General features: G+C 58.3%; 222 protein-coding genes, 4 tRNA genes, 1 pseudogene and 1 other annotated feature (1 of these 228 cut by a window edge). Of the genes and pseudogenes, 92 read left to right on the forward strand and 135 right to left on the reverse strand.

Going from position 1 to position 226,670, the window contains the following annotated elements; all coding sequences use genetic code 11:
- Positions 1–39, forward strand: the final stretch of a protein-coding gene (locus GLP52_RS05635) for a hypothetical protein (RefSeq protein WP_093733057.1). The gene continues 387 nt to the left of window position 1, outside the view; only the last 39 of its 426 coding nucleotides appear in the window; its start codon lies off the left edge, out of view; it ends in the stop codon at positions 37–39.
- A 90-nt stretch (positions 40–129) separates the two neighbouring features.
- Here GLP52_RS05635 and uvrA read toward each other — a convergent pair whose 3' ends face one another.
- From uvrA to GLP52_RS05665, 6 genes are all read right to left on the reverse strand, one after another.
- Complete coding sequence (uvrA, locus tag GLP52_RS05640; protein ID WP_093733058.1) at positions 130–3,012, reverse strand: excinuclease ABC subunit UvrA; 2,883 nt, start codon at positions 3,010–3,012, stop codon at positions 130–132.
- Positions 3,013–3,201: 189 nt separating this feature from the next.
- Entirely contained in the window at positions 3,202–4,596 is a 1,395-nt protein-coding gene (lpdA, locus tag GLP52_RS05645) for a dihydrolipoyl dehydrogenase (protein ID WP_093733059.1), read from the reverse strand.
- Between the two features lie 100 nt (positions 4,597–4,696).
- Positions 4,697–5,263 carry a DUF924 family protein gene (locus GLP52_RS05650; RefSeq protein WP_237271809.1) on the reverse strand — a complete coding sequence of 189 codons (567 nt, stop codon included), beginning with the start codon at positions 5,261–5,263 and terminating at the stop codon, positions 4,697–4,699.
- An 80-nt stretch (positions 5,264–5,343) separates the two neighbouring features.
- A complete protein-coding gene (locus tag GLP52_RS05655) occupies positions 5,344–6,606 on the reverse strand; it encodes an MFS transporter (protein WP_237271810.1) in 1,263 nt (420 codons plus the stop codon).
- 86 nt (positions 6,607–6,692) lie between these two features.
- Entirely contained in the window at positions 6,693–7,745 is a 1,053-nt protein-coding gene (queA, locus tag GLP52_RS05660; protein WP_093733062.1) for a tRNA preQ1(34) S-adenosylmethionine ribosyltransferase-isomerase QueA, read from the reverse strand.
- Between the two features lie 9 nt (positions 7,746–7,754).
- Positions 7,755–11,111, reverse strand: a complete 3,357-nt coding sequence (locus GLP52_RS05665) for a YhdP family protein (protein ID WP_237271811.1) — start codon at positions 11,109–11,111, stop codon at positions 7,755–7,757.
- Positions 11,112–11,210: 99 nt separating this feature from the next.
- Between GLP52_RS05665 and GLP52_RS05670 the strand changes: the two genes are divergently transcribed.
- From GLP52_RS05670 to GLP52_RS05685, 4 genes are all read left to right on the forward strand, one after another.
- Entirely contained in the window at positions 11,211–11,672 is a 462-nt protein-coding gene (locus GLP52_RS05670; protein WP_093733064.1) for a peroxiredoxin, read from the forward strand.
- On the forward strand, positions 11,669–12,478 hold the full coding sequence (locus GLP52_RS05675; protein ID WP_237271812.1) for a ferritin-like domain-containing protein: 810 nt from the start codon (positions 11,669–11,671) through the stop codon (positions 12,476–12,478). Before GLP52_RS05670 ends, GLP52_RS05675 begins: the two co-directional genes overlap by 4 nt.
- 190 nt (positions 12,479–12,668) lie before the next feature.
- A complete protein-coding gene (locus GLP52_RS05680; RefSeq protein ID WP_093733066.1) occupies positions 12,669–13,997 on the forward strand; it encodes a M23 family metallopeptidase in 1,329 nt (442 codons plus the stop codon).
- Entirely contained in the window at positions 13,987–14,487 is a 501-nt protein-coding gene (locus GLP52_RS05685) for a bactofilin family protein (RefSeq protein ID WP_093733067.1), read from the forward strand. The genes GLP52_RS05680 and GLP52_RS05685 overlap by 11 nt, the downstream gene beginning before the upstream one ends.
- A gap of 141 nt (positions 14,488–14,628) precedes the next feature.
- On the opposite strand, the gene GLP52_RS05690 is transcribed toward GLP52_RS05685, so the two are convergent.
- Both GLP52_RS05690 and GLP52_RS05695 read right to left on the reverse strand, forming a co-directional pair.
- Positions 14,629–15,183, reverse strand: a complete 555-nt coding sequence (locus GLP52_RS05690; RefSeq protein WP_093733068.1) for a peptidylprolyl isomerase — start codon at positions 15,181–15,183, stop codon at positions 14,629–14,631.
- Positions 15,176–15,682, reverse strand: a complete 507-nt coding sequence (locus GLP52_RS05695; protein WP_093733069.1) for a peptidylprolyl isomerase — start codon at positions 15,680–15,682, stop codon at positions 15,176–15,178. The genes GLP52_RS05690 and GLP52_RS05695 overlap by 8 nt, the downstream gene beginning before the upstream one ends.
- Before the next feature lie 130 nt (positions 15,683–15,812).
- Here GLP52_RS05695 and GLP52_RS05700 point away from each other — a divergent pair, with 130 nt between their 5' ends.
- The 5 genes from GLP52_RS05700 to GLP52_RS05720 all read left to right on the forward strand — a co-directional run bounded on the left by GLP52_RS05700 (position 15,813) and on the right by GLP52_RS05720 (position 21,424).
- Positions 15,813–17,006 carry a phosphoglycerate kinase gene (locus GLP52_RS05700; protein ID WP_237271813.1) on the forward strand — a complete coding sequence of 398 codons (1,194 nt, stop codon included), beginning with the start codon at positions 15,813–15,815 and terminating at the stop codon, positions 17,004–17,006.
- 176 nt (positions 17,007–17,182) lie between these two features.
- Positions 17,183–17,482 (forward strand): FtsB family cell division protein, encoded by a 300-nt coding sequence (locus GLP52_RS05705; protein ID WP_093733071.1) that lies wholly within the window; start codon positions 17,183–17,185, stop codon positions 17,480–17,482.
- 177 nt (positions 17,483–17,659) lie between these two features.
- Positions 17,660–18,670 carry a pyruvate dehydrogenase (acetyl-transferring) E1 component subunit alpha gene (gene pdhA / locus GLP52_RS05710; RefSeq protein WP_093733072.1) on the forward strand — a complete coding sequence of 337 codons (1,011 nt, stop codon included), beginning with the start codon at positions 17,660–17,662 and terminating at the stop codon, positions 18,668–18,670.
- A 3-nt stretch (positions 18,671–18,673) separates the two neighbouring features.
- Positions 18,674–20,071 (forward strand): pyruvate dehydrogenase complex E1 component subunit beta, encoded by a 1,398-nt coding sequence (locus tag GLP52_RS05715; RefSeq protein ID WP_093733073.1) that lies wholly within the window; start codon positions 18,674–18,676, stop codon positions 20,069–20,071.
- A 12-nt stretch (positions 20,072–20,083) separates the two neighbouring features.
- Complete coding sequence (locus GLP52_RS05720) at positions 20,084–21,424, forward strand: pyruvate dehydrogenase complex dihydrolipoamide acetyltransferase (protein ID WP_093733074.1); 1,341 nt, start codon at positions 20,084–20,086, stop codon at positions 21,422–21,424.
- A gap of 142 nt (positions 21,425–21,566) precedes the next feature.
- Here the strand turns inward: GLP52_RS05720 and cysE are convergent, their stop codons facing one another.
- From cysE to fabD, 24 genes are all read right to left on the reverse strand, one after another.
- On the reverse strand, positions 21,567–22,388 hold the full coding sequence (cysE, locus tag GLP52_RS05725; protein WP_093733075.1) for a serine O-acetyltransferase: 822 nt from the start codon (positions 22,386–22,388) through the stop codon (positions 21,567–21,569).
- A gap of 84 nt (positions 22,389–22,472) precedes the next feature.
- Complete coding sequence (locus GLP52_RS05730) at positions 22,473–26,405, reverse strand: baseplate multidomain protein megatron (protein ID WP_237271814.1); 3,933 nt, start codon at positions 26,403–26,405, stop codon at positions 22,473–22,475.
- A complete protein-coding gene (locus GLP52_RS05735; RefSeq protein ID WP_093733077.1) occupies positions 26,405–26,851 on the reverse strand; it encodes an NlpC/P60 family protein in 447 nt (148 codons plus the stop codon). Before GLP52_RS05735 ends, GLP52_RS05730 begins: the two co-directional genes overlap by 1 nt.
- Positions 26,848–27,738, reverse strand: coding sequence for a DUF2163 domain-containing protein (locus GLP52_RS05740; RefSeq protein ID WP_093733078.1), 891 nt, complete (start codon positions 27,736–27,738; stop codon positions 26,848–26,850). The genes GLP52_RS05735 and GLP52_RS05740 overlap by 4 nt, the downstream gene beginning before the upstream one ends.
- Entirely contained in the window at positions 27,735–28,367 is a 633-nt protein-coding gene (locus GLP52_RS05745) for a DUF2460 domain-containing protein (RefSeq protein ID WP_093733079.1), read from the reverse strand. The genes GLP52_RS05740 and GLP52_RS05745 overlap by 4 nt, the downstream gene beginning before the upstream one ends.
- Before the next feature lie 12 nt (positions 28,368–28,379).
- Positions 28,380–29,039 carry a phage tail tape measure protein gene (locus tag GLP52_RS05750; RefSeq protein WP_093733080.1) on the reverse strand — a complete coding sequence of 220 codons (660 nt, stop codon included), beginning with the start codon at positions 29,037–29,039 and terminating at the stop codon, positions 28,380–28,382.
- Positions 29,039–29,272: a rcc01693 family protein gene (locus GLP52_RS05755; RefSeq protein ID WP_237271815.1), complete on the reverse strand. Its 234-nt coding sequence runs from the start codon at positions 29,270–29,272 to the stop codon at positions 29,039–29,041. Before GLP52_RS05755 ends, GLP52_RS05750 begins: the two co-directional genes overlap by 1 nt.
- Positions 29,269–29,583, reverse strand: coding sequence for a gene transfer agent family protein (locus tag GLP52_RS05760; RefSeq protein WP_093733082.1), 315 nt, complete (start codon positions 29,581–29,583; stop codon positions 29,269–29,271). The genes GLP52_RS05755 and GLP52_RS05760 overlap by 4 nt, the downstream gene beginning before the upstream one ends.
- Positions 29,584–29,585: 2 nt before the next feature.
- Entirely contained in the window at positions 29,586–30,026 is a 441-nt protein-coding gene (locus GLP52_RS05765) for a phage major tail protein, TP901-1 family (RefSeq protein ID WP_093733083.1), read from the reverse strand.
- Between the two features lie 34 nt (positions 30,027–30,060).
- The gene (locus GLP52_RS05770; RefSeq protein ID WP_093733084.1) at positions 30,061–30,471 is read right to left on the reverse strand and encodes a DUF3168 domain-containing protein; all 411 of its coding nucleotides are present in this window, start codon (positions 30,469–30,471) and stop codon (positions 30,061–30,063) included.
- Positions 30,468–30,806, reverse strand: a complete 339-nt coding sequence (locus tag GLP52_RS05775; RefSeq protein WP_093733085.1) for a head-tail adaptor protein — start codon at positions 30,804–30,806, stop codon at positions 30,468–30,470. Before GLP52_RS05775 ends, GLP52_RS05770 begins: the two co-directional genes overlap by 4 nt.
- Positions 30,803–31,399 (reverse strand): head-tail connector protein, encoded by a 597-nt coding sequence (locus tag GLP52_RS05780; protein ID WP_093733086.1) that lies wholly within the window; start codon positions 31,397–31,399, stop codon positions 30,803–30,805. The genes GLP52_RS05775 and GLP52_RS05780 overlap by 4 nt, the downstream gene beginning before the upstream one ends.
- A 158-nt stretch (positions 31,400–31,557) precedes the next feature.
- Positions 31,558–32,733, reverse strand: coding sequence for a phage major capsid protein (locus GLP52_RS05785; protein WP_237271816.1), 1,176 nt, complete (start codon positions 32,731–32,733; stop codon positions 31,558–31,560).
- Between the two features lie 4 nt (positions 32,734–32,737).
- Positions 32,738–33,352, reverse strand: a complete 615-nt coding sequence (locus GLP52_RS05790; RefSeq protein ID WP_093733088.1) for an HK97 family phage prohead protease — start codon at positions 33,350–33,352, stop codon at positions 32,738–32,740.
- A gap of 25 nt (positions 33,353–33,377) precedes the next feature.
- Entirely contained in the window at positions 33,378–33,602 is a 225-nt protein-coding gene (locus tag GLP52_RS05795) for a GTA head formation protein, RCAP_rcc01685 family (RefSeq protein WP_093733089.1), read from the reverse strand.
- Positions 33,595–34,770: a phage portal protein gene (locus tag GLP52_RS05800; RefSeq protein WP_093733090.1), complete on the reverse strand. Its 1,176-nt coding sequence runs from the start codon at positions 34,768–34,770 to the stop codon at positions 33,595–33,597. The genes GLP52_RS05795 and GLP52_RS05800 overlap by 8 nt, the downstream gene beginning before the upstream one ends.
- 148 nt (positions 34,771–34,918) lie before the next feature.
- Entirely contained in the window at positions 34,919–36,262 is a 1,344-nt protein-coding gene (locus GLP52_RS05805) for a DNA-packaging protein (protein WP_443069445.1), read from the reverse strand.
- The gene (locus GLP52_RS05810) at positions 36,198–36,542 is read right to left on the reverse strand and encodes a hypothetical protein (protein WP_237273433.1); all 345 of its coding nucleotides are present in this window, start codon (positions 36,540–36,542) and stop codon (positions 36,198–36,200) included. Before GLP52_RS05810 ends, GLP52_RS05805 begins: the two co-directional genes overlap by 65 nt.
- 210 nt (positions 36,543–36,752) lie before the next feature.
- Complete coding sequence (mltG, locus tag GLP52_RS05815; protein WP_093733092.1) at positions 36,753–37,937, reverse strand: endolytic transglycosylase MltG; 1,185 nt, start codon at positions 37,935–37,937, stop codon at positions 36,753–36,755.
- Positions 37,937–39,196, reverse strand: a complete 1,260-nt coding sequence (gene fabF / locus GLP52_RS05820) for a beta-ketoacyl-ACP synthase II (RefSeq protein WP_237271817.1) — start codon at positions 39,194–39,196, stop codon at positions 37,937–37,939. The genes mltG and fabF overlap by 1 nt, the downstream gene beginning before the upstream one ends.
- An 87-nt stretch (positions 39,197–39,283) precedes the next feature.
- On the reverse strand, positions 39,284–39,817 hold the full coding sequence (locus tag GLP52_RS05825) for a GNAT family N-acetyltransferase (RefSeq protein ID WP_237271818.1): 534 nt from the start codon (positions 39,815–39,817) through the stop codon (positions 39,284–39,286).
- Between the two features lie 179 nt (positions 39,818–39,996).
- Complete coding sequence (locus tag GLP52_RS05830; protein ID WP_005852881.1) at positions 39,997–40,230, reverse strand: acyl carrier protein; 234 nt, start codon at positions 40,228–40,230, stop codon at positions 39,997–39,999.
- A gap of 201 nt (positions 40,231–40,431) precedes the next feature.
- Positions 40,432–41,169, reverse strand: coding sequence for a 3-oxoacyl-[acyl-carrier-protein] reductase (gene fabG / locus GLP52_RS05835; protein WP_093733095.1), 738 nt, complete (start codon positions 41,167–41,169; stop codon positions 40,432–40,434).
- Between the two features lie 24 nt (positions 41,170–41,193).
- Positions 41,194–42,126, reverse strand: a complete 933-nt coding sequence (fabD, locus tag GLP52_RS05840) for an ACP S-malonyltransferase (protein WP_093733096.1) — start codon at positions 42,124–42,126, stop codon at positions 41,194–41,196.
- A gap of 147 nt (positions 42,127–42,273) precedes the next feature.
- On the opposite strand from fabD, the gene GLP52_RS05845 reads away from it, so the two are divergent.
- Complete coding sequence (locus GLP52_RS05845) at positions 42,274–43,470, forward strand: cytochrome b/b6 domain-containing protein (protein WP_093733097.1); 1,197 nt, start codon at positions 42,274–42,276, stop codon at positions 43,468–43,470.
- 100 nt (positions 43,471–43,570) lie between these two features.
- Here the strand turns inward: GLP52_RS05845 and GLP52_RS05850 are convergent, their stop codons facing one another.
- Both GLP52_RS05850 and GLP52_RS05855 read right to left on the reverse strand, forming a co-directional pair.
- The gene (locus tag GLP52_RS05850) at positions 43,571–44,140 is read right to left on the reverse strand and encodes a YceI family protein (protein ID WP_237272658.1); all 570 of its coding nucleotides are present in this window, start codon (positions 44,138–44,140) and stop codon (positions 43,571–43,573) included.
- Positions 44,141–44,307: 167 nt separating this feature from the next.
- Complete coding sequence (locus GLP52_RS05855; protein WP_237273434.1) at positions 44,308–44,802, reverse strand: hypothetical protein; 495 nt, start codon at positions 44,800–44,802, stop codon at positions 44,308–44,310.
- Between the two features lie 315 nt (positions 44,803–45,117).
- On the opposite strand from GLP52_RS05855, the gene rpsF reads away from it, so the two are divergent.
- The 4 genes from rpsF to GLP52_RS05875 all read left to right on the forward strand — a co-directional run bounded on the left by rpsF (position 45,118) and on the right by GLP52_RS05875 (position 47,040).
- A complete protein-coding gene (gene rpsF, locus GLP52_RS05860; RefSeq protein ID WP_005852867.1) occupies positions 45,118–45,480 on the forward strand; it encodes a 30S ribosomal protein S6 in 363 nt (120 codons plus the stop codon).
- Between the two features lie 29 nt (positions 45,481–45,509).
- The gene (rpsR, locus tag GLP52_RS05865) at positions 45,510–45,737 is read left to right on the forward strand and encodes a 30S ribosomal protein S18 (protein WP_005852865.1); all 228 of its coding nucleotides are present in this window, start codon (positions 45,510–45,512) and stop codon (positions 45,735–45,737) included.
- An 11-nt stretch (positions 45,738–45,748) separates the two neighbouring features.
- Entirely contained in the window at positions 45,749–46,366 is a 618-nt protein-coding gene (gene rplI / locus GLP52_RS05870) for a 50S ribosomal protein L9 (RefSeq protein ID WP_237271820.1), read from the forward strand.
- A 224-nt stretch (positions 46,367–46,590) separates the two neighbouring features.
- A complete protein-coding gene (locus GLP52_RS05875; protein WP_093733101.1) occupies positions 46,591–47,040 on the forward strand; it encodes a transglycosylase SLT domain-containing protein in 450 nt (149 codons plus the stop codon).
- Between the two features lie 134 nt (positions 47,041–47,174).
- On the opposite strand, the gene tig is transcribed toward GLP52_RS05875, so the two are convergent.
- Positions 47,175–48,506 (reverse strand): trigger factor, encoded by a 1,332-nt coding sequence (tig, locus tag GLP52_RS05880; protein WP_093733904.1) that lies wholly within the window; start codon positions 48,504–48,506, stop codon positions 47,175–47,177.
- A gap of 212 nt (positions 48,507–48,718) precedes the next feature.
- Positions 48,719–49,006, reverse strand: coding sequence for a DUF2312 domain-containing protein (locus GLP52_RS05885; protein WP_093733905.1), 288 nt, complete (start codon positions 49,004–49,006; stop codon positions 48,719–48,721).
- Between the two features lie 107 nt (positions 49,007–49,113).
- On the opposite strand from GLP52_RS05885, the gene GLP52_RS05890 reads away from it, so the two are divergent.
- From GLP52_RS05890 to GLP52_RS05905, 4 genes are all read left to right on the forward strand, one after another.
- A complete protein-coding gene (locus tag GLP52_RS05890; RefSeq protein WP_237271822.1) occupies positions 49,114–49,353 on the forward strand; it encodes a hypothetical protein in 240 nt (79 codons plus the stop codon).
- A gap of 132 nt (positions 49,354–49,485) precedes the next feature.
- Positions 49,486–49,917 (forward strand): YeeE/YedE family protein, encoded by a 432-nt coding sequence (locus GLP52_RS05895; RefSeq protein ID WP_237271823.1) that lies wholly within the window; start codon positions 49,486–49,488, stop codon positions 49,915–49,917.
- Position 49,918: 1 nt separating this feature from the next.
- Entirely contained in the window at positions 49,919–50,350 is a 432-nt protein-coding gene (locus tag GLP52_RS05900; protein ID WP_093733908.1) for a DUF6691 family protein, read from the forward strand.
- Between the two features lie 8 nt (positions 50,351–50,358).
- Positions 50,359–50,781, forward strand: a complete 423-nt coding sequence (locus GLP52_RS05905; protein WP_093733909.1) for a TIGR01244 family sulfur transferase — start codon at positions 50,359–50,361, stop codon at positions 50,779–50,781.
- A gap of 170 nt (positions 50,782–50,951) precedes the next feature.
- Here GLP52_RS05905 and GLP52_RS05910 read toward each other — a convergent pair whose 3' ends face one another.
- From GLP52_RS05910 to GLP52_RS05925, 4 genes are all read right to left on the reverse strand, one after another.
- A complete protein-coding gene (locus GLP52_RS05910; protein WP_237271824.1) occupies positions 50,952–53,645 on the reverse strand; it encodes a sensor histidine kinase in 2,694 nt (897 codons plus the stop codon).
- A complete protein-coding gene (locus GLP52_RS05915) occupies positions 53,645–53,917 on the reverse strand; it encodes a hypothetical protein (protein ID WP_093733911.1) in 273 nt (90 codons plus the stop codon). The genes GLP52_RS05910 and GLP52_RS05915 overlap by 1 nt, the downstream gene beginning before the upstream one ends.
- Complete coding sequence (locus GLP52_RS05920) at positions 53,914–54,297, reverse strand: response regulator transcription factor (RefSeq protein ID WP_093733912.1); 384 nt, start codon at positions 54,295–54,297, stop codon at positions 53,914–53,916. The genes GLP52_RS05915 and GLP52_RS05920 overlap by 4 nt, the downstream gene beginning before the upstream one ends.
- Before the next feature lie 108 nt (positions 54,298–54,405).
- Positions 54,406–55,701 (reverse strand): helix-turn-helix transcriptional regulator, encoded by a 1,296-nt coding sequence (locus GLP52_RS05925; protein ID WP_237271825.1) that lies wholly within the window; start codon positions 55,699–55,701, stop codon positions 54,406–54,408.
- Between the two features lie 231 nt (positions 55,702–55,932).
- Here GLP52_RS05925 and GLP52_RS05930 point away from each other — a divergent pair, with 231 nt between their 5' ends.
- The 8 genes from GLP52_RS05930 to aat all read left to right on the forward strand — a co-directional run bounded on the left by GLP52_RS05930 (position 55,933) and on the right by aat (position 63,953).
- A complete protein-coding gene (locus tag GLP52_RS05930; RefSeq protein WP_237271826.1) occupies positions 55,933–57,297 on the forward strand; it encodes a substrate-binding protein in 1,365 nt (454 codons plus the stop codon).
- Positions 57,298–57,387: 90 nt separating this feature from the next.
- Positions 57,388–58,419 carry a branched-chain amino acid ABC transporter permease gene (locus GLP52_RS05935; RefSeq protein WP_237271827.1) on the forward strand — a complete coding sequence of 344 codons (1,032 nt, stop codon included), beginning with the start codon at positions 57,388–57,390 and terminating at the stop codon, positions 58,417–58,419.
- A 3-nt stretch (positions 58,420–58,422) separates the two neighbouring features.
- Positions 58,423–59,631 carry a branched-chain amino acid ABC transporter permease gene (locus GLP52_RS05940; RefSeq protein ID WP_093733916.1) on the forward strand — a complete coding sequence of 403 codons (1,209 nt, stop codon included), beginning with the start codon at positions 58,423–58,425 and terminating at the stop codon, positions 59,629–59,631.
- 15 nt (positions 59,632–59,646) lie between these two features.
- Positions 59,647–60,411, forward strand: a complete 765-nt coding sequence (locus tag GLP52_RS05945) for an ABC transporter ATP-binding protein (protein WP_237271828.1) — start codon at positions 59,647–59,649, stop codon at positions 60,409–60,411.
- Positions 60,412–60,472: 61 nt separating this feature from the next.
- Positions 60,473–61,228 carry an ABC transporter ATP-binding protein gene (locus GLP52_RS05950; RefSeq protein WP_093733917.1) on the forward strand — a complete coding sequence of 252 codons (756 nt, stop codon included), beginning with the start codon at positions 60,473–60,475 and terminating at the stop codon, positions 61,226–61,228.
- A 236-nt stretch (positions 61,229–61,464) separates the two neighbouring features.
- Positions 61,465–61,962 (forward strand): acetyl-CoA carboxylase biotin carboxyl carrier protein, encoded by a 498-nt coding sequence (gene accB, locus GLP52_RS05955; RefSeq protein WP_093733918.1) that lies wholly within the window; start codon positions 61,465–61,467, stop codon positions 61,960–61,962.
- 10 nt (positions 61,963–61,972) lie between these two features.
- Positions 61,973–63,325: an acetyl-CoA carboxylase biotin carboxylase subunit gene (gene accC, locus GLP52_RS05960; protein ID WP_237271829.1), complete on the forward strand. Its 1,353-nt coding sequence runs from the start codon at positions 61,973–61,975 to the stop codon at positions 63,323–63,325.
- Complete coding sequence (aat, locus tag GLP52_RS05965; protein WP_093733920.1) at positions 63,318–63,953, forward strand: leucyl/phenylalanyl-tRNA--protein transferase; 636 nt, start codon at positions 63,318–63,320, stop codon at positions 63,951–63,953. The genes accC and aat overlap by 8 nt, the downstream gene beginning before the upstream one ends.
- Here the strand turns inward: aat and GLP52_RS05970 are convergent.
- From GLP52_RS05970 to GLP52_RS05990, 5 genes are all read right to left on the reverse strand, one after another.
- Positions 63,917–64,270 (reverse strand): DUF2155 domain-containing protein, encoded by a 354-nt coding sequence (locus GLP52_RS05970; protein WP_093733921.1) that lies wholly within the window; start codon positions 64,268–64,270, stop codon positions 63,917–63,919. The genes aat and GLP52_RS05970 overlap by 37 nt on opposite strands.
- Before the next feature lie 99 nt (positions 64,271–64,369).
- Positions 64,370–64,753 carry an NADH:ubiquinone oxidoreductase subunit NDUFA12 gene (locus GLP52_RS05975; protein WP_093733922.1) on the reverse strand — a complete coding sequence of 128 codons (384 nt, stop codon included), beginning with the start codon at positions 64,751–64,753 and terminating at the stop codon, positions 64,370–64,372.
- A gap of 83 nt (positions 64,754–64,836) precedes the next feature.
- Positions 64,837–65,196 carry a RidA family protein gene (locus tag GLP52_RS05980; RefSeq protein WP_005852785.1) on the reverse strand — a complete coding sequence of 120 codons (360 nt, stop codon included), beginning with the start codon at positions 65,194–65,196 and terminating at the stop codon, positions 64,837–64,839.
- Positions 65,197–65,340: 144 nt separating this feature from the next.
- Positions 65,341–66,606 (reverse strand): ATP-dependent Clp protease ATP-binding subunit ClpX, encoded by a 1,266-nt coding sequence (clpX, locus tag GLP52_RS05985; protein WP_093733924.1) that lies wholly within the window; start codon positions 66,604–66,606, stop codon positions 65,341–65,343.
- Between the two features lie 132 nt (positions 66,607–66,738).
- Positions 66,739–67,398, reverse strand: coding sequence for an ATP-dependent Clp protease proteolytic subunit (locus GLP52_RS05990; RefSeq protein WP_093733925.1), 660 nt, complete (start codon positions 67,396–67,398; stop codon positions 66,739–66,741).
- A gap of 194 nt (positions 67,399–67,592) precedes the next feature.
- Here GLP52_RS05990 and GLP52_RS05995 point away from each other — a divergent pair, with 194 nt between their 5' ends.
- Positions 67,593–67,907, forward strand: coding sequence for an ArsR/SmtB family transcription factor (locus tag GLP52_RS05995; RefSeq protein WP_237271830.1), 315 nt, complete (start codon positions 67,593–67,595; stop codon positions 67,905–67,907).
- Entirely contained in the window at positions 67,904–68,956 is a 1,053-nt protein-coding gene (locus tag GLP52_RS06000; protein WP_237271831.1) for a permease, read from the forward strand. Before GLP52_RS05995 ends, GLP52_RS06000 begins: the two co-directional genes overlap by 4 nt.
- Positions 68,957–68,971: 15 nt before the next feature.
- Here the strand turns inward: GLP52_RS06000 and GLP52_RS06005 are convergent, their stop codons facing one another.
- Positions 68,972–70,033 (reverse strand): zinc ABC transporter substrate-binding protein, encoded by a 1,062-nt coding sequence (locus tag GLP52_RS06005; protein WP_237271832.1) that lies wholly within the window; start codon positions 70,031–70,033, stop codon positions 68,972–68,974.
- A gap of 88 nt (positions 70,034–70,121) precedes the next feature.
- Here GLP52_RS06005 and GLP52_RS06010 point away from each other — a divergent pair, with 88 nt between their 5' ends.
- The 3 genes from GLP52_RS06010 to GLP52_RS06020 are packed head-to-tail and all read left to right on the forward strand — an operon-like array spanning position 70,122 to position 72,155.
- Positions 70,122–70,604: a Fur family transcriptional regulator gene (locus GLP52_RS06010; protein ID WP_093733929.1), complete on the forward strand. Its 483-nt coding sequence runs from the start codon at positions 70,122–70,124 to the stop codon at positions 70,602–70,604.
- Positions 70,601–71,374, forward strand: a complete 774-nt coding sequence (locus tag GLP52_RS06015) for a metal ABC transporter ATP-binding protein (protein WP_237271833.1) — start codon at positions 70,601–70,603, stop codon at positions 71,372–71,374. The genes GLP52_RS06010 and GLP52_RS06015 overlap by 4 nt, the downstream gene beginning before the upstream one ends.
- Positions 71,364–72,155 (forward strand): iron chelate uptake ABC transporter family permease subunit, encoded by a 792-nt coding sequence (locus GLP52_RS06020; protein WP_237271834.1) that lies wholly within the window; start codon positions 71,364–71,366, stop codon positions 72,153–72,155. The genes GLP52_RS06015 and GLP52_RS06020 overlap by 11 nt, the downstream gene beginning before the upstream one ends.
- Positions 72,156–72,242: 87 nt before the next feature.
- Here GLP52_RS06020 and GLP52_RS06025 read toward each other — a convergent pair whose 3' ends face one another.
- The 7 genes from GLP52_RS06025 to phnD all read right to left on the reverse strand — a co-directional run bounded on the left by GLP52_RS06025 (position 72,243) and on the right by phnD (position 78,735).
- On the reverse strand, positions 72,243–73,784 hold the full coding sequence (locus GLP52_RS06025) for an MHYT domain-containing protein (RefSeq protein WP_093733932.1): 1,542 nt from the start codon (positions 73,782–73,784) through the stop codon (positions 72,243–72,245).
- A gap of 230 nt (positions 73,785–74,014) precedes the next feature.
- Positions 74,015–74,320, reverse strand: coding sequence for an SH3 domain-containing protein (locus GLP52_RS06030; RefSeq protein WP_093733933.1), 306 nt, complete (start codon positions 74,318–74,320; stop codon positions 74,015–74,017).
- A 122-nt stretch (positions 74,321–74,442) separates the two neighbouring features.
- Positions 74,443–75,354, reverse strand: coding sequence for an HAD-IIA family hydrolase (locus tag GLP52_RS06035; protein ID WP_237271835.1), 912 nt, complete (start codon positions 75,352–75,354; stop codon positions 74,443–74,445).
- On the reverse strand, positions 75,351–76,160 hold the full coding sequence (phnE, locus tag GLP52_RS06040; protein ID WP_093733935.1) for a phosphonate ABC transporter, permease protein PhnE: 810 nt from the start codon (positions 76,158–76,160) through the stop codon (positions 75,351–75,353). The genes GLP52_RS06035 and phnE (GLP52_RS06040) overlap by 4 nt, the downstream gene beginning before the upstream one ends.
- Positions 76,157–76,951: a phosphonate ABC transporter, permease protein PhnE gene (gene phnE / locus GLP52_RS06045; RefSeq protein ID WP_237271836.1), complete on the reverse strand. Its 795-nt coding sequence runs from the start codon at positions 76,949–76,951 to the stop codon at positions 76,157–76,159. The genes phnE (GLP52_RS06040) and phnE (GLP52_RS06045) overlap by 4 nt, the downstream gene beginning before the upstream one ends.
- Positions 76,948–77,733 (reverse strand): phosphonate ABC transporter ATP-binding protein, encoded by a 786-nt coding sequence (gene phnC, locus GLP52_RS06050; protein ID WP_009826698.1) that lies wholly within the window; start codon positions 77,731–77,733, stop codon positions 76,948–76,950. Before phnC ends, phnE (GLP52_RS06045) begins: the two co-directional genes overlap by 4 nt.
- A 54-nt stretch (positions 77,734–77,787) precedes the next feature.
- A complete protein-coding gene (gene phnD, locus GLP52_RS06055) occupies positions 77,788–78,735 on the reverse strand; it encodes a phosphate/phosphite/phosphonate ABC transporter substrate-binding protein (protein WP_420544118.1) in 948 nt (315 codons plus the stop codon).
- A gap of 198 nt (positions 78,736–78,933) precedes the next feature.
- Between phnD and GLP52_RS06060 the strand changes: the two genes are divergently transcribed.
- From GLP52_RS06060 to GLP52_RS06070, 3 genes are all read left to right on the forward strand, one after another.
- On the forward strand, positions 78,934–79,728 hold the full coding sequence (locus GLP52_RS06060) for a DeoR/GlpR family DNA-binding transcription regulator (protein ID WP_237271838.1): 795 nt from the start codon (positions 78,934–78,936) through the stop codon (positions 79,726–79,728).
- A gap of 161 nt (positions 79,729–79,889) precedes the next feature.
- Complete coding sequence (locus GLP52_RS06065; RefSeq protein ID WP_093733940.1) at positions 79,890–81,935, forward strand: ATP-binding protein; 2,046 nt, start codon at positions 79,890–79,892, stop codon at positions 81,933–81,935.
- A 139-nt stretch (positions 81,936–82,074) separates the two neighbouring features.
- Positions 82,075–82,641, forward strand: a complete 567-nt coding sequence (locus GLP52_RS06070; RefSeq protein ID WP_237273435.1) for a hypothetical protein — start codon at positions 82,075–82,077, stop codon at positions 82,639–82,641.
- Positions 82,642–83,772: 1,131 nt separating this feature from the next.
- On the opposite strand, the gene GLP52_RS06075 is transcribed toward GLP52_RS06070, so the two are convergent.
- Positions 83,773–84,804 carry a hypothetical protein gene (locus GLP52_RS06075; RefSeq protein WP_237273436.1) on the reverse strand — a complete coding sequence of 344 codons (1,032 nt, stop codon included), beginning with the start codon at positions 84,802–84,804 and terminating at the stop codon, positions 83,773–83,775.
- A 313-nt stretch (positions 84,805–85,117) separates the two neighbouring features.
- Entirely contained in the window at positions 85,118–85,738 is a 621-nt protein-coding gene (locus GLP52_RS06080; protein ID WP_237273437.1) for a hypothetical protein, read from the reverse strand.
- A gap of 499 nt (positions 85,739–86,237) precedes the next feature.
- On the opposite strand from GLP52_RS06080, the gene GLP52_RS06085 reads away from it, so the two are divergent.
- Complete coding sequence (locus tag GLP52_RS06085; RefSeq protein WP_237273438.1) at positions 86,238–86,672, forward strand: GNAT family N-acetyltransferase; 435 nt, start codon at positions 86,238–86,240, stop codon at positions 86,670–86,672.
- A gap of 84 nt (positions 86,673–86,756) precedes the next feature.
- Here the strand turns inward: GLP52_RS06085 and GLP52_RS06090 are convergent, their stop codons facing one another.
- Complete coding sequence (locus GLP52_RS06090; protein ID WP_237273439.1) at positions 86,757–87,968, reverse strand: IS256 family transposase; 1,212 nt, start codon at positions 87,966–87,968, stop codon at positions 86,757–86,759.
- A gap of 497 nt (positions 87,969–88,465) precedes the next feature.
- Positions 88,466–89,074, reverse strand: coding sequence for a redox-sensitive transcriptional activator SoxR (gene soxR, locus GLP52_RS06095; RefSeq protein ID WP_336885941.1), 609 nt, complete (start codon positions 89,072–89,074; stop codon positions 88,466–88,468).
- Between soxR and GLP52_RS06100 the strand changes: the two genes are divergently transcribed.
- The 5 genes from GLP52_RS06100 to GLP52_RS06120 all read left to right on the forward strand — a co-directional run bounded on the left by GLP52_RS06100 (position 88,989) and on the right by GLP52_RS06120 (position 95,048).
- Entirely contained in the window at positions 88,989–90,272 is a 1,284-nt protein-coding gene (locus GLP52_RS06100; RefSeq protein WP_272903614.1) for an MFS transporter, read from the forward strand. The genes soxR and GLP52_RS06100 overlap by 86 nt on opposite strands.
- A 170-nt stretch (positions 90,273–90,442) precedes the next feature.
- The gene (locus GLP52_RS06105) at positions 90,443–91,246 is read left to right on the forward strand and encodes a Stf0 family sulfotransferase (protein ID WP_237273441.1); all 804 of its coding nucleotides are present in this window, start codon (positions 90,443–90,445) and stop codon (positions 91,244–91,246) included.
- A 413-nt stretch (positions 91,247–91,659) separates the two neighbouring features.
- Positions 91,660–93,090, forward strand: coding sequence for a sensor histidine kinase (locus tag GLP52_RS06110; protein ID WP_237273442.1), 1,431 nt, complete (start codon positions 91,660–91,662; stop codon positions 93,088–93,090).
- The gene (locus GLP52_RS06115; RefSeq protein WP_237273443.1) at positions 93,056–93,481 is read left to right on the forward strand and encodes a response regulator; all 426 of its coding nucleotides are present in this window, start codon (positions 93,056–93,058) and stop codon (positions 93,479–93,481) included. Before GLP52_RS06110 ends, GLP52_RS06115 begins: the two co-directional genes overlap by 35 nt.
- A gap of 247 nt (positions 93,482–93,728) precedes the next feature.
- Positions 93,729–95,048 carry a GAF domain-containing sensor histidine kinase gene (locus GLP52_RS06120; RefSeq protein WP_237273444.1) on the forward strand — a complete coding sequence of 440 codons (1,320 nt, stop codon included), beginning with the start codon at positions 93,729–93,731 and terminating at the stop codon, positions 95,046–95,048.
- 262 nt (positions 95,049–95,310) lie between these two features.
- Here the strand turns inward: GLP52_RS06120 and GLP52_RS06125 are convergent, their stop codons facing one another.
- On the reverse strand, positions 95,311–95,910 hold the full coding sequence (locus tag GLP52_RS06125) for a recombinase family protein (RefSeq protein WP_237273445.1): 600 nt from the start codon (positions 95,908–95,910) through the stop codon (positions 95,311–95,313).
- Positions 95,911–96,170: 260 nt separating this feature from the next.
- Here GLP52_RS06125 and GLP52_RS06135 point away from each other — a divergent pair, with 260 nt between their 5' ends.
- Entirely contained in the window at positions 96,171–96,602 is a 432-nt protein-coding gene (locus GLP52_RS06135) for an AAA family ATPase (protein WP_336885946.1), read from the forward strand.
- 46 nt (positions 96,603–96,648) lie between these two features.
- Here the strand turns inward: GLP52_RS06135 and GLP52_RS06140 are convergent, their stop codons facing one another.
- Genes GLP52_RS06140 through GLP52_RS06160 form a run of 5 tightly spaced genes read right to left on the reverse strand, consistent with a single transcriptional unit; the run spans position 96,649 to position 104,409 of the window.
- Positions 96,649–98,838 carry an AAA family ATPase gene (locus GLP52_RS06140; RefSeq protein ID WP_237273447.1) on the reverse strand — a complete coding sequence of 730 codons (2,190 nt, stop codon included), beginning with the start codon at positions 98,836–98,838 and terminating at the stop codon, positions 96,649–96,651.
- Between the two features lies 1 nt (position 98,839).
- On the reverse strand, positions 98,840–99,316 hold the full coding sequence (locus GLP52_RS06145) for a hypothetical protein (protein WP_237273448.1): 477 nt from the start codon (positions 99,314–99,316) through the stop codon (positions 98,840–98,842).
- A complete protein-coding gene (locus GLP52_RS06150) occupies positions 99,313–99,867 on the reverse strand; it encodes a hypothetical protein (RefSeq protein ID WP_237273449.1) in 555 nt (184 codons plus the stop codon). Before GLP52_RS06150 ends, GLP52_RS06145 begins: the two co-directional genes overlap by 4 nt.
- A 52-nt stretch (positions 99,868–99,919) precedes the next feature.
- The gene (locus GLP52_RS06155; RefSeq protein ID WP_067628035.1) at positions 99,920–103,042 is read right to left on the reverse strand and encodes a site-specific integrase; all 3,123 of its coding nucleotides are present in this window, start codon (positions 103,040–103,042) and stop codon (positions 99,920–99,922) included.
- Positions 103,039–104,409, reverse strand: a complete 1,371-nt coding sequence (locus GLP52_RS06160) for a tyrosine-type recombinase/integrase (protein WP_237273450.1) — start codon at positions 104,407–104,409, stop codon at positions 103,039–103,041. The genes GLP52_RS06155 and GLP52_RS06160 overlap by 4 nt, the downstream gene beginning before the upstream one ends.
- A gap of 387 nt (positions 104,410–104,796) precedes the next feature.
- Between GLP52_RS06160 and GLP52_RS06165 the strand changes: the two genes are divergently transcribed.
- Positions 104,797–105,672: a hypothetical protein gene (locus GLP52_RS06165; RefSeq protein WP_237271840.1), complete on the forward strand. Its 876-nt coding sequence runs from the start codon at positions 104,797–104,799 to the stop codon at positions 105,670–105,672.
- A 93-nt stretch (positions 105,673–105,765) separates the two neighbouring features.
- Here GLP52_RS06165 and GLP52_RS06170 read toward each other — a convergent pair whose 3' ends face one another.
- From GLP52_RS06170 to GLP52_RS06180, 3 genes are read right to left on the reverse strand one after another with little or no spacing between them, the layout of a single operon-like run.
- Positions 105,766–106,971 carry a DUF3618 domain-containing protein gene (locus GLP52_RS06170; RefSeq protein ID WP_093733952.1) on the reverse strand — a complete coding sequence of 402 codons (1,206 nt, stop codon included), beginning with the start codon at positions 106,969–106,971 and terminating at the stop codon, positions 105,766–105,768.
- Positions 106,961–107,359, reverse strand: a complete 399-nt coding sequence (locus GLP52_RS06175) for a phage holin family protein (RefSeq protein WP_093733953.1) — start codon at positions 107,357–107,359, stop codon at positions 106,961–106,963. The genes GLP52_RS06170 and GLP52_RS06175 overlap by 11 nt, the downstream gene beginning before the upstream one ends.
- On the reverse strand, positions 107,356–107,916 hold the full coding sequence (locus tag GLP52_RS06180; RefSeq protein WP_237271841.1) for a hypothetical protein: 561 nt from the start codon (positions 107,914–107,916) through the stop codon (positions 107,356–107,358). Before GLP52_RS06180 ends, GLP52_RS06175 begins: the two co-directional genes overlap by 4 nt.
- Before the next feature lie 317 nt (positions 107,917–108,233).
- On the opposite strand from GLP52_RS06180, the gene GLP52_RS06185 reads away from it, so the two are divergent.
- A complete protein-coding gene (locus GLP52_RS06185) occupies positions 108,234–108,728 on the forward strand; it encodes a ferritin-like domain-containing protein (protein ID WP_093733955.1) in 495 nt (164 codons plus the stop codon).
- 182 nt (positions 108,729–108,910) lie between these two features.
- Here the strand turns inward: GLP52_RS06185 and GLP52_RS06190 are convergent, their stop codons facing one another.
- The 3 genes from GLP52_RS06190 to GLP52_RS06200 all read right to left on the reverse strand — a co-directional run bounded on the left by GLP52_RS06190 (position 108,911) and on the right by GLP52_RS06200 (position 112,149).
- Entirely contained in the window at positions 108,911–110,125 is a 1,215-nt protein-coding gene (locus GLP52_RS06190; protein WP_237271842.1) for an IS256 family transposase, read from the reverse strand.
- Positions 110,126–110,164: 39 nt separating this feature from the next.
- Positions 110,165–111,850, reverse strand: coding sequence for a mechanosensitive ion channel family protein (locus GLP52_RS06195; protein WP_237271843.1), 1,686 nt, complete (start codon positions 111,848–111,850; stop codon positions 110,165–110,167).
- A 209-nt stretch (positions 111,851–112,059) separates the two neighbouring features.
- Positions 112,060–112,149 (reverse strand) — tRNA-Ser (locus GLP52_RS06200).
- A gap of 356 nt (positions 112,150–112,505) precedes the next feature.
- Here GLP52_RS06200 and GLP52_RS06205 point away from each other — a divergent pair.
- From GLP52_RS06205 to GLP52_RS06255, 11 genes are all read left to right on the forward strand, one after another.
- Entirely contained in the window at positions 112,506–113,306 is an 801-nt protein-coding gene (locus GLP52_RS06205; protein ID WP_237271844.1) for an SPOR domain-containing protein, read from the forward strand.
- Positions 113,307–113,328: 22 nt separating this feature from the next.
- Positions 113,329–114,498 carry a D-alanyl-D-alanine carboxypeptidase family protein gene (locus GLP52_RS06210; protein ID WP_093733756.1) on the forward strand — a complete coding sequence of 390 codons (1,170 nt, stop codon included), beginning with the start codon at positions 113,329–113,331 and terminating at the stop codon, positions 114,496–114,498.
- Positions 114,495–115,133 (forward strand): dTMP kinase, encoded by a 639-nt coding sequence (gene tmk / locus GLP52_RS06215; RefSeq protein WP_093733755.1) that lies wholly within the window; start codon positions 114,495–114,497, stop codon positions 115,131–115,133. The genes GLP52_RS06210 and tmk overlap by 4 nt, the downstream gene beginning before the upstream one ends.
- 39 nt (positions 115,134–115,172) lie before the next feature.
- Positions 115,173–116,288: a DNA polymerase III subunit delta' gene (locus GLP52_RS06220; RefSeq protein ID WP_093733754.1), complete on the forward strand. Its 1,116-nt coding sequence runs from the start codon at positions 115,173–115,175 to the stop codon at positions 116,286–116,288.
- Positions 116,289–116,320: 32 nt separating this feature from the next.
- The gene (locus GLP52_RS06225; RefSeq protein WP_237271845.1) at positions 116,321–117,139 is read left to right on the forward strand and encodes a TatD family hydrolase; all 819 of its coding nucleotides are present in this window, start codon (positions 116,321–116,323) and stop codon (positions 117,137–117,139) included.
- Complete coding sequence (locus tag GLP52_RS06230) at positions 117,139–117,936, forward strand: MBL fold metallo-hydrolase (RefSeq protein WP_237271846.1); 798 nt, start codon at positions 117,139–117,141, stop codon at positions 117,934–117,936. The genes GLP52_RS06225 and GLP52_RS06230 overlap by 1 nt, the downstream gene beginning before the upstream one ends.
- Positions 117,937–118,047: 111 nt before the next feature.
- A complete protein-coding gene (locus GLP52_RS06235) occupies positions 118,048–118,977 on the forward strand; it encodes an AEC family transporter (protein ID WP_237271847.1) in 930 nt (309 codons plus the stop codon).
- On the forward strand, positions 118,974–119,597 hold the full coding sequence (locus GLP52_RS06240; protein WP_237272659.1) for a glutathione S-transferase: 624 nt from the start codon (positions 118,974–118,976) through the stop codon (positions 119,595–119,597). Before GLP52_RS06235 ends, GLP52_RS06240 begins: the two co-directional genes overlap by 4 nt.
- A 174-nt stretch (positions 119,598–119,771) precedes the next feature.
- A complete protein-coding gene (locus GLP52_RS06245) occupies positions 119,772–121,055 on the forward strand; it encodes a serine hydrolase domain-containing protein (RefSeq protein ID WP_237271848.1) in 1,284 nt (427 codons plus the stop codon).
- A gap of 186 nt (positions 121,056–121,241) precedes the next feature.
- Positions 121,242–123,044 carry a cation:proton antiporter gene (locus GLP52_RS06250; protein ID WP_237271849.1) on the forward strand — a complete coding sequence of 601 codons (1,803 nt, stop codon included), beginning with the start codon at positions 121,242–121,244 and terminating at the stop codon, positions 123,042–123,044.
- A gap of 137 nt (positions 123,045–123,181) precedes the next feature.
- A complete protein-coding gene (locus GLP52_RS06255; RefSeq protein ID WP_237271850.1) occupies positions 123,182–123,664 on the forward strand; it encodes a hypothetical protein in 483 nt (160 codons plus the stop codon).
- 124 nt (positions 123,665–123,788) lie between these two features.
- Here the strand turns inward: GLP52_RS06255 and GLP52_RS06260 are convergent.
- Both GLP52_RS06260 and GLP52_RS06265 read right to left on the reverse strand, forming a co-directional pair.
- A tRNA-Leu gene (locus GLP52_RS06260) sits at positions 123,789–123,872 on the reverse strand.
- A gap of 96 nt (positions 123,873–123,968) precedes the next feature.
- The gene (locus GLP52_RS06265) at positions 123,969–124,853 is read right to left on the reverse strand and encodes an NAD(P)H-hydrate dehydratase (protein ID WP_237273451.1); all 885 of its coding nucleotides are present in this window, start codon (positions 124,851–124,853) and stop codon (positions 123,969–123,971) included.
- A gap of 203 nt (positions 124,854–125,056) precedes the next feature.
- Between GLP52_RS06265 and GLP52_RS06270 the strand changes: the two genes are divergently transcribed.
- The 3 genes from GLP52_RS06270 to GLP52_RS06280 all read left to right on the forward strand — a co-directional run bounded on the left by GLP52_RS06270 (position 125,057) and on the right by GLP52_RS06280 (position 127,791).
- The gene (locus GLP52_RS06270; RefSeq protein WP_093733747.1) at positions 125,057–125,395 is read left to right on the forward strand and encodes a P-II family nitrogen regulator; all 339 of its coding nucleotides are present in this window, start codon (positions 125,057–125,059) and stop codon (positions 125,393–125,395) included.
- A 36-nt stretch (positions 125,396–125,431) separates the two neighbouring features.
- Complete coding sequence (gene glnA, locus GLP52_RS06275; protein ID WP_093733746.1) at positions 125,432–126,838, forward strand: type I glutamate--ammonia ligase; 1,407 nt, start codon at positions 125,432–125,434, stop codon at positions 126,836–126,838.
- 149 nt (positions 126,839–126,987) lie between these two features.
- A complete protein-coding gene (locus GLP52_RS06280; RefSeq protein ID WP_093733745.1) occupies positions 126,988–127,791 on the forward strand; it encodes a lytic murein transglycosylase in 804 nt (267 codons plus the stop codon).
- Positions 127,792–127,952: 161 nt separating this feature from the next.
- Here the strand turns inward: GLP52_RS06280 and GLP52_RS06285 are convergent, their stop codons facing one another.
- From GLP52_RS06285 to yajC, 10 genes are all read right to left on the reverse strand, one after another.
- On the reverse strand, positions 127,953–128,675 hold the full coding sequence (locus GLP52_RS06285) for a heme-dependent oxidative N-demethylase family protein (protein WP_237271852.1): 723 nt from the start codon (positions 128,673–128,675) through the stop codon (positions 127,953–127,955).
- 142 nt (positions 128,676–128,817) lie between these two features.
- Entirely contained in the window at positions 128,818–129,357 is a 540-nt protein-coding gene (locus tag GLP52_RS06290) for a DsbE family thiol:disulfide interchange protein (RefSeq protein ID WP_093733743.1), read from the reverse strand.
- Positions 129,350–129,499, reverse strand: a complete 150-nt coding sequence (gene ccmD, locus GLP52_RS06295; RefSeq protein ID WP_093733742.1) for a heme exporter protein CcmD — start codon at positions 129,497–129,499, stop codon at positions 129,350–129,352. The genes GLP52_RS06290 and ccmD overlap by 8 nt, the downstream gene beginning before the upstream one ends.
- Positions 129,499–130,233, reverse strand: coding sequence for a heme ABC transporter permease (locus tag GLP52_RS06300; protein ID WP_237271854.1), 735 nt, complete (start codon positions 130,231–130,233; stop codon positions 129,499–129,501). Before GLP52_RS06300 ends, ccmD begins: the two co-directional genes overlap by 1 nt.
- Positions 130,234–130,285: 52 nt before the next feature.
- Complete coding sequence (gene ccmB, locus GLP52_RS06305; RefSeq protein WP_237271855.1) at positions 130,286–130,942, reverse strand: heme exporter protein CcmB; 657 nt, start codon at positions 130,940–130,942, stop codon at positions 130,286–130,288.
- Complete coding sequence (gene ccmA, locus GLP52_RS06310) at positions 130,939–131,556, reverse strand: heme ABC exporter ATP-binding protein CcmA (RefSeq protein WP_237271856.1); 618 nt, start codon at positions 131,554–131,556, stop codon at positions 130,939–130,941. The genes ccmB and ccmA overlap by 4 nt, the downstream gene beginning before the upstream one ends.
- A 1-nt stretch (position 131,557) precedes the next feature.
- Positions 131,558–131,911 (reverse strand): Mth938-like domain-containing protein, encoded by a 354-nt coding sequence (locus tag GLP52_RS06315; protein WP_093733738.1) that lies wholly within the window; start codon positions 131,909–131,911, stop codon positions 131,558–131,560.
- A gap of 169 nt (positions 131,912–132,080) precedes the next feature.
- A complete protein-coding gene (gene secF, locus GLP52_RS06320) occupies positions 132,081–133,049 on the reverse strand; it encodes a protein translocase subunit SecF (protein WP_093733737.1) in 969 nt (322 codons plus the stop codon).
- A gap of 12 nt (positions 133,050–133,061) precedes the next feature.
- A complete protein-coding gene (gene secD, locus GLP52_RS06325; protein WP_237271857.1) occupies positions 133,062–134,711 on the reverse strand; it encodes a protein translocase subunit SecD in 1,650 nt (549 codons plus the stop codon).
- Positions 134,712–134,747: 36 nt separating this feature from the next.
- Positions 134,748–135,026: a preprotein translocase subunit YajC gene (yajC, locus tag GLP52_RS06330; RefSeq protein ID WP_237271858.1), complete on the reverse strand. Its 279-nt coding sequence runs from the start codon at positions 135,024–135,026 to the stop codon at positions 134,748–134,750.
- A gap of 264 nt (positions 135,027–135,290) precedes the next feature.
- Here yajC and serS point away from each other — a divergent pair, with 264 nt between their 5' ends.
- Together serS and GLP52_RS06340 are read left to right on the forward strand one after the other, a co-directional pair.
- Positions 135,291–136,583 (forward strand): serine--tRNA ligase, encoded by a 1,293-nt coding sequence (serS, locus tag GLP52_RS06335; protein ID WP_237271859.1) that lies wholly within the window; start codon positions 135,291–135,293, stop codon positions 136,581–136,583.
- Between the two features lie 58 nt (positions 136,584–136,641).
- Positions 136,642–137,349: a tryptophan-rich sensory protein gene (locus tag GLP52_RS06340; protein ID WP_093733734.1), complete on the forward strand. Its 708-nt coding sequence runs from the start codon at positions 136,642–136,644 to the stop codon at positions 137,347–137,349.
- Between the two features lie 72 nt (positions 137,350–137,421).
- Here GLP52_RS06340 and der read toward each other — a convergent pair whose 3' ends face one another.
- From der to GLP52_RS06355, 3 genes are read right to left on the reverse strand one after another with little or no spacing between them, the layout of a single operon-like run.
- On the reverse strand, positions 137,422–138,897 hold the full coding sequence (der, locus tag GLP52_RS06345; RefSeq protein ID WP_093733733.1) for a ribosome biogenesis GTPase Der: 1,476 nt from the start codon (positions 138,895–138,897) through the stop codon (positions 137,422–137,424).
- Between the two features lie 50 nt (positions 138,898–138,947).
- Positions 138,948–140,324 (reverse strand): PQQ-like beta-propeller repeat protein, encoded by a 1,377-nt coding sequence (locus GLP52_RS06350; RefSeq protein ID WP_237271860.1) that lies wholly within the window; start codon positions 140,322–140,324, stop codon positions 138,948–138,950.
- A gap of 54 nt (positions 140,325–140,378) precedes the next feature.
- A complete protein-coding gene (locus GLP52_RS06355) occupies positions 140,379–141,092 on the reverse strand; it encodes a hypothetical protein (protein ID WP_237271861.1) in 714 nt (237 codons plus the stop codon).
- Positions 141,093–141,321: 229 nt separating this feature from the next.
- On the opposite strand from GLP52_RS06355, the gene GLP52_RS06360 reads away from it, so the two are divergent.
- Complete coding sequence (locus GLP52_RS06360; protein WP_237273452.1) at positions 141,322–142,566, forward strand: efflux RND transporter periplasmic adaptor subunit; 1,245 nt, start codon at positions 141,322–141,324, stop codon at positions 142,564–142,566.
- Positions 142,563–146,390, forward strand: a complete 3,828-nt coding sequence (locus GLP52_RS06365) for an efflux RND transporter permease subunit (protein ID WP_237271863.1) — start codon at positions 142,563–142,565, stop codon at positions 146,388–146,390. Before GLP52_RS06360 ends, GLP52_RS06365 begins: the two co-directional genes overlap by 4 nt.
- Here the strand turns inward: GLP52_RS06365 and GLP52_RS06370 are convergent.
- Positions 146,387–147,613, reverse strand: a complete 1,227-nt coding sequence (locus tag GLP52_RS06370; RefSeq protein WP_237271864.1) for a multidrug effflux MFS transporter — start codon at positions 147,611–147,613, stop codon at positions 146,387–146,389. The two genes, GLP52_RS06365 and GLP52_RS06370, sit on opposite strands and share 4 nt — an antisense overlap.
- Before the next feature lie 221 nt (positions 147,614–147,834).
- Here GLP52_RS06370 and GLP52_RS06375 point away from each other — a divergent pair, with 221 nt between their 5' ends.
- The gene (locus GLP52_RS06375) at positions 147,835–148,290 is read left to right on the forward strand and encodes a DUF302 domain-containing protein (RefSeq protein ID WP_237271865.1); all 456 of its coding nucleotides are present in this window, start codon (positions 147,835–147,837) and stop codon (positions 148,288–148,290) included.
- 32 nt (positions 148,291–148,322) lie between these two features.
- Here GLP52_RS06375 and GLP52_RS06380 read toward each other — a convergent pair whose 3' ends face one another.
- Positions 148,323–150,179 (reverse strand): ABCB family ABC transporter ATP-binding protein/permease, encoded by a 1,857-nt coding sequence (locus tag GLP52_RS06380; protein ID WP_093733727.1) that lies wholly within the window; start codon positions 150,177–150,179, stop codon positions 148,323–148,325.
- 87 nt (positions 150,180–150,266) lie between these two features.
- Positions 150,267–151,556 carry a LysM peptidoglycan-binding domain-containing protein gene (locus GLP52_RS06385; protein WP_237271866.1) on the reverse strand — a complete coding sequence of 430 codons (1,290 nt, stop codon included), beginning with the start codon at positions 151,554–151,556 and terminating at the stop codon, positions 150,267–150,269.
- A 111-nt stretch (positions 151,557–151,667) separates the two neighbouring features.
- On the opposite strand from GLP52_RS06385, the gene GLP52_RS06390 reads away from it, so the two are divergent.
- The gene (locus GLP52_RS06390; protein ID WP_237271867.1) at positions 151,668–152,222 is read left to right on the forward strand and encodes a TIGR00730 family Rossman fold protein; all 555 of its coding nucleotides are present in this window, start codon (positions 151,668–151,670) and stop codon (positions 152,220–152,222) included.
- A 260-nt stretch (positions 152,223–152,482) separates the two neighbouring features.
- Here GLP52_RS06390 and GLP52_RS06395 read toward each other — a convergent pair whose 3' ends face one another.
- From GLP52_RS06395 to GLP52_RS06430, 8 genes are all read right to left on the reverse strand, one after another.
- Positions 152,483–152,938, reverse strand: a complete 456-nt coding sequence (locus GLP52_RS06395) for a host attachment family protein (RefSeq protein WP_237271868.1) — start codon at positions 152,936–152,938, stop codon at positions 152,483–152,485.
- The gene (locus GLP52_RS06400) at positions 152,935–153,144 is read right to left on the reverse strand and encodes a hypothetical protein (RefSeq protein ID WP_237271869.1); all 210 of its coding nucleotides are present in this window, start codon (positions 153,142–153,144) and stop codon (positions 152,935–152,937) included. The genes GLP52_RS06395 and GLP52_RS06400 overlap by 4 nt, the downstream gene beginning before the upstream one ends.
- 153 nt (positions 153,145–153,297) lie before the next feature.
- Positions 153,298–153,897, reverse strand: coding sequence for a superoxide dismutase (locus GLP52_RS06405; RefSeq protein ID WP_093733722.1), 600 nt, complete (start codon positions 153,895–153,897; stop codon positions 153,298–153,300).
- 195 nt (positions 153,898–154,092) lie between these two features.
- Positions 154,093–154,674: a sarcosine oxidase subunit gamma gene (locus GLP52_RS06410; protein ID WP_237271870.1), complete on the reverse strand. Its 582-nt coding sequence runs from the start codon at positions 154,672–154,674 to the stop codon at positions 154,093–154,095.
- Entirely contained in the window at positions 154,667–157,684 is a 3,018-nt protein-coding gene (locus GLP52_RS06415) for a sarcosine oxidase subunit alpha family protein (protein WP_237271871.1), read from the reverse strand. The genes GLP52_RS06410 and GLP52_RS06415 overlap by 8 nt, the downstream gene beginning before the upstream one ends.
- A 79-nt stretch (positions 157,685–157,763) precedes the next feature.
- Positions 157,764–158,093, reverse strand: a complete 330-nt coding sequence (locus GLP52_RS06420) for a sarcosine oxidase subunit delta (protein ID WP_237273453.1) — start codon at positions 158,091–158,093, stop codon at positions 157,764–157,766.
- Between the two features lie 93 nt (positions 158,094–158,186).
- Positions 158,187–158,441, reverse strand: a complete 255-nt coding sequence (locus GLP52_RS06425) for a hypothetical protein (RefSeq protein ID WP_093733718.1) — start codon at positions 158,439–158,441, stop codon at positions 158,187–158,189.
- A gap of 97 nt (positions 158,442–158,538) precedes the next feature.
- Positions 158,539–159,783 carry a sarcosine oxidase subunit beta family protein gene (locus tag GLP52_RS06430; RefSeq protein WP_237271873.1) on the reverse strand — a complete coding sequence of 415 codons (1,245 nt, stop codon included), beginning with the start codon at positions 159,781–159,783 and terminating at the stop codon, positions 158,539–158,541.
- Positions 159,784–160,018: 235 nt separating this feature from the next.
- Between GLP52_RS06430 and ccmI the strand changes: the two genes are divergently transcribed.
- Genes ccmI through GLP52_RS06445 form a run of 3 tightly spaced genes read left to right on the forward strand, consistent with a single transcriptional unit; the run spans position 160,019 to position 162,010 of the window.
- A complete protein-coding gene (gene ccmI, locus GLP52_RS06435; protein ID WP_237271874.1) occupies positions 160,019–161,245 on the forward strand; it encodes a c-type cytochrome biogenesis protein CcmI in 1,227 nt (408 codons plus the stop codon).
- A complete protein-coding gene (gene ruvX, locus GLP52_RS06440) occupies positions 161,242–161,727 on the forward strand; it encodes a Holliday junction resolvase RuvX (RefSeq protein WP_093733716.1) in 486 nt (161 codons plus the stop codon). The genes ccmI and ruvX overlap by 4 nt, the downstream gene beginning before the upstream one ends.
- Positions 161,728–161,767: 40 nt before the next feature.
- Positions 161,768–162,010, forward strand: coding sequence for a DUF1289 domain-containing protein (locus GLP52_RS06445; RefSeq protein WP_237271875.1), 243 nt, complete (start codon positions 161,768–161,770; stop codon positions 162,008–162,010).
- 17 nt (positions 162,011–162,027) lie between these two features.
- Here GLP52_RS06445 and GLP52_RS06450 read toward each other — a convergent pair whose 3' ends face one another.
- On the reverse strand, positions 162,028–162,246 hold the full coding sequence (locus GLP52_RS06450; RefSeq protein WP_138923734.1) for a hypothetical protein: 219 nt from the start codon (positions 162,244–162,246) through the stop codon (positions 162,028–162,030).
- A 287-nt stretch (positions 162,247–162,533) separates the two neighbouring features.
- Between GLP52_RS06450 and dusA the strand changes: the two genes are divergently transcribed.
- Positions 162,534–163,547, forward strand: coding sequence for a tRNA dihydrouridine(20/20a) synthase DusA (gene dusA / locus GLP52_RS06455; RefSeq protein ID WP_237271877.1), 1,014 nt, complete (start codon positions 162,534–162,536; stop codon positions 163,545–163,547).
- A gap of 141 nt (positions 163,548–163,688) precedes the next feature.
- On the opposite strand, the gene GLP52_RS06460 is transcribed toward dusA, so the two are convergent.
- From GLP52_RS06460 to glpD, 10 genes are all read right to left on the reverse strand, one after another.
- Positions 163,689–164,822: an iron-containing alcohol dehydrogenase gene (locus GLP52_RS06460; RefSeq protein ID WP_237272660.1), complete on the reverse strand. Its 1,134-nt coding sequence runs from the start codon at positions 164,820–164,822 to the stop codon at positions 163,689–163,691.
- Between the two features lie 4 nt (positions 164,823–164,826).
- Entirely contained in the window at positions 164,827–165,810 is a 984-nt protein-coding gene (locus tag GLP52_RS06465; protein ID WP_237271878.1) for a class 1 fructose-bisphosphatase, read from the reverse strand.
- 10 nt (positions 165,811–165,820) lie between these two features.
- Positions 165,821–167,308, reverse strand: coding sequence for a glycerol kinase GlpK (gene glpK / locus GLP52_RS06470; RefSeq protein ID WP_237271879.1), 1,488 nt, complete (start codon positions 167,306–167,308; stop codon positions 165,821–165,823).
- 153 nt (positions 167,309–167,461) lie between these two features.
- Positions 167,462–169,183, reverse strand: a complete 1,722-nt coding sequence (locus GLP52_RS06475; protein ID WP_237271880.1) for an ABC transporter substrate-binding protein — start codon at positions 169,181–169,183, stop codon at positions 167,462–167,464.
- A 71-nt stretch (positions 169,184–169,254) separates the two neighbouring features.
- On the reverse strand, positions 169,255–169,527 hold the full coding sequence (locus tag GLP52_RS06480) for a DUF2160 domain-containing protein (protein ID WP_005852584.1): 273 nt from the start codon (positions 169,525–169,527) through the stop codon (positions 169,255–169,257).
- A 24-nt stretch (positions 169,528–169,551) separates the two neighbouring features.
- On the reverse strand, positions 169,552–170,391 hold the full coding sequence (locus tag GLP52_RS06485) for a carbohydrate ABC transporter permease (RefSeq protein WP_237271881.1): 840 nt from the start codon (positions 170,389–170,391) through the stop codon (positions 169,552–169,554).
- Complete coding sequence (locus GLP52_RS06490; RefSeq protein ID WP_009826626.1) at positions 170,391–171,266, reverse strand: carbohydrate ABC transporter permease; 876 nt, start codon at positions 171,264–171,266, stop codon at positions 170,391–170,393. The genes GLP52_RS06485 and GLP52_RS06490 overlap by 1 nt, the downstream gene beginning before the upstream one ends.
- Positions 171,267–171,317: 51 nt before the next feature.
- Positions 171,318–172,397, reverse strand: a complete 1,080-nt coding sequence (locus tag GLP52_RS06495; protein ID WP_237271882.1) for an ABC transporter ATP-binding protein — start codon at positions 172,395–172,397, stop codon at positions 171,318–171,320.
- 15 nt (positions 172,398–172,412) lie between these two features.
- Positions 172,413–173,501, reverse strand: a complete 1,089-nt coding sequence (locus tag GLP52_RS06500; RefSeq protein WP_237271883.1) for an ABC transporter ATP-binding protein — start codon at positions 173,499–173,501, stop codon at positions 172,413–172,415.
- 13 nt (positions 173,502–173,514) lie between these two features.
- Positions 173,515–175,119 (reverse strand): glycerol-3-phosphate dehydrogenase, encoded by a 1,605-nt coding sequence (gene glpD / locus GLP52_RS06505; RefSeq protein WP_237273454.1) that lies wholly within the window; start codon positions 175,117–175,119, stop codon positions 173,515–173,517.
- Positions 175,120–175,416: 297 nt separating this feature from the next.
- Here glpD and GLP52_RS06510 point away from each other — a divergent pair, with 297 nt between their 5' ends.
- The 3 genes from GLP52_RS06510 to GLP52_RS06520 are packed head-to-tail and all read left to right on the forward strand — an operon-like array spanning position 175,417 to position 177,872.
- Positions 175,417–176,172, forward strand: a complete 756-nt coding sequence (locus GLP52_RS06510; protein ID WP_005852573.1) for a DeoR/GlpR family DNA-binding transcription regulator — start codon at positions 175,417–175,419, stop codon at positions 176,170–176,172.
- Positions 176,173–176,193: 21 nt separating this feature from the next.
- Positions 176,194–177,066 (forward strand): carbohydrate ABC transporter permease, encoded by an 873-nt coding sequence (locus tag GLP52_RS06515; RefSeq protein WP_237271885.1) that lies wholly within the window; start codon positions 176,194–176,196, stop codon positions 177,064–177,066.
- On the forward strand, positions 177,066–177,872 hold the full coding sequence (locus tag GLP52_RS06520) for a carbohydrate ABC transporter permease (protein ID WP_093733703.1): 807 nt from the start codon (positions 177,066–177,068) through the stop codon (positions 177,870–177,872). The genes GLP52_RS06515 and GLP52_RS06520 overlap by 1 nt, the downstream gene beginning before the upstream one ends.
- Positions 177,873–177,892: 20 nt before the next feature.
- On the opposite strand, the gene GLP52_RS06525 is transcribed toward GLP52_RS06520, so the two are convergent.
- From GLP52_RS06525 to GLP52_RS06540, 4 genes are read right to left on the reverse strand one after another with little or no spacing between them, the layout of a single operon-like run.
- Entirely contained in the window at positions 177,893–178,735 is an 843-nt protein-coding gene (locus tag GLP52_RS06525; RefSeq protein WP_237271886.1) for a metal ABC transporter permease, read from the reverse strand.
- Entirely contained in the window at positions 178,732–179,607 is an 876-nt protein-coding gene (locus GLP52_RS06530) for a metal ABC transporter permease (RefSeq protein ID WP_093733701.1), read from the reverse strand. The genes GLP52_RS06525 and GLP52_RS06530 overlap by 4 nt, the downstream gene beginning before the upstream one ends.
- The gene (locus GLP52_RS06535; RefSeq protein ID WP_237272661.1) at positions 179,604–180,500 is read right to left on the reverse strand and encodes a manganese/iron ABC transporter ATP-binding protein; all 897 of its coding nucleotides are present in this window, start codon (positions 180,498–180,500) and stop codon (positions 179,604–179,606) included. The genes GLP52_RS06530 and GLP52_RS06535 overlap by 4 nt, the downstream gene beginning before the upstream one ends.
- A gap of 12 nt (positions 180,501–180,512) precedes the next feature.
- Positions 180,513–181,406: a metal ABC transporter substrate-binding protein gene (locus tag GLP52_RS06540; RefSeq protein WP_237271887.1), complete on the reverse strand. Its 894-nt coding sequence runs from the start codon at positions 181,404–181,406 to the stop codon at positions 180,513–180,515.
- Between the two features lie 138 nt (positions 181,407–181,544).
- Here GLP52_RS06540 and GLP52_RS06545 point away from each other — a divergent pair, with 138 nt between their 5' ends.
- Positions 181,545–181,964, forward strand: a complete 420-nt coding sequence (locus GLP52_RS06545) for a Fur family transcriptional regulator (protein ID WP_237271888.1) — start codon at positions 181,545–181,547, stop codon at positions 181,962–181,964.
- Here GLP52_RS06545 and GLP52_RS06550 read toward each other — a convergent pair.
- The 6 genes from GLP52_RS06550 to rpiA all read right to left on the reverse strand — a co-directional run bounded on the left by GLP52_RS06550 (position 181,961) and on the right by rpiA (position 189,100).
- Complete coding sequence (locus GLP52_RS06550) at positions 181,961–182,647, reverse strand: TetR/AcrR family transcriptional regulator (RefSeq protein ID WP_093733699.1); 687 nt, start codon at positions 182,645–182,647, stop codon at positions 181,961–181,963. The genes GLP52_RS06545 and GLP52_RS06550 overlap by 4 nt on opposite strands.
- 142 nt (positions 182,648–182,789) lie before the next feature.
- Positions 182,790–184,274: a Do family serine endopeptidase gene (locus tag GLP52_RS06555; protein ID WP_093733698.1), complete on the reverse strand. Its 1,485-nt coding sequence runs from the start codon at positions 184,272–184,274 to the stop codon at positions 182,790–182,792.
- Between the two features lie 239 nt (positions 184,275–184,513).
- On the reverse strand, positions 184,514–185,497 hold the full coding sequence (gene hflC, locus GLP52_RS06560; RefSeq protein ID WP_093733697.1) for a protease modulator HflC: 984 nt from the start codon (positions 185,495–185,497) through the stop codon (positions 184,514–184,516).
- A complete protein-coding gene (gene hflK, locus GLP52_RS06565) occupies positions 185,497–186,729 on the reverse strand; it encodes an FtsH protease activity modulator HflK (protein ID WP_093733696.1) in 1,233 nt (410 codons plus the stop codon). Before hflK ends, hflC begins: the two co-directional genes overlap by 1 nt.
- A gap of 94 nt (positions 186,730–186,823) precedes the next feature.
- Positions 186,824–188,290: an FAD-dependent oxidoreductase gene (locus tag GLP52_RS06570; protein ID WP_237271889.1), complete on the reverse strand. Its 1,467-nt coding sequence runs from the start codon at positions 188,288–188,290 to the stop codon at positions 186,824–186,826.
- Between the two features lie 21 nt (positions 188,291–188,311).
- Entirely contained in the window at positions 188,312–189,100 is a 789-nt protein-coding gene (gene rpiA, locus GLP52_RS06575) for a ribose-5-phosphate isomerase RpiA (RefSeq protein ID WP_237271890.1), read from the reverse strand.
- Between the two features lie 218 nt (positions 189,101–189,318).
- Between rpiA and GLP52_RS06580 the strand changes: the two genes are divergently transcribed.
- The 4 genes from GLP52_RS06580 to GLP52_RS06595 all read left to right on the forward strand — a co-directional run bounded on the left by GLP52_RS06580 (position 189,319) and on the right by GLP52_RS06595 (position 193,203).
- The gene (locus tag GLP52_RS06580; RefSeq protein WP_237271891.1) at positions 189,319–190,005 is read left to right on the forward strand and encodes a glutathione S-transferase family protein; all 687 of its coding nucleotides are present in this window, start codon (positions 189,319–189,321) and stop codon (positions 190,003–190,005) included.
- Positions 190,005–191,378, forward strand: a complete 1,374-nt coding sequence (locus GLP52_RS06585; RefSeq protein ID WP_237271892.1) for an L-serine ammonia-lyase — start codon at positions 190,005–190,007, stop codon at positions 191,376–191,378. Before GLP52_RS06580 ends, GLP52_RS06585 begins: the two co-directional genes overlap by 1 nt.
- 93 nt (positions 191,379–191,471) lie before the next feature.
- Entirely contained in the window at positions 191,472–192,152 is a 681-nt protein-coding gene (locus tag GLP52_RS06590; protein ID WP_237271893.1) for a nitroreductase, read from the forward strand.
- Between the two features lie 139 nt (positions 192,153–192,291).
- Positions 192,292–193,203, forward strand: coding sequence for a pirin family protein (locus tag GLP52_RS06595; RefSeq protein WP_237271894.1), 912 nt, complete (start codon positions 192,292–192,294; stop codon positions 193,201–193,203).
- Positions 193,204–193,242: 39 nt separating this feature from the next.
- Here the strand turns inward: GLP52_RS06595 and GLP52_RS06600 are convergent, their stop codons facing one another.
- Positions 193,243–193,830 (reverse strand): TetR/AcrR family transcriptional regulator, encoded by a 588-nt coding sequence (locus tag GLP52_RS06600; protein WP_237271895.1) that lies wholly within the window; start codon positions 193,828–193,830, stop codon positions 193,243–193,245.
- Between the two features lie 22 nt (positions 193,831–193,852).
- On the opposite strand from GLP52_RS06600, the gene GLP52_RS06605 reads away from it, so the two are divergent.
- From GLP52_RS06605 to GLP52_RS06620, 4 genes are all read left to right on the forward strand, one after another.
- A complete protein-coding gene (locus GLP52_RS06605; protein WP_237271896.1) occupies positions 193,853–194,206 on the forward strand; it encodes a hypothetical protein in 354 nt (117 codons plus the stop codon).
- Positions 194,207–194,312: 106 nt separating this feature from the next.
- Positions 194,313–195,599 (forward strand): homoserine dehydrogenase, encoded by a 1,287-nt coding sequence (locus tag GLP52_RS06610; protein WP_093733688.1) that lies wholly within the window; start codon positions 194,313–194,315, stop codon positions 195,597–195,599.
- Between the two features lie 101 nt (positions 195,600–195,700).
- The gene (recJ, locus tag GLP52_RS06615; protein ID WP_237271897.1) at positions 195,701–197,440 is read left to right on the forward strand and encodes a single-stranded-DNA-specific exonuclease RecJ; all 1,740 of its coding nucleotides are present in this window, start codon (positions 195,701–195,703) and stop codon (positions 197,438–197,440) included.
- 75 nt (positions 197,441–197,515) lie between these two features.
- A tRNA-Glu gene (locus GLP52_RS06620) sits at positions 197,516–197,590 on the forward strand.
- Between the two features lie 18 nt (positions 197,591–197,608).
- Here the strand turns inward: GLP52_RS06620 and GLP52_RS06625 are convergent.
- The 3 genes from GLP52_RS06625 to GLP52_RS06635 all read right to left on the reverse strand — a co-directional run bounded on the left by GLP52_RS06625 (position 197,609) and on the right by GLP52_RS06635 (position 199,637).
- Complete coding sequence (locus tag GLP52_RS06625; RefSeq protein WP_093733686.1) at positions 197,609–198,052, reverse strand: hypothetical protein; 444 nt, start codon at positions 198,050–198,052, stop codon at positions 197,609–197,611.
- Positions 198,052–198,807 carry a hypothetical protein gene (locus tag GLP52_RS06630; protein ID WP_093733685.1) on the reverse strand — a complete coding sequence of 252 codons (756 nt, stop codon included), beginning with the start codon at positions 198,805–198,807 and terminating at the stop codon, positions 198,052–198,054. The genes GLP52_RS06625 and GLP52_RS06630 overlap by 1 nt, the downstream gene beginning before the upstream one ends.
- A 620-nt stretch (positions 198,808–199,427) precedes the next feature.
- Complete coding sequence (locus GLP52_RS06635; protein ID WP_237271898.1) at positions 199,428–199,637, reverse strand: hypothetical protein; 210 nt, start codon at positions 199,635–199,637, stop codon at positions 199,428–199,430.
- A 92-nt stretch (positions 199,638–199,729) separates the two neighbouring features.
- On the opposite strand from GLP52_RS06635, the gene GLP52_RS06640 reads away from it, so the two are divergent.
- Both GLP52_RS06640 and GLP52_RS06645 read left to right on the forward strand, forming a co-directional pair.
- Positions 199,730–200,974, forward strand: coding sequence for an IS3 family transposase (locus GLP52_RS06640; protein ID WP_237273455.1), 1,245 nt, complete (start codon positions 199,730–199,732; stop codon positions 200,972–200,974).
- Positions 200,027–200,143, forward strand: a sequence feature (AL1L pseudoknot). (Overlaps the previous gene by 117 nt.)
- Before the next feature lie 196 nt (positions 200,975–201,170).
- Complete coding sequence (locus GLP52_RS06645; RefSeq protein WP_237271899.1) at positions 201,171–201,827, forward strand: tyrosine-type recombinase/integrase; 657 nt, start codon at positions 201,171–201,173, stop codon at positions 201,825–201,827.
- A 92-nt stretch (positions 201,828–201,919) separates the two neighbouring features.
- Here the strand turns inward: GLP52_RS06645 and tnpC are convergent.
- A pseudogene (gene tnpC, locus GLP52_RS06650) lies at positions 201,920–203,248 on the reverse strand (IS66 family transposase); the annotation flags it as partial.
- Between tnpC and GLP52_RS06655 the strand changes: the two are divergent.
- Positions 203,241–204,455 carry an IS256 family transposase gene (locus GLP52_RS06655; RefSeq protein WP_237271900.1) on the forward strand — a complete coding sequence of 405 codons (1,215 nt, stop codon included), beginning with the start codon at positions 203,241–203,243 and terminating at the stop codon, positions 204,453–204,455. The pseudogene tnpC and the gene GLP52_RS06655 sit on opposite strands and share 8 nt — an antisense overlap.
- A gap of 206 nt (positions 204,456–204,661) precedes the next feature.
- On the opposite strand, the gene GLP52_RS19655 is transcribed toward GLP52_RS06655, so the two are convergent.
- From GLP52_RS19655 to GLP52_RS06670, 4 genes are all read right to left on the reverse strand, one after another.
- Positions 204,662–204,760 carry a hypothetical protein gene (locus GLP52_RS19655; protein WP_443069442.1) on the reverse strand — a complete coding sequence of 33 codons (99 nt, stop codon included), beginning with the start codon at positions 204,758–204,760 and terminating at the stop codon, positions 204,662–204,664.
- Positions 204,735–205,016: an IS66 family insertion sequence element accessory protein TnpB gene (gene tnpB, locus GLP52_RS06660; RefSeq protein WP_237271234.1), complete on the reverse strand. Its 282-nt coding sequence runs from the start codon at positions 205,014–205,016 to the stop codon at positions 204,735–204,737. Before tnpB ends, GLP52_RS19655 begins: the two co-directional genes overlap by 26 nt.
- On the reverse strand, positions 205,013–205,408 hold the full coding sequence (locus GLP52_RS06665; RefSeq protein ID WP_237271901.1) for a transposase: 396 nt from the start codon (positions 205,406–205,408) through the stop codon (positions 205,013–205,015). Before GLP52_RS06665 ends, tnpB begins: the two co-directional genes overlap by 4 nt.
- 317 nt (positions 205,409–205,725) lie before the next feature.
- Positions 205,726–208,035, reverse strand: a complete 2,310-nt coding sequence (locus GLP52_RS06670; RefSeq protein ID WP_237271902.1) for a DUF3604 domain-containing protein — start codon at positions 208,033–208,035, stop codon at positions 205,726–205,728.
- Positions 208,036–208,256: 221 nt separating this feature from the next.
- Between GLP52_RS06670 and GLP52_RS06675 the strand changes: the two genes are divergently transcribed.
- From GLP52_RS06675 to GLP52_RS06695, 5 genes are all read left to right on the forward strand, one after another.
- Positions 208,257–209,177, forward strand: a complete 921-nt coding sequence (locus GLP52_RS06675) for a tripartite tricarboxylate transporter substrate binding protein (RefSeq protein WP_237271903.1) — start codon at positions 208,257–208,259, stop codon at positions 209,175–209,177.
- Positions 209,174–209,650 carry a tripartite tricarboxylate transporter TctB family protein gene (locus GLP52_RS06680; protein ID WP_237271904.1) on the forward strand — a complete coding sequence of 159 codons (477 nt, stop codon included), beginning with the start codon at positions 209,174–209,176 and terminating at the stop codon, positions 209,648–209,650. Before GLP52_RS06675 ends, GLP52_RS06680 begins: the two co-directional genes overlap by 4 nt.
- Before the next feature lie 10 nt (positions 209,651–209,660).
- Positions 209,661–211,157, forward strand: coding sequence for a tripartite tricarboxylate transporter permease (locus GLP52_RS06685; protein ID WP_237271905.1), 1,497 nt, complete (start codon positions 209,661–209,663; stop codon positions 211,155–211,157).
- Entirely contained in the window at positions 211,154–211,933 is a 780-nt protein-coding gene (locus GLP52_RS06690) for a GntR family transcriptional regulator (RefSeq protein ID WP_093733208.1), read from the forward strand. Before GLP52_RS06685 ends, GLP52_RS06690 begins: the two co-directional genes overlap by 4 nt.
- A gap of 619 nt (positions 211,934–212,552) precedes the next feature.
- A tRNA-Glu gene (locus GLP52_RS06695) sits at positions 212,553–212,627 on the forward strand.
- A 158-nt stretch (positions 212,628–212,785) separates the two neighbouring features.
- Here GLP52_RS06695 and GLP52_RS06700 read toward each other — a convergent pair.
- The gene (locus GLP52_RS06700) at positions 212,786–213,241 is read right to left on the reverse strand and encodes a hypothetical protein (RefSeq protein WP_237273456.1); all 456 of its coding nucleotides are present in this window, start codon (positions 213,239–213,241) and stop codon (positions 212,786–212,788) included.
- Between the two features lie 113 nt (positions 213,242–213,354).
- Between GLP52_RS06700 and GLP52_RS06705 the strand changes: the two genes are divergently transcribed.
- Positions 213,355–213,771 carry a hypothetical protein gene (locus GLP52_RS06705; protein ID WP_237273457.1) on the forward strand — a complete coding sequence of 139 codons (417 nt, stop codon included), beginning with the start codon at positions 213,355–213,357 and terminating at the stop codon, positions 213,769–213,771.
- Between the two features lie 118 nt (positions 213,772–213,889).
- Positions 213,890–214,030: a hypothetical protein gene (locus tag GLP52_RS06710; protein ID WP_237273458.1), complete on the forward strand. Its 141-nt coding sequence runs from the start codon at positions 213,890–213,892 to the stop codon at positions 214,028–214,030.
- A gap of 24 nt (positions 214,031–214,054) precedes the next feature.
- Here the strand turns inward: GLP52_RS06710 and GLP52_RS06715 are convergent, their stop codons facing one another.
- Both GLP52_RS06715 and GLP52_RS06720 read right to left on the reverse strand, forming a co-directional pair.
- Complete coding sequence (locus GLP52_RS06715) at positions 214,055–214,357, reverse strand: hypothetical protein (protein WP_237273459.1); 303 nt, start codon at positions 214,355–214,357, stop codon at positions 214,055–214,057.
- Between the two features lie 183 nt (positions 214,358–214,540).
- Positions 214,541–215,149 carry a hypothetical protein gene (locus GLP52_RS06720; protein ID WP_237273460.1) on the reverse strand — a complete coding sequence of 203 codons (609 nt, stop codon included), beginning with the start codon at positions 215,147–215,149 and terminating at the stop codon, positions 214,541–214,543.
- Positions 215,150–215,376: 227 nt separating this feature from the next.
- Between GLP52_RS06720 and GLP52_RS06725 the strand changes: the two genes are divergently transcribed.
- Positions 215,377–216,057 (forward strand): outer membrane protein, encoded by a 681-nt coding sequence (locus tag GLP52_RS06725; RefSeq protein WP_156775907.1) that lies wholly within the window; start codon positions 215,377–215,379, stop codon positions 216,055–216,057.
- A 930-nt stretch (positions 216,058–216,987) separates the two neighbouring features.
- On the opposite strand, the gene GLP52_RS06730 is transcribed toward GLP52_RS06725, so the two are convergent.
- The 6 genes from GLP52_RS06730 to GLP52_RS06755 all read right to left on the reverse strand — a co-directional run bounded on the left by GLP52_RS06730 (position 216,988) and on the right by GLP52_RS06755 (position 224,581).
- Positions 216,988–217,593 (reverse strand): recombinase family protein, encoded by a 606-nt coding sequence (locus tag GLP52_RS06730; RefSeq protein WP_237273461.1) that lies wholly within the window; start codon positions 217,591–217,593, stop codon positions 216,988–216,990.
- Positions 217,594–218,366: 773 nt separating this feature from the next.
- Complete coding sequence (locus tag GLP52_RS06735; protein ID WP_237273462.1) at positions 218,367–222,053, reverse strand: DUF927 domain-containing protein; 3,687 nt, start codon at positions 222,051–222,053, stop codon at positions 218,367–218,369.
- A gap of 333 nt (positions 222,054–222,386) precedes the next feature.
- Positions 222,387–222,743 (reverse strand): hypothetical protein, encoded by a 357-nt coding sequence (locus GLP52_RS06740; protein WP_237273463.1) that lies wholly within the window; start codon positions 222,741–222,743, stop codon positions 222,387–222,389.
- Between the two features lie 197 nt (positions 222,744–222,940).
- Positions 222,941–223,237: a hypothetical protein gene (locus GLP52_RS06745; protein WP_237273464.1), complete on the reverse strand. Its 297-nt coding sequence runs from the start codon at positions 223,235–223,237 to the stop codon at positions 222,941–222,943.
- A 340-nt stretch (positions 223,238–223,577) separates the two neighbouring features.
- The gene (locus GLP52_RS06750; RefSeq protein ID WP_237273465.1) at positions 223,578–224,084 is read right to left on the reverse strand and encodes a hypothetical protein; all 507 of its coding nucleotides are present in this window, start codon (positions 224,082–224,084) and stop codon (positions 223,578–223,580) included.
- Positions 224,081–224,581, reverse strand: coding sequence for a hypothetical protein (locus GLP52_RS06755; RefSeq protein ID WP_237273466.1), 501 nt, complete (start codon positions 224,579–224,581; stop codon positions 224,081–224,083). The genes GLP52_RS06750 and GLP52_RS06755 overlap by 4 nt, the downstream gene beginning before the upstream one ends.
- 226 nt (positions 224,582–224,807) lie before the next feature.
- Between GLP52_RS06755 and GLP52_RS06760 the strand changes: the two genes are divergently transcribed.
- Positions 224,808–224,999 (forward strand): hypothetical protein, encoded by a 192-nt coding sequence (locus GLP52_RS06760; protein WP_237273467.1) that lies wholly within the window; start codon positions 224,808–224,810, stop codon positions 224,997–224,999.
- 216 nt (positions 225,000–225,215) lie between these two features.
- On the opposite strand, the gene GLP52_RS06765 is transcribed toward GLP52_RS06760, so the two are convergent.
- On the reverse strand, positions 225,216–226,487 hold the full coding sequence (locus GLP52_RS06765; protein WP_237273468.1) for a tyrosine-type recombinase/integrase: 1,272 nt from the start codon (positions 226,485–226,487) through the stop codon (positions 225,216–225,218).
- Between the last annotated feature and the right edge of the window lie 183 nt (positions 226,488–226,670).

A 226,670-nucleotide genomic window follows, 5' to 3' on the forward strand; every position in this document is an offset into this window, starting at 1 on the left:
CTCGCGCTGATCGGCCTTGCCTCTCGGCTTTTAAATTAAACCTAAAACTATAATACCTCATAAAAAAATGCCCCGCCTGTGAAGGACGGGGCATTTTTTCTCGTACCTATGATGGGTGCGACAAGCCGACTATTCAGCGGCGACCTTACGCGGGGCGAGCATCTGCTTGAGGTAATACCCGGTATAGCTTCCCTCTACCTCTGCCACCTGCTCTGGCGTCCCTGTGGCGACCACCTGACCGCCACCGTCCCCGCCTTCGGGACCAATGTCGATGATGTAATCGGCGGTCTTGATCACATCGAGGTTGTGTTCAATGACGACCACCGAATTCCCCTGATCCACCAGCTCGTGCAGCACCTCCAGCAGCTTACGTACGTCTTCGAAATGCAGGCCTGTGGTGGGTTCATCCAGAATATACAACGTCCGCCCCGTCGACCGTTTGCTGAGCTCTTTCGATAGCTTGACGCGCTGCGCCTCGCCGCCTGACAGCGTGGTCGCCTGCTGGCCCACCTTGATGTAGCCAAGGCCCACGCGCATCAGGGCATCCATCTTCTCGCGGATGCTTGGCACCGCCTGAAAGAAACCCTGCGCATCTTCGACTGTCATATCCAGCACGTCAGCAATGGATTTGCCCTTGAACTTCACCTCAAGCGTTTCGCGGTTATAGCGCTGGCCTTTACAGGTTTCGCATTCGACATAGACATCCGGCAAGAAGTGCATCTCGATCTTGATGACACCGTCGCCCTGACACGCCTCGCAGCGCCCGCCCTTGACGTTAAAGCTGAAGCGTCCGGGCTTGTAGCCGCGCGCCTTGGCTTCGGGCAGACCGGCAAACCAGTCGCGGATCGGGGTGAACGCACCGGTGTAAGTTGCGGGGTTCGACCGCGGTGTGCGTCCGATTGCCCGCTGGTCGATGTCGATCACCTTATCCAGATGCTCGAGGCCTTTGATGGTTTCGCAGGGCGCGGGCGTCTGGCGGGCACCGTTCAGGTTCATGGACGCGGTCTTGAACAGCGTCTCGATGGTCAGCGTCGATTTACCGCCGCCCGACACGCCCGTCACACAGACGAACTTCCCCAGTGGATAATCCACCGTCACGTTTTGCAGGTTATTCCCCGTGGCCTTGACCACGCGGATTTTCTTTTTGTTGCCTTTGCGCCGTTTGGCAGGCACCGCAATTTCACGCTTGCCGGTTAGATACTGGCCCGTCAATGAATTCGGGTCATTCGCAACCTCTTCGGCTGTCCCATGGCTGACGACGCGCCCGCCATGAACCCCGGCACCCGGACCGATATCAAAGACATAATCCGCCTCGCGGATCGCTTCTTCGTCATGTTCGACAACAATCACTGTGTTGCCTTGATCGCGCAAGTTCTTGAGCGTTTGCAACAGACGATCATTGTCACGCTGATGCAGGCCGATGGAAGGTTCGTCGAGCACATATAGCACCCCCGTGAGCCCCGACCCGATCTGCGAGGCAAGACGGATACGTTGGCTTTCCCCGCCGCTCAGAGTCCCGCTAGAGCGCGCCAGCGTCAGATACTCCAGCCCGACATTGTTTAGGAACCCCAGCCGCTCGCGGATTTCCTTGAGGATCGCACGCGCAATTTCGTTCTTTTGCACGGTCAGATAATCGGGCACGTTGGTGCACCAATCGAAAGCCTCGCGGATCGACATTTGCACGACCTGGCCCGCATGGAGCAGCGTCTCGGGCTTTCCGTCGGACGGACCGATCTTGACCGCCAAGGCTTCGGGACGCAGGCGGTAGCCGTTGCAGGTGCCACAGGGACGGTTGTTCTGGTAGCGTTCGAATTCTTCACGGATCCAGTTGCTGTCCGTTTCGCGGTAGCGGCGCTCCATATTGGGGATCACCCCTTCGAAAACGCGGCTGACCTCGTAGACGCGGCCGCCTTCGTCATAGCGGAACTTGATCTCTTCCTTGCCGGAACCGCGCAAGAAAACCTGCTGGACGTTTTCCGGCAGGTCTTTCCACCGCGTATTTTCACTAAATTTATAGTGTTTCGCGATAGCTTCGATAGTTTGCAGGAAATACGGGGACTTACCCTTGCGCCACGGGGCCAGTGCGCCGTCATACACCTTGAGGTTTTGATCTGGAACGACAAGGCGTTCATCAAAAAACAACTCTTTGCCCAGACCATCACAAGACGGACAGGCACCGAAAGGAGCGTTGAATGAAAACAGCCGCGGCTCGATCTCGGGGATCGTAAAGCCGCTCACGGGACAGGCGAATTTTTCGCTGAAAGTATGGCGCTCGGGCTCGCCCTCGGCGGGGGCGGTTTCTAGCACAGCAATACCATCCGCCAGATCAAGCGCGGTACGCAGGGAGTCTGCCAACCGCGTCTCTAGCCCCTCGCGCACGACAATACGGTCGACAACAACGTCGATGTCATGACGGAATTTTTTATCCAGCGTGGGCGGCTCGTCTAACTCGTAAAATTCTCCGTTCACCTTAACGCGCTGGAAACCCTGTTTGCGCAGTTCAAGGAACTCCTTGCGGTATTCGCCTTTACGGTCACGAATAATCGGTGCCAGCAGGAAGGCCCGCGTCCCCTCTGGCATGGTCATGATCCGGTCGACCATGTCCTGCACCTGCTGCGCCTCGATCGGCTTGCCAGTCGTGGGAGAATAAGGCGTGCCAACGCGCGCGAAAAGCAAACGCATATAGTCGTAGATTTCAGTCACCGTCCCCACGGTCGACCGCGGGTTCTTTGACGTCGTCTTTTGTTCGATCGAAATCGCGGGAGACAGGCCGCTGATATGATCCACATCAGGTTTCTGCATCATATCAAGGAACTGGCGGGCATAGGCGCTCAGCGACTCGACATAGCGCCGCTGGCCTTCCGCATAAATCGTATCGAAGGCCAAGCTCGATTTACCTGACCCTGAAAGGCCAGTGATCACGACCAACTTATCGCGCGGAATATCCACATCGATGTTTTTAAGATTGTGCTCGCGCGCGCCGCGCACTTCGATGTTCTTTAGCTCAGCCATATCGGACCCCCGTTAACGCTTAGTACATAGGTGCGTGATACGGATTCTCCAATGGAAAATTAAGAACACAAGAGGAACACCTGTATCGCAGTCCAATTTCATGCGCCCCAAAAACGCCAAACGCCCGATAACATTGGAGATGTCACCGGGCGTTGCAAAATAAGACTACCACATATGCGCTAGCGCAACCTACATGTGAATGACACGCCCATACGCGTCGAGCACGGATTCATGCATCATCTCTGAAAGAGTCGGATGGGGGAAGACCGTGTTCATCAAGTCTTCTTCGGTGGTTTCCAGCTGACGCCCCACCACATAACCTTGGATCAGTTCGGTCACCTCCGCACCCACCATATGCGCCCCTAGCAATTCTCCGGTTTTGGCATCAAAGACGGTTTTGATCATGCCTTCCGGTTCGCCTAGGGCAATCGCCTTGCCGTTGCCAATAAAGGGGAAACGTCCGACCTTAACATCAAAGCCAAGCTCCTTGGCTTTCGCTTCTGTATAGCCGACCGACGCAACTTGCGGATGACAGTAGGTACATCCGGCGATGGATTCCGGCTTGACCGGATGCGGATGCTGACCGGCGATGAGCTCTGCGACCATCACACCCTCATGAGACGCTTTATGCGCCAGCCAAGGGGCGCCTGCTATATCTCCAATGGCGTACAGCCCGTCGACACCGGTGCGGCAATATTCATCCGTCACAACATGTGTGCGGTCGATCTTTACACCCAGATCTTCGAGCCCCAGATTTTCAACGTTTCCAACAATACCTACAGCGGAAATCACTGTATCGAATTCGTGCTTGGTTACTTTTCCGCCTGTTTCAATATGCGCCGTCACCTTGTCGTCAGCACGGTCCAGCTGTTTGACGACAGATTTCTGCATGATTTTCATGCCCTGTTTTTCAAACTGCTTTTTCGCGAATTTGCTGATCTCTTCGTCCTCTACCGGCAGAATGCGGTCCATCACTTCGACCACGGTCGTGTCTGCGCCCAAAGTGTTGTAGAAACTCGCAAATTCGATACCAATCGCGCCAGAGCCGATCACAAGCAGCTTTTTCGGCATGTGGGGTGGCTGAAGTGCGTCTTTATACATCCATACACGTTTACCGTCTGCCTCCAGCCCGGGGAGGTTCCGCGCTCGTGCCCCCGTCGCAAGAACTATGTTCTTGGCGGTCAGCGTCTCCTCGCCCTCTTTCGCCTTAACAGTGACTTTGCCTTTGCCAGCCAGACTCGCACTGCCCATAAACACCGCGACTTTGTTCTTTTTCATCAAGTGGCCGATACCGCCCGACAGCTGCCCCGCGACCTTGCGCGACCGCTTGACCACCGCATCCAGATCATAGCCGATATTATCCGCCTTAAGTCCAAACTCGCTGGCACGTTGCATCAGATGGAACACCTCGGATGATCGTAAAAGCGCTTTGGTCGGAATACAGCCCCAATTAAGACAAATGCCACCTAGATGCTCTCGTTCGACGATCGCAACAGATAGTCCCAGTTGGGCACCACGGATGGCAGCAACATAGCCCCCAGGGCCCGCACCGATCACAATCAAATCAAAGGATTTAGCAGCCATTATGCAACCTCGCAGCACGTATTGAAATTTAGTTTAGTGGTAAACTATCTTACGATTGGCGGCAACTCGGAGAATTCAGTGGACGCTGCAGACGCAGGGCTCATGCCATTGAGCCCAAAGTGTGCGCATACCCGCCTGCGTTCAGGTAAGCGGACTCGGCCGGGGTCGATCGCCGCCCTAGGGCATCATTGCGATAGGGAAACCTGCCGTACTTTCGGATCACATGTCGATGGGCTTGAGCATGCATCAATGTGTCGCCGGCACCCGGCATCCGCTCACAGATCAAACGAACACAGTGATCTTGATCGGTCAAACTTTCCGAATGCATGAATGGAAGGTAAAAGAACTGCCGCGCGGGCGCGTCAATCAACTGGTCCCATTCCTTGCGAACAACTGTTTGCGCTGCTTTAAGGGCGCGCACATCGGTCGAAAACGCGCGTCCGCTCTCCCTAAACATGTTGCGGGGAAATTGGTCGGCCAAAATGAGATAGGCCAGCGCCCCTTCTGCACGGGTCAACCAGCTATCCAAGCGGCCAGTCCCGATGAGTTCCCATGTCTCTAAGAACTGCGTGCGAATTGCGTCGTCCAATTCTTCCCGGACGGCATACCAGCCTTCCGGTCCGACTTGATCAATCCAAAACTCTCGGACCTCTTCTGCCGTTTTCATATTCCGCGCCCTTTCGTTCTTGTCTGCGATTATCATTCTGGTCTGCTCTATGTACAAACTATAGCGACCGCGCAGAACGTCTAGGGCGCGTCGGCGTCAGCAGCCTGTTCGCTTTCAATGGCATATTCTTGCGCAAGCTCCACCGCGACGGTTGTCGCAGCTGGGTAGATGGGAATGTAATTGCCCGTTTCATCGGTAGGGACGGCCGGTCGCACGGTCGCGCGATAGGATGCATACATGGACAAGGCGAAAAACAAGACCGCCGTAAAAAGGTAGAACCCCCCCGGCCCAAGCGCCGTACCCATCATCCAACCGGTAATGACAGGCCCCAAGATCGCCCCCAGCCCATTAATAAAGATCATTCCACCAGACGCGGCGGCCATATCCTCAGGTTCAAGAAAATCATTCGTGTGCGCAATAAGCAGGGAATACAGCGGGTTAGACATGCCACCGACGACAAAGGCTGTCAGTAAAAGGATCGTAAAGTTATGCCCTAGCAGCATCCCGACGATGGATCCGATACCACCGATCACCGATGTAATTACAATCAGAAGGCGACGATCCATGCGGTCTGACATCCATCCGATTGGATATTGCAGGATGACCGACCCAACAAAAAACGTCGCGACAAATATCGAAATTTGCGCGACCGTCAGCCCCGCCTCAGCGCCGTAAACCGATGCCATGCCGAACTGCGCCGAGAAAACACCGCCCAATAGGAACATCCCAACGCAGCCAAGCGGGGAAAACCCGGCCAATTCACGCAGGCTCATCGGTTTAGTCGTATCGAACGCAGGCGTGGGACTGATCGACAGCAAAATCGGGGTAACAGCGACGCTTACCAGAACAGACGGAATTACAAAAAGCACAAAGCCCGACGGATCCGCTGTGAGCAGCAATGCCTGGGCAATCACGATGCCAAACGTCTGCACGATCATATACAAAGACAACGCCTGACCGCGATTTTCGTTTGTCGCAGCGTTATTTAGCCAACTTTCCGCCGTGACGTAGACGGCAGAAAAACAAAAACCAATCAGTACGCGTCCGGCGGACCAAACCAAGACATTGGGGAACGTCGGATACAAGATCATGACGGCAGAAATCATCGACGCCAGCGCGGCAAAGACGCGGACGTGTCCGACCCGACGGATCATACCAGGTGCTATCCTCGACCCGCCCAGAAAGCCCACGAAATATGCCGACATGACAATCGACATTTCAAACGTCGAAAATGCTTCGATCCCGCCTCTGATACCCAAAAGCGTACCCTGCATGCCGTTGCCCACCATCAGCAAACACATGCCCAACAAAAGCGCCCATGCGCTGGTCAGTACCTGAAGCATCTTACGAATCCTTTAACACCACGTGATCCCTCCCTGACGACGATCACGGTAGGTGTCACCCCCCTCAACGACGTTCAGGCGCTTATTTACGTCTTAGGGAAAAGCAAGGACGCATCACCATAGGAGAAAAACCTATAATTCGATTCAATCGCATGCTTGTAAATGTTTTGTACAGTTTTTTGCCCCATCAATGCCGAGACGAGCATCATGAGAGTTGATTTGGGAAGATGGAAATTCGTCATCAAAGCGTCTGCGACGTTAAATTCAAACCCCGGGGTGATGAAAATATCTGTATCTCCTTCCCACGGCTGGATAATGCCCGATCGCGCCGCTGTCTCGACCAGCCGCAACGCGGTTGTGCCGACGGGTATGACCCGCCCTCCAGCGGCTTTGGTCTCGATAATCTCGGCGGCTGCTTGCGCGCTCACCTGCCCCCATTCGCTGTGCATCTTATGGTCGGCAATATCGTCGACTTTAACCGGAAGAAAGGTACCCGCGCCAACGTGCAGTGTGACATGGCTGAAATCGACTCCCATAGCAGCCAATTGATCAAGCAGCATTTGATCAAAGTGAAGCGAGGCCGTCGGTGCCGCGACGGCCCCGGCTTTTCTGGCAAACACGGTTTGATAATCCGTCAAATCCTGCGCGTCGGCAGGTCTTTTGCCTGCGATATAAGGCGGCAATGGCATCGCGCCCGCGCTATTGAGCGCAGAATCGAAATCTGGTCCGGTACAGTTAAAGCGCAACACGCCTTGTCCGTTCTCTATCCCTTCCAGTCGCGCAGAAAGGTCACTGCTGAAGACAACCGCTTCAAAAAGCTTCAGCTTTTTCAGGGGCTTAATCAATGCAGTCCAATCGGAATCGCCGCGCGGCTCCAACAAGGTCACTTCAATACGCGCCTGCACGTGCCCTTGGGCGCTGTCGCGGCTACGATACCCGGTCAACCGCGCGGGGATCACACGGGTGTCGTTCAGCACGAGCCTATCACCGGGGCGCAACCAGTCCGTGATCCGGGATACGGTGCTGTCGATGATGGCATCGTTGTGCGCAACCAACATTTTGGCTGCTGTCCGCGGCACCGCGGGCCGCGTGGCGATCAGGCGTTCAGGCAGGTCGAAGTCAAAGTCACTGAGTTTCATCCTCGCCGGTTAGCGCCCCTCAAAGCGTTCAGCAACAGGTTTTTGCGGTGCGGGTGCGACAGGTGCGGGTTGCAAGGTCCCTGGCTGACTTGGCGTCGTCCTCGGCGCCGACCTAAAAATATCGCGAAGCGCGCCCGGCAGCAAACCCGACAAGGGATTAACCGATACAGACGGCGACTGTACCGTCCCCCCGATTGTGTAGTTAAAGCCCAGCAACCCCTCCCCCTTTCGGGTCAAAAAGCTTGCAATGCCATTCAGCAAATAGACGGGAGAGATCACCCCCTGCAATGCCACTTGCCCAGTGTCAGTGGCAAAAACCCCGTCCATCGAAATGCCAAGCGACGCGCCCGTTGCGCTGGCTTGCGTCAGATTTACCCGATTGGAGGAGAGGCGAAAATCAGCTTCGACCGTATCAAAATATATACCGTCGCCGTTCAATTCGTTGATCAATCCCACGACAGATACAGCGTTTACAAGGGCGGCAATGGTTGGTGCATCTTTAATCCGCACGTCTTTTATCTCTGCATGCCCATCAAAGGCACCATCCGAACCGACCGGCACCAGCGTCAGCGACAATGCGCCACCATGCACCTGTTTCGCGATATTGGCGGAGCGCAAAACCCCGCCCGCATCGGTTGCGGTCAACTGAACTGCACTACGTCCATTCCTGGGCACAACGCGCCCCGAGACCGCAGTGCCACCATTCAACGCTGCACTAAATTGCCCATCCAAGCCACGAGCGACGTCAAATTCACCCGTCATGTCGGTCAACGCAATCGTGTCCGTCACCTGCAAACGGTCCAACGCCACCCGCATGGGCGGGCTGGCGACACCGCTGGGCTTGGTCTTGCCAAAGCGCGCTCTCCGCAGATCCAGGCTCCCACCTTTTATCATAACCTGAACGGGTCGCCCGGCTCCCTGCCCTATGAGATCGACGGGCACGTCCAACCAATTCCCGACAGACAATCGGTGAAGGCGCAACCGATCCAATCCGCCGCTTGGTTTGAGCGTCACGTCACCATGCGCTGTCAGACCCGGCGCGTTAATTTTCAACGTATCAATGTCGGGAACTGGCCCGAGCAGTCCCGCTATTTCAAGCTTGCCAGTTTGCGATTGGGACTTCGTCCAGCCGATCTGCGGCACCGAAAGGCGCAGCCCGCTCAGGTCGGAGGAGACAGAAAACTTGGGCGTTTTGCCTTTGACCAAGTCCATCGCGAACCAAGCCCGACCTTCGCCACTCACGGTATCGGGGGGCAGTGCAATATTGAAGCGTTCCAGCGTCTGTGCGTTCAGCGCGATATCCGCCCTTACACTGCTGGCAGCCCCCGGTTTGCCAAAGGGTTGGGCCCATTCACCGTTAAAACGCACCCCATCAAGCTGCCCTTGCCCCTTGATTTTAAGGCCGGTGTTGGACGCATTCAGGGTCAGCACATCGGCGCGCAGCGACCGACCTTTGACCAAGCGATCGCTTTTAAAGTCGGCCAGCGTTCCGTTGACGTCAAAAATCGTAAGTTTCGGGTCGGACCCTTTCTTCATCGGAAACGACAAGGTCCCGGACACGTCAGCCACGGCATCAACGATATCGACGGGCAGATTAGCCTTATCCATTGCGTGAAGCGGTGGCCGGTTCAACAGCGACAGGATAGAGGTGATTTCAGCCTCGGCCTGAAGCCTGACAATGCCGGGGGGGCCATCCTTGACCGTGACATCGGGCATTATAAAGGACGTTCCGTTCACCGATACCGGCGTCGCGTCAGGCGGCGTGATGGTGCCGCTGTCCACACTCACCACAAAGCGGTTTGCCGACAGGCTCGCATGACCGCTGCCCGACGTAACATTTGGCATCGTACGCAAAAAACGTACCTCCGCCCCCTGAAAATCAAAGTCGAGATAGGTTTGGGGTGCCTCACCCGGCTTCAGCCGAAAAGCAAGATCGACATTGCTCAGCGCGCCAGCATAGACGTTCTCGGCCACCCATTTGCGCGTCTTTGGTTTGACGTTCTCCGGCCAAAGCTTCAGCAGGCGTTCGGGCTTCAACGCGTTCAATCCCGCATCCAACGCCACCTGCCACCCCTGCGTGCCGGCGCGCAGATCGCCCGACAGGTTCAGGGTCGTATCCCCGTCGAGTATATCCATGCGTCCGACAGACATGTGGAACGGATTGAAAGTTATTTTCGCATCGACGTCGGCACCCTCGATCGACACAGGCGTAACGTAGAGATCCGCAGGATCAGCGACCAGGTCCCGCAAGCGGACTTGCGCCACCAACTGCCCCAGCTTGCCGCTTGCGTCGATGCCCAACGTCGCGTCGCCTTCGATCCGCCCCGACACCCACTTGCTTTCGACAGATAATTCATCAAACCGCAGCAAGCGTTGGTCAGGATCATAGCTGAAATAGCTACGTGCACCATCAAAGGGAATGGGCGTCGCGCTTTCGCTCGGCTGCACGACCCCCGCGCCAATTTGCAACGTGGCGTTCAGCGGCTCAAAGGTGCCGTCGTCATCAAGGCTGCTGCGCACAGAACCCGAGATGGGTGCGCGCAATATGTTCAGCCAAGCGAAAGCGGGACTTTGGATCGCGATGTCGGCCGCACTCACCCCGTCGAAATTCACACCAAACTGCGACGCAGTATCGCCAAGCTTGCTGGTATAGCTTGCCGAAAGCGTCGCCACATCGGCACCCCCGCCCAAAACGGCAAGCTCCGCCGTGATGTCCAGACGCGTCCCGTCCCGATCCAGCAACATGCGTCCGCCATCCACTGTCCACATCCTATCAGACTGCAGATCGGTGTAGCGCAGCGTCAGGGCGCGTAGCTCGATCGACCGCAACCTGCGCATGGCCTTGGCCTCGAACACCGCATCGAGCTGTCCAATCAGTTGAGGCATGGTCGCTGCGCGCCGCTCCGCTGGCGCATCCCCCGTGCTCGCGCTTAGCGCGACCCGGCCGTCAAGATCACGTCGTAGGTTTGCGACCACGCCGGACATTGAAATATTCTGGGGCTGCACCTCGCCGGCCAAAAGCCCCTGCACGGAAAAACTGGCCTGCACTTCACGAAACGCAGCAAAGCTGACGCCGTCCGGATTGGCGATATTCACATCCCTAAGCCTGATGCGCGGACGCCAGCCTTTGTCGACAATCAATACCATCTCACCGAATCCGATCCGCGCCCGGGGCATATCTTGGGCAAAGCGCTCCTCGATACGGGTCTCCAGCCACTCTGGCACCACGATCGGGCTACGGATCAGATAGATAGCAGTGCCAGCGATGGCCGCGACGATCAGCGTAATAACCAGCAACGACCATTTGGTCGCCTGCCAAAGTCGTTTCCGCTTGGGGGTACGGGAGGCTGGGTTGGCGTTTGGCATGAGCGTCCGGCTATTGGGGCGTCTTGGGTTTTAAGTTTCGCCAAGCCCGACTAGTATGACAGCGCAGACAAAAGCTTCCAATACATAAGAAAGTAACCCATGCCAGAGATTTCCCAACCTGCACCAGACTTTAAGCTTCCTGTTACGGGCGGTGGCGAAATTTCGCTCTCCGATCTGCGGGGCAAGGCTGTGGTTTTATACTTTTATCCGCGCGACAATACACCGGGCTGCACAAAGGAAGCCATCGGTTTTTCGGAGCAGTTGCCAGCGTTTGAGAATGCGGGTGCCATTGTTTTTGGCGTTTCCCGCGATACGATGGCAAAGCACGACCGCTTTGCAGCTAAACATGCGCTGACCGTTCCGTTGCTGGCGGATATCGACGGTGCCGTGACCGAAGCCTATGGCGTCTGGGTCGAGAAAAACATGTATGGCAAAAAATCCATGGGGATCGAACGCGCGACCTATCTGATTGATGCAAATGGAAATATTGCTCGCATCTGGCGCAAGGTAAAAGTCGCCGGCCACGTAGAAGAGGTTCTGGACGCGGTACGCGCGCTATGATTGCGCTGGCTCAAATGGCAGAGAATGTGCTGCGCACCGCCGATGGCCGCGAAAAAACCGCGCTATCGCATCAATATGCCGCCGAATGGCGTGCCGCGCGCGCTGCCGGTGAAACGCCGGTGATTGGCACATCAAACCCGCCTCTGCGTCCCGCCCGCCCCGACAGGCCCGAACTTCTATCGCCCCGCGATGTGCCCCATCGCAAGCCCGGCTCACCCGAGGGCCGGATCGCTTTGCTTCATGCTGTCGCCCACATCGAGCTGAACGCGGTTGATTTGCATTGGGACATCATTGCGCGATTTACCGCTATCAGAATGCCGATGGGGTTTTACGATGATTGGGTCAACGCCGCGGACGATGAATCCAAACATTTCAACCTGATGTGCGATTGTCTTGAAGAATTGGATAGCCACTATGGGGCCTTGCCCGCCCATGCAGGAATGTGGCGCGCAGCAGAGGATACGGTGGACGACTTCATGGGTCGCCTTGCTGTTGTACCCATGGTTTTAGAGGCGCGCGGGCTGGATGTGACCCCCAATATGATTCAGGTGTTCAAAAGTGCGAAGGCCAAGCAGGCCGTTGAAGCGCTTGAGACGATCTATGCTGAAGAGGTTGCACATGTGGCTTATGGATCAAAGTGGTTCCATTTCCTTTGTGGTCGTCATGAATTGGACCCAAAGGAAGCGTTTCACGGGTTGGTTCGCAAATATTTTCATGGCGCGCTCAAGCCGCCCTTCAACGAAGAAAAGCGTGCCGAGGCGGGAATTCCGCCAGATTTCTATTGGCCGCTGACCGAAAATCTTTGATGAACGTCGCGCACTAAACCTTTGAACCGGCAATTTATCGCCAAATTTAACGTTAAAGCTTCATTAACCGCCGGTCAAAAAGCCTGAAGGGTTGCCCGAGGGGCACCCGATGGCTAAGCACTACCGGTGACTATCAGCGCGCGGCGGGGGCCCGGTGTGCTGTGACTGGGACGAAACAAGGATACCACGCGTGCGAACAAGGTTGGCGATCAAATTTAATGCGGCGCTCGAACGTTTCTTTCCGGAACGCCGCGTCTTTCTGAAATCCGACTCCGACACACGTTTTATCCGGTTGCGCCCCGTTACCCAGCTTTTCGTGTTTTCCGCAGCCTCGCTCTTTGTGGCCTGGTCCATCGTGGCAACCGCGGTGATTCTGATGGACAGCATCGGGTCGGGCAACTTCCGCGAGCAAGCAAAGCGTGATCAGCGTACCTATCAGGCGCGGCTCAGTGATCTTTCGGCGCAGCGCAACGGCCGCGCCGAAGAGGCCGTGGCAGCGCAAGAACGGTTCAATGCCGCGCTCAAACAGATTTCGGTCATGCAATCAGAACTGCTGCAATCCGAGACCCGCCGCCGCGAGCTGGAAACCGGCATCGAAGTGATCCAGAGCACCCTGCGGGATACCATGAAAGACCGTGAGGCCGCGCGCACTCAGGTGGCCGAACTCGAAGGGGCCGCTGCGGGCGACGGCAAGACGACAACAAAGGCGAATGTATCTTCTGCTCCGATTTCACTGCTTGCCGAGGCGCTCGAGCGTACGGCCGCAGAGCGGGATCAAGTGGTGATCGACGCGCAGGACGCCTTGATCCAGGCAGACGAGCTGACCCAGAAACTGGCTTTGATGCGCGATCAGAACGACGCGATTTTCCGCCAACTCGAAGAAGCCATGACCGTGTCTGTTGCCCCGCTGGACAAGATGTTCCGCAGCGCCGGCATGCCCACCGACCGCATGCTGGCGACGGTGCGGCGCGGTTATTCCGGTCAAGGCGGCCCGCTCATGCCCCTCAGCTTCTCCACACGGGGGGAGGTTCCTTCTCCGGATACGCTGCGTGCCAACCGGCTGCTAAGCCAGATGGACAAGCTGAATATGTACCGCATTGCCGCGCAAAAGGCGCCCTTTGCGGGCCCGCTCAAGTCGTCTTTCCGGTTCAGCAGCCCGTATGGCTATCGCCGGGATCCAAAGACGGGCGGGCGCAGAATGCACAGCGGAACCGACTTTGCTGCGGGTATGGGCACGCCTATTTACGCGACAGCCGAGGGCGTCGTCACCCACGCCGGCTGGAGCTCGGGATATGGGCGGTTGGTTAAAATTCAACATGAATTCGGGGTCGAGACACGTTACGCGCACCAATCCAAATTGCGCGTAAAAGTCGGCCAAAGGGTATCGCGCGGACAGCGGATAGGTGATATGGGAACATCAGGACGGTCTACTGGCGTCCACCTGCATTACGAAGTCCGTGTCGGTGGTAAGGCTGTAAATCCAATGATCTTTATCAAGGCTGCAAACGATGTTTTCTAAAAGCAAAATCAATGATCCCGCTCATAAGTCCGACGCAGACACGTCCAGCACTGCTGCACCGTCACACTCTGCACCGGCTGCCCCAAAGCAAAGCGAATTCAAGGCCAGCGCGCCCAAGGCAAAACCACCTGCCTCCGTGCTTTCCTCTGATCTGCACATCACCGGCAACCTGAAAACGACCGGCGACATCCAAGTCGAAGGCACCGTGGAAGGCGATATTCGCGCCCACCTGCTGACCATCGGCGAAACAGCGACCATCAAAGGCGAAGTGATTGCCGATGACGTTGTCATCAACGGCCGTATCGTGGGCCGCGTGCGTGGCCTGAAAGTGCGTCTGACATCCACCGCCCGCGTCGAAGGTGACATCATCCATAAAACCATCGCCATCGAATCCGGTGCGCATTTCGAAGGCTCCGTTCAGCGTCAAGACGATCCGCTGAACCCCGGCGCGAAATCCGCACCGGCCCAAAAGCCAAACCCCGCGTCCTGATCGGACAAAGGGTGATGAATTAAAAAGGGCGTCGCATTGGTGCGACGCCCTTTTTCGTTTTCAACTCAACACCTTTGGCGGCCTAAGCGCAAAGCGGTCAAAGCGGGGCAAAGGCGCGAACGCCCCTGCCCGACGCTATGATTATTCGGTGACTTTGACCTCGACCATACGATCAGGCGTTCCGCTGACGGCCCCGTTGCCGCCGGTTCCACGCTTGATCGCGTCCAGCACGTCCAACCCTTCGGTCACCTTGCCCACAACGGTATATTGCCCGTTCAGGAAGTGCCCTTGGTCAAACATGATGAAGAACTGCGAGTTCGCAGAGTCAGGGCTTTGGCTGCGTGCCATGCCAACAACGCCACGGTCAAAAGCGATGTCCGAGAATTCAGCGGGCAGGTCTGGCAGATCTGATCCGCCCATACCCGCACGGCCTGTGTCGCCGCCGGCCTTGCCGAACTCGACATCACCGGTCTGCGCCATGAACCCGTCGATCACGCGGTGGAACACCACACCATCATAGGCACCGGATGTCGCCAGCTCTTTCAAGCGGGCGACATGCGCGGGGGCCACGTCTTCGGCCAGATCGATTTTAATCGTGCCTTGGGCTTCGCCATCCACGGTGATCGCAAGACCATCCGCGAAAGCCGCCCCTGCCATCAGGGCCGAGGCAATGCCTGCTGCAAACAAATTACGCATCTGCAGCAACCTTGACGCTGATCATGCGGTCAGGGTTCGCGGCCGGTTCACCACGGGTGATCGCATCGACATGTTCCATCCCGGAAATGACCTGACCGTAAACGGTGTATTGACCGTTCAGGAAGTCGTTGTCCTTGAAGTTGATGAAAAACTGGCTGTTGGCGCTGTCCGGATTTGCGGAACGCGCGGCCCCAATGCTGCCACGGGCGTGCGGCACTTTCGAAAACTCTGCCGGCAGGTTCGGCAAGTCGGACCCGCCTGTCCCTGCTGCGCGCAGGTTAAAGTTTTCTTCCATGTTGCCGTTTGCCACGTCGCCGGTCTGCGCCATGAACCCTTCGATCACACGGTGAAAGGCCACGTTGTCGTATTTACCGGCCCGGGCCAGTTCTTTCATACGCTCGACATGTTTGGGGGCGATGTCGGGTAAAAGCTGAATGGTGACAGTCCCGCCCTTAAGCTCCATGAGGATCGTGTTTTCGGGGTCTTTGATCTCGGCCATGCCGGTCTCCTTTTAGAATTTCGTTGGCAATTACCTAGGGCGTGCAAGCGCAATTGCCAAGCGGGTCCATTGACCCTGACGGCAATAACGGCAAAACACGACGGGATTGTGGATCTACACGAGGGACAAGATGGGCTGGAAAGCATTGGACGACATGGACCTGCGCGGCAAGCGGGTTCTGGTGCGCGTGGATATCAACGTGCCGGTTGAAGACGGCAAGGTCACGGACGACACCCGCATCCAGCGGATCGTGCCCACCCTGCGCGATATTCTGACCCAAGGCGGCACGCCCGTTTTGCTCGCCCATTTTGGTCGCCCCAAAGGCAAGCGTGTGCAAGACCTAAGCCTACGTGTCGTGCTCCCCGCGCTCGAGGCCGCTTTGGGACGCAAGGTTGTGCTGGCCGAAACACTGGAAGCAGCCGAAACCGGCACCGAAGAAATCAACGCTGCCGATGTTTTGTTGCTTGAAAACATTCGCTTTTACCCTGGCGAGACAGAGAACGATCCTGAATTCGCCAAACGGCTCGCCGCTTTGGGTGACATCTATTGCAACGACGCGTTTTCCGCCGCGCACCGTGCCCATGCGTCCACCGAAGGCGTGGCACGGCTGTTGCCATCCTGCGCAGGCCGCTTGATGCAAGCCGAGCTTTCCGCGCTCGAGGCCGCTTTGGCGACGCCCAAACGCCCCGTAGGCGCGGTGGTTGGCGGTGCGAAAGTATCAACCAAGATCGAGCTGCTGGAAAACCTCGTCAACCGGCTGGATCTTTTGGTGATCGGCGGCGGCATGGCCAATACGTTTTTGGGCGCGCAGGGGGCAGATTTGGGCAAGTCCCTGTCAGAGCCCGATTTCTACGACACTGCCAAGGACATCATGGCCCAAGCTGAAAAGGCCGGTTGCCGCGTTCTACTGCCCGTCGATGGCCTTGTCGCGCGTGAATTCGCCGCCGGTGCCGCGCATGATACGATTGCCCTTGGGGCGGAAACTGTACTGGAACCTGACCAGATGGTTCTGGATGCAGGCCCAAAGACGGTCGCCCTGATCAAGGACGCCTTTAGCGGGTTGAAGACGCTCATCTGGAATGGCCCGATGGGTGCTTTCGAAATTTCGCCCTTTGACACCGCAACGGTCGCCGCAGCTAAAGCCGCAGCAACGCTGACGCAGGACGGCGCGTTGATCTCCGTCGCGGGGGGGGGCGATACTGTCGCGGCCTTAAACCAGGCGGGTGCTGCCGATGACTTCACCTATATCTCCACCGCCGGCGGGGCTTTCCTTGAATGGATGGAGGGCAAGGTCCTGCCCGGCGTCGCGGCGCTGGACGCCTGATGTTCTTTCCCGGCGGTGGCAGTGATCCTGCCCGCTGCCGGGGTTCATATGTAACGCACAACACCCTTTAAAAATTTAAGCCGTTTTCGACCAATAGGAAGACAAGGGATTCCCTTTGCGAATCACCTGTGTCATACTGGGGGAACGTCCATTAAGAGACGATTAAAGGCAGAGATATGAACCGCAGCAGCAAGCCCGCATTCGGCACACTTTTGTTTTTCGCGATCGCCTTCGCGCTAAGCCTCTATTTCGCCTTCGCTGCGATTCAGGGCAACTTTGGCCTGTTCCGTCGTGCTGAAATCGTAGCCGAGACGCAGGACCTGCGCGTGCAGCTGGCTCAGGTCCAGATTGACGTAGCGCGGATGGAAAACCTGACCCATCGCTTGTCTGACGATTATCTTGATCTAGATTTGCTGGATGAACAAACCCGCAAGGTGCTGGGGATGATCCGCGCGGACGAGATTGTCATCCGTTAATAGCGACGCGACCTTCAACAGCCCCCTACGCGATACGTTAGATTTGCCGCCTTTTCGGCAGGGCTTTACCATACGCGGCAAATGTCTCTCGCCAACAATCGTCGAATCCGATAAGAGATAGTTTAACACTAAACTACTTTGCGCGTGCGCGGGACAACTGTACGGAGGAATTGCCCCATGGCTGCCCAGAAACCGACCAAGAAGACAAATGCCAGCGCCGAAGAGCTTAAGGCCTATTATCGCGATATGCTGTTGATCCGGCGCTTCGAAGAAAAAGCCGGCCAGCTCTACGGCATGGGCCTGATCGGGGGCTTCTGTCACCTTTATATCGGGCAAGAAGCCGTGGTTGTCGGGCTTGAGGCCTCGGCCAAGGACGGCGACAGCCGCATCACCACCTATCGCGACCACGGGCATATGCTGGCCTGCGGAATGAATCCGGACGGCGTGATGGCCGAGCTGACGGGCCGCGAAGGCGGGTATTCCCGTGGCAAGGGTGGCTCCATGCATATGTTCTCGAAAGAGAAAAAATTCTACGGTGGCCACGGCATTGTGGGCGCGAACGTCCCCCTCGGGGCCGGTATCGCCTTTGCCGACAAGTACAAGGGCAATGACAACGTTACCTTTACCTATTTCGGCGATGGTGCCGCGAACCAAGGTCAGGTCTACGAGACATTCAATATGGCGGCGCTTTGGAAACTTCCGGTGATCTTCATCATCGAAAACAACCAATATGCCATGGGCACCTCGCAGCAACGCTCCACCTCCAGCGCTGAAATCTGGGAACGCGGCAAAGCGTTCGGCATTCCCGGCGAAGCGGTGGACGGCATGGACGTACTTGCAGTCAAGGAAGCAGGCGAACGCGCGGTGAAACACTGCCGTTCGGGCGACGGCCCCTATATTCTGGAAATCAAGACATATCGCTATCGGGGACACTCGATGTCGGACCCTGCGAAATACCGCACCCGCGAAGAAGTGCAGAAAATGCGCGACGAACGCGATCCCATCGAACAGGTCCGCAACATTCTGCTGGAACACAAACACGCCAGCGAGGACGATCTGAAAGCGATCGACAAAGAGATCAAGGAAATCGTTAACGCAAGCGCCGAGTTTGCCAAAGAAAGCCCCGAACCGGCGGCCGAAGAGCTTTGGACAGATATCTACGCAACCGAAGTCCCACAGGAGGCTTGAACCATGGCAATCGAAATTCTCATGCCCGCACTGAGCCCCACGATGGAAGAAGGCACACTGGCCAAATGGCTGGTCAAAGAGGGCGATACCGTGTCCTCCGGTGACATCATGGCCGAAATCGAAACAGACAAAGCGACGATGGAATTCGAAGCCGTTGACGAAGGCACCATCGGCAAGATCCTGATCGAAGCCGGCACCGAAGGCGTCAAGGTCAATACCGCCATCGCCGTCCTGCTCGAAGAAGGCGAAGACGCTTCTGACATCGACAGTGCATCCAGCGCTGCCCCCGGCAAAGAAGCGAAAGCCGACGAAAGCGACGACGCCAAATCCGACAAAGCCCTTGCGGCTGCCAAGTCCGACGCCGCTGCGCCCAAGGCCCCGGAAACGGACAACACACCCGATTGGCCCGAAGGCACCAAGCTCAAGCAGCAGACCGTACGCGAGGCCCTGCGCGACGCCATGGCCGAAGAAATGCGCCGCGACGACGACGTGTTCCTCATGGGTGAAGAAGTCGCCGAGTACCAAGGTGCCTATAAAATCTCGCAAGGGTTGCTGGACGAATTTGGTGCGAAACGGATCATCGACACGCCCATCACCGAACACGGGTTTGCCGGAATCGGTGTAGGTGCCGCCTTTGGCGGGCTGCACCCCATCGTCGAATTCATGACCTGGAACTTTGCGATGCAGGCCATCGACCACATTCTGAACTCTGCCGCGAAAACACTGTACATGTCCGGCGGCCAGATGGGCGCCCCAATGGTTTTCCGCGGTCCAAACGGTGCCGCCGCCCGCGTCGGTGCGCAGCACAGCCAAGATTACGCTGCGTGGTATATGCAGATCCCCGGCCTCAAGGTGGTGATGCCCTATTCGGCCTCAGACGCCAAAGGGTTGATGAAAACAGCCATCCGCGACCCCAACCCTGTGGTCTTCCTTGAGAATGAAATCATGTACGGCAAATCCTTCGACGTGCCGGATGTCGACGATTACACTGTACCCTTCGGCAAGGCCCGTATCTGGCGCGAAGGTAAGGATGTCACCATCGTCAGCTTCGGTATCGGCATGACCTATGCTCTGGAAGCCGCTGAAAAACTTGCCGAAGAAGGCATTGACGCCGAAGTCATCGACCTGCGCACCCTGCGGCCGATGGACACTGCCAGCATCATCAAATCGGTGATGAAGACAAACCGCCTTGTCACCGTCGAAGAGGGCTGGCCACAAGGCTCCGTCGGCAACTACATCTCTAGCGTGATCATGCAGGAAGCCTTTGACTATCTGGATGCGCCGGTGATCAACTGCACCGGCAAAGATGTGCCCATGCCCTATGCCGCAAACCTCGAAAAACTGGCGCTAGTCACCACGGACGAGGTCATCGCGGCGGTCAAAAAAGTCACCTACAAGTAAGGAGCGGTCCACATGCCCATAGAAATCCTCATGCCCGCCCTCAGCCCCACGATGGAAGAAGGCACGCTAGCGAAATGGCTTGTTTCCGAAGGGGATAGCGTCTCCTCCGGTGATATCCTGTGCGAGATTGAAACCGACAAGGCAACGATGGAATTCGAAGCCGTCGACGAAGGCACCATCGGCAAGATCCTGATCGGTGACGGCAGCGAAGGCGTCAAGGTGAACACCCCCATCGCCGTGTTGCTGGAAGAAGGCGAAGAGGCATCAGATATCGATGCCCCTGCCCCGGACACCAAGGACAGCGCCAAGGAAGACGCCCCCGACCAGGACGCGGCCCCTGAAAAAGGTTATGGCCGCGGCGAAAGCGACGCCAACGACACAGGCAAATCCTCCCCGGCCGTGCCCAAGGGCAATGACGGAAAACGGCTGTTTGTGACACCACTGGCCCGTCGCATCGCGGCAGATAAAGGCGTGGACCTGACCGAACTCTCCGGCTCTGGCCCGCATGGTCGCATCATCAAGGCAGATGTGGAGGCAGCATCCGCCGGTAGCGCCAAGGCCAAACCGGCCGAAAGCACGGATACCACCAGCGCACCCGCGGCCAAAGCGGCCCCTGCCGCCGGCCCTTCTGCCGACGCTGTGATGAAAATGTACGAAGGCCGCGACTTCGAGGAAATCTCCCTCAACGGTATGCGCAAGACCATCGCCGCGCGGCTGACCGAAGCCAAACAGTCGATCCCGCATTTCTACCTGCGCCGCGACATTGAACTCGACGCGCTGCTGAAGTTCCGAGGCGAGCTTAACAAACAGCTCGAAGCACGCGACGTGAAGCTGTCGGTCAATGACTTCATCATCAAGGCCTGTGCTCTGGCGCTACAAACCGTGTCCGACGCCAATGCGGTCTGGGCCGGCGACCGGATCCTCAAGCTCAAGCCCTCGGATGTCGCGGTTGCTGTGGCCATCGAAGGCGGCCTGTTTACCCCGGTATTGAAAGACGCCGAGATGAAATCGCTCTCGACCCTCTCGGCCGAGATGAAAGACCTCGCTGCCCGTGCACGCGACCGCAAGCTTGCGCCGCATGAATATCAAGGGGGCAGCTTCGCCATCTCGAACCTCGGCATGTTTGGGATCGACAACTTCGACGCAGTCATCAACCCGCCCCATGGTGCGATTTTGGCAGTCGGGGCGGGCGTCAAGAAACCCGTCGTTGGCAAGGACGGTGAACTCGCCGTTGCCACAGTCATGTCGGTCACCCTGTCTGTCGATCACCGCGTCATCGACGGTGCCTTGGGCGCACAACTGCTTAGCGCGATCAAGGACAACCTTGAAAACCCCCTGACGATGCTGGCTTAACGCCGCTTCCAAATGGGGTTAAATCCTCGGGGGTCGGGGGGCAGACAGCCCCCCGCCTCACAGCAAAAAAGGGCCGGACCGCTTGTCAGGTCCGGCCTTTTCACATCGTGACGAAGGTGCGCGCGGCCCCAAGCCCCTTGAATTACATATTAATGTCGCCCTGCGGTCCAAGCATGTGGTCCATCAGAACCGACGGTTGATCGCAGCCCGCCTCGCCCACCACACGTGCGGGGATGCCCGCCACGGTTTTACAAGGCGGTACGGATTCCAGCACGACCGACCCCGCCGCGATGCGCGAGCAATGCCCAATAGTGATATTGCCCAACACCTTTGCGCCCGCGCCAATCAAAACGCCATTGCCAATCTTCGGGTGCCGGTCCTGTTCTTCCTTTCCGGTCCCGCCCAGAGTGACCGAGTGCAGCATCGACACGTTGTCGCCCACCACCGCTGTTTCGCCGATCACGACGGAGTGCGCGTGGTCGATCATGATCCCCTTGCCGATGGTCGCGGCAGGGTGAATATCAACGCCGAAAATCTCGCTCACCCGCATCTGCACGAAATAGGCCAGATCCCGTTTACCCTGTTTCCACAAGTGATGGCCTACGCGATAGGCCTGCACGGCCTGGTACCCTTTGAAATACAGGATCGGTTGCAACAGCCGGTGGCAGGCGGGGTCACGTTCGTAAATTGCCACCAGATCAGCGCGCGCGGCCTTGATCAGATCAGGGTCGTTGGCAAAAGCTTGTTCGACCATTTCGTGCACCACCATCATCGACATCTCGTTCGACGCCAGCTTGGCCGCGATGCGGTAGGACAGTGCTTTTTCAATAGATTTGTGGTGCAGGATCGTAGCGTGCACAAAGCCGCCGATCAGCGGCTCGTCGCGTACCGCGTTTTGGGCTTCTGTCTGGATTTGATCCCAAACCGGATCAACCGAGGCGATATTTGTGCGTGCATTTGCCATGAAACCATCCTTCTTTGACCTCACGCTATAGCAGGTTCCACCCGAGTGCCAAACGCAAAGCCGCCTGTTAATACTGACAGGTTATCACAAATTGATCTTACCGAACAGTGCCGGACCCGCTCCGTACAATGCCGATACCTGCGTGACACTGATCAAAGCCAGCCCCGTCCCCCCATCGTCCAACCGCGATGACTCGGGATAGGTCCATCGGGGGCTATCGACGGTTTCTTCGCGCAGCACCGCGCCGTTTTGAATAATACGCACCTGATATTGCTCGCTTTCCTCTCCGATAGGCAGATCGAATGTCGACCACTGGTCACCATTAAGTCGCGTCCGTCGCACCCAGTTAAAGGTCATTTCCCCCGCCTCGACCTCCACCCTCAAATGACAGGGACGGTATGGGCGCAGCCCGTTACCATTAAAGCTCTCGTTTTTTTGAACGTAGCTCGGATCATCCAGCGGTCGGGCTGCGGGGCCAATGCGATAGGTCTGTGCGATCCGCAGCAGGTTCGGGCCAAGCTCGATCTGACGCGGTACCGAATTGAGCAGAACAAACTGCGAGCCCGAAGGCCACACCTCTGGCATTAGCCCATCCGATCCCGCCTGCCCCCGCAGTCGGTCGCGCAGCAGATATGTCTGCGGTGCGATCAATTCGGCAGTGGTGAACTGGAACACCTCCCACCGGTCGGCGGTGCCGTCTCCGATGGCAGCCAGATTGCCCCCACCCAGCAGATCGTCGGGTTCGATACTCTCCAGGCCGCCGCTCGACAGCGTTACCTGCAACGCCCTCCCCCGATCCAGAATCCCAGGGCGCGCCCGCAGCAAATCATTGTGCGTCACACCCATCGTCGCACGTAAAGGCACCACCGTGTTCAGTCTGAAATTCAATGCTCCACGCGACGCATAGACCGCAACATTCCCCGGCCATTGCCGCGCTGTCGCGGCAAAATAGGGCGCGTGTGGCACCTCGTCGCCGCGCAGCAGCGGCAGGTCAAGAAACACCGAATGCACCGGCACGGGTGCTACAAACGGCTTGAGCGCGATCAACTCATCATCGAACGGTGCAGGGGCGTACACCTCCGGCTCGATGCGGACAGCATCAATCAGGCTTAACTCTCCCGTTTCGACCCGATCCACACGGTACAGCCCCCCGCCTTCCCCCTCATCCGGTGGCACAACGATCACATCCCCCGCACCGACAGCCATCATCGACGGCGGCAGCGCCAAACGCACACCTTCCCGGGCAACACGTGCCTCTGTCAGCCAGCGTTCGGCTGTCTGGTGTCCCTCCGCCCGGGTGAGCGCCATATTAAGCTCCGACGTCGCCACCGCATGGGTCGCATCGTCAGGCAAGACCGCTTCTTCGGCGATCGTATCGTAATCTCCGTCCGCCTGCACAAACCGTAAACGCATCCGGCCTAACAGCTCTGCCTCTGCCTCTCGGGACTGTTCCACCGGTGCCTCCAGATCACCCGAAACAGCAAGCACTTCACGGGCCAGTGGCACGGCATCCAATCCATCCCGCATGATGAAACGCAGCATGCCGTCGCGTTGCACAACATCAAACCCAAAGCGCAGCATCAGCGGCTGCAATGCCGCGCGCGCATCGGCCACTTCGTCCACAACATAGCCGCGCACATAGCCATAGAGCCCAGAGGTATCAAAATCGTTAAGGCCAGCACGGCGGCAGATTGACGCCACCAACTCTGACAACGGCAGCGCCGCGCTGCGCCCGTTCAACCAATGCCCGCGTGCGTAGTTTTGACCATCGTTCCACAAGGAGCGGTTATTGGGAAAAAACGGATAGGGCCGCGTGTCCCATGCCCAGACAAAAGCGCGGGTCATATCCACCATCGGGCCACCATATTCTGCCGACAGGGGGTTATTCTCTGCATCCCGCCAATGGCGCGCCAAGGCCCGCAGATATTGCATCTGCATCAACTCATCCCGCGCGCCGGTCGAATACCGTGGTAAGCTGCTTTCCGAGCTTTTGAGGTCGAGAAACTTGTTGGGTTGGTTTGTCCCCTTGTCCACCGCAGCACAGCCGTATTCCGTAAACCAGATCGGCTTGGACCCGGGTTTCCAGCCAGTCGGTTCCGCCGCGCGTACGCCGCCAATTCGGTCGTGATGCAGGTTCTCCCACCAGCTGCGCAGGTCCTTATATCGGTAGACCCAAGGTTCCCCATATGCACCGTCTGTGATCGGCGTGCGTATCTGCGCTGCGCGCGCCTCTGGCGAATGGTAGAACCAGTCGAACCCTTCGCCGCCCGCCACATTCCCCGACAGATAGTTCAACGCGTAAATGCTCTCGCTGTGCTGCGCGTCCAGATGATCGCTACCGTCGCGCCAATCGGACAACGGCATGTAGGTGTCGATACCGATGAAATCGATGTTTTCATCGGCCCACAATGGATCAAGGTGAAAGAACACATCGCCGCTGCCGTCCTGAGGATGATAGCCAAAATATTCTGACCAATCAGCGGCATAGCTGATCTTAGTGTCCGACCCCAACAGGGTACGTGCCTCTGCGGCCAAGGCACGAAACGCCTGCACCGCGACAAAGCTGTTACCTGCCCCCCTGATTTGCGTCAGCCCGCGCATCTCTGTGCCGATACAAAACGCGTCGACCCCGCCGGCGGCTTTGCACAGTGCCGCGTAATGCAGAATGAACCGCGACATCGACCATTCCTGAGGGCCGGTATAGACTACCTCCCCTCCCGCGACCGAGAAATCAGCCGCCGTGACAGTCCCGAAAAACTGCGCCACCTCATTGTGCGCTGCCAGTGTCCCATCCGTGCTGCCCGCCCGCCCCGGAGCCCTATCCAGCGTGATCCGCCCACGCCACGGTAGTTTGGGCTGTGTGGCCGCGTCGCTATAGGGATCGGGCAGTGTGTTGCCGTCAAGCTGGTCCATCAGAATGAACGGGTAGAACATCACTGCCTTCCCCGCCGCGTTCATCGCGTGGATCGCCTCGATCACAGAGGCATCCGTCGGCGTGCCACCATAGACGGGACGGTCGTCCTCGCGGGCGATCACTTCGGCGTCGCCACGGACAAGCCCCGCCACCTGCCATGGCATATTCTCGCCATCGATGACCGCACTTTCCACCATTGGGCGCACACGGCATTCCCCGCAGCGAAGGTCATTGCCGAACCACGACACAACAAGCGACGCGGCCGCCAGCTGCGGTAGCTCCTGGGTCACGTCCTCCAGCGACGCGACGAAATCCGTGCGCCCGTCAGGGGTAGAGACATTGGCGCTCCACCGCCCGCCTTTACTGTCGCTGTATTGCACAGGCGTCGTGGCCAAGGCGTATTCACCCGTGCCGGGGATCAGCGCGACCCCTTTGACGCCGTGTGTGACGCTGATCTCGGCGTCGGGCGCGCCGGGTTCTTCGGCGCGCAGCACCTCGAACGAGAACTGCGGCACACGGTTGCCGAACTGTCCAAGCGCGAGGTTCTCCATCACGACATAGGCCGTCCCGCGATAGGCTGGTACATCATCCGCGCCCTCGATTGCGGCAATCGTCGGGTCGGGCAGTTGATCGCCCGTCCCGCGATAGACCGCTATATTTAGCGCTTGGACCGAGATTTCCTCCCCATCGGCCCAAATCCGGCCAACGCTGGTAATTTCGCCCTCGCACAGCGCAATCGCTAGGCTGACGCTATAGCTGTATTCAGTCGTTTGGGGTGTCGAAGGGGCCCCTTTGCCGCCACCGCCGCCCGTTACCGTCGTCGTTTCGGCAAAATCCGAGGCCCAGATCACCTGCCCCCCAACCCGCATCCGGCCAAAGACCTGCGGTACAGCCGCGCCCTCGCCCGCTTGCGTCACCCGAAACCGGTCAACCTTGCCGGTCTCTACCGCCTGCGCCCCTTGTCCCAACAGGCGCTGGTCGATCACGCGCCCAAGGGTCGCACCCACCGCACGCCCCACCGCGACCGAAGAAAGCCCCGCGAGCGTCCCCCCGACCGATCCGCCAATCGCGGCACCTGCCGTTGAAAGAAGTATCGTCGCCATCAGATCGCCTCCGCCGGAAATTCAAAACGTGCTACAATGCGCCTGCGCCACGGCTGGCTCAGGGGGCTTTCAGTAACCCCGTGACCGCTGTAGGCATGGATAAAGCGCGCCTGCGGGCCGACCTTTGTCGCTATGCCGAAATGTTTCGCCACCGCCCCGCTGCGCATGCGAAAAAGCAGCACATCGCCGGGGGCTTCATCGGTCAGGGATTTCGCCGACAGGTGGCGCAACGCGGCCTGCCATAGGCGCTCCTCGCCCTGCGGTTCGGACCAATCCATCGAATAGGCAGGGATCGCCTCGGGCTCCTGCCCCACCACCTCTAGCCAGACGCCGCGCAACAGACCCAGACAGTCGCAGCCCGCCCCCTTGCGCGCCGCCTGATGCACATAGGGTGTACCGATCCATCCCCGCGCTGCTACGACCACGGATGCCCCACGCGCGTTCATCGCAGTGATCCCCCAGTATTGCTGCCCGAGGATTTCGGCACCGCCATCATCCAGTCTGTGCTCGGCAGATCTGGAAAACCCCGAAAGTTCAGCAAGTTGTTGAATTTCAACCGACAGGTCGCTTGGCGTTTGTCGCACCCAGCGGTCAGTCGTAGCTGATGCCCGCTGGCGATCATACCGCGTATCGGCTCCCACAGTTCGACCTCGCGCTGACCGTTTAAAGCGCGGTCGTGTTTGATGATCCCCCACAGCCCTGCCGCGGGGCCGTCTAGCACCTCAAGCCGCCCTCGCGCGAACCACCCATCCTCAAACCCGCCGATGCCATCCCAGCGAAACACCCGCCCGTCGTCATGGTCCTTTGCGGCCAAGGTCACCGCATAGCCCGCTGTCGCTAGATCGAACCCGCAGGCCGCATCCCCCAGCACCGCCGTGCAGGGCTTCTGAAACACCCGCCCCATAGGCCGGTTCAGCGCCTCGGTCAGCCCGCGCAGCTCCGCCCGAAAGGCCCCACCGGCGCGCTGCATCTCGCCGATACTGCCCCGAAAGATCACGCATCGCGCGGTCACATCGGCCCAGTTCACCCGCCAGCACCGCACGTCCGCCCCGTCAAAGCGCCCCTGCTCAATTTCGTCCTCGCGGATTGCGTCATGGCTCAGCGCGCCCAGCGCCTCTGTATTATCCACCGACAACCCCGTGCTCTGCGCCAAAGCCCCCGCGCTCAAACCGCTGTCCGCTCGAAACGCCAGCCCGTCAAAGGCCAGCGGCCGGTCGTGATCGGTGAAGGCCAAAGTCACACCGTCTCGCCGCTGGATCGCCCAAGCATAGCACAGCGTCGTCAGTCCCGTCCGCGCATGTGCCAACAACGCACTCTTATCCGCCCCGCTCATACCCGCACCTCGATCACAGGCACATCCGGCACCTGCCCCGCCTGAAAACTAGCAACGCTGACCAGAATGCGATCCGTGTCAAAGCGGACAGGCACGTCGAATTCGAACCCCGCCGACAACTGCATCTCAGGATCCGGCGCATGGGCGAAACGAATGATGCCGGTGCTCAGATCAACGTCATAGTCGCTCCCCTCTTGCAGGGCGTCCTGCTCTATCCCCAAGCGCACGGTTCCGGCAACCGGCTTGGTGATCGGTCTGAGATAGCTATGCCCGCCCGAACTATAGGTCTTGACCAGTTGATAGTCCGTGCGCACACCATCCCCGAAGCCAAGGCTCTGATCCTCGAACGCAACACCGACAGAGGACGCACAGGATTTAAAGTCCGCCCAGTCTTTCCAGCGAAACCCATACATCTGTCCCATACGCGCCTCAAAGAACCCCGTGAGCGCTTGGACATCATCGATAGAGCGCATTCCCAGCCCCGCATCATACACACGGCGTGAATGGGCCCAGGGAGTGTTGCGCTCCTCATACCCGTTGGCGAGCGTCACCACATCGGTACGGCGTTGCGGCCCCCCAAGGGATCCAAAGCTCAGGCTAGGTGGAAATCTGACATCGTGAAAATTCATGGGCTTGCTCCCCTAGCGGTTACGGTTGCCAGCGTTCAGCGCGCGGCTCAGCTGTGCGGCGATCTGGCTTTGACTGCGTTGGAACCCCTGCACATCAGGGGTGGTGATGTTCATGACCACGGTCGTCCCGCCGCTCGCGCCCCCTTTGACACCCAGCTTACCGTCCGGACCCCGCGCCAACGGCATAATCGCTTCCGGCCCTGCTTCGCCCATTAGCCCCATCCCCCCGCGCATGCCAAAGCCCGTGGCGGTGCTGACAATCCCCCCTTGGGCGAAAGGCATCACACGTCCTTGAGAAAACGGTGCCCCATCAGCAAAGGGCAGTATCCCCTGCATCAGTGATCCCACGCCTTGACTGATCAGCCCCCCGACGTGATCGGTGACCGGCTTCATCGCTGCGTTATAGGTCGTGTTCACCATCGAACGCGCCACGGTGGACAGGGCATCCGACAGTTTCATCCCGTCAAACGCGACACCATCAAATGCCTTGCGCAACCCTCGGCTCAGCCCTTTTTCCAGCGTGGCGACATCCTTGCCCGTCGCGGCCAATGCACTGCGCATACGGCGCAGTTCGGTATCGAAACCTGCTACCAGCGTGGCCGTCGCGCCAAGCGTATCATTCAACCGCTCTGCGCCATCCTCTAGCCCGTCGAATGTATCATTCTGTGCCATCATTCTTCCTCTCTCTCCCTATCGGGATAAGCCGCCATCAAAGCCGCCAGCCCATCCCCCAACAGCGGAGCCCGCCCCGCCTCGCTCCCCAGCATCAGCTGAAGCTCTGCCGGCGTGAGCGCCCAAAAGGCGTCGGGCGTCAGCGTCAATCCTCTCAGCCCCGCTCGCATAAGCGCGGCCCAGCCCATCCCGCGCGCGGTCTCTGTCGTGATCCTCTTTGGCGGCAGGCTCATACCGGCACGACAAAGGCACGCGCCAAAAGCTCTGCGGCGGCCTGAGAGGCGGCAACCGGCCCGCCCTCGATCTCGGCCTGCGCCAGCGTTTCGGCGCTCACCTCGGTGCCCCCTGCACGCAGCCCCGCGGCCAGCAGCAACAGCACATCCCGACTGCTGAACCGATTACCCTCGAACCGCTCAACCAAAGCCACCAGCGACGGCTCTTCCAGCGCGTCCTCCAGCTCGGCCAGGGCCCCAAGGGTCAACCGCGCCACGCGCCGCTGACCATTCACCACCAGCACCACATCCCCTCGCCACCGGTTCACCATGATCAGACCCCGCCCTGCGGTGCATCGTCAGTATCGGCGGTAAAGCTCAATTGCCCCGCGGATTGCAGGCTCAGCTCATAGGTCGCCTCCCCATTGAGCGACCCGCCATATTCAATGGCCGCCACCTGGAATGGCCCCTCGATAATACCGAAACTGGGGATCACGATCTGAAAATCCGGCGTCAGCCCGTCAAAAAACAACTGCCGCGCGCGTTCATCTGTGCCCGCATCGCGAAACACGCCCGACCCGCTGATCGCGGCAGAACGGACACCCGCGCCCGCCAGCAGCTCCCGCCAGCCCCCCTCGCTGTCAAGCGAGGTCACTTCAACCGGCTCCGCGTTAAAGCTCACCCGCGTGGCACGCAGCCCCGCGATCGTCTCGAACTGACCATCGCTCGTCATATCCACCTTGACCAAAAGGTCTTTGCCCGCTTGAACAGCCATATCCATTCTCCTGATAATTTTCTGAAAATCCGGCTCAGCCGTCCTGAACCCGTGCCTTGAACCGCATCTCTATCTGTCGACGTGCTTCCGCCCCAACCTGACGCGCAACGGCCCGCTCGAATGTCAGGCTAACCAAATGCCCGCGGCTCAGGGCAAACTGCCCTCCGATCAGCACATCGCTCACCGCCGCGGCCACCTGTTTCGCGGGGGCGAACCCCGCATGATACGTCACGATAAGGACCATAAACCGATGCTCGGCCCCGCCGCCCGTCCCGTCAGAGGCATCGCGCACCGCTTCTGCGCCCAACTGCACATACAGCGCGGGCACTTCCCCCGCAGGGGCCGCATCAAAAACCGCATCCCCCACCAGCGCCGTGACCGCCTGATCCGTGTTCAGCACGCCAAAGACCGCCTGCTGCAGGGCAAACCCCATGCCATAGCTCATACCGCCACCTCCTCATGGGTCAGGCAGGCCAGATACCGCCCCTGTGCGTCTTGTTCGGCCACAGACTGGATCTGATAGACCCGCGCGCCCTCACGAAACCGCTGCTGGGGCAAGGGGCGGGCCGGATCACCCACAGGGGCACCGCGTACCGTCACCACACAAACCCCGCGGCTTACCTCGATACCGCCCTTGCCCAATCGCCGCCCCCGCCGCGCTTTGACATCCGCCCACAGATCGCCCACCCGCACCCATGTCCGGCTCTCTCCACCCGCACCATCAGGCTGGGGCACCTGCGCCTCCAGCACCAAGCGGCGGTTCAACGACAGCTGGTTCATGCGCGTGCCCCCAAGCCGATCCGCAGCGGGCGGTAGCGTTCGATCAGGCTGCTTACACCAAAGGGCATACAGCCGTCGCCCAACCGGGTTTCGTGGCGATACTCATAGTAATGCGCTGCCAGCATCAGCACGGCCTGCTGCAAATCCGCAGGCACCGCGCCCCAGCTTTGCCCAAGCCCCGCCTCAAACACGATCTCGACCGATCCCTGTGGCGGGATATAGGGCAGCATTGCCCCCGACGGTTTTAGCAGCGGCACCTGCATGTCCCGCACCAACCAATACCGCTGCGGCTCAATCATCGTCTCCGGCCCATCCCGCGACACCACCGTAACGCTCACGATCCCCTGCACCGGTCCCACGGGCAAAGCCTGCGCCTGCGTGTCTTTCCACTCCGGCAAAGTCAGCGCGAACTGTCGCGTGATCAGAGCCTTGCCCGTGCGTGCCTCTATCGCTGCGATGGCTGCGCGCAAAAATCCCGCCAGCACCGGCTCTTGTACCGTCTCAGTGCCAAAGCCGCTGCCCATCCGCAAATGCGCCTTGAACGGCTCTAGCGGCAGATCGGCCTGCGCCACCCCTGTCTCTTCGATCAACATCTCATCGCTCCAAATCTAGCCCGCCAAAGCCCCCCGGACGCGCACCCCGACTGCATCGCTCGGTCGGAGGCAGCAGCTAGGCAATGCACCCGGCGCATCGTCGCGCGCCCGGGGGTGAGGGCCGGACATCACCGGCCCCCCGTGTTCGACCCCGCGCCTTACGCGGTGCCGAATTTCAGCAACTTGATCGCGGCGAAATCGCTCACGTCGCCACCCACCCGTTTGGTTGCGTAGAACAACACATGCGGTTTGGCGCTAAAGGGATCGCGCAAAATACGCAGGTCTGGCCGCTCCGCCACGGTATAGCCGGCAGCAAAGTCCCCGAACGCGACCGAGAATGAATCCGCTGCCACATCGGGCATGTCCTCGGCCACCAGCACCGGATAGCCCATCAGCCGCGCGGGCTGGCCCTGCGTCATCCCGTCGGACCACAAGAACCGCCCGTCCAGATCCTTAAGCTTGCGCACAATGCCCGCGGTCTTCGAGCTCATCACGAAACTGGCCTGCGCGCGGTACTGCGCCCCAAGCGCATAGACCAGATCAACCACCGCATCCGCCGTGATCTCCCCCGCGACGCCGGTGGGCACATAGCCCAGATTGCCCCACGCCCAGATCACATTGTCGACCGTGGCATGGGCCAGAAACCCCTTGGGCTTGTCGATCCCGTCGCCGTGGATAAAGGCCGCGGCTTCGGCCCGCGAAAATTTGTCGGCGATCCGCCCCGCCAACCAGGCCTCGATGTCGAAGGCACTGTCATCCAGCAACCGCTGCGACGCTTTAGGCAGCGCGCTTAACTCGTGCAATGGGATGGTGATCCGGTCGATCTGCGGCGTGTCGGTCTCTGACACGGCACCCGTCTCTGTCGCCCAACCGGCCCCCACGTCGGCATGATCCACCAGCACATCGTAGGACGTCGCCTCCACCTGTACGACCGACGCGATAGCGCGGATCGACGCCGTGGCATTCAACACCGACATCACCCGATCCGACGTCTGTGGATCCACCAAATAGCCGCCATCCGAATTCACCGCCGCCGACAGCGCCTTGCTCTCCAGTTCAAGCCCGCGCAACCCGTCGTCATCGCCATTACGGATATAGGCCTGCAACGCTTTCTGATGCGGCGCACCGCTCTCCACCACCCCCGCCAGAGGGGTCCGCGCCGGCACAGTCATCTTTCGATCCAACATAGTCATTCGCTCTTCTGTTTGTTGCAACTTGGTCGTCATATCGTCCTGAAACCCTTTGAAATCCTGTACGAATCCACCCACCGCGCGGCGCATCTCCTCCACCGCGCCGCTTCGCTCATCACCCGTGTCCTCCACTGCCCGCTCCATCCGCTCACCCTCCGTTCCGGTTTAAATTCTGCCGTGCCTCGTCAAAGACACCTGCCATGCCGCGCAAGACCTCTCCGACGGCAATGAAATCCCGCTTCGCCGCGACCCGCGCGGTGGGCAGCATGGGAAACGTCACCAGCGACACCTCCCACAGATCAAGCGTCTGCAGCACACGTTGGCCCGCGTCATTCTTGGCCGCCCGCTGCGTGCGATAGCCGATACTCAGGCCATCAATTGCCCCTGCCTCGATTAACGCCGCCGCCTCTCGGCCCCGTGCCACACTGTCCAGCAGCCGCCCCTTGACCCAGAGCCCGCGCGCGTCCTCGCGTAGCTCGTCCCACACGCCGATGGGCTGGGCCGGATCGTGCTGCCACAGCATCTTGATCCGCCGACCCGCGGCCTCTGCTGCCGCCAGCGACGCGCCATAAGCCCCCCGCGCCACCAGATCGCCGCCCTGATCGACGCGGCCGAAAAGGCTGGCATAGCCGCTGATCTCAAAGCCGCCTTCCACCAAAAGCCCTTCGTCAAAACGCGCAAACTTATGCTCCAACTCGTCGCCCATGTGGGGCAAACCTCTCCCGTTCTCCGACCCGAGGCCGAAGCGCATGCCATCTTCCATGACACCCTCCCTTGCGTTCAAATTGCTACGGCGCGACCACCAGAAACGACTGTACCGCCTGCGCCAAAATCACCGCGACCACACCGTAGACGGTCAACCACAACCGCCGCTCCAGCCGCTCCATCATCTCTTCCAGCCGGTCCAACCGCTGCAAGAGGTTCTCGTGGTGGATTGCACTCACCCTCTCATGCGCCTGCAACCGCAAGCCCGGCGCACATTCAAACCGGTCATATCCCATCTCCTCACCCATCAGCCGCCACCGCCGGCAGCCCCAACAACGACCGCTTTTCCGCCTGCGTCAGAAAATCAGCCCCCGCCACCCTTGCCCATTGGGCATCGCGTTCCTGCGCCAAGGCCGACACCTGATCCAGATCGGGCTTCAGCGTCACCGCCTCTTGCGTGAATCCCGCCAGCCAAGCCCCAAGTGCGGCCGCAACCCGCGTGGCCAATGGCAACACCGTCAACCGATAGAAGGCCCGATGCGCCTCTTGGTAATTGGCATAGGTCGCATCTCCCGCGATCCCGAGCAGCATCGGCGGCACCCCAAACGCCAGGGCCACCTCCCGCGCCGCCGCCTCCTTGGTGCGGTGAAACTCCATGTCCGAAGGCGAAAACCCCATCGGCTTCCAATCAAGCCCGCCTTCCAGCAACATCGGTCGCCCCGCATTGCGCGCGCCCTGATGGTGGCTCTCCATCTCGCTCACCAAACGGTCGTACTGGTCGTCGCTCAGCTTGCCCTGCCCCTCGGCCCCGCGGTACACAATCGCCCCCGAGGGCCGCGCTGCGTTGTCCAACAGCGCCTTGCTCCACCGCGACGCCGCCGCGTGCACGTCCAGCGCTATCGCCGCCGCCTGCATCGGGCTAAAGCCATAATGATCGTCCTGCGGGTGAAAATTCTTGATGTGACAGATCGCGGCCGTATCCCCTGACACGTCAAACCGGTGCTTGCGCCCGCCGACGGCATATTCATAGGCCACCGGCCAGCCATCCGCCCCTGGCACCACCGACATGCGATCCGACCGCAAAACATGCAGCTCCGCCGGCACCGGGCCAGCCCCAACCGCCTCGATATACCCGTTACCCGTCAACAGCAGCTGCGCATAAAGCGCCTCCAGCAGCTCGGCCCGCCCCTGCGCTCCGTTTGGCCGTGCCACCAGCTTCAGCAGTGGGTGGGTCTCGAACCGTTGCTCTGCATCCTGCAACACCAAGGGCAAGGCCGCCGCGGCCTCCGCAATCAGCTTGACCGACCGAAACCCCACAGGGTTGCCGCAAAAGCCGGTGCGCGTCAGGCTGACGACGTCGCGCGGGCTCCAGGCCACACGCCCGCTGGTCTGATAGGCAACGACAGGCCCCGTGGCAGAGGCTTTCGTCTGCGCAACCGCCTCACCCGCCCCCCGTTTGAGAAAATCAAAAACCATGCCGCTGCTCTCCCTGCTCATTGACCGCCCCATGAAAATCTCACCAATCTCTTAACGCCGCCCGACCAGACCGAACGCAGCGCTCGCAACACCGCTTCATTTTGCCGGTTAAACTCTCCCCGAAGGGCCGTTCTCCTCCTCGAACCGCTCACAACCCCCGCACCCCGGGCATTCGCCACCGCGCCGCAGGCTCGATCATCAGCTCGTGCAGCGCCCAGACCAGCGCATCCACGCGGTCGGGCGATCCGCCGCCCTCGTACCCCCGCGCTGTCATCCGGCACATCTGGTCCTCCAGCGCGTCCAATCCCGCGACATGGCCCACGCGGCCCTGCTCGTACAACGCAGCCACAGGCTCTGCCCGCGCCACCTTGCCACGGCTGGCATGAACCGATTTGACCGGCACCATCGGATCGACTTGTCGCAAGACCTCCGCCACCATCTGCCCACCTTGATTGATCTCGGCGATCAAGCGGTCCGCGCCAAATTGCTCCATCGCGCAGATCGCGGCCCGCGCCCAAGCCGACGGGGTCGCCCCCTGCACCGTGCAATCGGCCAGCACCACCGCTCGCCAGTCCTGCGGCGGGCCTTGCGTCTGCGCGCCTACGACCACAATCCCGCATTCATCCGATCCCGCACCAGCCGTCGTGGCCGGATCCAGCCCCACGACGATCCGGTCCAGCGCAGGCACATCCCGCACCCGCCCCGCCTCGATCCTCTCTGAGGTCCACAATGCCCCTTCCGCATCCGCCAACAGCACACCATCCAGCTCCTGCCGCCCCAACCGCGTCCCGCGATAGCGCGCGCGCACCTCCTCCAGAAATGACCCCGCAAGGTTCGCGACATTGGCCTCTGTCGGCGCATGGGTGGTCACGGTAGAGGGCGACGCCAGCAACGCCTTCAGCACGCCGACATTGCGCGGAGTCGTGGTCACACAGACCCGCGGGTCATCCCCCAACCGCAAAGCAAACTGCAACTGGTCCCACGTCTCTTCGGCCTTTTTCCACTTGGCCAATTCGTCCACCCACGCCGCATCAAACTGCGGCCCGCGCAGCCCTTCGGGGTCATGCGCAGTATGAACCGTCGCCACCGCCCCGTTTGGCCAGACCAACCGCTTGCGCGTCGCCTCCCAGTCCGGTCGCCGATCCGCGGGCGAGCACGCCAATATCCCGCTATCGCCAAAGATCATGACCTCGCGCACCTGCTCTATCGTCTCGCCCACCAGCGCCACACGCCTACAGCGCCCCGCATCCAAGGGCCGCGACCCTTCGACCTGCGCACGCACCCATTCCGCCCCCGCCCGCGTCTTGCCCGCACCGCGCCCGCCCATGATCAGCCAGGACCGCCAGTCGCCTGTCGGGGGCAGCTGATGCGGCATCGCCCAGAACTCGAATAAAAAAGGGAGAGCCAAAAGCTCTCCCTCATCCAGATCATTCAAGAACCGGTCTTGCACCGCAACATCGGCGGAGCCGATCCAGCTTGCACCCGATGTCAGCCCGCGCCTGCTCCATGTCCAGCGCGTATCCGCCTCGGGCAATGCCCGCTTGTCTGTTTCTGCAGTCATTCAGATAGGTCTCCACTTTGACGCAGGTCGCCACCATGCCACTGGCTTTACCCAATGCTTTCGACGCTGCTGTTTCGTTTACTTCCTCCCCGGATCGGGCCTGTTCTCTCAGGCTCTCTATCTCGCGGCGCAAATCGCGGATCGCGGTCTGCAACGCTTGAAGCTGCTCTTGGCTGGCAGCAATTTCCTGTTCCGGGGTATTCATCGTCATCTTGCTCTTACCTCTCGTTTTGGACCTCCAACCCGAGCAAACACGAAAAAACGGCCACCGGAACTTAATCCGGGGCCGTTTGCCCATGTCTTCTAGCATGGACGTATTTCTATGTCAGAGCGGACGCAAAGTCAAGGAAAACAAGGTTACCGAAACCTTTCAACCCCTTACGATGGTTAACAAATTCCTAACCTACACCCGCTCTGACACTTAGTTTCCGCCCGTTGATGCATTGCCCGCCGCTTCCGCGCCGCGCTCTGCCTCGATCTTGCGCCAGCGTGCCACATTGGCGTTATGCTCTTCCAATGTCTCGGCAAAAGCGTGACCGCCCGTGCCATCGGCAACAAAGAAAACATAGTCCTCGCTGGCCGGTTGTGCGGCGGCCATCAGGCTCGCACGACCGGGGTTGGCAATGGGCGTCGGCGGCAGCGCGTCAATGACGTAGGTGTTGAACGGTGTCTCCTTGCGCAGCTCGCTGCGGCGCAGTCCACGCCCCAAAATGCCCTGACCATTGGTGATGCCATAGATCACGGTTGGGTCGGTCTGCAGACGCATGCCCTGGTTCAAACGGTTGACGAACACGCTGGCAACCTGCTCGCGCTCTTCCGGCACGCCCGTTTCCTTTTCGACGATCGACGCAAGGATCAACAGCTCCTGCGGCGTTTCAATCGGCAGATCAGGATCGCGGGCATCCCAGGCCTCGGCCAGACGCTGTTCTTGCGCGGCAGCCATGCGGGCCAGGATCGCGGCGCGGTCATCGCCCTCGGACACTTCATAGCTGTCGGGGGCCAAGGTCCCCTCGGCGGGCACCGCCTCGATCTCGCCAGCCAGCAAGTCGATGGATTTCAACGCTTCGGTGACCTGCCAGCTGGTTACGCCTTCGGCCATTGCGATGCGGAAACGTGTGTCAGCTTTGGCTTTGGTCTGGGTATAGACCTCAGGCACCTCATCCTCCCCAGGAGAGAACTCAGCCCGTTCGACGAAACGGTTGGTGGTCGGGTCCAGCTCGCGTACCTGCGTGCTGATACGATTGACGCCGATCCGGTACACGACCTCGGTGCCGCAAGTGCTGGCCCCGCCGCGCGTGACTGTATCCACGATCTCTTTCATCGAGGCTTCGGGCTGGATCAGAAAGCTCCCCGCCTTCAAGGCGCGGGTCTTTTCCTCATATTCGGCCCCAAGACGGAAGATCGCGGACGAGCTTACGGCCTCTTGTGTGGCAAGATCATCGCCGACAGCCCGCATGTTCGACCCACGTTCCACCTGCAAGCAAATCGCCTGCGACAGAGGTCCGGGCGCATCATACTGCCCCCGGCCCCACAGAATAATCCCGCCTAACAAAAACAAACCTAAAATCAGAAACGTAACAGCGTTAGACGCGATATGCCGCCACATTAGGATGCTTTCCCGAAGATAACGCTCGCGTTGGTGCCGCCAAAGCCGAACGAGTTGCTCAGCGCGATGTCAATCTTGCGCTCCACCTTCTTGTTCGGTGCCAGATCGATCTTGGTTTCAACGGCAGGGTTGTCGAGGTTGATGGTCGGCGGTGCCACCTGATCGCGGATCGCAAGAATAGAGAAGATCGCCTCGATTGCGCCCGCAGCCCCCAACAGGTGACCGGTGGCGGATTTGGTCGACGACATGGTAACCGTTTCAACCGCATCGCCCAGCATCCGCTCTACGGCACCCAGTTCGATCACATCGGCCATGGTCGATGTGCCATGGGCGTTGATGTAATCGATATCGGTTGGTGCCAGACCGGCACTGCGCAAAGCATTGCGCATGGACCGCTCCGCCCCGTCGCCGTCTTCGGCAGGTGCGGTGATGTGATAGGCGTCGCCCGACATCCCGTAGCCCAGAACCTCGGCATAGATCTTGGCGCCACGCGCTTTGGCGTGTTCGTATTCTTCCAACACCACAATGCCCGCGCCTTCGCCCATGACGAAACCATCACGATCGGCGTCATAGGGGCGGCTTGCCTTGGTCGGATCGTCGCCCCGCTTGGTGGACAGTGCTTTACAGGCGTTGAAGCCCGCCATGCCGATCTCGCAAATCGCGGCCTCGGCCCCGCCAGCGATCATCACATCGGCGTCACCATGTTGGATCAGACGGCTCGCATCACCAATTGCGTGCGCTCCGGTAGAGCAGGCCGTCACGACCGAATGGTTCGGACCACGGAACCCATAGCGAATCGATACCTGACCCGAGATCAGGTTGATCAACGCGCCGGGCACAAAGAACGGGCTCACGCGGCGTGGGCCTTTTTCGTGCATCATGACAGCGGTATTCGCGATAGAATTCAAGCCACCGATGCCAGACCCGATCAACACGCCGGTGCGTTCCAGATCTTCGCGGTCTGTGGGCATCCAGCCGGAATCCTCGACCGCTTGCTGTGCTGCCGCCATGCCGAACAGAATAAAGGTATCTACCTTACGCTGTTCTTTCGGCTCCATGTATTTATCGCCGTTGAACGTGCCGTCGGTGCCATCACCAAGGGGGACTTCGCAGGCGTATTGAGTGACCAGTTTACTGGGATCGAAGCCCGTAATCCTGCCTGCACCGGACTGACCATCCAAAATTCTGGACCAGCTGGCCTCCACGCCATCGGCCAACGGAGTTACCAATCCCAAACCTGTCACTACTACTCTGCGCATATCCAAGCCCCTTGGTGTTTCTTTGCGTTGACCGGCTATACCTTGCCGAGACCGTAAATTTCAAGACGCGAAGCGCCCAAGCCACAGTCAGACCGGCGGGCCTTTGCGCGTCATCAGACGTATCTCGTCGCCGTCAAGCTCTATGTCGCGCAGCGCGGTATATCCCAAGGTCTCGGCCAGACGCAGCGACGACGCATTCGCCACGGCAATCATGCACACCGTGCGCCCCGTCACCACGCGGTCGAACCAGTCATGCGCCGCGCGCGCGGCCTCAAGTCCCAACCCCGTGCCCTGCGCTTCGGGGGCCAACACCCAACCGGCCTCTGGAAAGGGATCGAAATCGTCGCCAAACCCGCGGGAACCAAAGAAAAAACCGACCTGACCTTCCATCTTGCGGGTGCCGCGCGACTGGATCGCCCATTGCCCGAACCCGACAATCTGCCAATGGCCGGCATTGCGCAAAAACGCATCCCAGCTTTCAGCCTTGGGTTTGGGCTTGCCGGTAATATGGGTCACCACAGCGGGCGTGGCCCAGATGTCAGCATAACGAGGAAAGTCTTCGGCCCGCATGGCGCGCAGGGTGAGACGGGCGGTATTGATGGTCGGTACTGATCGCGACATGTGGTGAATTACCTTCACGCTTGAATTTCTGTCATGACCAGTGTCACGCCACAGCCCGTCCAAGACAAGAGACGCGCGGTCCCCCCAAGCAAAAACGGCGCCCTTCCGCTAGGAAGAACGCCGTTCTCTAAATCTCGTGCCGCCGCGACGCCTATTGGGCTGCGGCTGGCGAAAACGTCTTAGGACGCTTCTTTGATGAACTTGACCGCGTCGCCGAAGGTCTGAATGTTCTCAGCTGCGTCATCGGGGATCTCGATGCCGAACTCTTCTTCGAACGCCATAACCAGCTCAACAGTGTCGAGGCTGTCTGCGCCAAGATCGTCGATGAACGATGCGTTCTCAACAACTTTGTCTTCTTCAACACCCAGGTGCTCTACAACGATCTTCTTTACGCGGTCTGCGACGTCGCTCATATTCAGTCCTCATTCATTCGGGCAATCCTGCCCTCTTCTGTTTCCGTCAGAACCTTATGCGGTCCGTATGGATCGTGCCCCGAGGGGCGGCTATGGCCCTTGTTGTCACAAGGTAAGGGGGGCAATCAAGCCTCCCTGTCGTGGATTCTGCGCCCCATTTAGCACAACGCGCAGATTTGGCAAACGCTTTGCAGCGCAGGCTCACAACATGGCCATACCGCCGTTCACATGCAAGGTGGTTCCGGTGACATAGGCGGCTTCCGGGCTGGCCAGATAGACGACAGCCGATGCGATTTCCGATGCTTCGCCCATGCGACCCGCTGGGATCTGCCCCATGATTCCCGCCTTTTGGTCGTCGGTCAGCTTGTCGGTCATTGCTGTGGTGATGAAACCGGGGGCAACAGCATTCACGGTGATCCCGCGGCTGGCAACTTCATAGGCAAGCGATTTGGACATGCCCACCATACCGGCCTTGGACGCGGCATAGTTCGCCTGACCGGGGTTTCCGGTGGCACCGACCACGCTCGAGATATTTACGATCCGGCCCCAACGCGCCTTCATCATGCCCCGCATTACGCCTTTGCACAGCTTGAAGGTCGCGGTCAGGTTGACGTTGATCACCGAATTCCATTCGTCATCCGACATGCGCATGAACAGGTTGTCGCGGGTGATGCCGGCGTTGTTGACCAGAATATCGACCGAACCCATCGCCTCTGCCGCCTGTTTGGGCAGCGCATCAACGGCATCCATATCGCTCAGGTTACAGGGCAGCACGTGGGCGCGCTCACCCAATTCTGCCTTCAATGCTTCCAAAGGTTCGGTGCGGGTGCCAGACAGGCCGACGGTCGCGCCGCGTGCATGCAGGCTGCGCGCGATTTCAGCGCCGATACCACCCGAAGCACCGGTGATCAGCGCATTTTTTCCAGTAAGATCAAACATATGTAATTCCTTTCGCGGCCTATCTCAGGCCGTTTTCACCGCGGCGACATCGGCAGCGGTGCCAATGTTCACGCAGGTGATTTCCTTGTTGATGCGGCGGATCATGCCGGACAGAGCCTTGCCCGCGCCGATTTCCCAGACCTCGGTCACGCCTTGCGCGCCCATCCATTCAACCGACGACATCCAGCGCACCTGACCGGTGACCTGTTCGATCAACAGCTTGCGGATCTGATCGGGGTCGGTAACCGCTTCGGCCACTACATTCGCCACAACCGGCACGGCGGGGGCATTCATTGTCACATCCGCCAGCGCACCGGCCATTTCCTCTGCGGCAGGGGCCATCAGGGCACAGTGGAACGGGGCAGACACGGGCAACAACAAGGCACGCTTAGCACCGGCGGCTTTCGCCAGATCAATCGCGCGTTCGACGGCTGCCTTGCTGCCCGATACAACATTCTGCGCCGGGTCATTCTGGTTGGCGACCTGACAGACCTCGCCCTGGGCGGCCTCTGCGGCGACGGCTTCGGCCTGCTCAAAGCTGAGGCCCAAAAGTGCTGCCATAGCGCCCTGCCCCACAGGCACAGCCGCCTGCATCGCGCGACCGCGAATGCGCAGCAACCGCGCCGTATCCGACAGCGAGAATGTTCCCGCCGCGCAAAGTGCCGCATATTCACCTAGCGAATGGCCCGCGACATAGGCCGCCTTGTCGACGGTAATGCCTTCGGCCTTCAACGCCGCCATCGCCGCCATTGACGTTGCCATCAGCGCAGGTTGTGCGTTTTGGGTAAGCGTCAGCGCGTCAGCCTCGCCTTCCCAGATCAGCGTCGACAGCTTTTCGCCCAAGGCTTCGTCCACCTCGTCAAACACGGCTTTTGCCGCCGGATAAGCGTCAGCCAGATCGCGGCCCATACCGATGGTTTGCGCGCCTTGGCCCGGATATACGAATGCAATGGTCATAAAGTCCCCCGAATTTGCGTTTCCAGCGCTTTAGCGCGTGGGCAGCGGTCAAACAAGCCTGCACGGCGACTGTGCGCTGATCCGCATTGGTCCCGACCAGCCGCTATAGTATGGATAAGCCACCTTAATTCCCGACGGAGCAACCCGATGGCCTTTTCCAATACCGCAATCCGCTACGGCGGGGTGACCAAGTTTTTTCACTGGCTCACCGCCCTGCTGATCCTGACGCTGATCGCACTTGGCCTTTATGCCAGCGACCTGCCTCACGACACCCAAGACGCCCTGACCCGCAAGGCGTGGTTCTTTTCGTTACATAAAACGCTGGGTGTCACGGTGTTCTTTGTCGCCCTCGCCCGCATCGTCTGGGCCTTCGCTCAAACGAAACCGGGGCTGCTGAATGCGGATCACAAACTGGAAAGCTGGCTGGCCGAAACGGTGCATTGGGTGCTTTACGGGTCTTTGGTGATCGTGCCGCTGGCCGGCTGGATCAGCCACGCCGCGGCCTCCGGCTTTGCGCCGATCTGGTGGCCTTTGGGGCAGTCCCTGCCGTTCATTCCTAAAAATACCTCCCTCGAACATGCCTTTGGCGCGGTACACATTATCGCGGGCAAATTGCTGATCGGGGCGCTGGTCCTGCATGTGGCAGGCGCAGTGAAGCATCATGTCATCGACCGCGATTCGACGCTGCGACGCATGTTGCCGGGCGAGCCGGCGATTGGCCCGCTCCCTGCGCAACACCACTCTGCTGCGCCGGTGGTAACCGCGACCGTGGTCTGGATCGCGGCAATCGGCCTGGGTTTGGGGCTGGGTCTGGGCCAACCGGCAGATACAGAAGAGACCGCAACGCTCGACGCCGTGGCGTCCGAATGGCAGGTCCAAAATGGCACCATCGCGCTTGAGGTCACGCAGTTCGGGTCCGTCGTGGCAGGCAGCTTTGCCGATTGGACATCCGCGATTACCTTTGATGAGACAGTCCAAACTGGCAAAGCCGGCGAGGTGACAACCACGGTCGCGATCCCGACGCTCAGCCTCGGGTCGGTGACGGATCAGGCGATGGGTGCGGATTTTTTCAATACCGAGGCCTTCCCCACCGCAACCTTCCAAGCTGATATCAATGTCGCCGCAGATGGCTACATCGCGGCAGGGACGCTCACGATCAAGGACCAGTCCATACCGGTCGAACTGCCCTTCACCCTGACACTTCAGGACGACACCGCGCAGATGACAGGCACCACTACGCTGGACCGTCGCGACTTTGGCATCGGGGAAACGGTGACGGATGAAAGCACGCTCGCCTTTAGCGTCACCGTGAATATCGACCTCACCGCCACACGAGGACAGTAATCCGATCCACAACGGCGCGGGCCATATGGCCCCGCCCCCATAAACGCAAAAACGCCGGGGACCTGCCCCGGCGTCTTCGTTTTCTCACTCAATAAAAAGCTTACTCAGCCTTCATCGCTTCGATAGAGATGTTCACTTGCACTTCGTCGCTGACGAACGGCGCGAACTGACCAAGGTTGAAATCGGTGCGTGTGACCGTGGTCGTCGCGTCGAAACCGGCCCAAGGCTTCTTGGCCATTGGATGCTCGCCCATCTGGTTCAGCTTGGCGTCCAGCACAACGGATTTCGTGACGTCGTTCATGGTCAGGTCGCCAGTGATCAACGCGGTCTTTTCGCCTGTGACTTCGATGCCCGTGGAGACAAATGTCACCATGTCGCCATCTTCGGCCCCAAAGAAGTCACCTGTCATAAAGTGCTCGGTGCGCGGCTCCCAGCCGGTGATCATGTCTTTGACCGGAAACGACACCGATACCGAGGAATTCGCGGGCTCCGCTTCGTCCATCATGATTTCACCGTCAAATCCGCTGAACATCGACGTGGTGGTCGAGAACCCGAGGTGATTATAGGTGAAAACGATCTGGCTGTGGCTTGCGTCCAGCACGTATTTTTCGGCTGCGAACGCGGATGTGGCACCCAGTGTAAGGGCAGTAGCAAGAAGGACAGACTTCATGTTCATTGGAATTCTCCTGTTGGCGTGTGTCTGGAGTATACATGAAGCATTTCAATATTTCAGCAACCCAGCAGCGTTCAACACTTAGTGCGCATTAGCGAACAGTCGCGCGCCCTTTAGATGCTCGCTTTTAGATGCCCGCTTTGCCGTACAACACCCGGATAGGATCAGACCACCTGGCCGGAATCCCGTAGGCTAAAGGTCAGGTTATCGACCACACGACGTTCTGCAATATGAACATCCACAATGAAATTGCCCCGTTCGTCCCAAAAGTGGAAATTCCGGCCAATTCGCTCTACCCTTCCCAGATCGCAAAAGCTGCACCGGTGCAGCACGCGTTTGGCCCCTACCGCGCGGGGGCGTACGAGCCGAAGCTCGCGTCGCAGCGTATCAATCTGTATGTCGGGCAACGCGGGCTTTTGACCTGATAGCATCAGGCTTGCGCCCAGCATAAGCGAAAGCACAGACAGCCCCACCTTGAACAACATCACATCCGAGCCAAAGTTCGACCCCGGCGTCAGCCACAGCCCTGTCGCTGCCAAAACCAAAGCCACCCCGAGCACCCGCTGACCGCTGCGCAGCACTGCCCGCGATCCATCCACCATTCCGGCCTGCGTTGAAAACTGCACGCTGTCTGCCGTAAAATTCGTCACTGCGCCCATTTCTCTGACCAACCTTCATCAACCCATGTTCTCTCCCCATCAGTTCTCGTATGAGTTCATGACGAAAAAGAGGCGCACTCGTGACCCATCCGTGATCAAAGTAGACCTATGCAAACGTCCGTTTATAAATACGTCTGCCACAAATTCGAGGTCCGTCTGGCCCTGCGCGTCACACGCCCTTGCCCTGCCCGCGAAACCGTGTATATCGGCCCTTCGTTTTGCATTATCTTTTGAACCGCGCAGACTCTCGTGGTGGGGCCGCAAAACGCAAATGCCCTACCTATGAAATGCGCCTTGATATAAATAGGAGTGCACATGCCGCTTTATGAGCATGTTATGATTGCGCGTCAGGACTTGTCCAACACGCAAGCAGAAGGCCTTATCGAACATTTTGGCACAGTTTTGGCTGACAACGACGGCAAGCTCGTCGACAGCGAATACTGGGGCGTCAAAACGATGGCCTATAAGATCAACAAAAACCGCAAGGGCCACTATGCCTTCCTGCGTTCGGACGCACCTGCGACCGCCGTTCAGGAAATGGAACGCCTGATGCGTTTGCATGATGACGTGATGCGCGTTTTGACCATCAAAGTTGATGAGCATAAAGAGCTGCCATCGGTCCAGATGCAAAAACGTGACGAACGCCCCGAGCGTGGCGAACGCCGCGAACGTCGTTGATCATCAGCTTGCAATAAAGGACATAAACCATGGCCGCAAAACCATTTTTCCGCCGTCGTAAGGTCTGCCCCTTCTCGGGCGACAACGCACCGGCAATCGATTATAAAGACACACGTCTTCTGCAGCGCTACATCTCTGAGCGCGGCAAAATCGTTCCTTCCCGTATCACCGCAGTCTCCGCGAAAAAGCAGCGTGAATTGGCCCGTGCCATCAAACGCGCCCGCTTCCTCGCCTTGCTGCCCTACGCCGTTAAGTAAGGAGAAAGCACATGCAAGTTATCCTTCTGGAACGTGTGGCCAAGCTGGGCCAAATGGGCGAAGTCGTGGACGTAAAGCCAGGCTACGCACGCAACTATCTGCTGCCACAAGGCAAAGCGCTGTCGGCTTCCAAAGCCAACATCGAAGCCTTTGAAGGTCAGAAAGCACAGCTTGAGGCGCAAAACCTCGAGACCAAAAAAGAAGCCGAAGCCATGGCGGACAAGCTGAACGGTCAGCAGTTCGTTGTGATCCGCTCCGCTTCCGATTCGGGCGCTCTGTACGGTTCCGTCACAACACGTGACGCATCCGATGTGGCAACAGCCGAAGGCTTCACAGTCGACCGCAAGCAGGTCGTTCTGGGCAGCCCCATCAAAGATCTGGGCCTGCACGACGTTACCGTCGTTCTGCACCCCGAAGTCGAAGTCACCATTCAGCTGAACGTTGCACGTTCCGCCGAAGAGGCCGAGCTTCAGGCTGCTGGCAAGTCGATCCAGGAATTGGCCGCAGAAGAAGAAGCTGCCGCCGAATTCGAGATCTCTGAACTGTTTGACGATCTCGGCTCCGCCGCATCCGACGACGATGATGATCAGCCACAAGCAAAAGAGAAATCGGACGAAGACGAAGCGTAAGCCTCAGTCTTTCGACCTGATTCCAAATGAAACGTCGCCGCTGAGCCTTCAGCGGCGACGTTTTTCGTTGCCTAATCGGCGACATGCCGCCCTTAGGTAAGCGACGCTCTGCCCATCAAAAACCAGCGTCATTGCGCGGTATTTCATGGATTGTATGCATGGGGCTCCCATCAACGATGCGAGTCACCCGCATGAATACGCTCACACGCCGCTCCCTTTGTCAGATGTTGCTTTGCGCACCCGCCCTATCCGCCTGCGCCAGTACCGAAGCAGAACCGCCCGCCGTGGCCCGTAAACTGCCCTTACACCCGAACGAGACGCCAGAGCTGCGTGGCCTGATCAATAAATGGGCCGATCACTACGAAGTGCCCCGCCCCTTGGTCCACCGCCTTGCCATCCGCGAAAGCACGCACCGTCCCGAGGCGCGCAATGGGCCGTATTTCGGCCTGCTTCAGATCCTGCCCGCAACCGCACGCGGCATGGGCTTTAGAGGCGATGCCGGCGAGCTTCTAAATCCTGATGTCAATTTGAAGTACGGCGTCAAATACCTGCGCGGCGCTTGGCTGCTGTCCAATGGCGATCACGCCACAGCAATCAAATGGTACGCGCGCGGCTACTATTACGAAGCAAAACGGCGCGGCATGTTGGTTGAAACCGGCCTGCGCAAGGGCTGAGCCGCTGCGCAAGGGCTGAGCCGCTGCGCTGACGTCCGGCACGGGGCCGCTGCCAGCACCGCCCCCCCAGATAGCAAAAGGGCCACCCAATCGGGCGGCCCTTTCTTTTTACGTCACCGGCGAGGGTGAAAGACTTATTCGTCTTCCAGCTCTTCTACGGCTTTCTGCAGATCTTCTTTCGACACTTCTTTTTCGTTCAATGTCGCTTGTTCGAACACGTGGTCGACCACTTTATCTTCGAACAACGGTGCGCGCATCTGCTGCTGCATCTGCTGGTTTTGTTGAACGAATTCAAAGAACTGGCGCTCCTGACCAGGGTACTGACGTGCCTGGTTCATGATCGCTTGGGTCATCTCCGCGTCGGTCACCTGAACTTCGGCTTTCTGCCCCAGCTCGGCCAGCAGCAGCCCAAGACGCACGCGGCGCTCGGCCAGCTTCTTGTGCTCGTCTGTGGTCTCGATCTCGGGGTGATCGTGGCCTTCGACTTCGGGGTTGTCTTCGTGCCACAGCTGGTGCGCGATCTGGCCGGCTTCGGCTTCAACCAACGACGGCGGCAGGTCAAAGCTGACCAGCTTGTCCAGCTCGTCCAGCAGACCGCGTTTCATGACAGCGCGCGACGCACCGGTATATTCCGCTTCCAGACGCTCTGCGATCTGGGATTTCAGCGCGGCGAGGTCTTCTGCACCGAATTTCTTGGCCAGCTCGTCGTCGATTTTGGCAGCGACGGGCTTTTTCACTTCTTTAACTTTGCACTCGAACACGGCTTCTTTGCCCGCGAGGTGAGGTGCTTGGTAATCTTCGGGGAAGGACACGGTGACGTCTTTTTCGTCGCCCGCAACAACACCGACCAGCTGTTCTTCGAAGCCGGGAATGAACGAGTTGGAACCCAGAACCAGCGGGTAGTCTTCTGCAGCGCCGCCTTCAAAGGCTTCGCCGTCTACCTTGCCAAGGAAATCAAATGTGATCTGATCGCCATCTTCGGCCTTGGCACCCTCTTCGCGGGCTTCAAAGTCCTGTGCGGTCTCTGCCAGATTGGCCAGCGCTTCATCAACGGCAGCGTCGTCAGCTTTGACAACCATTTTATCCAGCGTGATGGACGACAGGTCGACTTCGGGGATTTCTGGCAGCGCTTCGTAGGTCATGGTGACCTCGACGTCGTCGCCTTCTTTCCAGTCTTCGTTCGCCATTTTGACGTCAGGCTGCATCGCGGGGCGATCGCCGGACTTTTCAAAGTGTTCCTGCATGGCGCCATCAATGCTTTCCTGCATTGCTTCGCCCATAACCTTTTGGCCGAACTGCTTTTTCAGCAGCGCCATTGGCACTTTACCTTTGCGGAAACCCTTCATCTCGACTTCGGGCTGCGCTTCGGCCAGCTTTTCGTTGACCTTGGCCTCCAGCTCAGCTGCTGTCACAGTGATGGCATAGCCGCGTTTCAGACCTTCGTTCAGCGTCTCGTTGACCTGCATGTTTGCTCCATAGGGTAAGGCCGCGCATTGCGGGGCGCGGGCGGAAAAATTTCCGCTCTTCTATTGGGGCCTGCGCTTGGGCGCAAGCGGATTTGGCGGCGGGGTCCCGTGGGACGGGGCAATTTGCCCCCTGCCCCCGCCTACGGGTGGTAAATAACGTCTCGCGTGGTCCTCAAGCGGCGAAGGGTCACCGCCTCAGGCCCCGATCAAGCCTAGGTCATGCCCAGTGCTTCTTTGTACATTTCAAGGACGGCTTCTTCTTCGGCGATATCATCCGCCTCGCGCTTGCGCAGCGCGATAACCTTGCGCAGAACTTTGGTGTCGTAACCGCGGGACTTGGCTTCTGCCATGACCTCTTTTTGCTGCTCGGCCAGGTCTTTCTTCTCGGCATCCAGCCGCTCGATCCGCTCTACGAACTGGCGAAGTTCGTTTGCGGTGACACGATACGTTGCATCACCGATGGCGTCTGCGGATTCGGGATTGGTGGCACTGTCGCTCATCTGGGGCGTCCTATGTCTTGAATGGGTCAGCGCAGTGACTACCCCCGTGCCTGCCCTGCCGCAAGCCACTCTTGCCCATTGGGCGGAATTCGGATAGCTCGCGCCCTATGGAAAACGCATCTCTAACTATCTTTGACGTCCTGATCTGGGCGGGGGCAGCTATCTCCTTTGTTGGGCTGGTCGGGCTTGTCTGGTGTATCGTGCGCGTGGCCCGCGCCAAACGCGCCGCCCTCACCGAAGAAGAGATGCGCGTCGTCTTGCAAAAAGTCCTGCCGTTGAACCTTGGCGCGTTGCTGTTGTCGGTGATCGGGCTGATGATGGTCGTCGTGGGTATTATCCTCGGGTAACGCTTGTTTGCACGTCATCGCGCGCTCTGCCGGCCGCCTTCTCACCGCTTGCGCCTTGCCACACATTCAAAAGTCACTATATGTCTCTCTGACACCTGCCACTTATGGCGGTCTTTGAGGGCAATATAGCATATGATTGAAGCAGATTGGATTTGGGGCCTGATTGGCGGGCTGTTGATTGGATGTGGTGGCGCGGTGTATCTGCTGGGCAACGGCCGCATCATGGGGGCCAGTGGCATCGTGGGCGGGCTGGTCGACGGATCGGGCCGCAGCACTTGGGTCGAACGCATCAGCTTTTTGGCGGCCCTGATCCTTATTCCTGCGGCAATTGCGACCCTGGCCCCGACCCCAGCGACGACCCACCTGACCGAAAACCTTTGGCTGGTTGGCGTGGCAGGGCTGCTGGTCGGTCTGGGCACCCGTATTGGCAACGGCTGCACGTCCGGCCACGGCGTTTGCGGGATTTCGCGGCTGAGCCCCCGCGGCATCGTCGCCACATTGGTCTATATTGCGGCGGGGGCCTTGATGGTCGTCGTCTTGCGCAGCTTTGTCGGAGGGATTTGAGATGCGTAACATGATTGCCGCGCTTGCGGGCGCTTTGTTTGGCACCGGACTGTACCTGTCTGGCATGACAGACACCCAAAAGGTCCAGGGGTTTCTGGATTTCTTTGGCAGCTGGGACCCGACATTAGCCTTCGTCATGGGAGGGGCCATTCTGCCTATGGCAGTGGCGTGGGCGATGACCCGTACGCGTCGCCCTGTTACGGGTGGTGACTTTCCCGCCCGCCCCGATGCGCGCTTGGATCGCAAGTTGATTATCGGCGCAGTGCTGTTTGGTGCAGGCTGGGGACTGGTCGGGCTGTGCCCGGGTCCGGCGCTGGCGTCGCTGGGTTTCGGCGGCTTGGGCGGCATTATTTTCCTGATCGCCATGCTGGCAGGCATGATGATCGCCCCCAAAGCGCGGCGGATACTAGACACACCGCGGACGGCTGGATAAATCAAACTATGGATATTCGTCAAATCACCCCCCGCTTCTATGCTTCCCCTCAGATCGACCCGTCCGATATGGGCGCGATCAAAGAGGCAGGCATCACCTTGATCTTGTGCAACCGCCCCGACGCCGAGGTTCCCCCCAGCCATCAACATGCGGCCATTCAAGCCGCGGCAGAGGCTGCCGGACTGCGTTTCGCGTATCAGGAGTTGACCCATCAAACGATGACCCCCGACGTGATTGCCCATAATCGCGAAATCAGCGTGGCGCAGGACGAAGTCGTTCTGGGCTATTGCGCCTCTGGCACACGATCCACGATTGCTTGGGCTTTGGGTCAGGCTGGCAAACAACCGGCTGACACGCTGATAGAAGCCGCCCGTGCCGGCGGCTATGACCTAAGCCATATGCGTGACGTGCTCAGCGCCCCCTACGCCTAAGAGCCCCTCTTGCTCCATCACGACAGCGGATAGCGCCGCCTTGGCGCTGTCCCCCACACAGCCACGTTCATCTACATCATCCCATAGCGCGCATCCTTTCCCGCTGCTTCATCCCCTTCAAGATGACGGACAAAGGTTACGAATCTGCTTAGATGCGATGAGAAATCGACTTAGACGTCGGTCTGCGCGATTGGCAGCTCGACACGGAAGCCGGTGCCCGACACATCAGTGAGATACGATATATCTCCCTCTAGCCGCTTTATAATCTCGCGACAGATAGCAAGCCCCAAACCTGCCCCCTCGCCGCCTTGCCCCGGTAAACGGCTAAACTTTTCAAAAATCAGTGCTTGCGAAGCGGCGTCAATTCCTGCGCCGTTATCTATCAGATCAACGATGATACGCCGCCCCCGCTGATGCGCCCGGATCGACAGCTGCGGGTCATCAGCCACACAATATTTCTGTGCATTTGTAATCAAGTTTATGAAAACCTGCACCAAACGATCCAGATCGGTATCCAGCACGATATCTTCACCCGCGCTTTCCCGATCAATCTTGATCACACGCGTATTTGCCGCCCGCGCGGTGGTGACCGCCTGATCCAGCACATCGCGCAGAACGCCACGTTGTCGGTTCAACGACACCTCGCCGTTTTCAAGCACAGACAGATCCAGCAGATCGTCCAGCAAGCGCGTAAGCCGGATGGTTTCGGAGTGAATAATCGACGCGTAGCGGGTCTTTTCTTCCGGTCCCAACCCTTCGGCGTCACGCAAAATTTCAGAAAAGGCACGGATAGAGGTCATGGGCGTGCGCAATTCATGGCTGATCTGGCTTAGAAAACTGTCTTTTTGATGCGACAGTTGGGTCAGCTTGTCATTGGCGCTGCGCAGTTTCGCAGCGGTATCTGTCAGCGCACGGGATTTGATTTCCAGCTGGCTGGAATATTCCAGCATCTGCGCCGATTCGTCCGCCACAGCCAACAGATCCTGAACCGAGACAGAGGCCCCACCCACCAGTTGCGCCACCATAGCATGCGCCGTAGCGGCCCCCACAGATGCTGCGAGTTCGCGTTCTAGCGCCTGCACAAATCGCGGTGTCGGTTCCGGTAGGCCGTCGTGTTTTTCTTGCAACTGCGCTTGCGCCCGAAAGAAGCCTTGCGCCTCTGCAGCGCCCAAAATGCGCTGTGCCATGATCATCAGATCCTCGCTCGCCGCGACCGACGCGCTCCATCCGCGTGCCGCCGTGGAATGGTCAAAGATGTTCACGAATTGCGCCCCTTGCAGCCGCTCTACGGGGGCAGGAAAGCTGAACAGGGACACAGCGATAAATACCAAGGCATTGATTGAAAGGCTCCAGAGGACGGCATGAACGGTTGGATCTAACCCATTGATTCCGAACAACGCCTCGGGTCGCAGCCACTGCAATCCGAACAGCCCGTTTTGAAAGGTAGACGCCGACAGCGCGGCCCCTGGGCCAAAGCTTGGCAACAGCATTGTATAGACCCAAAGTGCAAAGCCGACGGTCAGCCCACAAATCGCCCCCGTCCGCGTCGCACCGCGCCAGAAGATACCCCCCAGCAGCACCGGCAAAAATTGCGCCACCCCCCCGAAAGAGATTGTCCCGATCGCCGCAAGCGCACCGCCCCCGCCCGACAGCCGGTAATAGCAATACCCCAGCGAAATGATCAGCAGGATCGACAGCCGCCGCGACAGGATCACCACATGACGCACATCGCCCGACTGCTGGACAGTGTTTTGTCCATAGGTCAGCCAGATTGGCATCACGATATGGTTGCTCACCATCGTCGACAGCGCCAGCGTCGCGACGATCACCATTGATGTGGCAGAGGAAAACCCACCGAGAAAGGCGAACATCGCGAGCGAATTCTGTCCCTGACTCAGCGGCAGGCTCAGGACGAACAAATCAGGGTTCGACCCTTCGGGTAGCAGATCGAGCCCGACCACGGCAATGGGCACGACGAACAGGCTCATCAGCATGAGATACAGCGGGAAAGCCCAGCTGGCGGTCTGCAAGTGGCGCTCGTCGCCGTTCTCCACGACCAAGACCTGAAACATGCGCGGCAGGCAAATAAAAGCCGCAGCGGCCAGCAGGGTCAACGCGGTCCACCGGCCCCCTTCGACCTGCCATTGCCCGATCGCGGACCGGTCAATCTGCGCCAGTGTCTGTTCGACACCACCGGCGACCCCCCAGACCACGAAAGCACCAACCGCCAGCAGCGCCAGCAGCTTAACCACCGCTTCTACTGCGATGGCGATGACCACGCCGTGATGGCGTTCGTTGGCGTTCAAATTACGGGTGCCGAACAACACCGTGAACAGCGCCAGCCCCACCGCAACCCAGAATGCCGCCTGTGCCGAATTGATCTGGCCGCCGCCGGACGGGGCCTGAGGCTCGGCGCTGGCAAAGATCGACAAGGACAGGGTAACCGACTGTAGTTGAAGCGCAATATAGGGCGTCACCCCAATGACGGCCATGATCGTGACCAATATCGCCAAGAGGTTCGATTTCCCGTAGCGTGACGAAATAAGATCCGCGACCGAGGTCACGCGATGAGACCGTCCGATGCGTACCAAACGGCGCAAGATCCACCACCAGCCAATCATCACCAGCGACGGGCCAAGATAGATCGTCACGAATTCCAGCCCTGATCGCGCCGCATAGCCGACCGCGCCATAAAAGGTCCAAGCGGTGCAATAGATCGACAGCGACAGCGTATAGACCAACGGCGAGCGCAACAGCCAGTCCCCACGCCCGCGGGCGGCAGCGCGTTCAGCCGCAAAGGCCACGGCAAAAAGCCCCACCACATACAGCAAACAGACGGCAACCAGCTGGTTCAGCGACACCATCAGCCTTGCGTTTCCTGTGCGATCTGACGCGCTGTCCGCCGCCACAACAAAAAGCAACAGGCGATGCCCGCCAGCCAGACGCCAAAGACATAGCGCAGCGCATGTGACATGGGAACAGCATCGCCCGCAGAGGGGTCTGGCACCGGCCACAAAAGCGGTACCATCCAGAACCCCAGCACCAGCAGCGGCAGCAGCCGGACGGCGTCCATCATGCGGCGAAACCGGTAGCTGCGCCGTTCAAGAAACAGCGGCGAGCCGGGTAGTTTACTCATGCCTCTGCAGTGCCTGCAGCTGTTAGATCGCGCACGGCCGCCAGCATATCGGCATTAGAGAAAGGTTTGGTCATAAAGCGGCTGACGCCCGCCTCTAGCGCGATTTCGCGGTCGCGGGTCTGGCCGCGGGCGGTCAGCATCAAAATAGGCAGATCGGCCAGCGCCGCGTCCGCGCGTAGCTCTTTAAGGATTTCAAAACCGCTTTTACCGGGCAGCATCACATCCAGCATCACCAGATCGGGGTTGGCATTGCGGATGACGTCGACAGCCGTGGCCCCGTTGGCCAGCGTTTCGACGCGCCAGCCTTCGCGGCCTAATAAAAATCGTATCGCCTCGGCGATGTTCGTCTCGTCTTCTACGAGCACGACGTGTTTGCCCATTGGCAAAATCCCTCCCTGTGGCCCTGGCCGCCTTAGGACGCGATCTTGGTAGGCCGAGAGGCAGGATGCACGGAAAACCCTGCCCTGTCAAAAGCCTGTTGCCCGCCCTTATACGCCATCATTCAAGATTGACGGCTCGCGGCGTGCCGGACATTCGGTGCGCGGACACACCCGGCACGTGGCACCGACATCGTGCACAGCTACGGTTTCGGGGCTGGCGGGTAGGATTAACATGACCGACTGCAGCAAGGGCATCGCGTTGTAATCGCGCGCATTCTGGGGTTCACAGGTCGCATAACAATCAAACGAGGAATACCCCCGCCCCAGCTGCGTCACCCGTTGTTTTTGCACCATGCCGGGGCTGCCCAAGACGCTGAACAACGGCCAAAGCGGGCAGCAGGCGCCAAAGCGGGGCACGACAAACCCGTCGATGGATTTGCGGAAGATCAACGTGCCTGACCGGTCGCAAACGACCAGCCCCGCGCCCAGTTCCGGCACCGTCGCCATACGGCGCAAAACACGCGCCACGGGCTGCCGCAGCAGCGCGGCAAGTGCAACGGGGTCCGGCCCTAGCTCATCGAGCGCTTGCGTCAGCCCGGCAATCGGCAGCGCCTCTGCATCGATGGCGATCTGCTGCAAAACGTCTCGTGCGATATGCCGTGCAGCAACGCTTTGCAGGTCGGGAGCAGTCTGGATTAGCGTCTCAATGGCTCCTGCATCCCCATCTGTGACCTCTAGCGTTGCAAAACGATAGCGGTGCGCGGCTAGAAACGCTTCGACCTCCTCTTGCGGAGAGTTGGCGGCGGGGGTGATCTCGGGGTCGGCCTCAAGGTACCCCACAAGCGCCTGTGCGCTATCCGCAAGGCGGCGGCTGTCCTGATCGATGTTGATGTGAAACCGGTCGCGCCATTCGGGTTCAAGGGTTTTTGTATCGGCAAGGATCGACGCGGTTGACCGGATCGCCGCCGCGGTGGTCAGCAGTTCGTGCATAGAAGCCGCCAGATGCGGGTCATGGGCCAAACGGTCGGTCAGCGTCTCGACGGTGCGTTCAAGCGTGGCGATCCGGCGTTGCGCGCTGGCCAACACATCAGCCCAACCGGGAAAGCGTCCGGCGAATTCGTCAGCGCGGTTCACCTCTGGCCCGCTCAGCCGAGCATCATCCGCGGCCTCGCGCAGGGTAGCAATCAAGGCGGCTTCGGCTCCTTCGGTCAGCGCTGTCGGCTCCACCCCAAGCGCGCCTGCGATGTTCAGCAACAGTTTCCCGCCGATTCTGCGCCGGTTGTGTTCGATTAAGTTCAGATAGCTGGCCGAAATGCCGATCCGCTTGGCCAGATCAGCCTGCTTTTGCCCTGCCATCACCCGCCGCTCGCGGATGCGACTGCCGGTCAACGCATCGCGGGTCATGCGACACAGCCGCCGGGATTATGCCGCATTATCAACGGCTTTCTGCGCTGCAATATCATTAAATTTACAAATCCCCCTAGGCCTCTGCGAATATATTTACAGAATAGTTGTTTTTATCAAGGGGCTTGTTGATCGGTTTTCAGTTTTCCTCTCATATCATATTTGCACCTCTGTGCATCATGGACCCGGAAAAATAATCGGGCCGTGGTTTCAACATTTGGGAGGAAATACATGACATTTTCTAACTTGACGCGTCGCGGCGTGATCAAAACCGGCGCTGCTGCCGGTGCTGGTCTTGCCTTGCCGACGTATCTAAGCGCTGCCGCGCATTCCGGTTTCACGAACGCGCCAACGGGCGACACGGTGACGCTGGGCTTTAACGTGCCACAATCGGGCCCCTACGCGGACGAGGGCGCAGACGAACTGCGCGCGTTCGAGCTGGCGGTCGAACACCTGAACGGTCAGGGCGACGGCGGCATGCTGAACACCTTCAGCTCCAAGGCGCTGGAAGGTAACGGGATCATGGGCAAGAAGGTCCAGTTCGTCACCGGCGACACGCAGACGAAATCGGACGCGGCCCGCGCATCGGCGCAGTCGATGATCCAGAAAGACGGCGCGATCATGATCTCGGGCGGCTCAAGCTCGGGCGTAGCTGTTGCTGTTCAAGGCTTGTGCCAAGAGGCCGGCGTGATCTTTATGTCGGGTCTGACCCATTCGAACGACACCACCGGAAAAGACAAGAAAGCCAACGGCTTCCGCCACTTCTTTAACGCTTACATGTCCGCTGCGGCGCTCGCTCCGGTGCTGAAGAACCTCTATGGCGACGACCGTAAGGTCTATAGTCTGACAGCCGACTACACATGGGGCTGGACGCAGCAGGAATCCATTCAGGCCGCGACCGAAGCCATGGGCTGGGAAACCATCAACGACGTGCGCACGCCGCTCGCCGCGACCGATTTCTCGTCCTACATCGCGCCTGTGCTGAATTCCGGTGCCGATGTATTGGTTCTGAACCACTACGGCGGAAACATGGTCAACTCGCTGACCAACGCCGTGCAGTTCGGCCTGCGCGACAAGCAGGTGAACGGCAAGAACTTCGAAATCGTTGTGCCGCTATATTCCGAGCTGATGGCCCGCGGTGCGGGTGAGAACATCACCGGTATCGTCGGTTCGCAAAACTGGGACTGGAAGCTCGAGAACCAGATGGGAGACCGCTACAAAGGCACCAACGCTTTCGTTCAGTCCTTTGGCGAAAAATACGGCTTCCCACCCAGCCAGGCGGCTCAGACATGCTATGCGCAAACACTGCTTTATGCGGATGCTGTGGCCCGTGCCGGTTCGTTTAACCCCTGCGCCGTTGGCGAAGCCCTTGCCGGTTTCGAATTCGATGGTCTGGGCAACGGTCCAACGCTGTACCGTGCTGGCGACCACCAGTGCTTTAAGGACGTTGTGGTCGTGCGCGGCAAAGAGAATCCCGAGAACGAATTCGATCTCGTGGAAATCGTCGAAGTCACCCCAGCCGAGCAAGTCACCTATGACGTCGATCACCCGATGTTTGCGGGTGGCGAGCTGGGCGACTGTAACCCCGGCGCGTAAATCCAAGTCTAAGGCGGGGGGCGACCCCTGCCTTACCTTGCCGGCGGAATTTTTCCGTTTTTCACTTCTTAAAAATTCGAGGGCACCGCGATGGACGCCATTCTTTTGCAACTTCTTAACGGGTTGGACAAAGGTTCAGCCTATGCGCTCATCGCGCTTGGTCTGACGTTGATTTTCGGCACGCTGGGTGTCGTGAACTTTGCCCATGGGGCGCTGTTCATGATCGGTGCCTTCTGCGCCGTCACGCTAAGCAAGATTTTCACGCTGAGCCACAAGGCATCGGAACCGTCCGGCGTCGATTTTCTGGGCAAACCAAAGTACGATGACATCCTTTATATCAAGGACTGGTTCGGAGAGACCGCCGGTGCCTGGATGCTGGATTGGTCGGTTCCCCTGTCGATCCTCTTTGCCGTACCGATCATGCTGGTCATCGGCTTTGTTATGGAACGCGGGTTGATCAAACACTTCTACAAACGCCCCCACGCGGACCAGATCCTTGTGACTTTCGGTCTGGCGATCGTGCTGCAAGAGGTGATCAAGTACTTCTACGGTGCCAACCCGATCCCGACCTCTGCCCCCGAAGCCTTTCGCGGGTCGTTCGACTTTGGCGTGATGCTGGGCTTTGATCCTAATGCGATCATCTACCCCTACTGGCGCCTGATCTATTTCGCTTTCTCGGCGGTCATCATCGGCGGCGTTTTTGCCTTCTTGCAGTTCACCACCTTCGGGATGGTCGTGCGTGCCGGTATGGCTGACCGCGAGACCGTAGGTCTGCTGGGCATCAACATCGACAAACGTTTCACCATCATGTTCGGCATCGCCGCCGCGGTCGCCGGTCTGGCCGGTGTCATGTACGCGCCGATCAATTCGCCCAACTACCATATGGGTATGGATTTTCTGGTGCTGAGCTTTGTGGTCGTCGTTGTCGGCGGCATGGGGTCTTTACCCGGGGCCGTTCTGGCGGGGTTCTTGCTGGGTGTCCTGGAAAGCTTTGCCTCTATGAACGAGGTCAAGAACATCCTGCCCGGCATTGACCAGATCATCATTTACGTTGTCGCGATCCTTATCTTGCTGACACGCCCCCGTGGCCTAATGGGTCGCAAAGGCGTGATGGAGGAATAACCCATGCAATCACTCACTAAAAAAGACTTTCTCCTTCTGTTGGTGGTGGCATTCCTGACCATGGCAGCCCCTATCATCCTGAACCCCTTCCCCGCCGGATCAGGGCTGGCGCAGTTCAACGCCGGCTACCCTGACTTGATGCAACGCTTTGTGATCTTTGGCATCTTTGCCATCGGGTTCAACATTCTGTTCGGGCTGACCGGATACCTCTCCTTTGGTCACGCGGCCTTTCTGGGGGTCGGTTCCTACTCTGCCGTGTGGATGATGAAGCTCTTGTCGATGAACGTGATCCCCGCGATCCTTTTGTCGGTGATCGTGGCGGGGCTCTTCTCTGTCGTGATCGGCTTTGTCTCGCTGCGCCGGTCGGGGATCTACTTTTCGATCCTCACGCTCGCCTTTGCGCAGATGTCGTTCAACCTTGCCTATTCGGTGCTGACGCCGATCACCAATGGCGAAACCGGGCTGCAAATCTCGCTCAGCGATCCGCGTATTCTGGACGGTGCGAACGCGCCCAGCTACCCCAACCTTTTCGGGGCGCAGATGAATGCCGCGACGACGTTGGATTTCGGGGCTTGGTCCTTCACCTTCTCGGTCGGCTACTACCTTTGTGCAGTGATCATGCTGCTGGCGTTCTATATCTCGATCCGCGTCTTCCGGTCGCCCTTCGGGATGATGCTGCGGGCCGTGAAATCGAACCAGCAACGGATGAACTACACCGGCCTGAACACCAAACCCTACACGCTGGCGGCCTTTGTTATCTCTGGCATGTATGCCGGTCTGGCCGGTGGCCTGCTGGCGGCAATGGACCCGCTTGCTGGGGCCGAACGGATGCAGTGGACCGCCTCGGGCGAGGTTGTTCTGATGACCATCCTTGGGGGTGCGGGCACCCTTCTGGGGCCGGTACTGGGCGCGGGCTTTATCAAGTATTTTGAAAATATCTTTTCCAAGATCAACGATAACGTTCTGCACGGCTGGTTCTCTTTCATGCCCGATGGGCTGGAAGACATGCTGATCGCGGTGATCCACCCCTTTGTCGGCAAGGGCTGGCACCTAACCTTGGGTCTGCTGTTCATGCTGGTCGTGATCTTCTTGCCCGGTGGTCTGGTCGAAGGTGGCCAACGCATCGGTCGCGTGTTCCGTCGCAAGGACCGGAACGCGGGATCGGTCGAAGCCGACGCCGCCGCACAACGCAACACACCCCCAGCCGAATAAGAAGGAGCTGAACAGATGGCCATTCTCGAAGTCAAAAATGTCGGCAAACGTTTCGGCGGGTTGCAAGCGCTGAGCAACGTGAACCTCAGCGTTGCGGAAAATTCGGTCCATGCCATTATCGGGCCGAACGGGGCGGGTAAATCCACGCTGCTGAACTGTCTGGTGGGCAAACTGATCCCCGATACCGGATCGGTTATGTTCGACGGGCAGTCGGTGCTGGGGCGCAAACCCTACGAGATCAACCAGATGGGGATTTCGCGCGTATTTCAAACGCCCGAGATCTTTGGCGATCTCAGTGTGCAGGAAAACATGCTGATCCCCTGCTTTGCCAAACGTGACGGGGCGTTCCAGATGAACGCGCTTACCGCCATGTCGAGCCAGCGCGACGTGATCGAAAAAGCCGAAGAAATGCTGGTCGAGATGAAGCTCGCCGACAAGCGCCATATGCACGCGGCTTCTATGTCACGCGGTGATAAACGTCGGTTGGAAATCGCGATGTGCCTGTCGCAAGACCCGCGACTGCTGCTGCTGGATGAACCCACAGCGGGCATGGCGCGGGCCGATACCAACAATACCATCGACCTGCTGAAACAGATCAAGGACGAACGCGACATCACCATCGCCATCATCGAACACGACATGCATGTGGTGTTCTCGCTGGCGGAACGGATCACCGTGTTGGCGCAAGGCACCCCGCTGGTCGAAGACACCCCCGACAACATCAAAGGCCACCCCAAGGTGCGCGAGGCTTACTTGGGCGAATCCCAGGACGCCGCCTGACGCGCGGGGGCTCCGCCCTTCGCGCGTCACCCCGCACCAGAGGCTTTGCAAGGACAAGACTATGAACACGAAACCCGATTTCTCGAACAGCGCCAACCACGCCGCTACTGCCCCCGCCTATCTTTCGGTCTGGGACATCCACGCCTATTACGGCGAAAGCTATATCGTGCAGGGCGTCAGCTTTAACGTGCACGAAGGCGAGATTCTGGCGCTTCTGGGCCGCAACGGGGCGGGGAAAACGTCGACCCTGCGGGCCATCGCCCAGATTGGCGACCCCGAATTGCGCAAGGGCGAGGTTTGGCTCGACCACCAGCCGCTGCACAAGATGGCAAGCCACGAGGCCGCCGCCAACGGTCTGGCGCTGGTCCCCGAAGACCGCCGTATCATCGCGGGTCTCACGGTCGAGGAAAACCTGCAACTGGCGCAGATCGCCCCACCCATCGGCTGGTCGCTTGACCGCATCTATGACCTGTTTCCCCGTCTGAAAGAGCGCCGCAAACAAGAGGGCGTGACCCTGTCGGGCGGCGAACAACAGATGCTGGCGATTGCCCGCGCGCTGGCCCGTGACATCAAGGTGCTATTGCTGGATGAACCCTATGAGGGGCTTGCCCCCGTGATCGTGGACGAGATCGAAAAGACCCTATCACTGATCAAATCCCAAGGCATTACCACCATTTTGGTTGAACAAAACGCGGTGCGTGCGCTCAAGCTCGCGGATCGTGCGGTGATCCTTGATACCGGCGGCGTGGTCTTTGACGGCACTGCCGAAGAGGTGTTAAACAATGCCGAACTGCGGGCCGAATATCTGGCAATCTGACCCTAACATTATGTGGACGCGGTAATTTCTGGCGAAACATGCGTTTCAAACCGGCATTTTTCCGCGTCCGCGTCCCCTTGCCCCATTGCATATCCCCCCTGCCCCGATCCGCCGCCTCTCGCGGCATAGGTGACGTTAGGCAACTGCTTGCTTTTCATGACTGCGCCCATGCCCTATAAGGCAGCAATTCAAGGGCACAGGCAGCGCCCTATCGACTTTGACTGGCTGAGGAAAATATGACAAAAAACACCCATGACGCCGATGTGGCTTTTATCCAAGCGCTCGCCGAGTTGCTGAACGAAAACGATCTGACCGAATTGCAGGTCAAGCGGGATTACGCCGAGGATGACAGCCTGAATGTGCGCGTCAGCCGCAAACCACCGCAACAGATCGTAGCACCGCATCAGGCGCAATCGGCCCCTGCGCACTATGCAGCGCCCGCGCCCGCCGCCCCGGCAGCCGCAGCCCCTGCAGCAGAAGCCAGCGATCCCGCGGATCACCCCGGTGCTGTCGTCTCTCCGATGGTGGGGACGGTATATATGCAAGCCGAACCTGGCGCGCCTTCGTTTATCTCGGTCGGGACCTCCGTTGCCGAAGGCGACACGCTGCTGATCGTTGAAGCGATGAAAACAATGAACCACATTCCAGCGCCACGTTCCGGCACGGTAAAGCGGATTTTGGTCGATGATGGCGCCGCCGTTGAATTTGGCGCGCCCTTGGTGATCCTGGAATAAGGCGAAACCTATGTTCAAAAAAATCCTAGTCGCAAACCGCGGCGAGATCGCGTTGCGCGTGATCCGTGCGGCCCGCGAGATGGGCATCGGGTCTGTCGCGGTCCATTCGACGGCAGACAGCGATGCGATGCATGTGCGCATGGCAGACGAATCTGTCTGCATCGGCCCGCCCTCCTCGCAGCAATCCTATCTGTCGATTCCGTCGATCATCGCCGCCTGCGAAATCACCGGTGCCGAAGCGATCCACCCCGGATACGGTTTCTTGTCCGAAAACGCGGGCTTTGTGCAGATCGTCGAAGACCACGATCTGACCTTTATCGGCCCCACAGCGGAACACATCCGCATTATGGGCGACAAGATCACCGCCAAAGACACCATGAAAGAGCTTGGCGTGCCCTGCGTTCCCGGCTCTGACGGTGGTGTGCCCACACTGGCCGACGCAAAGCGTATCGGCGAGGAAATCGGCTATCCGGTAATCATCAAGGCAACCGCCGGGGGTGGGGGCAAGGGCATGAAAGTGGCGCAATCCGCCGCTGAAATGGAACGTGCCTTCATGACAGCCCGTGCCGAAGGGAAATCGAACTTCGGCAACGACGAAGTCTATATCGAGAAATACCTCACCACGCCGCGCCACATCGAAATTCAGGTGTTCGGCGATGGCAAAGGTCGCGCTGTCCATCTGGGCGAACGCGACTGTTCGCTGCAACGCCGCCACCAGAAGGTCTTCGAAGAAGCCCCCGGCCCGTCGATCACCGCCGAAGAACGGGCGCGTATCGGTAAAGTCTGCGCGGATGCGATGGCCAACATCAACTACATCGGCGCGGGCACGGTCGAATTCCTGTATGAAAACGGCGAGTTCTATTTCATCGAAATGAACACGCGTTTGCAGGTCGAACACCCCGTCACCGAAGCCATCTTTGGGGTCGATCTGGTGCGCGAACAAATTCGCGTCGCTGCCGGTATGGATTTGTCCTTTACCCAAGAAGACCTGAAGATCAACGGCCACGCGATCGAGGTCCGGATCAACGCTGAAAAACTGCCGAACTTCTCGCCCTGCCCGGGCAAGATCACGCAGTATCATGCCCCAGGCGGGCTTGGTGTGCGGATGGATAGTGCGCTGTATGACGGCTATAAAATCCCGCCCTACTACGACAGCCTGATCGGCAAGCTGATCGTTCACGGGCGCGACCGTCCCGAAGCGCTGGCGCGTCTGCGCCGTGCCTTGGGAGAGCTGATCGTGGACGGGGTCGACACGACGATCCCGCTGTTTCACGCGCTGCTTGACGAACAGGACGTGCTGACAGGGGACTATAACATCCACTGGCTAGAGCATTGGCTTGAAACAAATTTGGGCAATGCCTGACCTGACGCCAGAGCTGTTATTGCACGGCTATTCCATGGGGATCTTTCCCATGGCCGAACACCGCGACGACCCGGAAATCTTCTGGGTCGACCCGCGGCGGCGGGGCATCTTCCCGCTGGACGGGTTCCACATCTCGCGGTCCCTTGCGCGCGCGATGCGGCGGACACGCTTTACCATCAACATCGACACCGCATTTAAAGACGTCGTATCCGGCTGCGCCGACCGCGCCGATACATGGATCAACGCCGAGATTTTTGCGCTGTACGCTAAGCTACATGCCCAAGGTCACGCCCATGCGCTTGAGGTCTGGGAAGGCGATGTTTTAGTGGGTGGCGTCTACGGCGTCACGCTGGGGCGCGCGTTTTTTGGCGAAAGCATGTTTTCGCGGCGCGATAATGCATCAAAGATCGCGCTGGCCTGTCTGGTGGACCGGCTGAACCGCGGCGGGTTTACCCTGTTCGACACGCAGTTCCTGACACCGCACCTGGCGTCTCTTGGTGCGCAGGAGATCACTCGCGCCGCCTATCACGCTCGGCTAGAAATGGCCTTGATGAAAAACGCGGACTTTACTGCGCCCCATGCTGCCACGCCTCAGGATGTGGAGCAGCGGATGACCCAGATATCATAGCGGGGATGTTCCAGCGCTGAAAGCGCAGGCGCAGAGGCGATCATCCAGCCGGCAAAAAGCCGGTTCTCCTCGCCAGTCTCGACGATATCAAGCTCGGCATAGGCGTCGCCCGCAGGGTTGCCCTCAGGATAGCGGCATTCGTTCAGGGTCACATTCAGGCTACCCACGCGCGACGTCTCTCCGCGCTGCATCTCTACGTCACGCGACAGGCCCGATACCTTGTCCAGCGCCCGCAAGACGCCGCCTTCAGCGCTGGCGACTTGCTGTGCCTGCACGGGCGCGGCCATCACGGCGAGGATCATAAAAATCTTGCGCATCACATGGGTTCCTTGAACGTCAAAACGGCGTCTTTCAGTGCCACGTACCGGCCAGACGCCCGCAGCTTCGTGCGCCCCCGTAAAGGCGCACGGGGGCTTTTATTCGGGTTGCCATGCCTCGTAGTCACCGCGGTCGGCGGGCTTTTCACGGCGTATCGATCCCGCAGGCGCATAGGCCAGCGCGGTGCCGGTCAGGTTCTCTTGGTGGGGCTTTTCCCACGTTTTATGTACCAGCGGGCGATCTTGCGGAGTTTCATCCCACGAATGATGCAGCCAGCCGTGCCAGTCTGCATTCACACGGGTCGCTTCGATCTCGCCGTTAAAGATGACCCAGCGTTTGCTGCTGTCCGCGTTGCGGTAGTACATATTGCCCTCGGCGTCTTCGCCGACCTTGATGCCCTTGCGCCACGTGAACAGCTGTGTGTTCAGCGTCTGGCCGTTCCACCACGTCACGCCGCGCAAAAGAGAGTTGAGAATGCCCATAGTGGTCTCCTGAAGCTTTGATGGATATATGCACCAAGGCCGCGCAAAGGTCTAGCGGGCTTCGGGGCGCATAGCCGCGGTTTTCAGCCGGGTAGGCAGGCGGTGACTTCAATTTCGATGCGGTATTTGTCATCGATCAGCCCACATTCGATCATGGTTGCCGCTGGTGGCGCATCGCCAAAAACCTCTGACAGGATAGGCCAGCAGGGTTCAAACTCGGCGCGATCAGGCAGGTAGTAATTGACGCGGACCACATCGGCCATGGTGCAGCCTGCCTCGCGCAGGGCCCCCTCGATGGTCGCAAGGGCGGCGCGGCATTGGTCGGTCACGGTATCGCCCTGCCCCACGGTGCCCGCCACATGGACAAAGCCCCCCGCCACAACGGCGCGGCAATAGCCGATCTTGGCCTCAAATTCACCGCCCGAAAAAATACGTCTTGTCATGATGCGCCTCTTGTCTGTCATGCCTACGCCTCTGTCAAAGCGCTTGGCCCGTCAGAGGTCAAGCGGCAAAACTGGAACTGCGGCTGGATGTGAAAAAGGCGCGCCATCTCTGGCGCGCCTTGATCGGATAAAATGCCGTTGATCTTAGCCTGCGGTTGCGGGCTCTTTCTCGGCATCGGCGTGGATCATCAGCGGTGCCGCATCAGAGTTCACGGCTTCTTCGTTAACGACCACTTCGGTCACGCTGTCCATGCCGGGCAGATCGAACATCGTGTTCAACAAGATGTCTTCGAGGATGGAGCGCAGGCCACGTGCACCGGTTTTGCGCTGGATGGCGCGTTTCGCAATTGCCGAAAGCGCATCATCGGTAAAGGTCAGCTGCGTATCCTCGATTTCGAACAGACGCTGGTACTGTTTAACCAATGCGTTTTTCGGTTCGGTCAGAATTGTGACCAGCGCATCCTCGTCCAGATCCTCAAGCGTTGCCAGAACCGGCAAACGGCCAACGAATTCCGGAATCAAGCCGAATTTCAGCAAATCTTCGGGCTCGAGGTCGGTGAAGATCTCGCCGATACCACGGGCATCCTTGTCGCGCACATCAGCGCCAAAGCCCATGGCGGACCCTTTACCGCGCGCTGCGATGATCCGGTCCAGGCCGGCAAAAGCACCACCACAGATGAACAGGATGTTCGTGGTATCCACTTGCAGGAATTCCTGTTGCGGATGCTTGCGCCCACCTTGCGGCGGCACAGAGGCGACGGTGCCTTCCATCAGCTTCAGCAAGGCCTGCTGCACACCCTCTCCCGACACATCACGGGTGATGCTTGGGTTTTCGGACTTGCGTGTGATTTTATCAACTTCGTCAATGTAGACGATCCCGCGCTGTGCGCGTTCAACGTTATATTCCGACGACTGCAACAGCTTGAGGATGATGTTTTCCACATCTTCGCCGACATAGCCCGCTTCGGTCAGTGTCGTCGCATCGGCCATGGTGAATGGCACATCCAGAATACGTGCAAGCGTTTGCGCCAGTAGCGTTTTACCACAACCGGTCGGGCCGATCAGCAGAATGTTGGATTTCGCCAGCTCAATGTCGCCGCCCTTTTGGGCGTGGTTCAGACGTTTATAGTGGTTGTGCACGGCAACTGACAAAACCCGCTTGGCCATTGCCTGCCCGATCACGTAATCGTCCAGAACATCACAAATGTCCTTGGGCGTCGGCACGCCATCGGTGGCCTTCAGCCCCGAGGCTTTGGTTTCCTCGCGGATGATATCCATGCAAAGTTCGACACATTCGTCACAAATGAAGACAGTCGGACCTGCAATCAGCTTGCGCACCTCATGCTGACTTTTGCCACAAAAGCTGCAATAAAGTGTGTTTTTGCTGTCGCCGCTCGAAGTATTAGCCATTTCAACCCTTTCAGGTCTGTCGTTTGATCGTGCCCGCCATACGGCAGCCATCTATATTTTTTTGCTCGGTGCCAGCTTAGGCCAGCGGTGCGTGGTCCACAATCGTAAAATAACGGGCCACGCACGCCTTATTTACTTGCCTTTTTTGTCGTCAGCTTTTGGCGCGTCAGGATCATCCATCTTGCCACGATTTTCGACGATCTCGTCAATCAGGCCCCAGTCTTTGGCTTCCTCGGGGGACATGAAGTTGTCCCGCTCGAGTGCGGCTTCGACTTTTTCCAACGGCTGGCCGGTGTGTTTAACATAAATCTCGTTCAGGCGCGTTTTCAACTTTTGCGTTTCCTGCGCGTGAATCATGATGTCCGTCGCCTGACCCTGATACCCGCCGGATGGCTGGTGGACCATGACGCGGCTGTTGGGCAACGAGAATCGCATGCCTTTTTCGCCCGCTTGCAACAACAGCGACCCCATGGACGCCGCTTGCCCGATGACCAGCGTCGATACCTTCGGTTTGATATACTGCATCGTGTCGTAGATCGACAGACCGGAGGTCACAACACCGCCTGGGCTATTGATATACATAGAGATTTCCTTGGAGGGATTCTCTGCCTCGAGATGCAAAAGCTGCGCAACGATGAGCGAGGACATACCGTCATGGACAGGCCCGTTCAGGAAAATGATCCGCTCTTTCAGCAGACGCGAGAAGATGTCGTACGCACGTTCGCCCCGGCTGGTCTGTTCAACCACCATAGGGACCAGCGTGTTCATATATGTATCGTGTGGATCGTTCATAAAGCCTGCCTGATATTGCCGTTCGCCGGACCATACCCGCGAAACCTTGGCTTAAGATTAATCGCGGCATCTAAGGGGTTCAAGGGGGGCAGGCCCGATCATCTGGCTGGCCGAGGATTTGGCGGCTTGGTTAAACAGTGCGCACCGCCCGAATCATCTTTACAAAACTAGTTTTATAGTTTTATCCTAGCCCCATGACAGCACATCAAAAAACCGCCCGCGCGCTCGCCGCCCTTGGCCACGACACCCGCCTCGAGATCTTTCGCCTTCTTGTGCGCGCCGGAGACGATGCGCTGACCGTTGGTGAAATCGGGACGCATCTGAACGCCGCCCCTTCCACTCTTGCCCATCATCTAGGGGCGCTTGTCGATGCCGGTTTGATCATTCAGCGGCGCGACGGGCGGCGCATCGTTAACCGCGTGGACTTTGACGCCATGCGCGCAACGCTTTCGTTTCTAACCTCGGAATGCTGCACCGGCGTTTCGCTCAATAAGGATGCCGCCGCATGACCGACCTTTCCCACCCCTCCCGCAGTGCCTTGCGCGACGCGGTGCATCACATCTGGACCCGTGAACGTGTATGGCTGGCCTTTGCCGGCCTGCTGGCGGTGGTCTTTGTGGTCGACGCACCGCTGGGGACCAGCAGCGTGCAGTTCACAATCCGCAATCTGATCGATGTTGCGCCGTTCTTGCTCTTGTCTATCGGCGTCGCGGCCTACGCCAGTGCGACGGGGGCCGACGGGTTGATTGCGCGCGCTTTCACCGGATCGCCCGCCGTGATGATCGCCGTCGCAGCCGTGGCAGGCGGGCTGTCGCCGTTCTGCTCTTGCGGGGTGATCCCGTTGATCGCGGCGCTTCTTGCCATGGGGGTTCCCCTCTCCGCAGTCATGGCCTTTTGGCTGGCATCGCCCGTGATGGACCCGTCGATGTTCTTGCTCACCACCGGCGTTATGGGGGCAGAGTTTGCCATCGCTAAAACCCTCGCCGCTGTGGGGCTCGGCATCTTCGGAGGGACGATCATACACGCCTTGTCGCGCGCTGGTGCCTTGGCAGACCCGTTGCGCGACGGTGTCGGCAATGGCGGCTGCGGTGCATCAAAGGTGCGCACGCCCCAGCCGGTCGTCTGGGCCTTTTGGCACGACGACACGCGGGTGGCAAAATTCCTGCGCGAAGCCGTCAAGACCACGTTGTTCCTAACCAAATGGCTGGCGCTGGCGTTCTTGCTCGAGAGCCTCATGCTGGCGTGGATTCCCGCAGAGCTGGTGACGCGTGTCCTTGGCGGCACCGGCATCGTCCCAATCGGGGTCGCGACATTGGTCGGGGTACCGGCCTATCTGAACGGCTATGCGGCGCTGCCGTTGGTCGGCGGGCTGCTTGGTCAAGGCATGGCACCCGGTGCCGGGCTCGCGTTTCTGGTCGCAGGCGGGGTCACATCCCTGCCCGCGGCCATCGCTGTTTGGGCGCTGGTCAAACGCCCTGTCTTTGCACTGTATATCGGGATCGCGTTGACAGGGTCGTTTGTGTCGGGGCTGCTGTTTCAGCTTTGGGTATCACTGTGAAACCCAAAGCTGGTCTTAATTTGCCAGACAGGCCGTGAAGGCCCCCGACAGGTCGCGCAGCAGGGATGGATACATCTCGACGCCCGGTGCCAGCTGCGCGCCGATCGGGTCAAGCGAGGCAGACTTGAGCGGTGCGTCGTCTTGCAGGGCCTCGATCAGGCCGGTGTTGAACTGCGGTTCTGTAAACACGCAAGCCGCTCGAGTATCTTTCACCACATCACGCACCTCGGCCAATCGTGCAGCACTGGGGGCCGCCCCATCGCTCAGGGAGATCGACGCGCTTGCCTCTACGCCAAAGCGGGCTTCGAAATAGTGATAGGCATCGTGGAAAACGATGAACTTCTGCCCCGCAAGCGGTGCCAACTCTGCCTGTAGATCGGTTTGCAAATCCGTCAGACGGGCCTGCGCCTTTTCGGCATTTCCGCTATAGAGCGTAGCATTTTCAGGGTCTTGCTGCGACAGCATGGCCGCGATCTGATCCAGCCAGACGATCGCATTCTGCGGGTCGAGCCACATATGCGGGTCCAATGCGCCCGCCGCGTGATCGTGCCCTTCGTGCGCGTCAGTGGCTTCATGATCGGCGTGGTCTTTTTCGTCGCCATTGTCATCGCCGCTATGATCGTGCCCTTCGTGATCCTCATGGTCATCATGATCCTCATGGTCATCATGGTCGTCGTGGCCGTCATGATCCTCATGCCCCGCTTCATCGCCGTGGTCATGCGCCTCGAACGCAACACCGCTGCGGTTGGTCAACAGGCGGATGCCGTCCGCATCCTGCAGGGTCAGGCGCTGTGCATCCTGTGCCAGACTATCCAAAGGCCCCTCCAGCCAAGCGGTCAGCGATGGCCCGACCCAGACCACCAGATCAGCCTGCGCCAGATTGCGGGCTTCGGTGGGGCGCATGGCATAGCTGTGGGGCGACGCGCCTGGCGGGATAATCAGATCGGGGCTGCCTGCCCCCTGCATCACCATAGACACCAACGAATGCACCGGCGCGATGTCGGTGGCGACGCGGGGTACCTCTGCGTGGGCCAGACCGGCAGAAAAAAGGAGGGTGGTGCAAAGCAGACGGCGCATAAGGGGGCTCCCATAAAGTGTTATACTATAACCTTGATAGATCACACGTTATAACATATCAATACCGAACCCTGCTACGGAGCCAAATATGTCGACCCTTGGATTTGAAACGCATGATCACGGTGCCTGTGTCGACGACGCGATGGCCGCCGCAGAGGCGCGTTGCGCGGCCTCGGACCTAAGACTGACCCCGGTGCGCCGCCGGGTGTTAGAATTGTTGCTGGCCGAACACCGCGCCCTTGGGGCCTATGACATTCTGGGGCATCTGTCCGCCGAAGGGCTTGGCGCGCAGCCCCCTGTCGCCTATCGCGCGCTGGATTTTTTGGTAAAGGCCGGACTTGCGCACCGGATCGAGGCGCTGAATGCCTATACCGCCTGTAGCCATGTCGGATTGGACCACACGCCGGCCTTTCTGATCTGCCGCAGCTGCCAATCGGTCGCCGAAAGCGAAACGGCGTTGACGCAGGGGCGTTTGGGCGACGCGGCCCGCGCGGCGGGGTTCCAGATTGAACGCACGGTGATCGAGGCCCAAGGCCTTTGTCCCGCGTGTCAGAACGAGGCCGCCGTATGAGTCTGATCGCCACCCATAATCTGACCCTGCGCATTGGCGGTCAAACGGTGCTGCGCGACGTCGACATTGCCGTAAATGCCGGAGAGATCGTCACCATCGTCGGCCCTAACGGATCGGGCAAGTCCAGCCTGCTCCGCGCCCTGATTGGCGCGCTGAAACCTGCCGCGGGCACAATCACCCGTGCGCCGGATTTGCGCATCGGCTATGTGCCGCAAAAGCTGCAAATCGATGCGACGCTGCCGCTGACGGTGCGCGGGTTTCTGAACCTGCCCCGTCGTCAGCCGCGTGATACCGTCGCCCAAGCCTTGCTGCAGGCGGGGGTAACGGACCTTGCGAAAAAGCAGATGATCGATTTGTCGGGCGGACAGTTCCAACGCGTCCTGTTGGCCCGTGCGCTGCTGAACAAGCCCCATATCCTGATCTTGGACGAAGCGACCCAAGGGCTGGATCAACCCGGTTCTGCCGCGTTTTACCGCCAGATCGAAGAGGTGCGCCGCGATATGGGCTGCGCCGTACTGATGGTCAGCCACGATTTGCATGTGGTGATGGCGGCCTCGGATCGGGTGTTGTGCCTGAACGGTCACGTCTGCTGCGAAGGCACGCCCGAAATCGTCGCCGACGCGCCGGAATACCGCGCATTGTTCGGCACTGGCACCCAAGGGGCGCTTGCGCTGTACCGGCACGAACATTCGCATTCGCATGATCACACCCACGACCATACACATGATGCGGGCTGCAACCATGCGCACGGGGACCAAGATGTTAGATGACTTTTTGATACGCGCCGGGCTTGCCGGTATTGGCGTGGCATTCGCAGCCGCCCCTTTGGGGTGCTTTGTGGTCTGGCGGCGGATGGCTTATTTCGGCGATGCGACATCGCATGCGGCCTTGCTGGGTGTCGCGCTGGCCTTGGCATTTGAACTACCGGTCTTTGCCGGGGTGTTGTTGGTCGCCCTGTCGATGGCGCTGATTGTGACGGCGCTGAACGGGCGCAGCCTGGGCACGGATACGCTGCTGGGGGTGCTGGCCCACGGGGCGCTGGCCATCGGCCTTGTGGCGGTGTCGCTGCTCCCGAACCAGCGCGTTGATCTCAGCGCCTATCTGTTCGGAGAGATTCTGGCCGTCACCAAAAGCGATCTTGCGATCATCTGGAGCGGCGCTTTGCTGTCGATCGCCCTGCTGGTTTGGCGCTGGCAAGCATTGTTATCGGCGACGCTGAACCCTGATCTGGCCACGGCGAGCGGCGTTAACCCGCGGCGTGAACAGCTGATATTGACGCTGGCGCTTGCGGTGACCGTTGCGGTCGCGATCAAAGTCGTCGGGGCGCTGCTGATCGCGGCGATGCTGATCATTCCCGCCGCCGCGGCACGCCCCTTTGCCCGAACGCCCGAGGTCATGGCCGCGACCGCCTGCGTCATCGGGGTGATCGCCGCCTTGGGCGGGCTGGCCGCGTCCTTTGCATTTGACACGCCCACCGGCCCCAGCATCGTCAGCGTCGCGGCGCTGCTGTTCGTGCTATCCTCCGGCGTGGCCCCCCTGCTGAAGCGCTAGGTTTTCTACGCGGCACACCCACCAAGGGCCGCAGCATCGCGCTGCGGCCCTTGGTGGGTGTGCATGAACGCTAACGGAGCGTGCCGATCACGCCGCCACGGGCAAAGACGGACGCCCGGTGCTGACCAGGCTATGCGGAAAGAAGACCGAGAATCTCGTGCCCTTCCCTACAGTGCTGGACACAGAGATATCGCCACCATGTGCGAGTGCCAGCTTTTTGCAGATCGCAAGCCCCAGCCCCGTGCCACCTTCTGACCGGTTGTCAGCGTTTTCGATCTGGGTGAACGCCTCGAAGATGGATTCCAGATCTTTTTGCGCCATCCCGATACCGTTGTCTTCGACCTCGAAGCGGAAGCCACCGCCGTCGACTTCGGCCCGCAGGTATATGTCTTTGGCCTTGGAGAACTTGAGAGCGTTGCCCACCAGATTGATCAGGATCTGCAGGCAGCGCCCACGGTCGGCGATCACGTCAAGGCTGCCGTCGGGCACATGCAATGCCACGTCCTTGCCCTGCGCCAAACCTTGAAATTGATCCTCGACCTGCGCCAGCAAAGCCTGCGTTGGAAAGGTGCTTTTCGCCAGTTTGATGTCGTTCAACTCGATGCTGGTATAGTCAAGGATGTCGTTAATGATGGTCAGCAGGTGGTTGCCCGCAAACTTGACACGCTGACCGTAAAGCTCTGCCTGATCGCCAATGATGTTATAGTGTTTCTCGGTAATCGGCTCGGACGGAGGCAGCTTAGCCGTTGTGCTGGATTTGAGCTTGGTCAGGAAGCTCGCGTAGCCAATCACGATGGTCAGCGGGGTGCGCAGCTCGTGGCTGAGCACGCTCATGAATTCGGATTTGGCACGGCTCGCCGCTTCGGCAGCATCACGGGCCTCGCGTAGCTCTTCGATGCTTTCCCTGCGGGTGCGGATTTCGATGAAATAGGTGAACAACCCGCCAAGTGTGATCATCGTCGCAGTCCCCGCGATGAGCAACGCTAGCAGTTTATATTCCTCGGGATTGGCGTAACCAGGTTTCAGCCCGATGCTATTCACGCTGAACGCCGCCATACCGGTAAAGTGCAAACCAACGATGGACAGTGTCAGCACGCTTGTCATATGCAGCCCGCTGTGGCGCGAAACACGGCTGCCTAGATACAACGCGAAGGTCGAAAAAACGATTGCCAGTAGGATAGAGGCGATCAGATAACTGCGGTCCCAATCTACCAACCCTTCGACACGGTATGCCACCATGCCGGTGTAGTGCATTGCAGATACCGCCATACCAAAGACCGCGCCGCCGATTATGGTGGTTACGACTGACCGGAACATGCCCGCGATAATGATGCCAACTGTACAGCCTGCAATCGCTATCAGCAGAGATATAAAGGTCAGTTGTAGATTGAATGTCACCGGCGCCGCTGGCTGGTAGGCAAGGATCGCGATGAAGTGCGTGCACCAGATAGCGACCCCAGCAGTCAGCGCCGTCAGCATATACCAGATCAACGCCTGACTGCGCGGACGCCCCAAAGCATGCTGATACAGGCGTGAAACAACCCAAGACCCAAACGCACACAGCAAGAGCGCCAAAAGAACCAGACTGAAGTCGTGGTCATGGTGAATGGTGTGGGCAACTTTAATCATATCGGCGCACTCTAACTGCTAATTTCAGGGGCGTTGATCGCCTCGGAAAGCGGCAGTTTTGAGGCATGTTTACGTTATACTAGTGATAGCCAGATAAATACGTGCGTTCTTTAGTTATGAGAAACAATAGGTTGTGGCCATGTTAAAAGCGTCACACGCCTTTGTTCAATGGCGCTGTGTTAACCTTAACGACGCTTACAACCACCGGCACCCAAAGAGCGCCAGACGCCTTAGCGCAGTTTGCGCAGATAGGCCCAGGACACATGCCCGCGCACACGACGCGCCTGATCAAGCGAGACTTCGCACCAACGTGTGCCGCCGGTCTGCTGGCATTCGTGCACCTGCAAAACGGTGCCGTTGGGCAGTCCCAACAAGACGATAAACCCCGTCCCCGGCCCTGCCCGCATCTTGAGCATGTCATCCCCGTCCACGCCGCTCACTTCAAAGCGGCCCAGCGATCCTGCGGTTGCGGGGGTTGCGGATACTGTGGTGCCGATCACCAATGCCGATATTGCGGCGGTCACTGCTTTGCGCATTGTTGTTGCCCTTGTTCTAATAGCCTCGGGTTCGGTGGTAGCCTGCGCAAGCCGCAAAATAAACCGTCATATCAACCGGCGGGGGATGATCCGCCGACCCTGCGCCCTTTGGGACAACAGCGTCAGATGTTGGGAACGATGAAATCCGGCGACAAGCCAGCCTGCGCAATCGCATCCCCGACATCCAGCCCCGTGAGCGACCCATACCCCGTGACCAGCGCCGTGGCAAAACCCGCCTGCGCGCCGCCCAGAATATCGGTGTGCAGCGTATCGCCGACCATCAGCACACGCGCGGGTGGGATTGCGCGGTTGAACCGGTCAAGCGCGATATCAAAGACCTGCCCGAACGGCTTGCCCAGAAACACCGGCGTGACGCCCGTGCGATCGGCCAGCCGGTGCGCAAACCAGCCCGGTTCGCGCGAGAGGCCCGTTTCACGCGGTGCGACCAGATCGGGGTTGCCCACCAGCACCGGACGGGGCGCGCGTTTTAGCGACGCCTCCAGCAATGTCTGCCGCCGGTCGGTCCAGCCGTCTGCGCCCACCAGCAAGAACCCGTCCTGCGCATCGTAGCTTTCGGCGCGGTCGTCGAGCACAGTCGTGTTGAGCGTCGTCAATTCCCCCAGATCGACGGCGGGGTTGATCATCACGCCCCATCGGCACGGCGGCAGCCCGGCTATATGCGCGGTCAGCGCCTCGCGGCTGGTGGTGACCTCGGAGGTGGTGAAATCAAACCCCAGACGGGCATAGCGGGCCATCATATGCGCCTTGGGATAGGCGGCGGAGTTTGACACCACGCCAACCGCCTTGCCCGCCGCGCGCAGCGCCGCGATGGTATCGGTCGCACCGGGGATCGCGGTTTCGCCGACGTTCAGCACGCCGTAGGCGTCAAACAGGATCAGATCGAACCGCGCCGCGATGTCGGTGAACACGCCGGTCTCCGCCAGACCGCCCGCCGCAGTGCGCGGCAGACGGTCGGCAATTTGCAGGTACCGTGCAAAGGCGGTCTGCGGGTCAACGCCGTAATCTTGGGTCACAGGATACGGCGCCGCAGATAGGCAGAGATGACTTCCCCCACCACCACCAGCGCGATGATCGCCAGCAGGATGGTCGCCACCTCGGGCCAATTGAAGGTGTCGATCGCGCCTTGCAGAATGATCCCGATGCCGCCCGCACCCACCAGACCCAGCACGGTGGATTCGCGCAGGTTGATATCCCACCGCAAGATCGCCACCGCCCAGAAGGTCGGCATGACCTGCGGCACGATCGCATAGACGATAACCTTGAAGCGCGACGCGCCCGTGGCCTCGAGCGCTTCGACAGGGCGTGTGTCAATTTCCTCAATCGCCTCGCCCAGAAGTTTACCGATGAACCCGATAGAGCGGAACATGATCGCCACGATACCGGCCACGACACCCGGCCCGAAGATCGCCACAAACAGCAGCGCCCAGATGATCGTGTTCACCGACCTCGAGGTCACAAGGATCAACCGCCCCAGCCACAGGGTCACGCGGTTCGGCGTGGTATTCTGCGCCGAGATATAAGCGACCGGCAGCGACAGCAGCACCGCAAAGGTGGTGGCGAATGTCGCGATGTTTACCGTATCCCACAGCACCTTGAGGATGGTTTCCAAGTTGGTGGGGTCCGGCGGATACATGCGGCTGAACAGATCGCCGATCTGTTCAGGTGCGCCCCAGACCCAAGGCCAGATCACTTCAATCGACGTGAGCGCCCAGGCGATCGCCAACCCGCAACCCAGAAAGATGGCATAGCGCATCATGCGTTGTTTGAGCGTAAAGCGGGACCAGTCGTCGCGTCCGAATTGCGTAGAAAGTGAGGTCATTGGATACGCTTTCGGATAACGCCGCTGACGGCCTCGGAAAAGAGGATCACGCCCACGATGACGATGGTGATGGCAAGGGCAAAGTCATAGTCATAGCGCCCAAAGGCATTGGCGAGCGTCGCACCGATGCCCCCTGCCCCCACGATCCCCACCACGGCAGAGGCCCGCAAGTTGGAATCAAGCTGGTAGATCGTCAGACCGATCTGGCGCGGCATGATCTGCGGGAAAATCGCATACGACAGCGTGGAGAAATACGGCGCACCGGCGGCGCGCATGGCCTCGACCTGCCCAAAGTCAATCTCCTCGATCCGCTCGGCCAGCATCTTGGCGACAAAGCCGATGGAATAGACGGTCAGGGTCAGCACACCGGCGAACGGCCCGAAGCCAACGGCCTTGACGAAGAGGATCGCGACAATGACCGGATGGAAGCTGCGCGCGATGATGATGATGGCCCGGCCCAGATAGAACACGGGCTTGGGGGCCACATTGCGTGCGGACATAAAGGCGATGGGGATCGACAGCAGCACGCCAAGCGCCGTGGCCAGCACCGCGATCTTGAGGCTTTCGAGAAACCCGTCGATCAGCAGACCGCTGCGTTCAAAGCTCGGGGGAAAGGCTCCGCCAAAGATCTTGCCTGCGCGGCCGATACCTTCGGCGACGCGGTTCCAGTCGATGGGCATGGTCAGCCCGACCCAACCGAAATAGGCAATAACGCCCAAATACACGGCCCAACGTAGCACGGGGTTGGCGATGAAGGGCGGCTTGACCCAAGTGTCGCGCGGTGCGGTCATGATGCGGCTGCCTTGTCATCCGGCCCGCCGCTGCGGTCTGCGTGGGGGCTGCCGGCATAGATCGCCTCCATCGCGGAAGGGTCCAGCATGTCGGGCTTGTCGTCAAAAATGATCCGGCCATAGCGCATGCCGACGATGCGGTCGGTGTATTCTTTGGCCTCGTTCACGTTGTGGATGTTGATCAGCACCGGCAGCTTTAGCTCGCGCGACAGGTCGCGCAGCAGGCCCATGATCTGTTCCGATGTCTTGGGGTCAAGCGATGCGGTAGGCTCGTCCGCCAGCAGGATATCGGGCTCCTGCATCAGGGCGCGGACCACGCCGACACGCTGACGTTCACCGCCCGACAGCTGGTCGGCGCGGGTGTCGGCGTAATGGGCGATGCCCACCCGCTCCATCAGTTCATAAGCGCGGCGGATGTCTTGCTTGGGATAGCGCCGCGTGATGGCGGACCATGTTGAAATATACCCCAGACGGCCCGACTGGACGTTCTCCATCACGGTGAGACGATCGACGAGGTTGAACCCTTGGAACACCATCCCGATCTTGCGCCGTGCGGCACGCAGGTTCTTGCCCCGCAGGCGGGTCAGGTCGGTGCCGTTAAGCTCGATTGTGCCCGACGTAGGTTCAACCAAACGGTTGATGCAACGCAGCAACGTGCTTTTGCCCGCACCAGAAGACCCGATGATGGACACGACGCTTTCACCCTCGATGGTGAGGTCAAGATTCTTGAGGACCGGATCGCCAGAGCCGTAGCGTTTGACGAGGTCAGTAATTTTCAACATGTAGGATACCTTATGCGTGAGGCCGGCCCATTGGGACCGGCCTCGACGGAAAAATCATTCAGCAGCAAGGCCTTGCGGCGTGTACTCAACACCGTTGGCGGACTGGATCTGGCGAATGACGGCCCATTGGTCTTTATAGGTGATCGGGACGAATTTGCTCACGCCCGAAAACTCTTCGCCCAATGCGGTGCCGGTGAAATCGTAGCTAAAGAACGCTTCTTTGATCTTGTCCTTCAGTTCGGGCGTCAGGTCGTGGGCTACGCCGTAAGATGTCGTGGGGAACGGATCGCTTTCCCAGACAATGCGCACCTCGGCAGGGTCATAAAGCCCGCGTTCCGCCATGCGGTCCACCACTTCAGACGCAACCGGTGCCGCATCATAGTCGCCCGCAACCACACCCAGCATGGATTGGTCGTGGCTGCCCGAGTACGTCACTTCATAGTCCTGATCCGGCACGACGCCCAGATCAGGGAACAGCGCGCGCGGTGCCTGATTGCCGGAGTTCGACGTGGGCGATGTATGCGCGACGCGTTTGCCAGCAAGATCGGGCATCTCTTTGATGTCGCTGTCGGCTTGGGTGTAGACCTGCAGCTTGTAGCCGAACTGCCCGTCTTCGGAACCCATGATCGCGAAGGGTTCAACGCCTGCAAGGTTCACAGCAAAAGGTGTGGGTCCGGTCGAGAAGCCCGCGATATGCAAACGGCCCGAGCGCATGGCTTCGACTTCGGCAGAGTTGGATTGGACGGCAAAGAACTGGACTTTCTTGCCGGTCACCTCGGACAGGTGGTCAATGAAGGGCGTCCAGATGTCTTCGTAGATCGCGGGATCTTCGACCGGTGTATAGGCAAAGACCAGCGTCGACGGGTCTTTGAGCATGCTTTCGTCCGTGGGCGCGTCGGCCACCAGATCGCCGTTGGCGTCACAGAACATCGCGTCCAGCGCGCCGCGCTCGGCGCATTCTTGGGCCAGTGCGGTGGTGCCGGTCATGGCAAAAGCGGCCATCAGGCCCGCCGTGATAAAGCTGCGTTTGATCATCTTGTTTCTCCTCCCCGAGAATACCCGCGCAGAGTGTACTGCACGATTAATTACGCGATACGAGCATTGAAGCTTTCGATTCGCAACATTTTCCGCCTAATAATTTGGCAAGTGCCAAATATTGACGGTCGGACACATCGCCCCTCCGCCGAAAGGAACCGCAGCATGGATACCGGAACGGAACGCCGAAACTTGCGCAAAGCAGAGCGCCACGCGCAGATTTTACTGGAACTGCGCCTTGCCCCGCATGTGCGTGTGTCGGACCTAGCGGCCAGCTTTGATGTGACCACCGAAACCGTCCGCCGCGATATTGCCGAGCTCAGCGCGCAGGGGCTGTTGCAGAAGTCCTACGGCGGGGCCTCCCCCCGCGCGCCGGGGGCGCAAAGCGTGCTGGATGAACGGCAGCGCGAACATGTGGATGAACGCCGCCAGATGGCGCAGCTTGCCGCGAAACGGGTGACAGACGGGCAAACGCTGATGATCGACGCAGGCGCCACGATGATGGAGTTTGCCCGCGCCTTGGCCATGTCGGGCAAAGCAGTAACTGTGCTCACAAACAGCCTGCAGGTCGCTATGATCCTTGGGTCATCGGACGCGGTGCGCGTGATCATGACGCCGGGCGACTATCTAAACGCCGAGGCCGCGTTGACGGGGACCGCAACATGCGACTTTCTACGGATGTTTAATGTCGACGCTTGTTTTCTAGGCGCGTCGGCCCTGGATGAAACCGGCGTCACCGAAGCGATTGCGGGCTTTGCAGAGGTAAAACGCACCATGCTTGCGCAAAGCCGGACCGGGCATTTTCTGATTGATGGCAGCAAGTTTGGCAAACGTCATCTGACGCAGGTCATTGCCCTTGACGAGATGGGCTGCCTGATCACCGATATCGCCCCGACCGGAGCGCTTGACGCCGCTTTGGACTGTCATCGCACGCCTACCATCCTTCCGAACCAAGGCTGAGAGAGCGCCGTACGCAAAAGTCTAAAAAATGCCGCGATTGCGCCTGCATTTTGTCCGCAGCAGTACCGATGATGCGGGACGTTTACGAGGATCAAGCCAAGCCGCGAAGACATCGACACAAAGTCGGGCACCGCGCAGCTTGGACGAATGAGGGTGGTGATTTGCTTAACAAATTTACGGGGTATCTTGCCTCTAAGGTCTTTATCGTCCTGACGATTATCCTGCTCGTTAGCGTCGGCAGCATCGCCTATTCTATCGTTAAGCTCGACCGCGACAATCATCTGGCCGCCCTGCGTCTCGATGTCGAACAGGAGCTAAATTCCGTCACCGATCAAATCCAGCTGCGCTTCTTCGAGGCGGTTCTCGTCGCCAAGAACATCGAGAATTCGCTTGCGATTGACGGCGAGATTGACGAACGCCAGATCGCCCGTACCGTGCGCGATCTTCAACGCCATAACCCCGATGTAATTGCCGTAGCTTTAGCCCCTAACCTATCGATTACACACAGTTTTCCGCAAACGGATAACCGCGTGACCATCGGAATGAATTATTCGCAGCTGCACGCACAAATGCCCAGTGTGGCGCAAGCATACCGCACCCGCGCGCCCGTGATCGATGACCGCGTCGACCTTGTCCAAGGGGGCACAGGCTATATCATGCATTATCCGGTTTTCCTGCCCAATGCCGAGCTGTCGACCGATCAATTCTGGGGCGTGATCTCTGTTGTGATGGATCAAAAAGGCCTGCTGCAAACCCCGCAGCGTGATTTCTCTGACCCCGCCCAATACAGTTTTGAACTCTATCCGCTTAAAGCCTCCGGCTTGGTAGAGGCCCTGCCCGATCACCGGCTGACCAAGCTGAAGGACAAGCCGGTGGTCACCACGTTTAATGTCCTTGGTGTCACTTGGGAGGCCGCCGTCCGCCCCGCCGGAGGCTGGCCCGCCTATTCACCCCAAAGCCGGAATCTGGTGGGTTTTGCCCTCATTGCCGCCATATTTCTACTGGGTGTCCTGCTCGCCTTTCGCCGCATGGCGCTGGAGCAAGCCAACGCCCATGCGCTGTTGTCCGAAGCCGTGGGCGCGATCAATGAAGGGTTCATCGCATTTGATGCCAAGGAACGGGTGATGGTGGTGAACCAGAAATACCGCGACTACCACCCTCAGATTGCTGATCTGATCGTCCCCGGTGCCACGATGAAAGAGCTCGTCATGCATTGGGTCGACCGGTCTGATCACTTTGAAGACACGGCCAGCAAACAGGCTTGGATCCGCGACCGCCTGCAGAGTTTTCGCAATCCGGGCAGCGCCTTTTTGCAAGACACCGGTGATGACTGCTGGCTTAAAGTGACCGAGGCCAAGACGCCCCATGGCTATACCGTTGGCATCTGGACGGACGTAACGGCCGAAAAGCGCGCTCAGGAAGCAGCCGAAGCAGCCGACCGTGAAAAAACCGAATTCCTCAACAACGTGTCACACGAGCTGCGCACGCCGCTGACGGTCATTTTTGGCCGCGCCTCTTTCATGCGCCACAGCGATAAAATGCCCCAATCTCAGCGTCTTATGGATGCGCTCGAGGCCGATGGCACGGGCTGCCCTGTGGCCGCCGGCGCCGCACGCGACTACCAGCGCTTTATGACCGATCAAGGCGCTGGCATCGCCGAGTCCGCGCAGCATATGATCCGTCTGGTCGAAGATTTGCTGGATTGGACCAAAGTCTCTCGCGGTCAGCTTGAACTGGATATGGCCCCGATCCAGCTTGATGAAATCGCCCGTTCCGTGACCCAAGAACTGCAGCCCGCTGCAGAGGCCAAGGGGCTGACGTTAACCTACATTGGTGACGGCCCCGTTGCGACAATCGCCGATAAGGTTCGGGTCAAACAGATCTTGTATAACCTGATCACCAACGCCATCAAATTCACCAATGAGGGCAAGGTCAACTTGTCGATGCTCCATTCAAACGACAAGATTGTGTTCAGCGTCAGCGATACCGGTAACGGCATTTCCAAGGCCGATGCACGGCGCGTCTTTCAGCGGTTCCAGCAAGTTGACGGGTCGATGACGCGGCAGAATGGCGGATTGGGGCTGGGTTTGGCGATCTCTGAACAATTGGCCACGCTTCACGGCGGATCGCTATCGATGGATAGCGAACTTGGCGTCGGCAGCACCTTTAGCCTGACCCTGCCGCGGGATACTGTCAGCACTCTATAAAAGCGCGCTTGACGGTCAGCTGGCCCAGATAGATCAAACTCTAAAGATAAAAATTTGGTCTTGTGAAGGATTTCGGGTATACCAGACAGATTAACGATTAGCTTTTTTCGACTTTAAATTTGTCTCAAAGGATTTCTTTTTGGATCTCCAAGCGAACAGTTATGTCGTGGATGGCCAGAACCGCATCGTTTCAGTCGGGTCTGAATGGGATCAATTCGCGCTTGAAAATGATGCACCGGGGGCGACATCTGCCCGGGTGATCGGACGCGAGGTATGGGATTTTATCGAAGGCGATAATACCCGCGCCTATCTGTTCGGCGTCTTGCAGACCTGTCGGATGGAACAGCAGCTGTTCAGCATCCTCTATCGCTGCGACGGGCCCGATATGCGCCGGCTTTTTCGGCTGACAGTCTGGCCCTCGCCGGATCACAGCCTGACCTTGGGCAGCATGTTGGTCCATTCCGTTGCGAGCCACCCCACCGCCACCGCTGGCGCGTTCGATACCTTTTACGACACCACGAGATGTTCCATTTGCTGCGCCTTTCAGATCGGAGAGAAATGGATCGATCTACGCACCCCGCCGGACCCAGGTAATTTTGCCAAAAGCTATTCGATCTGCCCCTCCTGCATAAAAGATGCAGATCAGGAGTTTGCCCGAATGAGGCGCCAAAACAACGTCTTGCCCATGGTGCATCGCAAACATTAGCCCCAAAAGAACAAGGCCAACCAGGGCCGTCACAAGATGCGCCGCAAATACGCCACGCTTGCGCGCCACGGCGACTAAATCTACTAAATATAAGGAAAAAGTGGTGCCCCCACACGGACTCGAACTCTTATCTTACCCAGTTCAACGTGTGTGTGTGTAAATATAGTCGTATGTTTAGAATGGTGCCCCCACACGGACTCGAACCGCGGACCTACTGATTCATACCACTACGACTTTCGCCGCCACGCCAAAGGCGCTTTGTGGTCTGGACTTTCTCTTCACCATGCCTCCCGAGAGAGGTTTTAGGTGGGTGCCGTCAAGTCTCTACACGTTCAATTCAGGAAGACCTGAAAAGCTTCGCTCGGGATTGCCAACAGCTTGAAGCTGCTAAGGTTTCCCCGAATTTGACACCAGTTCACCTCACCGTTTCCAATGAGGGCTGCAACATGCCTCAGTATTGGAGCCTGAGGCGGCGCTACAAATCAGTTGCTCTACCAGCTGAGCTATAGGGGCACTAATACAAAACTTTCTTCACAGTAATCTGCCGAAGCACTATGCGTTCGGCGGCATGGTTGCCAAGAGCGACAAGGCCAACTCCCTCGTCACAGTAAGCACGTATCGCGGAACGGATTAAATAACAAGGTCCAAATTGCGCGAATTCGCAAAAAATTCTCTAAATACATCGTAGCCTGCGCGCAAGTGGGGATGACACCAAAAATCGACCCGCGTTCACCCATAGGTTGTGCCGCGAGTCCTCTGGCGTATGTGATGCCTACTGCTAAAGATTAGCTTGAGCACTAACACGGCCAAACACATAGCCGCTCTGACGTTGACCAATGATCCTACTCATCTTTCCAGCGAAGATAGGGGGCAGGTTTACGCCATTCGCGCGGGTGAATTTCACTGAGCACCCTCACGCTGAGTCCCGATGGATCAACCGTTACAAACAGTCGGGGCCAGCTATCGCGAGCTTGCTTACATGAGGCACGGATGGGGGTCACTTTTTTACTCTGAAGTGGCCCTCGCGCTCCTCAAACTTGCCGTCGCTTTTGCATGATAACGAATTTTTTCGACTGATCGACGCATAACGCGGTGAGAAGGTCTGCGCGCTACTTGGTCGCGACTATTAACTTACGGACTGATAGGAAGTAGTCCCTGCAAATAAGTAGCGAGCAACGTAGCAGCGACCGCCGAGGTTACGGCGATAACCCAAGAAAGGGCGCTTGGAAGCGATTTAGCAATGAAGCCTTCTGGCTTGCTGCCGAGATAAAGCTCAGCGAAGGGCAGATAGCGGCGATGGACCCAAGTTACGAAGCCAATGATTCCAAGAACGCCTGTCATTAGTGCTATACGGAACGCCAGTTCGGGTAGACTGGGAAGATAGACGATAGCTCCCACAAACAAGAGCTGATTGATGCCGAAGCCGAACTTCTGAAAGCTGGTAGCGTATCTTCTCTCTAAAGATTCTACGCTGTTCTTGAATTTCTCCAGCATACCCAAAACCCAGGCCTCGTTCTCGCCCTGTGTCATAGCGAAGTTCACCGCGGGGCCGAACTCAATCATGACGATGCGATCAATCCCGCTAGTTTGCGGCTCCCGGGCGAAAATCTTAAATATAGTGGCACGCTCGTTCTTGAAAGTAGCGTTCTTGAAGTCATCCAGTAATCGAGCCTTTTCAGTGCCTGCAAGAACAGTGATCACAACTTGGGTGTTTTTGAAGCTATCTTGCACTTCGGCCGCGAGCTCGGTGATTTGTTGGCGATCAACAGCAACAGCTCCAAAGTTGTGGCGAGCTGTGTGTAGTTGTTCCTGCTTAACACCGCCTTCATTGTCGCTAATATGATGATGCGGAAACAAGATGAAGGTGCCCGCAGAACCGATGCTTGTCGTCCATTCGCCTTCAAGTTCACCTCTTGTGTTGAGAAGAGCCTGCGCTTCCAGCTTTCCGAGTTCTGCGCCGTCAAGCGGCATTTCTGGCTTCCCTTGGAGAGAAAGTCTCTGTCCATCAAAAAAACCGGTAATCCCGTAGACCGCTAATCCGAAAACGGGGTCGTTCAGGTGTATTTTACCAGTGAGTGCGTCGCTATGACCTTCAAACGTCGCATACAGATTGCCGGTGTTGGTTCCGTAGACCTTTCCAGCCCACTTCTTGCAAATAGCCATTCCAGCCTCCTTGGGCGTAATATACTATAGTAATCCCCCAAATGGCACCTATCACATAGTCAAACGGCATCTGGAAACGGGTGATATTCTACGGCCAATCTCTTCATGCTATGAGAAAAGCAAATATAATTGGTAGTTAAACCGCCCTGCACCGATCTTCATGCCAAGATGCAGGCAGTGTTGCACTCCGCCGGTCATTTACCAAGAATCCCGACAAGGGGCGCGGGCCTCAACGAGTTTTCGCCTTTGCAAAAACGCTGCAACTTCGCGAACTTCGTAACATGTGTATAGCCGAACCTAACGTGAGAAGCCGTTAGGTCTCGGAGAATCGCGCATTGATTGATCTCGTCATCTGCTCCGAATTTTTCTTAGCCTCCTCGTAACTCCCGGTTTCGCTGAACTTCCATAAAAAACTGAGCAAGTTTGTAAAAGATTCTGACTTCTTTTCCCAATCGTCAGGAGAGGTGACGACATCGACGATAGGAAGTTCGATGGATAACTTCGATAAATCGTTCTTGAGTGCAATGTATTCGGCGGCGAGGTCCGCGGACCACCTCCCTTTATCGCCTATAGCGGTGCTGTAGTATCGCCAGTGGCCAATAAGCTGTGAGTATGAATGCCTGAAATTATAAATCCTGTATTGCATAGTGTAGAACTGTGAGCTTTTCGTCGGCTTAGAGCGATCCTTGATCGTTGCTATGAAATGTATCCATACCCCTAATCCAAGAACTGCCAAGTAACTCGTAAAACTAACGAGTGCGGGGCTGCCTATGTATGCAGCTCCAGTCATAATCGCACCCATGACCGGAGCTGCCCAGCTTTCTGTATCCCAGCCGATGAGATCGAATGCGGCCTCAAAGAACGGTTCAGAGAACATCGCGGCCAATGGCGAAACGAAAAATATTAGCGCGACGATTCTGAAGGTGTTTGCCATGGTTTATCAATTAGGCCTAAATCAAGTAAATGTGTAGTCATCAGAAGACAACTAAACTGCTTAGTGAGTTTAATGCTTGCTTATCTCGGCGCTGATCCCTGCGATTATGCCACAGGCTTCGTCGGCGAGACCTTAGGATTTTCAGCGCATTGGCTCGGAGATCAAGCCAGAGCCGACGACTTCCGAGCTGTTTCCAGGAAACTGGCTGATCCTAATGACGATCTGCCTTCAAACTTCTTCCGACGTCGCGCCGACCACATTGAGCGCCTCCGGAGCGTTCAGCCTCGCCTTACCCACAGTGTCGATCTCGACGACGGCTTTCGCCCGAGGGCGCGCGGTCGCGAGAGCATCTTAGGCCTTCACGATCTGGGCCGGTGGCAGATTGGCGATGGCGCTGATGGTCGCTGCTGCACCCGGATTGCGCCTAATCCAAGAGAATACTTCCAGTCAGATATGTAGCCGTGGTATGCCCCCAAAAAGCATACGGAGCAGTTGGTTCATGGAGCTGGACTTTGTAGCAGCCACCGAGGCCGATCTGGGCTTCTTCATTCACACACATCACACCGCATATCGAGCTACGGTCGAAAAAATGTTTGGCTGGAACGAGGCGCTACAAAACAAGATCGCCACAGAGAAATTCCAGCTCGGACATATCAAGATCTTACACTTTGAAGGACGACGGGTTGGCGTCGTGGGGTGGGAGGAAAAAGAAGATCATCTATGGCTCAAAGAACTGTTCGTTTTACCGACAGAGCAAGGACGAGGCATAGGAACCGTAGTAATCCAGTATATAAAATCAATCGCTACTGCGCGAAATGTCCAAATCAGGCTGCGAACCCTGAAAGAAAACCTACGGGCCAAAACGTTGTATGAGCAGAATGGCTTCGTCGTATCAATAACCACCGATGTCCATTGGAATATGGTCTCAGCATAACCCCATACCGCCTTCACCGGACGGATACCGATAGTGTCCCAAGGAATGGTGTAACTTTGTTCTTCGGCCTTGGCTTGGCCGCAGTTACAGGGCGGCGATTGTCGCCGGGTCCATTGGGGTAGTGTCGCAAATGGCGGCGACGGTTTCCAGTGTCATGTAGCGCCGCGTGATCGCCCATTCATCATTTTGCTCCAGCATCAGTGCTCCGACCAATCGTGTGACTGCGGCTTCATTGGGAAAGATCCCAACGACGTTGGTCCGCCGCTTGATCTCTTTGTTGAGGCGTTCAAGCGGGTTGGTGCTGTGAATCTTGACCCAGTGCTCGCGGGGGAAACTCTTGTAGGCCAGCACGTCATCCTCCGCACGGCGCATCAGCTCTGCAAGCTTGGCATGCCGCGGTTCGAAGGCGTCGATCAACTTGGCCCAGTGCTCTTTCGAAGCTGTAAGCGTGTCTTGGTCGAAGGCCGTCCGGAGCGCCGCAGTGACGATGGGCTTGTCCTTCTTGCCGACGCAGGCAAGTGCGTTGCGCATAAAGTGGACGCGGCAGCGCTGGACTGTCGCACCGAGCACCTTTGCTGCGGCGGCTTTCAGTCCCTTGTGGTCGTCGGCGATGATTAGACGGGTGCCGCGCAGTCCGCGATCGGCCAGAGAACGCAGAAATTCGTCCCAGAAGACCTCGGCTTCACTGGGCTGGACAGCGATGCCCAGAACCTCGCGGCGTCCATCCAGGTTGACCCCCACTGCCACTATGGCAGCGACGCTGACGATCCGACCGCCACGGCGGACCTTGATGTAAGTCGCGTCAAGCCAGAGATAGGGCCATTCGCCTTCCAGCGGGCGGTTCAGGAATGCATCGACGCGTTCATCAATTTCGCCGCAGAGCCGCGAGACCTGGCTCTTCGATACGCCAGTCATTCCCATCGCCTTGACCAGATCATCCACGGAGCGCGTCGATAGGCCCTGAACATAGGCCTCTTGAATGACGGCCGTCATGGCCTTCTCCGCCGCCCGGCGGGGCTCAAGGAACTCGGGCAGGTAGCTGCCCTTACGCAGCTTCGGAATCTTAACGTCGACCCTTCCTGCACGCGTCTCCCAAGCTCGGGACCGATATCCGTTGCGATGGTTCATGCGGTCGCTGCTTCGCTCGTGCGCGCTGGCACCGCAGAGCTGATCGACATCCAGCGCCATGAGGCGGTCGGCGACGAACCCGAGCATCTCGGCAAGCAGGTTGCTGTCAGATGACTCCGACAAAAGCGCACGCAGCGCGGCAGTATCTGATAGACTGTTCTTGGTCATGGTCGTTCTCCTTGGTCAAAGTTAGGTCCGCAAACCAAACCTTAGCCGAAGAACAACCATGGCCGCCAAGCGACCCGCACGGGCCTCGCTTCGCTATGCGAAGGCTCCGCTCAGCCCGCGCTACCAGCGGGAGTTACACCAACTGTTGGGACACTGCTCGGATACCTCTGAAGTCATGGTCGGTGCAGAAGAGAATGCCGCTAAAGCGACATAAATGGCATCCGCCCTACAGCCCTCTATGATTAGAGCGGTCGGATGCCATTTTTGCGCGAGACACCGTAAGACGTGTGACCTTCACCGCAATCTGGCGCAACTTCTTCAGCGCTAAATGGCGTATTTGCGGGCGCGATCTGGCATAAAAGAAGAGCGGACGTTCGAGCGTGATGCCGCGAAATCCCGGTTTGAGCCCATTCGAACCGATGCTGCGCAGTACATGAACGGCCACTCCCGGTGTTTCGAATGTTGCCAGACGTTCCTCCGCGATCTGCTGCTAACCTCTAAATGTCAGTAGGGCTATCGCCGAGGAGGTAACGCGGCCCGGTGCCTCGACTGGCGACCACATCTTCCGTGTTATGCAACATACATGCCTTGAGAGACAGGCAGCCGCAGCCGATGCAACTATCGAGCTTGTCGCGAAGGTCGGTTAGCCCTGCAATGCGTTCGTCGAGTGCGGCCCGAAAGCTTTGGCCGAGACGTGTCCAATCCGTCTTGGTCGGCGTCCGACCCTCTGGCAGGGAAGAAAGCGCCTCCCGGATATCCGAGATAGAAAAGCCGAGCCGCTGAGCCACCATCACAAAGGAAAGGCGCCTGATGTCCGCTCTCGTGAAGACACGGTGTCCAGCAGCCGTTCGATGTGGCTGGACGAGTCTCTGCTCCTCATAGAAACGGATAGCTGAGACCGCGAGCCCCGTGCGAGCTGCAATCTTACCAATAGGAAGAGATGTAGACGACTTAGCCATTGATCTCAACATTACTTGAGGTTCTATAAGTTGTCCATTCCTCGATTCGAATGGATTTACAATGGTCACATCTAATTTCCTTACCGCCCCTACTGGTCTTCGACGCCTGATTGCTGCTGCGGGCATGACCAACCTCGCGGACGGCATCGCGCTGCTCGTCTGGGCATGGATGGCGAGCCTGCTCACTCGGGATCCGATCCTCGTGGCGGTGCTTCCCGTCGCGATCCGACTGCCGTGGTTCTTGTTCTCGCTCCCCGCCGGGGTGGTCACGGATCGCATGGATCGACTACGCTTGATGCGGTTGATGGACATGGTGCGCATAGCGGCTTTCGCTGGTGCCGGCTTGGCTGTGTGGCTCGTTCTTCCGCTTGCGCCCGCAACTGAAACGGGGACGGCTGAGCCTGTTCTTTTTACCACGTTAGTCATCTGTGCTTTGTTAGTCGGGACGGCTGAAGTTTTTCGAGACACCGCCGCGCAAACCATCCTGCCCACCTTAGTCTCATCTCGAGGGTTGGAACGCGCCAACGCGCGGCTCTACGCCGCAGAGCTGACCGGCAACGCTCTGCTCGGCCCCGCCTTTGGGGCGATACTAATTGGCGCATTTGTCTGGTTGCCGTTCGGAGCGAACGCCGCGCTCTTCCTCGCTGCGCTCATCGTCTTATCGGGCCTGCGCGGCGATTTCGCACCCCCCGTCCGGAGCCGACCCAACTGGCGCGCCGAGCTGCGCGAAGGACTGACTTTCCTGCGTGATGCCCCGTTCCTCCAAGTGCTCGCTGTCGTCACCGCGACATGGAACCTATGCCATCAGATGGTGGTAATCGGCCTCATCCTGCACGTCCAAGAGAACCTTGGTCTTGATGCCACCATTTACGGCCTGATCCTTGGCGCGGGGGCTGTCGGCGGTGTAGCGGGCGGCTTCGTCGCCGAGCGCGGCATTGCTCGGATCGGAGCCGGCACCGCGGCGCAGTGGTCCACTTTAGCCTCCGCCATCTGCTTCGTATCCATCGGTCTTGCGCCGAACGGTTGGGCGCTCGCCATTGTTCTTGTTCTCTTCGAGTTCCAAAGCGTGTTCTGGAACGTTGTCTCCATCTCTTACCGTCAACGCGTCATACCCAATGCGCTTCTCGGCCGGGTTAACGGCATCTACCGGCTTCTGTCATGGGGCATGATGCCAATCGGACTACTCTTGTCGGGCGTGACCGTGCGCCTCGCAGAGACCGTCGCCGATCGCGATCTCGCCCTGCTGGCACCCTTTGCCCTCGCAGGACTGCTAACCGCCGTTCTTACAGTGGCTATTTGGAGAGCGCTGACTGAAGGATTTGGGAACGAGCGCTCCTCATGTTGAGCCAGCGCTCCTCCTTAACGTCCTACCGAATATGATCGACTGAAGCGGAAGTTATTGCACAGCACAGCATACCTTCGAAAAGTCCGCTCTGCCGACCTCGGTGCTCGCTGCAGATAACGTCTTCTTCGAGCCCATAATTACAAACGCTGCACCGCTTTTGAAAGGCTGCTATGAAGCAGCAAAAATCTACGAGCCATCGCGTCATGACAAGTATACCCTTTCGATCCTACATGATTTGCACCGCCCCACGCAGCGGAAGCACGCTGCTGTGCGGTTTGCTTGTCGCGACTTGCACTGGGGGAAACCCGGACTCGCACTTTCATTCATCATCGCTCGACAATTGGCTGGATGACTACGGCCTGAAGCAGACGGTTTACGCATCGAGAGAAGAATGCCTTCGTGCCGTTTTCAAGTGCGCTGTGTCGCGGGGCAAAGGCGACACAGAAATTTTCGGTTTACGAATGCAGCGTGGTAGCTTCGACCATTTCATGCAGCAGCTCAGAGTGCTCTTTCCAGGCAGTATGAGCGACGTGGAAAGAATTGAGAAAGCGTTTGGCTCAACTCTTTACGTCCATCTTTCACGTCCCGACCGGCTGGGTCAGGCAATCTCGCGTGTGCGTGCGGAACAGACGGGCCTGTGGCATCGCAACGCGGATGGCACAGAGCTGGAGCGCCTCGCCCCTCCGCAGGAAGCGCGATACGATGCCGCTGCCATCAGGCACCACATGTCCTCACTCGCAGCACTGGATGAAGCTTGGGAGCGCTGGTTCGAACGGGAAGGGATAAAGCCCCTACGCATCAATTATGACGTTCTATCTAAAGATCCTAAACGGGTCTTGGCGCAGGTGCTTTCCAAGATGTGCCTTGATCCAACCAAAGCCCAAGCTGTCGAGACGCCAACAGCAAAGCTTGCCGATGCATTGAGCCGCGAGTGGCGAGAACGGTTTGAAAGCGAGAGACGGAACCATAGTTGATGCGCAATGCGCGCTGACAGTCGATTAGGCGCGTTGGAGGGCAGCTAAGTCCCGCCGCGGGCCTCAGTGTTCGATGCAGCTAATGTCCGCTGTGAGCCCATACCTCCCAATTGCTGCGCGAAGCACAAACGGGTTGGAAGCGCTGAAAGCCGACATCAACCGAGCCGCGAGCATGCCTCAGCTGCCAATTAGCCACCTCAGCTGACACCCCTTGAACCGGCCTTTGGAACTTGTCGCAGCAAGACCAGTGCTCATCTTTGAGGGCTACTGACAACCGAAAAGCTATATAGCAGCCCTAAGAATGCGTCTTGCTCACTCAAGAGTTTGTTTGGTATCCGTTTTTCCAACATCACGCTGAAGCTTGCATATTTGTGCTGAGCTCTCGCTAAATCGTGCTGCTGGAGGGCACTAGAATGGATGAAGTCAGCGGTATCGATCTGGGCATTTTTTTCGACGCAGCGCCGACGGCGCAGATGGTGTTCACGCCGGACCTCCGGATCGTCGCGGCGAACCAACGTTATTGCGCCATGCTGGGCCGCCAGCCCGAAGAACTAATCGGGAACCGGGTTTTCGAGGCCTTCCCAGCTAATCCAGATGATCCGAACTCGGACGCCGAGGCGGAATTGCAGGCCTCGACAGACGCAGTTGTCGCGACTGGAGAGGCACAGGAAATGCCGTTGCGACAGCACGATGTCCAGGAAGTCGACGGTCGCTACGGCACAAGATATTGGCGCATCCTGAACTCACCCGTCTTCGCCGACGCATCCGAGCCGGAACGGGTGACCCACGTGATCCATACAGCCGAAGACGTCACGCGGAGCATTCTGGGGGAGCGCGCTGACGCTGCGAAGCGAAGGGCTGCAATGCGCGGTGCGGAGCTCAGCTACTTCGAGTTCGACCCGGCTTCCGGGAGGCTGACCCGCTCGCCGCAATTGGATGCCCTGTTCGGCTTTGAACCAGGAGAGACTGTCACAACGGCACAGGAGTTCTTTGACCGCATCCATCCCGATGACCATGGGGCGACCATAGCCGAGATTGAGCGCGCCGGTCGCACCATTGGGTCGGACCTGCATCTCGACTACCGGATAATGCGCCCCGACGGAACCGTGCGATGGGCCATTGGGCACGGCGAATCTGTTCGAGATCCGGATACGCAGCATGTCAGGATCGTCGGCATCGTGCTTGACGCGACATCGATCTGCGAACGCGAAGAGAGCCTGCGCGAGGCGGTCGGCGCGCGTGACCTCCTGATCGCAGAGGTTAACCACCGGGTGAAGAACTCGCTCCAGATGGTGACGAGCATCCTTAACCTGGAAGCATCCGCGACCGAGGACGCGGCGGCTCGCGCGTCGCTCAAGGCCGCTACGACGCGCGTGAACGCCGTAGCGGCGATCCATGCCTCGCTCTACGAGGACGAAGACGTCAGTTCGGTTCAGATCGACAGATATATGGAAAGGTTGAAAGAGCACCTTGACGCTTCGCTTTCGAGTGAAGGTCGGGGCGTGAAAATCGCGCTCGACGTGGAACCGATCCGGCTTCCAACCGACAAGGCCATCACGCTGTCCCTGGCGGTGAATGAGCTGGTGACCAACTCATTCAAGCACGCCTTCGGGAACGAAGACGAAGGCGCTGTCACCATCAGCCTACGGCGTAGCGGCGGCGACACGATCGTTCTCGAGGTCGCAGATGACGGAACAAGCTCGTCTACTGATCGTTTAGAGATCAAGTCACCATCGTCGGGTCTCGGACAACGCTTGATTAAGGGGATGGCGTCGCAATTGGGCGGGACAATCGAAGTAGAGGGCAAGAATGGCTGGCGGACACGCATTTATTTTCCCGAGTGAAGAAGCCGCCGCTCTGAAAGTGCTAGTAATTGAAGACAACATTTTTATCGCGCTTGATCTGGAAGGGCAGCTCGAAGAAATGGGACATGACGTCGTCGGCATTGCCGCGACCGCGACGAAGGCGATCGAGATGGCCCTAAAGTCGGTTCCTGATCTTGCAATCGTCGATCTTCAGCTTGCTGATGGGAGCCGTGGGCAGGATGCGGCGTTCGTGCTTCGTGCGGAGATGGATATTCCGTCCATCATCGTGAGCGGGAGCATGCACCAGGTGACCGACGAGGAGAGGGCGGCAATCCGTCCGCTGGTGATGCTGTCAAAGCCTCTGCTTTCGGGTGAACTTGGCCGCGCAATCGAAACCGTGAAAATCTCGGATAGCCCCAAGGACGAATGACGGCTGTCGCAAACCGCATAAAGCGGACCTTAACAGCCAAAACTCGAACGGCAGCAAAGTCCCGCATAGCCGGCTTCGACGAGGTCTGCGGCGAAGGTCTTCAAAGAGCCCTGAGTGACCAATGCCGCACTGTGAGCGAACGTCGGCTCTGTGAGTGGCGGCCAATACCCTGAGAACACCAATCCAGGAATTTTCGCGAGTTCGCAAATCTTTTGGTTATTGTGATCACCACACTCCGCTGTGAGCTTTGAAGCTATCAAATATTGACATGGCGTCACACAGCCATGATGCTCATTCGTTAAAGCAAGACCGAGAGAGCAGTCGTTTGAGAACATATCCTATACCCTTCAATGAAGAAGCACGGCTGCGCGCCGTGTTTGCTATCCCGGGTTTGCGCGAAGAGAACGCCGCGCTCCTCGATGCAATCTGCGAAGCAACAAGAAAGCTTCTCGACTGTCCAATCGCCCTTATCAGTGTCGTTGAGGACGACACGCAGTGGTATAAGTCAGTTGTTGGGTTCGAGCTTGACCGTATGCCAAAAAACAACGGTTTTTGCGCCCATACAATTATGTCAGGTGAACCTATGGTCGTTCCAGATTTGAGGGCAGACCCCCGATTTGAGGCTCACCCCATGGTCGCGGAAGGTGGGCCCGGCGCCCGCTTCTACGCGGGAGTGCCGCTGATACTGTCGTCAGGGCAGCGCTTCGGAAGTTTGTGTGGAATAGACCTTGTGCCTCATGAAGCGCCATCTGACAAACAGATGGCAGTTCTTACAGATTTAGGTAAGGCAGTTGTTGCCGCATTAGAAAATCTCCCGCCAACACCCCAGGATCAAAGAGAAGATGAAGCCACAAAGTCCACTTTCATAGCCTTAGTCGGACACGAGCTGCGAACGCCACTGACAATTCTTTTTGGCAGTCTTCAACTCCTTGAAGCAACTGCTGAAAAAGGCATCAATAAATTGTTGGTAAGTTCGGCGCGGAAATCGGCAAAGCACCTCATCGGCCTTGTTGAAAACATTATCGCTTATAGTGACGCCTCAACCGGTGAGCTGAGGCTAAACGAGCAAACCTGCAATTTGCACGAATTGTTCAACGATACCGCTGAACTGACCTTGCCGGGTGCGGATGGTGTATTAAAGTCGGTTTCTGTCACCGAAGATTCACTTACGACACCTATCTACGTCGACCCCGATCAAATCAAACTGGCTCTAAACGCGCTTGTTCTCAACGCGATCAATCATGGCGGTTCAGAAATTACTATGGGGAGCCGCAAGGACGCATCCGGAAACATCGATATTTCGATCATTGATGATGGAAAATTGGACGAAAAGATTGAACTGGCAGCACTCTACGAGCCTTTTGTTGTCGGTGGTAATATTGCTAACAGGGATACACGGGGCGGGTTAGGTCTGGGCCTGCCACTGACCCGGAAATTGGTAGAGCTTCATGGGGGCGAATTCGAAGTGATAGCTGATGACCATCACACATCTGCCGTGATCCGCTTGCCAGCATGGCGTGTGAAAGCGGCTCAAGCGGACTGCTCAATCCTCTCTGCGAAAGATTAGGTGGTCGCTTTTTCAGAGCGCCATTACCGCAACAACGACCGACACTGCTATCATTCGGTAGTGAAACGTTGGGCGCCTAACAGTATCGAGTTTCGTTCTCGCTGGTTGAGTGTCTGTTAAAGAGCACAAGCCACTATTTGTGATAGCAGCAGGAAACAGTTTCTGTCGTTCAAAGTTCTCGAGAGCAGCCATTGGGAGGTCTAAAGGTAGTTGGCGCTTTGTCCGCGTTGTGTGAGTTCATGTGCCGCGCAACGAACGGCAGCTATATCGCAGCCGAAGACGCATCGGCGCCCGGTGTCCGCTGTAAGACCCGATATACGGTCGGCCTCGATACGTCGAACAGCTCTGCCAGATCGCTGATCGAGTAATCACCCGTGTCATACATGCGGCGCAATTCCGTCTGACGACGATCCGATAGCTTCGGTTTTTTGCCCTTCAGCCGTCCCTTGGCACGGGCAATGGCCATGCCTTCCTTGGTGCGCATCCTGACAAGATCAGCCTCGAACTCAGCAAAGGTGGCGAGGATTTTGAAGAACATTTTGCCCATCGGATCGGTCGGGTCATGGACTGATGCGCCCAATGCCAGTTTCACCCCGCGCTTTTCCAGTTCATCGGCGATGGCCCGGGCGTCGGGAACCGACCGCGCCAGCCGGTCCAGCTTCGGCACGACAAGCGTGTCCCCTTCGCGGAGTGCTGCCAGGGCCTGGGACAGACCTGGCCGCTCCCGGTTCGTGCCAGTTAGGCCATGATCGGTGTAGATCCGATTTTCAGCCACATCGAGATCGAGGAGGGCTGCCCGCTGTGCTGCGAGGTCCTGTTTGTCGGTCGAGCAGCGGGCATAGCCGATGCGGGTTTTTGACATGGGTGATCCTTGCGCCGAAATTGGCCGAGTTTCGTTCTGGCCGCCGTCGCGTGTAACGCAAGAGGCCCCTTCAATGATACTATAGTCGGACCAGCCAAATGAGAATCGTTTTCTGCTGTAAACACTGGGATCAGTTCGTCGATATTTCGGCGTCCGGTAAGCGATCCCCTTGCGGACACCTTTGGGAAGCAGATCATGGATGAAGCAATGCATCGCTTTACCCTGATCGAGTTCTGGTCGATCCCAAAGGCCGGGACAGAATCGAGCTGCTGGTCATCGACGAGGCTGAACGCCTGTCCACTCCGAGCCTTGAACATGTCCTAGACATTTTCGACCGGACCGGGATCGGCCTCATTCTGATCGGCATGCCCGACCTTGAACGAAAGCTGGAACGCTACCCACAACTCTACAGTCGGATCGGCTTCGGCCACCATTACCGCCCTCTGGAGGGTGACGAACTGACCTTCGTGCTCACCCGCCACTGGAGAAAGCTCGGCCTACAACTGGATGACGCGGACTTCACCGACCTTCAGGCTGTCGCATCCATCGCTCGCATAACCGGCGGCAACTTCCGCTTGCTGCATCGGCTGTTCGTCCAGATTGAGCGAATCCACAAGATTAACGAACTCTCGCTTGTCACCGACGATGTGGTCGAAGCCGCACGCTCTACGCTGGTCATCGGCGCCACTTAGCGATGGAGAAACCGCGCCATATAGCGGTGAAGGTCACAGTAAGACGTCATGCAGCGTCAGCAGGGCATAAAAAGTTGAACCCCGTAACTCGTTTCGTTCGCCGCTCGACCGACATTCTTAGAGCATCTTTTGAGCCGATGATTATTACCTGTGTCTCGGCTCGAGTGATTGCGGTGTAGAGCCATTCTCTTGTCAGGAAAGAGGTGTCTTCAAGTACAACGATCACGGCCTTCGCTGAGGAGCCTTGGCTCTTATGACAGGTTATTGCATAAGCGAGCCTTATGTCGATCGCCGCCTCGAGAGGCACCGTTTGAAGGACTGGTCCGCCGGTATGGGGGTCAATATCACTTCCTTCCCAGTTGACCATGACGTCGTTTTCGATGTCACGCACTACGCCTAGCATCCCGTTAAATAAGCCACTGCTATAATGGTTCTTAGTGCAAATGATGGGGTCGCCCGGGTAAACCCGAGCATAAAGACCGAGTTGTTTGGCAATCTCCCAGTTTTCGGCACTCATGGTCTTGTTAAAGGCATCGACGGTTTGGTTTCTCGCCGCGCAGACCATGACGTCTTTAACTCCCTTAGAGTTGCGGAGTTGCCTATAGACATTAGATGCTCTCGCGACCAAAGTCTTTGCGTTAGCCTCGACGAAATACACTCCGTTCGCTTGGTTAAGATAAGTTGGAATGTCTGGCACTTCTCCAGCCCGAATTTGTCCCGCAACAAGGGGGATGGAAGAACCGTTGATCTGCCTAAGAGGCCTCGTCAACTGGCTGGTGATGATGGGCTTCTGAACTAAATTGTGAAAAACTGCGCCAAACCCTACCGGAGGAAGCTGCCCGGAGTCTCCAACAAGTAGAATTCGGCATCCGTCCGGTTGCAGTTTGAAAATCTCACTTAGCAGTTCGTGCAGCGTTGCGGTGTCGACCATGGCTGCCTCGTCGATGATCAACAAAGTTTCCCTAGTCAAGTTAGGAAGGTGGTCACCGGTTCGACCATTACTAACCGCGCGTAATCCATTGATGAGCCTCGCGATAGTGACCGCCAACCTTGGGGAGCCTGGTTGTGATGTTGATCGGCTGAGTTGAAGGGCGGCCTTCCCCGCTAAGGCGGCCATGAGGACATTACCACCAAGAGCTTCCCATGCGAGAGTGACTGCCAACATCACCGTCGTTTTCCCTACGCCAGCTCCTCCCTGGAGGCAGGCAAGTGGTCGGGCGATGATCTGACCCACTGCATATCTCTGCTCGTCAGTCAAATTGAACCCAATCGCCGTTTCAGTGTCGGATACAACATCGGAAATCTGAGAGATTGAATGGGGCCAGGCGCTGGCTGCGATTGCCGTTAACTTCTTTTCCACATCCGTTTCCAGATATCTGGCTCCGAAGGGCTGAATTAGATCGCCGTGTCTCACGAGCGATCCGTATTCGAGCCCCTCTGCCACCATGGAAGCTCCTGCGACCCCCTGAGGTGCAAGTTTGCGCCATTGCGCTTCTGTGGCCGCAGTATGGCCCTTAGAGAGTAGTTTGCGGGTCGCAGCATCTACGGCGCCACGCAGACGCTCTGGATGGCTTGCTAGGCGCTCTACGCCAGAACCCCGGAGAACCGCCTGACCCAGTGCGTCCGCTGCCGACCAAGGGAGGAGCGCGGCAGCAAGGTATGGGTTTGCGAGCAGCGCGTCTCCAGCTTTGGAGGCTCCGAGGAGGCGCCAGAGTTTCTGTGCAGCCCCTCGATCCTGAACGCCCAAGTGCTCAAGGCGATTATAGAACTCGAATTGCTCAACCTGAACTTTGTCAGCTGCAAGCTTCTGAGCGAATTCGGCTTGAACATGTATGGCCAGTTTGATCCCGAGATTGGGGCGACCGGGCTGCAACGTTTCACCAAGTTCTTCGAGCCTTTCCGGCGCAGAAAGCACATCATGGATGTCGTCGCCGAACCTATCGATTAGCCTCCTGGCACGCGCCTCTCCGACATTTGAAAGCGTCATCAGATAACCAGCTAACAAACGGCCGGAGGTTGCGGTGCGTTCGATGTTGGATGCCTCTATCTGCGCGAAAGCCCGACCGTAGCCGTCTTTATACTCCGTGAAATCTCCAGTTATCACGTAGGTCTCACCAAGAGCCGGAAAAAGCGGCTCCTTGACGCGCACCCTAAAGACCCTACCTTCGCTATTCTCTCCGGTGAAGATGACACCTGCATTAAGCTGGCTCACGATACTTTTGACGGCGAGCTCCATGTTAATTCACCTTCGGCAGCAAGCCGGCTTTGACCATTTCGAATTGAGCTTTCAGACCATCGTTTTCACGTTGAAGAGCAGTAAGTCTTGTCTCAGCTTCGTTTAGCTTCTGAAGAACAGCGGCATATTGTGCTCTTGCTTCCACGGCGCCATCTCTGTCCGCCTTTGCGCGTTTTGCCGTGGCGGCGATCCGAGACTTCGCAATATCGTCGATCTCTAAATCTCCGCGTTCTGCAATGCGGCAATTGGATGTGATGATATCGATGGCGGATTTGAGCTCCTCACGGTAGAAGTTCTGTCGATCCTCGGTTCTAACCTGCCATTCACCGTCCTCAGAAGTAAGTTGACGCAGCGTGAGGGTAAGGTTCTTATAGTCAATCTGCCCCCGCGAATTTGTCGGAATTTCCTCAGCATCGAATTTCTCCATGAACATATCAATGGCGCGCAGCAGTCGAGCTACGCCAGTATTTTTGGTCATGAACCTTTCTCCTGATCGGCGAGCCATTCAAAGAATGGCCCGGCAAGATTGACGTTTGCGATAACGTCGCTCCCTGGTGGCGCGTAGTCGTCAACGATGGATTGCATCTCCGCGTCGAGCTTCAAGTCCCCCCAGTCCACCAAGGCCAACACCAAGTTGGCGGTTTGTATGAAATGAGAGGTCCAACCGCCGATATTACAATTGAGGGGGGCTTCGACGATGGGCTCCGGTAAGCCCACTTTCGAGAGAGCCAATTCAAGCCTTCGGATCTTTTGTTCCTTGTTCGCATTCTCCAGTTGCAGCATTTTGATCTTGGACCGGAGGAACGTTAGGTCCTGGTGGAGAGGAGAAAGAATACTTGCGGCACCTTTTTGCGAAACGAGATATTCATCGAGCATAGCTCGATACCGCTCATTTCGACGTAGAGATACATCGCTTATGCCGATTTGCCCGGATACTTGTCGGGAGAGGTTGGTAATATTCCTGAAAAGAGCGCCTGATTTTTTGAGCGCAGATAGTGCCAATTCAACTCTACTGGCCGTATGGTCCATGAGTCTTTGTTGATATAAGGCGGCATTTCTTGACCCTCTAGGAGCTGGCATGTCAATCGTCTCCGGCTGTAATCGATGGCGGTGTTTTATCCGACAGTTGTTTTGGATTGTCCAAGAGTGTTCCAGCCTCTGAAGGTTTGATGCCAAGAGCCTTCATTCGCGATTTTAAAGCCCCTGAAAGCGCTTTTATTTCAGCGTCAGGATCAGGTTCTTCAACATCAGTGCGGCGGATTCTGGATAGAAGGCGTCCCGCTTTAATTCTAAGATCATCGGTGATCAGCGCTGGATAAGCATCTGAATCGAGAAGACGTTCCGCCAAGAACTGCGATTGATCAGAAGTGCGAACAACTCGTTGGAGATGATCTCTTATAATTTCTGGCTCGTCTGTATGGATGCCACCTGCGTCGTCGTCGAGCATATCCCGAAGAACGATCTCCGTCTCTTGCCACCCGGCGAGTTCATAGGAGTCGAGCTCGTTCTGAGCTGCGATTGAATGAAGCTCTTCGTTCCGATCTCCAGACGCTTTGATACTTAAAAAAAGATTGCTGCTGTATGCAATACGAGACTTTAGCGCGCGGATTTTGGCGGTAATTGCCGGAAGATGATCGATGCTTTTGCAGGAGAGCTTGCAAACCCCGCAGCGCATAGGGCCTCCAGCAGTCTGGATAACATCCACGGGGCACTCTTCGCCTACCGGGCAGATGTGCGTATCACGGAAAACGATAGTGGCCGCAGGAGACTGCCGCAGGATCTGAATACCAGTCGCGTCCGCTTCAGATAACGCCGAGGACAAGCTTATCATCCTAAATCGATGAATTGTTTCGTTTCGGTCCGCCCGGAAAGACTTTTGTAGCGCGCTGTTGACGGATCGAGCTTTAATAGCGGCAGGACCATGCTTGATTGTAGCTGTTTTTGTGCGCGCTAACTCTGGATGTTCAAGGTCTTCCTCTGCCGATCTCAATGCTTTCAAAAGCTCTTGCATATCAGGATAGTCATAGTGGGCGGTTGTAGTTTCATTGAGGTGACCGATGAGATCAGCAATAACGGTCAGGCCCGTGGCGCCACTTCTACGCGAAACGTAGGTTGAACGGCAGGAATGAGGAGTTTGAATCCTCTTTATGTGGATTCGGCAATATGGATATCCCTGCCTGTTGTTTGACCCTGGGTCGATCTCCCCTTTGACGTTTGGCGGCTTTCGAAGTTCAATCATTGGATCAAGGCCGAGAGTGTTAGAAGCGGCAAATGCTGTAAAGGCGTAGAGAACCTCAGACCAAAAATCATCGTAAGAACGGTCGGCAATGACTTTGCCATAAGCATCAACGAAAAGGGGTGTTACATCTCCAAACCTGCTGCTTTCGCGACCTTCGTAGCGAAACTTTCTGGATTGCACTCCACGCATTTCCAGATACTCCTGTTGTCTTTGAAGCATCTGAAACGTTCGAATGGGAACAATCGTATCCCACGGTTCATCTCTCGATTTGTCGGTGTTGATGTGGAGCTTAAAATATTCATCGTCTGGCGTGAGTTTGGGTAAATGCATTCCCCAAGCCTCGCGATCGATCCACTGACAACTTTGGAAGCGGAGACCGGTGTCCAAGGCGAGAATAACCATCCTCAGTGCGCTGAGGTTTAAACCCCTTGCCGCGCTCTTGGAGCCAACCAGAAGGACTTGGGGGATACGGTGAACCTGAAAGGTCTCGCCCTGATGCTGATAGCAGAGAGGGACTTGGTGAATGTCAGTTAGAATCTGATGATGATCGTTGTAGTGGGTGAGCTTCAAACCAAGGAGTTGGTTTCCGTCTTCCTTGGTAAGCTGATCGCCGAAGCTCTCAATCGTGTAAAGCCATTTGATGAGGTGGGGGAAGGCGTCGGCCTTAAACGGAATCTTATTCGTCTTGTAGCGCTTCTTCGTTTTCGGAATGAGAAATTCGGGTATGATCGGGTTAACAAACGAGCCTCCCGCGATATGCTCAAACTCATGATCACCGTAGATATAGGCCACCCAATCGAAGAACTTGTTGAGAGCCGAAACGTGGGTTCTTTGGCTATCCGGTGTCAGGTTTCTCGACTTCAGGAAGTCTACAAAAGTTGGGAATGATTGCGCTTTCCCAACCTGATCCAAAAAGGGGTAACGCTTGAAGTCTTTTGGAGCACGAATTAGGGGGAGAGCGATCCGCGATTCATGACAGATTTGTGGAAGGTAAAATGAGATGTAGTCAGCGAAAGCGTGTAGATTTTTCCCAAACCTGTGATCTTCAAACCCTCTTTTTTGTCTGTATTCGATGAACTGTTCGAAAAGTTCATTCCAATTCATTGCTACGGATTCTGGAAATTCCCAACGGGTGCCATTTAAGTGAACCGGCAAGGAAAAATAGCCGCAATTGCGACGCCCCCCGTGGACATATGGTTCCGTTGTTCGGTCCTGCGATCGCTTGCCAGAAAATTCTGCTGCTCTGCGTTTGATCTGTTGTTCGACCTCTTCAGACGAGAAGCTAAGAAGGTTCGTTTCAGATAAAATGTTAATCACAACTAGAACTGATGGCGGAGGGCACTTTGCTGTAGCAGATTGGTGAAGATTAACCAAATGACTGTTCAGGTTGAATACTTCTTCTACTGTGATGTCGGAGAATTTGTGCCAGTCGGTCGAGTAAATCCAGGACAAGCTGTGCTGATTAACTCTATATTCAACTTGGACGCCATGATCATTCATCGCGTCTTGATCAGCCTCGTATGATGAAATGAAGCGCAGCAACTCCGTGCCCATTGTTTTCCTCAGTTCGAGGTTAACGGTCTTTCGAAATCCGAAGCCAATGGGTAATATGATCTTCGCCTCTCGCCATAGGCGGAATAAAACTAGTCTTGCGGTCGATCGCAGTCCTTTGCGAACTATACCCTCAGGGGCCGTTTCAAACCACTTGAGCTTCTGCACAAGTGTATTATGGATGTTCTTCACTCCTTGCGCGAGATCGAACAGCTCTTGAACGATCCGAGTTGGATCGGTTCCTGCAAATACCGCGTCACGGACCTCTTGCGCCCGGAACTTCGCGTATCGGACTGTCTTGGTCCCCTCTTTGTCGTATCGAACTCGCGCTCGTTCAACAGTATCCGTCGTGGCTCGGTGGAGGTCTGACAGCTTGATGGACTTGATTAGCAGGTGATTGCTCAAGTTGATCATATGCTGTCTCCATGGGGCATATTGGACAACATTCGCTGTGCAATGTCGGTGTGCCGCTTGGCAATCCAGGCCCTTATGTCGCGCTCTTTGTCAGTCTGTCCCATTGCAAAGTGATCGATCATTCTTAGTTTGCTCTCAAGAATAATCGGATCTTCACGCGCGTAGTGCGCTGTCGATGAACTGTCCTCATGACCCATCAACTTTTGAACTTCCGGAAGCCTGAGCCCATATCCTCCTTCAACTGGAATGAAGTTCAGCATGAACACGCCGTAGAAGTGGCGCAGCGAGTGGGGCGTATATGGTTTACCATTCGGCTTGCGAGGAGCGCCAGATCGAATGCCCGCCGCATGAAAGGCTTTAATTCGATTATTGTCCTGCACGAGGCTATAGGGACGTCCGTTCCCGAGCGTTCTAATGTCCTGAAAGACCATGCGATCAGGAGTGATAGGTCTGTGTTCATATCGAAGATAGTTTTCGAGAGCTTCGAAGAATATGTCTCGTAGCTGAGGTATAATATAGGTTTCAGAAAATCTGCGCCCCTTAAACCGTCGCGCATATCGTTGAGGTAATTGGTCGGCATATCGATGGCTCTCTGGGTCATGGACGAAGACCTCCCGATTATCGAAGTCGATAGCCTCCCATGGTAGTTGTATGGCTTCACTTGTGCGCAGGCCCGCGCCTGCCATGAGTGACCAGACGGCTTGATCACGGAAGCAGTTGGCAGCATCGAGAAGAGGCATCAGGTATTCTGCGGGATAATCCAGCATTTCATTATCTTTACTGGATGTTTCTCCGCCAATCTTGCTGGATATAGACATCCCACCTTTCGGCCTGTCGATCCCATTGGGCTTCCAACGCGTTACACCCGCCAGCATGGACTTCTGCATCATTCTCTTAATTTCAGTGGCAGAACGATGGCTTTTCTTCAGAACCTTGAATAGCTCCATTGGTGCAGCTCCTTCAACGACTTCGATGCCGTCCCAATCAGCCATATCGTTTGTCAGCGTGGACCAGTAATCAGAGAGTTCGAGAAAACGATTTATGGCGGCGGCGGCGTTTTGAGCGGACTTCCGGCTCAATGTTTTCTGTTTCAAATTGCTAACAGCTTGGAAGTATCCCTCAGCATCAGAGCTAATGTTAAGTGCATCCGGACGAGCGACACGTGCAGCCAAATACCAGTCAACGGCATTCAGGATCTCGTAGCGCGAACTGGGTTGGCCAAACACTCCGACCTCGACTAGGTAGTCTAAAAACTGGGCAACTACATTTGAGTATCTGTCTACGGTCGCAGAAGCTTCTCCGCGTTTGATGAGTGCGGCCACAAACGTGTCCATGACATCCAGAAATTCTCCATCGTCATCAATCAACCTAAGGGTGTCATATTTTCCCCATTTAGAGCGGACTCGTGTAAAGTTCTTCATTTGTTCCAGTGCCTCCAAAAGGGGCTCCGACGATACACATTAAGGTGTGCATGTCAATACGCGCAGTAAGGTCAGGAAACGTTAACGGCTTCAAGCATTTGGTAGAGGTGTAGGGCTGTTTTAATGCGTTCTAATGTCAAGGTAAGATAAGAACCGCGGACCTACTGATTACAAATCAGTTGCTCTACCAGCTGAGCTATAGGGGCACTGAGGGAGCGTTTAAGAGATTGCTGCGGGCCGTGCAAGAGGGGAAATGTCAATTTTTTGCAGTTTTACACAAGTCCCGCAAAAGGCTATTGGAATGCAGGTACCAGTAGGGGTGGGAAAGCGTTCATGCAGTTGATTTTGCACACAGGTGGCCATTACACCGAAGAAGACAGATTGCTGAAAAGCCTGCAATCTAACCATAATTTACTGACCCAGGCAGGAACACATACGCCAAGCCCCAGCACCTACCGCGGTTTGTTTCGCGATACGTTGAATGCGATGCATAAATCCTCGGCTGCTGACGGGGCGCGGGATGTGCTGCTGGACGCGGTCATGGGGGAGTCAGAAGCGGATCGGGTGATCTTTTCCGACGCGAATTTCTTTCGCACCCCCGCTACGGCTGTTGTCGAAGGGATGCTCTATCCCGCCGCCCCTGTACGTATGATGCGGATGGCACAGTTGTTTCCCGATGACGAACTGCAGATCTTTATGGGGATCCGCAATCCGGCAACGCTTTTGCCAGTGCTTTATGATGTGGCGGCTGACAAATCTCCGACACAGTTCTGGGGCGACAAGGATCCGTTGGATGTGCGCTGGTCAGACACGCTGGGATTGCTGCGCGATTCCGCCCCTGAGATTAATATCACGGTCTGGTGCAACGAAGATGCGCCGCTGATCTGGGGACATATCATGCGCGACATGGCGGGTCTGCCTGCCACGACCCCGCTCAAGGGGGAGTTTGACCTGCTCGAAACGATTATGCGCCCGGAGGGGATGAAACGCTTTACGTCTTATCTGGCCGCACACCCTGAAATCACTGCGGCCCAACACCAGCGGGTGATTGCCGCGTTTTTAGATAAATACGCGATAGATGACGCGCTTGAAGAAGAGCTGGATATGCCCGACTGGACCGAAGAACTGGTCGAGGATATGACAGAGGTCTATGATGAAGACCTCGCGCGTATCCAAGAAATTCCCGGGGTTCGGGTAATTCTGCCGTAAGCTCGTCACGCGTGGGTCACCGTTAATCTTAGTTCGACATGCAAAAAGCCCGCGCTTACCAGCGCGGGCTTTTCGATTTGTTCAACCGAGACCTCAGGACTTTTTGATGTCGCCAACCTTCTGTTTGTCTGCCTCGGCCTCTGCCGCGTCAACGACGCGCTGACCGGAAGCCTTGGCCTTTTCGACGAACGCATCTGCAGCTGAGGAACCGGGGGCAGCGGCGTCCGCATCTTCTTTGGTTTCGCGCAAGACTTTCTTGGCCTCGTCCGATGCCGCCTGCGCAACCTTACCCAGCTTCGACTTCTCTTCCGCAAAGATACGCTCTGCATCGGCCATCAGCTGGTCGCGGTGCTGACCCATATAACGGTCTTCGGTCCGGCTACGCGGCAATGCCGCGCCAATGGCGGCCCCGACGGCCAGTGCAAGCGCACCGACGACCAAGGGCTGATCTTCGAAGATATCGACCGCGCGATCACGGCCTTCGCGACCATAGGATGCTGCTGACGCACGTGCACGCACGGCGCTTTCACGGGCTGCAATCACGCGTTCACGTGCGGCTTCGGACAGATCCTCGGTCCCCTCCGCCAGGCGGCGGCGTAGCTGCGCGGCGCGATCAGCGGTGGAAGACGTGAAGTCGCGTGCGCCCGAGGCAACGGAATGACCGGCATCAGACACCGCACCTGCGGCTCCTTTCGCCTTGCCCGCAACGGTCGACCCTGCGCTGGACGCGGCACCGGATACGCGACCACCTGCGCGCGATGCGGCGTCGCCTGCGCGTTGTGCCAGACCGGGGGTGTCGTCGTCATCGTCATGGCGTGCCCAAGATGGCACATCACCTGACCGTGCGACTTCGCCCGAATAGTAGGGTTTGGACGGATCACCGGGCTGTGGCCCTAGATCGCGGCGCTGTCCTGCGGGGATCACGCCATGCTGCTGTGCGGCGACGGGCAAACCACTGTGGTCGTCGCGATCGCCATAGTAGTTTGTGCGGTTGCGCGGATCACGGTGGTCATAGCTGTCACGTGTACCCATACGGTCACGGCCCGGGGCTCTGTCGCCGGCCATCAGCCATGCCAGCCCTGCCCCGGTCAGCGCCAGCGCGATAGGATTGCGCTTGACCGCGTCGGTGACCGACCGTCCAATGTCACCACCATGTTCACGGAACTGATCCGAAAACTGGCGGGCAATTGTCTCTACCGAGAATTTATCTTGCAGATCATCCAAGGTGTTGGTCAGTCCGGCGCGTTCACGTTCGATCTCGCGTTCGATTTCTTCGGGCGTGCGGCTATCATTTGTCATTGTAAACCTCCTTCACGGCTTGCGCGTCGCGCTTTACGTTTTTAGTGGCACGGCTCGGTGCCAAGCTGCTGAGCTTGAGAGCGCTGGTGCCTTTGCTCGCCATCAGATAGGCGATCAAGGCAAAGGCAACGCCGACGATCAATGCAGACCAGCCGGCGGGAATGCCTGCCTCGGTCAAGGCCGCGACAAGCGCCGCAGTCAGTACGTTCAATGCTGTCAAAGCAACAATGACGGCCCCCACGATCAAACCGATGGCAGCGCCCGCTGATTTCAGATTTTCATTCACCTCGGCACGGGCCAGATCGACCTCGCTGCGCACAAGCGAGCTGACGTGGGTCAGTGCATCGCTCAGCAAACTTCCTGTGGATTTATTAGGATCGGTGGTCATTGTGTGCCCCCCTTCGAGGTAGTGTTCACGGCAGGTGCGGCCACATCATTGGTGTTCAGACCCTGCGTACGCTCGGTTGGAACGGGGCGTTCCATGTCGCGGCCCTCATAGGCATAGCGCTCACCACGGGCACCCGTCTCGGAGGCTTTGGCAAAACGAGTTGCGGCGAAGCCCACCAATGCGGCACCACCTAGAAAGACAAACGGGTTACGCTTGGCAAAATCGGTGACAGCACCAACCATCTCGCCCAGATCTTTGTCGCGCATCGAATCCGATGCATCGGCAAGGCCGTCTGCAAGCTGGCTAAAGGTACGTTCTTGCGGCGAACCGCTGCGCAATTCGTCGGCTGCAGTGCGCAATGCGCTGGCCACGCCCTTAACTTCGTCTGCAGCGGCACCCTTGGCGTCGTCTGCATAGCTTGCGGCGTCGGAAGCAACGGTATCGGCCACATCTTTGGCCCGAGTTTTCGCCTCTTGCGTGGCGGAAGCTGCGGTTGCTTTTGCTTTTTCATTCAGGTCCTGCGCGCCGGCAGGATTGCTATTTTTGTGATCAGTCATGGTGCGCTCCTTTTGATTAGGCGACTAGGTTGAGAACGGCGAGAACGACCACGATCAGGCCGATGAGGTAAAAAACTCCATGCATTCGAATTCTCCTTAGTTGGTCACGTTCCTGTCATCGAGGGACCAACGGCCGGTGCTGAATTTCGTTCCGCACCCACACGCCCGAAGCAATAAAAAATCTGCGACGAGCCGGTGAAAATCGGGGGGCGTACATAGGCACGCGCGAGGCGAATAATCGCTGAACACAGCATGGAACACATTCGGACGCTGCGGCGTTTGACACCGAATGCAATCACTTCCCAAAGGAGATCGATATGTCGATGAACAGCCTAAAAGACGTGTACCATGACCAACTGCAAGATATGTACAGCGCCAACAAACAGTCGCTTGATGTGGTCGTCGCACTTGGTCGCGCCGCCACGGACAAAGACCTGTCCGAAGCTCTGATCGCAGGGTCGAATGGCATCAGTGAAGGTATGGAAAAGCTTGCCGAAATCTGTAACGCCCATGACATCAAGCCAAGCGGCGAACATTGCAAAGGTATGGAAGGTCTGGTCGCAGAGGCCAAAGCGCACGTCCTGAACGAAGATTTTGGCGACGACGATGTGCGCGACGCGATGATCATCACGCAGTACCAACGTATGGTACACTATGCGCTAGCCGGTTACGGCTGCCTCGTGGCGTTCGCCAACCGTCTGGGCAAAGACGAAGACGGTGCGGTCTTGCAAGAATGTCTGGATCAAACTTATGACGGCGATCGCCGCATGACCGAGATTGCAACTGGCGGCGTGAACAAAGCTGCTGCCTAAGCCGACGTTGGCTGGCCCTGCCCGCCACCCTACGCACACAAAAGCCCCGCTAATTCAGCGGGGCTTTTTCTATGTCTAGGGGTGCCGAACAACCTGTGATGTAGCAGCGCCTAGCTGGCCTCTGCTGGGGAGTGTCATGAACTTTGTGTATCTGGTCTGGCCCATGCGGGTTTTAGATACAGTCACGCATTGAAGCGATCCTCAAACATTATGGCGAAATGATTGCGGGCCGCAAACCATTCTCGAACATTTCGGCCGCCTTTCTCAAACTTGCGGATCGCCAAGTAGATCAGCTTCGTGGCTGCGTCTTCGGTCGGGAACGATCCCCGCGTCTTAATCGATTTGCGGATTACACGGTTCAAGCTTTCAATTGCGTTGGTGGTGTAGATGATCTTTCGGATGGCGGGATCAAAAGCAAAGAACGGGATCACTTCCTGCCAAGCCCTGCGCCAGGCCGGTGCGATGGAGGCATATTTTCCGGCCCATTTTTCCTCGAAGGCATCCAACTCCAAACCAGCTTGATCGGCTGTAGGGGCGCTGTAAATCCGCCGTAGATCAGCGGCCACTTCCTTGCGATCTTTCCAGGCACAGAAGTTCAACGAGTGGCGCACGAGATGGACAATGCACGTTTGCACGGCCGTGTCCGGAAAGGCTGCAGTGATGGCGTCAGGGAAACCCTTGAGGCCGTCTACGACAGCAATCAGGATGTCTTGCAGCCCACGGTTCTTAAGCTCTGTCATCACGGAGAGCCAAAATTTGGCGCCCTCGTTGTCAGCGATCCAAAGACCGAGAACCTCGCGCACGCCATCCTTGCTGACGCCAAGGGCCACGTAGACGGCTTTGTTCTTGACCATGCGGCTATCGGCGTCACGGATTTTGACCCGTAGAGCGTCAAAAATGACGATGGGATACATCCGGTCCAGCGCCCGGGACTGCCATTCCCGAACCTCATCCAGCACCGCATCGGTCACGCGGCTGATCAAGTCTGGCGAAACTTGCAGGCCGTAGACGTCCTCAAGATGAGCACGGATATCGCGGACCGTCAGACCGGCTGCGTAGAGGCCAATGATCTTGTCATCCATCCCATCAATGCGGGTCTGACCCTTCTTCACCAGTTCAGGTTCGAAGCTACCGTCCCGGTCCCGTGGCACAGCGATAGGCAGTTCGCCGTCTTGCCCCTTCAATCTCTTGGCGGATGACCCGTTGCGACGGTTGGTCTGATCAGGCGGGGCATCCTTGCCGTCTTCATAGCCCAAATGTGACGTCAACTCAGCACCGAGCATTCGCTCCATCAGCTTGATCTTGAGCTCTTTCATTAGCCCGGCATCGCCAAGCAGATCTTCAGGCCGCTCGCAGCCCTTCAGTAGTTCGTCCAGCAGTTCCTTGGATATGGTCATCGTCCTTGCTCCTCTCAGGAAGCATGGACCAGATCGCAATTACACAGAAGATCGGACACTCTCCTCTGCTGCCGAAACTTGCGGAAAATATTCCACTCCCTGCTTTTCAGCGAGCTTGTGAATTTCAGCCACGATGCCTTCGCGTGCATCGCAGGCTGCCTCCCACGAGGTATTGGGATCGGCGCAGGGAACAAGGAACCAGACCTCCATACCCAAGACATCCTGCCCGCCGACCCGCACGCAAGCGTCATCGCGTTTACCAATATATTTATCTTCCATCTCGTCGATCACCTTGTCGAAAGCATCGCGGAGCGCATCAACATCAGCCGCGTGAGAAAGCTTAATTTTGACGATCCGCAACATTTCGGGCTCCTGCATGGTCCAGTTTTTGAATGGCGTGGAAACGAATTCAGTCACCGGCACGACCAGCCGCGTTCCGTCCCAGTCTCGTAGTTGGACATAGGTGAAATGGATCCGTTCAACATGACACAGCGCATCGTTGAACACGATCCGGTCTCCGATCTTGGCGGACCCGTTCAACGCGATTTGAAGCGATGACATGATGTTGCTCAGGATGCTGCGCGCGGCAAAGCCCAAAACCAGCGTAACAGCACCTGCGGTGCCCAACAGCGTTAGCCCAAGGTTCTGGAACACATTGGTTTGCGACAAGAATATACCGCCGCCAACCAGGACCACCGCCACAACGAACACACGACGCGCGGCTGAAATACGGGTCGCCGTGGTGCGCTTGTGCACCTCCTCCTTGAGGGTCAGGTCGGTTTCTTCGACCTTCGTCAGATGATCCAAGATCACCTCGACGCAGTTGACCACAAACCACAGCCCCGCACCAATCAGACCCAGCCACGCCGTCGGCACCAATATCGTTGTCAACTCTGCCGAAAACGAGAATATCTTGGCCTCGAGCACCATCACAAACAGTGTCGAGACAACAACGCAGGCGGGCCCGCGCACCGAGTTTAGCATCTGCTGCGCCAATCGCGACGGTATGCGTTGTGCGACCCAGCTGGTCAGAAGCCAGACCAGACGCGCCACATAGATTGCCAGCACGATCAGAACTGGCAGACCAATCAGTTCCCACACGGCAAGGTCGACAACAGTGTTTTGTGTCAGCACGTCCGGCAGCATCGTTTCAAGTCGACCGGGACCGTAGCGCTCGTAAAGACGCGGGATATTTTGCACGGTGTGACGCGAGAAAACCCAGACCGGCTCCCCGTCCTCCGCCTTGATCCGGTTCAGACGGATCGAGGCAGGGTAGTCCTCCATATCCAGCGTCCACAACAGCAAGGACTTGCGCGGCGTCCCCGCCATCGCCCGATCAGACGTCGCCGTCGCGTCCAGCGCATCAGGCCGGTCCAGCAGTTTATCCCAATCAATCACGGTCTTTCGGCTGATCACAGTTTCAAGCTGACGGATCAACGAGGTGCCGACCTGCTGTTGGCGGTCTTCCCGTATATCCGACAGATCAAGCAGATGCGCCGCACCGACCCAATCATCACGCCGGACCGCCCGCACCAGGCTCTCCATCGTGGCGCGCGGAGTTTCCCGATCGATCTCCGACGGCACAGCGGGCAAGCCGACATTCAGCGCCTCGACGCAATACCAATGCGCGCTATCGCAAGCCTCTTCCTTATCTTGCGCCCAAAGCGGCGTTGCAAAAATCAACAGCGCGCCCAACAGCCCCGCGATATATCTCAGATTGATCAAAACACTCTCCATTCCGGCGTCGCGCACCCGCGTGACAAGTCGTCATTGAGACTGAGCTAGCGCACCCGGGCCAATCTACCAACCTTTGTTCCTATATCTTGGACCTACGAGATCGTACCGCGGTACCAAGCCACAACACGCGCCGTCGCGCCGGTCATACGAAGGGTGGAAGTTATAGTTGGCTCGGGATTTGCGGTGGGGGGGGGGATTGGCGGAGGAGGTGGGATTCGAACCCACGGTACGCTCTCACGCACGCCGGTTTTCAAGACCGGTGCATTCGACCACTCTGCCACTCCTCCGCAGCACGCACCGCATAGAGGGATGCCATTGATTCTGCAAACCTCGAAATTGACGGATATGTCGTTAAGCCGTCAGCGCCATTGGACTGCGTAGATAGGCGCATGTGGGGCGGGTTGCGATGTAGGTGGGGAAATTTGCCGACGCGGGGCTGTGAGCCTTTCCAAAGCCCCTGCACCCGCGTTAGTGTAGCGCAAAGACCCCGGCAATGGGGCATCAAACATGCCGTATTGACGGCGCGATCAGGCGGCGGCGGATAACGGCGCGCCAGCAGGCAAGGACGACGGACATGAACAGCCCCAGGCTTCACCCCTTTTCAGGCATCCGGCCGCTTCGCTGCACGGTGGGGGTCTTGCTGATGATGACAACCTTGGCGGGCTGTGATGCGGTCGACAATCTGACCGGCGGTCAGAAAGGCGCGTCTGCGGCATCCTCTAGCTCTACGAAACTGGTGGAACGTGATGTCGAAGCGCCCGAAGTTTTTTCGGTCAGCGATCAGGGTCTTTGGGACGGTCGCCCCAGTCTGGGCGGCGTCTGGGTGGCACATCCCGACGTGACCGACCCCGAACGTGTGATCATCCGCAACGAAACCAATGGAAAGTTCGTGATTGGGGCGCTGTTCCGCCGTGAACGCGACCTGCCCGGCCCCAAGCTGCAAATGTCATCGGATGCGGCCGCCGCCCTTGGTATCCTTGCTGGGGCACCAGCACCTCTGAACGTGACCGCCCTACGCCGGCAAGAAGCCGACACCCCTGCCCCCGACGCGGCCCCCGAAGGGACGATTGAAACCCCCTCCGAGGTGACCGAGACCACACTGGACCCCGTCGCCGTTACCGCAGGCACCGCGATCGAAGCCGCCCCGGCAGCGGCGAAGCCCGCCGCGCCCGTCGCGCCCAAACCCGCTGCGACTAAGCCTACATCATCGCTGGCGAAACCCTTTGTCCAGATCGGTATCTTTAGCGTTGAGGCAAATGCCGAACGCGCCGCCAACCAGATGCGCAGCGCGGGCATGTTGCCCACCGTCAAACGCAGCGAGATCAACGGCAAGGCGTTCTGGCGTGTCGTCGTCGGCCCGGCCGGTTCGAAATCCGAGATGAACACTTTGCTGAAATCCATCAAGACCGAAGGGTTCTCTGACGCCTACGCCGTGTCGAGCTGACCCACCGCCAAAGGAAACTGCCATGATCCGTATTTTTGCAGCCACGATTGCGACCCTTCTGTTGGCCCTACCCGTGCAGGCGTTCGAAACACAGGCCCGCGCGGCCTATGTGGTCGACCAGACCACCGGCACTGTGCTGCTAACCAAAAACGCGGATGAACCGCTGCCGCCGGCCTCTATGTCTAAGCTAATGACGCTTTATATGGCGTTCGAAGCGATTGAACGCGGCAAAAGCAATGGCGGGCTGGATCTGACCGAAGAGCTGCCCGTCTCGCAGCACGCCATGTCCTATGGCGGGTCGACCATGTTTCTCGACACCACCGACCGCGTCAAGGTCGAAGACCTGCTGCGCGGGATCATCGTGCTGTCGGGCAATGACGCTTGTGCAGTCATCGCCGAGGCGCTCAGCCCAGATGGGTCAGAGGCCGGTTTTGCCCGCTTGATGACGCAACGAGCGCAGCAGATGGGCATGACCAATTCAACCTTCGCAAATTCCAACGGTTGGCCCGCCGCCGGTCACCGCATGTCGCTGCGCGATTTGGGGCTGCTGGCCACCCGTCTGATCGAGGATTACCCGCAGTATTACCCCATGTTCTCGCAGCAAGAATTTCTGTTTGACGGGCGCGCGCCACAAAACAAGACCAACCGCAACCCGCTGCTGGGGCTTGGCATCGGCGCGGACGGGTTGAAAACCGGCCATACGTCAGAAGCAGGTTATGGGCTTGTCGGCTCTGCCAAACAGGGGGACCGCCGCATTGTGTTTGTGCTCTCCGGTCTCGACAGCGCCGAGGCACGTGCGCAAGAATCTGAATCGATCGTAAACTGGGCCTTTCGCCAGTTTTCGCAACGCTCGATGGGCAAGGCCGGCACGATGATTGCCGAAGCCCCTGTTGCCCTTGGCGCACAAGGTGTTGTGGGTCTTGAACTGGAAAACGATCTGTCAGTGCTTGTGCCTGTTTCGGGCGGCAGTGATGTCTCGGCCGAGGTGGTTTATACCGGCCCCCTCCGTGCGCCCATCACCAAAGGCCAGACCGTCGGCGAGCTTGTCCTGACACGTGGCGACCTGCCCGAAGTGCGCGCCCCGCTGGTGGCCAAAGACAGCGTCGCGGCGGGTGGTTTTATGGTCAAGCTTGAAGCAGCCGCGCGCCACCTGCTGACCCGATTGAACGAAGGACCAGAGGCAGCTTCGTGAGCGATACCCCAAAGGGCCTGTTCATCAGCTTCGAAGGCATCGACGGCTCGGGCAAATCAACCCAGACTAAACTGCTGAAGGACCGGCTAGAGGCTGACGGACATCAGGTCGTGCTGACCCGTGAACCCGGAGGATCCCCCGGGGCCGAAGAAATCCGTGCGCTGGTGCTGCAAGGCGACCCCGACCGCTGGTCTGCACAGACCGAAATTCTGCTGTTCACCGCCGCCCGTCGTGATCATCTTGAACGTACGATCCAACCCGCGCTTAAAGCAGGCAAGATCGTTATCTGCGACCGCTTTGCCGATTCCACCCGCATGTATCAGGGCCTCAGCCGTGGTGATCTGCGCGGTGCGGTCGACCAGCTGCACAGCCTGATGATCGGCGTCGAACCTGATGTAACTGTGCTGATCGATATGGACCCTGGCGAAGGGCTCAGCCGTGCCCTATCCCGCAACACGGTCGAGGAACGGTTCGAGGATTTTGGCGAAAGCCTGCAGGTCGCCATGCGCGCAGGGTTCCTGTCTTTGGCCACTGAATTCCCCGATCGTTTCGTGACCATCAATGGCGCGCAATCGATTGATCAGGTGGCTGCGGATATCTTTGCGCAGGTGCGCCCGCGTCTTGATCCGCGCTAACCCCTTTTCCTGCCGCTGCAATCTGCTAGACCACGTGACATGAGTGATGACGCCCCCCAGCCTGACCGTATCGACGGTGCGCGCCACCCGCGCGATACGCCGCAGCTGTTCGGCCAATCGGCGGCAGAAGCGGCGTTTCTCGATGCGTTCAACTCTGGCAAACTGCACCACGGCTGGCTTCTGACCGGCCCGCGCGGCGTCGGCAAGGCCACATTGGCGTGGCGCATTGCGCGATTTTTGCTAGCGACCCCTGATGCGGATGATGGCGGCATGTTCGACACCCCCGCCCCCACCAGCCTCGATATCGATCCCGACCACCCTGTAGCGCGTCGTGTGGCCGCAGGGGGCGAAGGGGCTCTTAAGGTAATAACACGGTCGTTGGACGAGAAAACCAAGCGTCTGCGCAAGCAGATCGTGGTGGATGACATTCGCAAGCTGAACGGGTTCTTCCAGATGTCCGCCGCCGATGGTGGGCGCCGTGTCGTGATCGTCGATGACGCCGACCTGATGAACCCCAACGCCGCCAACGCTCTGCTCAAGATGCTCGAAGAGCCGCCCGCCCGCGCGATCATGCTGCTGATCAGCCACCGCCCTTCAGGGTTGCTGCCCACCATCCGCTCGCGCTGTCGGACCCTGCGGCTTGGTACGCTGACGCCGGACGACATGGCACTGGCGCTCGGCCAGTCAGAGGTGGACATTCAGGGCGATCCCGCAGCGCTCGCGGCGCTTTCTGGCGGGTCAGTGGGCGGCGCGCTGTCCCTGTCGCTGATGGGCGGGCTGGCGATGTATGGCGAACTGGTCGCCCTGCTCGATACGATGCCCCGTCTGGACCGCGCCCGCGCGCTCAAACTGGCAGAGGCCGCCGCCGCCCGCGGGGCCGAAGAGAAACTGTCGCTGCTGTTCACGCTTGTTGATCTGCTGATGCTGCGACTGGCGCGCACCGGTGCCCTTGGCCACCCGCCTGAAACCGCCGCCGCCCCGAACGAGGCCGCGGTGCTGGCCCGACTGTCGCCCACACCGGCCCAAGGACGGGTCTGGGCAGAGACCGCCCACGACATCGGCACCCGTGCGCGTCACGGGATGGCGGTCAACCTTGACCCTGCCGCACTGGTCCTAGATACCCTGTTCAAGATGGGCGACGCCGCACCCCGCTAGCCCACACAAGACGAACAGGCAGGACACTAGGCATGACAGACAGTACTCTCGACATTCACCCGATCACCGACAGTCATTGCCACCTGGATTTTCCCGATTTCGACGGCGAACTGCCCGATGTGATTGCCCGCGCCCAAGCCGCAGGCGTCACGCGCATGGTCACCATCTGCACCAAGCTCAAGAACGAACCCGCCGTGCGGGCCATCGCCGAGGCTCACGCTCCGGTCTTTTATGCCGCTGGCACCCACCCGATGAGCGTCGCGACCGAGCCCATGGCCAGCTATGACGATCTGATGGCCCTGACCAAACACCCCAAGATGGTGGGCATTGGCGAAACGGGGCTGGATTACCACTACACCGCAGACAGCGCCGAAGCGCAGCAAACCAGCCTGCGCACCCATATCGCCGCGTCCCGTGACAGCGGCCTGCCCCTGATCATCCACGCCCGCGACGCCGATGACGATATGGCCCGCATCCTCAGAGAGGAGCACGCCAACGGTGCCTACCCCTGCGTGATGCACTGCTTCTCTTCGACACAAGCGCTTGGCCGTGCGGCGCTGGATCTGGGGTTCTACCTGTCGATGTCGGGCATTACCGCTTTCCCCAAATCCCAAGACCTGCGCGACATCTTTGCCGAGGCACCGCTGGACCGGATATTGGTGGAAACCGACAGCCCTTATCTGGCCCCGCCCCCGCATCGCGGTAGACGGAATGAACCTGCCTTTACCGCGCACACGGCACGGCGTGGTGCCGAAACCTTTGGCATCGATTATGCCAGCTTTGCCGCGCAGACGCAGGCGAATTTTGACCGGCTGTTTACCAAGGTTGCACAGTATCAGGACGCCGCCTGATGGCGCAGATGAAGATCACCATTCTGGGCTGCGGCTCGTCTGGCGGGGTGCCGCGCCTTGGCGGGCACTGGGGTGCCTGCGATCCGGCCAACCCCAAGAACGCAAGACGCAGATGCTCCATCCTTGTCGAGCGTATCACGGACGCAGGCACAACATCGGTGCTGATCGACACCTCCCCCGATATGCGCAGCCAGCTGCTGGACGCGGGCGTCGGACGGCTGGACGCAGTGCTTTATACCCATTCCCACGCCGATCATGTGCACGGGCTGGATGACCTGCGGATGATCGTGATCAACATGCGCCAACGTCTGCCGGTCTGGGCCGACACGCCCACGCGCGAGGCGCTGCTGGACCGTTTTGGCTACGTCTTTATCCAGCCCTCCGGATCGTCCTACCCGCCAATTCTTGAAATGAACCACATCGACGGCGACGTGACGATTGATGGCCCCGGCGGGCCGCTGACCTTTACGCCCTTCCTCGTGAACCATGGCGGGATGGATGCGCTTGGCTTCCGCGTCAACGATGTGGCTTACCTGCCCGATGTGGCGCAGATCCCCGACGACATCTGGCCCCACCTGCGGGACCTGCGCTGCTGGATCGTCGACGCGCTGCGCCGCGCCCCGCACCCGACCCACAGCCACCTTGCCCAGACCCTTGACTGGATCACACAGATGGCCCCGCAAACGGCTGTGCTGACCAATATGCACAACGATCTCGACTATGACACGCTGGCCGCGGAAACTCCCGATCATATCGAACCTGCCTTTGACGGCATGACCCTGAGCTTCCCCGTCTAAACAGCGCCCTGCCTGCCTAGACTTCATTTTGCCCACTAAACTCCACGGGGGGCGTGGGGGTGTGAAACCCCCACTGCAACAGCGCCTCCCGCACCCAAGGCCATATTTCACGTGCAAACCCTTCTCGAAGTCATCCTCCCCGTCTTCCTTGTCATCGGCTTTGGCTATGTTTCTGTCTGGCGGGGGTATTTTCCGGTCTCGGGCATCGACGGTGTCATGCGGTTCGCGCAAAGCTTTGCGATCCCCTGCTTGCTATTCCAGTCCATTGCGCATCTGGATCTGTCGGCCTCTTTCGACCCACGACTGCTGTTCAGCTTTTACACCGGTGCGGCGGTCTGCTTTACGCTGGGGCTGCTTGGTGCGCGGTTCTTGTTCAAACGAGACTGGGAAGACTGCGTCGCCATCGGGTTTTGCAGCCTCTTTTCCAACTCCGTCTTGCTCGGCCTGCCCATCACCGAACGCGCCTATGGCCCCGACGCCCTGATCGGGAACTTCGCGATCATCGCCATCCACTCGCCTTTCTGCTACGGGCTGGGGATCACGGTGATGGAGTTTGTCCGGAACCGCGGCCAATCCGGCCCCGCTTTAGCGCGCAATGTGGCGCGGGCGATGTTCCACAATCCGCTGGTCTTGGGCATTATCGCGGGCTTTGCCGTGAACCTGAGCGGGCTGGCGATTCCCGGCGTGATCGATGACGCGCTGTCATTGATCGTACGCGCCGCCCTGCCCGCGGCGCTTTTTGCACTCGGCGGCGTGCTGATCCAATACCGCCCCGAAGGCGACACCAAGACCATCGCGATGGTCTGTATCTTGTCCCTAATGGTGCACCCCGCGATTGTCTGGATGATGGGCAGCAGCTTTGGCCTGCCCCAAGACCTGTTCCGCTCGGGCGTGTTGACGGCGGCGATGGCACCGGGGTTCAACGCCTATATCTTCGCCAATATGTATGGCCGTGCGCGCCGTGTGGCCGCAAGCTCGGTGTTGGTGGCGACAATGGGATCGGTGCTGACGGCATGGCTGTGGCTGAGCGTGCTGCCATGATGCCGGTGCTCTATTCCTTTCGCCGGTGCCCTTACGCGATGCGTGCGCGTCTGGCCTTGCGGTCGGGGGGCCAACAGGTGCAGCTGCGCGAAGTTGTTCTGCGCGACAAACCGGCTGCCTTTCTGGCGACCTCGCCCAGTGGAACGGTGCCCTGCCTTGCGCTTGAGACGGGCAAGGTCATCGACGAAAGCCTCGACATCATGATCTGGGCGCTGCGCCGACACGATCCCGAAGGGCTGCTGGATATGCCTGACGCGGGATGGGACTGGATCAGCCGTTGCGATGGGCCGTTTAAACAGGCGCTAGACCGCACCAAATACGCCACCCGCTATCCTGACGCCGATCCTGTGGCAGAGCGCGCTAAGGCGGCGACCCACTTGGCGGCACTGGACGGGCAAATCGGAACCCATATTTTTGACGCCCCCAGCATTGCCGACATGGCGATTGCCCCCTTCGTGCGCCAGTTCGCTTTCATCGATAAACAATGGTTCGACGCGCAGCCCTGGCCACAGCTTCAGGCTTGGCTAGAGCGGTTTCTGACGTCCGACAGTTTTGCCGCCGTGATAAACAAATACCCGCAATGGGCAGAGGGCGACGCGCCCACGGTTTTTCCCGCCTAAAACGGCAACCGTTACACCCTGCCCCGATATACGCTGCATTGCAGCACAAGTTACCCTACGTCACGAACGCCGCGCTACGTCCTGACACCCGTCAGGCAGGTTGCCACAGCGGCTTGCACACTCCTAACCTTGGATCGTGATCCCACCGGATCACAACAACCGGGAGGAGATATAATGAGACATTTTAGATCAGGCTTGGTCGCCGGGGCGCTGGCCCTTGGCACCGCCGTTGCCACGCTAACACCTGCATGGGCCCAAGAGTTGCCACGCGGCGACGCGACTGCCTTGGGCTTCGACCCTGACCGCCTGGCGCGGATGGACGCGACGTTTGGCGCACTTGTCGACAAGGGGATGACGCCGGGAGCCGTGCTGATGTTGATCCGCGACGGTCAGATTGCGCATGTATCGACAATGGGCAAACGCACCCCCGACGGGGAGCCGATGACCGAAGACACGCTGTTCCGCATCTATTCCATGACCAAACCCATCACATCCGTCGCTGCAATGATGCTGGTCGAAGAAGGCAAACTGCTGCTGAACGCCCCCGTTTCCACCTACCTGCCTGCCTATAAAACACTGACGGTCGCCACTGGCGAGAAAGACGCCGAAGGCAAGCCTGTGACCCGCCCCGCCAAAGGCGTGATGACCGTGCAAGACCTGATGCGCCATACCTCGGGGCTTACCTATGGCTTCTTCGGGGCCGGTCCAGCACGCGAGGCCTATAACGCAGCAGAGGTCGGATCGCAGGACAACACTGCGATAGAACAGGCCAACCTACTGGCGTCACTACCGCTAGAGCATGACCCCGGCACCACATGGGAATATTCCCGCGCCACAGATGTTTTGGGCGCGGTGGTAGAGGTCGCGTCGGGCCAAACGCTCGAAGCGTTCATGAAGGCGCGTATTTTTGATCCGTTGGGGATGGACGACACCGCGTTCTATATCGACGACGCGGCAGATTTCCCCCGCATCGCCGAACCCTTCGCCGATCAAGCCAAACTGGGCAGCCGCGATGTATTTGATCCGCGCGTGCGCAAACCAAACCAGTCGGGTGGCGGCGGGCTGATGTCGACCGTGCATGACTATGCCAAATTCGCGCAGATGATGCTGAACGGCGGCGAGTTGAACGGCACCCGTTTGCTGTCGCCCAAGACCGTGCAGCTGATGACCTCGAACCACCTTGAAGGCATCAAACCCGGGAAATATTACCTGCCCGGCCCCGGGTACGGCTTTGGTCTGGGATACGGTGTGCGGCTTGAAACCGGCAATGCGCCGTCGTCAGGCTCTGCTGGGGAATACAACTGGGGCGGTGCCGCAGGCACGGGCTATCATGCGGACCCCGCTGAAGATATGATTGCCCTGTTGATGATCCAGTCGCCGGCCAATCGCGGGCCGCTGCGCCTGATCTTCAAGAACCTCGCCTATAGCACCTTGGCCGAAAGCCGCATCGACGACTGACCCCCTTGGGTCACGCGCGCCTTGCCGCTGAACCGGCGCAAAAGGCCCCCAATGTGGGGGCCTTTTGTCGTTTGGGACGACAGATCACTGGCTTGGCGCGAAAAATACCACTAGAATTTCATACCGGCCATTGTCACCGTGATGGCGCGCGTTAGGTCATCGCATTGATTATAAAGGGTTCACATTGTGGCAACAGAAACACTCGGCGCGCTAAATCCTGTAACTGCTATCGCATTGGTGGGCGCGATCGGGGTGGGGTCACAATGGATCGCATGGCGGCTGCGCATGCCGGCGATTGTGCTGATGCTGGTGGCGGGGATCCTGATCGGGCCGGTTCTGGGCATCTTTGATCCCGCACGGGATATCGGCCCGCTGATGGGGCCGATGATCTCTATCGCCGTGGCGATTATCCTGTTCGAGGGCGGGCTGTCGCTGAACTTTCACACGCTGCAGGACGCGGTCGGCGGTGTCCGGCGGCTGGTCTATATCGGCGCGCCCCTTGGCTGGCTGATGTCGGCGCTGTCGCTGCATTATGTGGCGGGGCTCAGCTGGTCCAGTTCTGCCGTCTTTGGCGGGATCATGATCGTGACCGGCCCCACGGTGATCGCGCCGCTGTTGCGCACCGCGCGGCTGTCACGCCGCCCCGCGACCTTGCTCCAGTGGGAAGCCATCCTGAACGACCCCATCGGTGCCCTTGCCGCCGTGCTGGCGTTCGAGGTGGTGATCGCGCTGAACACGGCCACCACTGCATCCGAGGCGATGCTTGAGCTGCTGATCGGTGCCGCCGTGGCCACAGCTGCCGGTGTCGCTGCTGGCATTGGTCTGTCGCGGGCCTTCAAACGCGGCTGGGTTCCGGAATACATGAAAGTGCCGGTGTTGTTTGCCCTGCTCTTGGGGGTCTTTGCGGCATCTGATTCGGTGCTTCACGAAAGCGGGCTGCTGGCGGTGACCATTATGGGGATCGTGATCGCGAACTCCAAACTGCCCAGCTACGAAGAAATGCGCCGCTTCAAGGAACACGCGACTGTGCTGCTGGTATCGGGCGTGTTCATCCTGTTGGCCGCAGGTCTAGACGTTGAGGCCCTAAGCAACCTTGATTGGCGTGCCGCGGTCTTTGTGGCCGTGGTGGTGCTGGTGGCACGGCCTGCGACGGTATTCATCTCGCTTATCGGGTCGGGCATTCCGTTCCGTGAGAAACTGCTGGTCGCCCTGACCGGTCCACGCGGCGTGGTGCTGGTGGCCGTGGCGGGTCTGTTTGGCGAACGCCTGCTGAGCCTCGGGTTCGAAGACGCCGCCCTGATCGCACCGCTGGCCTTTGCACTTGTTGCAGTGACGGTGGTCGTGAACGGTTTCACCCTCGCCCCCTTTGCGCGGCTGCTGGGTCTTACGGGGGCGGATACGCCCGGTGTGGTCATCATCGGCGGGTCCGACTGGACCACGCAACTGGCCGAAGTGTTGAAGAAAGTGGACATTCCCGTCCTGATGACCGACCCCAACTTCATCCGCCTGCGCAAGGCCCGCGCAGCAGGGATCGACACGTTTTCAGGCGATATCCTATCCGAGGCGGCAGAGCAGCGGGTCGAGCTTGTGAGCTATGCGACCCTGATCGCAGCCACAGAAAACGACGCTTATAACACCTTGGTCACCACCGACCTTGCCCCGGAATTCGGCCGCGAGAACGTATTTCAAGTGATGCGCGAAAAATCCGAAAGCAGCCGCCACCAATTGCCCCGTACCCTTGGCGGGCGTCCTTTAGGGCTTGATGCGACCCATACCGAACTGCGCCAACTGGTGGCCGAAGGATGGCAGTTCCGCAGCACGCGCCTCTCAGAGGAATTCACGCTGGAGGACTGGCGCAATGAAAGCCCTGACGCGCGCTTGCTGGCGCAGATCACCACCGGCGGCGAGATCAAGTTCATGCGCAAGAACGAGGAATTCAAAGGCGGTGCAGGCATCCAAGTCATTGCTCTGCGCCCGCCAGAGGCGTGATCGGCTGCGTCTCCCCCACCCATTTCCACCACCACGGGTATTTGGGCTTTGTATATACCTCAATTGCACCATTTTTTCGCCACACCGTTCAGGCAGTTGCTTCAGTCATGTAGGTAACCAACTGAAAAGGCACATCTATGTTAGTAAGTTCACTTTTCTCTGGCTCTAGCCAGCAGTCTCAGCCCAAACCGGCCGAGAAGCCAAAAGACACGGCCGAAACCAACGAAGCCGAAACACAAAGCAATCAGGAGGCCGCGCAAGAAACGCAGCCTTCTGCTGAAGCTGCTCCGGCGCAGTCGTCACAGCCCGCGCCCCCTGCGCAGAAAGCGCAAGCCCCCGCGGCCGAAGCACCGGCATCCGCCACCGCTACGCCAGATGCGAAAGATACCGGTATGAGCGAGGCGCAAGCCCGCGCCGCCGCAGAAGCCCGCATCGAAGCCACGCAGGCACGCAGTCTGATCGACCAGATCGCACCAGTCAGCAGCTCGCCCCAACAGGCTAATAAATCCTACCTGTCGGCATTGCTGAAATCGAACGCCCCAACCGAGGCAGCATCGGCGAAATCTATCGCTGACCCCGTCGCCGATAAAGCCGTCAAACCGCTAGAAGCAGCAGCATAACCCACGCAAATCCCGTCGCGCCCGAGATTTTTGGGCGCGACGCATTGGTTTTGACACACAACTCAGGCCAAGGCCGCCACGCGGCACAAAGCGACATATCTCATTGGTATAAATATTGGAAAAGTGGTGCGGGTGAAGGGACTCGAACCCCCACGCCATAGGCGCCAGAACCTAAATCTGGTGCGTCTACCAATTCCGCCACACCCGCATTGCGCGTTCAGTATCAAAGATATCTGCCAGTGGCGAGAGGGAAAAACACCCGCGGCGCAAGGTTTTTGTCCTGCACAGTGAGGGCTGTGAGGCGCTAGAGGTTGAGCGCCGCAAAGACATGCGGAATTTCTTCGATCAGATCTTCGGCGATCAGCCCCGGACCAAAGCGCCGCGCGGCTTCTACATGCAGCCACGTTGCATATTGCGCGGCTTTGATCGGGGCAAACCCACGGGCGAGCAGACCGGTGATCATCCCTGAAAGCACGTCTCCCGCGCCGGCTGTGGCCAACCACGGGGCAGCGCGGTCTGCCGTGCTGTCATGGGTGGCAACACGTCCGTCCGGATGTGCGATGACGGTCATGGCCCCTTTGTACAACACCACGGCCCCCGCCGTTTGCGCTGCTGTCAAACACTGTTGGACCTTGGTGGCATCGTCTTCCGATAGCCCTTTGAACAGACGTTTAAACTCGCCGGCATGGGGTGTCAGCACACAGTGCGGGCCCAAACGTTTGCGTAGCGCGGGGTCCTGCGCGATCAGGGTCAGCGCATCGGCATCCAGCACGCAGGGCTTGCCGCTATCCAGCACCGCTTCGACCAGCGCCGCCTGCGCCGGCTTCAGCCCCAGCCCCGGCCCGATACAGATCGCGCCGATGCGCTTGTCCGACGCAAGCTCTGTTAGCGCCTCGGGGCCGGCGACACGGGACAGCATCAACGCGGTGATGTGCATCGCCACTTCCATCTGCGCCGCCGGAGGGACAGCCAAGGTAACCAGCCCCGCCCCGATCCGCAAAGCCGCGCGCCCCGTAAGGCGTGCCGCCCCGGTGCGTCCGGCACCTCCCGTCATGACAACGGCATGCCCGTGATCGAACTTATGCCCCTGCCCTTTGGCCAACAGATCAAAATTCAGCGTCTCGTAGGTGATGGCAATCGGCTGCATGGGGTCCCTTTCCAGTCGGTCGTCGCGGTAGAGATAGACCATCTGCGCGCGCGATATCCAAGCCCGACCGCGGCCCATTTTTTAAACTGACTTATTTTTAAGCGCACCGCATATAAAACGAGCAATGCGCACAAATTTTCGCCTCTTTCGGTGGACTCCGCCCCGCGTCTGGTAGACCGTCGGCTCGCACGGTGAGATGACACCGATGTAGAACGAAAATCACCCGTCTGGCAGGGAGGCCTCAGATGAAAAAGATCGAAGCTGTAATCAAGCCGTTCAAGCTTGATGAAGTCAAGGAGGCGCTCCAAGAGGTTGGCGTTCAGGGCCTTAGCGTTATCGAAGTCAAAGGCTTCGGTCGTCAAAAAGGCCATACTGAATTGTACCGTGGCGCTGAATATGTCGTCGATTTTCTGCCCAAAGTGAAAATCGAAATCGTTTTGGACGACGATCAGGTCGACGGTGCCATCGAGGCCATCGTCAACGCGGCGAAAACCGAAAAGATCGGCGACGGCAAGATTTTCGTCAGCCCCATCGAACAGACAATCCGCATCCGTACCGGTGAAACCGGATCAGACGCGCTTTAATCGAATTTCTGAGATTCAAGAAAAGGATATCATCCAATGAGCACCAAGGACTTCCTGAAGAAGATCAAAGACGAAGACATCGAATACGTTGATGTCCGCTTTACCGACACACGCGGTACGCTGCAGCACGTGACAATTGTTTCCGATCTGGTCGACGAAGACTTTATCGAAGAAGGCTTTATGTTTGACGGCTCTTCGATCGCAGGCTGGAAAAGCATCGAAGCATCCGACATGAAGCTGATGCTGGACACAGACACGGCCTATGTAGATCCGTTCTATGCTGAAAAAACCATCTGCGTGCACTGCTCAATCGTAGAGCCTGACACCAATGAACCATACGAGCGCGACCCCCGTGGTACCGCGCAAAAAGCCGAGGCCTATCTGAAATCCTCCGGCATTGGTGATGTGGCCTATATGGGTCCGGAAGCTGAATTCTTCCTGTTCGACAACGTCAAATTCTCGAACACGATCAACAAGGTATCCTATGAAGTTGACGCATCCGACGCGTCCTGGAATTCCGACACCGACTACGAGATGGGCAACATGGGCCACCGCCCTGGCCTCAAGGGCGGCTACTTCCCCGTGAACCCCATTGACGAAGCACAGGACCTGCGCGCCGAAATGCTGTCGACAATGAAACGTCTGGGTATGAAGGTCGACAAACACCACCACGAAGTGGCGTCCTGCCAGCACGAACTGGGCCTGATCTTTGGCACGCTGACCACGCAAGCTGACGAGATGCAGAAATACAAATACGTGGTGCACAATGTCGCCCACGCCTACGGTAAATCCGCAACCTTCATGCCCAAGCCGATCTATGGCGACAACGGCTCTGGCATGCACGTGAACATGTCGATCTGGAAAGATGGCAAGCCTTTGTTCGCAGGCGACAAATACGCAGACCTCAGCCAAGAAGCGCTGTATTTTATCGGCGGCATCCTGTCCCACTCCAAGTCGCTGAACGCCTTCACCAACCCGACGACGAACAGCTACAAGCGTTTGATCCCCGGTTTCGAAGCCCCCGTTCTGCGCGCCTATTCCGCACGCAACCGTTCGGGCTGTGTTCGTATCCCATGGACAGAATCCCCCAAAGCAAAACGCGTAGAGGCCCGCTTCCCCGATCCGGCAGCCAACCCCTACCTGTGCTTTGCAGCCCTGCTGATGGCCGGCCTTGACGGGATCAAGAACAAGATCGATCCGGGCGAAGCCATGGACAAAAACCTCTATGATCTGCCCGCCGAAGAACTGGCCGATATCCCAACCGTTTCCAGCTCCCTGCGCGAAGCGCTGGACGAACTGCAAGCGGATATGGACTACCTACTGGCCGGTGACGTCTTCACCAAAGACCAGGTTCAGGGCTATATCGACCTGAAGATGGCAGAAGTTCTCAAGTACGACCAAACACCACACCCGGTTGAATTTGGCATGTACTACAGCTGCTAATCCCATCGCCCACCCGCAGGGGTGGACCATATTACCAGCCAAGGGCGTCCCAGTGGGGCGCCCTTTCGCTTTCAAAGCTGCTTCTTATTTGAAGTTCGCCGCACCTGAGCTAGAGTCAGCCGAAGTCAAATTTAGCCAGAGGTACTTTTATGCGCCCCACCCAACGACTTGCCACTGCTCTTATGCTGTCCATGGGCTTCGCCGCCCCCGTTGCTGCGGCCCAATGTGGCAACAACGCAGGGGGCTTTGACGCCTGGAAGCCCGCCTTTGCCAAAGAGGCCGCAGCCGCAGGGGTTGGCCAACGCGGCCTCGATGCGCTGGCCAATGCGCGCTATGCCAGCAGCACCATCGCCGCCGACCGCAACCAGAAATCCTTTAACTACTCGCTCGATAAATTCATGCAGGTGCGCGGTGCCGATACAATCGTCGCCCAAGGCCGCAAACGCAAATCCCGTGACGCAGGCTTCTACCAGTCTCTCGAAGCCCGCTATGGCGTGCCTGCCGGGGTGATCATCGCGATCCACGGCATGGAAACGGCCTTTGGCGGATTTATGGGCGATACGTCAGTTGTCTCGGCCATCACAACGCTGACCTATGACTGCCGCCGCTCAGACTTTTTCGCCCCTCACGCCATCGGTGCTCTTAAACTGGTCGATACCGGCGCGATCAGCGGCAGCACCAAAGGGGCGAAACACGGAGAGCTCGGACACACCCAATTCCTGCCAGGAAATGCGCTGCGCTACGGCGTGGACGGCAACGGTGATGGTCGTGTCGATTTCTACAACCAGACCGATGCGCTGGCCTCCACGGCGAACTTCCTGCGCCAAAAAGGCTGGCAAACGGGTGCTGGCTACCAAGAAGGCCAGACCAACTTTAATGTAATCAAGCAATGGAATGCGGCTGGCGTCTATCAAAAGGCCATCGCCATCATGGCCGCCCGCATCGACGGTTAATCCGCCCGATCCCATACTGACACACTCATGCGCGCGCCTCTAATCAAGGCGCGCGTTTTACTTCCAAATGGCAGAAAATCCTCGCCGAAGGCATCCCGCCCTCTCAGCCCATCCGCCGGCAGATGCGGCCCACATCCCCTCGCTGGCCACATCGCCCGTTGTCAGGCAACTGTGTCCCCGTCACGCACCACATAGGTGTGGATGGTAAAGACGACCGCGTCGCTTTCGGGAAGACGTAGGATGCACTGCCGCTCTGATCGGGTAAAGGGCATGTCACTGCCCGTCTCGCGACGGCGGGGCTGGTGAAGGTCCGCATCAGCATAGCGCAGCTTGTTGAAACGCCACAAAGGCCGCCCTGCCCGCACCCCGTTAAACAGACGTTGAACGCGCCGCGCAATATCAGCGTTGTATTCCGCGACCGGGCTGTGAATAGCGGTCAACGGCTGCTCTATCTTATCTGCCAACCGCCAATTCGCCGGAAAGCACAGCGCGGCTGCATTGAGCACATGTTCATCGCCACGCTTTTGCAGAATACACAGATCTTCTTGTACCAGATGCGCCAGCGTCCAGAGCGGTTGCGACCGGTCCAGCATAACCTTGCGCCCATCGGGGCAGACCACGGCCTTTGTGTCGATCCCAAAGCCGAAACGCGGCAGCAGTGCGAGCGCGTGTTCCAACAGCTCGGACACCGCAGGCTTTGCTGTCTCGCTTTGATAGAAAACCGCCTCGGGTCGCTCTGCCAGCAGCGCCTCGCGATATGCCATCTGCGGGGCATAGGCTTCGTCCATCAGCAGCCAGTCATCCGCCCCGCATGGCCCCGTGCCCGGCAGCCCCGGCGTGCCTGTTTGCTGTTCGGGCAATCTGGTTTGCAGTATCACGGGCATGGGCTCTCCCTGTCAGATAGATGGATCATGTTTGGTCAGTGGGCAATAAGAGGCAGGATCAAAGCGCGGCGCGCCCCAGACGCGCTGCGCGGATAGTCACCCGTGCCTTCGGCGAGGATTTAGGGCCATTTGGAAGCGGGCGTCAGTTCCCGAGCGCGTCTTGCAGCGCGGGCAGGAAGCGTTGTTCATAATCGCTCCCCACCAGAGGGCCCGCATAGCGGAACAGGACCGTGCCATCACCTGCAATGATAAAGGTCTCTGGCGGGGCAGTGACGCCCCAGTTGATCGCGGTGCGGCCCTGCGGATCAAACGCAACGCCCTCGAACGGGCTGCCATCGTCGGTCAGGTAACCGGACGCGGCACCAACAAGGTCCTTGAAATTGACCCCGATGATCGACAGCCCTTGGGCTTGCATATCCAACAATTGAGGGTGCTCTGCGCGGCACGGCGGGCACCAGCTGGCCCAGAAGTTCACCAGCGTCACTTCACCATTGGTCAGCACGTCCGGCGCGGCGGCAGGAAACCCTTCGAGCGGTTTTTCCGGCAGCGCGGGGGCCATTTGCCCGACCAGAGTAGAGGGCAGCCCCTCGGGATCGGCGCGGAACATCCCAAAGGCGGCAAGTGCCACAAAGCCTGCAAACACCAGCGGTGGCGCGATCATCAGCGGAGAGATTTTACCCATGTTTACGTCCCTCTACTTCGGCCAGTGTCGCGCGGGCCTTGCGCCCCTTGCGCAGGCTAAGCACCACGAGCCCTGCCAGCAGCAGCAGTGATACGCCATAGGCCGCAAGGACTTCGGCGGCGTATTTTCCAAGGTCTGGCATCATGCGCCTCTTTCACTGCGGGCCAGCAGCGCGCGGGCGCGGCGCAGGCGGATTTCGGTTCCTGTCCGGTACAGCACCAGTGCCAGGAACAGCAGGCCAAAGCCGATCATGCTGATCAGCAAGGGGTAGAAAAACACATCCGACACGGTACGCCCGCCGGTCGCCAGCGGGACAGAGGTGCCTTGATGCAGCCCCTGGTTCCAGAACTTGACCGCATAGCGCGACAGCACCGCAAAGACCGATCCCACCAGACAGAGCACCGCCGTCAGGTCCGCCGCGGTGTCGGGGTCTTCGACGGCCTCCCACAGGGCGATATAGCCAAGGTAGAAGAGGAACAGGATCAGAAAGGACGTCAGCCGTGGATCCCATGCCCACCAAGTGCCCCACATGGGCTGCCCCCAGATCGCACCGGTGATCAGCGCAATCACGGTCATGATAACGCCCACGGGTGCTGCGGCTTTGGCCGCGAGCGCGCTGACGTGATGCCGGCGGATCAGCCAGATCAGCGATGCGACCAGCATCATGAACCACGCATTAATAGCCATCAGCGCGGCGGGCACATGCAGATAGATAATCTTGACCGTTGATCCCTGCCGGTAGTCATCGGGGGTGGCGAAGAACCCCCAAAGCAGGCCAACCGCTAGACATAAGCCAGCGCCGCCCCAGACAAAGGGTTGCACACGGGCCGAGAGGCCCAAAAATTTCACCGGATTGGCGTATTCCCATAAAGACATGGCGGGGTTCTATCGCTCCGTTAATTGGCACTCAATGGTCAAAAGCGCACACTCACCTTAAGGTCATCCGCAAAACTGCGGCAGAGGCAAACGGCATCAGCGCGATGGTGCCAAAGGTAATACCTGCCAGCAGGATCAGCGGGGTTGTGGCATCCAGCCCCATAGCGCCACGACGCGCGGTCTCTGCGCCGAAAATAAGCGTCGGGACATACAGCGGCAGCACCAGCAGCGACATCAGCAGGCCCCCGCGTTTGATTCCCACCGTCAGCGCTGCGCCGAAAGCCCCGATTACCGAAAGTGCGGGCGTGCCCAGACCCAAAGATGCCACCAGCCACAGATAGCCCGACGGCGCGAGGTTTAGCATCACCCCCAGCAGCGGGGCGGCCAGCACCAGCGGCAACCCCGTGGTCAGCCAATGGGACAGCGCCTTGACACTCAACGCCGCCTCAAGCGGCAGCGGAGCCGTGGCCAGAAGATCCAGTGTGCCGTCCTCGAAATCCAGCGCAAGCAGCCGGTCGAGCGAGAGCAGGCAGGCCAAAAGCGCCCCCAGCCAGAGCACGCCGGGCGCGATGGTTGCCAGCAGGTCCGATTGCGGCCCAACCGAGAATGGGACCAGCACGGTCACGATCAGGAAGAACGCCAACCCCAAGCCAAAGCCCCCGCCCGCCCGAAAGGCGAGCATCAGGTCACGGCGCAGCAGGGCGATCATAGGAAAGCCTCGTCACTGGCAGCGCTGCGCTGGGATAGCTTGGCGCGAAAGGGCGTGATGTCAAAGGTTTGCGCGTCTAGACCAAGATTAATATGGGTCGCGATCAGCGCCATCCCCCCGCCCGCCAGATGCGCCGTCACGGCAGCGGCGAATAGCTCAACGGCAGCGACATCCAGCGACACCGTCGGTTCGTCCAGCACCCAGACGGGCCGCCCCGTCACCATCAGTCGTGCCAAACCCAGACGGCGTTTTTGCCCCGCCGAAAGCGTACCTGCCAGCCGATTTTGCAGCGGTTCGAGGTCATAGGCGATCAGGGCTGGCGCAATATCCGTTTGACCAAAAACCTGCGCCCAGAATTCAAGGTTTTCGCGCACGCGAAGCATCGCCTTTAACCCGTCCGCATGGCCCGCATAGGCGATGGTTTCTTCGGCACCGTCGATGCGGCCGGACAAGGGCGGTTGCAGCCCCGCGATGCAGCGCAGAAGCGTTGTCTTGCCTGCACCGTTTGGCCCGCGCAGGATCAGGGCCGTTCCCGGCGCAACCGCAAAAGTAACCCCGTCCAGCACAGGCACGCCACCGCGCGCAACAGCAAGGTCGGTGACACGCAAGGTCATGTCAGACAGGGATCAGGGCCAAGGCGATGCGACGGCCTTCGCTCAGCAAGACGTTATAGGTGCGCGCCGCTGCGGGGGACGACATTACGTCGACGCCGATACCTGCGTCTTCCAATACGCTGCGCAGGTCGGCGGGGATATGGCTGATCTCGGTGCCCGTACCAATGAACAGGATATCGATCTTGCCCGCCAACGCCAGCAGCGGCGCATGATCATCAAAACCGGCCCAAGGTGACACGCCGGAGTCCCCTGCGATCACCGGCCCCTTATACACCTCGCCCCCGATACGAAAGAAGCCGGGGCCATAGCCTTCGACGGGTTTGGCATCCGAATACACGACCTCGTTCAAACGCATGATGTTCTCCTTTGGGCAGCGGCTGCGCCACCATAGCCGATCAAGCGCGCAGAATACAGGTTAACTGGCGGCGGAACGGGGCGGTCGCGCAAGCGCATGACGTCGCGGCGGATGATGGCGCGGGCTGCGCTACCAGCGCGGGGAACACCCCCGCTGGCAGCTAGACGCTTTACGCGTCGATGTTGGCGTATTGACCCGTATTGTTGCCGTCCTTCTTGGACCAGTCGCGCTTGACGCCCAAGAACAACACGACGTTCTTGGCGACGTAGACCGAAGAATATGTCCCCACGACAACGCCCCATGTGATCGCGAAGACAAAGCCGCGGATCACATCGCCGCCCAGAACCAGCAGCGCGATGAGTGCGAGCAAGGTGGTGCCCGATGTCATCAAGGTCCGGCTTAGGGTTTCGTTAACGCTGAGGTTCATGATCTCGCGCAGGTCACGTTTCTTGTACTTGCGCAGGTTTTCACGCAGCCGGTCAAAGATCACCACTGTATCGTTGATCGAATACCCGATGATGGTCAGGATCGCCGCAATCACCGGCAGGTCAAAGCGGATTTGCAAGATCGAGAACACGCCGATGGTCAACACAACATCGTGGAACAGTGCCGCCACAGCGCCGACCGAAAACTGCCATTCGAACCTTAGCCAGATGTAGATCAGGATCGCGCCAAGCGACGCGGCAACCGCCAGAAACGCCGTCTGGATCAGTTCGCCCGATACTTTGGGGCCAACGGATTCAACCGAAGTGAAGACGATGTTCGGGGCAACAGTCTGCAACGCCTGCTCGACGTTCTGGATCATCTCGGGGGATGCGGCCTCTTCGCCCTCTTGCGCTTGGATGCGCACCATGGCGACATGTTTGGTGCTGTCGCTCGCGGGGTCGAACACTTCGGAGATGGACACATCGCCAAGCTCAAGCGGTGCCAGCGCCTCGCGGTAGGCCGCGACGTCCACGGCTGCGTCGCTTTGCGTGCGCAGGGTCGTACCGCCACGGAAGTCGATGCCGTAGTTCAGACCCATGGTGAACCACACAGCCAAGGCCAGCAGCACCGCCACACAGGACGCACCAAAGGTCAATTTGGCATGTTTGAAAAAGTCGATATTCGTATCGTCGGGGATCAGTCTCAGACGCATGACGTGAGGTTCCTATACCGTGATTGTCTTGGGACGGCGACGTTCAAACCAGAACACCACGATCAGACGTGTGACGAAATATGCCGTAAAGACCGACGTGATGATGCCAAGCCCCAGCGTCACCGCAAACCCGCGCACAGGGCCGGAGCCGAGCACAAAGAGGATCGTTGCAATGATGAAGGTCGTGATGTTGGCGTCCAGAATGGCGCTAAGCGCGCGTTCATAGCCAAGGCTGATGGCACGGGCAGGCCCTTTGGCGGTCTTCAGCTCTTCGCGGATGCGTTCAAAGATCAGCACGTTGGCATCCACCGCCATACCCACTGTAAGAACGATCCCCGCAATACCGGGCAAGGTCAGCGTCGCACCGATCAGGCTCAGAAGGCCAAAGATCATACCGACGTTGATGATCAGCGCGATATTGGCAAAGAGCCCGAACAGCCCGTAGCTGGCCCACATAAAGAATAGCACTGCGCCAAAGGCGACGCTGGTCGCGATCTTGCCCGCGTCAATGCTGTCTTGACCGAGTTCCGGCCCGATGGTGCGTTCTTCGACAAAGGTCAGACCGGCAGGCAAGGCCCCTGCCCGCAGCAAGACGGCCAGATTGGTGGATTCCTCGACCGTGAAGTTACCGGTGATGATGCCCGACCCGCCGGGGATCGCGCTTTGGATGGTGGGGGCGCTGATAACCTCATCATCCAGCACGATGGCGAAAGGCGCGCCGATGTTTTCTGCTGTGTAGGTACCGAACTTGCGCGCGCCGGTGGTGTCAAAGCGGAAGCTGACAGCGGGGCGGCCGTTCTGGTCAAAGCTGGGCTGCGCATCGACCAGCTGTTCGCCGGTTACGACGGGCGCGGTTTCGATGATGTAAAAGACACCGGGCGCTTCGGCGTCGGGCAAAAGCGAATTGCCCAGACCCGGTGCCGCGTTTTCATTCGCGCCACGGTTCACCACGGGGTTAAAGGTCAGCTGCGCCGTAGTACCGATGATCGCTTTTAGCTCTGCGGCCGACCCGATGCCGGGCACCTGAATAAGGATACGGTCCGAACCCTGACGCTGGATCGTGGGTTCGCGTGTGCCCACCTCGTCGATGCGGCGGCGGATGATTTCCAGCGATTGCTGCATCGTGCGCTCGTCCGTGGCCTGTTTCTCGGCATCGGTCAGCGTGATGGTGATGACGTCATTGGCACCGTTTACCACGATGTCGTTTTGCCCTGTGCCCGTCAGCGACTGCACGGGGCGGGCCAACGCACGGGTCGCCTCTAGCGCTTGCGCCATGACAGAGGCATCATTGATGCGCACGCGCAGCTCGCCGATGGGGGCGTCAACGCGGCGGACCGGCGTGATCGAGCGCAACGCATCGCGGACCTCGGGCCAAGCGGCCTCCATCCGGTTGGCGTAAACGTCTTCGACATTCACTTCGGCCAGCAAATGGGCCCCGCCGCGCAGATCGAGGCCAAGGTTAACCAGACGTTCCGGCATCCACTCGGGCCAGAGCGCCTTTTGCGCCTCAAGCTCGGGGGTGGATCCGGCGACGCTGATCGCCTTGACCGCATCATTGTGCTGTTCAACGGGGCCGTAGAACGCATTGGGCAGCGCCAGCCACAGGCCAGCGGCACAGGTGAGGATGATCAACACCCGTTTCCACAGATCAATCTGAAGCATGGTACTGCCCTTTTCTGGACACGCCCGAAGGGGCGCTTACTTGGCTGGTTCGGTCTTGGATACGACGGTGGCGACGGTCGATTGCACAACGCGCACTTTGACGTTGTCGGCCAGTTCGACTTCCAGCTCGCCATCCTCTTTGACTTTGACGACTTTGCCGATCAGACCGCCAGCGGTGACCACTTGATCGCCACGACGCAAACCGTCCACCATTGCCTTATGCTCTTTCACCTTCTTTTGCTGAGGGCGGATGAGCAGAAAATACATGATCGCAAAGATCAGGATCAGGGGTACAAATTGCTGAATGGCTTCCATGGAGGTCGTCCTTTGTGTTGGGCGCATGCCGCAAACGGCCTGCCGTCTAAGTTTGGCGGAACCTATGGTCAGACGCAGGGCATTGCAAGGCGGGTTCAGGGGGAAATACCGCTGTCCGGTGTCGCACTGCGCAATTACCTGTTTGCGCAAGCATCCAAGGCCCGTTTGCCCCTGCCCGCGCAACCACATCTGGCACCGCGATCCACAATCGGGCATAACGCGCGCAACGCAGATCATGCGACTCGGACGACAAAGGAACAGCCCATGCACGACATCAAAGCCATCCGCGAAAACCCCGATGCCTTCGACGCGGCCCTCGCACGGCGCGGCGACGCACCTGTGACCGCGCAGGTACTGGCACTGGACGAGGCGCGGCGGGCCAAGATTTCAGCAGCTGAAACCGCACAAGCGGACCAGAACAAAGCCTCCAAGCTCGTGGGCGCTGCCAAGGCCAAGGGCGACGAGGCCGAATTTGAGCGTCTGCGCACATTGGTCAGCGACAAGAAAGCCGAAGTCACCGCCATGCAGGCAGAGGCCAAGGATCTCGACGCGCAGCTGACCGATATGCTGGCGCGCATCCCCAACCTGCCCGCTGATGATGCGCCCGACGGCGCAGACGAAGCCGACAATGTCGAAGTGAACCGCTGGGGCGACGTGCCGGAGTTTGATTTCACCGCGAAAGAGCATTTCGAGATCGCCAGCGTCGCGGCGTCGATGGATTTCGAAACCGCCGCGAAAACTTCCGGCGCGCGGTTCGTCATGCTGAAAGGAGCCTTGGCACGGGTACACCGCGCGCTGGCACAGTTCATGATCGACACCCATGTCGATCACAACGGGCTGACAGAATATATGACGCCGGTTCTGGTACGCGACGAGGCGATGTATGGCACTGACAAGCTGCCCAAGTTCGGCGACGACAGCTATCAGACCACCAACGGCTGGTGGCTGATCCCCACCTCCGAAGTGACGCTGACCTATTCGGTGGCGGGGGATGTGCTCGACGAAGCTGCCCTGCCCCGCCGGATGACCGCCCACACCCTGTGCTTCCGTTCCGAGGCAGGCAGCGCGGGCCGCGACACATCGGGTATGCTGCGCCAGCACCAATTCGAGAAGGTCGAGATGGTGTCGGTCACCCACCCCGATCAATCGGACGACGAACAAAAGCGTATGCTGCGCTGTGCCGAAGACATGCTGGAACGTCTGGGCGTGCCGTACCGCACCGTGATCCTGTGCACCGGTGACATGGGCTTTGGCGCGCGCCGGACCTTTGACATCGAGGCATGGCTCCCCGGTCAGAACGCCTACCGCGAGATCAGTTCGGTTTCGACCACTGGGGATTTTCAAGCGCGTCGGATGAATGCACGGTTCAAGCCCGCAGATGGTGGCAAACCGCAGTTCGTACATACGCTGAACGGGTCTGGTCTGGCCGTCGGGCGCTGCCTGATCGCGGTGCTGGAAAACGGCCAGCAAGCAGATGGTTCGGTCAAGCTGCCCGAGGTGCTGGCCCCCTATCTGGGCGGCAAGACCACTTTGGGCGTCGACGGCACCCTTAGCTGATTGAATGCGGAGATCATCGGGCTATCTGAGGCGAAACCACTTTTCGCAAGGTAGCCCGATGTCCCGTCCCCTTACTGCCCTGATGACCTTTCTGCTGGCGATCGGCTTTGCCGTATCGCCTTTTTTCGTGTCCGGCTTTAACGGCTTTTCGCCGGATCAATTCCCGATCCCCCAAGACAACCCGCCGGTGCAGCCCGCAGGCTATGCGTTTTCGATCTGGGGGCTAATCTATGTCTGGCTGATCGTTGGTATGGGCTGGGGCCTGTGGAAACGCCGCGAGGATTATCTGTGGCACGACATGCGCCTGCCGCTGGCCCTGTCGCTGTTTGTGGGGTGCTTCTGGCTTGCCGTCGCGGTGGCAAGCCCCGTCTGGGCGTCGGTGCTGATCTGGGTGATGCTAATCACTGCCCTCTACGCGCTGTTTCGATCCCCACGCGAGGATCGCGGCTTTGCCGCCCTGCCCGTGGGGCTGTATGCGGGGTGGCTGAGCGCGGCATCTTGCGTGTCCCTGGGACTGCTTGCGGCTGGCTATGGCTGGATGAGCGGCCCGACCGCGGGGCTGGTCTTTGTCGGGCTGGCGATTGTGATCGCGGCGGGGGTGCAATCGTCGCTGATGCGCGCGCCGACCTATGGGATCGGGGTGATCTGGGCGCTGGTCGCTGTGGTGGTGGCGAATATGGCGACAGCACCATCGGTCGCGGCACTGGCAGCGGGGGGTGCGATTGCGCTGATTCTGCCGACCTACCGTTCATGGCGACGCGGTTAAGCAGCGTCTGGAACGCAAAGAACCGGCGCTTGGGCTAAGCGCCGGTTCTTTTATTTTAACTTCTCGAAAACCCTACCGGTCCTTGCGATGTCCATCGGTGTGTTTGCGCAGCTTCGACGGCTTGGCCTTCTTGCGCCCTTTATAGGGGTTGGCATCCGACTGGCCGCGCATCCACAGACGGATGGGCGTTCCCGGCATGTCAAAGTCGATCCGCAACCCGTTGACAAGATAGCGGTTATAGCTTTCTGGCACTTTATCAGGGTGGCTACACATGACCACAAACCCCGGTGGACGGGTCTTGGCTTGGGTCATATAGCGCAGCTTGATGCGTTTGCCTTGGGGCGCGGGGGGCGGGTGCGCCTCCATCATGCCCGCCAGCCAGCGGTTCAGCTGCGCGGTGGTGATACGGCGGTTCCAGACGTCATAGGCGCGCATGATCGCTTGTTGCAAGCGGTCCAACCCCCGACCGGTTTTGGCCGAGACCGTTACCAACGGTGCACCTTTCAATTGCGGCAACAGACGTTCAAAGCTTTCGCGCAGATCTTTCAACTTGCCTTGCTTGTCCGTCTCGAGATCCCATTTGTTGACCGCTATCACCACAGCGCGGCCCTCGCGTTCGGCAAGGTCAGCAATACGCAAATCTTGCTGTTCGAACGGGATTTCAGCATCGAGCAGAACAACCACCACTTCGGCGAATTTGACGGCACGCAAACCATCGCTCACGCTCAGCTTTTCCAGCTTTTCCTGAATTTTCGCCTTTTTACGCATACCAGCAGTGTCAAAAATCCGCATCGGGACGCCGTCCCAGACGGTGCGCAGCGATATCGCATCGCGGGTAATCCCCGCTTCGGGACCAGTCAGCAAGCGATCTTCGCCCATGATCTGGTTAATCAAAGTCGATTTGCCGGCGTTCGGACGCCCGACGACGGCAACCTGAAGCGGTTTTGCGTCAGTCGGCACGGGCATTGGCGCGTCTTCGTCACCCAGCTCGGCTTCTTCTTCGGTCAGATCCACGTCAGTCTCGGGCGCATCGGTCTGTGCACGCTCTGCAAAACTGTCCGCGATCGGCATCAGATGGGTGTAGAGATCGTTCAACCCTTCGCCGTGTTCAGCAGACATACGAATGGGTTCGCCCAGCCCAAGGCTATACGCCTCGATCACACCGGCGTCGGCGGCTTTGCCCTCGGCCTTATTGGCAGCAAGAATGACATGCGCGGATTTCTTGCGCAGGATGTCGGCAAAGACCAGATCGGACGGCGTAACCCCGACGCGGGCGTCGATCATGAACAGGCAGATATCTGCCATATCGACAGCACGTTCGGTCAGACGGCGCATGCGCCCCTGCAAACTGTCGTCGGTGACTTCTTCAAGTCCGGCGGTGTCTACAATTGTGAATCGCAGGTCGGCAAGCCGCGCCGCCCCTTCGCGCAGATCGCGCGTCACACCGGGCTGATCATCGACCAACGCCAGTTTTTTACCGACAAGACGGTTGAACAGCGTGGATTTCCCAACGTTGGGACGGCCCACAATGGCGAGGGTGAAGGACATGGAACGGCTCCGAAGACTAGATCAAGCCTGCCGCTTAGCCTATTTGCAGCCTAACGGAAAGCGTGCAATTGCCCTTTCGCGGATACGACGTACAGAACGCCCCCTGCAACGACCGGTGCAGTGGTCGCGCCACCGGGAATATCGGCTTGTGCGACCAGTGCCCCGTTGGTCGGATCAAAGCTGCGCAGCGTGCCATCGCTTGACGCCACGATCACGCGGCCACCGGCGATGATGGGACCGTAATTGCCGAAAACCTCGGACTGGCGCTTGGGCTTGTCCTTGACGAAATTCGGCAGCGGCGTGCCCCAGATGCGCGTGCCCTTGCTGGCATCCAGACGCACCAGTTCATTCAGGTCGGTCACCACGAAAACGCTATCGCCTGCGGGCCACACAGGGCCGATCGCCCCTTCGCGTGCGGTCCACTGACGGTCGCCACCCCCAAGGCTCAGCGCGGCCAGACGGCCAGACTGGTTGCCCACGTAAACGGTATCGCCAGAAATCACCGGCGCGCTTGTCACATCAGAGACATTGGCCAACGCGCGGCCGGGGCGCTTGCCCACAACAGATGTGCTCCAGCGGTCAAGACCGCCCTGACGGAACAGCCCCTGCACCTCGCCCGAGCCAAAAGCCAGAACCGCAATCTGCGATCCGATGGCCGGGGCCGGTGCGCCAAGCACGTTGCTGATGCTGGCAGTCGATCCGGTCTGCCATTGCACGCGACCGTCGGATTTGTTCAGTGCCCAGCCGGTGTCATCACCGGAGGTAAAGTATACCATATCGCCAAAGACCGTGGGTGCACCCGATCCGGTGCCATCGATGTCTTGTGTCCAGCGCGTGCCGCCACTATCCACGTCCAGCGCGGTGACCGAACCAAAGCCGAGCGAGACATAAACCGTGTTACCATCCACCGCCAAGCCGCCGCCTGTCGCATCGCCCTGCCCGTCGTTTTGCGGTGTCAGATCACGGGTCCAGAGCGTCGCGCCGGACGCCGAAGTGGCGGTAACTGTCGCGCCGGAATCAATCGTAAAGACGCGCCCGCCAGACACCACAGGCGTCGCGGTGATGCGTTGCTTGCGGCTGTCGCCATTGCCGATGCCAGCCGACCATGCCAACCGCGGAGCAGCACCAAGTGCGGGGTGACTTACGCGCGTGCTGGGGGTGCCAGAGCTTTGCAACCAGCTGGAGTTGGCCGTTGCGGCAGGCAACGAAATAGCACGCGTTGTGTTGGCAGGCACCGGCAGATCAGCGGGTGCGGTGAACCCGTCGTTGCCTTGCAGCACAGACCGCACATCCTGACGCACACCGGGCAAGATTACCTCTGGTTCGGCGCAGGCCGACAACAGCAGCGATGCCACCACCGCCCCCATCCCAAGAGAGGCACGGCGCGTCGACGTGGGTTTCGTGAAGATGCTGTGGAGAATGGTCATGGCCCTGCTCGCTTTGCTCTTAAAGTCCGTGTCACCTGAAGGGATCAGGCAGGATTAGTTGTTGTCTGCATCCAGCGCCGGCACGGTATCCGTTTGCGGCGCGGGGACTGCGGTGCCCATTTCCGGATCGCCCCCCAAGGCGACAATCACCTGAAGGGCGCGCTGTTGCAAGTCCGAGGTCACATCGGCGTCGTTCAGGATACCCTGATACCGTTCAATAGCCGCTTCGGGCGCGTTTTCTTCGATGTCGATCATGGCCAACTGCTCTTGCGCGAGCAGGCGCAGGCTGCTGCCCGGCTGCGCCAGATTTTCCAGTGCCAGACGGCGTTCATTGGCCGGCATATCCGATCCTTGCAGCGTGATCGCCTTGAACTGGGCGATTTCGCGGTAGATCGCGGGCACATCCGCGTCCAGTCCGATGCCGTTCAAGGTTGCGACAGCTGCGTCGGTCTCGCCTGCTTCGGCTTGCTCTGCCGCTTGCAGCATCCCCAGCAGGACACCGGCCCGCGGGTGCGTCGCTTCGATGTTTTCGAACGCAGCGGCGCGGGCGGCGGTGTCTTCGACAGACAGCGCGGCAAACATCGCATCGCCAAGGGTTTCTGCCTCGGCGCGGGTCTGTGCCTTGTTGTATTCGTTCCACGCCGCCCCGCCGACAAGCAGGACCACGGCAAGGATCGCGATCCAGCCATAGCGCTTGAGCATAAAGTAGAACCGGTCGCGGCGGACCTCGTCGTTAACTTCGTCGATGAAACTGTCTGTATCGCTCATGTGGTACCCGTCCCGCCTGATTTAACGCCCCTCTTAACCTGCGGGTGCAGGGCTGCCAAGGGCTTGGCTGCACAGCATTGATACACAGCTCTGTCGACAAGGCCGCTTTGCCCAAGTTTTTTGAACCGTGAACTATGCAGAACAGTTATTTTCACTTAATCCCTTGGCCCTATAGCATACGACATACTGCGGTGCCGCAATGCCCGCGTTCCACTGAACCGAGGCCCGAATGCGTATCTTCCCCCTTCTTGCGGCACTCGCCGTTTCCGCTTTGATGTATATGGCAATCTTCGAACGCGACGCCCTGTTGGGGCTGACGCAAGGGACCACGCAGACGCCCGCAGCTGAAACCGGCGGGCCTGATCCCGCCGGCGCGTCGGATGTTGCGGATCCTGACCGCGTCAAAGTCATAGTGCAGCGCAGTGCTGCGGCCCCGCTGGCGTCTGCGGTCATCGTGCGCGGCCAGACCACCGCCGCGCGGCAGGTGGCGGTCAAGGCGGAGACCTCTGCGGTTGTGATCTCGACCCCGCTGCGCAAAGGAGCCACGGTCCGCGCAGGCGATGTGCTGTGCGAACTGGACCCCGGCCCCCGCGGTGCCCAGCTCAAAGAGGCGCAGGCCCGTCGTGAAGAGGCCCGGTCGCGCGTCCCAGAAGCGCAGGCCCGCGTGGCCGAGGCGCAGGCACGGCTGGAGGAAACGCTGATCAAGCTCAACGCCGCGCAAAAGCTGGGCCAAGGCGGGTTTTCATCGCAGACCACACTTGCCACTGCCGAAGCGACCGCTGCTGCCGCCCGCGCCTCTGTCAGCTCGGCCAAGGCGGGGTTGAACGCCGCCCGTGCGGGCATCGACGCCGCCGATGCCGCCGTCGCCAGCACCCAAGCCGAGATTGACCGCCTGACCCTTACCGCCCCCTTCGAAGGGCTGCTGGAAAGCGACACTGCCGAACTCGGGAGCTTGCTGCAAACCGGATCGCTTTGTGCACAGGTGATCCAGCTCGATCCGATCAAGCTGGTGGGCTTTGTCCCCGAAACCGAAATCGACCGCGTCATTTTTGGCGCACAGGCACAGGCACGACTGGCCGCAGGTAACCAGCAAATCGCTGGCACGGTCTCCTTTGTTTCGCGCGCGTCCGATCCCACGACCCGCACCTTTCAGGTGGAAATCGACGTACCCAACCCCGACCTGAGCATCCGCGACGGCCAAACTGCAGAAATCGCCATCGCCGCAGCGGGGGTAGAAGCGCATCTGCTGCCGCAATCGGCGTTGACACTGAACGATGACGGCACCCTTGGCATGCGGATGATCAATGCCGAAAACATCGTTGAATTTGCCGCCGTCGACCTTTTGCGCGACACGCCGCAGGGCATCTGGGTGACGGGTCTTCCCGCACAGGCCAATGTCATCGTAATGGGGCAGGAATATGTGACCGCTGGCGTGACCGTGACCCCGACCTTCCGCGGCGAGGCCCCGCAATGAGCAGTATCGTCGATTGGGCCGCAGGCCGTGCCCGTATGGTCATGGCCTTTATCCTATTGAGCCTTGTGGTGGGCGGCTATGCCTATTCGACCCTGCCCAAAGAGGGCGAGCCCGACATCGAGATCCCTGCCCTTTTCGTTTCGGTCCAGTTTCCGGGCATCTCTGCCGCGGATAGCGAAACCCTGCTGGTCAAACCGATGGAAACAGAACTTTCCGATCTGGACGGCCTGAAAACCATGACCGGCACAGCCGCCGAAAACTATGCCGGGGTGGCGCTGGAATTCGAATTCGGCTGGGACAAGTCCAAGATCATGGCCGACGTGCGCGACGCGATGAGCACGGCAGAAGCAAAATTTCCCGAAGGCTACGAGAAATATTCGATCACAGAGATCAACTTCTCCGAATTCCCCATCATCATCGTCAACCTGACCGGCCCCGTGCCCGAACGCACCATGGCCCGCGTCGCGCGCGATCTTCAAGATGCGCTGGAAGGCGTGGATGCCGTGCTTGAGGCGGGGTTGGCGGGCGACCGTGACGAGATGCTCGAGGTGCTGATCGACCCCCTGCGGCTGGAGGCCTATGACGTCACCGCGGGCGAGCTGATCAATGTGGTGCAGAATAATAACCAGTTGATTGCTGCGGGCGAAGTGCGATCGGATCAGGGCAGCTTTTCCGTCAAGATCCCGTCGTCGTTCAACGACCCGCGCGATGTCTATGCCCTGCCGGTTAAAACCAACGGCGACCGTGTGGTGACACTGGGCGATCTGGCGACGATCAACCTGACATTCGAAGACCGCCAAGGCACAGCGCGATTTAACGGCGAAAAGACACTGGCGCTGCAGGTGGTCAAACGCAAAGGCTATAATCTGATCGACACCTCCGCGCAGGTAAAAGAGATCGTCGCCGCCCAAAGCGCCGCCTGGCCCGAGGGGCTGAAAGCCGCCGTCACGCTTGGCACCTCCAACGACCAAAGCCGGATCGTCAACAGTATGGTGCAGCAGCTTTTGGGGTCGGTCTTTACCGCGATTGCGCTGGTGATGATCGTGGTGCTGGCCGCCCTTGGCATCCGCGCGGCACTTCTGGTGGGCTTTGCGATTCCCACGTCGTTTCTGCTGTGTTTTGCCTTTCTGGCGCTCATGGGGATTTCCATCTCGAACATCGTCATGTTCGGGCTGATCCTCGCCGTGGGGATGCTTGTGGATGGCGCGATTGTTGTCGTGGAATACGCAGACGCCCGCCAGCAACAGGGCGAAGGCCCGATGGCCGCCTATGTAGAGGCCGCCAAGCGCATGTTCTGGCCGATCATCTCGTCCACAGCGACGACGCTATGTGCCTTTTTGCCCATGCTGTTCTGGCCCGGCGTCCCGGGGGAGTTCATGGGCATGTTGCCGGTCACGTTGATCTTTGTACTATCTGCCTCGCTGGTGGTGGCGCTGATCTACCTGCCCGTCATGGGCGGCGTCACCGGACGGCTGGAACGTTGGATGGCGCAGAATATGACCGCTATTTCCAAGCTCCCCTTTTATCTGCATTTGCTGCTGTTCCCCGTCGTGTTTGCCATGATCGCCTTGCCGGTTGCGCTGATGCCGCCGCTGTTTGCAGTGATCTCTGGGCAGTTTGCGGGGATGGACGGGCTGGATATTCCGGGATCGGTCATTCCGGTTCTTGCCGTGGTCTTCGTTTGCATTGCCGTGCTTTGCGCGCTTGTGGCGGTTGCAATATCGGGCGTGCTTTTGGGACTGACCAGCTTTTTCGCGCTGTTCACCCGCTTGGGGCGCGGCGGGAGGTGGGTCACGTCGCGGCTGTTCCGCAAGCGGCCTGATGTGATCAAAGCAGGCTACCGCCGCTCAGGCTTCGGGCGGGTCATCGCCTTTATCGCAGGCAATCCGGTGATGCCGCTCGTGGTTGCGGGGGTCGTTTTTGTTTTCGTTGGCACCACGATGATTTTCTTTGGAAACAACAACAAAGGCGTCGAATTCTTCGTCGAATCTGAACCCGAGCAGGCAATCGTCTATGTGCTGGCACGGGGCAACCTGTCGCTGGCTGAGAAAGACGCGATCATGCAGCAGGCCGAGGCCATCGTGCTGGCGCATCCCGGTGTGTCCACCGCTTTCGCTTTTGCGGGTGAAGGCGGGTTGGACAGCAACACCGGCGGGGTCCAAGCGCCCAAGGACAGCATCGGTCAGGTGCAGCTGGAAACCATCCCGTGGGAAGACCGGGCCCTGCGCCCCGAACTGGATGGTGACATCGTCATAGCAGAGCTGACAGAGGCGCTGAGCGCGATCCCCGGCATCAAGATCGAGATCCTCGCGCAGGCCCTTGGCCCGGCCTCGGGCAAGCCGGTACATCTGCGCCTGAAATCCGACAGTTTCACCGATCTGATCAGCGCCACCGCCGTGGCACGCGACACCTTCGATAAAATGCCCGGGCTGACCCTCATCGAAGACACCCGCCCCCTGCCCGGCATCGACTGGCAGATCGACGTGGATGTCGCCAAGGCGGGGCAATACGGGGCTGACGTGGTCACCGTCGGCACCATGGTTCAGCTGGTCACACGCGGGCTGCTGCTAGACACGATGCGGGTCGACAGTTCGGACGAAGAGATCGAGATCCGCGTGCGTCTGCCGCAAAAAGACCGTGTGCTAAGCACGCTGGACACGTTGAAGGTGCGCACGGCGGATGGGCTGGTGCCGCTGTCGAACTTTATCACCCGCACCCCCGTGCCCAAACTGGCAGAGATCAACCGGATCGACCAGAAACGCTATCTCGACCTCAAGGCAGATGTCTTCCCCGGTCTGGTCAAGCTGGTGCGCACAGTCGGCGGGCCAGAGGCTGACGCTAGCGCCGCGGAAAATGGGGCGACGACGCTCACCCTTGCCACGATGCGCCCTGCGGGGGACGCGGGCGATATCACGGGGCCGGACGGCGCGGCCTTCAAGATCACCCACCGGACCAATGCCGCCCAAGGCGTCGATCTACAGCAGCAGCTCGACAAGGGCACCCTGCGCATGATCCCGATTAATGCCAACGAACGGATTGCGGAGCTGACAAAATGGCTCGAGACGCAGCCTCTGCCCGATGGCGTCAGCTATGAATGGACCGGCGACCAAGAGGATCAGGCCGAAAGTCAGGCGTTTCTGTCCTCGGCCTTTACGGCGGCACTGGGGTTGATGTTCATCATCCTGCTGGCGCAGTTCAACAGCATCTACAACTCGGTGCTGGTGCTGCTCGCGGTGGTGCTATCGACCACGGGCGTGCTGATTGGCATGTTGGTGATGGATCAGACGTTTTCGATCATCATGACCGGCACTGGGATCGTGGCGCTGGCGGGGATCGTGGTGAACAACAACATCATCCTGATCGATACTTATCAGGAGTTCAGCCAGCACATGCCGCGGATCGAGGCGATCATTCGCACGGCGCAGGCCCGTATCCGCCCCGTTTTACTGACCACCATCACCACAATGGCAGGGCTTGCGCCGATGATGTTCGGGCTGAGCCTCGACTTTGCCAATGGCGGCTACACTATCGACAGCCCCACGGCGCTATGGTGGAAACAGTTGGCAACGGCGGTGGTCTTTGGTCTGGGCATCGCCACGGTTCTGACGCTGCTGGTCACCCCGTCAATGCTGGCGATCCGCGTGTGGGCCACGACTTATGCCCGCTGGATTGCGCGGCTGCTCGCCAAGATGTCACTGGGGCGCGCCAGCAAATCCGCGCAGGACTGGGCGCTGGCGCGCGACGCACGCAGGCTGCAAACAACCGTGATCCAGTGGGAGGACACCGGACCGCCGGTCCATACCCACCGGCAGAATGACCCTTAGGCCGCGGCGGGCATCTGATCGGCCGCCGCGGCATCCTGCTGCTGGCGCAGCTTGGGCATGGTAAAGATCACCAGCCCCAATGCGGCCACACCACAAAGCGCGATGCTCACCACCATGGGCACGGCGGTGCCGTCAAAGAACGGCGTCGTCGCAGCGATGCAGAAAGCCCCCGTTAGCATCGTCAAGCTTCCGCTGAGCGAAGATGCCATACCCGCGCGCCGCCCGTGGGCATCCAGCGCCGCGACCATCGCCGAAGGCACAACGACCCCCAGAAAGGAATAGGCCAGAAACAGCCCGATCAACAGCACCGGAAGCGTGCCGAAACCGGCCAGCACAACGCCCGTCAACAGCGCAGAGCAGACGGCAAAGCCGGTGACACCGCGCCCGATCAACGTGGCAAGCCCCCACATATCGGCCAGACGCCCCGCCGCCTGTGTGGCGATAAAGAACCCCACCGCGTTAAAGGCGAAGGCCAGCGAGAACTCGGTCGGGGTCAGCCCGAATTGACCGGTGTAGACGAAGGACGCGCTGGAGATGAACAAGAAGAAGCTCGCCATGCCGAAACCCGCAATAAAGGTCAGGCCGACGAACACCGGATCGCGGAACAGAATACCACAACTGCGCGACAGCTCGCGCAGATTGACCTTGCGGCGCTTGTCTGCGGTCAGCGTTTCAGGCAGCGCGATCTGCGCCATCGTCAACGTCGCCGCCGCAAGGATCGCAAGAGCGAGGAAAATCTCGCGCCAGCTGCCAAAGCTGACCACCGCGCTGCCCGCCAAGGGGGCCAGCATGGGCGAGACCGAGATCACCAGCATGATCGACGACATCAACCGCGTCGCCTGCGCACCGGTGTACATATCGCGCACAATGGCACGGGGAATGACCATCACCGTCGCCCCGCCGATGCCCTGCACCAGACGCCCCAAGACCAGCGTCTCGATGTCGGGGGCGACAGCACAGATCACCGCGCCGACGCAGAAAATGCTCATCCCGATGGCAAGGGTCTTTTTGCGCCCGATCTGGTCGGACAGCGGCCCATAGACCAGCTGCGACACGCCATAGGCGAGGAAATAGGCGACCAGCGTGATCTGGGCCGCCGAGACAGAGACATCCAGCGCCTCTTCAATCGCGGGCAAGGCGGGCAGATACATGTCGATGGCAAAAGGACCTGTCACACAGATAGAGCCAAGAATAAGGGCGGTACGGAACATTCCGGCAGGCATGGGTAGTCCTTTGAAATTGAGAGAGTGCCGTTCGCTTGCGCTCGGCCAGCGCTGAGCTAGCACATACGCCTCCATGAGCAAGAATACACCCCGTCGTTTGTGCACCTATAGCGGCAGAATACTGCTGGCTGCTTAAATTTCGGTCGCACAGACGCCGAACCGCATTAGGTATGGGGGGTACCCGTGACCAAAAGGTCATTTAAAACAAAGGAGACACCCCGATGATCCGCAAAACTCTTGCCGCGACAACGCTTGCTTTGACGACGCTCACAGCCCTACCCGCTGCTGCCGAAATCGTGACCAAGTCAAGCCCCCACTCTGTGCCAGATACGATCGATCGCCTTGAAAGCGCGGTGACCGAAGCAGGGGCCACGGTCTTTGCCCGCGTCGACCATGCAGAAGGTGCCGCCAACGTAGAGATGGAGCTTCGCCCCACCACGCTGCTGATCTTTGGCAACCCGAAATTGGGCACGCCTGCGATGCTGGACGGTCAGACCGCCGGTCTGGACCTGCCCATGCGCGTGCTGGCCTATGCAGATGACAGCGGCATGGTGCATGTCAGCTATCACGACCCCGCCACGCTGGCGGCAGACCACGGCTTGCCCGATGACGCCGAATATCTGACCAAAATGACCGGCGCGTTGGACAAACTGACCGACAAGGCCATCGCAGAATAATCTCTGCCTTGCCCCAAAACCCCTGACGCCAGCTATTCGCCTTCGGATTGCTGGCGTTGCCACAGCTGCGCATAGCGCCCGTTTCGTGCCAAAAGATCGTCATGGGTGCCCTGTTCAACCACCTCGCCCTGTTCGAGCACGACAATCCGGTCGGCTTCGGCCACGGTGGACAGACGGTGGGCAATGGTCAGCACCGTGCGGCCCTTGCCCGCCTGACGCAGGGCATCCTGAATTTCGTGCTCCGTCTCGCTGTCCAGCGCGCTTGTCGCCTCGTCCAGCAGCAGGATCGGCGGGTCTTTCAGCAAGGTCCGCGCAATGCCAACCCGCTGTTTTTCCCCGCCCGACAGTTTCAGCCCGCGTTCGCCCACGGCAGTGTCATATCCAAGCGGTAAGCGCTGGATAAAGTCATGGATTTGTGCGGAACGCGCCGCGGCTTCGATGTCTTCTTGTGTGGCATTATCGCGGCCATAGGCGATGTTATATCCGATCGTGTCGTTGAACAGCACGGTATCCTGCGGCACCACGCCAATCGCGCGGTGCAGGCTGTCTTGGGTCACATCGCGCACGTCCTGCCCGTCCACGCGCAAAGCGCCGCCTTGCACATCGTAGAACCGGAACAACAACCGCCCGATGGTAGATTTACCCGATCCGGTAGAGCCGACAATCGCCACCATCTCGCCCGGAGCTGCCTCGATCGACACGCCTTTGAGGATTTCCCGGTCGTTGTCATAGCCAAAGCGCACGTTGTCCAGCGTGACACGCCCGCCGGAGACTTGCAGCGCAGGGGCGTCGGGCTTGTCCGAAATTTCAGCCGGTTGATCCAGCAGGGTGAACATCTGCCCCATATCCACCAGCGCCTGCCGGATTTCGCGGTAGACAGTGCCGAGGAAGTTCAGCGGCACGGTCAATTGCACCATATAGGCGTTAACCATGACAAAATCACCCACGGTCAGATCACCGTTCTGCACACCAATCGCGGCAAGGATCATCACGCCGACCAACCCACAGGTGATCAGCAACGACTGGCCAAAGTTCAGAAAGGCGAGCGAGTAATTCGTCTTGATCGCCGCCTCTTCGTAGCCGGCCATCGCCGCATCATACCGCTGCGCCTCGCGCTGTTCGGCAACGAAATACTTGACGGTTTCATAGTTCAGCAGACTGTCGATGGCCTTTTGGTTCGCGTCTGTGTCGCGGTCGTTCATCTGGCGACGTAGCTTTACACGCCATTCGGTCACCGCAAAGGTGAACCAGACATAAAGCCCGATGGTGACCGTCACGATCAGCAGATACCAAGCATCGAACAACACCGTCAGGATGATGCCCACCAGCAGCAGTTCTAAAATCAACGGCCCGATCGAGAACAGCAAGAAGCGCAGCAGGAATTCCACGCCTTTGACACCGCGTTCGATGATCCGGCTCAGCCCGCCGGTCTTGCGCGTGATATGATAGCGCATCGACAGCTTGTGAATATGTTCAAATGTTTCAAGCGCAAGCATCCGCAGAGCACGCTGCCCCACACGGGCAAACACCGCGTCGCGCAGCTGTTGAAAGCCCACGTTCATCGCGCGGGCCATACCATAAGCAATCGTCAGCCCTACCGCGCCAAGCGCCAGAAACGGCACGCCCTCGTTCGCAAGGGCGTCAACAGCGTCTTTGTAAATCACCGGAATGACGACCGAAATCAGCTTGGACACCACAAGGAAGATCAGCGCCCACACGACTCGCTTTTTGACCCACGGCATATCGTCGGGCCACAGATACGGGGCCACTTTGCGCAAGACCAGCAGGTTCGATTGCCGCTCTGCAGCTTGGGCAATTTCCTCTTCGGTCATGGGATACTGGGTGGCGGGTTTGGGCTGGCTTGCGGTGCGCGGGCTATCGGCTGACATGAACGATCCTGTGTAGTTGCCCCTTACATAGGCCCCTCCGTCGGATCATGCCAGTGCGGCTGCCCAATCTGCATGCATAGCTGTTAGTCAATCCGGCAGGTCAAAGACCTGACCCGGATAAATCAAATCTGGATCGCGGATTGAATCGCGATTCGCCGCAAAGACACGCACATAGAGCGTCGGATCGCCATATCGTTCCCGCGCAATCGCCCAAAGCGTCGCCCCTTCCTGCACGGTGACCGCCTTGATCGGGCCGTCGATGCCTGCCGTGGCGCGTGCCAGCACTTCGGGGGATTCCCGTTTGAACGGGGTTTCAACGCGGCTGATCACGTCGCCGCCCTGATCCAGTTCATCCACGCGCAGGGTGTAGATGCCGGTCTTGATATCCTCGATATCGCCGCGCCAGCGCCCTTCGGGATCGACCTCAAGCGCGCCGACATTGCGATTGTCGAGATAGACCCGTACCGAGGATGCCTTTGTCTGGGCCCGCCCCGCCAGTCGGACCTGCCCTGTTTCGGAATAGGTGATCGTATCCAGCGCAATCCGGTCGGTGACCTCGGGTGCTGAGGCTGACAGCAGCTCTACCCCGTCGGCGTCAGATTTGAGCAACGCTACCGTCGTTTCGGTCGCAGGGGGCGATGGGGCTGTGCGAGCGACGGGTTCGGGCTGCGGATCAAGCGCGGCTACCTCGGTCATTTCTGGCGCCGTGTCGTTTGGCATACCGTCACGTGCAGGCGCGACGGGATCAATCTTGGTGCCAACCGACGGCACTGGATCATCGCCTGAAGGCGCTTGAGCGACTGCCACTTGCGCCACCGCTGGTGCGGTAATCGGGGCCAGAATGACCTCCTCGACCGAGGCGACGGGGCCGCCATCAGCATCCGCGGTAAGGCTCAGGATTTTGCCGCTGCCGTCGGCGGGCAGAATGGCAAGGGTGGCGAATTTACCAGAACCATCGGCGTGCGCACTGGCGACCTTTGCGCCGTTGCTGATGACGTTGACCCGGGCACCGGGGGCGGCACGGCCAGCGATCACGGTCATCCCGTCACTTTCGCGGCGGACTTCGTCAAAACTGGGTGTGGCGGGCGATGCTGCCGGTTCGGGTGTCTGCGGTGCCGGTGCGACATCGGGCACGGCTGCGGTGTCTTGGGGGGCGACGCTGGTCTGCGTGGTTATAGCAGGCGAGCTGCCAGTCTGCGTGATGCCAGTCTGCGCCGGGGCCGTTTGCGTCGTCACGACCACAGCAGGCGCGGTGTCTTGCGACATCACGGGCGGGACAGGATCAGCATCTTGCGACCAGAAATATCCGGCCACTGCAACCGCCACGACCAAGACCGCGCCTGCAATCTGAGCACCCCGCGTTTGAAACACCGCCATTCCGTTCATCCCTTTGAACTTCCCCACATTGAGCACTTGTACCAAGCAGGCTATCACCGGTCAAAATACAGCTGCATGCCAAGTGCATATTCGCAAAAAGGACCCCCGCTTATGATCCAGAAATCCGTATGTGTTTACTGCGGCTCGCGCCCCGGTGATGACCCCGAATATACCACACAAGCCGACGCTTTGGGACGGGCTTTGGCGCAGAACGACTGGCGTTTGGTCTATGGCGCAGGTGATGTAGGGCTGATGGGGACTGTGGCGCGGGCGGCACAGGCAGCCGGGGGCACGACCTTTGGTGTGATCCCCGACCACCTAGTGAAATGGGAAGTCGGCAAGACCGATCTGACCACCTATGTCGTGACCGAGACGATGCATGAACGCAAAAAAGTGATGTTCATGAACTGTGATGCTGTGGTGGTTTTGCCGGGTGGTGCCGGATCACTGGACGAGCTTTTCGAGGTCCTGACCTGGCGCCAGCTCGGCCTGCACCAAAAGCCGGTAATTCTATTGAATACAAACGGTTACTGGGACCCGTTGACCGCGCTATTGGATCATGTCGTCGCACATGGCTTCGCCGATGAAAGCCTGCTCGGCTATATCGACACCGTGGATGATGTCGATGCCGCGCTCGAGGTTTTGCGGCGTGGGCTGACAGCTTAAGTACCTGTCAGATACGGGACCGAAAGCGGCAGCAAGTCGCCGCGCACCATCGGGACTTGGTTTGAGAAGCGCCAAGGCAAAATCTGTGGGAGCTGTGCTTTAAACACAGCTTCTGCCTGATCTTCCGATCCCACCTCACTTTAAATGTGAAAGGGCACCCATAAACAGGTGCCCATTCCTACTCCGCTAAAAAACGCAGATATCCGTCTACAAATATGGCAGCAGAACAGCAGCTATGGTGTGTCTATACCGCCACAGTATCACGCTGTGTCGAGTGTCGATTTCACGATATTCTCGATTTCTTCGATGGGGTGGTTGGTCAATGTCTTGGGGATTTCGCCTACGACTTTGTTTGCGACCTCTTGGTGCATCTCGCGACGCAGCTCCCCCAAGGTATTCGGCGGAGCGACGAGAACGATCTTGTCGAACTTGCCCTTGTGTGCTTGCTTATACAGGATTTCGGCGAGCTCTGCTGCAAAACGGTCCTTGGATAGCTGGTGCCAGTCGGTGTCATCCACAGCGGACCGGTGCACTGATGGGCCATCGTTAAAGCGCCCCCGTCGGTTTGCGGCCTGATCACGGTTTGGTGGATTCTCTTGCTCTTCTTCGCGAAACACCTGAAAGAAAGGATCCTCTCCGTCGGTTTCATTCACCATGAACAGGGCTTTCTCACCGTCTGCGATCAATACCCAAGTGCCATTTTCAATCTTGGTCATGCGTCTTCTCCGTGGTTGCGTTTGTCTTCGCCGGTTACGCGGGTGTCAGCGCCGGGTTTGTCGACCACCTGTTTCTCTTCATCCTGGGTGCCGACATCGCGTTGCAGCCCGCCGCCAGCGCGGCCCTGATGGTCAATATCATCGGCTTCGCTGATGTATTTGTCGGTTTCCTTGACGCCGTCATTCGATCTGTGACGCTCTGCCATTGTGGTCTCCTTCTCATCTTGTGGGTTCACAGACAAAACGCCCCAGTCACACGGGTGGTTCCACAAGAAAAGGCCCCACAGCGGAATGCTGCAGGGCCTTTCACATAGGTATATCAACGGCTTGGCGCGATGCCTTAACCGATTAAATCGCTATTACATGCGCGATGCAACGTTGTCCCAGTTCACCAGATTGTCGAGGAAGTTCGACAGGTAGTCAGGGCGCGCGTTGCGGAAATCGATGTAGTAGGAGTGTTCCCAAACGTCGCAACCTAGCAGTGCGGTCTGACCAAAGCAAACGGGGTTCACGCCGTTTTCGGTCTTGGTTACTTTCAGGCCACCGTCGGTATCCTTAACCAGCCACGCCCAACCGGAGCCGAACTGACCGCCACCGGCCGCCTTGAATTCGTCCTTGAACTTATCGACCGACCCAAAGCTTTCGGTGATCGCTTTTTCCAGCTCGGACGGCATTTTGCTGTCGTCGGGGGACATCATTTCCCAGAACTGGTTGTGGTTCCACAGCTGGCTGATGTTGTTGAAGATGCCGCTTTGCGCGACCGCATCAGGGTTGTAGGTGCCCTTGATTATTTCCTCGAGGGTTTTGCCTTCCCACTCGGTGCCTTCAATGGCTTTGTTGCCGTTGGTCACATAGGCGTTGTGGTGCTTATCGTGGTGATATTCCAGCGTTTCCTTGGACATACCTTTGGATGCAAGCGCATCGTGGGCATAGGGAAGATCAGGAAGAGTAAAAGCCATGAGAAAAGCCTCCGTTATTGAATTGCGTCTGGGTCACATGAAGCCCGTCCCGTCATAAGGTCAAGTGCTGATCGACCCGCAAGGGGGAAACCGACACGGCTGACGGGGCGCTTGGATTGTCACCCGCTTAAAGGTAAAACGGCTGGCCAGCGGGAATGTTCCCGCCAGCGCACCGCCCTACCCTTGATCAGCGACTTACGGCTTGGCGCTATAAAATACAGGGGCCGAACCGGGCTGCGCCGCGATCTTAAGCAGATCATACACGTACTGCGCGACCGACCGGAAGCAGACAAGACGGAAGCTGTCACCCTCTTCGATCCAGAACGCCGCCGGTACTTGCGCCAGCCGCGTGCGGCGGATCATGCCGGGGGTAAAGGTCGCTGGCGACAGGTCCACAGGCGCAAGCTTGGCCAGCACGTCGCGGCTGTGCGCGCCGCTAATGCGGAACACCGCCCGCGCGTCGGATACATTGACCGCCAGCGTGTGATTGCTGCCAAAGCATTTGGTCAGCATGTCGATCGTGTCGCTGACCTGATCATAGGGGCAGAGCAACAGCAGCTCGTCCGGTGACATCCATGCGACACCGCGATCCCCGTTGATCTGGACGCTGCGGGTGTCGGGAAGGCCCAGGCCGACGGCCTTTTTCAGCGCTTTCTTCATATAGGCCGCCGTTAGATCCCCGCGGACAGAGATCATGCCAATCGGATCCATCAGGGTTACCTCGGCAATGCCGCCGGTGAATTCTGCCGCTTTCAATGCGCTTACCGCCTCAGACATTTTGCTTGGCCCCTTCTTTGTCGTAGAATACCGGATCGACGATTTTCGCCTGATAGGTCTTGCCGTCGGTCCCGGGGAAGTCGAGCACCTCGCCCATGCGGTCCGGCCCGTTCAACACCAGCCCCATGGCGATCCCCTTGCCCAAGGTCGGCGAATGATAGGTCGAGGTGACGCGCCCGATCATATTGCGCTGGCCGTTCTCGTTCTCGCCCTCGCCCACGGCATAGGCCCCGTCCGGCAAGGTGCTGCCGTCGGTGGTTTCCAGACCGACCAGTTTCCACCGCGTTGGATCGGCCATATGCGTCCGCTGTTGCGCGCGCTTGCCCAGGTAGTCGTCCTTCTTTTTAGAGATCGCCCAGTTCAGCCCCAGATCCTGCGGGATCACAGTGCCGTCGGTTTCATCCCCGATCATGATAAAGCCCTTTTCGGCCCGCAAGATGTGCAGACATTCGGTGCCATAGGGCATCACGCCCAGATCATTGCCCGCCACCATCAGCGCATCCCAGAAGGACTGTCCCTGCCCTGCGTCCACCGCGATCTCGTAGCTCAGCTCGCCCGAGAACGAGATCCGGTAAACGCGGCATTTGAACCCGCCAAGCGTGCCGTCCGCCCATTCCATGAAGGCCAGCGCTTCTTGGCTGAGATCCATGCCGCCGAGCTTTTCAAGACATGTGCGGGCATTGGGACCGACCACGGCGATCTGCGCGTATTGTTCGGTCACATTGGCCGTGTAGACGTTGAAATCCCACCACTCGGTTTGCAGCCATTCTTCCATATGCTGGTGAATGCTTTCCGCGCCGCCCGTGGTTGTGTGGCAGAGGAAGGTTTCTTCATCAATCCGCGCAACCACGCCATCGTCGATCAGGAAACCGTTTTCCGAACACATCAGACCATAGCGGCATTTGCCCGGTTTCAGCGATGACATCATATTGGTGTAAAGCATATCGAGGAAGCGCCCCGCGTCCGGCCCTTTGACGATGATCTTGCCAAGGGTGGAGGCATCAAGCATCCCCAGTTTGCTGCGCGTGTTGGTGACCTCGCGCATGACCGCGTCATGGGTGCTTTCGCCTTTGCGGGGATAGGCATAGGGGCGTCGCCAGTGGCCGACAGGTTCCCAGTCGGCTCCGTTCGTCTCGTGCCAGTCATGCAGCGGCGTGCGACGGATCGGCTGGAACACGTCGCCGCGCGCCTCGCCCGCGATCGACCCCATAGAGATCGGGTGGTACGGCGGGCGGAAGGTGGTGGTGCCCACAGCAGGAATATCGGCATCCATCGCGCCGGCAAGCGTTGCCAGTCCGTTGATATTGCTCAGTTTACCCTGATCAGTAGCCATCCCCAGCGTGGTATAGCGTTTGGCGTGTTCGACGCTGACGAACCCTTCTTGCGCGGCGAGCCGCACGTCTGACACTTTGACGTCGTTCTGATAATCCAGAAACGTCTTTTCGCGTAGTTTAACGTTGGCACCCTGAGGCATCATCCAGACGGGGGCGAGCGGCGCTTCCTCTTGCCGGTCGGCGTTCGGCGATACGGCATCAGCGGGCAGCTTGAACCCCAGAGTGGTGGCCACGCCATCGGCTGCAGCATGGGCGTCGTGCAAGATGTCATCCAGCGCAAAGAAACCAGCGGCGGCACCGGCAGCGGTCACAAACCCATGCCCGTCCGCCCCCAGCGGCGGATTGTTCACATCAGGACGGAACATCGCACCGGCCGTGTCCCACGTCAGTTTACCGCCGCAGTGGGACCACAGATGCACCACGGGCGACCATCCGCCCGACATGGCCACCGCATCACAGGGGAAGGTTTCAAGCACCGCCCCTTCGCCTGACTGGCTGCATACCTCGACGCCGGTCACGCGCTTGCCACCTGTGACCCGCGCCACAGCGTGGCCCATCATCACGCGGATGCCCAGATCCTTGGCCCGCGCCATCAACGCGGAGTCCTGTGGCAATACGCGAGCATCCAGAATGGCGGGCACGGTCAGGCCTGCCTCTGCCAAGGCGATAGCGGTGCGGTAGGCATCGTCATTATTGGTGACAACAACCGTGCGATCCCCGACCGAGACGCCATAGTTCACCAGATAATCCCGCACGGACGCGGCCAACATCACGCCGGGTATGTCGTTGCCAGCAAAGGACAAAGGACGTTCAATCGCGCCGGTTGCCGTCACGATATGCCCGGCACGGATGCGCCACAGCCGGTGACGCGGTCCGGTCGTCTTGGGCGCGTGATCGGTCAGTCGTTCATAGCCCAGCACATAACCGTGGTCATACACACCTGCCCCCATGACGCGGGTGCGCAGGGTGACGTTCTCCATCGTCGATAGTTCTGCTACCAAAGTATCGACGAAGGCCCCAACAGGCGTGCCATCCACGGTGCCACCGTCCACCGGTGCACGTCCTCCCCAATGGGCGGTCTGTTCCAACACGATCACTTTTGCACCAGACAACGCCGCTGTGCGTGCGGCCTCTAGGCCTGCGACGCCGCCCCCGATGACCAACACATCGCAAAAAGCGTGAAAATGTTCATAGGTGTCGCCGTCCAAATCCTTCGGCGCTTTGCCCAGACCGGCAGAGTGGCGAATGATCGGCTCGTAGACGTGCTTCCAGAAGGGACGCGGGTGGATGAACATCTTGTAGTAAAAGCCCGCAGGCAAGAACCGGCTAAGATGCTTGTTGATCGCGCCCACATCGAATTCGAGGCTGGGCCAGTGATTTTGGCTCTCGGACTGCAGGCCGTCGAAAAGTTCGGTGGTGGTGGCGCGTTGATTGGGCTCGAACCGGTCTCCCTGTCCCAAATTGACCAGCGCGTTGGGCTCTTCCGGTCCTGCCGCGACAATGCCGCGCGGACGGTGATATTTGAACGAACGCCCCACCAGCATCTGGTCATTCGCCAGCAAAGCCGAGGCCAGCGTGTCGCCCTCGAAACCGCGCAACTGCTTTCCGTTAAACGAAAAACTGACTGCATTTGATTTGTTCAGCAGGCGGCCGCCTGTGGCAATTCTGGTGCTCATGAAGTCAAACCTTGGAATATTGCGAAAGCGCGGACGCCTCCGGCGGGAGTTTTCTTGGCAAAATGAAGGAGCGCGGCGATCATGGGGCGGTCGATGCCTGCCAGTCGGGGCGACGGTCCATTATCTTGTTGATGATATCTTGAGGGACGGTGCTGGTCTGGCCGGTATAGGTCCCAAATACCTCGAGCGTCATGGTATCGCGCGCGGCGTGAAACCACTTGCCGCATCCATAGACATGGCGCCAACGTTCGAAATGCACGCCCTTGGGGTTGTCCCGCATAAACAGATATTGCTCGAATTCGGTATCAGAGGAGCCCGGACCAAACCTTTTCAGATGCGCCTCACCGCCGGCGTGAAATTCGGTTTCCTCGGTGGTGATGCCGCAGTTGGGGCAAGTCAGTGTCAGCATGGGGCACTCCCTTTGAGGTTGGCGTGAAACGCAAAAAGGCCGGCCCCATCACGGGGGCCAGCCTTTGTCATCATAGATAGAGTGGAAAGCGGCTTAGTTGCCGGTTGCTTCTTCTGCAGCGCCTTCAACGGCATCGGCAGCGCCATCTGTGGCCCCTTCGACGTTGACGTTGATATCACCGGAATCAGTCGCAGGCGTACCGCCCGAAAAGAAGAAAAAGCCGAAGCCAAGGACCAGAACGACGAGAACACCGATGATGATACCGGAACCAGTGCCGCTGGTTTTGTTAACGGTGGTTTGGGGCGCTTGTGTGGTGTGTGGCGCTTGGTTGTGGTCAGGGTCTGCCATGTGAATGGTCCTTCATAAACTTGATATGAAGTGCAAACGCCGCTGCGCCCTAAAAAGTTCCGTACTTTGCCGAAATGAACTGAGTTACGCACGCTGATCAATGGGCCACCCCTGCCGCCACGGATTCGTCGATAAAGCGCCCTTCCTGGAACCGGTTGAGCCCAAATGCGTCGGTCAATGGTGACCGGCCCTTGGCCATCAGTTCAGCCATGGCCCAGCCCGATCCTGGGATCGCCTTGAACCCGCCAGTGCCCCAGCCGCAGTTCACAAATACGCCTTCCACCGGCGTTTTCGACAGGATCGGAGACCGGTCCCCCGTGACATCCACGATCCCGCCCCATTGGCGCAGCATCTTGAGCCGCGAGACCATTGGGAAGGTCTCCACCAAGGCGCGCACGGTTTCTTCGATGTGATGGAATGACCCACGTTGAGTGTAGTTGTTGTACCCGTCGGTGCCGCCGCCAATCACCATTTCACCCTTGTCGGACTGGCTCATGTAGCCGTGCACGGTATTGGCCATGATCACCACATCCATGCAGGGCTTGATCGGTTCGGACACCAGCGCCTGAAGGGCGACAGATTCGATCGGCAGACGGAAGCCCGCCATATCTGCCAAATGCCCCGAGTGCCCTGCGACGACCATAGCAAGCTTGTCGCAATCAATGTCGCCTCGATTGGTTGAGACGCCGGTGACCTTGCCATTTTCCTGCCGGATGCCGGTGACTTCGCATTTCTGGATCACGTCCATGCCCATATCCGAACACGCCCGCGCATAGCCCCACGCCACAGCGTCATGCCGTGCCGTGCCGCCACGCTTTTGCCAAAGACCACCCAGAACCGGATAGCGCGGCCCATCGATGTTGATGATCGGGACCAGCTCTTTGACCTTTTCAGGCCCGATAAAATCGGTTTGCACACCCTGCAGCGCGTTTGCGTGGGCGGTACGCAGGTAGCCGCGCACCTCGTGGTGGGTCTGCGCCAACATGATCACGCCGCGCGGGCTAAACATGACGTTATAGTTCAGGTCCTGGCTCATGGTTTCATACAGCGACCGCGACTTTTCGTAGATCGCAGCAGAGGGGTCTTGCAGGTAGTTCGAGCGGATGATCGTCGTATTGCGGCCCGTGTTCCCGCCCCCCAGCCAGCCTTTTTCAAGGATCGCCACATTGGTGATGCCAAAGTTTTTACCCAAGTAGTAGGCCGTCGCCAGTCCATGACCGCCAGCACCGACAATGATCACGTCATAGCGTTTCTTGGGCTGCGCATCGCGCCAAGCCCGCTGCCAACCGGTGTGATGGCGCAGAGCTTCGCGGGCGACGGCAAAGGCTGAGTATTTCTTCATGAAAGCGGTCTCCGGCAAGGATTCGTGGGCAGCCGCACTCGGCTTGGCTTCTTTCTGGGTCCTCGGGGGAAAAAGAGGATACCCGTCGCGGCACTCCATAACAGTTTTGCGACATACGCCGCAATCGGGCAAAAACCATGCCCCGGCCGCGACGAGGTGCATCAATATGGCCCCTTTTGTCACCGCCCCGCAGCGGTTAGGTGTGCAGCAGCTATAATTACTGGACCGCATCTTTATGAGTTTCTGGATCATTGCCGCCGCAGGGGCCGCCCTCGTGACCGTATTGCTGGCGCGTGCCTTGTCCCGAGGAGCGAGCGCTCCCGCCGAAACCGGTACTGCGCATGACGTTCAAGTCTATCGCGATCAACTGGCCGAGGTCGAACGTGACGTGGCCCGCGGTGTTTTGCCCGACGCCGATGCGACCCGTGTGCGTACCGAAATCTCGCGCCGTATTCTGGCCGCTGATGCCGCGGGTCACATCGTTGTATCCGCCGGAGGCAAACCCTCGCCTGTCGTTACCTCGGTCATCGCGGTTGTATTGCTGGGCGGCAGCTTGGCCCTGTACTGGCAGTTGGGGGCACCGGGCTATGGCGATCTTGCGTTGCAGGACCGCATCGCACGGGCCGAAGACATGCGCCTGAACCGTCCTGATCAAGCCACCGCCGAAGCAGAGCTGCCTGCCGCCGACCTGCCGCCCGAGCTAAGCTCGGAGTATCAAGCCTTGCTGACGCGTCTGCGTGACACGGTTGCCGCGCGACCCGATGACATCCAAGGCAACATGCTGCTGGCCCAGAACGAGGCGCGCGTGGGCAACTACGCCGCTGCGGCGGCTGCACAGGGCAAAGTCGTGCGCCTGAAAGGCACGGAAGCCTCGGTCGAGGAAGTGTCGGGCTATGCCGAACTGATGGTAATGGCCGCAGGCGGCTATGTCTCGCCCGAGGCCGAAGCGGTGCTGCGTGCTGTGCTATCGCGTGAGGTCGAGAACGGCACCGCGCGGTATTATTGGGGCTTGATGTTGGTGCAAACGGGGCGCCCCGATCTCGCGTTCCGCATGTGGGACGGGTTGCTGCGGCGCGGCCCCGAAGACGCCCCCTGGATCGCGCCTATTCTCGCGCAGATCGGTCCTATCGCCACGCTGGCCGGCGTGGACTACACCGTCCCCGAGATTGGCAGCGGTGCGCTGCGGGGCCCGTCGGCAGAGGATGTGGACGCGGCACAGGACATGACCCCCGCCGAGCGTATGGAAATGATTGGCGGCATGGTTGAAACGCTGTCATCACGGCTGGCAACCCAAGGCGGACCCGTCGAAGATTGGGCGCGACTGATTTCATCGTTAGGGGTGCTTGGCGAAACGGCACGCGCCCGGTCGATCTATGAAAACGCGGTAGAGGTGTTTGCCGATGACCCTGCCGCAATGGATGATATTCAACGCGCGGGCGAACGCGCCGGAGTGACCGAATGATCTATGACGATATCACCGAATTCGCCGCCGCCCTGCCCCCGATGCAGGCACTGATCGGTCTGGACCTTGGCGAGAAAACTATCGGCGTTGCGGTCACGGACAGTTTCCTGTCGATCGCCACGCCGCTGGAAACCGTGCGCCGGAAAAAGTTTGGCGTTGATGCTGCCCGCCTGTCAGAGATCATCGCAGCACGCAGGATCGGCGGCCTCGTGTTGGGACTGCCCCGCAATATGGACGGGTCAGAAGGCGCGCGCTGTCAATCTACGCGGGCTTTTGCGCGCAACTTTGACCGGTTGGGGGATATCCCCATCGGGTTCTGGGATGAACGGCTCAGCACGGTCGCGGCAGAACGCGCCCTGCTCGAGGCGGACACGTCGCGCCGACGCCGCGCCGAGGTGATCGACCACGTGGCTGCGGGCTATATCTTGCAAGGGGTGCTCGACCGCTTACGTGTCATCAAGGCGCAAGGGACATCGGCATAGGGCCACGGCGTCAATCGCGAGAAAGCGTAAGGAAACAGGCATGAGCGACGATATTTGGAAACGGGACGAAGTAGAAAGCCCCTGCGTGAAGCTCTGCGTGGTGCATCCCGAAACACGTTTGTGCACAGGTTGCTTTCGGTCCATCGACGAAATCGGTGCCTGGTCGCGCATGTCGCCCCAAGAGCGCCGTAGCGTCATGGCCGAGCTTCCATCGCGGGCGGGCACGTTGGCAAAACGGCGTGGCGGTCGGGCCGCACGGCTAAAACGCGGTGCCAACGATTAAGACGTCACGCGCTTAGTTCAGCGGGCGACGCGGTACAGGAAATCAAGCATTTCGCTGCGGGTTTGTGCGCCTTCGTGATCCTGCGGCGCGTAGTTCTCATTCGCCGCCGGCACCACCGGTGTCGACCCGAAATGTTGTGCCACGGTAATACATTTCCATGTCGCAACAGCGGGCACAAACGTGAGGATATTGGTCTGCTGATCTTGCACTGTATTGGTCATCTTCATCTCTGCCATCTCTCGTGTCGTTCAATTTGTGCGCCGATCGATTCGATTCTCGGTCGCCTGTCGGTAGTTTGGCTCCGACAGTGTGATATAAGTGTGAAGATATGGCAGGATTTAGGCAAAATCAGGGTAATAAATGCGCTGAAAGCCCTAGGGCACAAACTGATGCCTCCGATTTGGGCAACCCGCTGGTGCACGGTATGTGAACCGCTGGCCCTTGCCTTGGGCGCGCGGCTATAGCATTGACCCTTCCGAACCCCCATATTTCCAGTTCGAGAAACGACAAGGCTCAGACCCTCATGGGATATAAATCCAACATCACCCGCGCTGCGCGCCTGTCCGTTGCCCCGATGATGGATTGGACCGACCGTCATTGCCGCTACATGCACCGGCTGTTTTCGAAAGAGACGTTGCTTTATACAGAAATGGTGACTTCGCCGGCTTTGGTGCGCGGCGGTGCTGTGCATTTGCTGGATCACGATGTGTCAGAGCACCCCGTGGCCTTGCAGCTCGGCGGGTCCGATCCGGACGAGCTGGCAGAAGCGGCGCGGATCGGGGCGCAGGCAGGGTATGACGAGATCAACCTGAACGTGGGGTGCCCGTCGGATCGGGTGCAGTCGGGCTGCTTTGGCGCGGTGTTGATGGAGCAGCCGGCTCTTGTGGCCAAATCGGTTGCAGCCATGCGCCGTGCGGTTGATGTGGACGTCACGGTCAAATGCCGGATCGGTGTCGACGACCAGAACCCGGCAGAGGTGCTGCCCGAATTTTTGGCTCAGATCGTCGGTGCGGGCTGCGAACGTGTGACGATCCATGCGCGCAAGGCGTGGCTTCAAGGCTTGAGCCCCAAGGAAAACCGCGACATCCCGCCGTTGGACTACGACATTGTCCACCGGATGAAGGGGCTATTCCCGAACCTGCATATCTCGGTTAACGGCGGCATCACGTCTCTTGATCAGGCAGAGGCGTTTCTGGATGCAGGGCTGGACGGTGTGATGATCGGGCGTAGCGCCTATCACAATCCCACCGATATTTTGGCCCAAGCAGATCGCCGGATTTACGGCACGGGGCAAGATACCACTCCCGAAGATGTTGTGGCGCACATGCTGCCCTATATCGATGCGCATCTTGATCAGGGCGGCAGGCTGAACCAGATCACGCGGCATATGATGGGCCTTTTCGCGGGGCGCACCGGCGCGCGGGTCTGGCGACGGACGCTGTCCGAGCAAGCCTCAAGACCCGGTGCCGACCGTCAGGTGTTGCTCGAAGCACTAGACGCCATGCAGACATTGGCCGAGGCGCAAGAGACGGTTTAACGATAGCCATCCTCTACGGCAAAAGAACCGCCGTTTCGCAAGGTGCCGTCCCTTTCGATGGATTGGTATGACGAACGGTGGCATCACCGCGGTTGCCAAGCTGCGTGAAACATTAGGGGTTTTACGCCCCAATACGTTACATCAGGCGCGTAGGATCGCGATAAGATCTTCGTGCGTCAGGGCGAAAGGCGTGCCTTTCATCGACGACGCCCCGGCCGAAAGCTTGGCCACCTGCGCGTGATCCTCGGGGACCAGTCCCATCTGAGCCAGATCGCGCAACCCCATGTCGCGGGACCAGTTGCGCAAGGCAGACAGCCCTGCCCCTGTCTCCACCTCGAATGCGGTATCGATCAGGTCCAAGATCCACATCAGCCGTGTGTGCACCTGCGTGCCCGCTTTTGCCTTTTCCACATGAGACGCCAGGACAGCCGGCAGTAAGGCACCGCAGATCTCTCCGTGCGGGGCACCGGTCTGGCCACCGATGACACCGGCAAAGCCATGCACAGCCCCCAGACCTGCATTCGCGAGTGCCAAACCACCGCAGGTGCTGACCCATGCCATGTCGTCCCACGCATCTGCTGCGTCCTGCTCTACGATCGCGCGCAGCGCAGCCAGCCCTTTGGGGATCGCCGCCTGACACAGCGCATCCGTCATCGGTGTCGCCTTGACCGACAGGTAAGGTTCGATCACCTGCGTCACCGCATCCAACCCTGCCGCGAGAGTCACGTGGCGCGGTGCGCCCTGCATCAGGGCCGCATCCACAATCGCGATGTTGGGTATCATCCGCGCGTCACGCAGGCTGACCTTGACCCCGTGTTCCGGCACGGCGATCACAGCGTTCTTGGTGACCTCTGCCCCCGTGCCCGCCGTGGTCGGCAGGGCAATCATCGGCAAAGGCGCGGTGTCGAGCGGTTTGCCGCCCCCTACCCCTTCGAGGTACTCCAAAGGTGCCTTCGCGCAGGGGATCAGCGCCGCAAGCGCCTTGGCAAAGTCGATCACCGAGCCACCGCCAACCGCGATGAGCACGTCGGGTTGATCTGCGCCTATACGGCCAAGTGCGGCCTCCAGTGCAGGTAAACTTGGCTCTGCCCCACAGCCTTCACTGACAACAGACAACCCCGCCGCGTGGCAATCTTCGATCAGCCAAGCGGCACGCGCAGCATTGGACCCGTGCACGATCAGCACCCGCAACCCAAACCCAGCGGCCAACGCTGCGGTCTGCGCGGCCTGTCCACGCCCGAAGTGCAGCGCTTGCGGAGAGTAGAACGAGAACATCGGCTTAGCTGTCAGCGGCATCTGCGTGATAGGCGTCGAGCACGGCAACCTCGTCGCGCGAGCCAAGGATCACCGGCACGCGTTGGTGCGGTGCCGTGGGGGCGACATCCATGATCGCGCCCTGCCCTGTCGATGCCGCACCACCCGCGGCCTCGATCACCATTGCCATCGGGTTCGCCTCGTACATCAGCCGCAGCTTGCCGCCGGTCTTTTGATTATTGCTGTCAGCGGGGTACAGAAAGACGCCGCCACGGGTGAGGATGCGGTGCACATCCGCGACCATCGACGCGGTCCAGCGCATGTTGAACGACCGGCCACGGGGGCCCTCCTTGCCGGCGACAGCCTCGTCCACATAGCGGCTGACGGGGGCATACCAATAGCGTGCGCGCGAGGTGTTGATCGCATATTCCGAGGTCTCTGCCGGTACGGTCATCTGGGGGTGCGTCAGGCTGAACTCGCCAGTGTCCGGATCGCTACTGAAGCCTGCCACTTCGTCGCCCTTGGTGACCACAAACATGGTCGAGGGGCCGTAGATCGCATAGCCCGCGCAAATCTGGTTGCGGCCGTTGTGCAGCACGTTGCGGTCCCCATCGGCCTGTACCTGCATGACCGAAAAGATCGAGCCCACCGACAGGTTCACATCAAGGTTCGACGACCCATCCAGCGGATCGAAATACAGCAGGTAGTCGCCCTTTTGCGGCTCTTTCAGCCAGGTGACCTCTTCGACCTCTTCGGACACAAGTGCTGCCAGACGCGGGCTGTTGGCACACTCACGCTCGAACACATCGTTGGCCATGATATCGAGCGTTTTCTGCGCCTCGCCTTGAACGTTGATCTCTCCGGCGGCACCAAGGTTGCCCTCGAACGCGCCGCGGCGCACCAGACCGGCGATCAAACGCGACGCCGAGGCGATGTCTTCAAGCAGAAAAACCAGATCGGGATCAAAGCTGTTGTGTGTCAGATACCGGCGAAGCGTGGGGGCTGTCATGAAGATTTCCTTAAAAATTCAGGGTCGCGTCAACGGCCTTTTTCCAGAGCGCATATTTCGCGTCGCGCTGGTCATCGTCCATTTTCGGCGTGAATTGGGTTTCCTGTGTCCACGATTTCGCGAACTGTTCCTGATCAGGATAAACGCCCGCGTGCATCCCCGCAAGCCACGCCACCCCGAGGGCGGTGGTTTCATGCACCGTGGGCCGGTCGACGGGGGCGTTGATGATGTCAGACAGGAATTGCATGGTCCAGTCGCTGGCAGACATGCCACCATCCACCCGCAAAGTAGGCTGCACGCCATCGGCTTTCCAGTCGGCGGCCATCGCTTCCAGCAAGTCGCGTGTCTGGTAGCCAACGCTTTCCAGCGCTGCCTTGGCCATTTCGGCAGGCCCGGTGCCGCGGGTCAGACCAAAGACAGCGCCGCGACAATCGGGGTTCCAATAGGGCGCACCCAGCCCGACAAAGGCTGGTACCAGCACCACGTTCTGATGCGGGTCGGCCTGTTCAGCCAGCCCCTGAGTCTCGGCGGAATCCTGAATGATCTGCAACCCGTCGCGCAGCCATTGCACCACGGCCCCTGCGACAAAGATCGACCCTTCGAGCGCGTACGTCGGCTTGCCATCGAATTGATAGGCAATGGTGGTGAGCAGCCGGTTTTCCGACCGCACCGGCGTGTCGCCCGTGTTCATCAGCGCGAAACAGCCCGTACCATAGGTGGATTTCAGCATCCCCGGCTCGAAACACGCCTGCCCCACGGTCGCCGCCTGCTGGTCGCCCGCGACCCCGTGGATCGGCACGGCAGCGCCCAGAATATCGGGGGCGGTGCTGCCGAAATCATCTGCGCAATTCTTGACCTCTGGCAACATCTCCATCGGGATGTCGAGCAGGTCACAAATCGAACGGCTCCACCGGCCTTTGCGAATGTCATACAGCATGGTGCGCGCGGCATTGGTGGCGTCCGTCGCATGGGACGCCCCACCGGTGAGCTTCCAGATCAAGAAGCAATCGACAGTGCCAAACAGCAGCTCGCCCTTGGCCGCGCGGTCGCGTGCACCTTCGACGTTGTCCAATATCCACGCCAATTTGGTGCCCGAGAAATAGGGGTCCAGCAACAGACCGGTGCGGTCGGTGAACATCTCTTCGTGGCCCGCATCGCGCAGGGTGCGGCACTGGCTGGCGGTGCGGCGGTCCTGCCAGACGATGGCGTTATAAATCGGGCGGCCGGTCGCCTTGTCCCAGACCACGACGGTTTCGCGCTGGTTGGTAATGCCGATGGCGGCGATATCGCCTGCCTTGATCTCTGCCTTGTCGATGGCCCCGCGGCAGGTCGCCTGCGTCGTGCGCCACAGATCGTCGGGATCATGTTCAACCCAGCCGGACTGGGGGAAATGCTGGGGGAATTCTTCCTGGGCGCTGGCAATCGACGTCATCGTGTCATCGTAAACGATGGCCCGTGTGGAGGTGGTGCCTTGGTCAATGGCAAGGATATACGTCATGCGCGTCCCTTTGGAAGTTTAGCAACCGTCAACTCTGGCCGCATCCTAGCAAGGGTCGGCAGGCCCGACCAGATGTCGGGGCAATGACGGATGTAAGTGTTTTCAGTAGATTAAAGGTTCCGGGGCCAGCGAACCGGCCCCGGAAAGATTGGCTTACTGCCAGGATTTGATCAGTTCATCATAAGCGATGGTCTGCGGCTCTTCGTCTTCGCTTTCCAGTTTCGCTTTGGGCGAACCGGGCTGCGACAGCCAGTACTCAGCGTCACGCTCTTCGTTCATCTTGGGGCCAAATTCCCCTTGAACGCCTGCACGCTCCAGACGGATCAGGACTTTTTCCTGATCGGCACACAGTGCATCCAGCGCTTCCTGAGGGGTCTTTGCACCGGACATTGCGTCGCCGATGTTCTGCCACCACAGCTGCGCCAGCTTTGGATAGTCAGGCACGTTGGTACCGGTTGGGGACCACTGAACGCGCGCTGGCGAACGGTAGAATTCAACCAGACCACCCAGTTTCGGTGCACGCTCTGTAAAGCTTTCGTGCTGGATTGACGATTCACGGATGAAGGTCAGGCCAACATGGCTTTTCTTTACGTCCACTGTCTTGGAGGTGACGAACTGCGCATAGAGCCACGCGGCCTGTGCACGGTCCACTGGCGTGGATTTCATCAGCGTCCACGATCCGGCATCCTGATACCCGATCTTGGTGCCCTCAGACCAATATGCGCCGTGTGGCGAAGGTGCCATGCGCCATTTCGGCGTGCCATCTTCGTTCATCACGGGCAGATCAGGCTCTACCGATGCTGCGGTAAAGGCGGTGTACCAGAACATCTGCTGGGCGACGTTGCCTTGCGCTGGAATTGGGCCCGCTTCAGAGAAGGTCATGCCTGCAGCCGCCGGAGGCGAATACTTCTGCAGCCATTCGATCGCTTTGGTCACAGCATAGACCGCTGCTGGCCCGTTTGTGGCACCGCCACGCGCAACGCAAGAACCTACAGGCTGCGAGTTTTCGTTGACGCGGATACCCCATTCGTCGACGGGCAGACCGTTTGGTTCACCTACGTCACCGGCACCAGCCATCGACAGCCACGCATCGGTGTAGCGCCAGCCAAGCGACGGGTCTTTCTTGCCGTAGTCCATGTTGCCAAAGACTTCGCCTTCGACGCCAAGACGCGACAGGTCGCGACCGGTGAAGAATTCAGCAATGTCTTCATATGCGGACCAGTTGACCGGAACACCCAGATCGTAGCCATATTTCTCTTTGAAATCAGCCTTGTTCTGTTCGTCGTTGAACCAATCGTAGCGGAACCAATAAAGGTTCGCGAACTGCTGGTCGGGCAGCTGGTAGATCTTGCCATCGGGGCCGGTCGTGAACGACAGGCCGATGAAGTCTTCGAGGTCAAGACCGGGGTTGGTCACGGCCTTGCCTTCGCCTTCCATCCAGTCGGACAGATTGCGGGCTTGTTGATAGCGCCAGTGCGTCCCGATCAGGTCGGAATCGTTGATATAGGCGTCATAGATGTTCTCGCCCGACTGCATCTGTGTTTGCAGCTTTTCGACAACGTCACCTTCGCCGATCAGGTCATGGGTGACCTTGATGCCGGTGATCGCTTCGAAAGCGGGGGCCAGAACTGTGGATTCATATGTGTGCGTGCCGATTGTTTCGGACACAACGTTGATCGCCATGCCTTCAAACGGTTTTGCAGCGTCGACAAAGAACTGCAGTTCGGCTTCTTGGTCTTCCCGCGACAGCGCGGACAGATCGCCGATTTCCTTATCAAGGAAAGCCTTTGCGGCCTCCATGTCGGCGAACGCAGGTGCGGCAAACATGCAAGCCGCAAGTCCGATCGCAGTCGTTCCCTTTAAGCGCAAGTTCATGATGTTCCTCCCTAGAATTGAACATTTGAGAGGTCCGGTTCTTGCAGACCGGCCCCCCTTATATTCCTCTTTTATACCCAGCGGAAAACCGCGATGGCATAGAAAAGGCAGACAACCAATGCCCCCCATTGGGGTGCACTGAGCAGCCCGAGCCAAGCCAGATTGATAAAGGCCGAGCCCAGAAGCGTGATGAACAAACGGTCACCGCGCGTCGTTTCCATCCCCAGTATACCGGCGCGCGGCACTTCGGGGAATTTGATTGCAAGGATCGTAAAGGTGATCAACGTCACCGCGATGATCCCAAAGAAAGCGGCGGTGGGCCAAGTCCAAGCCATCCAGTCCATAATGTGTCCTCCGGTCTTTCTTTATTAAACGCGGCCCAAGGCAAAGCCTTTGGCGATGTAGTTGCGCACGAAATAGATCACCAATGCGCCTGGCAAGATGGTCAGCACGCCTGCCGCGGCCAGCACACCCCAGTCGATGCCGGCGGCCCCGACGGTGCGGGTCATGGTGGCGGCAATCGGCTTGGCATCCACGCTGGTCAGCGTCCGGCTCAGCAGCAGCTCAACCCAGCTGAACATGAACAGGAAGAAGGCCGTGACCCCGATCCCCGATGCCACCAGCGGCGTGAAGATGCGGATGAAAAATCGCGGGAAGCTGTAGCCGTCGATATAAGCCGTCTCGTCGATCTCTTTCGGGACGCCGCGCATGAACCCTTCGAGGATCCACACCGCCAGCGGCACGTTGAACAGACAATGCGCCAAGGCCACCGCGATATGCGTGTCGAACAACCCGACCGAGCTATAAAGCTGGAAGAACGGCAGCGCGAAGACCGCGGGCGGGGCCATCCGGTTGGTCAGCAACCAGAAGAACAGGTGCTTGTCGCCCATGAAGGAATAGCGGCTGAAGGCATAGGCCGCAGGCAGCGCCACCGCGAGCGAGATCACCATGTTCATCACCACATAGGCCATCGAATTCAGATAGCCCGTGTACCATGACGCGTCCGTGAGGATCGTCAGATAATTGTCGAACGTCAGATCACGCGGCCACAGGGTAAAACTGTTGAGGATCTCTGTGTTTGTCTTGAGGCTCATGTTCAGCAGCCAATAGATCGGCAGCAGCAAGAACAGCAGATAGAGCGCCATGACAATCGCATTGCCCTTGATCTTGGGCAGGGCAAACCCTCGTTTTTGTGCAAGATCAGACATCAGTGGCCATCCCTTTTATCAAGGTTCGTCATCACGGTGTAGAACACATAGGAGATCAGCAGGATCACCAGATAATACATGATCGAGAACGCCGCCGCAGGACCAAGGTCAAACTGCCCGAGGGCCATTTTAACCAGATCAATCGACAGGAAGGTGGTAGAGTTACCAGGCCCCCCGCCCGTCACGACGAACGGTTCGGTGTAAATCATGAAACTGTCCATAAAGCGCAGCAGGATCGCGATCATCAGAACGCCCATCATCTTGGGCAGCTCGATATAGCGGAAGACTTTCCAGCGGCTCGCCTGGTCAATCTTGGCTGCTTGATAATAGGCGTCGGGGATGGATTGCAGACCGGCATAGGCCAGCAGCGCCACCAGCGACGTCCAGTGCCAGACATCCATCACGATCACAGTGATCCATGCGGCATAGAAATCCTGGGTGTAGTTATAGTCGATGCCCAAAGCAGACAGCGTATAGCCCAACAGGCCGATATCGACGCGGCCAAAGATTTGCCAGATGGTGCCCACCACGTTCCACGGGATCAGCAGCGGCAGCGACATCAGAACCAGACACAGCGACGCCCAGAACCCTTTTTTCGGCATGTTCAGCGCCACGAAGATCCCCAACGGGATTTCAATCGCCAGAATGATTACTGAGAATGTTACCTGGCGCCCCAAGGCATTCCACATCCGTTCGCTCGCCAGCATTTGTTTGAACCACTCGAGTTTGTCGTCAAGCGGATAGAAATCTCCGGCGAAAGCATCCTGCACGGAATAGTTCACCACGGTCATTAGCGGGATCACGGCAGAGAAAGCCACCAGCAGCAGCACGGGCAGCACAAGGAACCAGGCCTTTTGATTGACGGTCTTGTTCATGACGCGGTCCTTTCAGCGAGGGTCAGCGGGAAAGCGGCGGATTGGATCATCTCACGCCCCCTGCGGCGCAACGCGCCAGCTGTTGGCATAGACATTCACCCCGGCAGGGTCGAAAATAATGCGGTTCATATCTGGCGAAATCTCGGCACCTTCTTCGGCGATCACGTTGATTTCATTGCCATTAAAGTCAGCACGCACGATCTTGTGGCGGCCCACGTCCTCGATCCGTTTGATCGTGACAGGCAGCCCCGTCTCGCCCGTGGAAAGCCGTGTGAATTCAGGCCGCACGCCCAGTTCGACCTTGCCGTCCAGCGGCGCAAAGCCGTGACCCAAGGCGATCTCGTGGCCGCCGATAACGGCCTTGTCGCCGGTCACCGTCGCGTCGAGCACATTCATACCGGGCGAGCCGATGAAATAGCCCACAAAGGTATGCTGCGGTGTCTCGAACAGCTCTTGCGGGGTGCCCATCTGGACCACGCGGCCATCGTACATGACAACAACTTTGTCAGCAAAGGTCAGCGCCTCTGTCTGGTCGTGGGTCACATAGATCATCGTGTGACCAAATTCATGGTGCAGTGATTTCAGCTGTGTGCGCAGTTCCCACTTCATATGGGGATCGATCACGGTCAGCGGTTCGTCAAACAGCAGCGCGTTCACGTCTTCGCGCACCATCCCCCGCCCGAGCGAGATTTTCTGTTTCGCATCCGCCGTCAGCCCGCGTGCCTTGCGGTTCAGCATATCTTCCATGCCGATCATCCCCGCGATCTGCTGCACACGCTCGGCAACATAGGACGCATCCGCGCCCCGGTTGCGCAGCGGGAACGCCAGATTGTCGCGCACAGTCATCGTGTCGTAGACCACTGGAAACTGGAAAACCTGCGCGATGTTGCGTTTGGTCGTCGGGTCGTTAGTCACGTCACGGTCATTGAACAGAATGCGCCCCTGACTGGGGTGCAGCAGGCCCGAGATGATGTTCAGCAACGTGGATTTCCCGCAGCCCGACGCACCCAAAAGCGCATAGGCCTCGCCGTCGACCCAGTCGTGGTTCAGTTCTTTCAGCGCGAAATCATCTTCGCTGGTGGGATTGGGCAAATAGGAATGCGCCAGGTTATCAAGGGTGATTTTTGCCATTGGTCCGGTCCTCCCTCAGGCCGCTGCCGCATAGGATGCGGGGGCCACGGATGTGCCGTCTTCGGCAAAAATATAAACATGTGTCGGGTCAAGATAGACGTTCAGCGGTGCCCCGATCTTGAGGTCTTTGACCCCGTGCACCAGACCGACCCAGTTTTCACCGTGGTGATCAAGGTGGATAAAGGTTTCGGAGCCCGTGATCTCGGTCACGTTCAGCTTGCCTGCAAATTCCAGCGCGTCGGCGGACTGTTTGCTCAGCTCAAGGTGGTTGGGCCGGAAGCCCGCGACATAGCTGCCATCGGCCACAGCCTTGAAGCTGCCGAATACCGCGACTTTCTTGCCGTCGCCAAAGGTCAGGGTGTCGCCTGCTTTGGTGATGTTCAAAAAGTTCATCGGCGGATCAGAAAAGACACGCGCGGTGGTGGCATCAACGGGCTGGCGGTAGACCACAGGGGTCAAGCCAAACTGCGTGATGCGCCCTTCCCAAAGGGTTGCCGTGTTCCCGCCCAGCAAAAGTGCCTCTTCGGGTTCGGTTGTCGCATAGACAAAGATCGACCCGGCCTCTTCAAAGATCTTGGGGATCTCGGCACGCAGCTCTTCGCGCAGTTTATAGTCGAGGTTCGCCAGCGGTTCGTCCAGCAGCACCAGCCCTGCGTCCTTGACCAATGCCCGCGCCAAGGCACAGCGTTGTTGCTGGCCGCCCGACAGTTCCAGTGGCTTGCGGTCCAGCATCGGCGTCAACTGCATCAGATCGGCGGCCTTGCGCACGGCACTGTCGATCTCGGACTTAGACTTGCCAAGCAACCGCATGGGGCTCGCGATGTTGTTATAGACGGTCATCGACGGGTAGTTGATGAATTGCTGATACACCATCGCCACGCCGCGATCCTGAACGCGCATGCCGGTGACATCCTCGCCGTTCCAGATCACCTTGCCGGTGTTGGGCACATCCAGCCCTGCCATCAACCGCATCAGGGATGTCTTGCCCGCAGATGTCGGCCCCAGCAGCACGTTCATGGTGCCTGACTGCAGCTCAAGATCTGTCGAATGAATATGCGTCTGGCCGTTTACGACCTTGGACACGCCTTGCAAAACGAGCGACATGTTCCTCTCCCCTTCACGCGCCGGTGGCGGCGGTAGTGTTTCCTGTGGGCAAGGCGGTGTTTTTCACCATCCATGCCTCTAATTCGTTCAATTCATCCCCACCAAGCCGCAGGCCCAGTTTGGACCGGCGCCAGATGATGTCGTCGGCGGTGCGGGCAAATTCCTTGTCGATCAGCCACTTGACTTCACGTTCAGTCAGGGTCGCGCCAAAGTCGCAGCCCAGATCAGCTGCATTCTGCGCGTCGCCTAAAACATCGAACGCCTCGCGGCCATATGCCTTGACCAGACGGTCCGCCCAGCGAGGCGTCACAAAGCCATAGCGGTCCTGCAACTCTTGTTTCAACCCCGCCACGCCGTCTACCGGAAAATCGCCGCCGGGCAAGGCCACACCCGCCGTCCATGGCTTGGCGTCGTTGGCAAAATAGGGCTGGATTTTTTCCAGCGCGCTTTCGGCCAAGCGACGGTAGGTGGTGATCTTGCCGCCAAAAACGTTCAGGATCGGCGCACCGGCAGATGTGTCGACCTTCAGCACATAATCCCGTGTCGCCGCTGTGGCAGAGCTCGCCCCGTCGTTATAAAGCGGTCGCACACCGGAATAGGTCCAAACGATGTCATCCGTGGTGATCTGCTTTTTCAGATACTTCGACGCGAACCGGACAAGATAGTCCTGCTCTTCAGGCGTGCAGACCGGTTTTTCGGACACGTGCTCGTGGTCGGCATCCGTGGTGCCGATCAGGGTGAAATCCGTCTCGTAGGGAATGGTGAAAATGATACGCCCGTCTTCGCCTTGGAAGAAGTAACATTTATCGTGGTCATAAAGCTTGGGTGTCACGATATGGCTGCCCCGCACCAGCCGCACCCCTTCCGAGGAGTTGATGCGCACGGTGTTGCGGATCACGTTTTCCACCCAAGGGCCACCGGCGTTGACCAGCATCTTGGCGTGTACCACGCGTTGGGGGCCGCCGTCTTTTGGCTCCAGCGTGACCTGCCACATGCCGTTGATCTGCTCGGCAGAGACAACTTTGGTGCGGGTGTTAATCCGCGCGCCACGGGCTTGGGCGTCGCGGGCGTTCAGCACCACCAGACGGCTGTCTTCGATCCAGCAGTCGGAATATTCATAGGCCTTTTCGAACTTGTCGTGCAGCGGTGCGCCCTCGGGCGTGTTTGTCAGATCAACCGCGGTCGTCCCCTTGAGGATCTGCCGCCCGCCCAGATTGTCATACATGAACAGACCCAAGCGGATCAGCCACGCAGGGCGACGCCCCTTCATCCACGGCATAAAGACATTCAGCAGCTTGGACGTGGGTGTAGCCCCCTCAAAGCGCATATCCTTATGATAAGGCAGAACGAACCGCATCGGCCATGAGATATGCGGCATCGCTTTCAACAGGGTTTCGCGTTCGATCAACGCCTCGCGCACAAGGCGGACCTCCCAGTATTCCAGATAGCGCAGCCCGCCGTGAAACAGCTTGGTCGAAGCAGAGGATGTCGCAGAGGCCAGATCGTTCATCTCGGCCAGCTCAACGCTAAACCCACGGCCCACGGCATCGCGCGCAATACCGCAGCCGTTGATGCCCCCGCCAATCACGAAAAAGATCGACGCTGTGTTCTGTATCAAGCTGGCTCAATGAAGCCTCCCCGCATCATTATCGCGTCTCGCAGACAGGTTTGCGGGACGTCGTGACAAAAGACACCAAGCCCCTTCGTTTTTCAAGATCGAACGTTCGTTTCTTTTCGTTTTCACCTAGAGCCTTGATTTTAGGCGTCTTAATCTGCCCATAGACGCGCATTTTCGCGCAGTATGAACGATATACCACGATTCGCGGCCTTGACGTGCTTCGCTTAACGTAGATTGTACGCTTTGGACGGGTGTGCAGAAAACAACTGCATCCACGGCCCAAGACCGGGGGGATATATGTCAAATTTCAGACAGCGCGAGATTCTAGAGCTGGCACGCAAAGACGGCAAAGTCACCGTCGACGGGCTGGCAGAGGCGTATAATGTCACCGTCCAGACCATCCGCCGCGACCTGTCCGAGCTTGCTGAAAGTGGCAAGCTGGAACGGGTGCATGGCGGCGCGGTGATCCCGTCGGGGGTGGTGAACATTGTTTATGACGAACGCCGCCGCCTGAACGAAGAAGGCAAACGTGCCATCGCCGAACACTGCGCGCAGGCGATCCCGCATGGGGCATCGGTGTTCATGAACATCGGCACCAGTACCGAGGCGGTCGCGCAGGAAATGCTGCATCACGAAAACCTGCTGGTGGTGACGAACAACCTCAACATCGCCAATATCCTCGCCGCCAACCAAAGCTGCGAGATCATCCTGACGGGTGGTGTCTTGCGCCGTGCGGATGGCGGCATGGTGGGCGGGCTGACCGCCGAGATGGTCAAACAGTTCAAGTTCGATTTCTCGGTTCTGGGCTGTTCTGCCATTGATGCCGATGGCGATCTGCTGGATTTCGATGGGCAAGAGGTGCTGGTCAGCCGGTCCGCCATCGGGCGGTCGCGCACGGTGATGGTCGTGGCCGATCACCTGAAATTCCAGCGTAAGGCCCCGCTGACCATTTGTTCATTGCGCGATGTGAATACGCTGTTCACTGACCACCACCTGCCCGATGCGCTCAAGGCGGAATGCGCGGGCTGGGGCACCTCGGTTGTGACAGCCTGACCCAAGCATGGACAGAACCCCATGAAGCAGCAAGACCCACGCGGCTGGCTTTTTGTCGCCCCCGCCTGCCTCTTGCTGGGGGTGGTCGGGCTGATCCCACTGGTCACCGTCATCAACTATTCATTCTTCGAAATTTTCACCCTGCAATCGCGCTTCTGGATCGGGGCAGAGTGGTTTCGCGATCTGATCACCGCACCGCGTTTCTGGGCGAGCTTCGGGCGCAGCGCGCTGTTTTCAACCTTCGTGCTGTGCATCCAGATCCCACTGGGGATCGCGCTGGCGCTTTGCATCCCGCGCGGGCGGTTCTGGGCGGGGGCCGCATTGGCAATGCTATCGCTGCCGCTGCTCGTACCGTGGAACATGATCCCTGCCCTCTGGCTGAGCCTGATGAATGGCGGGACAGGCATTTTGGGGCAGTGGTTGGCGGGTTATGGCTGGCCCGCCGCGTGGAAGGACAGCGCCGTGCTGACATGGGTGGTGATCCTTGCGATGGACACGTGGCATTGGACCAGCCTCGTGGTCATCCTTGCCTATTCCGCGCTGACGACAATCCCCGATCCGCTGTATCAGGCCGCTGCCATCGACGGCGCGCGGCCCTGGCAGGTGTTCCGCCATATCCAGTTGCCGCGTTTGCAGCACGTATTGCTCATGGCGGTGCTGTTGCGGTTCATGGACAGTTTCATGATCTACACAGAGGCCTTCCCGATCAACGCCGGCGGCCCAGCCGAGGCCAGCCTGTTCCTCGCCGTCGATCTGGGCGAGGAGATCAAGGCGTTCAACTACGGCCCCTCGGCCGCGCGATCGGTGCTGTATTTCCTGATCGTGCTGTGTGTGGCGTGGGTGTTCACCAAGGTTCAGGCCAAGCTTGATGATCCCAAACCGGGGGTGCCGTGATGATACCGCGTCGGGCATGGCCTGTAATCAAACTGGGGCTGTTGGGGGCGTTTATCCTCTTTACCATCCTGCCGCTGGTGCAGATGACGGTGCTGAGCTTTACCGCGACGCTCGCGCAGGACGGGCTGAGCTTGGGCGAGACGACGCTGCGCAACTATCGCGCGATCTGGGCCGATCCGAGCCTGCGCGCGGCCTTTGGCAATTCAGTCGCCTATGTGCTGATCAATATTGCCATCACCATCCCCGTCGCCCTGCCCGCCGCCTATGCCTTTGCGCGGCTGTCATTTCTGGGGGACAAACACCTGTTCTTCAGCTTCATCGCCTTTCGCATCACCCCGCCGGTGGTGCTGACCCTGCCTATATTCCAGCTGTTTTCCGTGCTTGGCATCGTCAACTCGGTCACCGGCATCGCCTTGGCGCATTGTCTGTTCAACTTGCCGGTGTCGATCTGGATCTTGCAGGGCTTTATCGCCGCCGTGCCGCGAGAGATGGACGAGACGGCGTTCCTCGACGGCTATTCACGTCCCCGCTACATCTGGAAAATTCTGCTGCCGCAGATCGCGCCGGGCATCGCGGTCACGGCGTTCTTCTGCTTCATGTTCTCTTGGGTCGAGGTCGTTTTTGCCCGCATCCTGACCACCACGAATGGCAAACCAATCTCTATGGCGCTCAGCGCGATGTTCGGGTTTCACACGGATATCGGCATGGTCATGGCGTTCACGCTGACCTCGATGCTGCCGGGGGCGTTGCTGCTTTTTGCCATGCGCAACCACCTGTCGCGCGGGTTCAAGGTCGGGCGGGTCTAGAGGCCGCCCCACCCTTAAGATTACCCTCGCGCCGCTTGCCGCGAGGTGCGGCGCGTCACCAGCAGGCGGTTGATGAAGGCCAGGACAAAGATCGCCGTCAGGATCAGCACGATCGTCGGTGCCGGTGCGCTATCAAGGAAAAAGCTGGCGTAGACACCCGCGAACATCGACGCGATGCAGACCAGCACAGATACGATCAGCATCGGGCCAAAGCTGCGCACCACCAGAAAGGCAATCGCCCCCGGTGTGACCAGCAGCGCCACCGCAAGGATCAGCCCCGTCGCCGTTAGCGTCGCCACGATGGTCAGCGACAACACCGCCAGCAGCCCATAGTGCAAGAACCCCGTGTGCAGCCCGCTTGCCTGTGCCTGCGCCGGATCGAATGCATGCAGCAGCAGATCTTTCCACTTGAGCACCAGAAACGCCGTCACAAAGACCGAGATCAGCCCAGCCGTCCAAAGGTCCTGCGCGCCGACGCCCAGCATATTGCCGAACAGCACGTGATCGAGATGCTGGTTCGTAGTGATCGAGGTGTACATGATGATGCCGATCCCGAACATGCCAGAGAAGACGACCCCCATCACGGTATCCTGTTTGATCCGGCTGTTATGGCTCAGATATCCGGTCAACATCGCGCAGGACATTCCCGCGGCAAAGGCGCCGACGATCAGGGGCAACCCCGTGATCCACGCCAGCACCACCCCGGGCAACACCGCGTGACTAACAGCATCGCCCATCAGCGCCCACCCTTTGAGCACGAGAAAACACGACAGCAGCGCCGTGGGCGGGGCGACCAGCAGCACGATCCAAAAGGCGTTCTGCATGAAGGGAAACTGGAACGGAAACAGCAACGTGTCGATCATGGGGCCACCCCGTCTCGCAAAGATTTCAGGGCAGACTTTGCCTTGCGCCGCGCGGCCAGCACACCATGTTTGGGCGCAAAGACAAAGGCCAACAGGAAGATAGCGGTTTGCAGGGTGACGATCACCCCGCCCGTGGCACCGTCGAGGAAATAGCTGGCATAGGCCCCCAGAAAGCTGGTGATTGTGCCGATCAGCACCGACACGATGATCAGCCGTGGGAAACGGTCACACAGCAGATAGGCCGTCGCCCCCGGTGTCACGACCATCGCAATCACCAGAAAGGCGCCGACGGTCATCATCGCGGCCACCACGGCCGCCGACAGCAGCATGAAGAACACCGCCTTCAACAGCTCGGGCCGCAACCCGATGGAGCGTGCGTGGTTTTCATCAAAGAATGTGACCATCAGGTCTTTCCATTTCAGCAGCAGCACGGTCAGACAGACGACCCCGATGATCGCCAGCTGCACGATGTCTTGCGGGGCGATGGCAAGGATATTGCCCATAATGATGGTCTGGATGCTGACAGACATGGGCGACAGCGATACCATGAACAGGCCCAAGCCGAAAAACGCGGTAAAGATGATGCCGATGATCACGTCGATCTTCAGCCCCGACCGCCCCGACAGAAACAGCATCGCCCCTGCCGCCATGCCGCCCGCCAAAAACGCCCCAAGCGCGAAGGGCAGACCCAGCATATAGGCCCCCGCCACACCGGGCACCACAGAATGGCTCAGCGCGTCACCGATCAGCGACCATCCCTTGAGCATCAGATAACACGACAGAAAGGCGCAAACCGCCCCCACCATCGCTGACACCCACATGGCGTTGAACATATAGTCATAGCTGAACGGCTCTAGCAGGAGGTCGATCATCTGTCGTCCTCAGTTGTATCGATGCGTTCGCCGTAATGCACGAAAGGCCGTTCGTCGTCGGTGATGATCCGCAGTTCGCGCCCGTCATCGTCGTCGTGCAGGTCTTGGCCCCCAAGGGTGAAATGCCGCAGTACCCCGCCAAAGGCGGTTTCCAGATTGTCGTGGGTAAAGACCGTTTCCGTCGGGCCATAGGCCAGCACCGTGCCTTTGACCAACACCGTCCGGTCGCAGAATTCGGGCACAGAGCCCAGGTTATGGGTCGACACCAGCATCACTCGCCCTTCGTCGCGCAGCTCGCGCAAAAGATCGATGATCTGGTCTTCGGTCTTCACGTCCACGCCGGTAAAGGGTTCGTCCAGCAGGATCACCTGACCGTTCTGTGCCAGCGCCCGCGCCAGAAAGACCCGTTTGCGCTGCCCGCCGGACAGTTCTCCGATCTGGCGGTGGCGGAACTCGGTCATGTTTACGCGGCGCAGGGCATCGTCCACCGCCGCATGATCGGCGGCTTTGGGGCGGCGCAAGAACCCCATATGCCCATAGCGCCCCATCATCACCACGTCCTGCACCAGCACCGGAAAGGCCCAATCGACCTCTTCGGATTGCGGGACATAGGCCACAAGGTTTTCTCGCAACGCCTGTTTGACGGTCTTGCCCAGCAGGGTGATCTGCCCCCGCGCGGCGGGCACAAAGCCCATGATCGCCTTGAACAGCGTGGATTTCCCCGCCCCGTTCACCCCGACCAGCGCCGTGATCGTACCGCGCGGTATCTCGAAGCTGGCATCATAAAGCGCGGTGTGGCCGTTGCGATAGGTCACGGTCACATCGGTGGCCTTGATGCCGATCGCATCGGGCGCAAGCCCGGCATCTGGGGTCGTCGTGGGGGCGGGGTGCATACTGGTGTCCATTTACTTCAGGCCTGCATCCAGCCCGTCCGCGACAGTCTGCGAGGTGACGCGCAGCAAGTCCAGATAGCTTGGCACGGGCCCCTCGGCTGTGCTGAGGCTGTCGACATAAAGCACACCGCCATAGGCCGCGCCGGTTTCCCGCGCGACCTGCTTTGCAGGCGAGGTGTTCACCGTGCTTTCACAGAAAACGACCGGAATATCATTGTCGCGTACGGAATCGATGACCTTGCGCACCTGCTGCGGCGTGCCGGTCTGATCCGCGTTCATCGGCCAGAGGTACAGCTCTTTCATCCCGAAATCCCGCGCAAGATAGCTAAAGGCCCCTTCGCAGGTCACCAACCAACGCTGATCTTCGGGGATTTGCGCAATGCGGTCCCGCAGAGGCGTGATCGTGTCGCGAATCTCTTGTTTGTAGCTTTCAGCGTTGGCCGCATAGGTCGCGGCATTGTCGGGGTCATGCTGGGTAAAGGCGGCGGCAATATTGTCGACATAGATCAACGCATTTTCCAACCCCATCCATGCGTGCGGGTTCGGTTTGCCCTCATACTCCCCCTCTCCGATCGAGATGGGGTCGACACCATCTGTCAGCGTGACCGACGGGATATCGCCAAGGTTGGAGATGAACTGTTCAAACCACAGCTCTAGGTTCATGCCGTTCCACAAGATCAAATCAGCATCCACCGCCCCAACGATATCGCGCGGGGTGGGCTCATAGCCGTGAATTTCAGCACCGGGCTTGGTGATGGATACGACCTCTGCCACATCGCCCCCCACCTGCTGCGCCATGTCGGCCAGCACGGTAAAGGTGGTAACAACTTTGAAATCAGCCGCGACCGCGGGCATTCCCGCCATCGCAGCAACGCCAAGAACCGACGCCAGCACACTTTTTTTCATTCTGTTCCTCCAAGGACCAATGCATTCGCTAGATGTAAATGCGAATTAATCGCATATGTCAAACATGCAATTAAGAATAGGTCGCATAAACTTGCGGACAAGGGGAAACTCGCCTAAAAGAACCACAGACGACAAAGGATGCCGGCATTGACCCAGAGTATTGATTACAAGCAACTGCTGCGCGAAGCAGGCCTGCGGGTCACGCCACAGCGGACAACGATCGTATCGCTGCTGTCGGAGACTGACGATCATCCCAATGTCGAAGACCTGTATGAAAAGGCGCGTACGCTGGATGATACGGTGTCCGTCGCCACGGTCTATCGCACCATGTCAGTGCTTGAAAATGCAGGGCTGGTGCGTAAATTGGTACTCGAGGATGCCCCTGCACGCTACGAGATGATGCCCCAAACCGACCACGACCATCTGGTCGACATGGACAGCGGCGAACTGGTGGAAATTCCGGGGACAGAGATCGCAAGTCTGCTGGACCGCGTCGCCGCCGAAATGGGCTATGAGCTGGTCAGCCACCACACGGTGATCCGCGCGCGCAAGGTTTAGGTCTGCGTTTGATCCGCGAGGGATTTGACCATCGCAGCGGCACCGGCTGAAATCGTGCGCAAGATCACTTCGTCGGGGATGTCGCGGATCAGCCAGTCGCGCATGGGGCCAAAGGCCGACAAGAACACCATCAGGTTTGCAACAATATCAAGCCGTTGATCGTCGCTTTGCAGCCCCAATCGCGGCGCAAGCTGGTCGGCCAGGTCCTTCATCACCGCGAATTCACGGGCATGAAGGGCACGGCGATCCTCGGCCTTCATATGCGGCACACAACGATAGGCCAGCAGGGTGCCGTCCCGTTTCATCGCCCAACTTTCGCGAAAGTATTTCTCGAACGCGTCTTCCAGTGACAGGTCTTGATCCAGCAGGATGATCGGCAGGGTCGATACGTCTTCGCGAAACCACAACTGGTTCAGCAGCCGGCGCAGGATGTCATTTTTGTTGGCGATGTAATCATAGATGCTGGCCTGATTGACGCCCGACCGCGCACAGATGTCGCGGATCGTCGTCGCGGCAAAGCCCTTTTCCAGAAACAACGACAGCGCTGCTTCGCAAATCTGCTCGCGGCGGCTTTGGATCAGCGACTGGTTTTGCACATTGGTAATTTCCGCCTCTGCCAGCATTTGCGTGCGCAGTACAGACAGCCTGTCGCTGCGGATGGCCAAAGAGGATATGTCGTGCATGTAGCTGTCCTTTAATTCTCCTAAATCTTATCGGCTTTCGATATGCGAAACAACCGACAAGCGTGCGCGCCCGCTCCATGCAAAACCCCCGCCGGTACGGGGACCGACGGGGGCAGCGTTTTCATCAATCCTTAGGGGCGGTTTAGTCGTCCAGACCCAAGGCTACAAACCGTGGATCGCCCGCGCGGCGCACCAGCAGCAGCAGCGATTTGCGACCACCGTCTTTGGCCTCTGTGATGCGGTTTTCCAGATCGGTGATCGACAGGATCGGCTGCTGCCCTGCCTCGGTGATAATGTCACCAACGCGCAGGCCTTTTTCAAAGGCTTCCGACATCTCGTCGACCTCGGTCACGGCCAGACCTTCGACGGAATCATCGGCCCCGAGGTCGGTGCGCATGTCGTCGGTCAGCGGTGTGACAGTCAGGCCAAGCACAGATTTCACCGCAGGCGCTTCGGGCTGTGCCTCGTCCTCTGGTGCGGATACGGTTGGCCCTGTCCCCTCCGCATCTTCGCGGCGGCCAAGTTTCACCTTGATCGTCTGGGATTTGCCTTCGCGCAGAACGGTCACGCGAACCGATGCGCCAACGGTGCTGTTGCCCACCTGACGGACCAAACCACGGGTATCTTCGACTTCGACCCCCGCAAAGCTAAGGATGACGTCACCGGTCTTAAGGCCAGCATCCTTAGCGGGGCCATCTGGTACATCCGTGATCAACGCACCGGTTGCTTTGGCAAGCCCCATCGCGTCGGCCACGTCTTGTGTGACGTCCTGAATGCGGACGCCTAGCCAACCGCGGCGCGTTTCGCCAAATTCTTTCAACTGGTTGACCACACGGGTCACAACATTGGACGCCATCGAGAAACCGATACCGATGGACCCGCCATTGGGGGACAGGATCGCCGTGTTCACGCCAATCACCTCGCCGTCCATGTTGAACAGCGGCCCCCCCGAGTTGCCACGGTTAATTGCGGCGTCGGTCTGGATATAGTCATCATAGGTGCCGGACAAGGCACGGTTGCGCGCCGATACGATACCGGCCGACACAGAGAACCCCTGCCCCAACGGGTTCCCCATCGCCAGCACCCAATCGCCCACACGCGCGGCGTTGCTGTCGCCAAAGCTGACAAACGCCAAGGCGCTTGGGGCTTCGACCTTCAACAGCGCGATGTCGGTGTTGGGGTCGGTGCCGATCACTTCGGCCTTCAGTTCAAGGCCGGTGAAAAATTCGATGGTGATCTCGTCCGCGCCTTCGATCACGTGGTTGTTTGTCACGACAAAACCATCCTCGGAGATCACAAAACCCGAACCGAGCGCGGATGATTTACGCGGCGTCGGGGCTTCGTCACCATTGTTGCGGTCACGGAATTCCTTGAAGAAATCTTCGAAGGGGGATCCCTCGGGGACGATGCCGCGGGGGCCCGTGCGCCCTTCGACGGTGGTCGAGGTGGTGATATTCACAACTGACGGGCTGATCTTTTCAGCAAGCGGCGCAAGGCTTTCGGGCTTGGCCAGCGCCACCACGGTTTGCATCAGGACAAAGGCCAGCGCCAGCATACCCATCATTAACCATTTGATCTGGGGTGATATTGCGTCGGTACGCGACTGGGAAACGGCCTTTGGCTGCATTCGTCAACTCCGGTTATGTAAGGGGCACTAGACCCCGTTTTTGATGTCTAGGCAGAGTGCATCTGCAAACTCACTGCCGCAAGGTGAAAGATGGTCATCCTCACGCGCATGTCAACGCGTGCAGCGGTTTCTATCCGAAATTGCCGCTCCGCATACCCTCGGCAGCACATTCCGCGCCCCAGACGAAACAGGGGCCGGCATTGCTGCCAGCCCCTGTTTAAAAGTCAACTTGATTGGGATCAGTTGCCGGTTGTTGTGCCGATTCCGGTCCCAGTGCCCTGGGTCGTCGTGCCGGGGGTCGCCGTGCCCTGGGTCGTCGGGCCGGGGGTCGTCGTCGCGCTTGTGCTTCGGCTGCCTTCGCCTGAATTGAAGTAGTTAAAGAACTCGCCGTCAGGTGACATAACCATGGTAGAGTTTTCACCCTGCAACGCCGTCTCGTAGGCGCTAAGCGAGCGGTAGAATTCAAAGAACTCTACATCCTTGGAATAGGCCTGCGCAAAGATCTTGTTTCGCTCGGCATCTGCTTCACCTTCGGTGATGCGGGCATCACGACGGGCTTCCGACAGGATTTCGGTATAGGTACGATCCGCAAGGGCGGTGACACGCAAAGCCGCCTCGCGACCACGCGCCCGTTCGTCAGTTGCTTCGCGGTCCCGCTCGGCAATCATACGCTGCAAAGTCGCATCAAAGTTCTGCTCGGGCAGATTGGTCTGGCGCAGACGCACGTCGACGACTGTGAGACCCAATGCCTTCGCACGTTGATCGCTGCGTACTTGGATCTGGTCCATGAGGGCAGAGCGCTCGGGCGACAGGATCGTATCAGACGTCACACCCTGTGAACCAAGCACCGCACGGATCTGACCGTCGAGGATACCGTTCAGCTGGATTTCAGCCTGACGCCCACCATCAACACCCAAAGCTTGGCGAAACTGACGAATGTCGGAGATCCGGTAAAGAACAAACGCGTCCACCTCAAGCCGGCGGTCATCAGCTGGGGTCACCTCGATCATCGGGGTTTCCAGCGTCATGATACGGTCTTCGTAACGCACAACTTCGTCAAGCAAGGGCAGCTTAAAGCCAAGGCCCGGCTCTTCGCGCACTTGTTTAATCTGGCCAAACCGCAGCACCAGCGCCTTTTCACGCTCGTCCACAATATAAACAGCTGACAGCAGGCCCACGAGCGCCACGGCGACGATGGGAACAATAAATTTTAGTTTGCTCATCAGTTTGACCCTCCAGCGTTGCCAGCATTGCGGCGCAACTCATTCAGCGACACATAAGGCACGATACCTTGTCCGCCGCCTTGTTCATTGTTCTCAAGGATAATCTTGTCGACATCCCCCAGAACCTTTTCCATCGTCTCAAGATGAAGCCGCTTGCGTGTTACTTCAGGCGCTGCGGTATATTCCTGCAAAACGGCTTCGAACCGGCTTGCTTCACCCACGGCGTCGTTGACAACGCGGGCACGGTAACCTTCTGCAGCTTCCAAAATCTGTGCCGATTCACCGCGTGCCTCGGCAGTGCGCCGGTTTGCATAGGCGTCCGCCTGACGTTCCACCCGATCGCGCTCCTGTGCGGCGGCCTGAACATCGCGGAAGGCATCAATCACGGTCTGCTGTGTCGTACGACCTTCGGCGTCCGTCATTGTTACCGTCTGGCTGGGCGGATCCACCTTGTTAAAGTTGACGCGGATGATGTTGATCCCGGTCTGACGGTTGTCCAGCGTCGTTTGAATCAACTCGCGCGCAGCGGCTTCAATGGCGGCACGGTCGCGGTTCAGGATCGGTGCCAACTCGGACTGGGCGATAATCTCGCGCATTGCGGACTCAGAAATCGCGCGCACGGCCGAATCCGGATCACGCAGCGAGAATTTGAAATCCTGCGCGCTTTTCACGTTCCAGACTACCTGAAAATCGATGTCGACGATGTTCTCGTCGGTCGTCAGCATCAGACCATCGTTGTCGTTCGAATTACGACCTGCACCGATGGTTTCGGCGCGGTTTGTGGTCACGTCAAATACTTCTGCTGTCACAAGCGGCCAAGGTGCAAAGTTCAAACCCTCGGTGCCTATACCCGAGAATTTACCCAAGAAAAGCTCGATCGACTGCTGCTCGGGGCGCACGGTATAAAAGCTAGCCATACCCCAGACGACGACAGCGGCCAGCACACCCAGACCGACTGTGCCACGGGTAAGTTTCGGGCCCGCACCGCCGCCGCTGCCGCCAGCTCCACCGGAATTCCGCGCGCCGCCTTTACCCCCCATGAGAACGCGCAGTTGTTCCTGCCCCTTCTTCATCAGATCATCGATTTCGGGGCGTTGGCCTTTATCACCGCCCGGTCCACGTCCGCCGCCACCGGTGGGTCGTTCACCGCCGGGCCGGTTCCGGTCACCGCCGTTGTTACCTCCGCCTGAGTTTCCACCGCCGCCCCAAGGACCGCCTGTATTTCCAGCCATTAATTCTTCCCTATTTATTGACCGCTTCAGCGGCCCTATCCCAACCGCCTAAGCGGTTTGATCATGTGCAAAGTCGGGCATAATCGCCCGGACTTCAAGCAGTGCGTGTCGGGCTGCGCATGGTGACCAGTTCTTCGGACATGGTCGGGTGCACGGCGCAGGTCGCGTCAAACTGCTCTTTCGTGAGCCCTGCCTTGACGGCAATGCCCACCAGCTGGATCAGCTCGCCTGCGTTTGGTGCGACGATGTGGCACCCCAGTACAACGCGTGTTTCCTTGCTCACAATGAGCTTCATCATCACACGTTTGTTCTTTTCGGCAAAGGCCGTTTGCATCGGCCGGAACGATGCCGAGTAAATCTCGACCGGTTCCTGCTCTGCGGCTTGCTCTTCGGTCATGCCAACAGTGCCGAATTCCGGCTGAGTAAACACGGCCGACGGGATCAGATCGTGGTCCACCGGCGTCGGGTTCCCGCCAAAGACGGTCTGCACAAAGGCCATCCCTTCGCGGATCGCGACAGGTGTCAGGTTCACGCGGTCGGTGACGTCGCCAATGGCGTAGATCGACGGCACGCCTGACTGGCTGTATTCATCGACTTCGATCTCTTGGCGGCGGCCAAGCGAAATGCCGACCTCTTCCAGCCCCATATCCTGGGTGTTCGGCGCGCGCCCTGTGGCGAACAGCACCATATCGAACACTTTCTCGGACCCGTTGGATGCCTTAACCCAAACCGGCCCCTGCGTGCCTTGGGGTGTGGCGCTGCTGTTCAACTCGTTCGACTGCTCAGCTGTGGCACCCATCGCCGCATCAGAGTTGCTGGGCATGGTGCCGGCTTCGTGTTGGGATTCCAATGCCATTTCGACGATATTGGTGCCACAATGGATATCGATACCCGCCTCAGTCATGGATTCAGCGATCAGCCCGCGGGCTTCGTCGTCAAAGCCGCGCAAAATCTGCGCCGCACGGTTGTACATCGTCACTTCGACGCCCAAACCGTTCAGAATACAGGCAAATTCACAGCCGATATAGCCGCCGCCGATGATCAAGATCGACTTGGGCAGGGTTTCAAGATGAAAGATATCATCCGACACAATGCCCAGCTGTGCGTTAGGAACCTCGGGACGGACGGGGCGGCCTCCGGTGGCCACCAAAATATGCTTGGCGGTGCGGGTTTCGCCGTTCGCCAGTTGCACCGTATGCGCATCCTTGATCGTGGCGCGCTGGTCGAAGGTATCAACGTCTGAATTGGCCAACAGCTTGCGATAGACGCCTTCAAGCCGGTCCAGCTCGGTGTTTAGACGGCCCTTGAACGCGTGCCAATCGAATGTCCCGGGCTTGATGTCCCAGCCAAAGCACTGTGCTTCGTCCACCAGTTCGGCATAGCCCGACGCAAACACCATCAGCTTTTTCGGCACACAGCCCCGGATTACGCACGTCCCGCCATAGCGGTCCTCTTCGGCGAGGGCGACTTTGGCCCCGTATTCACCCGCAGCAACACGCGCGGCGCGTACCCCGCCGGAACCGCCACCAATGACAAAAAGGTCGTAATCAAAATCGCTCATCTGGGCCGAGGCCTTTCTTTGTTAATCGCTCAGGTCGGAAAACAGATTATCTGTCTCGACGAACTCCATCTTATCGCGATCAACAGTGCCTTCGTTGATGTCGCGCACTTCGACGCGGCCATCGCCATAGCCGATCACCACAGCATCACAGATATCAATGAACAGCCCGTTTTCAACTACACCCGGCATCTGGTTCATCACCAAAGCCATCTGGCGGGCGTTGCCGATCCGCTTGAGGTGCAGGTCAAGGATGTAGTTTCCCTCATCCGTTATAAAGGGGATCTCGCCGTTCATCCGAAGCGTCGAATTGCGCCCCAGCACATCCATAGACACCAAAGTCTCTTCGACAAGCGCCTGTGTGGTCTGCCAGCCAAAGGGAATAACCTCTACCGGAAGGGGAAATGCACCCAGCGTTTCGACCTCTTTGCCGATGTCGGCAATCACGACCATTTGATCTGACGCGGTCGCCACGATCTTTTCTTGCAACAACGCACCGCCGCCGCCCTTGATCAGGTTCAGCTCGCCGTCGAATTCATCCGCGCCGTCGATGGTCAGGTCCAGCCACTTGGCTTCATCGAGGCTGATCACCTCGATCCCCACTTCGCGCGCCAGCTGTGCTGTGCGGGTGGAGGTGGGCACGCCTTTGATACGCAACCCGTCGTCGCGCACCATTTCGCCCAAACAGCGCACTAGCCACGCAGCGGTCGAGCCAGTGCCCAATCCGACGCGCATGCCGTCTTCTACAAATTGCGCAGCACGTTTGGCGGCGACAAATTTGGCCTTATCGATGGGTGACAATTCTCCGGTCATGGCAGCGACTCCTCGTTAATCGATGCCCTTATAGACGCAGCCGTCCGCACGCGCGACCCTCAAAACCGCGATATTGGTGGCAGTTGTGGCCCTCGTGCCCGCCAATGCGACCCGCGCAGGGGGTTTTATGCAGCGCTTATCACGATAGAGTACCGCAAACCGCGCAGATCGGTCGTTTTCAATCGCCCGCCTCCGGCGCAATGGGATACCACCGGCCTATGACCGACTACACTCTGCACTACGCCCCCGATAATGCCTCCCTGATCATCCGCCTCGCGCTTGAGGCGCAGCGCGTGCCCTATGACACCTGCCTGGTCGATCGCGCGGCGCAGGGGCAGTCCACCCCCGCCTATCGGGCGCTGAACCCGCACGGGCTGATCCCCGCGCTGCAGACACCGGCCGGGCCGATGTTTGAAACCGGCGCGATCCTGCTGTGGCTGGCGGACCGGCATAGGGGGCTGGCCCCTGCCGCGACGGATGCTACGCGGGCAGATTTCCTCAAGTGGTTGTTTTTCATTGCCAATACAGTGCACCCTGCCCTGCGTATGCTGTTTTACCCGGAAAAATACGTAGGCTCCGACGGTGCCGCCCAAGACGCGCTGCATGCAACCATAACCCAAGCGTTGCAGACCCACCTGCGTGCGCTTGAGGATCGGGCTGCTGCCGATACGCTGCCCCTCGCGCTTGCGTTTTACCTCGCTCCGCTGTTGCGCTGGTGCGCGCTGTATCCACAGAGCCGCGATCGCAGCTGGTTTGATCTGCGCGGCATGGCGCATCTGCACGCGCTTTGCGCTCGGGTTGAAGCACTGCCGTGCACCGCCGCCGCGCAAACCGCCGAAGGGTTGGGGCCCACGCCCTTTACTAAGCCCCGCCTTGCCACCCCACCCATAGGAAGTGCCACCTGATGTTTCTCTCTGTCTTCGATATGTTCAAAGTGGGCATCGGCCCGTCCTCATCCCATACAATGGGGCCCATGGTGGCAGCCGCGCGTTTTTTGGACCTGATGCGCGCCTCACCGTTCAAATTCGCAGGTCTGCGCGCGTCCCTGCATGGCAGCCTCGCCTTTACCGGCGTCGGTCACGCCACTGACCGCGCCACGATACTGGGCCTCGCGGGGTTCACGCCGCAAGACTATGACAATGACCGCGCCGAAAAGCTGCTGGCCGAGATCAACGAGACGCACCAGATCACGCTACCTGACCTTGGCACGCTGAAATTCGCTCCTAAGGTCGATATGATCTTTGACTACGACACCAAGCTGGACGGCCATGCCAATGGGATGATGCTGATGGCCACCGACGCCCAAGGCGACGTCAGCCTGCGCGAGACATATTATTCCATCGGCGGCGGCTTTGTGATGACCGAAAGTGAGCTCGCGTCGGGCAAGGACACGGACGAAGGCGCGCCGGTCCCCTTCCCGTTCAAATCCGCGGCGGAAATGCTGCAAATGTCGACGGCATCCGGCAAGAGCATCGCGCAGATGAAACGCGCAAACGAAGAATCCCGCGGCGGGGCAGAACACCTGCGCGACGGCACGAAACGTCTGTGGCAGGTGATGAACGATTGCATCAACCGTGGGCTCGAAACCGACGGCATCCTGCCCGGTGGGTTAAACGTCAAACGCCGCGCCAAGGCGATCCATGATGCGCTGGTCTCAGAGCGTGGCCAGAACCAGCGCGCCCCTCACACGATCAACGACTGGATGAGCGTCTACGCCATGGCGGTGAACGAGGAAAATGCCGCCGGTGGGCAAGTCGTCACTGCCCCCACCAACGGGGCGGCAGGTGTGATGCCCGCGACCTTACGCTATTATCTGGACCACGTGCCCGGCGCGTCGGAGGCACATATCGAGGACTTCTTGCTGACCGCCGCGGCGATTGGCGGGCTGGTCAAGTTCAACGCATCGATTTCGGGGGCCGAAGCAGGCTGCCAAGCCGAAGTCGGATCCGCCGCGGCGATGTCTGCCGCAGGGCTTTGTGCCGTGATGGGCGGGACGCCCGCGCAAATCGAAAACGCCGCTGAAATCGCGCTGGAACATCATCTGGGCATGACCTGCGACCCCGTGCGCGGTCTGGTGCAGGTGCCGTGCATCGAACGCAACGGGCTTGGCGCGATCAAGGCAGTGTCGGCGGCCTCGCTGGCGCTGCGTGGCGATGGCACCCATCTGGTACCGCTGGATGCCTGCATCGAAACCATGCGCCAGACCGGTGCGGATATGTCCGAGAAGTATAAGGAAACCTCGCTTGGCGGGCTGGCGGTGAACGTTCCCAACTGCTGATCTTACGCAGCGGCACACAGCCCTGCCCGCGCTTGACCCCACCGCGGAACTACAACAGTCTGACAGCCGTCAGGAAATTTGCGGGAGGGCAAGATGGAACTGAAACAGGCCATGCAGGAACGGCGCAGCATCAGGGGCTTCAAGAAAGAACCCGTGTCGCGTGCACTGCTTGAAGAGGTCGTCGCATTGGCCAACCGTGCGCCATCGTCGATGAACACACAGCCCTGGCATCTGCACGTCCTGACGGGTGACCCGCTGGAAAAAGTCCGCGAGGGGAACTCTACCCGTATGTTGCAAGGCGTGCCGCCCGTGCGTGAAATCAGCGACCACGGGGCCTATGCCGGTATCCACCGTGACCGGCAGGTCGGCATCGCGAAACAGCTTTTTGCCGCTATGGGGATTGAACGCGAAGACAAGGAACGCCGTCAGGATTGGGTCATGCGCGGTTTCCGCCAGTTTGATGCGCCCGTGTCCATCGTGGTGTGCTTTGACAAGTCGCTGGATGACAACGGCACCATCGCGCATTTTGATCTGGGCGCGGTGACCTATGGCCTTGTCCTTGCCGCCTGGAGCAAGGGACTGGGCTGCGTCATTAACGGTCAGGGTATCATGCAATCGCCCGTGGTCCGCGAACACGCGCAAATCCCCGACGATCAGGTGATCATGACCTGTGTCGCTATGGGCTGGCCCGACGAGGATTTTTCGGCCAACGCCGTCGTTTCTACCCGCCGTCCCGTCGAAGAGGTGACCCGCTTCGTCGGCTTCGACGACTGATATATCTGACTGTGTCGCACGGGGGAAGGTATCGCTGCCCTCCCTGTGCGACCATGCACACTTATGGTTCGCACAGCGACTATTGCCGCATGAACGCACGCCCCTTATCTAAGCTCCAGACCAGGATAAGGAGAGCCCCATGTCGATCCGCCCTACCCTAGAGACCCGCGCGGCCCAGCAAACGATGGAAGGCGCAGGCGTGAAGCTACACCGTGCTTTCGGGTTTCAGGACCCGTCCGAACTGGACCCCTTCCTGCTGTTCGACGATTTCCGCAACGAACGTCCGCAGGATTTCGAAAAAGGCTTCCCGTGGCACCCGCACCGCGGGATCGAAACAATCACCTATGTGCTGGAAGGCACGGTCGAGCACGGGGATTCCCTGGGCAACGTCGGCACGCTTGGTGCTGGTGATGTGCAGTGGATGACGGCGGGCTCCGGCATCCTCCATCAAGAGATGCCCAACGGAAACGCCAAGGGTCAAATGCACGGGTTTCAGCTGTGGGGTAATCTGCCCTCTGCGCAAAAGATGACTGCGCCGCGCTATCAGGACGTCACGGCCAAGGATATCCCCGTGGTCACCGATGACGATGGCACGACAGTACGCGTGATCACAGGCGAATTCTGGGGCAAAAAAGGCCCCGTGGACGGCATCGCCGCCGATCCGCAATATCTTGATATCACGGTCCCAGCCGGTGTGCGCAAAACCTTTCGCATCGACACCTACCGCCGCGCCTTTGCCTATGTTTTTCAGGGGGCCGCCGCTTTTGCCGATGCCTCTGCCCCGTCAGGGGTCTTGCTAGAGAAAGAGGTCGGCGGCGAAGAGGTGAACATCCGCGATCTCAGTGGCGACCGCACCCTGATCCGTTTTGGCACAGGTGACGAGGTCACGATGCAGGCAGGACCGGAAGGCGTACGTTTTTTGCTGATCTCGGGTGCACCGATTGACGAACCCGTCGCGTGGCACGGTCCGATCGTGATGAACACGCAAGAGGAACTGCGTCAGGCGATGCGCGATTTGAACAACGGGACATTCATCAAACCCGCACACTAAATATTACTTTAAGTTAAAGGGGTGTGGGCCGGCTCGGCCCTACCCCGCCATGACGGATTTTCGCACCATATCCCAATATTGCGCGATCACCTCGTCCAGCGACAACCGTCCGCCTGCGCGGAACCACGTGTTCACCCCTGTTAGCATCGCAATCACCGCCAACGTGGCAATCTTGGTATCTGCGATGGCGAAATCTCCGGCGGCGGCCCCATCGCGCAATATCGCCTCAAGCCGGTCCTCATACTGACGGCGCAGGGTTTCAACAGTGGTAAAATTCTCGGGCGTCAGGTTGCGCAACTCCATATAGGAAATGAACACCTCGTCCGGGCGATCCGCGTGGAACCGGATGTGGAAATCAACGAAATGCCGCAGGCGTTCAAGCGCGGTCGGGGCAGCGTCACTGGTGCAGGCCTCAAGCAGGTCGTTCATGTGATCTTGCAGCAGCGTGAACAGCAGCGTTTGCTTGTCCGGCGTATAGTTATAGAGCGCCCCTGCCTGTACCCCCACCTCGGTCGCGAGTGCGCGCATGGATACGGCTGCAAAGCCGTGCCGCGCAAACAGCCGCAGCGCAGCCGCGCGGATTTTTGGCCGAGTGATGTCAGAATGTGATCCGGTTGTACGCCCCATGGGGCAAAGGTTAATTGAACACATGTACAAAGGCAAACCCCTGCTTGCGCGATTTCTGTCGCTGGTGCATGACTGGGAAATGAAGAACCGTATTCTCTTATCATTCTGCCTTGCCGCGCTGGTCCTGCCCGCGGCGTGCACCCAGTTTCCCGCGCTCGACAGCCGTGCCACGCCCGAACTTCTCGCCGCAGATTACCCCGCGTTGGTGCCAATTGATCCGCTGCTGGCCAAGGCAGAGGGCGGACAGGTCAACATCCCGCAGATCGAAAACGGTCTGACCTCTCGGGTCGAACGGTTACAGGCGCGTGCTGCACAGTTGCGTGGATCGGTCCTGTCGGGGCCTGAAAAGCAGCGTTTGTCCCAAGGTTTACAGTAAAGCAGATGCAATGTCGCGTTGCGTGCGCGGCGGGAAAAGGATACATCGCGGCGAACCCCGTTAAACGCCGCAGCCCGCTGCCGCGCACCACCAAAAGGATTGCACCATGTCACAACCGCTTCGTCTTGGGATTGCCGGATTGGGCACCGTTGGGGTTGGCGTGGTGCGGATCATCCGCAAGCAGGCCGCACTGATCGAAGCGCGCACAGGCCGCCCTATCACCATCACCGCCGTCTCTGCACGCAGCCGCGACAAGGATCGTGGTGTGTCCCTGTCCGGCTACGCTTGGGAAGACGATCCGGTCGCGCTGGCGAAACGCGATGACGTCGATGTGTTTGTCGAACTGATGGGCGGCGACGAAGGTCCCGCCAAGGACGCCACCGAGGCCGCACTGGCCTCGGGCAAAGATGTGGTCACCGCGAACAAGGCATTGCTGGCCATCCACGGTCAGGCGCTGGCCGAACAGGCCGAAGCTGCCGGCTGCCTGATCCGCTATGAGGCCGCCGTCGCAGGGGGCATCCCGGTGATCAAGGCGTTGACGGAAAGCCTTGCCGGAAACGAGATCACCCGCGTCATGGGCGTGATGAACGGCACCTGCAACTATATCCTGACCCGCATGGAAGAAACCGGCAACGGCTACAACTCCCTGTTCGAAGAGGCCGAGGCGCTTGGCTACCTTGAGGCGGACCCGAACCTTGATGTGGGCGGCATTGACGCCGCGCACAAGCTGGCGATCCTGTCGTCCATCGCTTTTGGCACACAGGTGGATTTCGACGGGATCGAGATCGAAGGCATCCAGCGCGTCAGCATCGACGACATTCTGGCTGCCGCCAATATGGGCTACAAGATCAAGCTTTTGGGCGTCGCACAAATGACCGGCCGCGGGCTGGAACAACGCATGCAGCCCTGTCTTGTGCCTGACAGCTCTCCGCTGGGGCAACTGGCGGGCGGAACCAATATGATCGTGCTGGAAGGCGACGCAATTGGGCAGATCGTCCTGCGCGGCCCCGGTGCCGGCGAAGGCCCCACGGCCAGTGCCGTAATGTCAGATATCTGCGATATCGCGCGCGGCTGGCATGGTCCAGTCTTTGGCCAGAAGGCGACGACGCTCGCCTCGGCCACTGCGGCGCTGTCGCAGCGTCCTGCCGCGTTTTATTTGCGCATGGGCCTACTGGACAAACCCGGTGCCTTGGCCAAGGTCGCCACCGTTCTAGGCGAGGCCGGCATCAGCATCGACCGCATGCGCCAGACCGAACATCGCAGCGATCAGGCCCCGGTGCTGATCGTTACGCATAAATGCAGCCGTACCGCGCTGGACGAGGCGCTGGACGCGATGGCGCATACCGGTGTGCTGGCAAGCGACCCTGTGGCGCTGCGTATCGAGGATCTTTAACACCGAAGCAGGCGAGGTTTGGGCCCCGATCTGCGGAGTATGCGCAGGACAGGCCGGATGCCTTCGGCGAGGATTTTTGACCATTTGGAAGTGAGGGATGCATGAGCTTTCTAGGTGTTGATGCGTCTTTGACAGGGCGTCGCTGGGTCGGCCCCGGTGTCGAGGTGGAACGCGCCACGCAAGTTCTGGTGCAGCAGACCAGCCTGCCGCTGGCCCTATGTCAGGTATTGGCGCGGCGCGGCGTGGCGGCCGAAGAGGCCGAGGCCTTCCTCGCCCCCTCCTTACGCGACCTGCTGCCTGACCCGCGATCCCTGCGCGATATGGAAAAGGCCGCGACCCGTTTTCTGGCTGCGGTCAAAGCGCGTCAGCGGATTGCCGTTTTTGCGGATTATGATGTGGATGGCGGTAGCTCTGCCGCGCTGCTGCTGGTCTGGCTGCGCGAGATGGGCTGCGCCGCGACGCTGTATGTGCCGGACCGGATCGACGAAGGCTACGGCCCAAATGACGCGGCGATGGCGGAACTGGCGGCGGCGCATGATCTGATTGTCTGCGTCGATTGCGGCACCCTGTCTCATGGGCCCGTGGCCGCTGCCGTCGGGGCGGATGTGGTTATTCTGGATCACCACCTTGGCGCAGAAACCCTGCCCGACGCTTTGGCCGTTGTGAACCCGAACCGACAGGATGAAGATGGCACGTTGGCACATCTATGTGCGGCGGCGGTCGTATTCTTGATGCTGGTCGAGGCAGGGCGTCAGCTGCGTGAAGCGGGTGCACGCGGGCCCGACCTGATGGCGATGCTGGATCTGGTGGGGCTGGCCACGGTGGCGGATGTGGCTCCGTTGATCGGCGTCAACCGCGCTTTTGTGCGTCAGGGACTGCGCGTTATGGCGCGGCGCGACCGGGTCGGTCTTGCGGCCCTCGCCGATGTGGCACGCATGGATACGGCCCCCGCGGCCTATCACCTTGGGTTTTTGCTGGGCCCCCGAATCAACGCAGGTGGTCGCATTGGTCAGGCCGATCTCGGTGCGCGATTGCTGGCCTGCGATGACCCGCACGAGGCACAATCCCTTGCTGAAAAGCTCGACCTGTTGAACACCGAGCGGCGCGATGTAGAGACCGCCGTACGCGCCGCTGCGCTCGATCAGGCGGAAACACGCGGGTATGACGCGCCGCTGGTTTGGGCGTCGGGCGCGGGCTGGCACCCCGGCGTGGTGGGCATTGTTGCGTCCCGTCTGAAAGAGGCGTCAAACCGTCCGTCGGTTGTGATCGGGTTCGAGAATGGCATCGGGAAAGGATCCGGGCGCTCTATCTCGGGGATCGACCTGGGTGCCCCGATCCAGCGGCTGGCAGCCGAGGGCCTGCTGATCAAGGGTGGCGGACACAAAATGGCCGCAGGCCTGACCGTGGCCGAGGACAAGCTCGACGAAGCGATGGCGCGGCTGTCGGAACTGCTTGCCAAACAGGGCGCGCATCTGGCGGGCGCAGCAGACCTGAAGCTTGACGGTATGCTGATGCCCGCCGCTGCCACAGTTGAATTGGCACAGCAGGTGGAACAGGCAGGTCCGTTTGGCGCCGGTGCCCCTGCCCCGCGATATGTGTTTGCAGATATGCAGATCCGCTTTGCGAAACGGGTGGGTGAAAGCCATCTCAAGATCAGCTTTGGCGACGGCAACAATACCAAAATGGACGCGATCGCCTTTGGCGCCTTTGACGGACCGCTTGGTCCGGCGCTGGAAAACCACGGCGGCGCGCGGTTCCATCTGGCGGGGCGTCTGGACATCAACACATGGCGGGGGCGACAGTCGGTGCAGCTGCGTCTGGAAGACGCAGCCCCTGCATAAAAAATTTTCACTTTCTTTCGATTTTTGCTTGCGTGCCTGCCCCGCTTTCCTTAGAGAAACGCTCACAAGCTAAGTGGCCCGTTCGTCTATCGGTTAGGACGTCAGGTTTTCAACCTGAAAAGAGGGGTTCGACTCCCCTACGGGCTGCCACATCTCTCCTCAAAGCCTTTATTCATTGGCATCTGATACTTCAGGTGTCCCACGGTTTTCGTGGCGTGGGACACTTCGCTCTTGGCGAGCTCTCTCAACCCTGTCGAAGCCAGACTCCACCAATCGGGCGCGGTCAACTCCCTGGACATAGGGTGCCGACGATTTGAAGTCCGAGTGAGACAGGCGAGCGGCAATCTCATAGACATTGGCACCCGATAGGGCCATCTCGTGTCCAGTAGCTTTTCGAACTCCGTGTTGAGAGCGCGTGGCCCTCTTTTCAGTCCTTTTTTCACCTGTCTTGTTATCTACCACTTCAATACTTTTGTAGAATCCTGCTTGCACAACCCACTTTGAAATCTTGTTTCCCAATGAATTTTTCGAAGCGAACGGACGACCGTATTCAGTGAGCAAAAAAGCGTCCTCATGCACACCGAGCTCCAGTTCCTCAGCAAGTTCTTTCATTAGAGGCACCTCCACATACTTAGAGCCCTTCTTTTTTGGCTGCCAACCCAAAAAAAGGCACGTCCTTGCTTGAGCTTGATGCTCTCCGGTCCAATATCGAAAGTGTCTCCGATGCGGCCTGCCATATTCTTGGTCAAATAAAACCAGCGCCGCGCCATGGTGCCACTTCCATGTGTTTCCAAGAATTTTTTCTCTTCTTCTTCTGTCCACGCTATTGCGCCACCACGCCCCTTATGTGGGCTTGAAACTACGAAAACTTCCGACTTCTCTGGGAACCCACGAGATTCACCCCAGCGATAAGCGGCCTTCATGGCTTTAAGACACGTTTCCGCAGCACCTGTGTGCGAACCAAAAGATTCGAGGATGTGAACGAATGCTTCTCTGGGGAAGTCCGCATTGAGCTCCCCCATGCGCCGCCCGCGCATTTTCACATTGGCTGCCTGTCGAAGTCCACGCTGCCGACCGGTCCTTGTGTCTTCATTCAGAACCCCAGCCGTTACCATGTCTACCATCGCTGCGTTAAAACGCTCACACTGTTCATCAAAGGTGCCACGCGCAACCTTAGCGGGAATTTGAGCCTCCAGCTTAATTCCAAGCCTCGCAGCCTCGTAGTGATCCTTAAAAGCTGGATTACTCGGGCCCACGGGTATTGTGATACGCCGAGATTTATCGCCTTCTACACGAACTCGCCAACGGGGATTTCCCGCAGGTGTAAATTCCTCCAGAAGACCCGGGTATTCTGTCCAAACTCTCATCGTAGGTCCTCAAATCTTTCTGGCTCGTCCGAAAACGCCTCTTCGCTTGGAATTTTCGTATCGATTGCATCTGAGACAGATATTTCGATCCGGAAAGAACCGTCTCCGTGAACATGAAGAGCACCGGGTATGAGCCCTGCGGTAATCACGGCACTGATGGCATTTGATAGAGAAGCTTGAGATGGACGTGCGGCTGGCATTGTGTTTCCTCATTTTCGAGGATGTGCGTCGGATTTTCGCATTTCGGGGACATCTGTGTTTATGGTTCGATATCTCTCGAATTCCGGTAGATAATTAAAAATAATCATTATAAATCATTGACTTGAATTAAATTCACCGTATTGATAAAAACTCAAAACTGAGAGCGCAGCTGATCAACTACGACTTCCTCTGCACCCTTTTTCGAATTATCTCGAGCGCTCCTTTGGAGATCCGCCTGTCGCGGCGTAATCAACATCGACAAAAGCCTTTGTCGAGACAGATTGCATATCAAACGCGTGCAGGCCGTGAGCAGCAGTTGGGGTGAAAGGTCGGCACGCGCTGGCTGGTGGCTGCCCAAGGCAACCTCTGGGCATCTCAGCCCTCAAGATGACGGCGCTGAACCTCAGCGCCGTCCTGCGTCATCCCTGAAGAAGATCGTCCATCAACCGCTCGGCCTGGACCGTATCGATTACTTCGGTGACCGCCTCGTAGAGCCCAATAAGATGCCCGACAGCGACCGCCAAAGAATGTGTGCGCGTATCGAAATGGCGCTGATGATGCCCACCATGCACGTTGTGTTCATCCGCGATCCACGTCGTCTGAACATCTTTTTCGATTTCAACTCTCATGAAATCAATGAGTATCTCCAAATCATGGAGGAATGGCTCCGTGAACCGCCCCGGGTTTACCGGAGGGCAAAACTTTCGGAGAATTGCCCATTATGGAACAGTCACACAACAAGAAGACCTCGAAGCCGTATTCACCTGAGTTCCGCGAACGTGCGGTGCGGTTGGCGATGGAACACCGCGATGAGTATCGTAGCGAAGCTGCTTTATTCACAGCGATCGCAAGCAAATTGGGCTGTTCGCCAGACAGTCTTCGCGTTTGGGTCCGGCAGGCTCAGCGTGATGGCGGCGAACGGCCTGGCCAAACCAGTGCCGAGAAAGCGCGGATCAAGGAGTTGGAGCGCGAGGTGCGCGAACTCCGGCAGGCCAATGAGATCCTGGAAGAAAGCATCAGCGTATTTTGCCCAGGCGGAGCTCGACCGCCCGTTTCGCAAGTGACTGCTTTCATTGAAGAACATCGCGGTGAGTTCGGGGTCGAGCCGATGTGCAAAATGCTGCAAATCGCCCAGTCCACCTATTATGAACGGCGCTCCATCGCGCGTGATCCTGATCGGGCTTCAGCCCGGGCGAAGTCTGACGCTGATCTGTGCATCAAGATCAATGCGGCCTGGGAAGAGAACCGCAAGCTCTATGGTGTGCGGAAGATCTGGCATGTCTTACTGCGCGATAATCAGGAGATCGCACGATGCACGGTGGAGCGGTTGATGCGCAATTTGGGCATCAAGGGCGTAGTTCGGGGTAAAAAGGTTGTCACGACTAATCCGGACACCTCCCAGCCGTGCCCTGACGACAAGGTAAACCGCTTGTTCAAAGCAGATCGGCCTAACCAGCTCTGGGTCTCTGACTTCACATACGTCCCGACGTGGTCGGGAACGGTCTATGTCGCTTTCGTCATCGATGTCTTTGCGCGCCGGATCGTTGGCTGGCGCGTATCGACCTCAATGGCGACGCAGTTCGTTCTCGACGCTTTGGATCAAGCAATCTGGCAAAGAAAAACACTTGATAACAATACCTTGGTTCACCACTCAGACCGTGGATCGCAATATCTCTCGATCAAGTATACCGAGCGCCTTGTCGAATTCGGTATTGATCCATCGGTTGGAACAGTCGGCGATTCCTATGATAATGCCCTCGCTGAATGCGTCATTGGCCTGTTCAAAACAGAGGTCATCAACCAGATCGGTCCATGGAAATCGAGGCGCGAAGTCGAATGGGAAGCGCTGAAATGGGTCGATTGGTATAACAACCGTCGGCTATTCGGTCCCATCGGATACATCACACCCGCAGAAGCAGAGGAGGTATTCTATGCAAATCTAAACACACTCGATAAAGTAGCCTGACGTTGAACAAAGCACCCTCCGGTAAAATCGGGGCGGTTCATTCATTCTCAATTTCCTCGATCATCTGGAGAATGATCGCAAGAACGGTGCGCGCAGCCGCAACGCTCGTTGGGCGGCGCTACGATCTTTCCTGAAGTATGCTGCACACTACGACCTGACAGCGATCGCAGTGATCCAGCAAGCATTGGCTATACCTATGAAGCGGTTTGACAAGCCGGTACTGGGGTATCTATCGCGACCAGAGATGCAAGCGATCCTCGAGGCCCCTGATCCGCAAACCTGGGCAGGTCAGCGGGACCGGGCGCTCTTCAGTCTAATGTATAACACTGGCGCGCGCGTGTCGGAGGCCATAGGCCTGCGGGTCCGCGATGTCGTCATCGACCAGACAATGGTAGCACACCTTCACGGCAAGGGGCGAAAGGAACGAAGCGTGCCGCTCTGGCGTCCAACCGCATCGCTGATCCGTGGCTGGAAGCGCAGGCTGGAGAGTGCTGCCGATGATGGGTTCCTATTCCCAAACCGGAGCGGAGAAAAGATGGCGCGTTCGAATGTTACGCAGCGCCTCAAGCTTGCCGTTGCAATTGCCGCTGAACGTCACCCGCAACTCGCGCAACGTTCGATATCACCGCATACGATCCGCCATACCACGGCGATGCATCTTTTGCAGTCTGGGGTCGACATCACCGTCATCGCGCTCTGGCTGGGTCACGAAAGCTCAGCCACAACGCATATGTACCTCCAGGCCGACCTATCAATGAAGGAGCGCACCCTTGAGCGCCTGCAACCCATCGGCGCGCGCCCCGGTCGGTATCGGCCTCCGGATCAGTTGATGCAATTCCTTCAGAGCCTTTAACTTATGCGCAGTTCGTCGCACTGGAAATCGCCACTGCGGCGGCACTTGAGCGCACTTTCCTCGGCGAACTGCACATAATCATCGGGGGGGGGGGCATAATTGCGGTTCAGAGCGATGGGACGGATCGTGCGTTCCACTGCGTTACTGTCCATTTCGATGCGGCCGTCAGTCAGAAACAGGCACAGTCCATCCCAGTATTTTGCGATGTATTTGAGAGCTTCGCCCAAAGGGGCTTTGGCAGACAGCCGCGCGCGATTGGTCGTAAGCCAGGCTTCAAACGCGGCGATTAATGGCGCTGACCGGTCTTGCCTTGCCGCCAGTCGCGCCTCGGAGGTCAGGCCTCGGATATCCTTTTCGATCCGGTAGAGTGCAGCGATCTGTTTCAACCCGTCTTCGGCGATTGGGGCGGTGCCAGATTGTGCAACTTCGTGCAGTTTGCGGCGTGCGTGGGCCCAACAGTAGGCCAGCGCAACCCTATCATCGACACGTTTGAGCAGGCGATTGTATCCTGCATACCCGTCCACTTGGAGGATGCCGGAGAAGCTTTTCAAAATGTCATCCGCATATTGGCCAGAACGCCCTGGCGCATAGGTGAAGGCGACGCCCGGTGGGGCTGCACCGCCCCAAGGTCGATCATCGCGGGCCAGTGCCCAGAAGTAGCCAGTTTTGGTTTTGCGTCTACCCGGGTCGAGCACTGGTGCTCTTGTTTCATCCATGAAGAGTTTGGTTGAGCATTTGAGGTCAGCCATTAACGCATCGAAGACAGGGCGTAGCTCATAGGCCGCTTTGCCAACCCATCCCGCGAGGGTGGAGCGATCCAGATCGATCCCTTGGCGGCTGTAAATCTGTGCCTGGCGATACAGTGGCAGGTGATCCGCATATTTGCTGACAAGAACATGCGCCACCGTTGCCTCTGTCGGCATGCCGCCTGGGATCAGGCGCGCTGGTGCAGGCGCTTGCACCACACCATTGGTGCAGGATCGGCAAGCATACTTTGGGCGGCGGGTGACGATCACACGGAACTGGGCGGGGATGATGTCGAGGCGCTCAGACGTGTCCTCACCAATTACATGGCGCTCACCACCGCAGCCGCAGGTCATATTATCGGGCGCAATTACCTCTTCAATGCGGGGCAGATGCTTTGGCAGTGACCCACGATTGGTGTTGCGCGGTTTTGCCGAGCGCGATGCAGGCGGATCAAGCGCTTCGTCTTCAGCATGAACCATAGCCATCGAGGTTTCAATGTCTTCAAGTGACAGCTCAAATTGCTCGGGATCGGCCTTCTCAGACTTTGCGCCAAACAGCGCACGTTTGAAGTCAGATACCAGTTTCTCCAACTGATCAATACGAGAGAGTGTCCGATCTTCTGTGTAATTGCGATCTGGTCCATGCTTCCTGAGAGGAGCAAGGACGATGACCATATCCAAGGAACTGCTGGACGAACTACTGAAGGGCTGCGAGCGGCCTGAAGACCTGCTTGGCGATGCCGGTCTAATGAAAGAGCTCAAGATCAAGCTGATGGAGCGAATGCTCGGTGCTGAGTTGACGTCACATTTGGGCTATGAAGACGGCAAGGATGCCCCGCCTGATCAGACCAACCGTCGCAACGGGTCATCCGCCAAGAGATTGAAGGGGCAAGACGGCGAACTGCCTATCGCTGTGCCACGGGACCGGGACGGTAGCTTCGAACCTGAACTGGTGAAGAAGGGTCAGACCCGCATTGATGGGATGGATGACAAGATCATTGGCCTCTACGCAGCCGGTCTGACGGTCCGCGATATCCGTGCTCATCTTGAGGACGTCTATGGCCTGCAAGTTTCGCCAGACTTGATCAGCCGCGTGACCGATGCGGTGCTGGATGAGGTTCGGGAATGGCAGTCCCGGGCGCTGGACCGGATGTATCCCATCGTCATTTTTGACGCTCTACGGGTCAAAATCCGTGACGCCGATAGCCGCATGGTCAAGAACAAAGCCGTCTACGTGGCCCTTGGCGTCAGCAAGGATGGCGTGCGCGAGGTTCTCGGTCTTTGGATCGCTGACAACGAGGGCGCCAAATTTTGGCTCTCCGTGATGACAGAGCTTAAGAACCGTGGGCTGCAAGACATCCTGATTGCGGTCGTAGACGGTCTCAAGGGCTTCCCTGATGCCATCACAGCAGCCTTTCCGGACGCGACCGTGCAAACGTGCATTGTCCATCTCGTGCGCCACTCGTTGAACTTCTGTGCCTGGAAAGATCGCAAGGAAGTGGCCGCTGATCTACGGCGGATTTACAGCGCCCCTACAGCCGATCAAGCTGGTTTGGAGTTGGATGCCTTCGAGGAAAAATGGGCTGGAAAATATGCCTCCATCGCACCGGCCTGGCGCAGGGCTTGGCAGGAAGTGATCCCGTTCTTTGCTTTTGATCCCGCCATCCGAAAGATCATCTACACCACCAACGCAATTGAAAGCTTGAACCGTGTAATCCGCAAATCGATTAAGACGCGGGGATCGTTCCCGACCGAAGGCGCAGCCACGAAGCTGATCTACTTGGCGATCCGCAAGTTTGAGAAAGGCGGCCGAAATGTTCGAGAATGGTTTGCGGCCCGCAATCATTTCGCCATAATGTTTGAGGATCGCTTAAATGCGTGACTGTATCTAAAACCCGCATGGGCCAGACCAGATACACAAAGTTCATGACACTCCCCAATACGATCCTGCTTGCGCAGATTGCGATCCTCTGAGGCGACAAGCAACGCCTTCAGGGCCTCAACATCATTAGGGAGATCAACTGGTTTTGACATGGGGAATGACTACCATTTCCTGCAGCTCAACACCTCTGCAAAAGACAGCCTGATTCACTCTGCCGCAGTCGGCGGACGCACTGATAAAGCCCTTACTTTGCGCCAGTCTAAACCCGAGAACAGTGCTTCAAACTGGGCATGGTTTAGCGACATCAGACCATCTTTGATAGCGGGCCACGTGAAGGTTTGTTCCTCCAATCTTTTTGTAAGCCATGACCAAACCAGTGCCGTCCCAATACAGCAACTTCAGCCGATCTGCCCGCTTTGAGCGGAACACAAAAACTATCCCGGTGAACGGGTCCTTGCGCAACTCGTTTTTGACAAGCGCTGCCAGCCCATCATGACCCTTGCGGAAGTCCACCGGCTTGGTCGCGACAACGATCCTCACTCGGTTTGATGGGAACATCATGAGAGCGCATTCAAGGCGCGGGCAATCTCGGCAATGCGCGCCGCCGATGTGCCTGCATCCAATCGCACAGTGACACTCCCACAAATCAGATCCAACGGCGACGGCGGCTCAGGGTCAGGTGTCGCCTCAACATCTTCGCGCACAACCAACGCTGCAAAGCTTGGTTCCTCGGTCACAGCGGGCAGAACCAGTTTGCCCTCGCGCGCCATGCGTCGCCATTCCGATAAATGATTGGCCCGCATGTCATACCGCCGTGCCACAGCGCCAACTGTCGCACCTTCCACCAACGTCTCGGCCACGATCTGTGCCTTCACCGCATCCGGCCAACGGCGGTGACCACGCGGCCCCACCACCATATCAATGTTACTGAGAAACTCCGTTGAGCGCTCCATGGAGAAACTCCCTGACAATACATCCATCATGGCTGAATCTCAGATCGGGGACTCACAAGGAAGGTGGGGTGGGCGCACCGCTTACCGAAGACGCGACAAGCCATGCGGTCAATTCTTTCAATTGGGTTCGGCGGTACGTTGAACTCTTCGCTGCAAAACGCATCGACTCCAGTTCAGACCGTCAACCGAGGAAAGGCTCACGGTCATCTCTTAAAACACGACTGTCAATGAGTGAGAGAATGAAACTCAGGGCGCGAAGCAAAGTGATCAACTATTACTCCGTTGTTGATGGCCCGTTCGTTTTCCAATCATAGGTATTAGTCTTGAAAGAGGTACATTGGACTGGACCACACCTGATTTCCGTCTTCAAGTGTCACACACACCCAAATCGGCGTATCTCCTACCTCAGCCACCTTCACATCTTGCGTCAAAACCACCTCACTGGGAAGGGGCACATTTGGCAAACGCGTCACTTCCAGCTTTCGGTGAAGACCGCCTGCATCCATTGTTTGAGTGTCAAATCCGATATCGGAAAGGGCAAGATCCAGATTGCCATGATTAGTGGCAATCTCCAGGTCTGCACCATCAGCCAGATTAGTCAGACGTAGGTCAAATCCCATCATGTTACCGGTGGTTACGCCATCCCAAACAACTGCGGTGGATCCTGTCTGTTGCATCTTCATCTCGGGATTCAACTTGTTTACCGGCTCCAGCGCATCGATGCGCGCGCCAGTAAGGGTAGCGCGTCCATGCCAAGCTGTATTGCGCCCGCGTCCGCGATATTCGGCGCCCGACCACATCACACGAATACGGTCGCCCAACTCGTCAGCGCTATATGTAGTTTCACGATGCAAAACTTTGGTCCCATCGCGTAGTTCGACACTTACGATCCCAACTGGCGCCCGGACTGAGATAGAAATCTTCGCTGTATCCCCGTTGGTCCTAACGATATCACCTATCATACAATCGGTAACCTGTTCGGTTTTCGTATCTGGCATAGCATCTGGGTTGCGGTGAAACAGCGTACCCCCGTCAGGTAGATTTGCGGAAATGTTCAAATAGACCCGCGGTCCTGTTGTGCCGTAGGTGTGCCGCCGACGGATAGCTTCAAAGATTGCCGGACGGGTGTTTTCAGCAGTGACAAAACAAGTCAGCCCACCATACGCTCCAAATACAGAGGCACCAGGGTAACTGGCACCAGGGCGCCCTTTGTGACCGTCACTGTTGCAAACAACGCCAACCCGGCGGCGAAGCGGGAAACCGTCAGTGAGAATCCACTCAAAACTCCCCCAAGCCGAGTGCATCTCAACGGCAGCCTCAAGCGAAGCGTCGTGATCATAGAAAATATTTGCATAACGCCCACCGACATGGGCGTACATCACTGTTTCTGTCGGTTCTTCGTGCAGCTTTGAATACAATTCAGTCAATGTATGCGCATCCGTTTCAGCATCTGCACGATCCTGTACCAAAGCATGCGAGCAACGATGAATTGTCGCACCCTCATTCATGAAAAATACGTTATGATCGCCACCGACTGCCGTGTTCCCTGACCATTCATAGCCCGGAAGAACTGTAAACCGCCCTGGTTCATTCACCTTTGCAGTCAAATCATTCAGGTGTGCCCAGAACGTAGCGTTGATCTGGAAGTCATTTGCCTGATGGCTCGTCACATCAAGAAACGACTTATTTCTGGCAAAATCAAAGTAATGCTCAACCGTGTTGGTTCCTACTGTTTCCCCCGTTTGGCCGTGGAGATCACCCCAGAAGTGCGCCACATCGCCTTGTGCGATTTCCAGCGGGCCTGCGACTATTTCTTGCCCATCAACATCACTCATCGTGATCTTTAACGTGCCTTCATGTGAGCAGCGCAGCCCCTCAATCGTCATAGCGCCGTTTTCAGGTGCAAAGTCGATATGGCTTGGCAATCCGTCCACAGGCATACTTGCACTGACTGCAAAACGAGTTGCCCCTTGCGAGGTTGGGTTGCCCCAAATGTCCTCAGCCTTCAGGCCCAAATGGAATACCTCGTTAGGGCGACGTAGGGTAGGAAGTGCGGCGCGGTAGCGATCCAGCGGTCCAGCAATTACAGAAACGTAGAGCGGATCAGCGTCCAGCGGAATGTAAACACCAGTTGCCTGCACGTCTGCCATCACGCGGAAAACACGCCCTGAATCGAAGAACGTTGGCATCAGTAGGCCAGAGGAACCCCCAGCTGTGTCGCCAAAGATTATCTCGATCTGCTCCCCGGGTTTCAGATAGCCACCTCGTTGATACACCGTCAGTGTTTCATTCCAAGGACGCTGCCCGCCAGCACGGTCGTATTTCAGCTCCAGCCGCCCATCGCCATTGCTGCGCGCGGATACATAATTTGGAGCAGTCGGGTCTGTCGTCTGAAGAAATCCTGCGTCAGAAATAAAACGGAACGCGATACGGATGCCTCCTGTATCGTCGATCCCCAATTTTCCGGTCGTGTACGTGAGTCGGAAGGTCTGCCAAGTGCGAACTTCGGCGTTCTTGGGGCCATGCAACTCAGCCGAACCATATAAGCTTTGATCATCACTCGGAATGGTGGCTGAAACAGCCTCTCCGATCAAATCCTGACGGACTGGTTTCAGGATATTTGTCATGGCAGACCTCCAAATCTATGAATTCCCCAAGACCTTCCATATCTATGCAGTTTTAGCAACATTTTTTACTTGCCCAAATCCATTACCATAAAAATGTGAATTTTTTAGGCAAAAAGTCTAATAAATATTAGCCCTACAGGTAAATTGAGGCGTTTCAAAAAATTCTTCTTGCTTAGTAATAACTACATAGTAACGTCAATTCATCAAAGAGAGGATAAAAAATGTTTAAGAAACTTCTGACCTTCGCCTCAGCAGGCTTACTGGCTGCAACCGTAGTTCAGGCGCAGGAATATCCGACCAAACCAATCACACTTGTCATCCCGTTCGCAGCGGGAGGATCGACCGAGACAATGGCTCGCGTATTCTCAAAATCGTTCGCTACTGAATTGGGCCAGCCTGTCGTTGTCCGCGTCCGACCTGGCGCCGGAGGTGCGATTGGCGCTACTGAAGTGGCCAAAAGCGAAGCTGATGGCTACACGATTATCTTCACATCTTCGTCGTCTCTAATGTGGCCACCGCTCACCCAAGATGTTGAGTATGACTTCGATAGTTTCGACTACGTCGCAAAAATCAGTGATTACCAGCAGGCTATTGTTGCTAAAGCGGATGCTCCTTTTGATACGATGGAAGAACTTATCGCTTACTCTAAAGACAATTCATTGAGCTATGGCGACCAAAGCACGCTATCGCGGGCGTTCACGGACTTCATGGCAGCGCAAGAAGGCATTCAGTGGAATGGTATCCCCACAAAGGGTGGTGGGGAAATGGTGCCCTTCCTATTGGGCGGCAAGATCGACTTTGCGTGGTCTGGTGGCGTGCATGGCCGTTACGGAGACACGATCAAGGTATTGCTCTCGATGAACTCCAGTCGCCTCGCTGCAAGCCCGGATGTACCATCCATTCAGGAATTGTACGGTATCTCCATGCCAAGCCAAGCTATTTTGGCAGTTCCTGCTGGTACGCCCGCAGACCGTATCGCCGTCTTGTCTGAAAAAGCCGAAGCCGCGATGGCGAACACTGAATTCCAAAATTTGATGACGGAAAAACTGCTTTTCCCGCTTAGCTTTCAAGGCGCGGATGAGGTTACCGACGATCTGAACGCCGCGAATGAAGGCCTGAAAAAGGTGGTTGCAGACCAGTGACCGATTCCAACGAAAATGACCGGGGCGCTCGTGGGCGCCTCGACTTCCAATCCGGGTCGGCACTGACAATAGCAAGCTTAGTTGCGATCTTCTGGCTAATTCCGCGTTATGTGCCCGGCGAAGCGGTACGTGGCGAAATTGCGCCGTCCACCTTTCCTTACCTCACCGCGTTTGTAGTTCTGATTTGTTCATTAACGCTCATGATCACCAACTGGCGTAACTTCCGTTCGACAGATATGAGCGGCGGCTCGCGGCTTTTGGCAGAACTTGCTGGGTGGGTTGCCATAGCAGGCATTACGCTGCTTGCATTCGACCGTTTGGGCTTCATTGCATCGGGCACATTTGCAGTCCTCTGCGCTATGACCGTGACGCGCTACCGACAGCACCTTTGGTTACTGGCTTTAATCGCATTTGGCCTGCCTTTCTTGTTGAAAGTCTCTGTCTGGCAGATCTTCTCAATCCAACTCCCGTAAGGAACATCAAATGTTCGAACAGATAGCCAGCGCATTCGAGGCGGCCTTCACTTTCTGGAACCTTGTAGCAATCTGTGGGGGTATAGTTTTAGGTATTGTTATTGGCGCTATCCCTGGGCTGGGCAGCGTAACTGCGATGGCAGTACTCATTCCTGTCACCTATTATATGTCGCCCCTTGCAGCGATCGCGTTTCTTGTTGGGGTCAACAAAGGTGGGACATCTGGCGGCGCTATTCCGGCCATTCTGCTCAATTCTCCCGGCACTCCTGAGGCTGCCGCAACGGCGCTGGACGGGCATCCTATGGCAAAACGCGGTGAGGCAAAGCGCGCCCTAAAATTTGCTATTTTTTCATCCGTGACAGGAGACATGATTTCAGACGTAATGCTCATCCTACTTGTTGTTCCTTTCGCTGCTGTGGCACTGCAGTTCGGCCCACTGGAGTACACTTGCGTGTTGCTGTTCGCCTTTGCATTATTGGCTGGAATAACGGGTGACTCACCCTTAAAGGGCGTAATCGCAATCTTTGCAGGAATTTTTCTATCTACGATTGGACTGGATCCAGTCCATAGCAGCCAGCGTATGACCTTTGGCCAGGTAAATCTCTATGACGGCTTTTCGCTCACATCTATCGCGATCGGGGCGCTGGCCCTATCAGCCGTCATGGTAGAGATGCTTGGCCTCGGCCGCGCCAAAGGCCAAGATAGCTTCACGCTTGAACAACCCCGCTCCGGGATCAGCACCGCGTTGCCCTTGCGCGAATTCCTTTCCTACTGGCGAACTATTTTGCGTAGCTCTCTTATTGGTTCGTTCGTAGGCATGTTGCCTGGACTGGGCGTCACATTGGCGGCATTCCTCTCATACGGCGCAGCGCGCCGGGCTTCACCCAATGGGGACAAGTTTGGCACTGGAGAACCAGAAGGCATTATCGCGACGGAGGCAGCCAACAGCGCAGTTGTAGGTGCAAATTTAGTACCCACAATCGCACTGGGTATCCCTGGAAATATCGCAGCAGCCCTATTGATAGGTGCACTTGTAATGCATGGTATCGTACCCGGCCCTTTCATGCTGACTATGCATGGTGATCTGGTTTATGGGCTGTTTGCATCCATGATTATTGCCAATGTCATTCACTTGATTGTCGGGCGACTTGGGGTGAATTTATGGGTTCAATTTGCAGTGGTGCCACGCGGCATTATTTTACCGCCTGTCATCTTGTTCTGTATTGTCGGGGTCTATCTACCTTCGCAATCACTTTGGGACGTTGGTGTGATGCTGGTATTTGCCGGACTGGGTGTCGCGATGATTAGAACCGGTTTTTCTCTGGTTTGCCTGGTCATCGGTTTTCTACTTGGTGATTTGTTTGAAACCTCATTCCGTCAAACGCTGCTTCTTTATAATGGAAAATACGCCGAAGCTATCCTATCACCTGTTGCGTTGCTGTTTATCGCACTTACAATTGGTGTAATGGTCCGTGCATTTATGGTATCTCAAAGGAAAGCCGAATGAAGCAGCACGCGCCGATCACCGATCAAACAGACCCCACTCCAATGCTAAAAAAGGCAATGCAGCGCGAGATGGCGATCGAAGGTGCGACTAAAAGGCAAGCGCTACGCGTTGTACTTGTCTGGGCGATCAACAGTGGCACACTACCTGCTGGCTTCCGTCTGCCTACAGAAACAGATTTAGCACGTGGCCTTGGGGTTAGCATAGGAACCGTGCAGACCGCACTGGGGCAGGTGCAAGATCTCGGCCTAATTAAGCGCCGACGGGGCGATGGGACAAGGGTACTTGATAGCTCCGTCTTGCCGTCCAGTATTTGGCATTTCCGAATGCACTCCATTGAGACAGGTAACGTGTTTCGCATTCTTGACCAACGGATTGAAATTGCGAGCACTGACGCATCTGGCCGCTGGTGCGAGCATTTGGGGCATTGTCCAGAATATACGGTGATCCGACGAAGCATAAAGGGAACGGATGGAATGTGTGTGGGCGCGGAGATGATCCTTGACGCTCGATTGGTGCCCGCGGCCAGCATCACGGCACACGCGCTTCGACAATCCAACGTTCGGACGGTTTTGGAGGCCCGCCTCGGGGTGGTCGCAATTCAAGGCAAGCGGCAGGTAACGCTCGGAGGTATCGACCCGAGACAATCAGCGCTTTTCGAATTATCAACAGACGTGCCAATTTTCGAAGTCGAAGCCAGCACATTCCTCACAGACCAACGCCCATTCTACTTTCAGACTTTGTATGTTCCCGCTGACCGTATCGCATTGGAATTTTAGCTTTTCCGAATGTGACGCTCCCCTTCGACCCGAATCGATTTCTGATGGGCGATACGACCAACGTCAGCCTTCAGCCCGCATCTCCGACTTCTTTCTGAGCATAGAAAATGTCCGTAAACGGTATTTCGCAATAAACACTTAATCTTACTCAAAAGATAAAAGTGTTGCGACCTTTAGAAATCACAAGTGAGGACGGGGCCCTTCTATGTACCAATGACCATCATAAAAGGTGCGGTCGTCTCTCTCAACTTGTGATCTTAATGCGCGATGTCAGGTCAAAGGTCGTATGTGAGCGTGGGACACCCAGGTCGTAACCTATTGATTTCCCTTCTACCGCATTCGGTTTTCGTGGGACACCTACTTCCATATTTCATTGGGATATAGTACACTTCTGAGAGGCCCCTACGGGCTGCCACTTGTGCCTTTCCAGCATTAGCATAGACTTATAGGCCTTTGCGCTGCTATTTATCAGCGCGCTTTGAGGCTGGTACCGCCCCTTGTGAGCCCCACACGAGCACTGCGCGAGATGTAATTTTTCGCCCGATTTTCGTGTTTTTCCTGCGCAGTTTCTCTTGCGCCTTGCTACTGCTTTCCCTAAAGAAGCGCTCACAAGTTAAGTGGCCCGTTCGTCTATCGGTTAGGACGTCAGGTTTTCAACCTGAAAAGAGGGGTTCGACTCCCCTACGGGCTGCCACTTGTGCCTACTTCCCTCAATAAAAACAAATGCTTAGCGCCACTGTGCGGAGGCGACCCCCAAATGAACCCCCAAGTGTGAGTTTGGTCCCTAAGTTTCGATTCCCCTGTCTGGCGTCGGTCGGGCATTTGTAGAATCCCCGAATAGTGGTTTTGGCCTTAGTCGGAACTTGGCAGGCCCTGAGCTTTGAAGACCTCTCCGCAAATCGGAGTTGTGAGCGCACGGAAGCGGTCAGCGGCATATTCTTCGACACAGACCTCTGCTACCGCTTCAACGTATCTGAGTTCCCGTTGCCGCGCTGCTTCACGCTTTGCCTCTGCATCCTCTAATGCAAGGGCCTGTAGCTCTGGGCTAACGAAGCGTCCCCCGACGAATTCGAATGCTGCGCCGTATGTCGCTCCTAAGCATTTCTGCCCTTTGCGTGTGTTTTCTTCACCAAGGTTGAAACCACTGCGTGACAGAAGCTCCGCTGCTTGGTCTGTTGCATCCCCTCCGGCGTCCAGAACTTCTACGCAGTTGCTCACCAGCTCAGAATGAGAGAGCGACGATAGATCGCCTTCTGCCCAGAGCGGGGTAGATAACAGTGCAGTAGCTGCCGCTAATAGTATCTTCATTTCAAAATGTCCTATCGGTGAAAATGTAGGTCTTTGCTGTACCTAGATCACCATAGGCAACGCGCTTGCTATGTAAACTGCACCGCCCTAGCGTTACCGAAAGGGAGAACTGCATGGACCTGAAAGAATTTATTACTGAAACTATCACGGGTATCATCGAAGCGACAAATGAGTTGCAGGAGAAGTGGAGCGATGATGGTGTCATCGTTAATCCGCCGATTGATTACAAGCAATCTGGTGTTTTTGATGAGGGTAGCACGGTTAACATCTACCGACAGATTCAGAACGTCAACTTCGACGTAGCTGTGACCGCAGCGGCTAAAACAGGCGGTGGTGGTAGAGCTGGCCTTAAAGTTTTCTCTGCGGAGGTCGGCGTTGACGGCACTCACACAAGACAGAATGAAGAGATTAGCCGCGTTCAGTTCAGCATCCCTTTAACATTGCGGGCAAGCGATGCGGAGGGCGTCAATCGGGGGGCGTTAAAAGCGGCTGGTGAAAGGCGGGCGGCAGGTAGGGCTAATCGGTGGTAGCAGTATATTTTTATGGATAGTATTGCCGATGCGACAGTTTGGCGCTCTAGCGTTTGGTTGTCGCTCCGTGTCTCAAGTCTAGGTTAATGCTCACGACGAATTAAAAACTCGGTGCCCTATGACCTATATGCCTCCAGATGATGAGGAAGAGAAGAAGAGACGCGATAAGCGGGTCGAACCAGAAAGCGCGATGTTCTTGGTTGCCCTGCTCACCTTGTGGATTGCCGCGATGTTGGTCGCTGCTGGCGTCCTGATGTGAAGAGACGGCTAACGCCGCCCTCCGTCAACTTCCCCGGGGATTAAGATATCCACCGTAGCGGGAATGCTCGATCATCTTCTCTTCGATCATCATCTCCATGCGCTCAGAGATTGATGTCGCGATGTTCAAGGCATTCTCTTGATCGTCCTCTGAGCCTTCCACCGTCACGTTGTTCACGACGCTGAACGTCATCGGAGCTGGACCACCTGCGCTACCCATTTCCACAGGTACCTTCCGGTTGTTGGAAAGCGGGATGACAGCTTCATTGGGATGTAGAACGGCGGGGATGCCCGATGTATTGGCCGTGCCATCCGCGTAGCTAGGCACGTCGTCTGGACCGTAGTAGCTGCTGACCTTTGTGACGGGTGTGTATGTGGAGGAGCTAGACGAACTGCCGCCACTACCCCCTAGGAGACCGCCTAGCAGGCCTACACCGATGCCCAGCCAGTTGCCGCCGCTGAACATACTACCGAAACCACCACCACCATTACCGCCGCCGGATGTCGCGGTTTACATCTTCTGTGCACCTACCGTGGAACCTGCGATGATGCCTGATTGCATCTGTGTTGCGCCTGCGGAGCCTGCTGCGGAGACGCCAGTCGCCATCGAAGTTGCAGAGGTTATACCAGCGCGTTGTAGAGCACTTGCGCCCTGTATAGATGCCGTTCGGACGCCTGAGCCTAGTTTCTGGCCTGCTCCTGTTGCTCCTGTTGCCATTGCGGCTCTTATCTGCTGAGCAGCGTTAGCCCCGCCCGCTGTCAGCGCGGCCTGCATCTGCGCTGCTTCTGATGCGCCGCTATTCAGCTCGGGAAAGATTGCGTCCGTGATCTGCTCCGCCATAGCGTCAGCTAGGCTTGCGCGGATGCCTTCGGCGATGCTGGACAGGTCAAAGTCACCTTGCAACGCACTGGATAGAGCGCTTTTAAAATTGCCCTCCAGATCGCCCATGACCGCGTCCATGGGGCTGGCCTGTGCGTCCTTCAGTTGTTCCGCTGCATCGATCTGGGCAAGCATAGCCCGCGTCTTTGCATCGACATTTGCCGCGCCGGACAATTCGGCATCCGCAAAGAGCTTCGCTGCTTCCATGGTCACAAAGCTGTTGTTCGCGACGAGTTCCATCGCCCGTGCTTTGCTTAGAAGTGTAGCGCGTTTAGATGCAATGGCGGACTTTGTCTGTGTAATTCCCAGAGCTGTACTTTTCTACTGTAGGGGGTGCCTACTTATCGCTGATGCTCAATTACAACATGTATTACAGATATCAAGAAGCAACCTCAGGGTGCCATTGCACGTAGTTGAAATACGTGTGAAGAGACGATGGTTAGCGATATTATCGGAAGGGATTTCCAGTGAAGACTTTTACCTATGGCGCGGCGTTGGCCTTGCTCGTTTCTACACCAGTACTGGCGGGTGACTTGGTCACTCCAGTTATGGAACAGCCTGTTATGATGGCTGAACAGGCTCCAGCACCTGCATGGACTGGCGGGTACGTCGGTGGCAACATCAGCTACGGTTTCGGTTCGCTTGATGCGAATGATGATCTGGCTTCGGCTTTGACCACCAACGGCTTCAGCGACAATCTATCCGAGCCTGACGGTGTATCCGCTGCATTGCGGGCAGGATATGACTGGCAATTTGGCCGCGGCGTTTTTGGCCTTGGCGCAGAGTACAACTTTGGCTCCTATGACGGCGACGGCGAAGGCATTTTGGCAGGTTCTGGCGTAGACGTCGAAATCCAAGATATGGCGACGATTTTTGCACGTGGCGGTTATCTCGTGAAGGATAACTTCCTTGCGTACGGCCTCTTGGGCTACAGTCAGGCCGAAGGTGAAGTTTCACTCGGTGGGGACTCGGAATCCGAAGATCTTGACGGCGTAACAATCGGTTTCGGTGGTGAATACATGTTCACGCAAAACTGGACCGGTTATGCAGAGTATACCTATACTGACTTCGGCGATGTTGATAACACTGATGGCCAGCTTGAAGCTGATCTTCAACAAATCAAGTTCGGTGTGAACTACCGCTTCTAAACTGTAAGGCCTCCAGGACCCTAAGTTTGAACAGCTACCCGAGTTGATTGGGTAGCTGTTTTTTTTTGTGTTTCTGTTTAGTGGTAGGCATTAGAGCTCGATGCCCTGCATGACTTAGTTCGGTTGCCATGCAACATCAGTACTGAGGCAATTCGATCTTGCTTGGTGCAGGGGGATTCTGAAGAGAATCTTTTTTCTTTTCATATGAGCTTCAATAGTACGAATGCCTGCGCCCGCAGTTTCTGCAAACCTTCTCAGGCATAGCTTTGCTCTCACGCCATGAATGGATACCAACAAAGCAAAGCGTATTCTTGAAAATTTTTTTTATCATAATTGTTTAAAACTTCACCTAAGTGACACACCCAAGTGTTCTATTTCCTCCTTGAGACAATGATTGCCACAGATCACCATGAGGCAATACTTTAAGTTGTTCAAGTTCCCCCAAGCACACGCCGATACTGATACACATTCTGTTCAAGTGGATGTCCGGAGGATGCGCTCGCATTGCCCTAGGGCAATGGTTCGAGCAACTTTTGCGCATGAATTTTTGAAATCTTTGCAGGGTGTTGGTGTTTCGGTTTTTTTGGGGGGGGTACCCCCTCCGACCGATGAAAAAATCTCTACCTGTATCAGAACTTTAGCAACAAGCACTTGCTGAGAACCTATGGCGTAGCACCCGAGCGCTTAAGTCACCCCTACCCGTACTACCCCTTTGGGTCCCTTAGCCGTTTATTATCAATTACTTAAACGTATACATTAATGATTTTCACGTTGCGATCTGAATCGACTGCTGGTCGTGCCCGCGCTGGTACACCTGCTAACGCAGGCCATCGGTAGTACACCGTGTCACCCGTGCCGATGCATCCACGGTACATCGTGTCTGGTGTGTCGGTGGATCAGGTAAAGGTCGCTGACGTGCGTTAGCACGTGTTAGGCGTCAGCCTTGGCCTTGTGGGCGGCTAGGATGCGATAGACGGATGCAACCCCGATACCTAGCTGTTTGGCGATCTCAGGTGCCTTGAATTCCCGGGTGTGGAGTGCCAGCACTTCGGCTGACTTAGCCCGTGCCGTAGGTGCTCTGCCCTTGTACTTGCCTTCTTTCTTCGCCTTGGCGATCCCGATGGCGCGACGCTCAGCAAAGCGGTCTTTCTCGAACTGCCCGATAGCGGCAAGCACGTGGAAGTGAAGGCTCTGCGCGGCGTCCGTGGGGTCCAGAGGCGTCTTGGCTATGTCATGTAGTGTGAAGCGGACCCCGTGCTTGTGTGAGCGCTTCACGGTCCGGATAGCATGCTCAATATCCCGGAAGGCGCGGTCCATCTTAGTGATGTGGATGTTGACGGGCTGGCCTGTCTGTTCCGCACGGTCCATTGCCTGCTCTAGCATGTCTTCAAAGATAGGTCGGTGATGGCCAGCACTCGACTCTTCTTTGAAGATGTTCGTTGCGCCTGCCTGCGTCAGCAGGTCTGCTTGATGTTGCCATGTAGCAGCCTGCTTATCGGCATTCGTGCTCACCCTCACATAACCCCAGTTTTCCACGATACTCCCTCCTTTATCACATGCTACTAGATCAAGAGATAGTGTATCACTAGGATTGAGTCCAGCCTCTATTGATAGCGAATCCAAGATATCTATCAAATATCTTTAGGGACATCTCTATTGATAGTGACTTAGATCAGAAACCGAAGGGGCGCGGCGTTCTGGTTCCCGCTAACGCGGGGGATGCCCACTCGATAGGTCGTAGGGGCAATAGGCCAGCGTGTCGGTGATGTGGGTTGATGGTATTCCCCGCGTTAGCGGGTGGAATGCCCACTTTGCCATAAAGTAATTTTATTACCCTAATGTGATTATACGAGCAACTTTGCCACCTGCCGGTTACAGGGGCCGAAGCCCCTGTGTTTTATGGACAAATTCAACATATTGAATATTTTGGCAGCGATTTTGGCGGGTTGCGCGATCAGGGTCGCGATGCGACTGGAGGCTGGTTTGGGCATCCCCCCCTTGGGGGGACGGCGGGGGGACGGATGTCACAATGAATTATCCTTTAAATCCAGAAACTTATCAGTCGCATCCCCCCAATCCCCCCAATTCCCCTGAAAAATACACTCGGGGGCAGCGGGGCAAAGTTTTCTTAGGGCGGGTGTGACCCATAGAAAAGATACAGGTTTCAAGAAGGTATCTATTTTTTAGGGGTACAAGGGGTACAAGGGGGTACGGGACTGTTTCCGTCAATAAAATAAGGGTTTATAGCCTAATTCTTCGTCCCCCAACCCGTCCCCCCATCGTCCCCCCGTGGGGGGACGATGTGCATTTCAGGCGGCAACTTCGTCGGTGTCGAGGTCGCCGTGCACCCATTCGCCCGTGATCCGAAGGCTGAGCACCTTCTTACCTTCGCCGGGGGTGTTTTCCCAAAGCCCTCGCTTGAAGAACTTGGTGCCTGCACTCGGCAGAACGACTGCGCTCTCTTCACGCATCTGGTCCACCAGCGCACCGGTCTCGGTCTTTACTAGCATCCCCAGACGATCAACAGGCAGGATGTAGGTTCGGGCGGCGAGGTCATCGAACTTGCTCTTCGACGTCCAGTATCCGACTATTTCTCCTCTAGCTTCGTCTGCGTGCCCGACTTCGACAATCTGTCGGCGGTTCACCATTCGAATAATCGTGCGCCGCAGGGCGTCCTTGACCTGCCGTTCGGTGTCGAGATGGTGCGCCCGCTGGTCCAGCGTCTCGGTCAGAAGTTCCGACAGCATCGCCTTCAAGTTGACATCTTGGGGCAAAAGATCGGCTTCCTGCCCGATCTGCGCCGCGACACCGAACAGTGCAGCGGTCCTTACAACCCGCTCCGCCGCACCTGACCTGCCCTTTCCCCATTCCGACACCAAGGCGCTAACGCGCCCCCGCACCTCATCCACGCCCAGCTCAATCAGCTTAGCGGCAAACATCGGACCCAGCCATCCATATGCCCCGCCATGCGCCAGCACGTCATACGCGGCCAGTTCGGCGGCATCTTCTTCCCGATCCAACTTGACCGCAGAGTCGTAGCTCACGGTGAAGATGCGCGACAGTGCACCCGAACGAATGTCGATACTGCTATCCTGCGCCTGCTCTGCCTCCAGCCGATCCAGCAGCCCGCGTTCCGTCGACATGCCCATGCAACCGTGCCACGTGTTCACGTCACGCAACGTGCCGTCTGTCTTGCCCCGTGCCCCCCCTATACGACCGGCAAACTGCAAGGCGTTGGCCTGTTCGTCGTTTGCGGTTGCCTTCGACGTGCCCTGTTCATCGGCAGCGAACATAGCCCCGGATGCCACAACCGCCTTGCCTTCCTGCGCAGTCGGAGTAGTATTTCCGGTGATCAGAAGGCCTTCCGCCGACGCGACGGCAAACCATGAAATACCTGCCTTAAGCGACGTCGTCTTACCATGCTTAGCCTTGCCTTCGTTGGCAACAATCACGGCCAGTTCTTCGTCTAGGAAGTCGGCGAGGCACCCGACGGGACCACCCAAGAAACCCGGCAGAAAACGCTTTGCGTTGCGCCCGCGCAGCGCCGCTGACGCGGCCTCTACTGCCATCACTAAATTCCCGGCCTTGGCATCGCTGACCCGCATCGTGTGATCCAACACGTACAGACGCTCGTCTGCCGGATGCTTCACCACTTCCCCCGTAGGGCTTACATACACCTTGTCGGACAGCCACCCAGACTGCTCCACGTAAACGGCTTCCCGTTCGGAATTAACGGCACGGAGCAGGGTCAGGACTGCCTCGGTCGGGGCACTCGGCGCGAAGTCGAGTCCTTCGTTTCTCAGCCGCCCTAAGATGGTGCCACTGTCCTTGTACGTGTCGCCAATTCGGAAAGTGGATTCCACAATCCCCAGCGAATTTGTTCGGTGCTGGTACCGGATCGTCACTTCGTTGGTCCGGGTGCTGCCCTTTTCGCCATCGGCGCAATATAGCACTTCAAACTCGCGAGAGACACGCATCGCCTTGTCGTCCCGCACCTGCGCAAACCAGCCGCCACGATGTACGAATCCGCTGGGCAACCACTTGGACGCGGCGGCGGCATTGCTGACGGATTCAGGCGTGGCCTCAGACACCGAAACATAGTTCGGCGTCTCCATCTCAGCACGACGACGAGCTTCCTCGGCTGCGATAGTCGCCGCAGCCTCTTCCGCGATCTTCTTCCAGATCGGCTTGAGTTCACGTACGCCCAAACTGGTTTCGCTTGCAATTGCCTCTAGAAGCGCGGCCTTGCCTGTTTCGCCGATCACGTCGAAATTGGTGTAGGCCTGCGTCAGCAGCTCCGAGACAGCCCGGTCGGAGGACTGGTTGTCCAGCACCTTGGCTTCGGCAATCAGGCCCCCCAGAACTTCGGCGCGGCGGTCTTCCTTCGCTTCTTCCGTTTCAAATGGATCAATTTCTCCATCCGCTGCCGCGAGCATGAAGCCAAGGTCCATATCGAAAAGCGCATCTTCCTCGAACCATCCCTGCCGAAGAGCCTCTTCAAGGTGCTGCAGCTTATGGCGGCCTTGGCATGAATCGTGGTGACAGAACCAAGTCCAATACTCCGACTGAGAGTCCACTGCGTTAACCGCCATCGTCGCTGTACCACCTTCAGAGCTATGCTCATGTTCGAAGGGGCATTCGGTGTGGACGTGTCCCTGTGCTTCACCACCTGCGTTGCGCACACGATCTGGGCACAGGGTCTCCATCAGGTCCGCGAGCATGAAGCGGTCCTTCGCGGTACGGTGCCAGTCGTTCAGGCTCTTCCCGGACGGTGTCAGCGCCATCGGCGGACGTTCGTCGCCAGACATGTCTGCCGCCATCGTGAAGGCGTTCACCTCCCGATTGGACGTGTAGGTGCTCTTGCGCATCGGCTCGACGTCATCGAACTTTAGGGGAGTACCCATCACCACAGCGGCATACCAATCCGTGGATCCCTTGGGGTGTCGTGCCGTGTAGAATAGGCGGCTTGGATCGGTACAGGAGGTATCGAAATGGATACCAAGCACATTCTGGGCTAGACCGGTGATCTTGTCTTCCCACAGGTCCAAGGAGGCCTGCTGCGTGTCAGCGAGGTCGATAAGCTTTACAGGTGTCTCCAGAGGAAAGATTAGACGAAACTTTTCAAGCGGCGGGGTAGAAAGAATAATCTTCACCCCTTCAGTTGTTTGACTTTTCTGCGTACTGATCTTGCACTCTGAAATGAACGAATCTTCATATCGATTCTTGTCAAACTCGCGCAGATATTGTCTGATCTCGGCCTCGGTCGGGTCGCGGGTGATCTTCAGCTTTCGAAGAACTTCATCACGCTTTAGCTCAAGACCACTGGTACCGTTGTTGTACGAAGTATAGACAAGACACAGAAGGCCCTTCTCCTCAATATCCACGAGAACGTCATCGAGCTTTGCGCCGGAGTCGATATCCAGACCCATAGCGTACATGGTGTCCATGGCCTTGGCCTTGCGTGCACCACCTACAGACGATCCGAGCACGATACATGGCCCAGCCTTGTTCTTCCCAGCAGGGTGTCGGGAGAAGCCCCATGCAGGAGCGTTGCCGTTTCCAGCTCCCCCTATGACCCAATTGCTCCAAGACATGGTGGGAGATACCCATTCTGAATCTTGGGTGTTACGACGATCACGCGCACCCCACATCTCGCCTACGAGAAGAGTAGCCTCACGCCCAAGAAAATCCGCAAAGCCTTCCGGCTCAGTCCCCAGAATTTCCGCGTCGTTCAGTAGTTCGGGAGCAGAAGATTCATCTTCATCAGCAAGAACTTCCCGGCTGCCGTCTTGGTAGTCGGCGATATTGATTACATTTGTCTCAGCATAATCTTGCAAGATGGCAGCATATTCTTCCGCGCACTTAGGTGCCCCCTTCAGGCCGAACAGGTTCAGACTTACCTCCGCGAAGGGGTTGGCAATCGTTTCTTCCGGCGCAGCTTCAAGATCGCTGATAGTTGGCGCATCGCTGCGCTGGGTAGTAGTAGTACTAGTCATAAGCTGTGGTTTTCTTTCTCTCTTTTTCGCCCAATCTGGGCTGCTGTGTTATTTTAGCTTCAAGCTGAAATGTCTTTTCGCATTACATCTTGTAATTAACTTGTATTTGTGAATCACGATTCGATCAACGAATCATTTTATGATTCTCGTGTTTTCTGTTTTTTTTGTAGCGTCCGGGTCACGAAAAACCGCTAAAGCATAGAAAATGCTTGACAAATGGGGGTGCCCCGGGTTATGTTTATAGTAGTAGGGGGTTGTGTCCCTATCATCTTTTCAGGGGTGGTTTCTTTCTCCCACCCCATGCGCCGCTCCTTACGGGGCGGCGTTTTTCGTTCAGTCGTGCTCTGCAGCTTTGCCCAAGGCTCGGTTGCGCGCCATCGTGCCTACCTCAGCCGAGTAATTCGCAGGTTGGTTCTGTTCATCGACGATCTTGACTGAAGGCGCAGCCAGCTTGGACAGGATCGACATCATATGCTCGATATCGACCTTGGGACCGCTGGTCTTAGGTGCGTCACTGCCCCGCGTTTCTGCATCTCGGATCAACTTTTCCAAGGACCGCGTCGCGTCTGTGGCTGACTTCCAGTCGCCAGAGGCGCGGGCCTTCGCTAAAATTTTACGATACTGTTCTGCGCACCAAGAAATGGTAATGCCTAGGTCAGCGAGGCTCCCGCCCGAGCTTCTCGCGCCCATGCTGGCATATACCCTGATGGACTCTTCTCGTCGCAGCTCCTCGACTCGAGCTGCGACGTTTTTCGCGAGGCGCGATGCCGCCGCCCTGTTGTTAGTGGTGGCATATCCGGCGCGAGCATAAGCCTCTCGTTGCTTGCCCCCCCCGGCGAGCAACCGCGCAAATCTCTCGTGCTGCTTGTTGGGTAATTCTGCTGCCATCACACAGGCTCCAAGACGTCTAAGATATCAACCAGCCCGCCGTCCGGGAATGCAGTGAAAAGGTCAGACTTTCCTCCTGCGCCACGTGCCGTGGTCCACTCTCCATCGGTGTTTGTAGACTGGGCAAAACCAGCTTGAAGCAGCACCGACATGGTCAGAACTGCATCGTCATCCAGTTCGCGCTTTAAGCGGTTAAAGTTGACGTAAAATCCTTGGCCGCGTGCTTCAAACGCCTCCATCGAATTTGTTAAAAATCTGGCGAGCTGCGTGCTCAAACCTGCTGTCTGTTCGTACATTTATCAGTTCTTTCTCTTAGTTGTTGGAGGTGATCCGGCGACGGGAGAAACGTCGCCGCCGGATGGGCTGGCCGCGTGGGCAGGCCAGTATTCTTTCACGATGCTTGATCTTGATCCTGCGCTCGGCGCTCAGAGATTTTTTTGGCGACCTCCTCGCGCAGGCGAGCCTCTTCGGCAGAGATCATTTCAGGAGTCCACGCCTTCCTGAGCGCCAGGGCACGCTCTAACCGCTCGCGAGCTTGCTTACGCCTTTGAGCTTCTTTCCTAGATCGCCGCCGAGGCCGTGCTGAAGCATCGCTGTGATGGTCACTTGTGATTGAATCTAGAAAGCTTTCGCGGCTCACAGCAGCCCCCACTTTCTTGCCAGCGCAACACGATTCGCCGGATTCTTAACCTCTTGCAAAAGCTCAATCTTTTCAGCGCGGGATCGAAGATCATCTTGCACGGGCGGTGGCGTTGCGATGCCCAGTTCGCGAGCCAGCGAAATTCGCCGAGCGCGGTCTTCACTGCTGCGCTCATGGTGCACTGCTTCCTTGCCAGCGTTAACCTTCTGCAATGCCACCGCCATGGCTTCCTGATCGCCAGCCGCCACATCAACCTTGAGCTTGCTGTCTGAGAGCTTCGGTAGCTCCTGCAACTGACGGTCCAGCTCGTCGCGATCCAGCTCGGCCCCGAGTGTCGCGTTGCGTAGCTCCGCGATGGAGGTACAGTCTTCGATGGTGAGGTCTACACCGTGCCGCTCTCTGGCAGCGCTGATCGTGTCCTGTACTAGTGCAGAAAATCGATCTGTCAAAACAGGGCTGGAATTAACGATATTGGTGAATGTTTCGAAATTCTGGGACATCATGCAGCCCCCTCAAGGTAAGAATTGTTGCAATTGACGAGCGCAAACGCTGGGGCAATACCTGCGACATCGCAGGTCGCATCGACTCCGACGACACATCGCAAAACGTCACGTTGCAGGAGCAGAAGGTCCGAAAGGGTCCCAACAGATTCCATGACGGAAGGCACGGCCATCGCACTGTTCGCCACCGACGCAAAGAAGAGGCTACGCGCTACATCAAAACGTGCACGGCAATCCTGCGGAAGCAAGGCAAACAGCGCCTTTGCAGTAGTCACATCATCAGCGACGTACAGGCGGTCGCCGTTGACTGAGACTGTAGCGACCAGCCGCCGCATGGCCCCGTCATCCACTTCCTTTTGCTTCAGGGTTAGGAGGGCATCCGCCAGACCAAATCGGTGCGGCCTTGATCGCACGTCGCGGGGTACGCACTCCAACCGCCGTCGTGCTGTACCAAGATGGACGCCGACGGCATCTGCGTAGTCAAAAACTGTTATATTCATTATTTCCTGCTCATTTTGTTAATGTTAAATTCTCTTGTTGACTTAACCTACTAAGTATTGCAGCCAGAGTCAATCGAATCAACAAAACGGGTCAGAAAATGGTAAGTAATTGCGGCGAGATGCCAGGAAAAATGACATTTCATGGCAAGAATCTCTATCGTTTACAGATACATAGTGGGGTTATAGCCTCCTAGGTGTTAATCACACCAAATGGAGAAACCGAATCATGACAATTTCCGAGCAGATGCACGGCGACCTAATTACCGCGACATCGAGGATGGCAGATGCCGCCCTCGCGCCCATCTCTGAGACATTACTGCAACAGCTTAGCGTGATGCTGGCACAGGCACAGGAGCAGCTATCCGCGATGCAGGAAGCCACCATGACAGCAGGCAACGCGGTTCACCTAGACAGGTGATACCACCACGCCGCTAACGCGGCTCAGCTCAATTTCAGTAAGGAAATGAAGTTCGAAGTAGCGGCCCACTTGCGCGATGCGCTTGAAGCTCTGGAAGTACTAGGAGAGCCAGCGTAGGCCCTATCCGCGATGCTTTGGCGGGATGGTATATAGAATGAGCAGAGGCCCCGTCAGGGGCCTCTCTGTAAGCCTGACAAGCCTTGCCGCTAACGCGGCTCACTCCTCATGTGTCATTTCCTTATGCACCCATTCCAGAACCTCGCGCTTCGTTCGCCCACTACTAAGCTCAATCACGTCATCCAAGGAGCGCCGCTCCTTATCACTGCGGTAACGCTCCTCCGCGAGGCTGCGTAAATAGGTATCCCATTCTTCCAGAACCTCGCGACGCCTCTCCAGCTTATCGGAACGTAGATAGGCACGCTGATCGCGATCCCCCCGGCCCTTCATGTGCTGGATGATATGCTCACCTAGCATGAAGTCGATACGCAGAACGTCATCCGACCAATTGCGGAACGTGGTCCGCAGACCATGCGCTGTGGCGAGACGGCCCTCTGCATCTTTCCATTCATACTTGCGGAGCCAAAGGCGGTGCGCATTGTTACTAAGATGCCCGCTCTTCGATGCCTCTGACGGGAAGACATACCCCGTTCCGCCCCATTTGCGCCGTGCAGTTCGTAGAATGTCGATCATGGCCCCCGTCAGGGGGACGCGGAAGACGTACTCCCAGTGCTTCACCCTGCCCGCTGGGATGGTCCAAACCTTTTCTTTGAAGTCAAATTCAGACCACTCCGCGATGACGATGCAGTTGACGCGAACGCCTGTCAGCATGAGCAGCTTCATGGAGAGGCCTACGGACGTGTCCTGTAACGCACACCATAGCGCAGGCGCGTCTTGCCACGGGATTGCAGGATGGTTTTCATGTTCGATGTTCTGAGGCCCTAGGCGATTTGCGACACGGTCCATTAGATCGCGGTCGACTCTTGGATCATCTACCGACACGTAGCCAACTACAGCGTTAATCCATTGGCGCAGCTTGCGTGTCTTCTCCTGCCCCCACATAGGTTTGAGGAACTTGATAAGATCATCGGCGGTGAGGTCTGCGACGCCCTTGCGACCGATGTGCGGAAAGACATTCAATTCCATGCCCCGCAGCCAATTCAGGGGCCTTGCGTAATGCTGGCAATGTACTTGCCAATACTCCCGGGCAGCTTCTTCAAAGGTAACCCCTTGCCGCCTAACGGCGGTACGTTCTGCTATAGGATCGCGTCCCTCTGCCTTAATGCCCCGAGCCTTCGACGCCAGCTCTCTGGCCTTTGCCAGTGATACTTCAGGATACTTACCCAAACCCATTTCCCGCGCTGCGCCGTTCAGCGTGTACTTGTATATCCATGACGCGCCCCGCTTTTTCTTATCGAAGTATAACCCTGCGCCGTCATGGTGCTTCTTAACAGGTAGACCCTGTAGCTCTGCCGCTTTCAGTTTTGACATCTGGAAGTCACTTTCTATTGGTCGGGCTTCGCACCCCTAAGAACTGACCCCCAAACTAACCCCCAACTACATGTTGTGCAAATAGAATCTAAAATTCGTTAAGTAATTGATTTTATTTAATTGATATTGAAGCATGTTCTACATTTAGTCCTGTGTGATTCCCCTACGGGCTGCCACTTGTAC

This window comes from Sulfitobacter sp. M22 (assembly GCF_021736025.1).
Lineage (GTDB): Bacteria > Pseudomonadota > Alphaproteobacteria > Rhodobacterales > Rhodobacteraceae > Sulfitobacter > Sulfitobacter litoralis.

Excerpts from the sequence above, each read along its gene's own strand:
- GLP52_RS06555 (WP_093733698.1), bottom strand. The coding sequence starts at position 184,274 with ATGCAGCCAAAGGCCGTTTCCCAGTCGCGTACCGACGCAATATCACCC.
- GLP52_RS05895 (WP_237271823.1), top strand. The coding sequence starts at position 49,486 with ATGATTGAAGCAGATTGGATTTGGGGCCTGATTGGCGGGCTGTTGATT.
- GLP52_RS06540 (WP_237271887.1), bottom strand. The coding sequence starts at position 181,406 with ATGAAAAAAAGTGTGCTGGCGTCGGTTCTTGGCGTTGCTGCGATGGCG.
- GLP52_RS06630 (WP_093733685.1), bottom strand. The coding sequence starts at position 198,807 with ATGAGAGTTTGGACAGAATACCCGGGTCTTCTGGAGGAATTTACACCT.
- ccmI (WP_237271874.1), top strand. The coding sequence starts at position 160,019 with ATGAGTTTCTGGATCATTGCCGCCGCAGGGGCCGCCCTCGTGACCGTA.
- GLP52_RS05695 (WP_093733069.1), bottom strand. The coding sequence starts at position 15,682 with ATGGCCGAGATCAAAGACCCCGAAAACACGATCCTCATGGAGCTTAAG.
- GLP52_RS06210 (WP_093733756.1), top strand. The coding sequence starts at position 113,329 with ATGATCCGTATTTTTGCAGCCACGATTGCGACCCTTCTGTTGGCCCTA.
- GLP52_RS05785 (WP_237271816.1), bottom strand. The coding sequence starts at position 32,733 with ATGGAGCGGGCAGTGGAGGACACGGGTGATGAGCGAAGCGGCGCGGTG.
- GLP52_RS06735 (WP_237273462.1), bottom strand. The coding sequence starts at position 222,053 with ATGACTAGTACTACTACTACCCAGCGCAGCGATGCGCCAACTATCAGC.
- GLP52_RS06350 (WP_237271860.1), bottom strand. The coding sequence starts at position 140,324 with ATGACCATTCTCCACAGCATCTTCACGAAACCCACGTCGACGCGCCGT.
- GLP52_RS06625 (WP_093733686.1), bottom strand. The coding sequence starts at position 198,052 with ATGAAAGAACTTGCTGAGGAACTGGAGCTCGGTGTGCATGAGGACGCT.
- GLP52_RS05780 (WP_093733086.1), bottom strand. The coding sequence starts at position 31,399 with ATGTTGATCGAAGAGACAGGGGTGGCGCAGGCCGATCTGCCGCTAGAG.
- GLP52_RS06525 (WP_237271886.1), bottom strand. The coding sequence starts at position 178,735 with ATGATCGACACGTTGCTGTTTCCGTTCCAGTTTCCCTTCATGCAGAAC.
- phnE (WP_093733935.1), bottom strand. The coding sequence starts at position 76,160 with ATGACCTCACTTTCTACGCAATTCGGACGCGACGACTGGTCCCGCTTT.
- rpsF (WP_005852867.1), top strand. The coding sequence starts at position 45,118 with ATGCCGCTTTATGAGCATGTTATGATTGCGCGTCAGGACTTGTCCAAC.
- GLP52_RS06255 (WP_237271850.1), top strand. The coding sequence starts at position 123,182 with ATGTTAGTAAGTTCACTTTTCTCTGGCTCTAGCCAGCAGTCTCAGCCC.
- GLP52_RS06635 (WP_237271898.1), bottom strand. The coding sequence starts at position 199,637 with ATGAGAGTTGAAATCGAAAAAGATGTTCAGACGACGTGGATCGCGGAT.
- GLP52_RS06205 (WP_237271844.1), top strand. The coding sequence starts at position 112,506 with ATGATGACAACCTTGGCGGGCTGTGATGCGGTCGACAATCTGACCGGC.
- GLP52_RS06110 (WP_237273442.1), top strand. The coding sequence starts at position 91,660 with ATGGATGAAGTCAGCGGTATCGATCTGGGCATTTTTTTCGACGCAGCG.
- GLP52_RS06300 (WP_237271854.1), bottom strand. The coding sequence starts at position 130,233 with ATGTCTTTATGGGAATACGCCAATCCGGTGAAATTTTTGGGCCTCTCG.
- GLP52_RS06145 (WP_237273448.1), bottom strand. The coding sequence starts at position 99,316 with ATGACCAAAAATACTGGCGTAGCTCGACTGCTGCGCGCCATTGATATG.
- GLP52_RS06175 (WP_093733953.1), bottom strand. The coding sequence starts at position 107,359 with ATGACCACCGATCCTAATAAATCCACAGGAAGTTTGCTGAGCGATGCA.
- GLP52_RS05790 (WP_093733088.1), bottom strand. The coding sequence starts at position 33,352 with ATGGAAGATGGCATGCGCTTCGGCCTCGGGTCGGAGAACGGGAGAGGT.
- GLP52_RS06005 (WP_237271832.1), bottom strand. The coding sequence starts at position 70,033 with ATGCGCCGTCTGCTTTGCACCACCCTCCTTTTTTCTGCCGGTCTGGCC.
- GLP52_RS05740 (WP_093733078.1), bottom strand. The coding sequence starts at position 27,738 with ATGAGCGGGGCGGATAAGAGTGCGTTGTTGGCACATGCGCGGACGGGA.
- GLP52_RS06420 (WP_237273453.1), bottom strand. The coding sequence starts at position 158,093 with ATGCTGACACTGACTTGCCCCAACTGCGGCATCACCACCGAGGAAACC.
- GLP52_RS06755 (WP_237273466.1), bottom strand. The coding sequence starts at position 224,581 with ATGAATATAACAGTTTTTGACTACGCAGATGCCGTCGGCGTCCATCTT.
- GLP52_RS06570 (WP_237271889.1), bottom strand. The coding sequence starts at position 188,290 with ATGAGCGATTTTGATTACGACCTTTTTGTCATTGGTGGCGGTTCCGGC.
- ccmD (WP_093733742.1), bottom strand. The coding sequence starts at position 129,499 with ATGCCAGACCTTGGAAAATACGCCGCCGAAGTCCTTGCGGCCTATGGC.
- GLP52_RS05825 (WP_237271818.1), bottom strand. The coding sequence starts at position 39,817 with ATGTCGCGATCAGTACCGACCATCAATACCGCCCGTCTCACCCTGCGC.
- GLP52_RS06090 (WP_237273439.1), bottom strand. The coding sequence starts at position 87,968 with ATGACCAAGAACAGTCTATCAGATACTGCCGCGCTGCGTGCGCTTTTG.
- GLP52_RS05775 (WP_093733085.1), bottom strand. The coding sequence starts at position 30,806 with ATGAACCAGCTGTCGTTGAACCGCCGCTTGGTGCTGGAGGCGCAGGTG.
- GLP52_RS06265 (WP_237273451.1), bottom strand. The coding sequence starts at position 124,853 with ATGGTCTATCTCTACCGCGACGACCGACTGGAAAGGGACCCCATGCAG.
- fabG (WP_093733095.1), bottom strand. The coding sequence starts at position 41,169 with ATGTTTGATCTTACTGGAAAAAATGCGCTGATCACCGGTGCTTCGGGT.
- GLP52_RS06010 (WP_093733929.1), top strand. The coding sequence starts at position 70,122 with ATGTCGACCCTTGGATTTGAAACGCATGATCACGGTGCCTGTGTCGAC.
- dusA (WP_237271877.1), top strand. The coding sequence starts at position 162,534 with ATGGGATATAAATCCAACATCACCCGCGCTGCGCGCCTGTCCGTTGCC.
- GLP52_RS06185 (WP_093733955.1), top strand. The coding sequence starts at position 108,234 with ATGTCGATGAACAGCCTAAAAGACGTGTACCATGACCAACTGCAAGAT.
- GLP52_RS05650 (WP_237271809.1), bottom strand. The coding sequence starts at position 5,263 with ATGAAAACGGCAGAAGAGGTCCGAGAGTTTTGGATTGATCAAGTCGGA.
- GLP52_RS05915 (WP_093733911.1), bottom strand. The coding sequence starts at position 53,917 with ATGAGTAAACTACCCGGCTCGCCGCTGTTTCTTGAACGGCGCAGCTAC.
- der (WP_093733733.1), bottom strand. The coding sequence starts at position 138,897 with ATGTCCTTCACCCTCGCCATTGTGGGCCGTCCCAACGTTGGGAAATCC.
- rpiA (WP_237271890.1), bottom strand. The coding sequence starts at position 189,100 with ATGACCGGAGAATTGTCACCCATCGATAAGGCCAAATTTGTCGCCGCC.
- GLP52_RS05670 (WP_093733064.1), top strand. The coding sequence starts at position 11,211 with ATGCCAGAGATTTCCCAACCTGCACCAGACTTTAAGCTTCCTGTTACG.
- secD (WP_237271857.1), bottom strand. The coding sequence starts at position 134,711 with ATGCTTCAGATTGATCTGTGGAAACGGGTGTTGATCATCCTCACCTGT.
- GLP52_RS06140 (WP_237273447.1), bottom strand. The coding sequence starts at position 98,838 with ATGGAGCTCGCCGTCAAAAGTATCGTGAGCCAGCTTAATGCAGGTGTC.
- GLP52_RS05950 (WP_093733917.1), top strand. The coding sequence starts at position 60,473 with ATGAACACGAAACCCGATTTCTCGAACAGCGCCAACCACGCCGCTACT.
- GLP52_RS05675 (WP_237271812.1), top strand. The coding sequence starts at position 11,669 with ATGATTGCGCTGGCTCAAATGGCAGAGAATGTGCTGCGCACCGCCGAT.
- GLP52_RS06675 (WP_237271903.1), top strand. The coding sequence starts at position 208,257 with ATGTTTAAGAAACTTCTGACCTTCGCCTCAGCAGGCTTACTGGCTGCA.
- GLP52_RS06595 (WP_237271894.1), top strand. The coding sequence starts at position 192,292 with ATGTCGATCCGCCCTACCCTAGAGACCCGCGCGGCCCAGCAAACGATG.
- GLP52_RS06030 (WP_093733933.1), bottom strand. The coding sequence starts at position 74,320 with ATGCGCAAAGCAGTGACCGCCGCAATATCGGCATTGGTGATCGGCACC.
- GLP52_RS06080 (WP_237273437.1), bottom strand. The coding sequence starts at position 85,738 with ATGGCAAACACCTTCAGAATCGTCGCGCTAATATTTTTCGTTTCGCCA.
- GLP52_RS05665 (WP_237271811.1), bottom strand. The coding sequence starts at position 11,111 with ATGCCAAACGCCAACCCAGCCTCCCGTACCCCCAAGCGGAAACGACTT.
- GLP52_RS06445 (WP_237271875.1), top strand. The coding sequence starts at position 161,768 with ATGAGCGACGATATTTGGAAACGGGACGAAGTAGAAAGCCCCTGCGTG.
- soxR (WP_336885941.1), bottom strand. The coding sequence starts at position 89,074 with ATGCCGTCCGCGAGGTTGGTCATGCCCGCAGCAGCAATCAGGCGTCGA.
- GLP52_RS05810 (WP_237273433.1), bottom strand. The coding sequence starts at position 36,542 with ATGACGATGAATACCCCGGAACAGGAAATTGCTGCCAGCCAAGAGCAG.
- GLP52_RS06430 (WP_237271873.1), bottom strand. The coding sequence starts at position 159,783 with ATGAAGAAATACTCAGCCTTTGCCGTCGCCCGCGAAGCTCTGCGCCAT.
- fabD (WP_093733096.1), bottom strand. The coding sequence starts at position 42,126 with ATGACCATTGCATTCGTATATCCGGGCCAAGGCGCGCAAACCATCGGT.
- queA (WP_093733062.1), bottom strand. The coding sequence starts at position 7,745 with ATGAAACTCAGTGACTTTGACTTCGACCTGCCTGAACGCCTGATCGCC.
- uvrA (WP_093733058.1), bottom strand. The coding sequence starts at position 3,012 with ATGGCTGAGCTAAAGAACATCGAAGTGCGCGGCGCGCGCGAGCACAAT.
- GLP52_RS06530 (WP_093733701.1), bottom strand. The coding sequence starts at position 179,607 with ATGATCGACCTCCTGCTAGAGCCGTTCAGCTATGACTATATGTTCAAC.
- GLP52_RS06190 (WP_237271842.1), bottom strand. The coding sequence starts at position 110,125 with ATGACCATATCCAAGGAACTGCTGGACGAACTACTGAAGGGCTGCGAG.
- GLP52_RS05800 (WP_093733090.1), bottom strand. The coding sequence starts at position 34,770 with ATGGTTTTTGATTTTCTCAAACGGGGGGCGGGTGAGGCGGTTGCGCAG.
- glnA (WP_093733746.1), top strand. The coding sequence starts at position 125,432 with ATGAGCACCAAGGACTTCCTGAAGAAGATCAAAGACGAAGACATCGAA.
- GLP52_RS05945 (WP_237271828.1), top strand. The coding sequence starts at position 59,647 with ATGGCCATTCTCGAAGTCAAAAATGTCGGCAAACGTTTCGGCGGGTTG.
- GLP52_RS05685 (WP_093733067.1), top strand. The coding sequence starts at position 13,987 with ATGTTTTCTAAAAGCAAAATCAATGATCCCGCTCATAAGTCCGACGCA.
- GLP52_RS06750 (WP_237273465.1), bottom strand. The coding sequence starts at position 224,084 with ATGATGTCCCAGAATTTCGAAACATTCACCAATATCGTTAATTCCAGC.
- GLP52_RS05875 (WP_093733101.1), top strand. The coding sequence starts at position 46,591 with ATGTTGCTTTGCGCACCCGCCCTATCCGCCTGCGCCAGTACCGAAGCA.
- GLP52_RS06020 (WP_237271834.1), top strand. The coding sequence starts at position 71,364 with ATGTTAGATGACTTTTTGATACGCGCCGGGCTTGCCGGTATTGGCGTG.
- GLP52_RS06490 (WP_009826626.1), bottom strand. The coding sequence starts at position 171,266 with ATGAACAAGACCGTCAATCAAAAGGCCTGGTTCCTTGTGCTGCCCGTG.
- rpsR (WP_005852865.1), top strand. The coding sequence starts at position 45,510 with ATGGCCGCAAAACCATTTTTCCGCCGTCGTAAGGTCTGCCCCTTCTCG.
- GLP52_RS06100 (WP_272903614.1), top strand. The coding sequence starts at position 88,989 with ATGGTCACATCTAATTTCCTTACCGCCCCTACTGGTCTTCGACGCCTG.
- tig (WP_093733904.1), bottom strand. The coding sequence starts at position 48,506 with ATGCAGGTCAACGAGACGCTGAACGAAGGTCTGAAACGCGGCTATGCC.
- GLP52_RS06290 (WP_093733743.1), bottom strand. The coding sequence starts at position 129,357 with ATGGGTAAAATCTCTCCGCTGATGATCGCGCCACCGCTGGTGTTTGCA.
- GLP52_RS06645 (WP_237271899.1), top strand. The coding sequence starts at position 201,171 with ATGAAGCGGTTTGACAAGCCGGTACTGGGGTATCTATCGCGACCAGAG.
- GLP52_RS06170 (WP_093733952.1), bottom strand. The coding sequence starts at position 106,971 with ATGACAAATGATAGCCGCACGCCCGAAGAAATCGAACGCGAGATCGAA.
- GLP52_RS06085 (WP_237273438.1), top strand. The coding sequence starts at position 86,238 with ATGGAGCTGGACTTTGTAGCAGCCACCGAGGCCGATCTGGGCTTCTTC.
- GLP52_RS06380 (WP_093733727.1), bottom strand. The coding sequence starts at position 150,179 with ATGTCAGCCGATAGCCCGCGCACCGCAAGCCAGCCCAAACCCGCCACC.
- GLP52_RS06220 (WP_093733754.1), top strand. The coding sequence starts at position 115,173 with ATGAGTGATGACGCCCCCCAGCCTGACCGTATCGACGGTGCGCGCCAC.
- mltG (WP_093733092.1), bottom strand. The coding sequence starts at position 37,937 with ATGTGGCGGCATATCGCGTCTAACGCTGTTACGTTTCTGATTTTAGGT.
- GLP52_RS06280 (WP_093733745.1), top strand. The coding sequence starts at position 126,988 with ATGCGCCCCACCCAACGACTTGCCACTGCTCTTATGCTGTCCATGGGC.
- hflC (WP_093733697.1), bottom strand. The coding sequence starts at position 185,497 with ATGAGCAAACTAAAATTTATTGTTCCCATCGTCGCCGTGGCGCTCGTG.
- GLP52_RS05690 (WP_093733068.1), bottom strand. The coding sequence starts at position 15,183 with ATGCGTAATTTGTTTGCAGCAGGCATTGCCTCGGCCCTGATGGCAGGG.
- ruvX (WP_093733716.1), top strand. The coding sequence starts at position 161,242 with ATGATCTATGACGATATCACCGAATTCGCCGCCGCCCTGCCCCCGATG.
- GLP52_RS06745 (WP_237273464.1), bottom strand. The coding sequence starts at position 223,237 with ATGTACGAACAGACAGCAGGTTTGAGCACGCAGCTCGCCAGATTTTTA.
- GLP52_RS06105 (WP_237273441.1), top strand. The coding sequence starts at position 90,443 with ATGAAGCAGCAAAAATCTACGAGCCATCGCGTCATGACAAGTATACCC.
- ccmA (WP_237271856.1), bottom strand. The coding sequence starts at position 131,556 with ATGACCTTGCGTGTCACCGACCTTGCTGTTGCGCGCGGTGGCGTGCCT.
- pdhA (WP_093733072.1), top strand. The coding sequence starts at position 17,660 with ATGGCTGCCCAGAAACCGACCAAGAAGACAAATGCCAGCGCCGAAGAG.
- GLP52_RS06670 (WP_237271902.1), bottom strand. The coding sequence starts at position 208,035 with ATGACAAATATCCTGAAACCAGTCCGTCAGGATTTGATCGGAGAGGCT.
- GLP52_RS06550 (WP_093733699.1), bottom strand. The coding sequence starts at position 182,647 with ATGCACGACATATCCTCTTTGGCCATCCGCAGCGACAGGCTGTCTGTA.
- GLP52_RS05655 (WP_237271810.1), bottom strand. The coding sequence starts at position 6,606 with ATGCTTCAGGTACTGACCAGCGCATGGGCGCTTTTGTTGGGCATGTGT.
- fabF (WP_237271817.1), bottom strand. The coding sequence starts at position 39,196 with ATGCGCAGAGTAGTAGTGACAGGTTTGGGATTGGTAACTCCGTTGGCC.
- GLP52_RS06000 (WP_237271831.1), top strand. The coding sequence starts at position 67,904 with ATGACCGACCTTTCCCACCCCTCCCGCAGTGCCTTGCGCGACGCGGTG.
- GLP52_RS06375 (WP_237271865.1), top strand. The coding sequence starts at position 147,835 with ATGATCCGCAAAACTCTTGCCGCGACAACGCTTGCTTTGACGACGCTC.
- GLP52_RS05905 (WP_093733909.1), top strand. The coding sequence starts at position 50,359 with ATGGATATTCGTCAAATCACCCCCCGCTTCTATGCTTCCCCTCAGATC.
- accC (WP_237271829.1), top strand. The coding sequence starts at position 61,973 with ATGTTCAAAAAAATCCTAGTCGCAAACCGCGGCGAGATCGCGTTGCGC.
- lpdA (WP_093733059.1), bottom strand. The coding sequence starts at position 4,596 with ATGGCTGCTAAATCCTTTGATTTGATTGTGATCGGTGCGGGCCCTGGG.
- secF (WP_093733737.1), bottom strand. The coding sequence starts at position 133,049 with ATGCGTCTGAGACTGATCCCCGACGATACGAATATCGACTTTTTCAAA.
- GLP52_RS06485 (WP_237271881.1), bottom strand. The coding sequence starts at position 170,391 with ATGTCTGATCTTGCACAAAAACGAGGGTTTGCCCTGCCCAAGATCAAG.
- GLP52_RS06180 (WP_237271841.1), bottom strand. The coding sequence starts at position 107,916 with ATGACTGATCACAAAAATAGCAATCCTGCCGGCGCGCAGGACCTGAAT.
- GLP52_RS06355 (WP_237271861.1), bottom strand. The coding sequence starts at position 141,092 with ATGAGCGATACAGACAGTTTCATCGACGAAGTTAACGACGAGGTCCGC.
- GLP52_RS05855 (WP_237273434.1), bottom strand. The coding sequence starts at position 44,802 with ATGGGCGCAGTGACGAATTTTACGGCAGACAGCGTGCAGTTTTCAACG.
- GLP52_RS06385 (WP_237271866.1), bottom strand. The coding sequence starts at position 151,556 with ATGGCGGTGTTTCAAACGCGGGGTGCTCAGATTGCAGGCGCGGTCTTG.
- GLP52_RS06720 (WP_237273460.1), bottom strand. The coding sequence starts at position 215,149 with ATGGAACTCGTCGCGAACAACAGCTTTGTGACCATGGAAGCAGCGAAG.
- GLP52_RS06270 (WP_093733747.1), top strand. The coding sequence starts at position 125,057 with ATGAAAAAGATCGAAGCTGTAATCAAGCCGTTCAAGCTTGATGAAGTC.
- yajC (WP_237271858.1), bottom strand. The coding sequence starts at position 135,026 with ATGGAAGCCATTCAGCAATTTGTACCCCTGATCCTGATCTTTGCGATC.
- GLP52_RS06665 (WP_237271901.1), bottom strand. The coding sequence starts at position 205,408 with ATGGAGCGCTCAACGGAGTTTCTCAGTAACATTGATATGGTGGTGGGG.
- GLP52_RS06390 (WP_237271867.1), top strand. The coding sequence starts at position 151,668 with ATGATCCAGAAATCCGTATGTGTTTACTGCGGCTCGCGCCCCGGTGAT.
- GLP52_RS06700 (WP_237273456.1), bottom strand. The coding sequence starts at position 213,241 with ATGAAGATACTATTAGCGGCAGCTACTGCACTGTTATCTACCCCGCTC.
- GLP52_RS06585 (WP_237271892.1), top strand. The coding sequence starts at position 190,005 with ATGTTTCTCTCTGTCTTCGATATGTTCAAAGTGGGCATCGGCCCGTCC.
- GLP52_RS05980 (WP_005852785.1), bottom strand. The coding sequence starts at position 65,196 with ATGACAAGACGTATTTTTTCGGGCGGTGAATTTGAGGCCAAGATCGGC.
- GLP52_RS05735 (WP_093733077.1), bottom strand. The coding sequence starts at position 26,851 with ATGAACGCGCGTGGGGCATCCGTGGTCGTAGCAGCGCGGGGATGGATC.
- GLP52_RS06405 (WP_093733722.1), bottom strand. The coding sequence starts at position 153,897 with ATGGCTTTTACTCTTCCTGATCTTCCCTATGCCCACGATGCGCTTGCA.
- GLP52_RS06705 (WP_237273457.1), top strand. The coding sequence starts at position 213,355 with ATGGACCTGAAAGAATTTATTACTGAAACTATCACGGGTATCATCGAA.
- phnD (WP_420544118.1), bottom strand. The coding sequence starts at position 78,735 with ATGGCCGCTTTTGCCATGACCGGCACCACCGCACTGGCCCAAGAATGC.
- GLP52_RS05900 (WP_093733908.1), top strand. The coding sequence starts at position 49,919 with ATGCGTAACATGATTGCCGCGCTTGCGGGCGCTTTGTTTGGCACCGGA.
- GLP52_RS05705 (WP_093733071.1), top strand. The coding sequence starts at position 17,183 with ATGAACCGCAGCAGCAAGCCCGCATTCGGCACACTTTTGTTTTTCGCG.
- GLP52_RS05765 (WP_093733083.1), bottom strand. The coding sequence starts at position 30,026 with ATGGCTGTTCAAGCGGGCAAAGACCTTTTGGTCAAGGTGGATATGACG.
- GLP52_RS05845 (WP_093733097.1), top strand. The coding sequence starts at position 42,274 with ATGGCCTTTTCCAATACCGCAATCCGCTACGGCGGGGTGACCAAGTTT.
- GLP52_RS06500 (WP_237271883.1), bottom strand. The coding sequence starts at position 173,501 with ATGTCGCTCGTTTTGCAAGGCGTGTCCAAGGTCGTAAACGGCCAGACG.
- GLP52_RS06400 (WP_237271869.1), bottom strand. The coding sequence starts at position 153,144 with ATGGCAGAGCGTCACAGATCGAATGACGGCGTCAAGGAAACCGACAAA.
- GLP52_RS05925 (WP_237271825.1), bottom strand. The coding sequence starts at position 55,701 with ATGACCCGCGATGCGTTGACCGGCAGTCGCATCCGCGAGCGGCGGGTG.
- tnpB (WP_237271234.1), bottom strand. The coding sequence starts at position 205,016 with ATGATGTTCCCATCAAACCGAGTGAGGATCGTTGTCGCGACCAAGCCG.
- GLP52_RS06370 (WP_237271864.1), bottom strand. The coding sequence starts at position 147,613 with ATGCCTGCCGGAATGTTCCGTACCGCCCTTATTCTTGGCTCTATCTGT.
- hflK (WP_093733696.1), bottom strand. The coding sequence starts at position 186,729 with ATGGCTGGAAATACAGGCGGTCCTTGGGGCGGCGGTGGAAACTCAGGC.
- GLP52_RS05850 (WP_237272658.1), bottom strand. The coding sequence starts at position 44,140 with ATGAAGTCTGTCCTTCTTGCTACTGCCCTTACACTGGGTGCCACATCC.
- GLP52_RS05940 (WP_093733916.1), top strand. The coding sequence starts at position 58,423 with ATGCAATCACTCACTAAAAAAGACTTTCTCCTTCTGTTGGTGGTGGCA.
- GLP52_RS06410 (WP_237271870.1), bottom strand. The coding sequence starts at position 154,674 with ATGTCTGAGGCGGTAAGCGCATTGAAAGCGGCAGAATTCACCGGCGGC.
- accB (WP_093733918.1), top strand. The coding sequence starts at position 61,465 with ATGACAAAAAACACCCATGACGCCGATGTGGCTTTTATCCAAGCGCTC.
- phnC (WP_009826698.1), bottom strand. The coding sequence starts at position 77,733 with ATGTTGAAAATTACTGACCTCGTCAAACGCTACGGCTCTGGCGATCCG.
- rplI (WP_237271820.1), top strand. The coding sequence starts at position 45,749 with ATGCAAGTTATCCTTCTGGAACGTGTGGCCAAGCTGGGCCAAATGGGC.
- GLP52_RS06340 (WP_093733734.1), top strand. The coding sequence starts at position 136,642 with ATGTCCCGTCCCCTTACTGCCCTGATGACCTTTCTGCTGGCGATCGGC.
- GLP52_RS05770 (WP_093733084.1), bottom strand. The coding sequence starts at position 30,471 with ATGAGCTATGGCATGGGGTTTGCCCTGCAGCAGGCGGTCTTTGGCGTG.
- GLP52_RS05935 (WP_237271827.1), top strand. The coding sequence starts at position 57,388 with ATGGACGCCATTCTTTTGCAACTTCTTAACGGGTTGGACAAAGGTTCA.
- GLP52_RS06655 (WP_237271900.1), top strand. The coding sequence starts at position 203,241 with ATGACCATATCCAAGGAACTGCTGGACGAACTACTGAAGGGCTGCGAG.
- aat (WP_093733920.1), top strand. The coding sequence starts at position 63,318 with ATGCCTGACCTGACGCCAGAGCTGTTATTGCACGGCTATTCCATGGGG.
- GLP52_RS06710 (WP_237273458.1), top strand. The coding sequence starts at position 213,890 with ATGACCTATATGCCTCCAGATGATGAGGAAGAGAAGAAGAGACGCGAT.
- GLP52_RS06545 (WP_237271888.1), top strand. The coding sequence starts at position 181,545 with ATGCCGGCATTGACCCAGAGTATTGATTACAAGCAACTGCTGCGCGAA.
- GLP52_RS06520 (WP_093733703.1), top strand. The coding sequence starts at position 177,066 with ATGATACCGCGTCGGGCATGGCCTGTAATCAAACTGGGGCTGTTGGGG.
- GLP52_RS06395 (WP_237271868.1), bottom strand. The coding sequence starts at position 152,938 with ATGACCAAGATTGAAAATGGCACTTGGGTATTGATCGCAGACGGTGAG.
- GLP52_RS06015 (WP_237271833.1), top strand. The coding sequence starts at position 70,601 with ATGAGTCTGATCGCCACCCATAATCTGACCCTGCGCATTGGCGGTCAA.
- GLP52_RS06515 (WP_237271885.1), top strand. The coding sequence starts at position 176,194 with ATGAAGCAGCAAGACCCACGCGGCTGGCTTTTTGTCGCCCCCGCCTGC.
- GLP52_RS06315 (WP_093733738.1), bottom strand. The coding sequence starts at position 131,911 with ATGCGTTTGAACGAGGTCGTGTATTCGGATGCCAAACCCGTCGAAGGC.
- GLP52_RS05885 (WP_093733905.1), bottom strand. The coding sequence starts at position 49,006 with ATGAGCGACAGTGCCACCAATCCCGAATCCGCAGACGCCATCGGTGAT.
- GLP52_RS06740 (WP_237273463.1), bottom strand. The coding sequence starts at position 222,743 with ATGGGCGCGAGAAGCTCGGGCGGGAGCCTCGCTGACCTAGGCATTACC.
- GLP52_RS06465 (WP_237271878.1), bottom strand. The coding sequence starts at position 165,810 with ATGACAGCCCCCACGCTTCGCCGGTATCTGACACACAACAGCTTTGAT.
- GLP52_RS06580 (WP_237271891.1), top strand. The coding sequence starts at position 189,319 with ATGACCGACTACACTCTGCACTACGCCCCCGATAATGCCTCCCTGATC.
- GLP52_RS06360 (WP_237273452.1), top strand. The coding sequence starts at position 141,322 with ATGCGTATCTTCCCCCTTCTTGCGGCACTCGCCGTTTCCGCTTTGATG.
- GLP52_RS05715 (WP_093733073.1), top strand. The coding sequence starts at position 18,674 with ATGGCAATCGAAATTCTCATGCCCGCACTGAGCCCCACGATGGAAGAA.
- GLP52_RS05890 (WP_237271822.1), top strand. The coding sequence starts at position 49,114 with ATGGAAAACGCATCTCTAACTATCTTTGACGTCCTGATCTGGGCGGGG.
- GLP52_RS05990 (WP_093733925.1), bottom strand. The coding sequence starts at position 67,398 with ATGAACGATCCACACGATACATATATGAACACGCTGGTCCCTATGGTG.
- serS (WP_237271859.1), top strand. The coding sequence starts at position 135,291 with ATGCACGACATCAAAGCCATCCGCGAAAACCCCGATGCCTTCGACGCG.
- GLP52_RS06060 (WP_237271838.1), top strand. The coding sequence starts at position 78,934 with ATGGATACCGGAACGGAACGCCGAAACTTGCGCAAAGCAGAGCGCCAC.
- GLP52_RS05975 (WP_093733922.1), bottom strand. The coding sequence starts at position 64,753 with ATGGGCATTCTCAACTCTCTTTTGCGCGGCGTGACGTGGTGGAACGGC.
- GLP52_RS05755 (WP_237271815.1), bottom strand. The coding sequence starts at position 29,272 with ATGAGCCTGCCGCCAAAGAGGATCACGACAGAGACCGCGCGCGGGATG.
- GLP52_RS06240 (WP_237272659.1), top strand. The coding sequence starts at position 118,974 with ATGATGCCGGTGCTCTATTCCTTTCGCCGGTGCCCTTACGCGATGCGT.
- GLP52_RS05970 (WP_093733921.1), bottom strand. The coding sequence starts at position 64,270 with ATGCGCAAGATTTTTATGATCCTCGCCGTGATGGCCGCGCCCGTGCAG.
- GLP52_RS06640 (WP_237273455.1), top strand. The coding sequence starts at position 199,730 with ATGGAACAGTCACACAACAAGAAGACCTCGAAGCCGTATTCACCTGAG.
- GLP52_RS19655 (WP_443069442.1), bottom strand. The coding sequence starts at position 204,760 with ATGTCGCTAAACCATGCCCAGTTTGAAGCACTGTTCTCGGGTTTAGAC.
- GLP52_RS06685 (WP_237271905.1), top strand. The coding sequence starts at position 209,661 with ATGTTCGAACAGATAGCCAGCGCATTCGAGGCGGCCTTCACTTTCTGG.
- glpK (WP_237271879.1), bottom strand. The coding sequence starts at position 167,308 with ATGACGTATATCCTTGCCATTGACCAAGGCACCACCTCCACACGGGCC.
- GLP52_RS06245 (WP_237271848.1), top strand. The coding sequence starts at position 119,772 with ATGAGACATTTTAGATCAGGCTTGGTCGCCGGGGCGCTGGCCCTTGGC.
- GLP52_RS06425 (WP_093733718.1), bottom strand. The coding sequence starts at position 158,441 with ATGGCAGACCCTGACCACAACCAAGCGCCACACACCACACAAGCGCCC.
- GLP52_RS05910 (WP_237271824.1), bottom strand. The coding sequence starts at position 53,645 with ATGGTGTCGCTGAACCAGCTGGTTGCCGTCTGTTTGCTGTATGTGGTG.
- GLP52_RS05920 (WP_093733912.1), bottom strand. The coding sequence starts at position 54,297 with ATGGGCAAACACGTCGTGCTCGTAGAAGACGAGACGAACATCGCCGAG.
- GLP52_RS06115 (WP_237273443.1), top strand. The coding sequence starts at position 93,056 with ATGGCTGGCGGACACGCATTTATTTTCCCGAGTGAAGAAGCCGCCGCT.
- GLP52_RS06285 (WP_237271852.1), bottom strand. The coding sequence starts at position 128,675 with ATGCCCGTGATACTGCAAACCAGATTGCCCGAACAGCAAACAGGCACG.
- GLP52_RS06535 (WP_237272661.1), bottom strand. The coding sequence starts at position 180,500 with ATGCACCCCGCCCCCACGACGACCCCAGATGCCGGGCTTGCGCCCGAT.
- GLP52_RS06475 (WP_237271880.1), bottom strand. The coding sequence starts at position 169,183 with ATGAACTTGCGCTTAAAGGGAACGACTGCGATCGGACTTGCGGCTTGC.
- GLP52_RS06590 (WP_237271893.1), top strand. The coding sequence starts at position 191,472 with ATGGAACTGAAACAGGCCATGCAGGAACGGCGCAGCATCAGGGGCTTC.
- GLP52_RS06600 (WP_237271895.1), bottom strand. The coding sequence starts at position 193,830 with ATGGGGCGTACAACCGGATCACATTCTGACATCACTCGGCCAAAAATC.
- GLP52_RS06450 (WP_138923734.1), bottom strand. The coding sequence starts at position 162,246 with ATGGCAGAGATGAAGATGACCAATACAGTGCAAGATCAGCAGACCAAT.
- GLP52_RS05700 (WP_237271813.1), top strand. The coding sequence starts at position 15,813 with ATGGGCTGGAAAGCATTGGACGACATGGACCTGCGCGGCAAGCGGGTT.
- recJ (WP_237271897.1), top strand. The coding sequence starts at position 195,701 with ATGAGCTTTCTAGGTGTTGATGCGTCTTTGACAGGGCGTCGCTGGGTC.
- ccmB (WP_237271855.1), bottom strand. The coding sequence starts at position 130,942 with ATGATCGCCCTGCTGCGCCGTGACCTGATGCTCGCCTTTCGGGCGGGC.
- GLP52_RS06230 (WP_237271846.1), top strand. The coding sequence starts at position 117,139 with ATGGCGCAGATGAAGATCACCATTCTGGGCTGCGGCTCGTCTGGCGGG.
- GLP52_RS06415 (WP_237271871.1), bottom strand. The coding sequence starts at position 157,684 with ATGAGCACCAGAATTGCCACAGGCGGCCGCCTGCTGAACAAATCAAAT.
- GLP52_RS05750 (WP_093733080.1), bottom strand. The coding sequence starts at position 29,039 with ATGGCACAGAATGATACATTCGACGGGCTAGAGGATGGCGCAGAGCGG.
- GLP52_RS06165 (WP_237271840.1), top strand. The coding sequence starts at position 104,797 with ATGCAGTTGATTTTGCACACAGGTGGCCATTACACCGAAGAAGACAGA.
- GLP52_RS06365 (WP_237271863.1), top strand. The coding sequence starts at position 142,563 with ATGAGCAGTATCGTCGATTGGGCCGCAGGCCGTGCCCGTATGGTCATG.
- GLP52_RS06225 (WP_237271845.1), top strand. The coding sequence starts at position 116,321 with ATGACAGACAGTACTCTCGACATTCACCCGATCACCGACAGTCATTGC.
- GLP52_RS05995 (WP_237271830.1), top strand. The coding sequence starts at position 67,593 with ATGACAGCACATCAAAAAACCGCCCGCGCGCTCGCCGCCCTTGGCCAC.
- GLP52_RS05760 (WP_093733082.1), bottom strand. The coding sequence starts at position 29,583 with ATGGTGAACCGGTGGCGAGGGGATGTGGTGCTGGTGGTGAATGGTCAG.
- GLP52_RS05745 (WP_093733079.1), bottom strand. The coding sequence starts at position 28,367 with ATGAATTTTCACGATGTCAGATTTCCACCTAGCCTGAGCTTTGGATCC.
- GLP52_RS06155 (WP_067628035.1), bottom strand. The coding sequence starts at position 103,042 with ATGATCAACTTGAGCAATCACCTGCTAATCAAGTCCATCAAGCTGTCA.
- GLP52_RS06025 (WP_093733932.1), bottom strand. The coding sequence starts at position 73,784 with ATGATTAAAGTTGCCCACACCATTCACCATGACCACGACTTCAGTCTG.
- GLP52_RS06510 (WP_005852573.1), top strand. The coding sequence starts at position 175,417 with ATGTCAAATTTCAGACAGCGCGAGATTCTAGAGCTGGCACGCAAAGAC.
- GLP52_RS06125 (WP_237273445.1), bottom strand. The coding sequence starts at position 95,910 with ATGTCAAAAACCCGCATCGGCTATGCCCGCTGCTCGACCGACAAACAG.
- GLP52_RS06690 (WP_093733208.1), top strand. The coding sequence starts at position 211,154 with ATGAAGCAGCACGCGCCGATCACCGATCAAACAGACCCCACTCCAATG.
- GLP52_RS06605 (WP_237271896.1), top strand. The coding sequence starts at position 193,853 with ATGTACAAAGGCAAACCCCTGCTTGCGCGATTTCTGTCGCTGGTGCAT.
- GLP52_RS05930 (WP_237271826.1), top strand. The coding sequence starts at position 55,933 with ATGACATTTTCTAACTTGACGCGTCGCGGCGTGATCAAAACCGGCGCT.
- cysE (WP_093733075.1), bottom strand. The coding sequence starts at position 22,388 with ATGGCAAATGCACGCACAAATATCGCCTCGGTTGATCCGGTTTGGGAT.
- GLP52_RS05720 (WP_093733074.1), top strand. The coding sequence starts at position 20,084 with ATGCCCATAGAAATCCTCATGCCCGCCCTCAGCCCCACGATGGAAGAA.
- GLP52_RS06480 (WP_005852584.1), bottom strand. The coding sequence starts at position 169,527 with ATGGACTGGATGGCTTGGACTTGGCCCACCGCCGCTTTCTTTGGGATC.
- GLP52_RS05830 (WP_005852881.1), bottom strand. The coding sequence starts at position 40,230 with ATGAGCGACGTCGCAGACCGCGTAAAGAAGATCGTTGTAGAGCACCTG.
- GLP52_RS06760 (WP_237273467.1), top strand. The coding sequence starts at position 224,808 with ATGACAATTTCCGAGCAGATGCACGGCGACCTAATTACCGCGACATCG.
- GLP52_RS06495 (WP_237271882.1), bottom strand. The coding sequence starts at position 172,397 with ATGGCAAAAATCACCCTTGATAACCTGGCGCATTCCTATTTGCCCAAT.
- GLP52_RS06150 (WP_237273449.1), bottom strand. The coding sequence starts at position 99,867 with ATGGACCATACGGCCAGTAGAGTTGAATTGGCACTATCTGCGCTCAAA.
- phnE (WP_237271836.1), bottom strand. The coding sequence starts at position 76,951 with ATGACCGCACCGCGCGACACTTGGGTCAAGCCGCCCTTCATCGCCAAC.
- GLP52_RS06460 (WP_237272660.1), bottom strand. The coding sequence starts at position 164,822 with ATGTTCTCGTTCTACTCTCCGCAAGCGCTGCACTTCGGGCGTGGACAG.
- GLP52_RS05795 (WP_093733089.1), bottom strand. The coding sequence starts at position 33,602 with ATGGGTGAGGAGATGGGATATGACCGGTTTGAATGTGCGCCGGGCTTG.
- clpX (WP_093733924.1), bottom strand. The coding sequence starts at position 66,606 with ATGGCTAATACTTCGAGCGGCGACAGCAAAAACACACTTTATTGCAGC.
- GLP52_RS06075 (WP_237273436.1), bottom strand. The coding sequence starts at position 84,804 with ATGGCTATTTGCAAGAAGTGGGCTGGAAAGGTCTACGGAACCAACACC.
- GLP52_RS05730 (WP_237271814.1), bottom strand. The coding sequence starts at position 26,405 with ATGGCGACGATACTTCTTTCAACGGCAGGTGCCGCGATTGGCGGATCG.
- GLP52_RS06765 (WP_237273468.1), bottom strand. The coding sequence starts at position 226,487 with ATGTCAAAACTGAAAGCGGCAGAGCTACAGGGTCTACCTGTTAAGAAG.
- GLP52_RS06610 (WP_093733688.1), top strand. The coding sequence starts at position 194,313 with ATGTCACAACCGCTTCGTCTTGGGATTGCCGGATTGGGCACCGTTGGG.